Origin of the sequence: Paraburkholderia caledonica NBRC 102488 (assembly GCF_000685095.1) — a bacterium.
GTDB classification, from domain to species: domain Bacteria; phylum Pseudomonadota; class Gammaproteobacteria; order Burkholderiales; family Burkholderiaceae; genus Paraburkholderia; species Paraburkholderia caledonica.
Genome location: NZ_BAYE01000008.1, coordinates 115,344 through 290,315, shown reverse-complemented (window position 1 = coordinate 290,315; position 174,972 = coordinate 115,344). Strand labels below are relative to the sequence as shown.

164 protein-coding genes and 2 pseudogenes (1 of these 166 cut by a window edge) are annotated in these 174,972 nt (G+C 61.0%); 86 read left to right on the top strand and 80 right to left on the bottom strand.

The window, feature by feature from the left end; translation table 11 throughout:
- Both BCA01S_RS18990 and BCA01S_RS18985 read right to left on the bottom strand, forming a co-directional pair.
- Nucleotides 1-1,087: NAD(P)/FAD-dependent oxidoreductase (locus BCA01S_RS18990; RefSeq protein WP_027778270.1), on the bottom strand; the 1,087-nt coding region annotated here is incomplete at its 3' end.
- Nucleotides 1,088-1,201: 114 nt separating this feature from the next.
- The gene (locus BCA01S_RS18985) at nucleotides 1,202-1,405 is read right to left on the bottom strand and encodes a DUF3562 domain-containing protein (protein WP_027778269.1); all 204 of its coding nucleotides are present in this window, start codon (nucleotides 1,403-1,405) and stop codon (nucleotides 1,202-1,204) included.
- Between the two features lie 327 nt (nucleotides 1,406-1,732).
- On the opposite strand from BCA01S_RS18985, the gene BCA01S_RS18980 reads away from it, so the two are divergent.
- The 4 genes from BCA01S_RS18980 (at nucleotide 1,733) to BCA01S_RS39460 (ending at nucleotide 5,910) form a co-directional block, all read left to right on the top strand.
- Complete coding sequence (locus tag BCA01S_RS18980; protein WP_027778268.1) at nucleotides 1,733-2,332, top strand: cytochrome b; 600 nt, start codon at nucleotides 1,733-1,735, stop codon at nucleotides 2,330-2,332.
- Between the two features lie 52 nt (nucleotides 2,333-2,384).
- Nucleotides 2,385-3,836 (top strand): glycosyltransferase family 2 protein, encoded by a 1,452-nt coding sequence (locus BCA01S_RS18975; protein WP_027778267.1) that lies wholly within the window; start codon nucleotides 2,385-2,387, stop codon nucleotides 3,834-3,836.
- Nucleotides 3,837-3,957: 121 nt separating this feature from the next.
- Nucleotides 3,958-5,166 carry a Rieske 2Fe-2S domain-containing protein gene (locus BCA01S_RS18970; RefSeq protein ID WP_027778266.1) on the top strand — a complete coding sequence of 403 codons (1,209 nt, stop codon included), beginning with the start codon at nucleotides 3,958-3,960 and terminating at the stop codon, nucleotides 5,164-5,166.
- Between the two features lie 327 nt (nucleotides 5,167-5,493).
- On the top strand, nucleotides 5,494-5,910 hold the full coding sequence (locus BCA01S_RS39460; RefSeq protein ID WP_084166885.1) for a rubredoxin: 417 nt from the start codon (nucleotides 5,494-5,496) through the stop codon (nucleotides 5,908-5,910).
- Here BCA01S_RS39460 and BCA01S_RS18955 read toward each other — a convergent pair.
- Entirely contained in the window at nucleotides 5,907-6,755 is an 849-nt protein-coding gene (locus BCA01S_RS18955) for an oxidoreductase (RefSeq protein ID WP_027778263.1), read from the bottom strand. The genes BCA01S_RS39460 and BCA01S_RS18955 overlap by 4 nt on opposite strands.
- Before the next feature lie 160 nt (nucleotides 6,756-6,915).
- Nucleotides 6,916-7,836, bottom strand: coding sequence for a LysR family transcriptional regulator (locus BCA01S_RS18950; protein ID WP_027778262.1), 921 nt, complete (start codon nucleotides 7,834-7,836; stop codon nucleotides 6,916-6,918).
- 167 nt (nucleotides 7,837-8,003) lie between these two features.
- Between BCA01S_RS18950 and BCA01S_RS18945 the strand changes: the two genes are divergently transcribed.
- Together BCA01S_RS18945 and BCA01S_RS18940 are read left to right on the top strand one after the other, a co-directional pair.
- A complete protein-coding gene (locus BCA01S_RS18945; protein WP_027778261.1) occupies nucleotides 8,004-8,771 on the top strand; it encodes a transporter substrate-binding domain-containing protein in 768 nt (255 codons plus the stop codon).
- A gap of 40 nt (nucleotides 8,772-8,811) precedes the next feature.
- On the top strand, nucleotides 8,812-9,927 hold the full coding sequence (locus BCA01S_RS18940) for a succinylglutamate desuccinylase/aspartoacylase family protein (RefSeq protein WP_027778260.1): 1,116 nt from the start codon (nucleotides 8,812-8,814) through the stop codon (nucleotides 9,925-9,927).
- Nucleotides 9,928-10,005: 78 nt separating this feature from the next.
- On the opposite strand, the gene BCA01S_RS18935 is transcribed toward BCA01S_RS18940, so the two are convergent.
- Together BCA01S_RS18935 and BCA01S_RS18930 are read right to left on the bottom strand one after the other, a co-directional pair.
- Nucleotides 10,006-12,168, bottom strand: coding sequence for a phosphocholine-specific phospholipase C (locus BCA01S_RS18935; protein ID WP_027778259.1), 2,163 nt, complete (start codon nucleotides 12,166-12,168; stop codon nucleotides 10,006-10,008).
- Nucleotides 12,169-12,226: 58 nt separating this feature from the next.
- On the bottom strand, nucleotides 12,227-12,538 hold the full coding sequence (locus tag BCA01S_RS18930) for a hypothetical protein (protein WP_027778258.1): 312 nt from the start codon (nucleotides 12,536-12,538) through the stop codon (nucleotides 12,227-12,229).
- Nucleotides 12,539-12,750: 212 nt separating this feature from the next.
- On the opposite strand from BCA01S_RS18930, the gene BCA01S_RS18925 reads away from it, so the two are divergent.
- The 5 genes from BCA01S_RS18925 to BCA01S_RS18905 all read left to right on the top strand — a co-directional run bounded on the left by BCA01S_RS18925 (nucleotide 12,751) and on the right by BCA01S_RS18905 (nucleotide 20,765).
- Nucleotides 12,751-14,718, top strand: a complete 1,968-nt coding sequence (locus BCA01S_RS18925; protein ID WP_027778257.1) for an amylo-alpha-1,6-glucosidase — start codon at nucleotides 12,751-12,753, stop codon at nucleotides 14,716-14,718.
- A 51-nt stretch (nucleotides 14,719-14,769) separates the two neighbouring features.
- Nucleotides 14,770-17,565 carry an MGH1-like glycoside hydrolase domain-containing protein gene (locus BCA01S_RS18920; protein ID WP_027778256.1) on the top strand — a complete coding sequence of 932 codons (2,796 nt, stop codon included), beginning with the start codon at nucleotides 14,770-14,772 and terminating at the stop codon, nucleotides 17,563-17,565.
- A gap of 88 nt (nucleotides 17,566-17,653) precedes the next feature.
- The gene (gene zwf / locus BCA01S_RS18915) at nucleotides 17,654-19,273 is read left to right on the top strand and encodes a glucose-6-phosphate dehydrogenase (RefSeq protein WP_027778255.1); all 1,620 of its coding nucleotides are present in this window, start codon (nucleotides 17,654-17,656) and stop codon (nucleotides 19,271-19,273) included.
- Between the two features lie 4 nt (nucleotides 19,274-19,277).
- A complete protein-coding gene (locus tag BCA01S_RS18910; protein ID WP_027778254.1) occupies nucleotides 19,278-20,153 on the top strand; it encodes an ROK family protein in 876 nt (291 codons plus the stop codon).
- 42 nt (nucleotides 20,154-20,195) lie between these two features.
- Nucleotides 20,196-20,765, top strand: coding sequence for a YbhB/YbcL family Raf kinase inhibitor-like protein (locus BCA01S_RS18905; protein ID WP_027778253.1), 570 nt, complete (start codon nucleotides 20,196-20,198; stop codon nucleotides 20,763-20,765).
- Nucleotides 20,766-20,802: 37 nt separating this feature from the next.
- On the opposite strand, the gene BCA01S_RS18900 is transcribed toward BCA01S_RS18905, so the two are convergent.
- Nucleotides 20,803-21,798, bottom strand: coding sequence for an aldo/keto reductase (locus tag BCA01S_RS18900; protein WP_027778252.1), 996 nt, complete (start codon nucleotides 21,796-21,798; stop codon nucleotides 20,803-20,805).
- 205 nt (nucleotides 21,799-22,003) lie between these two features.
- Here BCA01S_RS18900 and BCA01S_RS18895 point away from each other — a divergent pair, with 205 nt between their 5' ends.
- Entirely contained in the window at nucleotides 22,004-22,741 is a 738-nt protein-coding gene (locus tag BCA01S_RS18895) for a nitroreductase (protein ID WP_042318898.1), read from the top strand.
- A gap of 63 nt (nucleotides 22,742-22,804) precedes the next feature.
- Entirely contained in the window at nucleotides 22,805-23,116 is a 312-nt protein-coding gene (locus tag BCA01S_RS18890) for a high-potential iron-sulfur protein (RefSeq protein ID WP_027778250.1), read from the top strand.
- Nucleotides 23,117-23,138: 22 nt separating this feature from the next.
- On the opposite strand, the gene BCA01S_RS18885 is transcribed toward BCA01S_RS18890, so the two are convergent.
- On the bottom strand, nucleotides 23,139-23,489 hold the full coding sequence (locus BCA01S_RS18885; protein ID WP_027778249.1) for a DOPA 4,5-dioxygenase family protein: 351 nt from the start codon (nucleotides 23,487-23,489) through the stop codon (nucleotides 23,139-23,141).
- 35 nt (nucleotides 23,490-23,524) lie between these two features.
- Nucleotides 23,525-23,995, bottom strand: coding sequence for a GNAT family N-acetyltransferase (locus BCA01S_RS18880; protein ID WP_027778248.1), 471 nt, complete (start codon nucleotides 23,993-23,995; stop codon nucleotides 23,525-23,527).
- A 391-nt stretch (nucleotides 23,996-24,386) separates the two neighbouring features.
- Here BCA01S_RS18880 and BCA01S_RS18875 point away from each other — a divergent pair, with 391 nt between their 5' ends.
- From BCA01S_RS18875 to BCA01S_RS18860, 3 genes are all read left to right on the top strand, one after another.
- Complete coding sequence (locus tag BCA01S_RS18875) at nucleotides 24,387-24,800, top strand: hypothetical protein (RefSeq protein WP_027778247.1); 414 nt, start codon at nucleotides 24,387-24,389, stop codon at nucleotides 24,798-24,800.
- Between the two features lie 109 nt (nucleotides 24,801-24,909).
- Nucleotides 24,910-25,179 carry a DUF1488 family protein gene (locus BCA01S_RS18870; RefSeq protein WP_027778246.1) on the top strand — a complete coding sequence of 90 codons (270 nt, stop codon included), beginning with the start codon at nucleotides 24,910-24,912 and terminating at the stop codon, nucleotides 25,177-25,179.
- Nucleotides 25,180-26,028: 849 nt separating this feature from the next.
- The gene (locus BCA01S_RS18860; RefSeq protein ID WP_027778245.1) at nucleotides 26,029-26,502 is read left to right on the top strand and encodes a hypothetical protein; all 474 of its coding nucleotides are present in this window, start codon (nucleotides 26,029-26,031) and stop codon (nucleotides 26,500-26,502) included.
- Between the two features lie 66 nt (nucleotides 26,503-26,568).
- On the opposite strand, the gene BCA01S_RS18855 is transcribed toward BCA01S_RS18860, so the two are convergent.
- Complete coding sequence (locus BCA01S_RS18855; protein WP_027778244.1) at nucleotides 26,569-27,210, bottom strand: hypothetical protein; 642 nt, start codon at nucleotides 27,208-27,210, stop codon at nucleotides 26,569-26,571.
- A 543-nt stretch (nucleotides 27,211-27,753) separates the two neighbouring features.
- Here BCA01S_RS18855 and BCA01S_RS18850 point away from each other — a divergent pair.
- The 4 genes from BCA01S_RS18850 (at nucleotide 27,754) to BCA01S_RS18835 (ending at nucleotide 30,388) form a co-directional block, all read left to right on the top strand.
- The gene (locus tag BCA01S_RS18850; RefSeq protein ID WP_020068730.1) at nucleotides 27,754-28,107 is read left to right on the top strand and encodes a YciI family protein; all 354 of its coding nucleotides are present in this window, start codon (nucleotides 27,754-27,756) and stop codon (nucleotides 28,105-28,107) included.
- A gap of 151 nt (nucleotides 28,108-28,258) precedes the next feature.
- Nucleotides 28,259-28,672 carry a YciI family protein gene (locus BCA01S_RS18845; protein WP_027778243.1) on the top strand — a complete coding sequence of 138 codons (414 nt, stop codon included), beginning with the start codon at nucleotides 28,259-28,261 and terminating at the stop codon, nucleotides 28,670-28,672.
- A 29-nt stretch (nucleotides 28,673-28,701) separates the two neighbouring features.
- A complete protein-coding gene (locus BCA01S_RS18840) occupies nucleotides 28,702-29,109 on the top strand; it encodes a VOC family protein (protein ID WP_027778242.1) in 408 nt (135 codons plus the stop codon).
- A 4-nt stretch (nucleotides 29,110-29,113) separates the two neighbouring features.
- Nucleotides 29,114-30,388: an RNA polymerase sigma factor gene (locus tag BCA01S_RS18835; protein ID WP_027778241.1), complete on the top strand. Its 1,275-nt coding sequence runs from the start codon at nucleotides 29,114-29,116 to the stop codon at nucleotides 30,386-30,388.
- Between the two features lie 119 nt (nucleotides 30,389-30,507).
- Here BCA01S_RS18835 and BCA01S_RS18830 read toward each other — a convergent pair whose 3' ends face one another.
- From BCA01S_RS18830 to BCA01S_RS18820, 3 genes are all read right to left on the bottom strand, one after another.
- A complete protein-coding gene (locus BCA01S_RS18830; protein ID WP_027778240.1) occupies nucleotides 30,508-31,125 on the bottom strand; it encodes a LysE family translocator in 618 nt (205 codons plus the stop codon).
- A 12-nt stretch (nucleotides 31,126-31,137) separates the two neighbouring features.
- Nucleotides 31,138-31,716, bottom strand: a complete 579-nt coding sequence (locus BCA01S_RS18825) for a DUF4337 domain-containing protein (protein ID WP_027778239.1) — start codon at nucleotides 31,714-31,716, stop codon at nucleotides 31,138-31,140.
- 125 nt (nucleotides 31,717-31,841) lie between these two features.
- A complete protein-coding gene (locus BCA01S_RS18820; RefSeq protein ID WP_027778238.1) occupies nucleotides 31,842-32,786 on the bottom strand; it encodes an AEC family transporter in 945 nt (314 codons plus the stop codon).
- Between the two features lie 136 nt (nucleotides 32,787-32,922).
- On the opposite strand from BCA01S_RS18820, the gene BCA01S_RS18815 reads away from it, so the two are divergent.
- Nucleotides 32,923-33,789, top strand: a complete 867-nt coding sequence (locus tag BCA01S_RS18815; RefSeq protein WP_020068737.1) for a LysR family transcriptional regulator — start codon at nucleotides 32,923-32,925, stop codon at nucleotides 33,787-33,789.
- A gap of 119 nt (nucleotides 33,790-33,908) precedes the next feature.
- The gene (locus BCA01S_RS18805; protein WP_027778237.1) at nucleotides 33,909-34,448 is read left to right on the top strand and encodes a GNAT family N-acetyltransferase; all 540 of its coding nucleotides are present in this window, start codon (nucleotides 33,909-33,911) and stop codon (nucleotides 34,446-34,448) included.
- A gap of 39 nt (nucleotides 34,449-34,487) precedes the next feature.
- On the opposite strand, the gene BCA01S_RS18800 is transcribed toward BCA01S_RS18805, so the two are convergent.
- Complete coding sequence (locus BCA01S_RS18800) at nucleotides 34,488-35,225, bottom strand: GNAT family N-acetyltransferase (RefSeq protein WP_027778236.1); 738 nt, start codon at nucleotides 35,223-35,225, stop codon at nucleotides 34,488-34,490.
- Nucleotides 35,226-35,342: 117 nt separating this feature from the next.
- Between BCA01S_RS18800 and pdxR the strand changes: the two genes are divergently transcribed.
- The 3 genes from pdxR (at nucleotide 35,343) to BCA01S_RS18785 (ending at nucleotide 38,118) form a co-directional block, all read left to right on the top strand.
- Nucleotides 35,343-36,854 carry a MocR-like pyridoxine biosynthesis transcription factor PdxR gene (pdxR, locus tag BCA01S_RS18795; protein WP_027778235.1) on the top strand — a complete coding sequence of 504 codons (1,512 nt, stop codon included), beginning with the start codon at nucleotides 35,343-35,345 and terminating at the stop codon, nucleotides 36,852-36,854.
- A 199-nt stretch (nucleotides 36,855-37,053) separates the two neighbouring features.
- Nucleotides 37,054-37,452, top strand: a complete 399-nt coding sequence (locus BCA01S_RS18790) for a hypothetical protein (protein ID WP_027778234.1) — start codon at nucleotides 37,054-37,056, stop codon at nucleotides 37,450-37,452.
- A gap of 66 nt (nucleotides 37,453-37,518) precedes the next feature.
- Complete coding sequence (locus BCA01S_RS18785) at nucleotides 37,519-38,118, top strand: flavin reductase family protein (RefSeq protein WP_027778233.1); 600 nt, start codon at nucleotides 37,519-37,521, stop codon at nucleotides 38,116-38,118.
- On the opposite strand, the gene BCA01S_RS35005 is transcribed toward BCA01S_RS18785, so the two are convergent.
- The 4 genes from BCA01S_RS35005 to BCA01S_RS18765 all read right to left on the bottom strand — a co-directional run bounded on the left by BCA01S_RS35005 (nucleotide 38,025) and on the right by BCA01S_RS18765 (nucleotide 41,690).
- Nucleotides 38,025-38,552, bottom strand: coding sequence for a GNAT family N-acetyltransferase (locus BCA01S_RS35005; RefSeq protein ID WP_042318894.1), 528 nt, complete (start codon nucleotides 38,550-38,552; stop codon nucleotides 38,025-38,027). The genes BCA01S_RS18785 and BCA01S_RS35005 overlap by 94 nt on opposite strands.
- A gap of 146 nt (nucleotides 38,553-38,698) precedes the next feature.
- Nucleotides 38,699-39,148 carry a DUF488 domain-containing protein gene (locus BCA01S_RS18775; RefSeq protein WP_042318891.1) on the bottom strand — a complete coding sequence of 150 codons (450 nt, stop codon included), beginning with the start codon at nucleotides 39,146-39,148 and terminating at the stop codon, nucleotides 38,699-38,701.
- Nucleotides 39,149-39,213: 65 nt separating this feature from the next.
- Entirely contained in the window at nucleotides 39,214-40,047 is an 834-nt protein-coding gene (locus tag BCA01S_RS18770) for an AraC family transcriptional regulator (RefSeq protein ID WP_027778231.1), read from the bottom strand.
- Between the two features lie 131 nt (nucleotides 40,048-40,178).
- Complete coding sequence (locus BCA01S_RS18765) at nucleotides 40,179-41,690, bottom strand: DHA2 family efflux MFS transporter permease subunit (protein WP_027778230.1); 1,512 nt, start codon at nucleotides 41,688-41,690, stop codon at nucleotides 40,179-40,181.
- A gap of 467 nt (nucleotides 41,691-42,157) precedes the next feature.
- On the opposite strand from BCA01S_RS18765, the gene BCA01S_RS35000 reads away from it, so the two are divergent.
- The 3 genes from BCA01S_RS35000 to BCA01S_RS18745 all read left to right on the top strand — a co-directional run bounded on the left by BCA01S_RS35000 (nucleotide 42,158) and on the right by BCA01S_RS18745 (nucleotide 45,460).
- Complete coding sequence (locus BCA01S_RS35000; protein ID WP_052369472.1) at nucleotides 42,158-44,551, top strand: DUF6531 domain-containing protein; 2,394 nt, start codon at nucleotides 42,158-42,160, stop codon at nucleotides 44,549-44,551.
- Nucleotides 44,551-44,838 carry a hypothetical protein gene (locus BCA01S_RS18755; RefSeq protein ID WP_042318890.1) on the top strand — a complete coding sequence of 96 codons (288 nt, stop codon included), beginning with the start codon at nucleotides 44,551-44,553 and terminating at the stop codon, nucleotides 44,836-44,838. Before BCA01S_RS35000 ends, BCA01S_RS18755 begins: the two co-directional genes overlap by 1 nt.
- Nucleotides 44,839-45,199: 361 nt before the next feature.
- Entirely contained in the window at nucleotides 45,200-45,460 is a 261-nt protein-coding gene (locus tag BCA01S_RS18745; RefSeq protein ID WP_027778228.1) for a hypothetical protein, read from the top strand.
- Between the two features lie 103 nt (nucleotides 45,461-45,563).
- Here BCA01S_RS18745 and BCA01S_RS18740 read toward each other — a convergent pair whose 3' ends face one another.
- The 13 genes and pseudogenes from BCA01S_RS18740 to BCA01S_RS18680 form a co-directional block, all read right to left on the bottom strand.
- Nucleotides 45,564-46,235: a glutathione S-transferase family protein gene (locus BCA01S_RS18740; RefSeq protein WP_027778227.1), complete on the bottom strand. Its 672-nt coding sequence runs from the start codon at nucleotides 46,233-46,235 to the stop codon at nucleotides 45,564-45,566.
- An 82-nt stretch (nucleotides 46,236-46,317) separates the two neighbouring features.
- Nucleotides 46,318-47,541, bottom strand: a complete 1,224-nt coding sequence (locus BCA01S_RS18735) for a dienelactone hydrolase family protein (RefSeq protein ID WP_027778226.1) — start codon at nucleotides 47,539-47,541, stop codon at nucleotides 46,318-46,320.
- A 42-nt stretch (nucleotides 47,542-47,583) separates the two neighbouring features.
- The gene (locus BCA01S_RS18730; protein WP_027778225.1) at nucleotides 47,584-49,224 is read right to left on the bottom strand and encodes an AMP-binding protein; all 1,641 of its coding nucleotides are present in this window, start codon (nucleotides 49,222-49,224) and stop codon (nucleotides 47,584-47,586) included.
- A 60-nt stretch (nucleotides 49,225-49,284) separates the two neighbouring features.
- Nucleotides 49,285-49,680: a RidA family protein gene (locus BCA01S_RS18725; protein ID WP_027778224.1), complete on the bottom strand. Its 396-nt coding sequence runs from the start codon at nucleotides 49,678-49,680 to the stop codon at nucleotides 49,285-49,287.
- The gene (locus tag BCA01S_RS18720) at nucleotides 49,677-50,120 is read right to left on the bottom strand and encodes an acyl-CoA thioesterase (RefSeq protein WP_020068753.1); all 444 of its coding nucleotides are present in this window, start codon (nucleotides 50,118-50,120) and stop codon (nucleotides 49,677-49,679) included. Before BCA01S_RS18720 ends, BCA01S_RS18725 begins: the two co-directional genes overlap by 4 nt.
- Nucleotides 50,117-51,325: an acyl-CoA dehydrogenase family protein gene (locus BCA01S_RS18715; RefSeq protein ID WP_027778223.1), complete on the bottom strand. Its 1,209-nt coding sequence runs from the start codon at nucleotides 51,323-51,325 to the stop codon at nucleotides 50,117-50,119. The genes BCA01S_RS18720 and BCA01S_RS18715 overlap by 4 nt, the downstream gene beginning before the upstream one ends.
- Nucleotide 51,326: 1 nt before the next feature.
- A complete protein-coding gene (locus BCA01S_RS18710; RefSeq protein WP_027778222.1) occupies nucleotides 51,327-52,178 on the bottom strand; it encodes an enoyl-CoA hydratase family protein in 852 nt (283 codons plus the stop codon).
- A gap of 24 nt (nucleotides 52,179-52,202) precedes the next feature.
- On the bottom strand, nucleotides 52,203-52,775 hold the full coding sequence (locus tag BCA01S_RS18705; RefSeq protein ID WP_027778221.1) for a MarR family winged helix-turn-helix transcriptional regulator: 573 nt from the start codon (nucleotides 52,773-52,775) through the stop codon (nucleotides 52,203-52,205).
- On the bottom strand, nucleotides 52,772-53,545 hold the full coding sequence (locus tag BCA01S_RS18700; protein WP_027778220.1) for an SDR family NAD(P)-dependent oxidoreductase: 774 nt from the start codon (nucleotides 53,543-53,545) through the stop codon (nucleotides 52,772-52,774). The genes BCA01S_RS18705 and BCA01S_RS18700 overlap by 4 nt, the downstream gene beginning before the upstream one ends.
- Nucleotides 53,542-55,914, bottom strand: a complete 2,373-nt coding sequence (locus BCA01S_RS18695) for a bifunctional salicylyl-CoA 5-hydroxylase/oxidoreductase (protein ID WP_027778219.1) — start codon at nucleotides 55,912-55,914, stop codon at nucleotides 53,542-53,544. Before BCA01S_RS18695 ends, BCA01S_RS18700 begins: the two co-directional genes overlap by 4 nt.
- A 352-nt stretch (nucleotides 55,915-56,266) precedes the next feature.
- Nucleotides 56,267-57,195, bottom strand: a pseudogene (locus BCA01S_RS34990) (aminotransferase-like domain-containing protein); the annotation flags it as partial.
- Nucleotides 57,196-57,257: 62 nt separating this feature from the next.
- A complete protein-coding gene (locus BCA01S_RS18685; protein WP_027778218.1) occupies nucleotides 57,258-57,755 on the bottom strand; it encodes a hypothetical protein in 498 nt (165 codons plus the stop codon).
- A gap of 335 nt (nucleotides 57,756-58,090) precedes the next feature.
- Nucleotides 58,091-58,930 (bottom strand): DUF2092 domain-containing protein, encoded by an 840-nt coding sequence (locus BCA01S_RS18680; protein ID WP_244146040.1) that lies wholly within the window; start codon nucleotides 58,928-58,930, stop codon nucleotides 58,091-58,093.
- A gap of 371 nt (nucleotides 58,931-59,301) precedes the next feature.
- Between BCA01S_RS18680 and BCA01S_RS18675 the strand changes: the two genes are divergently transcribed.
- The 5 genes from BCA01S_RS18675 to BCA01S_RS18655 all read left to right on the top strand — a co-directional run bounded on the left by BCA01S_RS18675 (nucleotide 59,302) and on the right by BCA01S_RS18655 (nucleotide 66,129).
- Nucleotides 59,302-59,670, top strand: coding sequence for a BON domain-containing protein (locus BCA01S_RS18675; protein WP_027778216.1), 369 nt, complete (start codon nucleotides 59,302-59,304; stop codon nucleotides 59,668-59,670).
- A gap of 346 nt (nucleotides 59,671-60,016) precedes the next feature.
- Nucleotides 60,017-61,003: a phospholipase D family protein gene (locus BCA01S_RS34985; protein WP_052369469.1), complete on the top strand. Its 987-nt coding sequence runs from the start codon at nucleotides 60,017-60,019 to the stop codon at nucleotides 61,001-61,003.
- A 305-nt stretch (nucleotides 61,004-61,308) separates the two neighbouring features.
- Complete coding sequence (locus tag BCA01S_RS34980; protein WP_174447064.1) at nucleotides 61,309-61,821, top strand: AI-2E family transporter; 513 nt, start codon at nucleotides 61,309-61,311, stop codon at nucleotides 61,819-61,821.
- Nucleotides 61,822-61,901: 80 nt separating this feature from the next.
- Nucleotides 61,902-64,640: an MGH1-like glycoside hydrolase domain-containing protein gene (locus tag BCA01S_RS18660; protein ID WP_027778215.1), complete on the top strand. Its 2,739-nt coding sequence runs from the start codon at nucleotides 61,902-61,904 to the stop codon at nucleotides 64,638-64,640.
- 10 nt (nucleotides 64,641-64,650) lie between these two features.
- Entirely contained in the window at nucleotides 64,651-66,129 is a 1,479-nt protein-coding gene (locus BCA01S_RS18655) for an alpha-amylase family glycosyl hydrolase (protein ID WP_027778214.1), read from the top strand.
- A gap of 263 nt (nucleotides 66,130-66,392) precedes the next feature.
- On the opposite strand, the gene BCA01S_RS18650 is transcribed toward BCA01S_RS18655, so the two are convergent.
- The gene (locus BCA01S_RS18650; RefSeq protein ID WP_027778213.1) at nucleotides 66,393-67,736 is read right to left on the bottom strand and encodes a TAXI family TRAP transporter solute-binding subunit; all 1,344 of its coding nucleotides are present in this window, start codon (nucleotides 67,734-67,736) and stop codon (nucleotides 66,393-66,395) included.
- A gap of 376 nt (nucleotides 67,737-68,112) precedes the next feature.
- On the opposite strand from BCA01S_RS18650, the gene BCA01S_RS39085 reads away from it, so the two are divergent.
- Nucleotides 68,113-68,394 carry a LuxR C-terminal-related transcriptional regulator gene (locus tag BCA01S_RS39085; protein ID WP_027778212.1) on the top strand — a complete coding sequence of 94 codons (282 nt, stop codon included), beginning with the start codon at nucleotides 68,113-68,115 and terminating at the stop codon, nucleotides 68,392-68,394.
- A 1,603-nt stretch (nucleotides 68,395-69,997) separates the two neighbouring features.
- Here the strand turns inward: BCA01S_RS39085 and BCA01S_RS18640 are convergent.
- Nucleotides 69,998-70,255 (bottom strand): hypothetical protein, encoded by a 258-nt coding sequence (locus BCA01S_RS18640; protein WP_027778211.1) that lies wholly within the window; start codon nucleotides 70,253-70,255, stop codon nucleotides 69,998-70,000.
- Nucleotides 70,256-70,389: 134 nt separating this feature from the next.
- On the opposite strand from BCA01S_RS18640, the gene BCA01S_RS34970 reads away from it, so the two are divergent.
- The 4 genes from BCA01S_RS34970 (at nucleotide 70,390) to BCA01S_RS18615 (ending at nucleotide 72,759) form a co-directional block, all read left to right on the top strand.
- Entirely contained in the window at nucleotides 70,390-70,686 is a 297-nt protein-coding gene (locus BCA01S_RS34970) for a hypothetical protein (RefSeq protein WP_052369466.1), read from the top strand.
- Between the two features lie 391 nt (nucleotides 70,687-71,077).
- Nucleotides 71,078-71,425: a hypothetical protein gene (locus BCA01S_RS37190; protein ID WP_027778209.1), complete on the top strand. Its 348-nt coding sequence runs from the start codon at nucleotides 71,078-71,080 to the stop codon at nucleotides 71,423-71,425.
- A 102-nt stretch (nucleotides 71,426-71,527) separates the two neighbouring features.
- A complete protein-coding gene (locus BCA01S_RS18620) occupies nucleotides 71,528-72,097 on the top strand; it encodes a BPSL1445 family SYLF domain-containing lipoprotein (protein ID WP_027778208.1) in 570 nt (189 codons plus the stop codon).
- 77 nt (nucleotides 72,098-72,174) lie between these two features.
- Nucleotides 72,175-72,759, top strand: a complete 585-nt coding sequence (locus tag BCA01S_RS18615) for a hypothetical protein (protein WP_027778207.1) — start codon at nucleotides 72,175-72,177, stop codon at nucleotides 72,757-72,759.
- Between the two features lie 243 nt (nucleotides 72,760-73,002).
- Here BCA01S_RS18615 and BCA01S_RS38005 read toward each other — a convergent pair whose 3' ends face one another.
- From BCA01S_RS38005 to BCA01S_RS18585, 6 genes are all read right to left on the bottom strand, one after another.
- Nucleotides 73,003-73,170 carry a hypothetical protein gene (locus tag BCA01S_RS38005; protein ID WP_156955063.1) on the bottom strand — a complete coding sequence of 56 codons (168 nt, stop codon included), beginning with the start codon at nucleotides 73,168-73,170 and terminating at the stop codon, nucleotides 73,003-73,005.
- Between the two features lie 89 nt (nucleotides 73,171-73,259).
- Nucleotides 73,260-74,411, bottom strand: a complete 1,152-nt coding sequence (locus BCA01S_RS18605) for a hypothetical protein (protein WP_425176706.1) — start codon at nucleotides 74,409-74,411, stop codon at nucleotides 73,260-73,262.
- A complete protein-coding gene (locus BCA01S_RS18600) occupies nucleotides 74,398-75,651 on the bottom strand; it encodes an LssY C-terminal domain-containing protein (RefSeq protein ID WP_027778205.1) in 1,254 nt (417 codons plus the stop codon). Before BCA01S_RS18600 ends, BCA01S_RS18605 begins: the two co-directional genes overlap by 14 nt.
- Complete coding sequence (locus BCA01S_RS18595; protein WP_027778204.1) at nucleotides 75,648-76,937, bottom strand: LssY C-terminal domain-containing protein; 1,290 nt, start codon at nucleotides 76,935-76,937, stop codon at nucleotides 75,648-75,650. Before BCA01S_RS18595 ends, BCA01S_RS18600 begins: the two co-directional genes overlap by 4 nt.
- 594 nt (nucleotides 76,938-77,531) lie before the next feature.
- Nucleotides 77,532-78,323, bottom strand: coding sequence for an SDR family NAD(P)-dependent oxidoreductase (locus BCA01S_RS18590; protein ID WP_027778203.1), 792 nt, complete (start codon nucleotides 78,321-78,323; stop codon nucleotides 77,532-77,534).
- Nucleotides 78,324-78,396: 73 nt separating this feature from the next.
- Entirely contained in the window at nucleotides 78,397-79,161 is a 765-nt protein-coding gene (locus tag BCA01S_RS18585; protein WP_027778202.1) for an SDR family oxidoreductase, read from the bottom strand.
- Nucleotides 79,162-79,294: 133 nt separating this feature from the next.
- Here BCA01S_RS18585 and BCA01S_RS18580 point away from each other — a divergent pair, with 133 nt between their 5' ends.
- Nucleotides 79,295-80,239, top strand: a complete 945-nt coding sequence (locus BCA01S_RS18580) for a LysR family transcriptional regulator (RefSeq protein WP_027778201.1) — start codon at nucleotides 79,295-79,297, stop codon at nucleotides 80,237-80,239.
- Between the two features lie 478 nt (nucleotides 80,240-80,717).
- Here BCA01S_RS18580 and ftrA read toward each other — a convergent pair whose 3' ends face one another.
- Entirely contained in the window at nucleotides 80,718-81,692 is a 975-nt protein-coding gene (ftrA, locus tag BCA01S_RS18575) for a transcriptional regulator FtrA (protein ID WP_027778200.1), read from the bottom strand.
- Nucleotides 81,693-81,818: 126 nt separating this feature from the next.
- On the opposite strand from ftrA, the gene BCA01S_RS18570 reads away from it, so the two are divergent.
- From BCA01S_RS18570 to BCA01S_RS18555, 4 genes are all read left to right on the top strand, one after another.
- A complete protein-coding gene (locus tag BCA01S_RS18570; RefSeq protein ID WP_408379311.1) occupies nucleotides 81,819-82,229 on the top strand; it encodes a rhodanese-like domain-containing protein in 411 nt (136 codons plus the stop codon).
- Nucleotides 82,230-82,595: 366 nt separating this feature from the next.
- Nucleotides 82,596-83,528: an MBL fold metallo-hydrolase gene (locus tag BCA01S_RS18565; RefSeq protein WP_027778198.1), complete on the top strand. Its 933-nt coding sequence runs from the start codon at nucleotides 82,596-82,598 to the stop codon at nucleotides 83,526-83,528.
- 223 nt (nucleotides 83,529-83,751) lie between these two features.
- A complete protein-coding gene (locus BCA01S_RS18560) occupies nucleotides 83,752-85,122 on the top strand; it encodes an MFS transporter (protein WP_027778197.1) in 1,371 nt (456 codons plus the stop codon).
- 161 nt (nucleotides 85,123-85,283) lie between these two features.
- Complete coding sequence (locus tag BCA01S_RS18555) at nucleotides 85,284-86,186, top strand: DMT family transporter (protein WP_027778196.1); 903 nt, start codon at nucleotides 85,284-85,286, stop codon at nucleotides 86,184-86,186.
- A 116-nt stretch (nucleotides 86,187-86,302) separates the two neighbouring features.
- Here BCA01S_RS18555 and BCA01S_RS18550 read toward each other — a convergent pair whose 3' ends face one another.
- Nucleotides 86,303-87,100 carry an SDR family NAD(P)-dependent oxidoreductase gene (locus BCA01S_RS18550; RefSeq protein ID WP_027778195.1) on the bottom strand — a complete coding sequence of 266 codons (798 nt, stop codon included), beginning with the start codon at nucleotides 87,098-87,100 and terminating at the stop codon, nucleotides 86,303-86,305.
- A 119-nt stretch (nucleotides 87,101-87,219) separates the two neighbouring features.
- Between BCA01S_RS18550 and BCA01S_RS18545 the strand changes: the two genes are divergently transcribed.
- A complete protein-coding gene (locus tag BCA01S_RS18545; protein ID WP_027778194.1) occupies nucleotides 87,220-88,167 on the top strand; it encodes a GlxA family transcriptional regulator in 948 nt (315 codons plus the stop codon).
- A gap of 37 nt (nucleotides 88,168-88,204) precedes the next feature.
- On the opposite strand, the gene BCA01S_RS18540 is transcribed toward BCA01S_RS18545, so the two are convergent.
- Entirely contained in the window at nucleotides 88,205-88,858 is a 654-nt protein-coding gene (locus BCA01S_RS18540) for a Vgb family protein (protein WP_027778193.1), read from the bottom strand.
- A gap of 9 nt (nucleotides 88,859-88,867) precedes the next feature.
- On the bottom strand, nucleotides 88,868-90,088 hold the full coding sequence (locus BCA01S_RS18535) for a winged helix-turn-helix domain-containing protein (protein ID WP_027778192.1): 1,221 nt from the start codon (nucleotides 90,086-90,088) through the stop codon (nucleotides 88,868-88,870).
- Between the two features lie 129 nt (nucleotides 90,089-90,217).
- Here BCA01S_RS18535 and BCA01S_RS18530 point away from each other — a divergent pair, with 129 nt between their 5' ends.
- Genes BCA01S_RS18530 through BCA01S_RS18520 form a run of 3 tightly spaced genes read left to right on the top strand, consistent with a single transcriptional unit; the run spans nucleotide 90,218 to nucleotide 92,382 of the window.
- Nucleotides 90,218-90,985, top strand: a complete 768-nt coding sequence (locus BCA01S_RS18530; RefSeq protein ID WP_027778191.1) for a DUF899 domain-containing protein — start codon at nucleotides 90,218-90,220, stop codon at nucleotides 90,983-90,985.
- A gap of 5 nt (nucleotides 90,986-90,990) precedes the next feature.
- A complete protein-coding gene (locus tag BCA01S_RS18525) occupies nucleotides 90,991-91,839 on the top strand; it encodes a DUF2182 domain-containing protein (RefSeq protein ID WP_027778190.1) in 849 nt (282 codons plus the stop codon).
- Nucleotides 91,840-91,872: 33 nt separating this feature from the next.
- A complete protein-coding gene (locus tag BCA01S_RS18520; RefSeq protein WP_027778189.1) occupies nucleotides 91,873-92,382 on the top strand; it encodes a DUF1697 domain-containing protein in 510 nt (169 codons plus the stop codon).
- A gap of 89 nt (nucleotides 92,383-92,471) precedes the next feature.
- On the opposite strand, the gene BCA01S_RS18515 is transcribed toward BCA01S_RS18520, so the two are convergent.
- The 6 genes from BCA01S_RS18515 to BCA01S_RS18490 all read right to left on the bottom strand — a co-directional run bounded on the left by BCA01S_RS18515 (nucleotide 92,472) and on the right by BCA01S_RS18490 (nucleotide 98,495).
- A complete protein-coding gene (locus BCA01S_RS18515) occupies nucleotides 92,472-94,211 on the bottom strand; it encodes an ABC transporter substrate-binding protein (RefSeq protein ID WP_027778188.1) in 1,740 nt (579 codons plus the stop codon).
- A 102-nt stretch (nucleotides 94,212-94,313) separates the two neighbouring features.
- On the bottom strand, nucleotides 94,314-94,595 hold the full coding sequence (locus BCA01S_RS18510; protein WP_027778187.1) for a DUF2160 domain-containing protein: 282 nt from the start codon (nucleotides 94,593-94,595) through the stop codon (nucleotides 94,314-94,316).
- A complete protein-coding gene (locus tag BCA01S_RS18505) occupies nucleotides 94,595-95,407 on the bottom strand; it encodes a carbohydrate ABC transporter permease (RefSeq protein ID WP_027778186.1) in 813 nt (270 codons plus the stop codon). The genes BCA01S_RS18510 and BCA01S_RS18505 overlap by 1 nt, the downstream gene beginning before the upstream one ends.
- Nucleotides 95,397-96,293 (bottom strand): carbohydrate ABC transporter permease, encoded by an 897-nt coding sequence (locus BCA01S_RS18500; protein WP_020068787.1) that lies wholly within the window; start codon nucleotides 96,291-96,293, stop codon nucleotides 95,397-95,399. Before BCA01S_RS18500 ends, BCA01S_RS18505 begins: the two co-directional genes overlap by 11 nt.
- Nucleotides 96,290-97,414 (bottom strand): ABC transporter ATP-binding protein, encoded by a 1,125-nt coding sequence (locus tag BCA01S_RS18495; RefSeq protein ID WP_027778185.1) that lies wholly within the window; start codon nucleotides 97,412-97,414, stop codon nucleotides 96,290-96,292. The genes BCA01S_RS18500 and BCA01S_RS18495 overlap by 4 nt, the downstream gene beginning before the upstream one ends.
- Nucleotides 97,401-98,495 carry an ABC transporter ATP-binding protein gene (locus BCA01S_RS18490; RefSeq protein WP_027778184.1) on the bottom strand — a complete coding sequence of 365 codons (1,095 nt, stop codon included), beginning with the start codon at nucleotides 98,493-98,495 and terminating at the stop codon, nucleotides 97,401-97,403. Before BCA01S_RS18490 ends, BCA01S_RS18495 begins: the two co-directional genes overlap by 14 nt.
- Nucleotides 98,496-98,855: 360 nt before the next feature.
- Between BCA01S_RS18490 and BCA01S_RS18485 the strand changes: the two genes are divergently transcribed.
- The 4 genes from BCA01S_RS18485 (at nucleotide 98,856) to BCA01S_RS18470 (ending at nucleotide 103,655) form a co-directional block, all read left to right on the top strand.
- A complete protein-coding gene (locus tag BCA01S_RS18485) occupies nucleotides 98,856-100,790 on the top strand; it encodes a putative bifunctional diguanylate cyclase/phosphodiesterase (protein ID WP_027778183.1) in 1,935 nt (644 codons plus the stop codon).
- Nucleotides 100,791-100,844: 54 nt separating this feature from the next.
- Nucleotides 100,845-101,288, top strand: coding sequence for a hypothetical protein (locus BCA01S_RS18480; protein WP_027778182.1), 444 nt, complete (start codon nucleotides 100,845-100,847; stop codon nucleotides 101,286-101,288).
- Nucleotides 101,289-101,375: 87 nt separating this feature from the next.
- Nucleotides 101,376-103,064: a purple acid phosphatase family protein gene (locus BCA01S_RS18475; protein ID WP_027778181.1), complete on the top strand. Its 1,689-nt coding sequence runs from the start codon at nucleotides 101,376-101,378 to the stop codon at nucleotides 103,062-103,064.
- Between the two features lie 150 nt (nucleotides 103,065-103,214).
- Complete coding sequence (locus BCA01S_RS18470) at nucleotides 103,215-103,655, top strand: hypothetical protein (RefSeq protein WP_027778180.1); 441 nt, start codon at nucleotides 103,215-103,217, stop codon at nucleotides 103,653-103,655.
- 56 nt (nucleotides 103,656-103,711) lie between these two features.
- Here the strand turns inward: BCA01S_RS18470 and BCA01S_RS18465 are convergent, their stop codons facing one another.
- From BCA01S_RS18465 to BCA01S_RS18455, 3 genes are all read right to left on the bottom strand, one after another.
- Complete coding sequence (locus BCA01S_RS18465; RefSeq protein ID WP_027778179.1) at nucleotides 103,712-104,476, bottom strand: enoyl-CoA hydratase; 765 nt, start codon at nucleotides 104,474-104,476, stop codon at nucleotides 103,712-103,714.
- Nucleotides 104,473-105,639, bottom strand: a complete 1,167-nt coding sequence (locus tag BCA01S_RS18460; RefSeq protein WP_027778178.1) for a CaiB/BaiF CoA transferase family protein — start codon at nucleotides 105,637-105,639, stop codon at nucleotides 104,473-104,475. The genes BCA01S_RS18465 and BCA01S_RS18460 overlap by 4 nt, the downstream gene beginning before the upstream one ends.
- A gap of 132 nt (nucleotides 105,640-105,771) precedes the next feature.
- Nucleotides 105,772-106,662 carry a LysR family transcriptional regulator gene (locus BCA01S_RS18455; protein ID WP_027778177.1) on the bottom strand — a complete coding sequence of 297 codons (891 nt, stop codon included), beginning with the start codon at nucleotides 106,660-106,662 and terminating at the stop codon, nucleotides 105,772-105,774.
- 314 nt (nucleotides 106,663-106,976) lie between these two features.
- Between BCA01S_RS18455 and BCA01S_RS18450 the strand changes: the two genes are divergently transcribed.
- On the top strand, nucleotides 106,977-108,290 hold the full coding sequence (locus BCA01S_RS18450) for an MFS transporter (RefSeq protein WP_027778176.1): 1,314 nt from the start codon (nucleotides 106,977-106,979) through the stop codon (nucleotides 108,288-108,290).
- Between the two features lie 191 nt (nucleotides 108,291-108,481).
- On the opposite strand, the gene BCA01S_RS18445 is transcribed toward BCA01S_RS18450, so the two are convergent.
- Entirely contained in the window at nucleotides 108,482-109,264 is a 783-nt protein-coding gene (locus BCA01S_RS18445; protein WP_027778175.1) for a hypothetical protein, read from the bottom strand.
- A gap of 344 nt (nucleotides 109,265-109,608) precedes the next feature.
- On the opposite strand from BCA01S_RS18445, the gene BCA01S_RS18440 reads away from it, so the two are divergent.
- On the top strand, nucleotides 109,609-109,902 hold the full coding sequence (locus BCA01S_RS18440; RefSeq protein ID WP_020068799.1) for a DUF1330 domain-containing protein: 294 nt from the start codon (nucleotides 109,609-109,611) through the stop codon (nucleotides 109,900-109,902).
- Between the two features lie 101 nt (nucleotides 109,903-110,003).
- On the opposite strand, the gene BCA01S_RS18435 is transcribed toward BCA01S_RS18440, so the two are convergent.
- The 3 genes from BCA01S_RS18435 to BCA01S_RS18425 form a co-directional block, all read right to left on the bottom strand.
- The gene (locus BCA01S_RS18435) at nucleotides 110,004-110,855 is read right to left on the bottom strand and encodes a carbohydrate ABC transporter permease (RefSeq protein WP_027778174.1); all 852 of its coding nucleotides are present in this window, start codon (nucleotides 110,853-110,855) and stop codon (nucleotides 110,004-110,006) included.
- Nucleotides 110,852-111,742, bottom strand: coding sequence for a carbohydrate ABC transporter permease (locus BCA01S_RS18430; protein ID WP_027778173.1), 891 nt, complete (start codon nucleotides 111,740-111,742; stop codon nucleotides 110,852-110,854). The genes BCA01S_RS18435 and BCA01S_RS18430 overlap by 4 nt, the downstream gene beginning before the upstream one ends.
- Before the next feature lie 167 nt (nucleotides 111,743-111,909).
- On the bottom strand, nucleotides 111,910-113,142 hold the full coding sequence (locus BCA01S_RS18425) for an ABC transporter substrate-binding protein (RefSeq protein ID WP_027778172.1): 1,233 nt from the start codon (nucleotides 113,140-113,142) through the stop codon (nucleotides 111,910-111,912).
- A gap of 332 nt (nucleotides 113,143-113,474) precedes the next feature.
- On the opposite strand from BCA01S_RS18425, the gene BCA01S_RS18420 reads away from it, so the two are divergent.
- The 3 genes from BCA01S_RS18420 (at nucleotide 113,475) to BCA01S_RS18410 (ending at nucleotide 116,282) form a co-directional block, all read left to right on the top strand.
- The gene (locus tag BCA01S_RS18420; protein ID WP_027778171.1) at nucleotides 113,475-114,248 is read left to right on the top strand and encodes an SDR family oxidoreductase; all 774 of its coding nucleotides are present in this window, start codon (nucleotides 113,475-113,477) and stop codon (nucleotides 114,246-114,248) included.
- 27 nt (nucleotides 114,249-114,275) lie between these two features.
- The gene (locus BCA01S_RS18415) at nucleotides 114,276-115,358 is read left to right on the top strand and encodes an ABC transporter ATP-binding protein (protein ID WP_027778170.1); all 1,083 of its coding nucleotides are present in this window, start codon (nucleotides 114,276-114,278) and stop codon (nucleotides 115,356-115,358) included.
- A gap of 63 nt (nucleotides 115,359-115,421) precedes the next feature.
- Complete coding sequence (locus tag BCA01S_RS18410; protein ID WP_020068805.1) at nucleotides 115,422-116,282, top strand: MurR/RpiR family transcriptional regulator; 861 nt, start codon at nucleotides 115,422-115,424, stop codon at nucleotides 116,280-116,282.
- 4 nt (nucleotides 116,283-116,286) lie between these two features.
- Here BCA01S_RS18410 and BCA01S_RS18405 read toward each other — a convergent pair whose 3' ends face one another.
- Together BCA01S_RS18405 and BCA01S_RS18400 are read right to left on the bottom strand one after the other, a co-directional pair.
- Nucleotides 116,287-117,132 (bottom strand): IclR family transcriptional regulator, encoded by an 846-nt coding sequence (locus tag BCA01S_RS18405; RefSeq protein ID WP_027778169.1) that lies wholly within the window; start codon nucleotides 117,130-117,132, stop codon nucleotides 116,287-116,289.
- The gene (locus BCA01S_RS18400; protein WP_027778168.1) at nucleotides 117,129-117,986 is read right to left on the bottom strand and encodes an IclR family transcriptional regulator; all 858 of its coding nucleotides are present in this window, start codon (nucleotides 117,984-117,986) and stop codon (nucleotides 117,129-117,131) included. The genes BCA01S_RS18405 and BCA01S_RS18400 overlap by 4 nt, the downstream gene beginning before the upstream one ends.
- 276 nt (nucleotides 117,987-118,262) lie before the next feature.
- Between BCA01S_RS18400 and BCA01S_RS18395 the strand changes: the two genes are divergently transcribed.
- The 6 genes from BCA01S_RS18395 to BCA01S_RS18370 all read left to right on the top strand — a co-directional run bounded on the left by BCA01S_RS18395 (nucleotide 118,263) and on the right by BCA01S_RS18370 (nucleotide 124,969).
- Complete coding sequence (locus BCA01S_RS18395) at nucleotides 118,263-119,222, top strand: MBL fold metallo-hydrolase (RefSeq protein WP_027778167.1); 960 nt, start codon at nucleotides 118,263-118,265, stop codon at nucleotides 119,220-119,222.
- Between the two features lie 78 nt (nucleotides 119,223-119,300).
- Nucleotides 119,301-121,019 carry an FAD-dependent oxidoreductase gene (locus tag BCA01S_RS18390; RefSeq protein WP_027778166.1) on the top strand — a complete coding sequence of 573 codons (1,719 nt, stop codon included), beginning with the start codon at nucleotides 119,301-119,303 and terminating at the stop codon, nucleotides 121,017-121,019.
- Between the two features lie 43 nt (nucleotides 121,020-121,062).
- Nucleotides 121,063-121,299: a DUF2783 domain-containing protein gene (locus BCA01S_RS18385; RefSeq protein ID WP_027778165.1), complete on the top strand. Its 237-nt coding sequence runs from the start codon at nucleotides 121,063-121,065 to the stop codon at nucleotides 121,297-121,299.
- A 181-nt stretch (nucleotides 121,300-121,480) separates the two neighbouring features.
- A complete protein-coding gene (locus tag BCA01S_RS18380) occupies nucleotides 121,481-122,803 on the top strand; it encodes an MFS transporter (protein ID WP_027778164.1) in 1,323 nt (440 codons plus the stop codon).
- A gap of 68 nt (nucleotides 122,804-122,871) precedes the next feature.
- On the top strand, nucleotides 122,872-123,585 hold the full coding sequence (locus tag BCA01S_RS18375) for a 4'-phosphopantetheinyl transferase family protein (RefSeq protein ID WP_027778163.1): 714 nt from the start codon (nucleotides 122,872-122,874) through the stop codon (nucleotides 123,583-123,585).
- A gap of 145 nt (nucleotides 123,586-123,730) precedes the next feature.
- Nucleotides 123,731-124,969, top strand: coding sequence for a YbfB/YjiJ family MFS transporter (locus BCA01S_RS18370; protein WP_027778162.1), 1,239 nt, complete (start codon nucleotides 123,731-123,733; stop codon nucleotides 124,967-124,969).
- Nucleotides 124,970-124,999: 30 nt separating this feature from the next.
- Here BCA01S_RS18370 and BCA01S_RS18365 read toward each other — a convergent pair whose 3' ends face one another.
- Together BCA01S_RS18365 and BCA01S_RS18360 are read right to left on the bottom strand one after the other, a co-directional pair.
- Nucleotides 125,000-125,473 (bottom strand): Lrp/AsnC family transcriptional regulator, encoded by a 474-nt coding sequence (locus BCA01S_RS18365; RefSeq protein WP_027778161.1) that lies wholly within the window; start codon nucleotides 125,471-125,473, stop codon nucleotides 125,000-125,002.
- A gap of 581 nt (nucleotides 125,474-126,054) precedes the next feature.
- Nucleotides 126,055-127,110 carry a LacI family DNA-binding transcriptional regulator gene (locus tag BCA01S_RS18360; protein ID WP_027778160.1) on the bottom strand — a complete coding sequence of 352 codons (1,056 nt, stop codon included), beginning with the start codon at nucleotides 127,108-127,110 and terminating at the stop codon, nucleotides 126,055-126,057.
- Nucleotides 127,111-127,308: 198 nt separating this feature from the next.
- On the opposite strand from BCA01S_RS18360, the gene BCA01S_RS18355 reads away from it, so the two are divergent.
- From BCA01S_RS18355 to BCA01S_RS18335, 5 genes are all read left to right on the top strand, one after another.
- Nucleotides 127,309-128,334, top strand: a complete 1,026-nt coding sequence (locus tag BCA01S_RS18355) for a TRAP transporter substrate-binding protein (protein WP_027778159.1) — start codon at nucleotides 127,309-127,311, stop codon at nucleotides 128,332-128,334.
- A 62-nt stretch (nucleotides 128,335-128,396) separates the two neighbouring features.
- Nucleotides 128,397-130,280 (top strand): TRAP transporter large permease, encoded by a 1,884-nt coding sequence (locus tag BCA01S_RS18350; protein WP_027778158.1) that lies wholly within the window; start codon nucleotides 128,397-128,399, stop codon nucleotides 130,278-130,280.
- A 91-nt stretch (nucleotides 130,281-130,371) separates the two neighbouring features.
- Nucleotides 130,372-130,911 carry a VOC family protein gene (locus BCA01S_RS18345; protein WP_020068819.1) on the top strand — a complete coding sequence of 180 codons (540 nt, stop codon included), beginning with the start codon at nucleotides 130,372-130,374 and terminating at the stop codon, nucleotides 130,909-130,911.
- The gene (locus BCA01S_RS18340; RefSeq protein ID WP_027778157.1) at nucleotides 130,908-132,206 is read left to right on the top strand and encodes a ribulose-bisphosphate carboxylase large subunit family protein; all 1,299 of its coding nucleotides are present in this window, start codon (nucleotides 130,908-130,910) and stop codon (nucleotides 132,204-132,206) included. The genes BCA01S_RS18345 and BCA01S_RS18340 overlap by 4 nt, the downstream gene beginning before the upstream one ends.
- Entirely contained in the window at nucleotides 132,203-133,594 is a 1,392-nt protein-coding gene (locus BCA01S_RS18335; protein ID WP_027778156.1) for a four-carbon acid sugar kinase family protein, read from the top strand. Before BCA01S_RS18340 ends, BCA01S_RS18335 begins: the two co-directional genes overlap by 4 nt.
- Here the strand turns inward: BCA01S_RS18335 and BCA01S_RS18330 are convergent.
- From BCA01S_RS18330 to BCA01S_RS18300, 6 genes are all read right to left on the bottom strand, one after another.
- Nucleotides 133,591-134,391 carry an SDR family oxidoreductase gene (locus BCA01S_RS18330; RefSeq protein ID WP_027778155.1) on the bottom strand — a complete coding sequence of 267 codons (801 nt, stop codon included), beginning with the start codon at nucleotides 134,389-134,391 and terminating at the stop codon, nucleotides 133,591-133,593. The two genes, BCA01S_RS18335 and BCA01S_RS18330, sit on opposite strands and share 4 nt — an antisense overlap.
- Before the next feature lie 143 nt (nucleotides 134,392-134,534).
- Nucleotides 134,535-134,690, bottom strand: a complete 156-nt coding sequence (locus tag BCA01S_RS37175; RefSeq protein ID WP_020068823.1) for a DUF3309 family protein — start codon at nucleotides 134,688-134,690, stop codon at nucleotides 134,535-134,537.
- 151 nt (nucleotides 134,691-134,841) lie between these two features.
- The gene (locus BCA01S_RS18320; RefSeq protein WP_027778154.1) at nucleotides 134,842-136,071 is read right to left on the bottom strand and encodes a YbfB/YjiJ family MFS transporter; all 1,230 of its coding nucleotides are present in this window, start codon (nucleotides 136,069-136,071) and stop codon (nucleotides 134,842-134,844) included.
- A gap of 86 nt (nucleotides 136,072-136,157) precedes the next feature.
- Entirely contained in the window at nucleotides 136,158-136,772 is a 615-nt protein-coding gene (locus tag BCA01S_RS18315) for a TetR/AcrR family transcriptional regulator (RefSeq protein ID WP_027778153.1), read from the bottom strand.
- 175 nt (nucleotides 136,773-136,947) lie between these two features.
- A complete protein-coding gene (locus tag BCA01S_RS18310; RefSeq protein ID WP_027778152.1) occupies nucleotides 136,948-137,154 on the bottom strand; it encodes a hypothetical protein in 207 nt (68 codons plus the stop codon).
- Nucleotides 137,155-137,497: 343 nt separating this feature from the next.
- Entirely contained in the window at nucleotides 137,498-137,716 is a 219-nt protein-coding gene (locus BCA01S_RS18300; RefSeq protein ID WP_027778151.1) for a hypothetical protein, read from the bottom strand.
- 812 nt (nucleotides 137,717-138,528) lie between these two features.
- On the opposite strand from BCA01S_RS18300, the gene BCA01S_RS18290 reads away from it, so the two are divergent.
- Nucleotides 138,529-140,733 carry a serine/threonine protein kinase gene (locus BCA01S_RS18290; RefSeq protein ID WP_027778149.1) on the top strand — a complete coding sequence of 735 codons (2,205 nt, stop codon included), beginning with the start codon at nucleotides 138,529-138,531 and terminating at the stop codon, nucleotides 140,731-140,733.
- Between the two features lie 48 nt (nucleotides 140,734-140,781).
- Here the strand turns inward: BCA01S_RS18290 and BCA01S_RS18285 are convergent, their stop codons facing one another.
- Nucleotides 140,782-142,782, bottom strand: coding sequence for an SUMF1/EgtB/PvdO family nonheme iron enzyme (locus BCA01S_RS18285; protein WP_027778148.1), 2,001 nt, complete (start codon nucleotides 142,780-142,782; stop codon nucleotides 140,782-140,784).
- 380 nt (nucleotides 142,783-143,162) lie between these two features.
- On the opposite strand from BCA01S_RS18285, the gene BCA01S_RS18280 reads away from it, so the two are divergent.
- The 9 genes from BCA01S_RS18280 (at nucleotide 143,163) to BCA01S_RS18240 (ending at nucleotide 155,867) form a co-directional block, all read left to right on the top strand.
- A complete protein-coding gene (locus BCA01S_RS18280; protein ID WP_027778147.1) occupies nucleotides 143,163-143,666 on the top strand; it encodes a DUF4399 domain-containing protein in 504 nt (167 codons plus the stop codon).
- 47 nt (nucleotides 143,667-143,713) lie between these two features.
- On the top strand, nucleotides 143,714-144,145 hold the full coding sequence (locus tag BCA01S_RS18275; protein WP_027778146.1) for a DUF4399 domain-containing protein: 432 nt from the start codon (nucleotides 143,714-143,716) through the stop codon (nucleotides 144,143-144,145).
- Between the two features lie 284 nt (nucleotides 144,146-144,429).
- Complete coding sequence (locus tag BCA01S_RS18270; protein ID WP_027778145.1) at nucleotides 144,430-144,711, top strand: hypothetical protein; 282 nt, start codon at nucleotides 144,430-144,432, stop codon at nucleotides 144,709-144,711.
- A 215-nt stretch (nucleotides 144,712-144,926) separates the two neighbouring features.
- On the top strand, nucleotides 144,927-146,390 hold the full coding sequence (locus BCA01S_RS18265) for an efflux transporter outer membrane subunit (RefSeq protein WP_052369474.1): 1,464 nt from the start codon (nucleotides 144,927-144,929) through the stop codon (nucleotides 146,388-146,390).
- Nucleotides 146,391-146,647: 257 nt separating this feature from the next.
- The gene (locus tag BCA01S_RS18260) at nucleotides 146,648-149,257 is read left to right on the top strand and encodes an FHA domain-containing protein (protein WP_027778143.1); all 2,610 of its coding nucleotides are present in this window, start codon (nucleotides 146,648-146,650) and stop codon (nucleotides 149,255-149,257) included.
- Complete coding sequence (locus BCA01S_RS18255; protein WP_027778142.1) at nucleotides 149,235-150,608, top strand: beta-barrel domain-containing protein; 1,374 nt, start codon at nucleotides 149,235-149,237, stop codon at nucleotides 150,606-150,608. The genes BCA01S_RS18260 and BCA01S_RS18255 overlap by 23 nt, the downstream gene beginning before the upstream one ends.
- 37 nt (nucleotides 150,609-150,645) lie before the next feature.
- Nucleotides 150,646-151,398 carry a peptidylprolyl isomerase gene (locus tag BCA01S_RS18250; protein WP_020068838.1) on the top strand — a complete coding sequence of 251 codons (753 nt, stop codon included), beginning with the start codon at nucleotides 150,646-150,648 and terminating at the stop codon, nucleotides 151,396-151,398.
- Nucleotides 151,399-151,440: 42 nt separating this feature from the next.
- A complete protein-coding gene (locus BCA01S_RS18245) occupies nucleotides 151,441-154,497 on the top strand; it encodes a peptidase domain-containing ABC transporter (RefSeq protein WP_027778141.1) in 3,057 nt (1,018 codons plus the stop codon).
- The gene (locus BCA01S_RS18240; protein ID WP_027778140.1) at nucleotides 154,497-155,867 is read left to right on the top strand and encodes a sigma-54 interaction domain-containing protein; all 1,371 of its coding nucleotides are present in this window, start codon (nucleotides 154,497-154,499) and stop codon (nucleotides 155,865-155,867) included. Before BCA01S_RS18245 ends, BCA01S_RS18240 begins: the two co-directional genes overlap by 1 nt.
- A 42-nt stretch (nucleotides 155,868-155,909) precedes the next feature.
- Here BCA01S_RS18240 and BCA01S_RS18235 read toward each other — a convergent pair whose 3' ends face one another.
- Complete coding sequence (locus BCA01S_RS18235; protein WP_027778139.1) at nucleotides 155,910-156,680, bottom strand: PP2C family protein-serine/threonine phosphatase; 771 nt, start codon at nucleotides 156,678-156,680, stop codon at nucleotides 155,910-155,912.
- A 5-nt stretch (nucleotides 156,681-156,685) separates the two neighbouring features.
- Nucleotides 156,686-156,973, bottom strand: a complete 288-nt coding sequence (locus tag BCA01S_RS18230) for a hypothetical protein (protein WP_027778138.1) — start codon at nucleotides 156,971-156,973, stop codon at nucleotides 156,686-156,688.
- A gap of 462 nt (nucleotides 156,974-157,435) precedes the next feature.
- Here BCA01S_RS18230 and BCA01S_RS18225 point away from each other — a divergent pair, with 462 nt between their 5' ends.
- On the top strand, nucleotides 157,436-157,927 hold the full coding sequence (locus BCA01S_RS18225; RefSeq protein WP_027778137.1) for a lecithin retinol acyltransferase family protein: 492 nt from the start codon (nucleotides 157,436-157,438) through the stop codon (nucleotides 157,925-157,927).
- A gap of 62 nt (nucleotides 157,928-157,989) precedes the next feature.
- Nucleotides 157,990-158,241 carry a hypothetical protein gene (locus BCA01S_RS18220; RefSeq protein ID WP_027778136.1) on the top strand — a complete coding sequence of 84 codons (252 nt, stop codon included), beginning with the start codon at nucleotides 157,990-157,992 and terminating at the stop codon, nucleotides 158,239-158,241.
- On the opposite strand, the gene BCA01S_RS18215 is transcribed toward BCA01S_RS18220, so the two are convergent.
- A complete protein-coding gene (locus BCA01S_RS18215) occupies nucleotides 158,238-159,116 on the bottom strand; it encodes a LysR family transcriptional regulator (RefSeq protein ID WP_027778135.1) in 879 nt (292 codons plus the stop codon). The two genes, BCA01S_RS18220 and BCA01S_RS18215, sit on opposite strands and share 4 nt — an antisense overlap.
- Nucleotides 159,117-159,215: 99 nt before the next feature.
- Between BCA01S_RS18215 and bla the strand changes: the two genes are divergently transcribed.
- Entirely contained in the window at nucleotides 159,216-160,181 is a 966-nt protein-coding gene (gene bla / locus BCA01S_RS18210) for a class A beta-lactamase (RefSeq protein ID WP_027778134.1), read from the top strand.
- 24 nt (nucleotides 160,182-160,205) lie between these two features.
- On the opposite strand, the gene BCA01S_RS18205 is transcribed toward bla, so the two are convergent.
- The 3 genes from BCA01S_RS18205 to BCA01S_RS18195 all read right to left on the bottom strand — a co-directional run bounded on the left by BCA01S_RS18205 (nucleotide 160,206) and on the right by BCA01S_RS18195 (nucleotide 162,949).
- Nucleotides 160,206-160,556: a response regulator gene (locus BCA01S_RS18205; RefSeq protein ID WP_020068846.1), complete on the bottom strand. Its 351-nt coding sequence runs from the start codon at nucleotides 160,554-160,556 to the stop codon at nucleotides 160,206-160,208.
- A 5-nt stretch (nucleotides 160,557-160,561) separates the two neighbouring features.
- Nucleotides 160,562-162,034: an RAD55 family ATPase gene (locus BCA01S_RS18200; RefSeq protein ID WP_027778133.1), complete on the bottom strand. Its 1,473-nt coding sequence runs from the start codon at nucleotides 162,032-162,034 to the stop codon at nucleotides 160,562-160,564.
- A gap of 414 nt (nucleotides 162,035-162,448) precedes the next feature.
- On the bottom strand, nucleotides 162,449-162,949 hold the full coding sequence (locus BCA01S_RS18195; RefSeq protein WP_027778132.1) for a MarR family winged helix-turn-helix transcriptional regulator: 501 nt from the start codon (nucleotides 162,947-162,949) through the stop codon (nucleotides 162,449-162,451).
- A 65-nt stretch (nucleotides 162,950-163,014) separates the two neighbouring features.
- Here BCA01S_RS18195 and BCA01S_RS18190 point away from each other — a divergent pair, with 65 nt between their 5' ends.
- The 3 genes from BCA01S_RS18190 (at nucleotide 163,015) to BCA01S_RS18180 (ending at nucleotide 165,683) form a co-directional block, all read left to right on the top strand.
- Nucleotides 163,015-164,061: a phytoene/squalene synthase family protein gene (locus tag BCA01S_RS18190; protein WP_027778131.1), complete on the top strand. Its 1,047-nt coding sequence runs from the start codon at nucleotides 163,015-163,017 to the stop codon at nucleotides 164,059-164,061.
- Between the two features lie 67 nt (nucleotides 164,062-164,128).
- Entirely contained in the window at nucleotides 164,129-165,319 is a 1,191-nt protein-coding gene (locus BCA01S_RS18185) for an acyltransferase family protein (protein ID WP_244146043.1), read from the top strand.
- 115 nt (nucleotides 165,320-165,434) lie between these two features.
- A complete protein-coding gene (locus tag BCA01S_RS18180) occupies nucleotides 165,435-165,683 on the top strand; it encodes a hypothetical protein (RefSeq protein WP_027778129.1) in 249 nt (82 codons plus the stop codon).
- A gap of 308 nt (nucleotides 165,684-165,991) precedes the next feature.
- Here the strand turns inward: BCA01S_RS18180 and BCA01S_RS18175 are convergent, their stop codons facing one another.
- The 5 genes and pseudogenes from BCA01S_RS18175 to BCA01S_RS18155 all read right to left on the bottom strand — a co-directional run bounded on the left by BCA01S_RS18175 (nucleotide 165,992) and on the right by BCA01S_RS18155 (nucleotide 170,566).
- Nucleotides 165,992-166,309: a DUF4148 domain-containing protein gene (locus BCA01S_RS18175; protein WP_027778128.1), complete on the bottom strand. Its 318-nt coding sequence runs from the start codon at nucleotides 166,307-166,309 to the stop codon at nucleotides 165,992-165,994.
- A 194-nt stretch (nucleotides 166,310-166,503) separates the two neighbouring features.
- Nucleotides 166,504-167,655: pseudogene (locus BCA01S_RS34960) on the bottom strand (alkaline phosphatase family protein); the annotation flags it as partial.
- Between the two features lie 179 nt (nucleotides 167,656-167,834).
- Nucleotides 167,835-168,698 carry an ABC transporter permease gene (locus BCA01S_RS18165; RefSeq protein WP_027778127.1) on the bottom strand — a complete coding sequence of 288 codons (864 nt, stop codon included), beginning with the start codon at nucleotides 168,696-168,698 and terminating at the stop codon, nucleotides 167,835-167,837.
- A gap of 16 nt (nucleotides 168,699-168,714) precedes the next feature.
- Nucleotides 168,715-169,509, bottom strand: a complete 795-nt coding sequence (locus tag BCA01S_RS18160) for an ABC transporter ATP-binding protein (protein ID WP_027778126.1) — start codon at nucleotides 169,507-169,509, stop codon at nucleotides 168,715-168,717.
- Between the two features lie 37 nt (nucleotides 169,510-169,546).
- The gene (locus tag BCA01S_RS18155; RefSeq protein WP_027778125.1) at nucleotides 169,547-170,566 is read right to left on the bottom strand and encodes an ABC transporter substrate-binding protein; all 1,020 of its coding nucleotides are present in this window, start codon (nucleotides 170,564-170,566) and stop codon (nucleotides 169,547-169,549) included.
- 285 nt (nucleotides 170,567-170,851) lie between these two features.
- Between BCA01S_RS18155 and BCA01S_RS18150 the strand changes: the two genes are divergently transcribed.
- Both BCA01S_RS18150 and BCA01S_RS18145 read left to right on the top strand, forming a co-directional pair.
- Nucleotides 170,852-171,529 carry a response regulator gene (locus BCA01S_RS18150; RefSeq protein ID WP_027778124.1) on the top strand — a complete coding sequence of 226 codons (678 nt, stop codon included), beginning with the start codon at nucleotides 170,852-170,854 and terminating at the stop codon, nucleotides 171,527-171,529.
- Nucleotides 171,519-172,913: a sensor histidine kinase gene (locus BCA01S_RS18145; RefSeq protein WP_027778123.1), complete on the top strand. Its 1,395-nt coding sequence runs from the start codon at nucleotides 171,519-171,521 to the stop codon at nucleotides 172,911-172,913. Before BCA01S_RS18150 ends, BCA01S_RS18145 begins: the two co-directional genes overlap by 11 nt.
- Nucleotides 172,914-172,999: 86 nt before the next feature.
- Here the strand turns inward: BCA01S_RS18145 and BCA01S_RS18140 are convergent, their stop codons facing one another.
- The gene (locus BCA01S_RS18140; protein WP_027778122.1) at nucleotides 173,000-174,163 is read right to left on the bottom strand and encodes an iron-containing alcohol dehydrogenase; all 1,164 of its coding nucleotides are present in this window, start codon (nucleotides 174,161-174,163) and stop codon (nucleotides 173,000-173,002) included.
- On the bottom strand, nucleotides 174,160-174,468 hold the full coding sequence (locus tag BCA01S_RS18135) for a putative quinol monooxygenase (RefSeq protein ID WP_027778121.1): 309 nt from the start codon (nucleotides 174,466-174,468) through the stop codon (nucleotides 174,160-174,162). Before BCA01S_RS18135 ends, BCA01S_RS18140 begins: the two co-directional genes overlap by 4 nt.
- A 412-nt stretch (nucleotides 174,469-174,880) precedes the next feature.
- Here BCA01S_RS18135 and BCA01S_RS18120 point away from each other — a divergent pair, with 412 nt between their 5' ends.
- Nucleotides 174,881-174,972 carry the beginning of a TauD/TfdA family dioxygenase gene (locus BCA01S_RS18120; protein WP_027778120.1) on the top strand. The gene runs 913 nt beyond the window's last position, so 92 of the gene's 1,005 nt are visible here — the first part of the coding sequence; it begins with the start codon at nucleotides 174,881-174,883; its stop codon lies beyond the right edge, outside the window.

The window sequence follows — 174,972 nt, the reverse complement described above, 5'->3', positions numbered from 1 at the left end:
TGAGCCATTGCTCGAGCGTGGCGTCGTCATCGGTCTGAACCGCGTGGGCGACGCGAAGCCCTACCGCCGCGCCGAACTGGTAGCCGTGTCCCGAACAGGCGGACACGACGAGTGTCTTGCCGACGCGCTTTGAAAAGAACCGCTGGTCCGCCGCGAACGTGTAAGCGCAGCTTTCCACCTCGGTGACCGTGTATTCGTCGATGCGGCTAAACGGCGGCGCGAACAGTTGACGCAAGCGGTACCCTTCGCCGGGCGCCGCAGTGCGACCGGTTTCGGCATCAGGCACCGGTTTCTTCAGTGCGCCCGCGCCGAACTTCAGATCGGCGTCATCGATTGGCGGCAATGCATAGCCATTGCTCGGACCGCCGATGTCGACGATCGCCGGTGCATTCGACCACGCGGTCTCCAGGTCTGCGGGCGGCGTCAGATAGGCGACGAGATTGCGGCGAATCGCGAGATTGTCGGCAAGCGCGGGAAGGAGCCGCAACGTCCACGCACCGGTTGCTACCACGAGCCGATCCGCCTGGACCACGGTGCCGTCGTCGATATGCACGAGTGCCGTCGCCGCATCGATTGCAACCGCCTTGGTGTGCATGCGAATGTCGACGCCGCGCATCCTGAGCCACGCTTTGATGTCGTGTGCGATTCGCGCGCAGAACAGCGCGCCTCCGTCACGATCGAGATACGCGAAGCGAAACGTGGCGGCGTCGAGGAATGGGTAACGCTCGGCGGCTTCGTTGGCGTCGAGCCGTTCGTATTGGAAGCCCACGCGGTCCAAGCTCATACGCAATTGCTCGCCGCTGTCTCCCGGGAGTTGCGATATGCCGAGCACGCCGCAGTTTGCGTAATGGGACACGCCGAGGTCGTCCCACAGCATGTCCCAACTATCGAACATTTCAGCGATCGTTTCCGCATGGCCGTTGGCACCGTCATGGGCGCGGCAAATCATGCCGTGCGCGTCGCGCGAAGCGGCAAGCGGATTGGGGATTGCGCCCTGCTCGATCAACGTGACGTCATGCCCCAGCTTGGTGAGCGACCACGCCGTACTCAAGCCGACGATTCCAGCGCCAACAATTGCCACCCGCATACCAATCCTCCGGTCGGTTAAACCGGATCAAGTCTACTGCGGGAAAATAATTGCTGCGTTGAGCGTATCGAAGTCAATTCAGCCGACAATTGGTATTGCATAAACAACGCGCTTTCAATGCTTTCGATGCGAGGCGTCGCGAAGCTTGTTGCGGACTTTCCTGGCCGCGAAGAGCGGCACATAATCGAACACTCGCGCGTCGTGGCGATAGTCGGCCAACGTGTCGGCATACATCCTGGAGACGGTTTCCGGCGGCGTGTCGGTTTCCTCGGCAATGCTTCTGACCACTTCGTCCACATTTGGCTCGGGCTGAGACATTGATTCTCTCCAGACTGGCAGCGGTTGAACGGGCGAGTGCGGCGATGCACGCGGCTTTTTATTAGAGGACGTGATTCTCGCCGCCGCCAATTGAATCGGTCTATCGCGCGCCATCTGCCACAGAGATTTTTTTCTTGCGGTACGCATTTCGCTGACTTGGCGCGAACGCCCGACGCCGAGGGCCGCTTGAAATAATCGGAAACAGATCATTATGCGGGTTTCGGAATAAAACGGCACACTCAGGGGTTCTTGTCTCGTGAATGGCACGCCGCTGAACAGCGGCCAATAGAAAGCTTTGCAACGTTCCCCTCTCAGGCCGCACCACTTATGAATATCCACGCCGAACCATTGAGCAACCAGGCCGGACCGTCAGCGCCCTCTCGCTACACGCGCACTGCGATCACGCTGCACTGGCTTATCGCGCTGCTGATCATCTGCAACGTCGCGCTCGCTCTGAGCGCGGATTCGCTACCCGACGACTGGGTGCGCCCGGTAATCAATACACACAAGTCCATCGGCATCACGGTGCTCGGTCTCGCGCTCCTGCGCATTCTGTGGCGCGTGTCGCACAAGCCGCCGCCGTTGCCGCGGGAGTTCCCGTCGTGGGAGAAAGTCGCCGCGCATCTCGCGCACTTTCTGCTGTATCTGCTGATGATCGGGCTGCCGCTTTCCGGCTGGCTGCACGATTCCGCATGGAAGGACGCGGCCACGCATCCGATGCGTCTGTTCGATCTGTTTCCGTGGCCGCGTATCGGGTACGTGATGAACCTCGATCCCGCGCTGAAGGAAACGCTGCACGACCGCTTTGGCGCGTTGCATACGTGGCTGGGTTACGCGCTGTATGCGTTGCTCGCCATGCATATCGGCGGCGCGCTGAAGCACCAGTGGATCGATCGGAAGTCGGTTCTGAAGCGCATGATGCCCTGAGCACCGTTTCGCTCATTCTCCAAACCGCAGCAACGACCGGCTCGCAGCTACCTTGAAACAGAACCTGGAACAGGCGTTCGCGCTTGCATCGCCCCGTATCGTGTCGCGTGGCACGACGCTTTCGAGCACGTTGATTCATGCAAGCGTCGTCGCCGTGTGGCTGTTGCTGTTCGCGCGTGCGTTCTTTCTGCATGGCGTGGTTGCGTGGTCCACAGGTATCGCCTACGTAATCTACGACACCGTGCTGCTCGCGTTCGTCACATGGAAAACACTGCCGCTCATGCGTCGCGCGGCGCCGCTCGAACCTGACTACGATCGGCGCAGCTTGCCGGACATCGGCGTGGTCGTCGCGTCGCATAACGAGGCCGCGGTGCTGCCTGTCACCATTGCGGCGTTGTTGCGGCAGGTTCACGGCCCGGCGCAAATCGTGATTGCCGACGACGGCTCCACCGACCACACGCACGCGCTGCTCACCGAACGCTTCGGCCTCGTCGCGCCGGCCGAGGGGAAGTTGAGCGCGCCCAGTTCGCTGCATCCCAATCTCTTCTGGCTGCGCATGCCGCACGGCGGCAAGGCGCGCGCGCTGAACGCCGCGATCACCGTGATGAGCACGGACATCGTAATGACGGTCGACGCCGATACGCTTCTCGACGACGACGCCACTTACGCAATGCGCGCCGCTTTCGCAAGCGCCCCCAAGCTCGTCGCCGCCGCCGGGCTGCTGGTGCCGGTTTGCGGCAAGTCCGCGTCTGGCCGTGTGCTGCAATGGTTCCAGACTTACGAGTACATGCGCAATTTCATCGCGCGCTTTGCGTGGATGCGCGCGGACAGTCTGCTGCTGGTGTCGGGCGCCTTCGCATCTTTCAGGCGCGACGCGCTGCTCGACGTCGGCGGCTTCGATCCGCAGTGTCTGGTCGAAGACTACGAACTGATACACCGGCTGCGCCGCTATTCGGTCGATCACGGCCTCGGCTGGGACGTGCGAGTGGTCGGCGACGCGCATGCGCAAACCGATGCGCCAGACAACCTCGGCAGCTTCCTGCGACAACGGCGGCGTTGGTTCGCCGGCTTCCTGCAAACGCAGTACTGGAACCGCGACATGACCGGCAATCGCCGTTATGGAACGCTCGGCATGCTGATGCTGCCTGTGAAGGCGCTCGATACCATGCAACCCATCTACGGCCTGACCGCTTTCGGATTGCTGCTCGCGTTCGTGTTCGGCAGGCACGGCGCAATCGTCGTGTCGATCTTCAGTGTAATCGGCCTGAAAACAGCGATCGACCTCGCTTTTTACCTGTGGAGCGTCCATCTTTACCGGCGCTGGACCGGCAAGCGCAGCGGCTCCAGTATGGGCATGGCGATGCTGGCTGCCGTCGCCGAGCCTTTCACCTTCCAGCTGCTGCGGCACCTCGGCGCGGCGCTCGGCTGGCTGCATTTCCTGCGCGGCGGGCGATCGTGGGGCGAGCAGCGCCGCACGGGGCTCGTGGCTCGCGACGAGACCTAGCGGCGCGGTGTTTTGACCCCGCCCAATCCATGCCGTCCCCGGTTCGAGTAGACTGACGACGATTGCGGCCGCGCGAATGTGGCCGCCTACTTTATCCGCACGTGCACGGAGGCTCTACACTATGCATGCTGTTCCCCCGCTCGAACAAGACACCGTCGAGGCGTCCTCAACGCATGCGACATCGCCTAAAGCCGCTCCCACGCTGGGCCAGGCGGCCAACGGCGCGCCGGTCCGCGACCTGCGCCGCGTCGGCATTCATCCCGACTACTGGTATCCACTCGCGTGGTCACACGAAGTAAAGCGTGGCAAGACACATGGCGTGACGTTCGCGGGCGATCCGATCGTGCTCGCGCGCACCGAATCCGGCAAAGTTTTCGCGCTTGAAGACCGCTGCGCGCATCGTCAGGTGCCGTTGCACCAGGGCGTGGTCGATGGCGAGTCGATTCGTTGCGGCTACCACGGCTGGACTTATGACTGCTCGGGCAAGTGCATCGACGTGCCGTACCTTGGACGCGAGCGTTTGCCGAATGGCGTGCGCTCGTATCCGTGCCGCGAAGTGGAAGGCCTGATCTTCGTATTTCCCGGCGACCCGGCAATGGCCGAGATTCGCCCGCTGCCCACGCTCGGCTCCGTGTCCGACAAGAAGTACAAGACTCGGCGCTTTGGCCGTCCTGTGAATTGCCACTACTCGTTCATGCACGAGAACCTGATGGACATGAACCATCAGTTTCTGCATCGCCGCCAGATGGGGCAGATGCGCGCGCGTTCGCTCGGGCGGCGGCGCGGCGAAGGCTGGGTCGAAGTGGACTACACGTTTGCGCGCATGGCCGGTCAGCAGCCAATCGGCGAAGCGATCGTGTTTGGCCAGAGCCGCAAAACGGGCGGCGACAACGACAAAGACGTAATGACGATCCGCACCGAGTATCCGTATCAGACGCTGCAGATTCGCACGTCCGAGCAGACGCTCGTCATGGACCTGTGGATCGTGTACGTGCCGCTCGATCGCGAGCAGCGCACCAACCGCACTTTCGGGCTGCTGTCCATTCGCAAGCCGGGCGTTCCTGGCGTGCTGAATCTCGCGTGGCCGCTGCTCGTGTGGTTCACTGAGCGCATCTTCAAGGAAGACCGCGAGATCGTCGAGGCTGAGCAACGCGCGCACGATTCGCAAGGCGCCGACTGGAACCACGAAGTGTTTCCGGTCATCAACGAACTACGCGCGTTGCTGCGCGAAAGCGGCGCGCCGGGTCAGGTGGTTGGTGCGGGCACCGGCGACACGGAAATTATCCGCTTCTGGGACTCACGCAGCGGCAGCCCGCTCGCGAAAACCTGAGCGGCGAGCGGCAGGCGGCTTTTCCGCCTCGCCGCGAATTAGTTCATCTCCATCGCGTAAGTAATCCGGTGCGGTCGACCGGCGATAATGGCGACCGGGTGGCAAGCGGGTGGCAACCGATACGCGCAGGTTTGCGCAGATCGGCATTCGCCGCACCGCGACCCGTGTACCATTTCGCTTTTTTGATTTCCAAAGACCGCTCTGTGACTACGCAACAATTCCGCACTGCATCGCGCAAACCCCTCACTCTCCTTCAATTGCTCGGCATCATCGGCGCCGCCGGGCTGATCGCTTCCATTTTGCTCAATCTGCTGGTGTAACGCCCTCATGTACAAGAAGGGCGTGGCGCTAGAAATCCAGTTTTCTCCCGAGCGACTCAACGACAACGCTGGCGACCCCTACTGGATCGATTTGACGCAAGACGAAGCGCAGCGGTTGCTGGCAAGCCTGCAAGCGCGTTTCGCCGTGGACAGTTCGGGCACGCAGGCGCCGCTCGTTGTCAGCCTGGACCACACGCCCGCCTTGCAACAGCAAGGCAGGCTGGACTCTGCGGCCGTCACCGCCGCTTCGGCGGACGACTTCAAGCAGTGGGTCTGCGTGATCTGTGGCTGGATTTACGACGAAGCCACAGGCTTGCCCGAAGACGGCATCGCGCCGGGCACGCGCTGGGCCGACATTCCCGTCGACTGGCGCTGCCCGCTGTGCGATGTGGGTAAGGAAGACTTCGCACTGGTCGAGTTCTAGGCGTCGGGGAAATCGGCGCCCACGGTAGTTGCTTCCCACGCGTCGAAGTCGCCGCGCATGAAGTCGAGCTTCTTGCGCGCCAGTTCGAGCGCGGTCTTACCGAGCAACAAACGCAGCGGCGGGCGCTCCGACAGCGCCGCGTCGATGATCGCTTGCGCCGCGCGCACCGGATCGCCGGCCTGGTTACCGCTACGCGCTTCGGTCTGCTTGCGCCGCTCGCCGGCGGTGGCCGCATAGTCGTCGATCACGGTGGCCGATTGCTTGATTGACGGACCGGCCCAGTTGGTTCGGAACGGGCCGGGTTCGACGATCAGCACGTCGATGCCGAGCGGCTTGACCTCGGTCGCGAGAGATTCCGATAAGCCCTCCACCGCGTATTTCGTCGCATGGTAGTAACCGGTTGCGGCAAAACTCGTGAGACCGCCAATCGACGATACGTTGACGATCAGGCCGCTGCGCTGCTCGCGCATGACCGGCAACACGGCCTTCGTGATGTCGACGAGACCGAACACGTTCGTCTCGAACATGGCCCTCACTTCGTCGTCTTCACCTTCTTCGATCGCGGCCAGGTAGCCATAACCTGCGTTGTTCACGAGCGTGTCGATGCGGCCGAAACGTTGCCTGGTTTGTGCGACGACGTCTGCGATTTGCGCGCGGTTCGTGACATCGAGCGGCAGAACGAGCGCACGCTCGCCGTGCGGCTCGGCAATGTCTTTTACTTTAGATTCGTCGCGCGCGGTAACGACGGCGCGCCAGCCTCGCTCGAGTACCAGTTTTGCGAGTTCGCGCCCGAAGCCCGTCGAACAACCTGTAATTAGCCAGACGGGATTGTCTCGATTCATCATGTGGGAAAACTCCTGTTGATGGTCTGCGACTTTGCCTTGCGCCTTTCGTTTGACTAACGCTTTGAATGCTGCTTGCGCCGGGCAGGGGAATCTGATTGTAGTCGTAGGTCGACGGTCTTGCTGTGGAGCGCCTCGGCCCCCGCGCCGCAAGTGGCGTCGTTCAACGCGCTCTCACGGTACGTGTGTACGAGGCGATCATGGTCGCCAGTTCCTGGGCGGCGGGCGTGACAGGAATGGCCGCGCGCTGCAGCAGGCAGACGGTCTGCTCGATGGCGCGCTCGCGGACGTCGATCACGGTGAGCGCACTCGCAAAAGGCCCCTGCTTCGCGACAATCGACGACTCCAGCGACAGGCAATCCGTGGCGCCCACCAGGTGCAAGGTCTCGTACAGGCCTTCCACGGTCGCGACGATTTCAGGCGGCGGCAAGCCATGACTTTCGAACAGATGGCTCAGGCGGTTGACTTGCGGATCGTCGGTAAGATTCGGTGAGCGCGTTGCGATCCACGCGCAGCCGGTGAGTTCCGCGAGCGTTCGCGCGCCGGCTTTCGGGTGACCCTTGCGGCAGACAATGACCGGGTCGGACGGATAAAGCGGTACGACGGACAGATCCGCTGTATCGGTATGTTTCGACACCAGGGCGACCGCGAAGTCCAACGTGCCTTCACGAATCCACGAGATCATCATGCGCGAGGTGCCGGTGCGCAGATGCAGCGCGACGTGCGGAAAGCGCGTGCGGAAATCCATCAGCACGGGCGCCAATGCATCGACGAGCGGCTCGGTGGTCATGCCGAAGGTAACCTCGCCCGCATAGTCGCCGCGCAATTGCTGCACTTCCTGCTCGGCGCGTTCGCATTCGCCGATGATCGCGCCAGCGCGCTGCAACAGCCGCTGGCCCAGCGCGGTCAACGCAATGCCGCGATTCGTGCGGATAAACAGCGTGGCGCCCAGGATCGATTCAAGGTTCTGCAACTGCTGCGTGATGCCGCTTTGCGCGACGCCCAACGCGCGCGAGGCTGCGCGCAGGCTGCCATGTTCGGCTACTGCCTTGAAGGCTCGCAGTTGCGAGATGGTCAACGCCATATGAACGTCCGTGTGGTAGTTCGCAGGGTGGCAAAGGTACTGCACCGCGCAGGCCGCGTCTGTGATCGGCAAAGGTGATCATGATAGTCGGAACGGGACTTTTGTGAAGCGCGGCGCCGGCATACGATGACCTGGCCACGATCCGTCCACTCGACCTTTCCGCTCCCATGAAACTTCCGCTGATGATCTTCGGCGCCGCGCTGATGTTTAGCTTCGGCGCGTTTTCCGCTGAGTCCAACACGCTGCGCCTGGGCATTGACCCGAGCTATCCGCCGATGGACTCCAAAGCGCCTGACGGCAGCCTCAAAGGTTTCGACGTCGATCTCGGCAACGAGATTTGCCGCCGCATTCAGGCGCGTTGCCAATGGGTCGAGCTAGAATTTTCGGGAATGATCCCGGCGCTTCAGGCACGCAAGATCGACGCGATTCTGTCCTCGATGGCCATCACGCAAAAGCGTGAGCAGCAGATACTCTTCACGTCGAAACTCTTCCAATTCAAATCGCGGCTAATTGCACGGCAAGGCTCGCCGCTCGCCGCGGGCCTGCAAGCGCTCTCCGGCAAACAGATCGGCGTGCAATCGGGCACGCAGTTCGAAGGCTATGCGCTTACCCACTGGGTGCCGCTCGGCGCGCATGTCGTCGCATACAAGAGCCAGGACGAAGTATTCGCCGACCTGCAGAACGGACGCCTGGACGGCGCATTGCTCGGCTCCGTCGAAGCGGATTTCGGTTTCCTGCGCATGCCGGCCGGCAAGGGCTTTGCGTTTGTCGGCGAACCGCTTTCAATGGGCGATCGCGGCACGGGCATCGGCTTGCGCAAGGACGAGACGGCGATACAGGCGTCGATCAACGCGGCGATTGCCGCCATGTTGAAAGATGGCACCTATGCGCAGATCGCAAAGAAGTACTTCGACTTCGACCCATACGGCAATTGATGCCCACGCGTCTTGCTCTTCAACCGAAAGCTTTCCACTCATGAACAGGCAATCGCATCCGCTTCTTTCGCCGGCTATCGGCACGCACCGCGAACTGGTGTCGTTTCACTTCGGCCCGGTTGGCAACGGAGAAAAGATCTATATTCAGTCGTCGCTGCACGCCGACGAAACGCCGGCAATGCTGACCACGGTTCTATTGAAACGGCGTCTCGTGGAACTCGAACAGAAGGGCGTCTTGAATGCGGAGATCGTGCTCGTGCCGGTGGCCAATCCGGTTGGACTCGGGCAATACATACTCGGCCAGTTTCTAGGGCGCTTCGATCTCGCGAGCGGCAAGAACTTCAACCGGTATTTCCTGCAGTTCCCCAAGCTGATTGCGCGGGCTCGCGAAGCGCTAGGTGCCGACGCGGCGGAAAACGTGCGCATTGTTCGTCGGTTGATTGCTGAGGAACTGGCCGCACAAAAACCGTTGACCGAATTCGAGTCTTTGCAGTTGGCAATGCTCAAGCTCTCGTGCGATGCGGACGTCGTAATAGATCTGCACTGCTCGCTCGAAGCCGCGATGCATCTGTACACGAGCGAGGCGGCGTGGCCGCAATTCGAACCGTTCGCGCGCTATCTTGGCGCACAGGCCTCGTTGCTCGCAACCAACTCGGGCGGCGAGGCGTTTGACGAAACGCACAGCCTGTTGTGGTGGCAATTGCAGCAGGAAATGCCCGCCGACAAGCCGGTGCCCAACGGCGCGATTGCCGTAACGGTGGAGTGCCGCGGCCAGCGCGACGTTACCTACGAAGCCGCACAGCAGGATGCCGACGCGATCGTCGACTATCTCGTGTGGCGCAAAGCTATTCGACTCGATGCGAAGCCGCTGCCGCCGCTGTTGACGGCTGCCACGCCGCTTGCGGGCAGTGAGCAGTTCTATGCGCCAGTGAGCGGCATTCTGATTCATCGCGCGAACATTGGCGACACGATTTACGTGGGGCAGCCGTTGTTCGATATCGTCGATCCATTAACCGACGAAACGACCACGCTCACGAGTCACACGGAAGGTGTGTTCTATATGCGTCGCGCGATCCGCTTCGTGACGGCGGGCGCGCCGCTGGGGCGAGTGACAGGAGCGCGGCCGTTCAGAACAGGCGTGTTGTTAGGGGCGTAGTTACACCAGCATGCAAGATGACTTCGGCAAGCCGCGCAGACAACACGCGGCCAGCCGAAGTCTCAGCTTCATACGCTGTTAATTCGCCACCAGCACCGGCGCGATCGCCGCCGGATCGCTAATACTCGGCCGGCCATTTTCGACGTGGCCTGCAACGCGGCGCAAGAAACTCTCGTCGTCGTTACTGGTCACCGTCAAGTCGTACCAGTGATGGCTCGCCGCGAGCACCCACGCCTCTTCGATATGCGCTCCGGCCGGCACCAGCACCGGGCGAGGGCGCGCGCCATACGCGTTGTCGGTCACCGTCAAACGCGCGAGCTTGCCGCCCTTGTTGCTGAACTTGAGGAACACGTTGCCGTTCGCGACATCGTATTGCACCTTCACTTCGGGCTGAGCGGGTTTCCCGTTGTGATGCCCCGCGCCAAACTGCGATGCCTGCGTTGCCCCTTGCGCGGTTGCCGCAACGTTGCCCGCGAACTTGCGCACGAAGCCATTCGGGCCGAACACTTCGAATGCATATGCGCCGTTAGTCGTCGTGAGATCGAACGACTCGCTGAGCGACTTGCCTGCTTCAACGGTGTAACGCCACGGACCGTCCGTGCGGTTCGTCGAGTACACATAGAAGTGCGCGCCCTGATCGCCGGTGTTGCCGATAGAGAGTTCGAACGTGCTCTTCTTCGCGTCGGCCTGGCCGTTCACATGCAGTTCGTACGGCAATGCGCGCGCGAAACGGATGCCGCCTTCCTGCGGGTCGATCGCGCCCGGCGTTGCTGGAACGGTCGGCTTGGGCTGCGTCGCGCATTGGTTGTCGGCAATGCTCTTGTAGTTGCTCGTGTCGGGCAGCGGCGGCACTTTCGAATCCGGCGTGCGGAAGTCGAACGCCGTCGTCAGATCGCCGCACAGAGCGCGACGCCATGCGGTTATGTTCGGCTCATACACACCAAAGCGCGTTTCAATGAAGCGAATCACCGACGTGTGATCGAACACCTGAGAGCATACGAAACCGCCCTTGCTCCACGGCGAGACGATCGTCATCGGCACGCGTGGGCCGAGGCCGTAAGGCAGGCCGTCGGCCGTATAGCTGCCGCCGCGCCCCGGGTTGACCACGTTGTGAATTTCGCCTTCGGTGCTGACCGTGGACTTGCCTTGCGCGGGCGTGGTCGCGGGTTGCGGCGGCACCATGTGATCGAAGAAGCCGTCGTTCTCGTCGTACATGATGAAGAGCACGGTCTTGCTCCACACCTCCGGGTTCGACGTCAATGCATCGAGAATCTGCGACGTGTATTCGGCGCCATATGCAGGCGTGTATTGCGGATGCTCCGAGTAGGCAGCCGGCGGGCACAACCACGAAACTTGCGGCAGCTTGTTGGCGAGCACGTCGGCTTTCAGATCGTCGATCGTGCGCACCGTCTGCGCGCGTTCATACAACGGCGAGCCCGGCTGCGCGTTGATGAAGTTGCTGAAATTCTGCAGGATGTTGGTGCCGTAATTACCATTCAACGGATCGGAGCCGGTCAACCCTTGCTGATAGACCTGCCACGAAATACCCGCGGCTTGCAGGCGCTCGGGGTACGTGGTCCAGGACAGCAACTGATAGTTCGGCGGGCCGTCGCCGTCCACCCAATCGTTGTTATCGAGCAGCGGCCCGCCGAACTTGCCGGTCGGGTCCACGGTGCCGGTCATCAGATACGAGCGGTTCGGGTGCGTCGGTCCCGGCAGCGAACAGAAGTACGCGTCGCATACGGTGAACGCATCGGCGAGCGCGTAGTGAAACGGAATGTCGCCGCGCAGGTGGTAGCCCATTGTCATATCGGTCTTGGTGGCGGGCCACTGGTCATAGCGGCCGCCGTCGATCGCCGCATGCGTTTTGTACCAGCTGTGATCGAGGTCGCCCACGCATTGCGCGCTCGTCGTCGACGTATCCAGATGAAACGGCAGCACAGGTTTCGTCGGGTCCGCCTTCGACGGTTGATACCACACCGGCTTGCCGCTCGGCAGCGGGATCGGGAAGCGGTCGTTGTAACCACGCACTCCGCGCAAGTGGCCGAAGTAGTGGTCGAACGAGCGGTTCTCCTGCATGAACACGACGATATGTTCGACGTCGCGAATGGTGCCCGTGTGCGAAAACGCGGGAACGGCCAACGCATTGCGGATCGACTCAGGCAGCGCGGTCAGCGCGGCGGCAGCGCCGGCGGAAGAAGCCACGGTCTGCAGGAAACGGCGACGGCTATTTGATGTCATCGAATATCACCTTCTGCGGGGGGAAAGAATAGCGCGCCGCGCGCGCCGGTGGAATCGCTCAGTTGCTGTTCGCGCTGTCGCCGGGTGCGTAATGCATGACGGGCGCCACTTGCTGGCTGTCGGCGGCGAGGCTGGCTTGCATGTTCTGCGTGATCGCGTCGGACGCGAGGACGGGGTCCGCCGCGAGCGTCGCCGAAGCGTCGGGGGGATATGTCGGCGAAGATGCCGCTGGACTCGCCGCGTTATTCGCGACAACGCCCGGCGATGAAGACGCATTACTCGACGCGGAATCATCCGCGCCGCAACCGTTTAGCGCTAACGTTGCGAGCGCAACGAACAGCGCGCCAGCGAGGCGTTTGTCTCTTCTCATGTCTGCATCCAGTTTCGTGAGAGCGGATGCAGTCTCCAACCCTTTCAAGAAATAATTGTGAAACGTTTGCGAGTGGGAAAAATGACTCGCGTTTGTGAGTTCTTCGAAAGGAACCGGAAAGTGATAAGTAGGAGAATGGACACGTTAGTGCCATCGGCTTGACGTTCAAGCACACCGAAACATAGCAACCGCCTTGCACGAGTGCTCACGCCATGACACGCATTGAACGACCTTTCGACATGACGCGTCTTGAAGACGAATGGCTTGAAGCCGACGGCTTCGGCGGCTTCGCATCAGGAACCGTGGGCACGCTGCGCACGCGCCGTTACCACGCGTTGCTGTTGAGCGCCACGCGAGCGCCGGGCGGCCGCATCGTGCTCGTGAACGGCATCGAAGCATGGCTCGAAGCGCAGGGGGAGCGTTATCCACTCAGCATGCAACGCTATGTACCCGATGTGGTCTATCCCGATGCTGCGGCGAACATGCTCGACTTCACCACAGAACCCTGGCCGACATGGCGCTTCCAGTTCAATGCGGAAATCCTTGTCATAGCTGAAGTGTTCGTCAGCAAGGCGACGTGCGAAACGGTATTGCGCTGGAGGTGGCAGCGTACGCAAACAGCATCGCAAGCAAGTGGGCTCACGTTGAAAGTGAGGCCGCTTTTGTCGGGCCGCGACTATCACGCGCTGCATCACGAGAACGCCGCGTTCGACTTCAATGCTCAAACCGGCAGTAACGCCGGTTGCGTAAGCTGGCAACCGTATGGAGATCGGCCGCGTATTCATGCGACGACGAACGGCGTCTACACGCATGCTCCCGATTGGTATCGCAACTTCTGCTACGTTCGGGAGCGCGAGCGCGGGCTCGATTTCAGCGAAGATCTGGGAACGCCCGGCGTTTTCAGTTTCGATCTCGCAGAGGCGCAAGCAGTGATGATCCTCAGCGCGTCGAACCCAACGACCGCACACCCTGTGGCAACGAGCGATGCCGATCAGCTGGCCGGCGTCGAAGAACAACGCCGTATTGCCTTCGGCTCGCGTCTGCAACGATCCGCCGATGCCTACGTGGTGCAGCGTAACGAAGGCCGCACGATACTCGCGGGTTTCCCATGGTTCACCGACTGGGGCCGCGATACGTTTATCGCAATGCGCGGCTTGCTGATTGCAACAGGCCGACTCGACGCTGCCGAATCGATCCTGCTCGAATGGTCTGGAACATTGTCCGAGGGCATGCTGCCGAACCGCTTTCCCGACTACGGCGATGCACCGGAATACAACTCGGTCGATGCATCGCTGTGGTTTATCGTCGCCGTGCACGACTATTTGGCGACGAATCATGCCAGCGCCGCAACCATAAAGCGTCTGCAGCAAGCGGTCGAAACGATCCTCGCGGGCTATACGCAAGGTACGCGTTTCAACATCAAGGCGTCTGCGGAAGATGGTCTGCTATGTGCGGGCGTGCCCGGCATGCAGCTAACGTGGATGGACGCGAAGGTCGGCGATTGCGTCGTGACGCCGCGTATCGGCAAACCGGTGGAAGTGCAGGCGCTGTGGATCAACGCGTTGCGCATTGCAGCAACTTGGAACCAAGAATGGCAATCGCCGGCCGAGCAGGCGTTGCAAGCGTTTGTTAAACGCTTCATCGACCCGTCCACGCAAACGCTTTTCGACAATGTCGACGTGGATCATGTAACCGGCACCGTGGACCGCTCGATTCGCCCGAATCAGATTTTCGCGGTCGGCGGTCTGCCTTTTGCATTGCTCGAAGGCGCGGCGGCGCGCGCGGTGGTCGATCAGGTCGAAGCGCAATTGCTCACGCCGCTCGGCTTGCGCACGCTCGCGCGGTCGGACCCCGCTTATCGCGGCCGCTACAGTGGCGCGCCCTACGAACGCGATGACGCCTATCATCAAGGAACGGCGTGGCCGTGGCTGCTCGGGCCGTTCGTCGAGGCCTGGCTGCGCGTGCGAGACAATTCACCAGACGCGCGCGGGGAGGCCCAGACACGATTTCTCGATCCGCTATACACTCATCTCGATCACGCCGGTCTCGATCACATTTCCGAAATTGCCGACGGCGACGCGCCGCATGCCCCCGCAGGCACACCGTTTCAGGCGTGGTCGCTTGGAGAACTGCTGCGGATGGAGCATCTGCTTGCCGGGTTGGATCGCACCGGCGCTTAAACCGCGCTACGATGTGTGTCTCTCCGCCAAGCCCGACGCAAGGACGCTGTCATGCCACCGCTGCGCGCTGCCAATCTGTTAGACACCACTGAAGGCTCACGCCTGCATTCGGCGGACTGCGCCCACTGGCAGCGTTGGGGACCGTACCTCAGCGAGCGCCAATGGGGCACCGTGCGCGAGGACTACAGTGCGGACGGCACAGCTTGGGACTACTTTCCGCACGACCATGCGCGCAGCCGCGCGTACCGTTGGGGCGAAGACGGTATTGCCGGATTCGGCGACGACACGCTGAGCTGGTGCGTGTCGCTTGCTCTGTGGAATCGCAAGGACCCGATCCTGAAGGAGCGGCTCTTTGGTCTCACGAATGCGCAAGGCAACCATGGCGAGGACGTAAAGGAGTTGTACTTCTACCTCGACGGTACGCCCACGCATTCATACATGCGCATGCTTTACAAGTATCCGCACAACGCTTTTCCGTATCAGGATCTGATCGAGGAAAACGCGCGACGTGGCGGCGACATGCCCGAGTACGAGATTCTCGACACCGGTGTGTTCGACGATTTGCGCTATTTCGACGTGCAGGTCGAATACGCAAAGCATGCGCCGAACGACATCGTCATGCGCGTGACAATCGAGAATCGCGCGGATGAGCCAGCGTCGCTCGATGTGCTGCCGCAAATCTGGGCGCGCAATTCGTGGTCGTGGAAAGAGAACACGGACAAACCTTCGCTGGTTGCGGGCACCGACCATAACGGCCACGCGCAATTGATCGGTCATCAGCATGGACAGGAGCCGATCGTCGTCACGGCCTGGTCGAACGACGTGCCGCAAGTCACGTGGCTCTTCTGCGAGAACGACACCAACGTGAAGCGTCTGTTCGACATGGAGGCCGAAGGTCCGTTCAAAGACGGCTTCAACGACTACCTGGTGCATGGCGACCAGCAAGCGGTGCGTCGCGAGCATGGCACGAAAGCCGGCGCACATGCGCCGATCGAACTCGCTCCGCACGGCCGCGCGGTGGTCTACATGCGTTGGCGTCCGGAAGCGAGCCCCGACGCAGTGCCTCTCGACGCCGATGCACTCTTTGCGAAGCGGATTGCGGAGGCCGACGAATTCTACGGCGCGCTGCAGCACGACATGAATGACGCTGACGCGCGCCTCGTGCAGCGTCAGGCGCTCGCGGGCATGCTGTGGTCGAAGCAGTATTACCGGTATGACGTGCATCGCTGGCTGGAAGGAGATCCTTTGCAGCCAAAGCCCGCGGCCGGACGCAAGCGTGGACGCAACGCGGACTGGATGCATTTGTGCAACGCGGACATCGTGTCGATGCCGGACAAATGGGAGTACCCATGGTACGCGTCGTGGGATCTCGCGTTTCATGCAGCAGCGTTCGCGCTGATCGATCCAGCGTTTGCGAAGCGTCAACTACTGCTCCTGGTGAAAGACCGCTATCAGCATCCAAATGGACAACTGCCCGCTTACGAATGGGCGCTCAGCGATGCGAATCCGCCCGTGCATGCATGGGCCGCGTGGCGCGTGTATGAAATCGACCTTGCGCTCACGGGTAAGCCAGACCGCGACTTCCTCGAGCTGATCTTTCATAAGCTGCTGCTCAATTTTTCCTGGTGGGTGAATCGCAAGGACGCCGACGGGCACAACATTTTTCAGGGCGGTTTTCTCGGTCTCGACAACGTGGGGATCTTCGATCGTTCGTCGCCGTTGCCAACCGGCGGTCACATCGATCAGGCGGACGGCACCGCGTGGATGGCCGCTTACGCGCTCGACCTGATGCGCATTGCGCTCGAACTTGCGTATGCGAACCATGTGTTCGTCGATATCGGCGTGAAGTTTTTCGAGCACTTCCTGTACATCGCGCAGGCCGTGAGTTGCGACGACGGCTGCGATACCGGACTGTGGGACAGCGAGGACGAATTCTTCTACGACAAGCTGCGCCTGCCTGACGGCAGCAGCGTTCCCATGCGTGTACGCTCGATTGTCGGGCTCATTCCGCTCTTCGCCGTGCACGTGCTCGAAGAGCGTTTGCATGGTCAATTGCCTGGATTGCGGGATCGGCTTGTCTGGTTCCTCAAGCATCGTCCAGACCTCGCAAAGCTGGTCTCTCGCTGGGACGAGCCGGGCAAGGGCAACGCGCTGCTGCTGTCTGTGTTGCGCGGGCATCGTATGAAAGCGCTTTTGCGGCGCGCGCTCGACGAGAGCGAATTCCTCTCCGATCATGGCGTGCGCGCGCTGTCCCGATACCACCGCGATCATCCGTTCGTGTTCAACCACAATGGCAACAGCTTTACCGTCAAATACCTGCCGGCCGAATCGGACACGCGCGTGTTTGGCGGCAATTCGAACTGGCGCGGTCCGGTGTGGATGCCGGTCAACTATCTGTTGATCGAATCGCTATACGAATTCCACCGCTATTACGGCGACGAATTCCGCGTCGAATATCCGACTGGTTCGGGCCAGAAGTTCTCGCTGTGCGAAATCGCCGACGAACTCGCGCGCCGCGCGACCACGCTGTTCCTGAAGGACAAGAACGGTGAGCGTCCGGTAATGGGCGCTTATCCTTTGCTGCAGACTGACCCCCGTTCGAGCGATCTGATTCTGTTCCATGAGTATTTCCACGGCGACAATGGGCGCGGCGTCGGCGCTTCGCATCAAACAGGCTGGAGCGGACTCGTAGCGTTGCTGTTGCAGCCGCGTGTCATGGCCGCTTCCGGCAGCGTGCCGCGCGCTGGCGAGGCGGGGCGCGCGCCGATTCCGACTGCGCCGCCGGCACCGGCACGCGAGGTCGAGCCTGAAACGGCGTCTGCGTTGGCGACAAGTTCCGTCAAATAGCGCGCTATCGTTTTGAACTGTGTGGCTGCGGGCGTGGTCTTTCAAGTATCGCCACGTCCGTTTCATTGGCTTCTTCCAAGTGAATCCCATGCCGACTACACCGAATCCTCAAGCCGCTGATCCTTCGAACGCAGACGCTAACGACAACGCTGCTGTGGCGCGCAGTTGCAAAGTCAGTGCGAACCCGCACGGTGAGCCGCCGTCGCCTGCGGGCAAACGTCCGGCGCCGCCTTGCACGCTGGTGATCTTCGGCGCGGGCGGCGACCTTACGAAGCGCCTGCTGATGCCCGCGCTTTACAACCTCGCGGTAGACGGCCTGCTCGACAACGGCATGCAGATTGTCGGCGTCAATCACGGCGCGCGGGAGACGGCCGAGTGGCGGGAAGACCTGCACCAGTCGCTGCAAAAATTCGCTGCCGACAAGGCCAGCACCTTTCACGCCGGCAAGCTGGATGACAACGCGTGGGACTGGGTCGCGCAGCGCCTCGAATATATGGCCGGCGAGTTCGAGACACCCGACACTTTCGCGCAGCTCAAGCAGAAACTCGCTGAGGCGCCGGGCGGCAATGTGATCTTCTATCTGGCGGTCACTTCGCGTTTCTTCAAACCGATCGTCGAGCATCTGGGCGAGGCGGGTTTGCTCAAAGAGGGCGATGGCTTTCGCCGCATCGTGATCGAAAAGCCGTTCGGCACCGACCTTGCAACAGCACGCGATCTGAATGCGCATATCCTTTCATATGCGAAGGAATCGCAGATTTATCGCATCGACCACTTTCTCGGCAAGGACACGGTGCAGAGCATTCTTGCCGTGCGCTTCGCCAACGCGCTATTCGAGCCGGTATGGCGACGCGAATATATCGACAGTGTGCAGATCACGGCGGCGGAAACAATCGGCGTGGAAGGGCGCGGCAAGTTCTACGAACAGACCGGCGCGTTTCGCGACATGGTGCCGAACCACCTGTTCCAGTTGCTCGGCATGGTTGCCATGGAACCGCCCAATTCATTCGATGCGGAAGCCGTGCGCGATAAAAAGGCCGAAATTTTCGACGCCATCTTGCCGCTGACGCCGAACGACGTCGTGTTCGGTCAATACGAAAGCGGCGCTGCAGGCGTGGGTTATCGTGAGGAGCCGGATGTCGCGCCGAACAGCACGACTGAAACGTATGCCGCCGCGCGCGTGTTCGTAGAAAATTGGCGCTGGGCCGGCGTGCCTTTTTATCTGCGCACGGGCAAGCGGCTCGCCGCGCGTCGCACGGAAATTTCAGTGCAACTGAAGCCCGTGCCGTTTCGTTTGTTCCGCGACACGCCTGTCGATGCGCTTACGCCTAACGTGCTGACTTTGCGCATCGACCCTGCGCATGGCACGAGCTTCGACTTCAACGTAAAAACGCCGGGTCCCGTAATGCAGATCGGCCCGGTACAGTCTTCGTTCGATTACGGCGATTTTTTCGCGGAACGCGCGAACGTAGGCTATGAAACGCTGCTGTACGACTGCATGCTCGGCGACGAGACGTTGTTCCAGCGCGCCGACAGCATCGAAACGAGCTGGTGCGCGGTGGACGATGTGTTGCATCCGAAAGCGGGCGGCGCGGTCCCGGTGCACGGCTATGCGGCCGGCAGCGAAGGGCCCGCCGAAGCAGACGCGCTGCTGGCGCGCGACGGCCGCGCGTGGCGTCCGTTGAAAGCGGGCGCGGTCCAGAAGAAGTAATGCCATGAAGCACAACCACACATACGGGGTAACCGTGGCGACATCTAAAGCAAACGCGGCAAAGGCGGCAAAGGCCGCAAAGCAGGCTGAAGCTGCACAAGCAGCAACGAGTGACGAGCGGATTCTTGCAATCGACGTCGGCGGCACCGGCCTGAAAGCGGCGATTATCGACGCGGACGGCCAGATGCAGACCGAGCGCTTGCGTGTCGCGACACCGCACCCGTGTACGCCCGATCAACTTGTCGATGCGTTGGCGAAACTCGTGGAGCCGCTGGTCGCAAAAGCGCCGGCCGCGCTGATGTCAATCGGCTTTCCGGGCGTGGTCCGCAACAACCGTATTCTGACGGCGCCGCATTTCGGCGTGGAAGGTTGGCACGACTTTGCGCTTGCCGATCTGCTCGCGCAAAGGCTAGGCGGCTTGCCGGTCCGCATGATCAACGACGCCGAAATGCAAGGCTTCGCCGCAATTGAAGGCAAAGGAATTGAATTCGTCCTGACGCTCGGCACCGGCGCGGGAACGGCGCTCTTTCGCGACGGCGAGCTGATGCCTCATCTGGAACTTGCGCACCATCCGGTGAGCAAGAAAGGCGTCGCTTACGACGAGTACATCGGCGACGCCGCGCGCGAAAAAGCTGGGAATAAGCGCTGGAATCGGCGCGTTGAAAAAGTGATTCGAATTCTCGAATCGCTGGTGAATTACGACAAGTTGTGGATCGGCGGCGGTAACGCGGCACGCCTGACATTCCAATTGCCGCCGAACGTGGCGACGGTTTCGAACGATGCGGGCATTGAAGGCGGCGCGCGGCTATGGCATCCACGGTCGGTGCGCGAAACGCGGCAGCTTCCCGAAGCGAATGCACGCGTTGGCAAATTCGAATAGTTCGAACTCACGTCAATGGCGAATAGCCGGGAGCAAGCAGTAATGATTCGAAGGGCTTACGTTGGCACTGCGCGGCGTCTGATGTCTGCCGGCGTGGGTATGATGCTCGCCTTCATCGTGGCTGTTGCAAATGCGGCTGACGCGTTCACATTGACGTCGCCGGGTTTGGCCGACGGCGCGACACTCGAATCGACTCACGCGGCCAGCGCCAACAACTGCGGCGGCGGCAACGTGTCGCCGGCATTGCAGTGGCACAACTCGCCCACAGGCACGAAAAGCTATGCGGTGACGATCTTCGATCCCGACGGCGCGAAGGGTTTAGGCATCGTGCATTGGGTGCTATACGGCATTGCGCCTTCCGTTACCTCGCTAGGCGCGGGAGCCGCACTGCCGCCTGGCAGTGTCGGTGGGACGAATCGCACCGGTGGCACGGGTTATTACGGACCATGCCCGCCGGTCGGCGAGGTGCCGCATCACTACGTTGTGCAGGTCTATGCACTTGATCTCGCGCCCGACGCCTTGCCGGCCGGCTTGACGAGAGACGCGCTGCTTGCCGCGATGAAAGATCACGTGATTGCGGCAACCAGCACAGTGCTTCGATACGGGCGATGATCGCAACGGGCTTGCAGCCAGCGATCACCCGGCACGTTTAGCGCGCTGCGTCGCCCCATCGATATTCGACGCTGGCCTCGTCGAGCTGCTGCTTGATGTCGGCATCCAGCACGAGTTCGGACGCCGCCAACGTATCGTTCAATTGCTCGGCGCGACTCGCGCCGATAATCGCCGACGTAACCAGTGGATTTGCCAGCACCCACGCAAGCGACATGCGGGTTAGCGACTCGCCGGTCGGCTCGACAATCGCTTTGAGCCGCTCGATCGTCTCGAATTCGCGTTGATGCCAGTACCGCTCCTGATACATGGCGCCCGCCTTGCCGACGGTTTCAGTGAAGCGGCCCGACGGCGGCGCTGCATCGAGCTTGTGCTTGCCCGTCAGCAAGCCGCCCGCGAGCGGGTTGTACGGCATGACTGCAAGTTGCTCCTCTGCGGCCAGCGGCAGCAGTTCACGTTCGATCTGGCGGAACAGCAGGTTATAACGCGGCTGCACCGAGACGAAGCGCGCCACGCGCAATACATCGGCGCGACCCAGCGCACGCGCGAGCCGATACGCGAGAAAGTTCGATACGCCGATGTAGCGTGCTTTGCCCGAGCGAACGATCACGTCCAGCGCTTCGAGTGTTTCGTCGAGCGGAGTGTCCGCGTCGTCGGAATGGAGTTGATAGAGGTCTACATAGTCAGTGCCGAGACGCTTCAGCGAGGCATCGATTGCATCGAGTAGATGCTTGCGCGACGCGCCCTGGTCCCATGCCGAAGGGCCCATCTTGCCAACTGCCTTCGTGGCCAGAATGAAGCGGTCGCGCTTGCCCTTCAGCCAACGGCCCACGATCTCCTCCGTGCGTCCCGCGTCGCTGTGCTCGCTGCCGAGCGGATAAACGTCGGCCGTATCGATGAAATTCACGCCGGCGTCGGCGGCAGTATCGAGAATGCGGCGCGAAGCGTCTTCTTCGGTCTGCAGGCCGAAGGTCATCGTGCCGAGGCACAAGCGGGAAACCGTCAGGCCAGTGCGGCCGAATTTGCGGTATTGCATGCTCAACTCCGGAATTGAACGAACGGGTTGCGATAGGGAATACGGCAAGAAGCGTGCGAAGAGGATAAACGCAAAACGATAGTTGCGTTGACAGGCGCACAGCCATGCATTGCAAACGTAAGCTGCGCACTTGGCCGCTTGAAAATGGCCGCTCGCGCTAGAATCGTGCAGCGCATTGCTTGCCGCTTCAACCGGAATTTCGACGATGACACGCCCAGCCGCCACAGTCACGAACCACGCCACGAGCCAGAACGCAAGCGAAGCGACAAGCGTGGTGGATGCCGCGCTCGTCACGCGCCGCTCGATCCGCGCATTTCTGCCGACGCCGGTGCCGCGCGCGGACATCGAGGCGATTCTCGAAGTGGCGAGCCGCGCACCCTCCGGCACCAATACGCAGCCGTGGAAGGTCTATGTGGTGACGGGCGACTCGCTCGCGCGTCTGTCGCAGGCCTTGCTGGCGGCTTACGATCATCCGGAGCGCGACACGCTGTATCGCGAGGAATATCCGTACTATCCGCGGGAATGGGTGTCTCCTTACATCGACCGCCGCCGCAAGATCGGCTGGGATCTGTACGGACTGCTCGGCATTGAAAAGGGCGACAAGGCGCGCATGCATGAACAGCACGCGCAGAACTATCGGTTTTTTGGCGCGCCCGTGGGTCTTTTCTTCACCATCGACCGCGTAATGGAGCGCGGCAGCTGGCTCGATTACGGCATGTTCATGCAAGCCATCATGACGGCGGCGCGCGGGCGTGGCCTCGACACCTGCCCGCAGGCCGCGTTCACGCCGTTTCATCAGGTGATCGCAGCGCAACTCGATCTGCCGCCCGAGGAGCAACTGGTGTGCGGCATGTCGCTCGGCTTCGCAGACGAAAACGCGCCGGTCAACGCGTTGCGCTCCGAACGGGAACCGGTTGAACGATTCACGCGGTTCCTCGATTGAACGCCTGACGATAAAACGGCCTGTGGTTCAGGCGCGTCCCACTACGTACAAAGGAGTCGAATAATGAAAACATCGCGCCGCCATTTTTTATTGTTGGGCGTGAGCGCAGGCTCATCGCTCATGATTTCGCGCGCGGCTTTTGCCGGCGGCGCGAACGCACTCAGCGAGGCCGATCCGCAGGCGCGGGCGCTCGGCTACAAAGACGACGTGTCAAAGGTCGACAAGGCTAAGTATCCGCAATACGCAGCGGGCCAGAATTGCGCGACATGTTCGCTGTTTCAGGGCAAGGCTACCGACGCATACGGCGGCTGCACGCTGTTCGGCGACAAGCAGGTCGCCGCGCGCGGCTGGTGCAGTTCGTACACGAACATGTGAGCCGCAGGCAGCCGCGCATTCGTCAGATCAACGCGGCGAGCAGAAGCTCATGTGAGCGGCCGATCCACACGGCGGCGTCGCGGTGATCGCGCAGCGCGTCGCCGGTATTCGGGTGCACGAAAATGTCGAGCGTGCCGTGATTGAGCGTCAGCCAGCCAATCAGCTCGCCGAACTGCTCGTGGGCGAAAGCCATCTGATACGACCACATGGGGTGCGGCCCGACCGGGCGTTCGTGAAAACGGCCCATCTGTAGCTTGCCATGCCAACGCGCTTCGATCTGCTCACGGAACGCCCAGGCGCTGTCGCGCGTCGCGGAATCGAAGTAGACATGCGCGTGCCAGCTTTGAATCACGGAAGTGTCACGAAGAGTCATGCCGAGCCTGTGGTGTGTCAGTCGTTATCCGCCATTTATTCTGCTTCAGTTTCCGCCGACGCGCGCGGCGCGCGCCTCATGTGAAACTGTCTTTCATCCTCGCCCACGATTTCAAAACCGAGCTCGTATAGACGTTGTGCCGGGTTGCCTTTGAGCACCTTGAGCGCGACGGGCAATGCGTTGGCGTCGGCGGCGCGCAGCACTGTGCTGAGCGCTCGTTCGCCGATGCCGCGCCTTTGCAGCGCGGGCGCGATCTGCAATTGAACGACTAGCCATTCAGTACCAGTGCGATGCGCTTTGAGCAAGCCGGCAGGCATGCCGTTGACACAAATGACACGCGCTGCGTCGTAACGATGCAGCAAACGCGCGCGATGCTCGGCGTCGTCCGCAGGTTCGCCGACACGCGCGAGGTGTTCGGTCATCGTCGTCTTGCGCAGTTCGAAGAGAAAGGGCTCGTCTCCCGCGACGGCGGGGCGCAGGGTTATCGCGGCGTGGTCGTCGGACATGTCGGAGCGGCGCCGTGTGCGGAGCCGGTTAGTAAGAATGGGCGCGAATTGTCACGCTGCCAGTGCTTTTTTACCATGCTAGCTTGTTCCCATGCGCGCGTTCGCGCAGAGAATGCGGGTTGGTCGCCGCTCGCGCGAGTCACGAAAGCCGGAAGCGGCGCCGCGACTTTAGCCGCGATGCATCAGGCGCCGCCGATGTTTGCCGCTCGCGCGACACGCTATGCAAGCGCGTTCTGCGGGTCGCCGAAGCATGAGCGCAGCACGTTTAGCGCTGATTGGCATGTGCCTTGCTTTTGCCCTACCCGCGGATTGCTACGCACGCGAGTTCGAGACTTCGCGCGCGACACGCCGAAACGCCGGGGAAACGGCGCCACTTGGCATACAACGAACAATGCTGAACACGAAACCACATGTTCTGACGCGCGCGATAGATGGCGACGCGATGACGCTCGTCTTCTACCCCGACACAGGCTGCCTGCGTTTCGCCGATTCACGCGGTGTGGTGTGCCACGAACTCCGGCCGCCGCATTCCTGGTTTGCGATTTCGTCCGCGTTGCGCGAAGTGCGCGGCGGGACACACGCGATGTCCGAAGGCTTGAGTACCCTATTGCATGAGTTCTGCCGGAAACGCTCAAGGTGGCTGAGCGATCGGGCGCACATGCCGGCGGCGGCCACCGCGCTGGTGTTTGCTCCGGCGCTTCGTCTCGCAGCCCGGCCCGCGTCTACGTCGGCGGTGTTGCCGGGAGATGCGGACATGCACGCGCCGCTGCGTTCGCTTACGATGAACATAGCGGCAGCACAGTAGGGAATTCATCAGCCGAAAGATCGGCGCCGGTTTGCGTGTCTATTCAGTTTTGTTCGGTGTTGTCCGTTTCAGTACGGCGGACGGCATAACCAACTTTGCGAGGTGGGCCATGGAGATTATCGAGCTTGAACCTAGCGTCTCGGCTGACGGGCGCGCGGTGATTTTCCAGCTTTCGGCGCGAGGACGAGACCTCGAATGCGCGGTAACGCGCGAAGCGCTGGAGCAGCATTTCTGGCTGCAGCGCGGCGCTGCCGAGGACCGCATGCTGAAAACGTTTGCGGATGGCCGCAAACGCATCACTGCTGTCGCGGAAAGAAAGATGCTGGCACGTCCGGGCGATAGAGTCCTGTTGACGATCAGCGATTTTGCCGCGCGCTAATGACGGTTCATCGCCGTGCACGCATCGTCGTCATGACGTTGCGTGCGCTCTCGTCGCGCTGAATCTTGTGCGAGCGGGCGCTCGATAGCGCCCTCGCTCGCCTGCTTGTTCGCCATTCGCGTGTGAGTCGTTCACGCGGTTCCGGCATCCCTCCTGCATGCGTCCCCGATTGTTACGCCGATTCGTTAAACTGGCGCGGCAAATCCCTTCCTTTTGCCCAATTGCCTGGGCGCTCGCTCGCATAAACTGTTTTACATGGAGCGACAAATCACCGAGCCCCATCGACGCGGTCTTCCCCCGCGTTGTTTTGAACCGTACCGTTGATGGCAGTTTGCCGCGGTGTTCGACGCGGCAGGGCAGTAACGCAGCACGAAGTAGAAGCAAAGCAATGGCGCAGTAGCAGGTGAAGTAGCAACAACCGTTTTTGCAGTGCTGGTAGTAGTTGACCTGGCAACGACCGTTTTCCAGTAACAGTTGAAGTCGCAACGAAAGTCTCAGCAGTAGCAGTACAAGTTCAGAAGATGTCTTCGCAGCAGCAACATAAGTAGCAAGATTGGCAGTAACAGCGTTTCAGTTTCGATGGTTACAGGTCGGCGAGCATCCACGCGCGAGCACGACTCTTCCATCCTGTCCGGCCCTGTTCTCTCGCGGGAACAGGGTTTTTTTTCGTCGATGCGATGAAGGCACGCGACCTTCGCGTTTTAAGCCGGACTTAATATTCGCTTGCCATCATGCTTACACAGACTCACATTAGAGGCTGTTCAGCCGCCGGCGCATCGGCGGCAGTCGTCGCGGGAGATCATACCGATCGTGCGACGAAGCCGAGAGTTAGCGAAGGAGGTGAAACCTATGTCCAGTAAATCGCGAGTCCGCAAACACAATTCGCCGGCCATGTCGCCGCTGTTGCGTGCGCTGACTCAAAGCCGTAGCACGCACGAGCCGGTTACCGCTGCGATGCTTCTGCAGTGCTACGCGGCGCTCGACGCGTTCGAGCACGGTCACGGCTCGCGCGATCTGCACATGTCGTTGAGCCGGCACTTGCTCGTGTCGCAGGAGCTTGCGCGCCTCGGCCTCGGCGAAGACCTTCTCGACGATATCGAGAGCGGCCACGCCGCCATGGTCCAGTTAGACAGCCGCGAGCAGATAACCGGCAAGTGGACGCTCAGTGACGACGAACACGCACGCCTGTGCACGTCGCTCGCGATTCTGGACGAGCAATTGTCCGTGGCATCGTTGAGCGAGATTGCGAGCGCTCAGGCGCGAATGATCGAAGGCCTGATGCGGTCCGCGCGGACGAAAGCAATCGCCGAAGCGGTGCTCTGACTGTAAAGCCGCAAATCCCGCGAATAGAAAACGCCTCATGTGGGGCGTTTTTTTTTGCAGCGCCGGTTAATCGTTGTACTGCGTCACATCGCAATAGCTGATCCAGTTCTGATTGCCGCCGAGTTCAACCAGACGCGAACCCCCTGAGGTCGGCGCGGGGAACGGACAATTCGTACATGTGTGAACGCCTTGTGAATTGATTCCGGCGCTGACGGTCGTTTGATACTGCCCAAGCGTGGTGTTATTCGGCGTGCCCACTGCAAAGCCGTCGACTTCGCCGTTCGTGCCGGCCAAGGTCAGACCGGATGCCTGAATCTGCACCGAATTCACCGGATACGCGAGGCTCTGCCCGTTGACGAGGCTGGACCAGCTGACGCTCATCGCATACTGAATACCGGCACGCGATCCGGCCGGAGTAAGAAACTGCGTCTCGAAGTAGGACAGCAAACTCGGCCACGACACCGTTGCACCGGCCGCCGCGCCGAGCGGGCTACCCGGGTTCATCATCTGCGACACGCCGAGCTTCGCGCCGTTGCTGTCGTAAAACGTCACCGTGTAGGTGGCGTAGAGCGGCACAGTGCCGACATCGACCGACTGCGCCGCATACACGCCGCTCGACGCGGGCGGCGCGAAGCTGGTGGTCGACGGCAGCGATTGCCATGACCAGCCCAGGTGGCGTCCATTAAGGTCACACTTGCGCCGACCCATGCGCTGCCGCTCGCTACGGTGCCGGTAACAGATGTCGCGGTGGCAGTTTGCGTATTGGACGAGCCTGGCCCGGACCCCGAACCGCCGCCTCAACCGCTCAGTTGAAGAAACGCAAAAGGCACTGCGGCCGCGACGGCGCTGCGCAATAACGTTCGATGCATGAAATCCCCGATGCTGATTCGTTTTGATATCGGCCCGTTATGTCGATAAGCGATTTTCAATCCTCGCGCGGTGTCGTCGGATTGAAAGCGATACCTGTGTTTTCTCACACTTTAACGGCCGTTTTAAATAGCGGCGGATGGCGCGTTGGGAGAATACTTCAAATCGACGCAAGCGTGCCATGTGGCAAAAGTGAATCCGCAATGCGTTGAAGCTTACGAGTCTCCGTAAAAGCGTGGGGTTCGCCGCCGATTAGTCCGCGGTTCAGGCTTACCGGAACGATCCGCGCTTGCTAGACTGGTTTTCCGCGCTCATCCCAAGCGCGTTTTTCTTCCGCCATCCGACTGCCGGGCGCCTGTCCGCAGCTCATTAATTGGAGACGCCATGTCTTATATGCTGCTGATTGTCGAGCCTCCGGAACAGCGCATCGAGCGCGGCGAGGCGAAAGGCCGTGAAGTCTACGATCAGATGGTGCGTTTTGCCGCCGACCTCAAGGAGCGCGGCAAACTGCTCGCGGTCGAATCGCTCACTTCTTCCCGCGACGCCGTGCGGGTGCAGGTGCGCGACGGGCAGCCGAAACTGGTCGACGGACCCTTCGCAGAAGCAAAGGAAATGGTCGGCGGCTTTTTCCTCCTCGATTGCGATTCGCGCGAGGAAGCGGTGGCCATTGCGCAAGCCTGTCCGGCGGCGACCTGGTGCACCGTCGAGGTACGCAAGCTCGGCCCCTGCTTCGCCTAGGCTATCGGTGCCTGTCTGCTTGGGGTTTTCACCAGGCGCCCGTGCTGTCTGTCGAATCGCTCGTGCATTGCTCGTCGTGTGAGTAAGAGCAGGCCAACGCGCCACGCTCAACGAGACATCCTCGAACCTCACGACGAAAGGAGTAACCGCGATGCGATTCATGATCCTGGTGAAGGCGACTGCCGCGAGCGAAGCCGGCGAGATGCCAGAAGCGTCCTTAATGGCCGCGATGGGCGCGTACCACGAAGAACTCGCCAAGGCAGGTGTGCTGCTGGACGCCACTGGCTTGCAGCCCAGTTCGAAAGGATGGCGCGTTCGCTACAGCGGCGGTAAGCGCTCGGTGATCGACGGTCCGTTTGCCGAGACGAAGGAACTGGTCGCCGGCTACACGCTGATCCAGGTACGTTCGCGCGAAGAAGCGATGGAATGGGCGCGGCGTTTTCCCGCGCCGTTCGGCGAACAGGCTGACGGCGAAATAGAGGTGCGGCAGCTCTACGAACTCGAGGTCTTCGAGCCGAGCGTGGAACTCGAGCGCTTTCGTGAACTGGAAGCGGGCCGCCGCTGATTCCACGCCAATCGACTACTGGACTCATCATGCACAAGCAGATTTTCGTCAATCTCGCGGTCGATAAACTCGATCGGTCAAAGGCATTCTTCAGCGCACTCGGTTTTAATTTCGATCCGCAATTCACCAACGATCAGGCGGCGTGTTTGATCCTCGGTGAAAATCTTTACGCGATGCTGCTGGTCAAAGACCTGTTCAAGTCCTTCACGCGCAAGTCGCTTTGCGATCCGAAGGAGAGCACGGAAGCGCTCGTAGGCCTGTCATGCGAAAGTCGAGGCGAGGTCGATGCGCTCGTTGCCAAAGCGCTCGCTGCTGGCGGCACCGCGCCGCGTGCGCCGCAGGACTACGGCTTCATGTACGGCCACGGTTTCGAAGACATCGACGGGCATATCTGGGAGCTGATCTACATGGACCCCAACGCGAAGGCGCCGGGTTGAGCCTGTGACGAAACCGGCCACTCACCGTGCCATCGAGGCAGTCTGGCGGATCGAGTCCGCCAAGGTCATCGCCTACGTCGCGCGGATGGTGCGCGACGTCGGGCTCGCCGAAGAGCTGGCGCAAGACGCGCTCGTGTCGGCGCTCGAACATTGGCCCGACGCGGGCGTGCCCGACAATCCCGGAGCGTGGCTGATGGCGACCGCAAAGAACCGCGCCCTCGATCGCTTGCGGCAGGAAGCGTTGCACGCGCGCAAACGCGAAGAGCTGGGTCACGACCTGGACGCGCTCGAGGCGCATGTCGTGCCGGATTTCGTCGATGCGCTCGACGCCGCCCGTGCCGACGATATCGGCGACGATCTGCTGCGGCTCGTCTTCACCGCATGCCATCCGGTGTTGTCCACCGACGCGCGCGTCGCGCTCACGCTGCGTTTGCTCGGCGGCCTGACGACGGACGAGATCGCCCGCGCTTTTCTTGTGCCGGAACCGACCGTCGCACAGCGCATTGTCCGCGCGAAGCGGACGCTGTCGGCGGCGAAGGTGCCGTTCGAGGTGCCGCAGGCCGAAGCGCGTGCGCCGAGGCTCGCGTCGGTGCTGCAGGTGATCTACCTGATCTTCAACGAAGGCTATTCGGCGACGGCTGGTGACGACTGGATGCGCCCCGCGCTCTGCGAAGAAGCGCTGCGGCTGGGGCGCGTGCTCAGCGGTCTAGTGCCTGACGAAAGTGAAGTGCACGGCCTCGTCGCGTTGATGGAAATTCAGGCGTCGCGCACGCATGCGCGCACCGATGCACGGGGGCGCCCCGTTCTGTTGCTCGATCAGGACCGAAGCCGTTGGGACCCGCTTTTGATCCGTCGCGGGCTGGCCGCGCTCAACACCTCGCACGCACTTGGCGGCGCGAGCGGGCCATACGCGCTGCAAGCCGCGCTGGCCGCGTGTCATGCCCGCGCGCATCGGGCGGAAGACACAGATTGGGCGCAGATCGTCGCGCTGTACGACGCGCTTGCGCAGGTGGCGCCGTCGCCGGTTGTCGAATTGAACCGCGCGGTTGCGGTGGGTATGGCCTTCGGACCGGCGGCAGGCCTCGAGATTGTCGATGCGCTCGCGGCAGATGCGGCGCTCGCCAACTATCACTGGCTTCCGAGCGTGCGCGGCGATCTGCTTGCGAAACTCGGTCGCATGGATGAAGCGCGCGCGGACTTCGAACGTGCTGCCGCGATGACGCGCAACGCACGCGAGCGCGAGTTGTTGCTCGAACGCGCGCGTGCGGTGATGCAGTAGGCTGCCGAAGTTTGTGCGCATAAACCGGGCATAGCCACGGCACTGCGCGCGGCCGTGCGCCGACGACGGCGTTCTCCCAGGCACTGTGGGAGACATCACCGAAAGCGCACTGGAACCTGCTAGCGGATCAACTGACGCACGCCCAACGCGATGATCAGGCCGCCGCACACCCGGTCGACCCATACCTTGCTGCGCCGGTACGCGGACGCGATCCGCGCGTGCGACAACGTCAGTGCAACGAAGCCATACCAGCTGCTTGCCACGACGAACACCATGCCCAGCATCGCGACGAAAGTGCCGACGCTCTCATGCGGCGGCGCCGCGGACGAAAACACCGCAGCAAAAAACGCGACCGACTTTGGATTCGCGATATTCGTCGCGAAGCCTTGAGCGAATGCCTGGCGGACGCTGCCGCCAGGCGCCTGCGCATTCTGTTGCGGGTTGCCTGCGGAAGCCTTGAAGATCAGCCGTCCGCCGAACCAGATCAGATAAGCGGCGCCAGCCGCTTTAACGGCGAGGGCCAGCCACGGAAACGCTGCGAACACAATGCCGACGCCGAGAATCGCGCAGCTCGCCCAGAACAGGTTGACGAGCACAATGCCCGCCACCACCGCCAGCGCTTCGGTGCGTGTAGCGGAGGCCGCCTTATGCGCGACCGCAACGAAGTTCGGACCGGGAATCACAACGCCGGCAACATACACGGATAACACACCTAGAACGGCCGAACTATCTACCACGCGAAGCTCCGATCAAGCAGAGAAAAAGGCCATTGCACCGGTCGCGACGCCCGCTGCCGCGACCACGAACGACACATTGCGCAACCATTTCTTGCGCGTAAGCAGCGTGATCGCGCACAGAGCGATGGCGACCTGAATCAGCGTAGTAGCCTGCGCCCAGCGATGATGGCCATGCAGCAGCGTCTCGCTTTTCGCGTCATTGTCGAGCACCTCTTTTTCTATCGCTTCAGCCTTTGCGCGGATCGGCTCTTTTTGCTGCTTGTACTTGTCGACATCCGCGAGAAATTTTGCATGCTCGTCAGAATTGGCGACCGACAGCGCCGCGCCCAGCTCCGCGAGGTTCTGCTTTTCGCCCTTCGCCTGGTAATAGTTCCATTGGTTCGATGCTTCGGTCTTTTTGATCGCGGCTTCGTTCTTGTAGTACAGCGCGAGGTTTTCGCTGTTTCCGCTTTGGTACGCGCACAACGCGCCAATCGTCGCGAGGACCGCCGTTATCACGGCCATGCGGCTCCCGAAAGAGTCCGCGTCGTGGTGGCCGGCGTGCTGCACCGCGTGGTCGTGTGGACCATGCACTTCATACTCTTCAGGCATCAGATTCTCCGAGGCAAACTCTTTTGTCGTATCCGGGCGTCGCGCGGACCCGGCGGCCTCAATCTTAGCGTGTGACGTCACGACGATGGAGAAGCATGCTTCTGCGAGTGCTTCGCTGCTTCGGTTCAGGTGCGATGACCCATCCAAAGCAGCAGCAGCGACAACGTTACGACAGAACCCACGGTCGATAACAGAATTGTGCGCGACGTGATGTGCGCTTCGCGCTCATAGAACTCGGCCAGCATGAACGGGCCGGTGCCAGTGGGCAGCGCCGCGAGCACGACCGCCATTTCGACCAGCGCGGGCGAGAGCCGGAAGACGCGCGCGGCGAGCCACCATGTCAGCGCCGGCTGCACGACCAGCTTGACGAGCGTCAGCAGCAACGCAATGCCGCGCGTACCCGATTCGGACGGACGCTTTTCGGCGAGAAACAAACCGAGGCTCACCAGTGCGCAGGGACTGGCCGCGCCGCTCAGCAACTTGAGGAACATCTCCGCGCTCGGCGGCATCGCCACATGCAGACCGGCAAACAGCGCGCCCGCGATCGGCGACACGATCAACGGGTTGCGCGCCAGCGAGCGCAGCACTTTCAAGCCGAGCTTGTGCGGCGTGCGTTCGGTCTGCAAGCCGATTTCGATCAACACGATGGCGCCTGCAAACAACACACAGGCGACGAGTATCGTCGCGATCGTGGTGGGTGTCAGGCTCGCCTGGCCGAACGCGATCATGCCGAGCGGAAAGCCGATGTAGCCGGTGTTCGGATACGACGCGGCAATCGCGTCGACGCTTGCATCGGCGAGATGGCGGCCGCTCAGCAGCCGCATGACGAGAATCACAGCAAAAATGCCAGCGCATGCGATCGAAAACGTGACGACGAACGCCGGCTGATATAGCTGCTCCCATGTGGCGCGCGCCATGGTGTCGAACAGCAGCGCGGGTAACGCGAGCCAGACCACGAAGCGATTGAGTTCCGACGCCGAGTTCGGCCCGAGCACGCCGCGCCGCCGACAGGCGAAGCCGGCAAATATGAGGCCAAAAACGGGGAGCAGGATCTCGAGGGTGGCTAACATCGGTGGGAAGCGCGCGAGCGATACGGCGTGTAAGAGGGCGACCCGTCAGCGTAGTGACTTGCGTTGATACAATCAAATACCGTTTTTTACGTTCGACGATACCTTTTATGCATCGTCGCTTGACTCAGGTGGACACGTGATCGACATCAAGCCGCTGCGCTATTTCGTGACGCTTGCCGAGACGCGCCATTTCGGGCGGGCGGCGGCGCGCCTGAACTTGTCTCAGCCTCCGTTGAGCCGCCAGCTCGCGGCGCTTGAAGCGAGCCTCGGCGTGATGCTTGTCGAGCGCAGCCCGCGCAGCGTCACGCTGACCGCCGCGGGCGAACGCTTTTACGCGGATGCAAAGGCGATTCTCGCGTCGGTCGAACAGGCGGTGAGCAATGCGCAGGCAGCAGCGTCCGGCGACGCGGGCAAGCTCGCGATTGGCTTCACGATGTGCGCCGCCTATAACGTCGTGCCCGGCTACGCGCGGGCGTTCGGCGCGGCGTACCCCGAGGTCGCGCTGAATCTGCGCGAAGTGGTGTCGAACGACCTGGCCGCGCAGGTGGTGGCGGGGCACATCGACGCCGCCATCATGTTTCCTCACGTGCCCGATAAGGGACTCGCCACGCGCACGATTTTGCGCGAGCCGCTTTGCGTCGCGTTATCGCGAGGTCACCCGCGGGCTCGCGCCCGGCGGCTCAAGATCGCGCAACTTGCCGGTGAGCCGTTCGTGCTGGCATCCGCGGAAGTGGCGCCCACGTTACGCGCGACGATCCTTGACCATTGCCGCTCAGGCGGCTTCGAACCGGACATTCGCTTTGAAGTGCAGCTGCAACAGACAGTGTTGAGCCTCGTCGATGAAGGCGTGGGCGTTGCACTCGTGCCCGCTTCCATGCGCAAGGCCCAGCTTGCCGGCGTGGTGTTCAAGCCGCTGGTGGACGCGCCTTTGATCGAGCAGGTGCTGGCATGGTCGCCGGCGAACCGGAATCCGTGTCTGGCGCGGTTTCTGGAGTTGGCTTGAGTGCGTACAACGCAAGTGCAAACGCAAGTGCAACCGCAAGCGCAATTTTTTTCGGCGAGGAATCTGCGATCATCGAAAGCACGTGCCTTAGCTAACCTTGCCTTTCCGCTGATCTTTCAATGCCGACACAGTCGCCTGTTCTCACCACCGCCCGCTTGATCCTACGCGCTCATACGCGCGACGACTTCCTCGACAGCCACGCGATGTGGTCCGATCCCGAGGTGATCCGGTTTATCGGCGGCAAGCCCTTTACGCGTGAAGAAGTCTGGGCGCGTTTGCTGCGCTACGCCGGCCATTGGGCGATGCTCGGCTACGGATATTGGGTCGTGCGCGAGAAAGACAGTGGGCGTTTCATCGGCGAAGTGGGCTTGGCCGATTATCAGCGCGATATCGAGCCTTCGCTGGCGGGCACGCCGGAAATGGGCTGGGCTTTATGCCCCGCACTACATGGCCACGGCTATGCGACGGAAGCCGTGCGTGCCGCGTTGAATTGGGCAGACGAAAAATGGCCAGACGCAGAGACAGCTTGCATCATTGCGCCGCAGAATGAAGCTTCGCTGCGAGTCGCGCACAAGGTCGGCTATCGCGAGCACCTTCGCACCACATACAAGGGGCAGCCGACCATCATGCTTCGGCGCGCAGCTCGTGCGACGACATAAGCCAGCGCGAAGCTGGCTTATTCACCCTTAAATAGGTTGTCACTGAGCTTCGTGAGACGCTGCTTTGTGTCGCGCGATGAGATCCGCTAGCCGCTCGATTTGCCGGCCCTCGGCGTCGAAGTTCGTGTTGCCGAGCCAACGTGTATAGCTCGGACGCAGCGCAGGCCATTCGCTGTCGATAACTGAAAACCATGCGGTGTCGCGGTTGCGCTGACGGTAAACAATCGCCTGGCGGAAGATTCCCTCGAAGGTGAAGCCATAGCGCAACGCCGCAGCACGCGACGGCTCGTTCAGCGAATCGCATTTCCACTCGAAACGCCGGTAGCCGAGCTTGTCGAAAACGTATTGCATGAGCAGAAACATGGCTTCGGTCGCCACGCGCGTTCGCTTAAGACGCGGCGAATAGGTGACATGCCCCACTTCGATCACGCCGTTAGCCGGATCGATGCGCATCAGCGCCAGCGTGCCGACCGCCTTCCCGCTTGCGGCGTCGATCACTGCGTAGTGCAGCGGATCAGCCGACGCGGCGATGCGCGTCAGATGCTCACGATAGGCGTCGACGGTTTCAAACGGACCTATAGCGAGATACGTCCAGTCGCGGGCGTCAGGTGCCGAGCGGTACGCGTCGAAGAGATCCGCCGCGTGAGCTTCGACGTTGACCGGTTCGATCCGGCAATAGCGGCCGGCTAGCGGCGTCCGCGCGGGCGGCTTCGCGCCGTTCCAGTCGGGCATCGGCGCTCCGATCGGCTGTTCGAACGCGTTACGTCGGGGTTCCATGGGCGCACTCCTGGCGTCTGGGGTTATCGTCGGTCACAAAGAACACGATGAACGATACGGCAATCGTGGTATGTTAAAAAGATCCACCCGAACAGTATCTGATAGGTCCAGCCGTCCATGATCGAGATTATTGGCCCGCTTGCTCATACAGCCGCGAACCGCGGGCTCGCGGCTGGCGCCGGTATCGGCGACGGGCAGAAGCCCGCGCCGCTGCAGAAGCAATTGATCGAGCGTTTGCAGCAGGCGATTCTCGGCGGGCGCTTGCCGGCCGGGTCGTTGCTGCCGTCGTCGCGACTGCTTTCGGCGGAAATGGGCGTGTCGCGCAACACCGTGGTCATTGCGTATGAGCACCTGGCGGCAGTCGGTTATGTCGTGGCGGACAAGAAGGGCACGCGCGTAAGCCCGCTGTCGAGCCGCGCGGCGCGTGGCGAGCCGCCCGCACGATCTGCCCCGCCGAAAGTGGCCTACGCGGCCCGCGTCGGCCAGTTCACGGCGACGCGCACGCCTGTGGATGCTGCGTTGCCGCTCACGCCCGGCACACCGGCGCTGGACCGCTTCCCGTTGGCCGCATGGCGGCGCGCGCTGGAACGTTCGATGGAGCGCGCGTTGCCGCTCGCGCTCGGTTACGGCACGCCGGCGGGTGAGCCGGCGTTGCGCGACGCCATTGCCGCGCATTTGCGGATGGCGCGCGGGGTGCGCTGCGAAGGCTCGCAGATAGTGATTACCGAAGGCGCGCAGGAGGCGCTGAACCTATGCGTGCGCCTCTTCACGAATCCCGGCGATGTCGCGTGGATCGAGGACCCCGGTTATCGCGGCGCGAAGGCGGCGTTCAACCAGGGCGATCTGACAACGGTGCCCATGCCCGTCGACGCGGAAGGCATGTCTGTGCCGTCCGGCGCCTGGCGCGGGCATCCGCCGAAACTGATCTACACGTCGCCCGCGCACCAGTATCCGACGGGCGCGGTGTTGTCGGTGGCGCGGCGGCTCGAATTGATCGCCGAGGCGCGCCGCTGCGGCGCATGGGTGATCGAGGACGATTACGACGGCGAATTCCGCTACGCCGGGGAACCGATTGCGAGCATGCAGGGGCTCGTCGACAACGCGCCGGTTCTCTACGTCGGCTCGTTCAGCAAGACGATGTTCCCGGCGCTGCGCATCGGCTTCGTCGTGTTGCCGCAGGCGATTGCCGCGCACGTCGAGGGAGCCTTGTGTGAAATGCTGCGTGGCGGGCATCGGCTGGAGCAGCTTGCGCTCGCACATTTCATGGAGAGCGGCGAATTCGGGCGGCATCTTGGCCGCATGCGACGGCTGTATCGTGAGCGGCAGCAGGCACTGCGCGAAGCGCTTAGCGAACACTTCGCGTCGTCGGAGATACTGGGCGGCGATTGCGGCATGCATTTGACACTTCGCATGCCGCCGGGCATCGACGATCAGGCACTTATCCCGCGCGCACTGGCGAAAGGGCTAAGTCCGCGTGCGCTGTCCGGATTCGCGCTCGAGCCGCACGCCGGAACGAACGGCCTTGTGATCGGCTATGGCAATACCTCCGCAGAGGAACTCGCACCGGCCGTGCGGACCCTCTCTGAGCTCGCTGCCGGCATGGAAAAACCGCGTCGGCGCCGGGCCTGAGTTTTAGCGTTTGTCCGCGCGGCCCATGTCGCGCTATCGTGTCGTTTATGCGTGGCGGTTGCGACGAGGCAATGTCGACGGATCGCCCGCATCATGTTCCGCGCGCCGTCTGGTGCGCGCCGCCGGACGGCTGCGCAGTCCGGACATGAAGCATCCTTTGGTGTGGTTTTCTATGACGATTTATCCGATTGGAGATGACATGAAGGAAATCGAACCGACCCCGTGGTTTGAACTGGCCGCTGACTTGCCCGCGCGCGACGGCTGGTACGAGGTGCAATTGGTGAGCGGGGACACGGCATTCGCCAAATTCGGCAAGGGCGAGTGGACCGAGAAGCCGGACGATGAGTTCACGCACTGGCGCGGGCTTTCCGCAGATCCATCGCAGGCGGGTGAAGGCGCTGAAGACGAGGCCAAAGCAGCGACCGACGGGGCCGAAGCCGCCGGTGATGCACACGCCAAAGGTGCCGACGAACCCATCGACGCCGAGGCCACCGCGGCGAACGGCGTACGAGCCGCATGGAACGCGTTCTTCCCAGGGCTTGGCGAAGAGCAGCACAAACCGGTAGACGCCGTTCCCAACGGAAAAGCGCCGCATTGATGCATGCAAGGGCGGCGGCTCATGGGTTGCCGCCCTGACAGATCAGACCTTCGGGCAGAACAAAGTATGAAAGTTACGCGGGAACCGGTGGCATTGCCACGCGCCACGCAGTTACTCAATCATGGACCGGTCACCATCATCACGAGCGCGCGCGAGGGCCGCTCGAACGTCATGGCGGCTTCATGGGCGATGCCGCTCGACTTCGATCCGCCGAAGGTAGTGGTCGTAGTGGACAGCCGCACGCTGACCCGGCAATTGATAGAAGCAAGCGGTGTGTTCGGTCTGCAATTGCCGAGCCGCAAGTTTGCCGCGCAGACGCTGGCCGTGGGCACGAACGCGGGGCTGGAAGTCGACAAGTTTTCGGCCTTTGAACTCGGAACTTTTGCCGCCGAAAAAATCGATGTGCCGATGCTGGCCGGTTGCATCGCGTGGATGGAGTGCAAGGTGATTCCCGACGACAGCCAGCGTCACGATCTGATTATCGGCGAAGTGGTGGCGGCGTACGCGGACAGCCGCGTGTACTCGAACAACCGTTGGCATTTCGGCGACGATCCCGATCTTCGCACCTGCCATTACGTCGCCGGCGGGACGTTTTTTGCCACGGGCGAAGCGTTCGAAGTTTCACCTGCGGCAAATGCTCTGAGCGCGTCGCCGGCGAGCCGGTAGCGAACCCATTCGCTTTGCGCGCTCGCGCCGATCGATTCATAGAAGCCGATCGCGGGCGCATTCCAGTCGAGCACACTCCATTCGAAGCGGCCACAGCCGGTCTCGCATGCGATGGCCGCGAGGTGGCGCAGCATCTGTTTGCCCGCGCCGCTGCCGCGCGATTTCGGCGATACGTACAGATCTTCCAGATACAGGCCTTTTTTGCCGAGCCATGTGGAGTAAGAAAAGAAGTAGACGCAAAAGCCAATGGGCTCGCCGTTCATTTCGCAGATGAGCGCGGTGGCCGTGGCTGCGGGGGAGAAGAGGCTCGCTTCGATGTCTTGCACTGTGGCGACGACTTCGTGCTCGGCCTTTTCGTATACCGCGAGTTCGGTGATGAAGTGGAGGATGAGCGAGGCGTCGGCGGCGGTGGCGGGGCGGAGGTGGGTGGTCAAGGTGGGTTCTGTTGTTGCGTTGAATGATCGAGTGTCGGAGCCTGACGCGCATGTAGCACGTCGGGTAGGCGAGCGCTCCTTTAGCTTGAACAGCGAGCATAGCAGTGACTGCGCTGAGGTTCCATGCGACGGACTCGTAACGGTGCTTAGTAAAGATGAGAGATCTTTAACCTGTTGTCCCATCGCGAGTTCAGGTACTCAACTGCGAGGCGGCGGTGGCACTGGTGGGGTTTGTCCTCACTGCATAGCAAGCATCCGCGATCGAACAGCGCGATATCCAGATTGCTTTCCACGCGCCGTTTGGCAATTAGCTCTGTGTATGCGTCAGCGTAACTGTCCCACGTCATTCCTCTCTCCTGATACCGCCTCAGCATGCCTTTTTCCGGAGCCAGGTCTCGTAGCTCCACAAAGTCAGCGCCGAGCAGCTCAGACAGAAAAAATTTCAAATCCGCCTTCTTTGCGAAGCCGGCCAGCTGAGATGTATTGTTCAGCCGGACGTCAAGCAGTGTTCGCACACCGGCCCCGGGCAGAAAGCTGAAAAACTTCTCCGCGGTCTTGTTGGTGAACCCAATCGTTGAAACGTCGATGTTTGTCACTTGCCTGGCGTCCTCGCTGCGTCATTTCCGGTCAGGTCATTCGTGATTCTGGGAATTAACTTCGATCAGCCCTTCAAAGGCAACCATATCTCCAACCCGCCCATCCCGCTAACCGGATCGAACTTCTCGTTGTAGCGCTCGAAGTTGGGCGCATCGGCGGGAAGGTGTCCCGATGCCGGCAGCCACGTGTTCCAGATCGTGTTCCACGTGCGCCGCACCGTCGACACATGCTCGCGGTGGCTGAACACCGCATAGCGCTGCGCGGCAATCCGCAAGCGGCTGAATTCGGCGGGCAAGGCCGAGAAGTCGCTGACTTCCACGCCGCACAGGTAGTCGATGTTGCCGGCGTCGTCCGCGTTGTAGCAGACGCCATACGCGACGTCGCCCACCTGACCCGGCACTTTGCCAAAGTACTCGTTAAAGCGCTGCCATTGCGATGGAATCGCGGCGGCGCTCTCGCACGTATAGCGCGCGCTCAGACCCGCGACGAGAAACGGCCTGCCGTCCTCAAAGCGCGGCGGCTCCAGATGCCTGAGAAGAGTTTCGTCCATTTTGATCGGCTCCACGATGACAAGATTGTCGAGATGACCACGCGCGCGCAGCGCTTCGGGCGTGAGCCCGAATTGCTCGCGAAACGCGCGCGTGAATGCTTCGTGAGAGCCGTAACCGGCGTCAATGGCAACCGTCAGTATGTCCGGCGCGCCGTCCGCGAGCCGCCGCGCAGCCTCGCTCAAGCGACGCCCACGCACATAGCGCATGACCGGCATGCCCGTCGCCGCCTCGAAAGCACGCGCGAGGTGAAAGCGCGACACGCATCCACAGTGGGCGATGTCGTCGAGCGTGAGTTCGTCGGCAAAGTGGCTTTCGATAAACCACAGCGCTTTTCCAACCGGATTCATAGCAGCTCTCATGTCAGCATGAAGCCAGCATAGCCAGCCGCAAGGGCGTGCGTTTGATCGGGCTTCCGGTTTTGCAACCAGCGCGCCGCATGCAACGTGCTGCATGCAGCGCACCACGCACCACCCGCCGATCAAACGTTCTCCGTCGCCGCCGTATTCCCCGCCGAACGCGGATGCTCGGCAGCGGCCAGGCCGTGCCCATCGCCCGCATCCGCATTCGCAGCAGCATCCGCACCGCCCGGCCGTCCCGCACGCAGCATCACACCGCCGATCACGCCCGCCGCCGCCGCGAAAATCGCGCCGAAGGCAAACGCCACGTGATAGCCGCTGTTGAGCGCGGCGAGCGCGTTTTGCGTCGCCAGCAAGTCACCGCTGCGCGCGGCCGCGAGACTCGCGAGCACCGCGAGGCCGAGTGCGCCGCCCATCATGAACGACGTATTGACGATGCCCGACGCGAGTCCCGAATCGGCGGGATCGACGTCGCTCATCGCTGCGAGCAACACGGGATTGAACGCGATGCCCGCGCCGAAGCCGAGCAGCATCATGCCGGGCAACACATCGACGATGAAGCTGCCGCCCACCGGCGCGCGCGCGAACAGCGCAAGACCGCACGCGGCAACCAGCAGACCCACCGCGAGCGGAATACGCAGACCGAAGCGCATCACCACGCGCGCCGACAGCCCGAGCGAAAAGAATCCCATGATGAGGTTGGCCGGCAAAAACGCGAGCCCGACTTGCAGCGGCCGATACCCGAGCACGCGCTGCAAATACAGCGCGGAAATGAAGAACCACGCGAACATGGCAGCGGCCCACAGCACGCCGACCACATTCGCGGTCGCCACGTTACGCAGGCGGAACAGCCCGAGCGGCATCAACGGATGCTGAACGCGCGACTCGATGATCAGGAACACGGCGAGCAACGCAAGCGCGACGAGCAGCAAGCCGAGCGTTTGCGCCGATGTCCAGCCGGCTTCGTTGCCGTTGACCACGGCATAGACGGCGAGCATCAACGAAACCGTGACCGACACGGCGCCGGCTACGTCGAGCCGTTCGCCATGCGCATGACCGCGCGCGGACGGCAGCAGTGCGACGCACAGCGCGTACACGGCGATGCCAATCGGCAGATTGACGAGGAAGATCCAATGCCAGCTCAGCAGGTTGGTCAGCAATCCGCCGAGCAGCACGCCGATGCTGCCGCCGCCCGCGCAGACGAAGCCATACACGCCCATCGCTTTCGCACGTTCGCCTGGCTCGGTGAACAGATTCATGATCAGCGACAGCGACACGGCCGACACGATAGCGCCGCCCAGACCCTGCACGGCGCGCGCGCAGATCAGCAGGATCTGCGAGTTGGCGAGGCCGCACGCGAGCGATGCCACGGTGAAGAGCGTAATGCCGCCGAGAAACAATCTGCGATGACCGTACAGATCGCCGAGCCGTCCACCGAGCAGCAGACAGCCGCCGAACGTCAGCATGTACGCGTTGACGACCCACACGAGCGATGTTTCCGTGAAGCCGAGATCCGCAGCGATGGACGGCAAAGCGACGTTCACGATTGTCGTATCCAGCACGATCATGAGCACACCGAGGCACAGCACCATCAGCGCGAGCCAGCGTTTACTGCCGTGGATGGAATGGGTCATGCGAGGGCTCCTGTGCCGCGATCGTTTGAAATTGCCGGCGGCTTCGAGCATAGGTGGGCTGTTTCAATGCGATGCCGGACGGGCCCGCCGCCCGGCGCGATGCTGATCAACCCGATGTTGACCAACGTGATGGCAAGTTGTTGAGGGCGAGGGGTTTTTCAGTTTAGCACTCGCGAGTTTTGCGTCACAACTACGAATTCCTGGGCGGGTGGACTTTCTTTGATGTCCAAGCTGCCTTGAGACGGACTCAGACGCAAGTCGCCGATTCTGCAATTTTCCTAACGTTGCCGGGAATCACGACAGGTACGCAGGCAACTTCTCACGCAGAGAAGGGACGAATGGCGGGCTGGTTTCAATCGAGTGCAAGCTGACCGTACTTTTAAGAGTTGTCGGATGTAAAGATATTCAAATCTCCTTAACAGTTGCTACGTCGACTCCGGTCATAACTAGCAATTAAAAGGAGAAACATGAGCGCGTGGAAACGTATAGGCGCATTGGTGGATCGACGTGTCCGCTTTATCGCCATGTCTTATTTGTTGATGTTCGGTACTTACGTCAACGCCGCCACTTACATGCAGTGCATGCAGGTCTATCAGAAGTCGTTGGGTATTCCTCGAACGCCGACTTGCGCCATACAGGTGGCAGGCACAGCACCCATGTCTAACGGCAACGATGATCCGTACAACGCAATGAATTACTACAACTGCCCCAATGCGTCGAACTGGATCGCAGACTATTGCGGCGGTGTGCCGGTTCCCCCGCAGCCGGACGATTCCTGTCCTGTGGGAGATCCCGTGCTGCCAGCAAAGGGCAATGTCACACTTTCGGAAGCCGACTTTGCTAGCGGCGATGTTTCCCCTCTCGTGTTTAGGCGCACCTACCTTTCGAAGCCGTTTGACACCGCGCAGAGCATGATGGGGCGCAACTGGGTCAACAACTGGCAGCGGAGGATTGATCTGGCCGGGGCGAAGGCAAGCGTACCCCACATAGTTGCCTATCGTGGTAACCAGCAACCGGTGACGTTCAATTGGAGCAATGGAGCGTGGACGGCGGAAGGAAATAGGGCGCTTTCGCTGACGAAAGCTGGTGACGGCTACTTCAGCTTGAAAGACGAACTACTCGGTGTCACCGAAGGTTACTCGGATACCACGGGCAGGTTCGAATTCGAGCGTACGCGGACGGGCATTATTCGCAAGCTTGGGTACGACGACAGGCAGCGGGTGGACTCGGTGGGGCAATGGCCCGTCGACAACACGGCGCAGTCGTCAATGACAATCTCTCTGACATACGACAGTAGCGACCGCATAACGAGCATGGTACGTCCGTCCGGTCAAACCACGAGGTATTCGTACGATGCCAAAGGAAATCTTGCTTCGGTGACGCAACCTGACGGTTATGTTCATCAGTACCTGTACGAAGATGCGCGCTTCCCCAACGCTTTGACTGGAATCAAGGACGAATCGGGGTCTCGAACTGCAACGTGGACCTATGACGACAGCGGACGCGCGATCTCCGTCACACATCCCGATACGACGCGCAATACGACGTTCAGCTACGGTCGCGGCAGCGCGACGCTTACTGACATGTACGGCGTAAGCACTTACGCATTCGATGTCCTCGATAGCTTGCGTCCTCGTTCAATCGCCACGCCAGGCGGGATGGTAACGCGCAACTGGGACGCGGCCGGCAATCTGAAGCAGAGACAGACGCCTGATGGCGATGTCCAGTACACATGGGATAGTGCGAACCGGCCCACCCGGGCGGTCGCGACGATCGGTGCAAAAAAGACCGTGACGACCATTGAGTACAACGATGGCACTTCGTTGCATCCCCACGTCGTGGCTACGCCGGGTAAGGTCCGGGCTTTTGTCTACGATTCGAGCGGCAACGTCACCGGTTACGCCGAAACTCAAACAACCGATCTGACGGGCGAGCAGGGAATGCAGGCCGTTGCGACAGGCAGCCAGTTGACGGTCGGTGCACGTTACGACGGCGCCGGCCGGCTTCTGTCGGCCACAGTCATGCAGGACGGCAAGACGCTTGAAGATTGGAGTTACACATACGACATACGAGGAAACATCGCGACGACGCGCGACGCTGTCTCGGGCTGGCAAATGCGAACGCTGGCTCGTGACGCCTCGAATCGCGCGGCGCAGATCGCAGGAAATAGCGGTCAGGCAGGCATCAGCTACGACGTGCGCGGGCGTGTATCTTCTTTCGAATACAACGAGAAACCGAGCGCTGCCAACGGCCAGCAGACGCGCTATCTGGCGGTTCAGTATGGTTACGGTCCGGACGGCAGCGTATCGAAGCGTACGGCGATAGTTTCAACGAACGGAGGTTTTCCGCAGACCATCAGCGATGCCGAAATCGATGTCTGGCTCACCAACTGGGAGCTAGGTAATGATCCGATTTCGCCGCCTGCAAATGTCACCGGACTCAGGTCTGGATCGAACACATCTATTCCACCGCTCTGCGTCGAATGCTACATGACGTGGAAAGCCAAGCTCGCGGGCAAGCTTTTCGGCGATGAGTTGAGCGCGACGCTGCCTAAGTGGAGCGAGGCCTCAGAGCTGATGCTGAACGATCAATCGCAGGTTCCTTATCCAACTCTCGTGCCTGACCTCACGGCTTCTGCAAAAAGGGCGGTGCTTTATGGCGCTCTCTTTGCAGCCGGAGGCGATGGCGGTGGAGTGGTAAAGTGCAGCGGAAGGGAAGCTCATGAGAGCGAATGCTATGCACAATATGAAAACGATATGGACGAGTGCACGGCAATTTACAAGCCAATGCTCGATGCCAGACGTCTCGCGCTGTGCCGGGTGCGAGCATTCCAAAGATACCAAACATGCCGAGGATTCTGATGGCGAAACATCAACCGTACGACGTAGTCTTAAGCTACACGAACGATCCTAAACAGTTGGTCGTACATACCGTAGAAGTTGCAAAGCTCGCTCCGCTGTTGGCTGAAAGAATGGAGCTGCCTGTTTGGGATGAAGGCGACTCAACGATTGACGACGAGTTCGCTCGACGGCTTGGAGTCGCCATGCTCAACCTCATCGCTTTGGGTCAACCGGGCATTAAGCAATACATGAGGGTTACGCAAGACCCGACCGGCAGCCTGCCAAGTCCTCCAGGCAACAATTCATAAGAAAGTGACTCGGAGCCGTAAGTAAGAAGGGCGGACAGGTTGTCTGCCCTTTTTGCTTCTCATCGCGCTCGGCTAGCCGGTTATCGAACAATGCGTGAGTTTGCGATTCCATAGACTGGTCATACCGACTGCCTCGATAAGACCCTTTCGACCATCAGCCTTATCCGCTGCGCGTAGAAGACATCGCCCAAACCCGGGTATAACGACTGGTCGGCGAATTCGTTCATAGTAGTCCCCACGACTCTGGCGACCTTCCGGCGATTTGCCGAGCGGATGCACCGCGCGTAACTCGGGCGGCGCGAGCCATCGCTCTGTGCAAGCAAAAGGCATTTCAAATCTATCAAGAATGTAGAGATTATTAATGGCTAACCATCCACCATATTCTGTAGTTCTGACCTACCTCGAAGACCGTCAAGAGTTCTCCTTACAGGCCATTGATCGAGCCAAACTAACGTCTGTCGTGGCAGGCTCGCTCGAAATTCCTGTTCTGCTCGACGAGCACAAATTTAACCTTGACGATGCATTCGCGCGACGGCTCGGTGCGGCAATGCTGGCCCTGATCGCACTTGGTCAACCCGCTATCGAGCAATACATGAACATTACCAAAGATCCAATCGAATAGCCGCAAGTAGCCGCGAATAGGATGACTTGAAACCACGCGGACTGGGAGGGGCCAAGAACAACTTGGCCCCTCCTTCTATCGATCCCGCCGAGGCGTCACCCGCTCATCCCCCACCCACAATTCCATACTCCCCACCGCGCTCCAAGGCCCGCTGATATGCGGGCCGCGCATGGATCCGCTGCAAGAACGCGGTGACCGCCGGCCACGCCATTCCGCCGCGCGCAGTAGCCGCCTCGAGCGGGAAACTCATCTGTACGTCGGCGGCCGTGAACTCATTGCCGGCGAACCACGGGCTCTTTGTCAATTCCTTCTCGATATATCCAAAATGCAGCTTCAATTGCGGGTCGACAAACCCTGTTTGCAGCGTAGCCGCGATCTTTCGCGCAATCGGCTTTGCAAAGAAAGGCATCGGCGCACTCGCGATGCGCCCTGCGATCAGCTTGAGCAGCAACGGCGGCATTGCCGAGCCTTCCGCGTAATGCAGCCAGTACGTGTAACGCAAACGCTCAGGCGTGCCTTGCGCGGGCGCAAAACGCCCCTGCCCATACTTCTCCACCAGATACTCGACAATCGCGCCTGACTCTGCAATGGTCTGCCCGTCATCGGTAATGACGGGCGATTTGCCGAGCGGATGCACCGCGCGTAACTCGGGCGGCGCGAGCATGGTTTTCGGATCGCGCTCGTAACGCTTCACCTCGTACGGCACGCCGAGTTCTTCGAGCAGCCACAAGACGCGTTGCGAGCGGGAGTTATTCAAATGATGGACGGTCAGCATGGGTCGATAGATGGTGGCCAATGGAACGTCACATCATAAGGATATTGCGCAGAGGCAGGCCTCTAGCAGCTTGCCGACCTGGTCACACTCGCGACTTGCTTCCCATTAATTCGTTCGAAGGTAACGTTTCGTCGAGCAATTTGCGTGCGCTTTCAATGCCGGCCACGGGCAGTCCCTTCGGATCGAGCAAGCCCACCTGCACGAGCACGCTAGCCTGATCCCAGTAAATATGCTCGTTATAAAGCTTGTCGCCGCGGAAGCACACGACCGCCAGCATCGGCACTTCGAAATACTTTCCCGTTGGCGCAACGCCCGGCAGCAGCCAGTCGATTTCGCAGTCATGCGTGCAGCTGAAAATGAATTCGTCGACGATACGATCTGCGCCGATGGTCCGCGAAATCGGAATCAGCTTTGTATCAGCTGGATTCGAGTTGACGAAGTGATGGGTATAGAACCGCTTGAGGTTGTCGTGGCCGACACCGCCTGTCATGGTCGGCACGTGATTGACGTAAGGCTGCGCGACCATTGTCGGCATGACCGCTTCCACGTCGCGCGTGGCGAACTCGTGATAGCAATGCGCCTCCCACAGCGCGTTCAGATCGTAGACCGGTCCCAGCACTTTACGCAGTAGCGCAAGCGTTCGCGAATACGCCATCATTGCCGCGGGCTTGTCGTATTGCGGACGCGCGGGCGCCGCGAACGCATGATCGCAACCGGGGTACACATACTGCTCGATTTGCGGACGCGCGCGCAATGCAGCGCTGATTCGTTCGCGGGTTTCAGGCGGGCAGAGCGCGTCGTTTTCGGGGAAATGAAACACCATAGGACAGCGCACGGCCGGCACTTCGTCCAGATAGGCATCGAGACCCACGCCGTAGTAGCTCACTGCGCAATCGACGTCGGTGCGCGCCGCGCTCAAGAACGCGAGCTTGCCGCCCAGGCAGTACCCGACTGCGCCGACCTTGCCGGCCTGCTCGGGCATCGCGCGCAGTGCGGCAATGGTGGCCGCGATATCGTCCACCGCCAGATTGGTGTCGAACTGATTGAGGTAGGCGAGCGCCTGCTTCATGTCGGCTTCGCCATAACCCAGTTCGATGCCTGGCTCTATCCGCCAGAAGAGATCGGGCACCAGCACCACGTAGCCTTCCTCGGCGAAGCGGTCGGCCGTCGCCTTCATGGTGTCGTTGACGCCGAAAATTTCCTGCAACAGAACGAGCCCGGGGCCCGAGCCTTGCGCGGGACGAGCAACGTATGCGTTGAAACGGCCGCCGTCCTGGGCGACGACTTCAATGAAAGAGCCGGCCATGCGTTTGTCTCCTGAGGTTTGCGAGGAATAGCGAGGAAGAGGCTACGCCATCGTGCGCAATTCGAAGCGCTTGAGCTTACCTGTTTCGGTGCGCGGCAGTGAATCGACAAAAGCGACCACGCGTGGATACTTGTAAGGCGCCACCGTATTCTTCACGAAGTCCTGCAGTTGCGCGACGAGATTGTCGTCGCGAGTGAAGCCGGGGTTCAGCACCACGAACGCCTTCACGATTTGCCCGCGCGTTTCATCCGGCACGCCTATTACGCCGCATTCGGCCACCGCTTCGTGTTGCAGCAAAACGCTTTCTACCTCAGGACCCGAAATGTTGTAGCCGGCTGAGACGATCATGTCGTCGGCGCGTGCCTGATAGAAGACATAGCCGTCCGCGTCGAGATATACCGAATCGCCAGGCAAATTCCAGCCGTCGCGCACGAATTTCATTTGCCGTTCGTCTGCGAGATAACGACAACCTGTCGGCCCGCGCACCGCTAGCTTGCCTATCGTGCCGGGCGCAACGGGTTGCATTGCGTCGTCCACGGCTTGCACGACGTAGCCCGGCACCGCGCGGCCAATTGCATGCGGACGAATCTCGTCGCCCTGCGCCGAGACAAAAATGTGGATCAGCTCGGTGCCGCCGATACCGTCGATCATGTCGATGCCAGTAGCGTCGCGCCACAGCCGCCGTGTCGAATCGGGCAACGCCTCGCCGGCCGACACGGTTTTCTGCAAGCTCGACACATCGTGACGCGCGACGAGCGGTGCCATCTGCCGATAGAAAGTCGGCGCCGTGAACATGATGGTTGCGTGAAAGCGCTCGACGGTCTGCAATAACGTCTCAGGCGTGAGCTTCTCGATCAATACCGTCGACGCCCCCACGCGCAACGGAAAACATAGCAAGCCGCCGAGCCCGAATGTGAAAGCGAGCGGCGGCGTGCCGCAAAATATGTCGCTCGCCGAAGGCTTCAGCACATGACGCGGAAACAGATCGCACATGGCGAGCACGTCGCGATGAAAATGCATGCAGCCTTTCGGCGCGCCCGTCGTGCCGCTCGTGAAGGCGATCAGACACACGTCGTCGGCTGCCGTATCGCATGCGGCGAAGTCAGCGGGTTTGTTGATCGCAAGCGTGTCGAGTGAATCCACTGCATCGTCATGAAACAGCAGCGTTTGCTTTAGCTCAGCACAATAAAATTCGTCCTGAGGATCGCTGCAACGCGCGAGTTCTTCGGTCAGGCGTGCATCGCAGAGCGCCGCGCTTACTTGCGCCTTTACAATAATCTGCTTCAACTCTTTCGCGCGCAGGAGCGGCATGGTCGGCACGGCAACCAGGCCCACTTTCAGCGCAGCGAGTGCAGCAACCGCCATTTGCAATGTATTTGGCCCTCGCAACAGAATGCGATTGCCCGGTTGCAAACCCATTTCATCGACAAGCACGTGCGCGCTGCGATTGACCATCGCAAGCAATTCTTTGTAGCTCGTAGCACGCGGCTCGTCGTCGACCAGCGACCAGATAGCCGCACGCTCGCCATGACCCGCTTCGATCGTCCTATCCAGAAGTTCCGTCGCGCAGTTGAAACGCGCCGGATAAGCGACATCCGGATTGTGCAGCAGAAATACAGGCCATTGATCCTGCGGCGGAAGATTGTCGCGCGCGAAGGTATCGACGTGTGCTGACGGTTCCATCGTGGTCTCCCCGGTTTCAAGCCGGCTCTATGCGCTTCAGTTGACGAGGGCTGCGTGTCCTTACTGCGGAATGACGGCGGTCGCTTCGATTTCGACCTTGGCTTCGTCTTCGATCAGCGCGACCACTTGCACCGCACTCATTGCGATGTCGTAGTCGCCGATCAACTCGCGAAACGCACGGCCTATCTCCTTTAACGACGCGAGGTACTCGCGCTTATCCGTGACGTACCACGTCAGGCGCACGAGATGCTTGGGCTTGCCGCCCGCTTCGTGCAGCACGGCCAGTACATTCTTGAGCGCCTGAATAGCTTGGCCCGCGAAGTCCGAGGTTTGAAAGCGCGCTTCTTCATTCCAGCCGATCTGGCCTGCAATGAAAACTTGCGTGCCGACTGCCGCGACGCCATTCGCATAACCGCGCGGCTTGACCCAGCCGGCGGGAAGAAGAGCTTTTTTCATGTGCGTTGCGCCTCGCTGAGTTCAGGCTGTGGGGCAAACTTCGCCAGTGAGCCGGCGATGTCGGTGGGAATGTCGATCGAGCGGCCGCTTTCCAGCGAGGTTGTTACGAGCACCTGCTTTGCTCTAAACCGCGCCTCGCCGTTGCAGTGACCGAGAATATCGATGGTGATCGAGCGCCGTCCGATTGCGGCAACGGTTAGCGTCAGCATGATTGTTTCGCCCATCTGGCTCGGGCGCGAAAACTCGCAGTCCAGTTTGACGATCGGCAGGCCGAGGCGGCGCTGGCCGATCATCTGCGCATAGTCGACGTGCAAACCCTCGTTGAACCAGTCCTCAACAAGGGCATTGGTCATCACCAGATATTGCGGAAAGAACACGATGCCCGCGGGGTCGCAGTGCGAGAAGCGAATACGCACGGGCCGTTCGAAGTGCGTGGTCATTTCGCGCGTTCTCCAGAACTTGTCGCCGCATGCTCTTTCAACAGATCGCGGCCCACTATCAATTGCTGCACTTCCGTCGCACCTTCGTAAATGCGCAGTGCACGAATCTCGCGGTACAGCACTTCGACCGCGACGCCGCTTTGCACACCCATGCCGCCGTAAAGCTGAACGGCGGCGTCGATCACCTGCTGTGCGCCTTCGCTCGCGTGCCACTTGGCCATGGCTGCTTCGCGAGTCACGCTTTCACCCTGGTCGCGCAACCATGCCGCGCGATACACGAGCAGCGCACTGCTATCTATGGTCAACGCCATTTGTGCGAGCTTCGCTTGCGTCAGTTGAAAATCGCTCAAGGTCTGGCCGAACATCTTGCGCGATGCGGCCCGCGTCAGTCCTTCGGCCATCGCATGTCGTGCGAAGCCGAGCGAGGCAGCCGCCACGGACGTGCGGAATATGTCGAGCGTGCGCATTGCGAGCTTGAAGCCTTCGCCGGGTGCGCCGAGCATCTGGCTGCGCGGCACGCGCGCGCCCGCGAAGTGTAGGCGCGCCAGCGGATGCGGCGCGATCACGTCGATGCGTTCGGCGATTTCCAGTCCCGGCGTATCCGCATCGACAATGAACGCGCTGATGCCGCGTGCGCCGGGCGCTTCTCCGGTGCGCGCAAAGACCACATAGAAATCGGCGATGCCACCGTTCGAGATCCATGTTTTGTCGCCGTCGAGCACGTAGGCGTCACCGTCTTCGCGTGCAGCGAGCGACATTGCCGCAACGTCCGATCCGGCTTCCGGTTCCGACAACGCGAACGCCGCAATCGCGGTGCCGTTTGCGACGCGCGGCAAGTAGCGCGTTTTCTGTTCGTGCGTGCCGCCGAGCGAGATCGCGCCGGAGCCAAGCCCTTGCATCGCGAGAGCGAAGTCGGCGAGGCCCGAATGCCTGGCGAGCGTTTCGCGCAGCAGACAGACGGCGCGCGTGTCGATCGTGTCACCGTGGCCGCCGTAGGCCACGCCACCCACACCATATTTCAACCAGCCGGCAGCGCCGAGTTCGCGCACCAGTTGGCGACAGGTCGAATCGACATCGCCGTGTTCGACATGCGACAAATTCGAGCGGCACCATGCTTCGATACGGGCAGCCAGTTCGCGATGACGTGGCTCGAAAAAAGGCCACGCGAGCGCACTGTGCAGATCAACGTCTCTTTCTGCGCTCACCTCAGTCTCCCTCGAACACGGGGCGCGACTTCGCGGCGAACGCCTGATAAGCGCGCCCGAAATCGCGAGTACTCATGCAAACAGCTTGAGCCTGTGCTTCGGATTCAATCGCTTCGTCGATGCTCATGCTCCATTCCTGGTGCAGCATCTTCTTAGTGATGCCGTGCGCGAATGTCGGGCCAGAGGCGAGATCCGCAGCAAGCTGTTGCGCGTCCTCAAGAAGTGCAGAAGGCTCGCAAAGCCGGTTATAGAAGCCCCATGCGTAGCCTTCGTCGCCGCTGGCGGAGCGCCCCGTGAAGAGCAGTTCGGCGGCACGCCCTTGACCAATGATGCGCGGCAGGATCGAGCACGCGCCCATATCGCAACCCGCCAGGCCGACGCGCGAAAACAAAAACGCGAGCTTGCTGCGTGCAGTGCCGAGACGCATGTCCGAGGCCATCGCGAGAATCGCGCCCGCGCCGGCACATACGCCGTCGACCGCTGCAATCACCGGCTGTGGACAATGGCGCATGGCTTTGACGAGGTCGCCCGTCATGCGTGTGAAGAGGAGCAGTTCAGGCATCGGCAGGTCGATCAGCGGCGCGATGATGTCGTGCACGTCACCGCCCGAGCAGAAGTTTTCGCCCGCGCCGTGGATCACAACGGCCTTCACATCGCTCGCATACGTGAGCTGGCGAAACAGATCCCGCAGCTCGGCATACGATTCGAAAGTGAGCGGATTTTTGCGCTCCGGCCGGTTCAACGTAATGGTCGCGACTTTGTTCGCGACCGACCAGCCGAAGTGCTGCGCTTCGTAACCTGCGAGTGTCAGGCGATTACCGGCCAACAGCGCGTCGGCGTTTGAATGTGGCATGTTCGTGTCTCCTGTCGCTGGGCGTTAGTCTTTCAAACTGTCCAGTAGATGTTTCTTCAATTTGCCGAGCCGCTGGTGCGTGCGCGACTTTTCCTCAAGACTGAGTCCGCCAAATAATTCAACGACCCATTGCTCATGCGCGACCGCCATTCTGTCGAACGCTTTGCGGCCTGCGGGAGTAAGGCATACGCTAATTGAGCGGCGGTCGTTAGGGTCGGTATCGCGAGAAACCAAACCTTCTTTCTCCAGCTGATCAGTAATGCCGGTCACGTTGCCGCCCGTCACCATCAGACGTCGGGACAGTTCCGTCATCTTGAGTCCTTCTGGATGACGTTCGAGCTGGGCCATCAGGTCGAAACGCGGCAACGTAGTGTCGAATTCGTTACGCAGACGTTTGCGCAATTCGGCCTGCACGAGGTTCGTTGTGGTCAACATGCGCAGCCACAAGCGCAAACCCATGTGGCTGTCCGCGCCGGTGCTCATCTCCAGATCCACGACGTTCTCCGCAGGCTTCGCAACGCCTTTGCGGTGCGCTTTCGTTTCTGCTGCCTTTGCATCGCTTGCTGCAATCTTCTTGACGTTGGCTGGCCTGGTCACATTACTTCTCCACCGGAGATGGAAACGGATTGCCCCGTGATTGCATCGGAACCCGGTTGACACAGCCACAGCACGGCATTCGCAACCTGTTCCGGACTCACGAAGCGATGTTGCGGATTCGAGCGAAGCAGGCTTTCGCGAGCCTGCTCCTGCGTGCGCGACGTCTTGCTGGTGATCTGCTGCAGCGACGCGTGCAGCAGATCGGTCTCGGTGTAGCCGGGGCAAACGGCGTTGACCGTCACGCCTTTCGTGGCAACTTCGAGCGCGAGAGAGCGCGTGAGACCGATCACGCCGTGCTTCGCCGCGCAATATGCGGCGACATACGCGTAGCCAATTTGTCCCGCCGTACTCGCCACGTTGACGATGCGCCCATGTCTGCGTTCGAGCATGCCCGGCAGCACGGCGCGCGTGCCAAGGAAAACGCCGGTGAGGTTCACGTCGAGCATGCGCTGCCATAGCGGCATGTCGGTATGCGTGAACGGCGCGGCCTGTGCCTGCCCTGCGTTGTTGATGAGTATGTCGACGGCGCCAGCTTCGTTGAACGCTTTTGCAACGGACTCTTCTTGCGTGACATCGACGGTAATGCATGCAACGTCGCCCCATGCGCGGCATTTTTCACGCTGAGCCTCCAGCCGCTCCGGATTGCGGCCCATCAGCGTAACGCGCGCGCCGGCGTGCAGCAGCGCTTCCGCAATGGCCGCGCCGATGCCGCTTCCGCCACCAGTAACAACGGCATGTTGTCCCGCAAGGGTAGATTGAATCGAGTTCACGTGGTTCCTTCCGCGCGCTGCGCGCGCTCTTGCGCCGAGAGGCCGGCATTTGCCGCAACCTGTGCGCGTTCACGTTCCAGATTGCGTTCGAGTTGCGACTTTGCGGCGGTGTATTGATTCGGCCATGTCACGTCGAAGTAGCCAATCTTCGCGGCCTCGTTCAAAGTCCACGATGGATTCGCGAGATGCGGACGCGCGATTGCGCACAGATCGGCGCGACCGGCCGCGATAATGCTGTTCACGTGATCCGCCTCCGAAATCGCGCCCACCGCAATAGTTGCGATACCCGCTTCGTTTCGCACGCGATCGGCGAACGGCGTCTGAAACATGCGGCCGTACACGGGCTTTTCGTTCTTGCTGACCTGGCCCGACGACACGTCGATCATGTCTGCGCCCGCCGCCTTGAACGCGCGCGCGATCTGCACGGCGTCGTCGGGCGTGGTGCCGCCTTGGACCCAATCGTTCGCTGAAATGCGCACGGAAATCGGCTTGTCCTGCGGCCACACTGCGCGAATCGCCTTGAAGACCTGTAGCGGATAACGCAGACGGTTCTCCAGCGAGCCACCGTATTCATCGGTGCGATGGTTGGTTAGCGGCGAGAGGAAGCTCGATAAGAAATAGCCATGAGCGCAGTGCAGTTCGAGCCAGTCGAAACCCGCTTCCGCCGACATTTGCGTCGCGCGCACGAACTGCGCTTCTATCTCGCGGAGCTCCTCGTGCGTCGCTTCGCGCGAATGCTGGCTGATGCCCGGCAGATACTGCTGCTGCGATGCCGAGATGAGCGGCCAGTTGCCTTCGGTAAGCGGCTGATCGATGCCTTCCCAAGCCACGCGTGTCGATCCTTTTGCGCCGGAATGTCCGAGCTGAATGCCAATCCTGGCGTCAGACTGGCCGTGCACGAGATCGACAATACGCTTCCATGCGGCGAGATGCTCCGGCGCATACATGCCGGGGCATCCCGGTGTGATGCGCGCTTCTGGCGACACGCATGTCATTTCGGTCATAACGAGCGCCGCACCGCCCATTGCGCGTGCGCCGAGATGCATCAGATGATAGTCGCCGGCGATTCCGTCGACGGCTGAGTACTGCGCCATCGGCGAAACGACAACGCGGTTTTTCAATGTGACACCGCGCAACGTGAATGGGGTGAACATTGGCGGAATCGAATGTTTTTGCGGCGCGCGTTCAACGCCTGAACGCCGTGCGAGCCAATCTTCGAAGCTGGACACGTAACGCGCGTCGCGCTCGCGCAGATTTTCGTGCGAGATGCGTTGCGAGCGAGTGAGCAGCGAATAAGCGAACTGGTCCGGCTCGAACGATGTGTAGCGGTCCACGTGTTCGAACCATTCGGTCGAATTGCGGGCGGCGTTCTGAATGCGCAATACGTCGACGCTGCGCACGTCCGTGTAATGCTTTAACGCGGCATGCAAATCGCCAGGATGCGCGCCGATGCTATTGGCGAGTTCAATCGAATCTTCGAGCGCGAGCTTGGTGCCGGAGCCAATTGAAAAATGCGCGGTGTGCGCGGCGTCTCCCATCAGCACGACTGGCGTTTGCGTGCCGTCGGCATTGCTGCGCCAATGTACCCATTCCTGGTTGACGACGCGCGGGAAGCGAATCCATTGCGACGAGCCGCGCAAATGCGCGGCGTTCGACAATAGCGCGTTGCCGTCCAGATACTTCGCGAAGAGCTTTTCGCAGAATGCGATGCTCTGTTCCTTGCTCATGTCGTCGAGTCCTGCGGCGCGCCACACACGCTCCGGCGTTTCGACAATGAACGTGGACGTTTGATCGTCAAAACGATAGGCGTGGGCCTGAAACCAGCCGAACTCCGTTTCTTCGAACGCGAACGTGAAAGCGTCGAATAGCTTTCGCGTGCCGAGCCAGACGAAGCGGCAATCGCGCATGTCCAGGTCGGGCTTATAGGTCGACGCGTACTTTTGACGAATCGCGCTGTTCGCTCCGTCGCACGCGACGATGAGATCGGCCTGATATTCGGTGTCGTCGGTGACCTGCGTTTCGAACACGAGCTTTACGCCCAGTTCCTCGCAACGGGCCTGCAAGATGTTCAGCAGACGCTTGCGACCTATGCCGCAAAACCCGTGGCCGGACGAGCGCACCTGGCGCCCGCGGAAATTGATTTCGATGTCGTCCCAATGATTGAACGCGTCGAGTATTGCGTTTGCGCTTGGGGCGTCGGCGGCGCGCAGGTTGCCCAGCGTCTGATCCGAGAACACTACGCCCCAGCCGAATGTATCGTACGGGCGGTTGCGCTCCACGACGATGACCTCGTGCGCCGGGTCGCGGCTTTTCATCAACAGGCCGAAGTACAGCCCGGCCGGGCCGCCGCCGATACAGACAATGCGCATGCTGCTCCCCACTGTGAACTTGCTCGTGGAGTTAATTTAGGCCTAGATAGTTTAGGTGTCAAGCAAATGTACGGATGCGTTTACCCGGGAGTTCGGGCACCCGCCACAGGCAGTACGCCGCAACGCGCGATCGGCCGCGCTGGGATGACGAGCGCGGCGTCCCACTGTCGTCGATCAGTAGGTCTGATCGGCGATGACCCGTGCAACCGTCTGCAGCGACTGCTCGAGCGTCGTTCCATCCGGGCAACCACCTGGAACACGCCGGCGACCCTCACGGCGATCGCATGCGGCTGGCTCGAAGACGGCACGGCCGACCTGTTCGCGGCCGACAAACGCCGCGACGCCGCGGTGCGCCAGGCGATGGCCAGTCGGTGCGTTCGAGCTTCGGAACGAAGCGGGCCGGTGCATGAATGAAGCCGACACGAAGCCCGGTCGCGACGCTTTTCGACAGGCTCGACACGTAGACGGTCAACTCAGGCGCGAGCGATGCCAGCGGCGGTGGCGCGTTTTCGACAAGGAACGCGTAAGCGGCGTCCTCAATGATCAGTAGTCCGTGCCGGCGCGCAATAGCGACCAGCTCACGCCGGCGCGTCCAACTCATCACCCAGCCGAGCGGGTTGTGCAGCGTCGGCATCGTGTAGACAGCGCGTACACGCCGACGCTTGCAAAGCGCCGCCAGCGCGTCGAGGTCCGGACCGTTTCCCGCCGCCGGGACCGCGACGAGCTCCAGCCGATTGATCTCGGCGGCCAGTTTGAATCCCGGATAGGTCAGCGAGTCCACGGCCACGACGTCGCCGGGCTCCAGCAACGCCAGTGTGGTCGTCGCCAGTCCAATTGCTGTGCGCCGCTGACGAGCAGGACGGTGTCGGGCGTGGCGCTCAGTCCCGCTCCGGCGAGATGGCGTGCGATGCTCGCGCGTTGGTGCTCGCGGCCGCCGTGGGGCTGGTAGCGCAGCAGCGCCGCCAGGTCGCCGGCGCCTGCGAGGTCGCGCAGTGCCGTCCTGAACGAAGCAACCTGATCGGCACGCGCCGGATAGTTGAAGCTCAGATCGACGGTGTCGGCGTTCCACGCATGCAAGTCGATCCCTTCGCAGCGGGGCAGCGGCTCTTTCACGAACGTGCCGCGCCCCGTTTCGCCGCTCACGAGGCCCATCGACTGAAGCTCGGTGTAGACGCGTGGCCGTTACCAACGCATGCCTTCGCGCGCGGCGAGTTCGCGGTGAGTGGGCAGTCTTGTTCCGGGCTGCAGGCGGCACGTTCGTCCATGCTTTCCTGCTGGCATTCGAGCGTCGGCTCCGCTCCAGCTAACGGTCAACCGCCGGCCATGCCACGAGGCGACCGCGATCAATATCCGGGCGGTGGCGGAACTTGCGTGTATACCACTCCGCCGCTCCCGTATCCCGTCGCGTACCAAGTCGCGCCGCACTTATAGTACGGCACGTCTTGAACGGCGATGGGGGCGACATTGCACGGCGGCGCGACAGGCGCAGGCGCAGCGACGACGGTGGTGGTTGCGGGTGGTGGTGTGGTTGCGGCAGCAGCCGCACCGACGACCATTGCCCCGGCCACAAATCCAACCGCCGCAGAACCGCCGTCCCAATCCGAATTGCAGTCGTGGCACCCGCCCGAGTAGTTGTTCTGCACGTTGGTCACGTTCGTAGCACGCGTGTTTTGCATCTCCTTCGCGGTGGATTGACGCGCGCTCTGGTTTTCGCTACTTGATTGAGCGGCCGCGGTCTGTCGCGTGCTCTGATTCTGGCTCGACGTAGCTTGGCGCTGGCCCTGGTTCTCGCTCATGCTCTGCTGTCGGTTCACCTGGTTCTGGCCGGAGGTTGCCTGCATGGAACTCGCCGAACTTTGGCGCGCACTCTGATTCGCACTTGAAGTTGCAGCTGCGCTGCCTTGTCGTGAGGCCTGCCTCTGTTGGGCTGTTCCCTGCTGGCCGCCGCCAGATCGTGAACGGCCTTGCGCAGCGGTTGTGCTGCCGGATGAGAGCCCTCCAGCCGATGCTGCCCCGCCACGCGAATAGCCTCCTTCGCCGCCACCGCCACGGGCGCCACCACCGCCACCACCGCCACCACCTCTCTCACCTCGTGCATCCGCCTGGTTGATCAGCCCCAGCGCGAGTACAGCGGCGACCAATGTCTTAACGGCACGGCCCCACGGTCCTGTTTTCATCATTTGGCTCCATTCTTCGCAGACGACTGGCGAGCCGGGGGCGATGCGCGCGGAAGCTGCGCTGCGAACGCGACCTTCTGCAGGCCATCGGGAATCTGTGCCGAGAACGTCGCATCGTTGAGCTGCGGCGCAAGATTCCAGTCGACAAATTCCGCCCAGAACTGAGGCTGGCCCACCGCCTTTTTGTACGTCAGTACGATCCGCTGCAACAAAGGCTTATCGCCCTCTGCAACCCACACCTGAAAATCCACCGTGTCGGTACGCGCGGCTAGATGATAGGACGCGGCGCCGTAGATACTCGTCTTCTCCACATAGTCCACCGACCGTACCCGGGCTTGCAATTCTTCAGGCAGCCCGTTCAACAGGAGCGCCGCGAGCGGCAGGCGCATGCCGAGATCCTTGACGAAATACACGATGCTCTCGTCCAGCGTGCCTGGTTGCGGCGCCGTCGCATAGACTTTGCTGGCGAGATCGACCAGAACGATCTCTTTCCCGGTGAGTACAACGAGCGTTTTTGCGCCATCGCTGCGTTCGCTTTCCACGCGCATGCGATCGGGCCGGCTCAATGTAACGGTGCGGTATTCGCCGAATTCGATTTTTTGCCCGGACGGCTGCACAGCGTCGTACCCGCTACGCACACCGACACGAAAGCTCTGCGTTCCGCCAAGGAATTCCGCCATTTTCATCAGAATCGTATGAGCCTGGGCTTGTGAGGCGGTTTCGGGCTCAACTCGCGCAGCACGGACCGGTGGCTCTTTCTGATCGGAGGCAGGGTAGGCGTGAGGAGCGGCGGTGAGCAGTAAAACAGATATCCAGGTAGCCCTGGACGCTCGGCGCAATATGTTAGTAACCAATTTATTTACTCCTTGTGCTCGAACACTTCTTCATCCCTGTCCAGCCTTTTTAGAGAATAGTGTATTAAAACAATTTTACTATGTGAGGAGTGCAGAACTATCGGAGAGTGCTCGAACGCGCTCTCTTTCAGAAGATCAGGCTTGCCACCCATCGGACCAAAGTCCTATTGCGTCGCGAGTGATACGAGGAACAGATTATCTTTGGAAGGAGCGCATCGACTTCGCTGCATGGTCCGTCCTTTTGTGAGCAGCTAAGGATGTTCGCGACGCACTGCAAGTGCTGCGCGAACAGCCCGAATCGTGATGACAGAACCGCGATCCTTTAATGACGTGTCGTAGCCGAATCGGAGAGAACAATGAAGATGACCAAAACATTCATGTTGGCCGGTAGCGGATTGATCATGGTGGCATCCATTAACGCGTGGCCGCAAACAAGCGAGCCGGCTGCGGGATCAACTCATTCCGGCGCGGCGACAGCGACCGAGGGAAGCGCAAAGGCTACCAGGCAGGCGAATCGGGCACTCAGCAAGAAGGTGCTTCACGCACTCTCGAAAGGTGGCGTTGCCACTTCGAGAATGAACATAATCGCGAAAGGCGGTTCGGTGACACTTGCCGGAGCCGTCACTGATCCGACCCAGATAGACAAGGCCACAGGGATCGCGAGGAGTGTGCCCGGAGTTACGTCAGTGAAGAATTCCTTGATATTGAAAGAGGCGGGCCAGTAACAAGCTGCTGCCGGGGTCAGCCCGGCCACGCTGAGTAGATCCCTCCCGTAAAATCCGGGAGTTCTCACTTTTCGCCTTCCCATAAGATCGTCGTCAAACGGTCAGAATCCGGCTGTACCTGCATGTCAACCTTCGTCCGCCCAGGTGCACGACAAACGCAAGTCTTTCCGCTCGAAGCAGCGTTCGATCCCGTGTCTCGCGGTTGCGAATGCCCTGGCAGGAATCGGGGATTACGGCGTCGATCCCGATTCCCGCCTATACGGCCTGTTAATCAGGCGGTGACTACGACGATCTGCGCCGTCGCGGCTTCGATACCATGCGTTTGAGGCAGTCTGCGGAGAGCGGCATGATGAACCTGCGAAGCCTTGTTGCGGCGTTCGTCGTCGTCCTGATGACTTCGTGCGCAAGCCTTCCACTGCAAGCCGGCCGCGTGCCCACCCACGCGCTCACCGATACGCAGGCCACGCGCCTCGGCGCAGCGTTCGCACCACAAGACCAGCAGCATCCGGGAGAAAGCGCATTTCACCTGCTGCCCGACTCCGTCGACGCGCTCATCGCGCGGGTTGTGTTGATGGAATATGCTAACCGCTCGCTCGACCTGCAGTACTACATCTGGCACAACGACCTTACCGGCCGTCAACTTGCCGCGGCTTTGCTGAGAGCGGCAGACCGCGGTGTGCGCGTGCGCCTCCTGCTCGACGATCTGGGTACGAATGCGGACGACCAGATGCTGCTGGTGCTCAGTTCGCATCCGAATCTTAAGATCCGACTCTTCAATCCTGTCGCAAACCGCCGGTTCAAGACCCTCGGCACGGCCGCCGAGTTTGCTCGCGTCAACCGGCGTATGCATAACAAGGCGCTGATCGCCGACAACCAGGGCGCAATTCTCGGCGGGCGCAACATCGGCGTGCACGTGACGGTGCTGACAAACTCGCTGGCGGCAACAGATGTAGCCGCGGTGCATGCGGGCTATCAGCGTTACCGGAAGCCATTGCTGGAAGCGGACGTGCAACTGTACGAACTAAAACCTGCTGCGACAGGTAGCGGCACCGCCGACCGGAAGAAGTCGGTGTTCGGCTCGTCGAAGTCGTCATTGCACGCGAAAACGTATGTATTCGGCCGCAAGGGTGTCTTCATCGGTTCGATGAATTTCGACCCGCGTTCGGTCGAGTTAAACACGGAGATAGGTGTCTACTGCGAAAGCGACCGTGCCGCCGGGCAGGTGACCGATCACGTCGAGTCGAACGCCATCGGGCCAGTTATGAGCCGCATTCGCGCGCCAGTCTGTGAGCATACCGTGTCAGCACCCGGAAGTCGCTCGCAAAGCAGCTAGCTGGAGCTTGTTCTCCCAGCCAAACTCAAGCCCTGCGCGGGGAACATGGCTAGCACTCTCGCCTCGCCGGCTGCGTCGGCCAGTGCCGCGATAGCGCTTGTTCAATAGTCCCATGGGACTAAGGTCCAATGGCGGCGGTGGTTCGAAGGTGGTAGCCTGAGTAACGAGTCATCGGACCTGCAGTCTGCGCAGCAGCCCGACGCAAGCATGGACGCTACCCATCTCTCAGACTTGTCCGTGGCATGTACGATCAGACCGCACGCGACGCGCGCGGCTGCGGCTGGGTCACGTACCAGGAGAATGACGTGAATTCGCGACCGCAGGCGGATATTGCCCGCATCCGGCTGATCATCGCGGTCCTGTCGCTGCCGATCTTTGGTACGTTTTATATCATCCGTCCGTTTCTGCCGGCGCTGATCTGGGCGACGATGATCGTCGTCGCCACCTGGGTCGTGGCGATCGGCATCAAAAAATGGGTCGTTGAGCGCCGCTGGCTGCATGAAGTACCGCTCGCCGGTGAACGTTCCGCGCGCGAGTGGCAGCGCTTGTCCGACGCAGGTCGCGGCAGCATCGTTGCACAAGCGCAGCCTTATGCAATCGTCGCCGAAAAATGGCTGCTCTCGCAATCAGGCGCGCTCGGCGTGCTGGCGATTCACCTGGCGCTGACCGTGGTCATTGCCCGCATTCTCCATACACAGAGCGAGGCGGCAGCCAACCGCATAATGCGCTTCGCCACGCGCATTGCCGCTGAACGCGGCGTGGCCGCGGTGTACCTTACTGCACTGTCGAACACATACCGTTGTACCGGCGTTGCCTGATCGCGCGCGATGAGTGTGGGTGCGACGCGCTTGCCTGCGTTGCGTCGAGGATAGCTCATTCACCTGTACCGGAGAAAAGCATGGGCCCTGCAATCGTGGATGTAGTCGAACAAGCGCGCCTGAACGACGCGCGCGAGGCGCACATACCGTGGAAGAAGTGGGGACCCTACCTCAGCGAGCGGCAGTGGGGCACGGTCCGTGAAGACTACAGTGACAACGGCGATGCGTGGAACTACTTCACCCATGACCATGCGCGTTCGCGCGCCTACAAGTGGGGGGAGGACGGTCTCGGCGGATTGTGTGACGATCAGCAGCGGCTGTGTTTTGCGCTGGCGCTATGGAACGAGCAGGACGCCATATTGAAGGAGCGCCTGTTCGGCCTCACGAACAGCGAGGGCAATCATGGCGAGGACGTGAAGGAGTATTACTTCTATGTCGACAGCACGCCCACGCACTCGTACATGAAGTACCTCTACAAATATCCGCAGCGAGAATACCCGTACCTGGATCTGGTCCAGACCAACCGCAAAAGATCGCGGGATGAGATGGAATACGAACTGCTGGACACCGGCATCTTCGACGATGACCGCTATTTCGACGTATTCGTGGAATACGCGAAGGCCGCTCCCGAAGACATCCTCATACGCATTACCGTGCACAACCGCGGACCCGAGGCCGCACCGTTGCGCGTTCTGCCGACGCTCTGGTTCCGCAATACATGGTCATGGGGCGAGGACGAGCGCAAGCCGTCCGTGCAGGATGCGGGCGCTGGCGTCATCCGGGCCGCGCACCACGATCTGGGCGAATACTGGCTCCACTGCGAAGGCGCGCCGCAGACGCTTTTCACCGAAAACGAAAGCAATGCGCAGCGCCTGTGGGGTCAGCCCAACGCGTCACCCTACGTCAAGGACGGGTTCCACGCCTATGTCATCTCGGAACAGAGCGACGCCGTGAATCCGGAGAGAACCGGGACCAAGGCCGCGGCCCATTACACGTGCAACGTGCCAGGCGGCGGTAACGCGATCATCCGCTTGCGCCTCGCGTCATCCAGACTCGACGACGCCTTCGGGGGCTTCGAGCAGATTTTTGATAGCCGCCTCGCCGATGCGAACGAGTTCTACGAGCGCATCACGCCCAGATCGCTGACCGAAGACCAGCGCCGGGTGCATCGCCAGGCGCTGGCGGGCATGTTGTGGGGCAAGCAGTACTACTACTTCGATCTCGAACTGTGGCTGCGCGAGCATCATAGTCATCCGTTGCTCGACTCCGCGCGGCACGATGTACGCAACATGGAGTGGTTCCACATGCTGAACGCCGACGTGATCTCCATGCCGGACAAGTGGGAGTATCCGTGGTACGCGGCCTGGGACCTGGCCTTTCACACGATCGCGCTGGCGCAGGTCGATTTCGATTTTGCGAAGGAGCAGTTGCTGCTGATGCTGCGCAGCCTGTACGTGCACCCGAGCGGTCAGATTCCAGCCTACGAGTGGAACTTCAGCGATGTGAACCCGCCGGTGCATGCCGCCGCCACGCTCTGGCTGTACAAGTATGAGAAGGAACTGGGACGAGCCGACCCGCGTTTCCTGGAGCGCTCGTTTCAGGGGCTGATGCTCAATTTCAACTGGTGGGTGAATCGCAAGGACCCATCGGGCCGCAATGTGTTCGCCGGCGGCTTTCTCGGTCTCGACAATATCGGCGTGTTCGACCGCAGCGCGGAACTCCCGACCGGCGGGTCGCTGGAGCAGGCGGACGGCACGGCATGGATGGCGTTCTACTGCCAGACCATGCTGGAGATGGCGATCAATCTGACTGACTACGACCCGCTCTACGAGGAGGTCGCCTTCAAGTTCGTCCAGCATTTCATGTGGATCGCCTATGCGATGGACCGACGCGGAGCACACGAAGACGAGATGTGGGACGAGCAGGACGGCTTTTTCTATGATCTGCTGCGCCTGCCCGACGGCAAGACGACGCGGCTGAAGATCAGGTCGCTGGTCGGGCTGCTGCCGCTGTGCGCGTCGACGGTGTTCGAAGCGCACTCCCTCGAGCGTATGCCCAAGCTCGTCGAGCTGATCGCGCAGTTTCGCAAACGCTACCCCGAACTGCTTGCGCAGATTGCTCCGACCGACACCGGCTTCATCGGCTATAACCAGCGCAGGCTTCTGTCGATCCTGAACAAACGCAAGCTCGAACGGGTGCTCGGCTACATGCTCGACGAGAAGGAGTTCCTGGGGCCGCATGGCATCCGTTCGCTCTCCCTGTATCACCTGGACCATCCGTATGTGATTCAGGTCGGCGGACAGGAGTACAAGGTGCAGTACCTGCCGGCCGAATCGAATACAGGTATGTTCGGCGGCAATTCCAACTGGCGCGGACCGGTGTGGATGCCCGTCAATTTGCTGATCGTCCGCGCGCTGGTGAACCTGTACACTTTTTTCGGCGATGACTTCAAGGTCGAATGTCCGACCGGCTCCGGGCAGCACATGACGCTCTTCGAAGTGGCGCAGGAGATCGTCCGTCGCCTGACCAGCACGTTCCTGCGCAATGCAGACGGCAAACGGCCGGTCTACGGAGGAACGGAAAAATTCCAGAACGATCCGCACTGGCGCGACCTGATCCTGTTTTACGAGTACTTCCACGGTGACAACGGCGCGGGCCTTGGCGCCAGTCACCAGACCGGCTGGACGGGGCTGGTCGCTCCGCTGCTCGACCTGTTCGGGCGCGTTGACGCGCAGTCCGTGCTGGAAACGGATCGTGGGCGCGTGATGTCGCGGCTTGTCAGGGAACAGGTGAGCGGGGAAGAAATCGGCGAGAAATGAGGAAAACAAAATGCCCGACCTACGCTATCCGGTGCTGTACCAGATCAACACCCGCGTCTGGCTGGCCGGCTTGTCGCGCACGCTCGGCAGGCGCGCGACACTCGACGACTTTCCGGATGCCGAACTGGATCGCCTCGCCGCGCTGGGCTTCGACTGGGTCTGGTTGCTGAGCGTCTGGCAGACGGGCCCGGCGGCCCAGGCCATCTCGCGGGTGCATGCCGGATGGCGCCGCGAATTCGCCGAGACGCTGCCGGATCTCACGGACGACGACATCGCTGGCTCGGGGTTCGCTATCCGCAGCTACACGGTTCATCGCGATCTGGGCGGCACCGAGGCGCTCGCCCGCCTGCGGCAGCGCATGCAGCAACGCGGCCTGAAGCTGATGCTCGACTTCGTGCCGAATCACATGGCGCCGGATCACGAATGGATCGACACGCATCCGGACCACTTCGTCCACGGCAGCGAGGAGGATCTCGTTCGTTCACCGCGCAATTATTGCAGGGTAGAGACGAGCAACGGGCCGCTGATACTCGCCCACGGCCGCGACCCGTACTTCGACGGATGGCCCGACACGCTGCAGCTCGACTACGGCAATCCGGAGTTGCATCAGGCGATGATCGGCGAACTGAACAGCATCGCCGGGCAATGCGACGGCGTGCGCTGCGACATGGCCATGCTGGTCTTGCCCGAGGTGTTCGAACGGACCTGGGGCATCCGCGCCGAACCCTTCTGGCCGAAGGCAACCGAGGCCGTCCGACGCGAGCATCCGCACTTCCTGTTCATGGCGGAAGTGTACTGGGATCTCGAATGGACGATGCAGCAGCAGGGCTTCGATTACGCGTACGACAAGCAGATGTACGACCGCTTGTGCGATGCGAACGCACGGCCGGTGCGCGAGCACTTGCATGCCGGACTCGATTACCAGGAGAAGCTGGCCCGCTTCCTGGAAAACCACGACGAACCCCGGGCCGCGGCGACCTTCCCGCCCGACACGCACGAGGCCGCGGCCGTCATCACGTTTCTGTCACCCGGCCTGCGCTTCTTTCACCAAGGCCAGTTCGAGGGTTGCCGGAAACGGATATCTCCGCATCTGGTACGGGCGCCCGAGGAGCCTGTCGACACAAGCTTGCAAGCGTTCTACGGAAACCTGATGACGGTGCTGCGGCAGCCGGTCTTTCGGGAAGGCGCGTGGAGCCTGGTCGAAATCGTGCCGGCGTGGGAGGGCAACTGGACCTCGGATTGTTTCATCGCGTGGACCTGGCAGCGCGATGGAGGAGAACGGCGGCTCGTGGTGGTCAATTACGCCGGCAATCAGAGCCAGTGTTACGTGCGACTCCCATTTTCCGACATGGCCGACCGCACGGTGCGGATGGAAGACATCATGGGGTCGGCCAGTTTTGATCGCGATGGCAACGATCTCATTTCGCATGGTCTTTACCTGGATCTACCGCCGTGGAGCTACCACGTCTTCCAAATGACCGCGTCGTGAAGGCCGCGCCATCGAGTTGCGGGGTCGTAACTCCGATCCCAACCCGAACTGCCCCCGAACTGCCCCCGAACTGCCCCAATAATCCGGCAGCTTTGCTGCGACAAATGTTTCCTTGGTGGCTCGTATGTCGCAAGTCGTTCAACAAGCTCGCCGTTGATCAGAGCACATCGACCTGGCCAGTCAGATAAGCTCCAATCGAAGTCTGTTCTTTCGCGCTCAGGCGCCTGGCCAGAACCTCAAAGCTCGAACATTCTGCACATCGTCTATTCGTCCAAGTTCGCTTCCGCCATCGCGATGCGTTCGCGCACGACACTGATCGCCTGCTTGAGCGCATAGACGTCGCAAAGATAGCGCATAGGCACACTTATGCGGCTGGCCTGCGCATCGATGTCCTCGATCTCATTGCGCCATTGGGTGAGCAGATCGTTCGGTGGCCGCGTGGTTCGCCAGATTTCGTCTTCCAGCGATTTCAGTTTCCGATACCCGACGACAAAGCGGCTCCTTATTCGCGCCTCCATCATTCGCGGTAGCGCTTGCAATATCCCGATGAGGACCGCCATGAACGGAAGCAGAATGAGCAGGCGCCTTTCGATAAAGCTTGCGAGCCAGAATGGAAGATAGCGCTGAAGGAATGGACGCCCTGACTTGAAATAGCGCTCACTTTCATTGGAAACAGGAAACTCATCGGTATTCAGGTTCGGGAATGCGCCAAGCTGCGTGAAGTAGTCTTCGCGTGAGTGAACCGTTTTTGCCGCGTCCAGCAATAGATGAACGAGTGCCGGATGCAAGTTGTCTTTGGCCACCAACAGCGCGGTGGCGGCCAGCAAGGTGACATCGTTTTGCGGACGGTCATTCACCAGACTCGTCGCTGCTCGCGGGAACGTCACCTTGGAAAGAGACGGGAACTTCTGCACGAGCGCATCCGCCTGTGCGAAACTCATTAGTTTCAGGTCGCTGTTCAGCAGCATCTGCTGCATGGGCGCATCGGGCCTGCCGATAAAGAAAGCCGCATCCAGGCAACCCGCTTCGAGGCACCGATAGGCCTGCTTCGCATCGACTTCTATCAACTGGGTGTTGTCACGGGTGATACCGCTGTAGCCCAATAATACTTGTGAAACGTGCAGCAACCCGCTCCCGGGTACACCGACGCCGACGCGCTTGCCATGCAGTTGTGCCAACCGGTTGACGATAACGTCGCCCCGATAGAACACCCAGATCGGCTCATACGAGACGGCCGCGATCAACTGCAGATGATCCGTTTCCTGCGGCGTTATTGTGCCCGATTGGATGAAGCCTATCTGGTATTCGCTGGCGGGATTTTTCAGGCGCTGATAATTTTCGACCGAGCCGGGGGAGTTGCGTATATCTAGCATGACGCCGTCGCGTTTCAGGATGGGCGCATAGCGGTCTGCAAAGCCGCGATAGATGCCTTGGTCTGCGCCCGTCGTAATGACAATCCTTGTCTGGAAAGACTGCCTGATGACCGTGAACAATCCCCAACCCAGCGCGGCCAGTATCACGATCGCGCCAATGATGAGAAGCCGCCGGCGTTGCGAAGTGGGCGATGCCTTCTGGCTATGATGAAGCGCTGGGTCGTCGCTCGGCATCGTGCGGTCCTCCCGTCTGGTTACCCCCGCGAGATATCCTCGTACAGCGCGGAGGGCGGCTTGCATGCTGCTCGCGGCCATCTTCCAACGTGAATTCTCCATAACCGATAACTGCGAATCGTACCGTCGCTGGTGCGACTACTCACGCGTGAGGGACGACATGTCTACCATATCAGACGCCGAATTCGCACCGCGGCATGTGGTGGTGTGGAAACGACAAAAAGCGTGCACGCCTTTAAGCCAGATTTAGTGAAAAGCCGTGCCGCGTGAGCTCATTCACATGCCATCGCGGCAGAAGGAAAAGATTATGAATAGCCTTTCTGTCGGTAAAGCAGGTGCCTGAAAAATTTCTGGCGCACGCTCGCGTGGCATAAGCGTGACTCTCGACATCGACAGGCATCTGCCGGAAGTACGCGGCGACGACACCCAGTTGCAGCAGGTCATGATCAATTTGCTGCAAAACGCATTCGGCGCCGTGGAAGGCTGCGACGCGCTTGCACGACGCGCGGAACTTGCTGATATCCCGAGCCGGCTGAATAAGCTTACGCTGCGCGAGCGCGAGGTCATGACGCTCGTGGTGGAAGGCTATCTGAACAAGCAGGTTGCGAGCGAACGCGGTGCGGCGGAAAAGACCATCAAGAATCATCATGCCGCGTGATGGAAAAGGTGAAAGCCGGTTCGCTCCCGGAGCTTGTCCGTCTCGCCGAGAAGGCTCGCTTGGCAGCGAGCGCAGACTCGGGCCGATAGCGTAGCGCGCAGACCTGCCACCGGCAGGCGTGCCGCAGCACCGGTAATTCCTTGCAATTCGTCAGGGCGGTGGACCAAAGTCCTATTTCCGTTTTTGCGCGGGCCCGCTAGGCTTACTCTACGGTCCTTCGATTGTGCTGGTCGTTCGCCTCCAGGACGGTGACATGCGAGCCCGCAACGTTATGAAAAGGGGAGTAGTCTGGTGGAGTTCGTCTTTTTACTCGCTATCTTTTTGACATCGAGTGGGTTTCTCATAGCCGCCCCACGTACATCGGAGCCGCCCGCCGCCATGGCCGCGGCGCCGTCATCTGCCACCGGCTCTAGTGAAGGTAGCAGGGTCGCCCCGCCACCACGCTCCGATCCGCCGTGACGGTAACTCTATCCAGTACGCACGGTGCGGAGCCGGACCCTCTCCAGTGACTCAAGGAGGCGCCTGCGGTCGCGCCACTCTGCGAAGCCCAAATAAGCTTGCCGCCTTTCCGGGTCAGCGGGGCGGGCTCGCGGCAATGCGTTGGCCGCGCTAGCGGTGTGCTTGAAGCAATCCGGCGCGGGCTGGTATCAATTGCGCGACCGGGCGCATCGCGACGTCTCAGTGCGTCGGTCCACTTCATCGCCAATGTATTGAAGTCCACGCCGATTTGGTTCCAAACGATGTCGCGATGACGCGATACGTAGTGAGATCGTGCCCTCGGCGTGTGGCTCACGCCCGGCAGATCAGTGCGCGCCGGAGCGCGCCTCCCGCTGACCTGGACCGAGCGGTTGGCGACTGGAAAAAAGTCTAACCATAGCGAGAACTCCAGCACACTGCATCGGCCATTGCTGGATTTCTTCCGGTTCGCTAGTGACAAGGCGCGCCGATCCCCACGCTGCCTACGTTCATGATCTATGGAAAGCCGGTGATCTCTAGCGGAATGCGGATCACTGCCCAGAACCGTCGATTAGGGAAACCATTGTAGAAGCAGGTGGAGGCGGTTTGTTTCGTCGAGGCGCCTTAAACGCGGGGAACGAGATGATGGGCAAGTTGAGATCCGATTGTTTTTCATGGAGTCCCGAGCGGCGCCGATTTAGCAATCCACCGGAGACCGCTTCTGCCGATAAGGCGTCAGCCACTCCGAGCCCAAGGAATAACTGAATGACCATTGTTCTACAGAACCCGCCGTTCACATGCATCGTCGATCGGACGTTCGGGCGTCGGCTTTGGCCCGTAACCGGCCTTCCGATTGTAGAAGACGCATGCTCCGTCATCGGCCTGAGCCGACGTTCGTGGGTCGGCGCTGATATGCCCGCTCACTGTTGCAGACCGGCCGTTTGGTTCAGCGGAATTTCTGCATCCGGGTCAAAATGGCGTGGCGACAACTAACACCGTCGCCGGTTCCCCGCATCTGCGGGCCTTTTTGTCTTTGTGTGATCTCTGGACGCCTTCGTCGCGGCGGACGACGCCGAAATCGATCGCCGACTGTATGAATGGAGAGTCGACGATGTACCCGGTAGGTTGATCGCAGCGAGACTTTCCATCAGTACTTGATGTCCCGTTTTTGCTGGCGGCCACCCTGTTTCGTGTCGCGCTTGTCCTGCCGGCACTGGGAGTTGCTTTTCTGGTTTGCGGCCCGGCAGTCGACCTTGTTCGAGCGTGCCTGCTGTTTCGCATTCTGGTTTGCATTCCTGCCTGCCTGGCGCTGTTGCGACTGATCGGTGGCGAGAGTTGCGCCCGATAGCGCCAGGAGTCCGGCCGCCGCCAGAATTCCGATCGTCCGTCTCCTTGGTCCGACCATCTTCACACTCCTGTATGCCTGGTTAAAACGGCGGTTAGCGTCGTGCCAAGCCGCTTTCGTATGCTCTCAAAGAGCCACACCCGATCCCTCGGCGGCATCCACTTGTCGGCTGAGTCATATCCAGGAGACCACGATTGACGCCCGAGAAAAAGAAGGACTACTTCGAACACTTCCTGAAAAATAGGTCTGTGGGGCAGATCGATTTCCGTGCCATCAGAACAGATTGCTACACCGCCATCGACACCGGACTTTACCCGTTCGCGTTTGGCGACGGGTCGGAGGTGAAGGCGCGTTATGCGTTCACATGCAAGTGGAACGCGAAGCATTGGCTGTTGTATCGCTTGCCTATCATAGTAGGTCACTATCCTTCAGCTACGGGCCACTTTACGGACGGCGGCAGCGCCGAGCAGCTGAAACAGTCGGCCTGCTAAACGCTGTTATCGCTGCAAAGCGCTGAACAAACGGCGAGGTTGGCACCATTGTCGCCTCGACGTGACAAGGCACGTCACGCGAACACGGATCCCCTCAGAAAACTCGCACAATCGTTAGTTCATTGATTGCCGCTCCCCGTGACATAGAACCAAGGTCCAATACCGGCCGGCGTGCGCCAAGCCTATTCTTGACCCGAGGTACTTCTGTTCGGAGATTGCCATGACAACATCAACGGGCCTGTTGACGGCTATGGTCCCCTCGGCCGGTTCGCCGTTACCTTCGATCTTGAGCCCGCTTCGTAACATCTACCAGAGCCGACACGTTTCCTGCCGCGACGTACAGATTGACGCGCCTGCGCTTCGAAGCGCGAAACCAACTTGAGGTGAAAAAATGAAACCGTTACCGCTTCTCGTCGTGACCATTGCTGTGTCAGCCTGTGCAAGCCAACCCATGCCGCCGAGCGCACAATCGCTTGGAGAAAGCCAGCAGTCCGTCCCCGCAGTCTCGCAATGCATCGCCCAGAAATGGGCAAACCAGTCTCAACAGACGGTCATATCGCAGGTGATTGTGGCGAACAACCAGGCGATGGACGTCTATGTCCCGGGGCAGCAGCCTCCGAATGGCGCAGCCGCTCTCGTGCGGCCGTCGTGGACGGGTAACAGCAAAACGTGGGTCGGTTCCCGCGCAGGCAGCGGGACAGGCGGCAACACCGGCGGTGATGTTAGCGGCTGCCTCTAGGCAGCGGGTCAGTCTGCGTTACTTCGTTGTTTCGACAGATGTGGACAGTCATCTCAGGTGCGTCAGGCCCACATCTGCCGCACTTCAATCGAGGAGAGTCTCATGAACCGCCGTACCTTCTTTTCGCTGAGTGCCATCGCACTGGCCAGTTCGCTGGCCGCTTGCGGCTCGACCTCGAATCCGACAGAAGCGGCCAACAAACGCCATGAAATCGATACCGGCGTCGATGGCGCCCTCCGCAAACTGTACAGTTCGACGCCGGGCGCGCAGGCGCAGGCCAGCAAGGCCAAGGCCATTCTCGTCTTTCCGTCAGTGATCGCCGCGGGCCTGGTGGTCGGTGGGGAATATGGCGAAGGGGCGCTGCGCGAGGGAGGCTCGTCCGTCGGCTATTACAAGACCAGCACCGCCTCGTTCGGCTTGCAGATTGGCGCCCAGTCCAAGGCGGTGATCCTGATGTTCATGACCCAGGACGCGCTCGAGAAATTCCGGACGAGCGACAAGGGGTGGACCGCCGGCGTGGATGGCTCGGTGGCGGTGGCGAAGACAGGCGCCAACGGTACGCTTGACACTGCAACGACGAATTCGCCGATCGTCGGTTTCGTGCTGACGAACTCCGGCCTGATGGCCAATCTTAGCTTCGAAGGCACGAAGGTCAGCAAGCTCGACATCTGATACCGGCACTGTAGCGCACGACTATCGAGGCGTCGTTCCAGCACGTGCGCAGGCATACCATGGTTTAAGGAGTTGACATGAAGACCCGGATTTTCCTTGTAATGGCCGCTGTCGCCATGATGGCGCGACCGGCATTGGCCCAGCCACAGACGTCGGTGGAGGTCACAAAAGGTGCCGGCACGGCCACCGTGACCGGAACGGCGAAGGTCACAGCCACGGTCGTCGAAATTGACCCAGCCACCCGGACCGTTACCCTGAAGGACAAGAAAGGCCACATCGTTGACGTCGAGGTGGGCGAAGAGGCGCGCAACTTTGGCCAGCTCAAGGTGGGCGACGTGGTCACAATCGAATACCGGGAAGCGATGTCGCTGAGTCTCTCGAAAACGAGCGGCCCGCGTTCCGCCTCCGAGCGCACGATGGAACAGCGCTCCTCGCCCGGGGCCAAGCCCGGTGGCACAATCGGTCGGGAAATCACGGTCATGGCCGATGTTCTCGCCGTGAATGCGAAAGCCAAAACCGTCACATTAAAGGGACCGCACAACACGGTGGATGTGATCGTGGAGGACCCCGAGCAGATGAAGAATATTCGCAAGGGAGATCAGGTTCAGGTCGTGTACACGGAGGCGGTCGCGATATCCGTCACGCCCGGCATGAGTAAATAACACATCAATGAACCGACTTCTTTTACGCGTCGGCAGACGCGGCCGCATGGATCTGTTCCGCCCGCCATTGTGAGGGGCGTGCCCTAGATTGTTGCCAGCATCCACGAGGTGACCTGCCGGGAGACAAGTTATGCTGCCGCGTAATGGCTGCTGATTGCCGCTGGCTGCAGGAGCCGGTGCATGGGTGTCGGACCGGATTTTCATCCGCAGCACGGGAGCTCGAGCGAACACTGGAGCAGCGCATCAATCGGGTAGCTCATCCAGCAGGCAACACAGCCTGACATCTGGCAATGGTGGCAGATATTCGCGAACCAGAACTTCAAGAGTCTGATCGCGCAAGCCGATGCGAACAACGGCGACCTGAAGATCGCCGGCCCGCGCGTGCTCGAGGCGCGCGCTCAACTGGGCCATCGTTCAACGAGCCGGACACAACGAGTCTGATCGATATTGTCATGCGCTAAAGGCTCGCGATGGTGGCATTGCGCACGTGTGGCGCCGGTTCACTTTCCCGATGTCAGATCTTCCTCCACAAAGCGAAGAATCGCCTCTGTCAGCGCCTCGCGGGGGTAAGCGTTCTGCGTGACGAACAGGGAGCCGATCATGGTGTGTGTTCGAGCAACAGGCACGGCCAATGCCCAGTGATCGGCATTAACATAGCCTAGGAGAGCGCTTCCGGGCACAACCTGATCATAGAAGATCACCTGGCTGTCGTTGCGGGCATCGACCCGCGAGAGTTTGTCGTAACTCGATTTTAGTATCGACGATATCCGTTCCGGCTGAGGGAACGTCACGAGCGAGTAGTAGCGTAGCTCGCTCGGGAGCGGATTCTGTGCCATCCACGCCTTGCGTGTTGCGGGGCGCAGGCTTTGCACGGCGCCGCCGTCTCCCGAGGCGCAGGTCGCGCCCGGAAAGTGCCGCAGCATGTCAGCCTGATATTGCTCGGCATCGTTGGCAAGCGGCGAGCCGCCAACTGCTCCCGCTGCGCTGACGACAGCCGCCACGCGGCTACGGATCTCCGGATACGCGACGACAGCCTCCAGGATGTCCGCGACACCCTTGGAGTAACCGACCAACACGAGCTGCGCTGTTCCAGCGGACAGTTGCATTGCCATGATGGCGTCGCGGATCTGATGTGCATTGTGGGCGGAACTCGACAGCCCGTCGACGTCGAGCATGACCCCGTCGTAGCCAGATTGTTGTAGCTGCTTGGTGACGGTTCCCGGCGAATTCAGCCACGGCTTGAAGCAGTCGTACCCGATGCCAGGGACCACTGCCGCGATGAGGTGGCGCCTTGATTGACCGAGATCGACGCTCGCGCCGGTGCCGGCAGGTTCAGTGCCGACGCGCGTCAGTGCGTCTTCGCAAGCACGGTAGTCAGGAAGCGCCGGGCCGTGCGCTTCAAGCACCGCACAGTAGATTTCGCGAAACCGCGCCCGCTTGTCCTGCACGCCCGCTTCGGATGCGGGAACGAGCGCGAGCAGCGGCGTGTCCGTCGAGTAGGGAACGAGCGGCTTCGTTGCGCACGCTACGAGCGCAAGGCAGGTCGTAAGGAGCGCGAAACTGACACCACCATTCTTCCAGGCGCGCCGAACTGGATTCGGTCGCATCGCAACGCCATTTGGCGCTCCCGTGATGGGGTTACTTGCCGGCATTGCCGTTCTCCTTGCGTGCGGCGGACTCACGCTGCTCCAGGTAAGGCACCCAGTCAAGGATTTGCACGTTCGTGAAACTGAGCGGGCGTGTCGCGAAGAACATCACGGCGCGCAGTCCATCAGTGTAATAAGGCGTTCCATTCAGCGTTGTCCGCGGGTGTACCTGCGATGATGGACCCAGGCCGTGCACGAAGCCGAGTTTATCCAGACCGCCTGAATACATCAGGTCCTGGATCAGAAAGTTCCGCGCCTCGTCGACATCCCCATGCAGCGCATCGCCTGCCGTGTGATGGTGGGCGAAGCGACCGCCGACCGGCCGACCGGCCTGCCCCAGATACACTGGGTCACCGTTGAAGCGAATGGGCGCGAGCCATGCACGCAATGAAGTGGAGGGCGCGCCCGCTTGCGCTTCCTTGCGCAGGACGACATCGGGTCTGCGTCCAAATACCCACTGCGCGAGGTCGTTTTCACGCATGTCGCGACGATAGCTACGCCGCACCATTGCGGCGCCAATGTCCCCAAGCGTACCGATGACAATCACGTTCAACGGATCGGCTTCCGTTGTCCCGTGCTCATCAGTGGCACAAAACGGCATCTTTTCGAGCGCTGCGCGCAACGACGCAAGGTCGTGGTAGTCCGTGAATACAGTCTCGGGATACTGGAACGGGGTCAGCGCGAAACGCGGGTCCGCGGCATCGCCCGGTACAGGCAGAAACAGAGAGAAGGGGATCAGCGTTTTGCTTCCGAACAGATCGAGATTGACGAGTTTGATCTGCCGGTCGGGATTGGTGAAAAGAAACCCCGCGTGCGTTTCCCCGGGGGGAATGGGATTCCTGAATCCAAGCTTGTTCAGGTGACTGTCGATGCTTGCATTCGTCGCGCCTCCGAGAAGCGTGTGCATGGACCACGCGACTTCGAGTGGCGAGAAGTAGTCCGGATCGGTGCCTGAATGCAGCAGCCATAACGCCTGCGAAGTCCGATTCTCGACTTCGATCCATAGCGGCTGGATGTTGGTCTTGTTGACGTCGGCGCCGAACATGCGCTTGCTGTCGTCCGACCCCAGCACGGCCACGCTTACCCGTGCGTCCTGCTTCGTCGCGCTTACCGCACGCTCACGAAGCGGCGCGTCGTCGATGCTGATTGGGGCTGTCCACGTCGCACAGCCCGCGAAAATAAGCGAGAGGACGACGCCGCCAGCAGCATTCTTCAATGCACGTTGCAGCGACGACGATTCGCTCATCGCTTTGCTCCTGAGGGCAGGGAGTTGAGCTTTGCCGCCGCCTCCCAAGGGAGAAATTCGATCCCTGAGAGCGAGGTGGGTTGCCGGTCGAATATGAGTACTTGCCGATAGCCGTCGGTGTAGTAGGGGTCAGTGGTGAGATTCTCGCTCGGTGCGCCTGGCGGGGCGGCGCCCACTCCCTTTACGAATCCGATCATCTGGAGGTTTTGGGAATAGGCCATGTCCTCGGTAAGTGATGTGCGCGCCTCATCTACGTCCGGGTCGATCTTGTGCGTCGTCAGCGTCGGTGAGTGAAACGTAAGACGCACGCCGATATCCCGGCTGATCTGGCCCACCCACACGGGCTTGCCCCGATAGCGCATCGGGCTGAGCCAGAGGCGTAAGTGATTGCGCTGGTGAATCGTGTCGCGCGCTTTCTGCAGAGCGAGGTCCTGCGCCCGGCCAAACAGATAAAGATCGCTGACAGGTGCGTTGACGTAACGCTCGCCGGAAAGCGCGGAGGTAATCATCTTCATGATTGCGCCGGACCATTTTTGTTCGGTTGGACTCCAGCCTCGTCGGACCAGTGCGGGAAAAGCGTCGTCGAGGCCTCCCACTATGACGAGATTGAGTGGATCGCCGTTCTTCGACCCGTCCTCATTGGTCGCGCAACAGGGAAGCGCTTCGAGTGCGACGCGGAAAGCCTCGTCGTCCGTGTAGTCGACAATTCTTTCAGGCGGATAGACCTCACGCCGAAAGACTGCGCTGACATGGTAATCGGCGTAGAAGCCGGGCACCACCATGAGGAACGAGAATGTCTTTGCCTGCCCGCTCGCAACGAGGTCCAATTGGACGAGCTTCGCGCCCTCGCTGAGGTTGGTCAGCACATACCCCGATACGGTCTGTCCTGGCAGCACAGGGTTGCGGAAGGCGAGCCCACGGAAGCGCCTGTCGAGTTCGTCTTTCCCGCCGGGCGGATTGTTGCCGTCAAACGCCTCGGCCGCTTCGGAAGCCGGAAAGAAATTTGGGTCGAGGCCAGGCGACATCAGGAAATAGCTGACCGTTTCGTCGTCCTGTACCTCTATCCATACCGGCTGGATCCCCTTTTTCGCGAGCGGCACGCCGTAAACCGCCGCGCTTTCTTCAGCCGAAAGCACTGAAGCGGAAACCCGGAGCCCTCCTTCGGTGCGAGTCGCGGCGCGGCTCTTATAGGTTAGTCCGCCGGCGTCGGGCAGCGTAATGACACAACTGCACAACACGACGGCGATGACAACCGCAGCCAGCAGTCGATTCACGATGCGGTCCATTGCGTCACCCCTTTGCCGCGAGCCCGGGCGGCGCTCCTGTCAGTGGGTCAAGTTGATATGCCGTTCCAGTACTGTCTGATTACGCGGGTTGAGGCCGGCTTGCTACCGCAAACGAATCCACCGGTCATGGGGAGTTCCGGTGGCTGGGCGAGGTGACGGATACGTGAACGTTTCCGAAACAATAAGACACCTGAACTTCGGGCCGGTCAATGAGACCTTGGTCCAACAGCTCAGGCATGCCGAATTTCCAGGATGGCGCCTCGAGCCGACTCAATGTATGGATGGCCGTTGAACACCTTAAAGCAGCCGTAGAGGTGACGCCAGATTCAAGGCCCGTAACGGGCCGACCACCGTCGCTTGAGCATCTGCAAATTGTTTCGTATCAACTCTCGGCGGCGCATGACTCTGCATCACGCGACAGTGATTGCTTTGTCATCGGCACTTGGAATCGCTCCGACGGCCCGCGTCAGTTCATGAGAGCCGGCCGTCCCCGACCTCGTTGTCCCGCATTGAAAAAACGCATCAACCGGGCCCGCTGCGTCTAAGAACGATCCAGCAAACATGCAGAGAGCCCGGCCCAATGCCGGCGCGGCTTTAAAATGCGCTCTTTATGACCCCTCCGTCGGCCCGCAACGCAGCTCCCGTCGTGGCCGACGCAAGCGGACTGGCGACATAGGCCACGAGCGAGGCGATTTCCTGCGGCGAGCCGAATCGCTTGATCAGCGATGTGGGACGCACCTTCTCGAAGAACTCCTTCTCAAACGCTTCGAACGACTTGCCGTCGGCCTTGGCAAGGGACTCCACAAAATCGCCCACGCCCCGCGATTTCGTCGGTCCGGGCAGCACGCTGTTGACCGTAATGCCCGTGCCCGCAACTGCCTCCGCGAGTCCGCGCGAGACCGCCAGTTGCGCGGTTTTCGTCATCCCGTAATGGATCATCTCGGCTGGAATCTGCACCCCGCTTTCGCTCGAAATGAAAATAATGCGGCCCCAGTTGGCCTTTTTCATTGCGGGCAAAAACAGGCGAGCGAGACGTACCCCGCTCAAGACGTTGACGTCGAAGAAACGCTGCCAGTCCGCGTCGGGAATCTCTTCAAACGGCTTGGGCTCGAAGATGCCCAGGTTGTTCACCAGTATTTCCACGTTCGGATAGCGTCGTGCGAGTTCTTCTGCCGAAGCGGCCGTACTGAGGTCGCCCGCAAATCCCTGCACGTCGGTGCCGGTCTCCGCTTTCAGTTGTGCGACCACGTCATCCACGGATGACTGCGAGCGGCCGTTCACGATCACACGTGCGCCTTCCTGCGCCAACGTGCTCGCGATAGCGAAACCGATGCCGGCTGTACTGCCGCTTACCAGTGCGAGTTTGCCTGTGAGATTCAAGTCCATGAGTGATTTCCTTTCCGTGGATGAAGTGAGAACGGCGGCATCGAAGCTGTAATGCTGGATGCCGCCAAGGGGTTCACGTACGTGTAATGGATGCGCCACCATCGACCAGTGAGGCGGTACCGGTCACGAACGACGAATCGTCCGACGCGAGGTAGAGCACCGAACGCGCCAGTTCTTCCGGCTTGGCGACGCGCTTGAGCGCATGCAGCCCGGTCACGAATGCCTGCGATTCGTCGCTGTCGTTCATGCCGCGATACATCTCCGTATCCACGGCGCCCGGCAACACCGCGTTGACGCGCACGCCTTGCGCGCCGTATTCGGCGGCGAGCGCCTGCGTCAGGCCAATCAGTCCGGCCTTGCTCGCGGCGTAAGCCGCAGTACCCGGAAACGCGAACGAGTAACCGACGAACGTCGACGTGAAGATGATCGATCCGCCACCTTGCTTGAGCATTTGAGGTATCTGGTGTTTCGCTCCGAGGAACGCACTCGTTAGATTGGTCGCGAGCGCGGCGTTCCAGCCGGCTTCGGAAATGCCGGTGCTCGGGCCCATCTCGCCGAGCGTACCGGCGTTGTTGTAGGCGATATCCAGACGGCCAAAGCGCCCAACTGCAAGTTCCACCAGCGCCTTCGCGAAGTCTTCCGATTGCACGTCGCCCGCCAGATATGCGGCTTCGCCACCTTCGCTTGCGATCTCCGCAGCCAGCGCTTCGAGTTCCGCCGCGCGCCGGGCGGCAATGACCACCTTGGCGCCCTCCTTCGCGAACAACTTTGCAGTAGCGCGGCCAATACCTGCACTGGCACCTGTCACGATAGCGACTTTTCCGGTCAAGCGTTGCATGCTCTCTCTCCTGATGCATTCGGCCACTGCCCTATGCCTTGGCCCGTGGAAGTAATATAGGCTTCAGTCCTGATAGCGGAAAGGCCAAAAACATGGTCGTATCAATCAGCTTTTGTGAACGATCGGAGTCGATATGGATCGCTTGCGCGCCTTTGAAGTTTTCGTGACCGTGGTGAGCCGCGGCGGCTTTGCGCGCGCGGCGGAAGTACTAGGCACGTCGCCCGCCAACGTGACCCGCTATGTGAACGAGCTGGAAGCACACCTCGGCACGCGTCTGTTGAATCGCACATCCCGCACGCTTTCTCTAACCGAGGGCGGCGAGACGCTTTACGCCCGTTGCAAGTCCATTCTCGACGATGTCGCCGATACAGAAGGGCTGGTGTCGTCGGCGTCGGTCCAACCCCGCGGGCGCTTGCGTATCAACGCGCCCGTGAGCTTCGGCATTCTTTATCTGGCACCGCTTTGGCCGGAGTTCATGCGGAAGTATCCCGGCATCGAAATCGACGTTGGACTGATCGACCGCGTCGTCGATATCGTCGATGAAGGCTACGATCTCGCCATCCGCATTTCGCGAGCCGGTTCCTCCAACCATGCAGCCCGCAAACTGGCGACATCGCAAAACATTCTGTGCGCGTCGCCGGACTACCTGGCTCGCGCGGGAGTGCCGGCGACGCCAGCCGATCTGATGGAGCATCGCTGCATCGGGTACACGTATGCGGCCACCGGCGATGAGTGGCAGCTGATCGATGCTGGCCGCAAGACTCACACGGTGAAGGTCGACTGTCACATGCATACGAACAACGGCGATACAGCGCGCGCAGCAGCACTCGCCGGGCAAGGGGTGATCTGGCAACCTACATTTCTGATCGCCAACGACCTGCGTGCCGGCACGCTCGTGCGCGTGTTGCCTGAGTATTCTCTGCCTGAGATCGACATACTCGCCATGTATCCGAGCCGTCGCCACCTGAGCGCCAGGGTGCGGGTGATGATTGATTTCCTGGCCGATGCATTCGGCGGCACGCCCCCATGGGATCGGAACGACGAAAGCCGGACAGCTGTCCCATCGAGGGCCAGTTGAAGGAGCGTCTGGAGCGTGCGTCCGACACATGTGGACGATGATGGTCCGCTGCCTCGTCAGTAGCCCATGGTCATGCCGCAAGCCGCGCCTCGGCTGACGACGAATTCCGTCGTGGTAGAGCGGTCTCGATCACCGCGGCCATCGCTTCCGGGAGACCACGGCGAAGCTCACCGCGATTGCCCCTTCTTTAGCGTGGCTTTCGTCTGCCTGTATCAGGTCAGCGAGGCGAGAGCGACGGGAGCGGCGCTCCTGACCGGCCGAACGGCGCCGCGCCGGATCAGGTTCTCCCGTGTCGTCACCTCCCGCGACATCTGCGGGCATAGGCCTGTGTGATCGACGCCTGGAGTTTTCCCGGCGTCGGCCTTGTATCTCCATCTCCGACGAGTGTGATGACGATCCTGCCGCGCAACGATTAAACCTATCAGGCAAGGCAAGCGCTCGATTCGCGAATGTGTTGCCATTCCCAGACTTGGTGTTCTTAGAGCTTCTGAGCGCGTGCGCCATGGCCAAACTTCGCCCGGTATGCGGCTGGACTCGTGAGCGCGATACGTCGGAAATGACGGCGCATTGACTCCTCCGAGCCGAACCCCGCTAACTCGGCGACGCGGCCAATGGGCAATGCTGACTGTGCCTCGAGCATGTCACGGGCCACAGTCACGCGTTCACGTACGAGCCATTCGTATGGCGCCATGCCGGTGGCGTCATGAAATTGCCGTTGCAACGTTCGCGGACTCATTGCCGCGCGTTCGGCAAGCGAGCGCAGCGTATGCGGCAAAGCGGGATGCTGGCGCACCCAATCCATCAATTTCGCGAGGCGTCCGCTGTCGTCCTGCGGCATTGGACGCGGTACGAACTGCGCCTGTCCGCCCTCCCGATGAGGCGGCACGACGAGCCGCTGTGCGACCCGATTTGCCACCGCTCCACCATAATCGCGTCGCACCAGATGGAGCAGCATGTCCAGCCCTGCCGCGGAGCCTGCCGACGTGATGATCTGTCCTTCGTCGACATACAGCGCATCGGGCTGCACTCGAACTTGCGGGTAGCGCTGCTGCAATTTCGCGGCGTAGCGCCAGTGGGTCGTCACAGTCTTGCCGTCGAGCACGCCGGCCGCTGCCAACACGAACACGCCGGAGCAGATCGAGCAAAGACGCGCTCCACGGCGGTGGGCATTGCGAATCTTCTTGAGCAGCGCCTCGGGCGGCAATTCGTCCGCATCGCGCCAACCTGGCACCACGATGGTATCTGCGCGGTCGAGCACCTTGAGCGTGTAGGGCGCAGCGACCGTGATGCCGCCCGCGGCGCGGAGCGGGCCTGGCTCGCTCGCGCAAACCGCGAATCGATACCAATCGACACCGAGCTCGGGACGTTCGAGTGCGAACAGTTCGGTCGCGCAGCCGAATTCGAAAGTACAGAGCCGGTCGTAAGCCAGCGCAACGACGAGATGATTGTCCATGGCGTGATGTTACCGAAGATTGACAATTGCGCCACTTATCCGGATCGCGACTCGACGCCAGAATGGGGCTCCTGGATCACTTCGCCAGGCGCTATGTTCATCCGAGGATTTATGCAGAGTTCAAACATGTCGACTACCAACGCCGTCACCGCCGTTCCTCCGGCCGACAGCGCAGCCGCGCTTGCCCACTTCCGCGCGGCGCTGCAGTTCGAGACGGATTGCTCCGATGTCGCCAGCGCGCTCGCAAGCGGCACCCCCGGATTCGTGCTGCTTGATGTGCGCAGTCCGGCGCTGTTCGCGCGGGGCCATGTGCCGGGCGCGATCAATCTGCCACACGGCAAAATAGTAGAGTCCAAGTTGGTGAACTATCCGCCTGAAACGGTCTTCGTTACCTACTGCGCCGGTCCCCATTGCAACGGCGCTACGCGTGGTGCAATACGGCTTGCTCTGCTTGGGCGGCCGGTGAAGGTAATGATTGGTGGGATCACCGGATGGCTCGACGAAGGCGGCAGCCTCACTGTGAGCGAAGTCGAGTAGTCGCGTTTCCAGCTCTCCATCAACGTTAGCTCCCGATTCGGAACGGACGATGCCTGCAAAGGGCATCGTCGGACTTCTCTGGATCGCGTGACACGGTCATCCCCCGCAAAGCGGCGCCTCTCCCTCTGAAACCGCTCCTCAGTAAGCCTGTTACTCGCGTTGCTCCCATTGCCCGTCCATCGCCGATTGTTGCCCTTCGGACAACATGGTGAACACCTTCGGGGTGCTACTGGCGTTCGCCACCCCTAACTACAATGCGTCGCAGGCTCGGTCGAAAGGCGAGCAACCGAAGCGCGCGAGATTCGTGGTCGTGCTCGTGAGCCGCACCGTGCGGCTTACCCCACTTAATCAACAGGACTATTGAAGATGAGCGAAACAACCCGCAATGTGCAGCCCGTGATCGCCAGCCTTGGCAAAAAGAGTGCAGGCGAACTCGTGTCTTCCCGCTATGCCGTGCGCGTGGGCGATGTCGACGTCGTGCTGATCAGCGACGGCGTTCTGCCGCTGCCGACCTCGACCATGTCCACCAACGTGAGTGAAGCGGACCGCAACGAATGGTTCGATGGCCGCTTCCTGCAACGTGACATGTTCGACTGGGCGCTGAACGTCGCACTCGTGCGTAGCGGTGAACGCCTGATCCTGATCGACTCCGGCGTGGGCGATGGTTTCGAATACTTCTCTCGCGCCGGCCGGTCGGTGATGCGCCTGGAATCGGCTGGCATCGACCTGGCTGCAATCACCGATATCGTGATTACGCACATGCACATGGATCACGTTGGCGGATTGAACGTCGACGGCGTCAAAGCCAGGCTGCGCCCGGATGTGCGCATTCACGTATCGCGCGCCGAAGTGGAGTTCTGGAAAAATCCGGATTTCAGCAAGACGGTGATGCCGGAAGCGGTTCCTCCCGCGCTGCGCAAGGCTGCTGCAAAGTTCGTCAAACTCTACAGCGAAAACATCGTACAGTTCGATCAGACTGTGGAAGTAGCAGCGGGCGTGTCGGCACGGGTGACGGGTGGTCACACGCCGGGGCACTGCGTCGTGGACGTCGCATCGAACGGCGAGAAGCTGACGTTCGTAGGCGACGCAATTTTCGAAGTCAACTTCGACAATCCCCAATGGCAAAACGGCTTCGAACACAATCCTGAAGGGGCTGTGGACGTGCGCATGTCGCTGCTGAACGAAGCCGCCAAAACCGGCGCTCTGCTGGCCGCAGCGCATGTCGCGTTCCCGTCCATCGGTCATATCGCAAAGAACGGCGACGGCTTCCGTTTTGTGCCGGTTCAGTGGGACTACTGATCGATGACCGCGACGGACGAGCCGCACCGAATCTTCACACAATAAACGATAACCTGCTCGGCGTGCTGATCCAGCCCAAGCGCTTTCGCGATTGCTCAAGCACTCGAGCATTATCGGTGCCATGCCATTAGTAAGCATATCTGATCAAACAGTGGGACAACCGGAACCTCTGCGCGTCGCCGCGGTCAATAGGAGATGTCGCCCTTTTATCAGGGGATGCCAAATGACTGCCACTCAACCGGGGGCTGCGCCCCTCTCCGAAGAGGACGCGCGGCGTCAGCTGCGTCGCGCTGTCGTCGCCAGTACGATCGGTACTACGATCGAATGGTATGACTTCTTTCTGTACAGCACGGTTACGGGTCTCGTTTTCGCGAAGCTGTACTTCCCGCAATCGGATCCATTGGTCGGCACACTTCAAGCTTTTCTGATTTATGCGGTCGGCTTCATCGCGAGGCCGGTCGGCGCGGCCATTTTTGGACACTATGGCGATCGAATAGGGCGCAAGGCTACGCTGATCGTCACGCTGCTGCTGATGGGACTCGCCACATTCGCCGTCGCATTTGTTCCAACGTACGCCTCGATTGGCATCTGGGGCGCCGTGCTGCTTACCGTGCTGCGTTTCATTCAAGGCGTCGGCGTGGGTGGCGAGTGGGGCGGCTCCGTCTTGATGTCGATGGAATGGGCCCGCACCAACGCACATCGTGGCTTCGTCGCATCGTGGCCGCAGTTTGGCGTGCCCGCGGGGCTGTTCCTCGCTAATCTCGCCGTGCTGGCAATGAGCGCTATTTCCGGCGATGCCTTCGTCACCTGGGGCTGGCGTGTGCCTTTCTTTCTGAGCATCCTGCTGGTTGGGATCGGGCTTTACATCCGGCTGAACATCCTGGAGACGCCGATCTTCGCGAAGCTTCTCGCTGAGCGCAAGATCGAAAAGACACCGATGCTCGAAGTCTTGCGCCGCCAGCCGAAAGACATTCTTCTGTCGGCCGTGGCGCGCATGGCGGAGCAAGCGCCGTTCTACATTTTCACGGCCTTTGTCTTCACGTATGGCGTGACGACACTCGGCGCGTCGCGCGATCTGCTGTTGACAGCGGTGCTGGCGGCTTCGGTGCTGGAATTCGGCACCATTCCGCTGTTCGGCCATATCTCCGATCTGATCGGACGTCGCCGCATGTATATGATCGGCGCCGCGGCAGCGGGCTTGTTCGGTTTCGTCTATTTCGCCATGGTCGACACGCGCAATCCGACGTTGATTTTCGTGGCGATCGTACTCTCGCTAGTCCCGCATTCGATGATGTACGGCCCTCAGGCCGCGCTGATCGCAGAGTCGTTCACGGGGCGCCTGCGATACAGCGGGGCGTCGCTCGGTTATCAGCTGGCCTCGGTGATCGCGGGCGGTCCTGCGCCGCTGATCGCGACCGCACTATTCGCTTACTATCATTCCGGCTACGCGATCGCGTTTTATGTGTTTATTTGCGGAGTGCTCAGCCTGTTCGCCGCTTCTCGACTCGGCGACTACACGAACAAAGACATTTCGCAGGAATACGACGAGCCGCGCTCGATGGGCGAGAGCGGGCACGGTCATCGCCACGCCTAAGTGTCAGGTGCGGCGCGGCAAAGCCCGCCGCATCGTGTAACTCGCGCTTTGCCGCCGGTGAAGCCGTCGCTGCGCCGGCGTTTTCCGACACCACGTAGTGTGAAGCGCCAGCCCGTGCGTCTGTGAGATCATGCAAATCCCCATACGGATTGCGTTCTCACATGCCGACTTCCGCGTCCACCCACGGTAGTTCACTCTCGCCTGGCAGCGTCGGCACCATCCTTGCCTCGATGTTCTGCTTTGCAGTGGTCGATGCGTTGGCCAAGTCGGTTGCGCTGCAATATCCGGCCAACGAGGTCACGTTTTTCCGCATGCTTTTCGGCCTGTTTCCCGCCATTTTGCTGTGTTGCGGAGGAAGCCGGCCGCTGCCCGACCGCTTGCGGAATATCGACGTCAAAGGGCAGACCACGCGCGCGATCGCACTCCTCGGCGCCTCGGCTCTGTTCTTTGCCGGCCTGCCTTATGTGCCGCTCAGCGAAGCAGTCGCGCTCGCCTATTCGGAGACGCTGATCGTCATTGTGCTGGCGCCGCTAATGCTCAACGAGCGCTTGACGCCGCGCGGCGCCGCAGCCGCGATTGTGGGTTTTCTGGGCGTACTGCTCGTGGTACGGCCCGGCGGCGCCCAGACGTCCTGGCTGGGCCCCGTGATCCTGCTGACAAGCGCGTTTTGCGGTGCCCTCTCCATCGTCCAGATCAAACGCATCCGCTCGACCGACGACTCCGCCACCACCGTTCTCTTTTTCACGGCGATGGGCACCGTGGTCATGGGTTGCACGTTGTTCTTCAAGTGGCGCACGCCTTCGGTGGACGCACTGCTCGTGATGGCTGCGCTCGGCGTCTTCGCGACTGCGGGCCAGATGCTGATGACGGTAGCCTTCCGCCGCGCGGATGCAGGCGCGCTTGCTCCGTATAACTACACGAGCATCGTCTGGGCGGCGCTTTTCGGCTATGTGCTGTGGGGCGAAACGCTGGAACTTCTGTCGGTGGCCGGCATATCGATGATCGTGGGCAGCGCGATCGCCGTCGCGGTGCGCCGCAAAGCGCCCGAAGGACCTCTCGCCTGATGCGACGGCCTCCGGGCGCCGCACTCAATATGACTTGCGGCTACCCGGCGAATCTCGCTGCCGATGCAATTTGCAGGAATTCGCCGCGGTGCGCCGCCGCTTTCCACCGTGGCCGGTCAAGCCACCTTGTAACGCGGCGCCGGCGCATTGGTCGACAACAGCGAGAACATCGCGCGGCGCGCAGCCTCGTAGTCTTCCCACTTTTCAACCGCATGCAGTGACGGAATGGTGATCAGCTCGCCGCGATCGAAGCCGACCAGTGCTGCGTCGACCATGTCGTCGGCGGACATCACGATTGCCTTGTCGAGGTTTTCCAGCGGCAGGCCGCCCGTTTGCCAGAACTCGGTCGCGGTCGCGCCCGGCAAAACCGCTTGCACCTGAATACCTTTGTCGGCCAGTTCGTGCTTGAGCGACTGGCTGAAGGCCAACACGAACGCCTTGCTGCCGCCATACACGCCGTTGAGAACCTCCGGCGCAATAGCCACGATGGACGCAATGTTGATCAACGCCCCGTTGCCACGCGCGACGAAGCCGGGCACGGCCGCATACGTGAGCCTCGTCAGCGCGCTCACATTCAGGTCGATCATGCGCTGCATTGCATCGACGTCGCTGTCGACGAGCGGCGTATGCGTGCCGACACCGGCGTTATTGACCAGAAGCGTAATGCTCGCGTCCTGTTTCAGTTTCGCTTCGACCGCTGCGAGCCCCGCTTTGTCGCCCAGATCGGCGTCCAGTATCTCGACGCTACGGCGCGTTTCGGTCGTGATGCGATTGGACAGCGCGGCAAGGCGCTCGCGGTTGCGGGCAACCAGCACGAGATCGTAACCGCGCCGCGCAAGGCGGTCCGCGTAGATTGCACCGATGCCCGACGACGCGCCCGTAATCAGTGCGGTGCCCTTGTGTGCTTCAGTCATGATGTCACTCCTTTGCAATGAACCGTTGATGGTGTGAACGAATTCTGTGCCGTTTTGACGGCGACGCAAATGACATATATGGTTAGGTTTCAGGACATACACCTGGACGGAGAACGGACATGCACTGCGTGGGATATTTGCTGAGCGACGGCTTTCAGGTCATGGCGATCGCCACGCAAGCGGTCTTTGAATACGCGAACCTCGTAGTGGGCGAGCCGTTCTATCAGGTGGAGAATTTTTCGCCTGCGGGCGGCGAGGTGCGTTCGTCGCTAGGGATGACCATTAGCACGAGTCCGCTCAACTCGCGCCGTCAAACGGACACGTGGATCGTCGCAGGCGTCAACGATCCGCTGGCATCGCCGGCGCCCCAAGACGTGCTCGCGTTCCTGCGCAAAACCGGGCCGCGCGCGCGGCGCATCGGCGGTATTTGCACAGGCGGCTTCGTGGTGGCTGAGGCGGGTCTGTTATCGCAGCGTCGCGCCACGACGCACTGGGCTTACGCACGTGAAATGCAGAAGCGCTTTCCCGATGTTCGCGTGGAAGACGACCGCATTTATATCGTCGACGGTCCGATCTGGACGTCGGCCGGCATGACCGCCGGGCTCGATCTCGCGCTTGCGATGGTCGAAAAAGATCTTGGCGCCGAAGTGGCGCGCTCCGTTGCGCACAAGCTCGTCATGCATCAGCGGCGCTCGGGTGGCCAATCGCAGCATTCGGAAATGCTCAACCTCGCGCCCAAGTCGGACCGCATTCAGAGCGCGCTGAACTATGCGCGTGAGAACCTGAGCCGGCCACTTACCGTCGATGAACTGGCCGATAAAGCAAACCTGAGTCCGCGGCAGTTCAGCCGTGTGTTCACGCTCGAAACGGGGCAATCGCCCGCGCGTGCTATTGAAAGCCTTCGCCTCGAAGCCGCGCGCCTGATGATCGAGCGAAGCCGGCATCCGCTCGACGTCATTGCGAAAGAGACCGGCTTTCGCGACCGGCGCCATTTGCGCGAGGCGTTCATACGTGGGTTTGGCGTGCCGCCGCAGGCGGTGCGTCGCGAAGTGCGTAGTGCAGCGTGAAAAAAGAACGTGGTTCGCCGCGCAAAAACAAAGCGAACTAACTGACGTCGCCCGTCTCGCGTTGCGGACGGCGCACTGCGCGCACCTTCCCGCTGATTCCGCCGCCGCAAAAGAATTGCCCGCTGCCATCGGATTCGAGACCCGACACGCCCACGCCCTCGGGCATCTCGAGGCTTTCGAGTACCTCGCCGGTACGTGGGTCGACGTGCCTCAACTCGCTTGCATCGTCTTCCCAGGTGCCGTGCCAAAGCTCGCCGTCTACCCACGTGACGCCCGTTACAAAACGGTTCGACTCGATGCTCGAAAGCACGACGCCCGTCTCGGGATCGACCTGATGGATCTTGCGCTCGCGATACTCGCCAACCCACAACGATCCCTCTGCCCACGCGAGTCCCGACGCGCCATTGCCTCCCGGCGCAGGGATGCTCGAAAGCACGCGTCCGGTTGCCGGGTCGATTTTGTGGATGCGGCCCGCGGCAATCTGAAACAGATGCTGGCCGTCGAAGGCTGTGCCCGCATCGGCGGCGATTTCGATTGCGTGCAGAGTCTCCCCGCTCGCGGGATCGAATGCGTTCAACGTCTTGCCCGTCGCAATCCAGACCTGCTGGCCGTCGTAGGTGACGCCAGCCACTTGCTGCACGTCCGGGAACGGACCATATTCGCGGATGATAGTGGCGTTCGATCGATTCATGCTGCCATCCTAATTGAGCGTGACGGGCGAGGGGAGTAGCAACGTTGTCGCGAATCCAGACGCTGGCGGGGCCATCCAGCGGCGCGCCCGGCCTCGGCCGAACGACTGGGCCTTGCCAACGGCTGCGAGCGAATCGAGTGTGCGCTGCACGGTGCGCTGGCTTGCGCCGAGTGCGAGCGCGAGCGCAGAACTCGACCACGACTCGCCATCCGCGAGCAGCGCGAGCATTGCCGCATGAGTCTCTTCGACGGGCCGCGCGAGTACCCGCACCTCTTGCCCATCGCGCGGCGCCAATGCAAAGCCACGCGGCGTCGCGCTTATATCGGCCAACGTGCCAAGCACCGTGCGAAGCCGGCCGATCTCCACCCGCAGACGCGCGCGGTGCGAGTCATCGGCATCTCTCGTTCTGAATGCGCGTGCGATCAGCGTGTCGCGCGATACATCGGCGGGCCATGCTTCGGCAAGCTGGTACGCGAGATTGAACAACACCGGGCGCCTTGCCAGCGAGACTGCCGTACCGGATTTCCGCACGACATTGCGGCAGGCGTCGACCACGAACGCATTCGACATTAACAGTGCTTCTACTTCATCAAGCAGCAGCAGCCGTTGTTCGCCTTTTCCGATCAGGCGCGCGGCTGGCACGTTCAACGTATTCGATGCGCTCTCGACCTCGGCGATCAGCGCGGGAATCTCGGCAGCTCGTGCCGCGTACCTGGCTCGTGTGAAAGCAGCGCGAGCCTTGTTGGCCTGCAAACGCCGTAGCGCGATGCTCGCCACCATGAGCTGGTGTGCCGCTCTGAGCACGGGCGGCAAAGGCGCCGAATCGAATGTGCCGAGCATGCGCTCAGCCTCGTCGATATGTCCGATCAGAACAAGCCTGCGAACTTCCAGATAGCCCGCATGCGCGGCATTGACACGGTCGCCGTGTGCTTCGAGCGTCGCGCGCGCAGCGCCGAGCGCTTTCGCCGGCCACGCAAGATCGCGCGACGCCAGCGCGATCTCTGCCTCTGCCACGACACATCTCGCGCGGGCGACGGCTTGCTTCGAACCGAACGCGCGCGCCGCGCTTCGCACGAGCGCCTTGGCCCGGATGAAATCGCCCAGTTGCGCCATCGCGATGCCGCGAAGCGCGAGCGCGGGCGCGTCGCCTCGTAACGCGACGCGCTTCAATGCGCCGAGCGGATCACCCGCTGCGAGCGCTTGAGCGGCGGCCTGGATTAGCGGGTCCATGCTGATTGAAATCGCGCCACACTTGTCACTCCCACTGTCCGGAATCCCGACACTAATCTAGCACGACCGCCAACCAGTACGTCGTATCGAAAGCGATCGAGCGACGAGGAAAACCGAACGGAGAGAACCATGACCACGACACATACGACCGGAACACGCGAGCAATGGCTGGCAGCGCGCCTCGATCTGCTCAACGCGGAAAAAGAGCTCACGCGGCGCAGCGACGAGCTGGCGCGCCGACGCCAGGAATTGCCTTGGGTCCGCATCGACAAGACATACCGATTCGATACCGAGCAGGGCATCGCGTCGCTTGCCGACCTGTTTGGAGGACGCTCCCAGCTTCTCGTCTATCACTTCATGTTCGGGCCGGACTACAAGGCAGGATGCCCGTCCTGCTCGTCGATCGCGGATGGCTTCGACGGCATCGCGATTCATCTGGCGAACCACGACGTGGCGCTGACGGCAGTATCCCGTGCGCCGCTCGCGAAGCTGCAGGAGTACAAGCGGCGCATGGGGTGGACGTTTCCGTGGGCTTCGTCGGCGGGCAGCGACTTCAACTTCGACTTCAACATTTCGTTTACCGAGGAGCAGCAGCGCGAGGGCACCGTCGAATACAACTATCAGCGCGGCCGTCATGCAATGGACGCGGTACCGGCGCCGGAGCCCGTCGCGCAATTTGCGGCGACTTGCGGTACCGACGCATCCACTTACGCGCGCGACCGGCCAGGACTGAGCGCCTTCGTGCTGGAAGACGGCGCGGTCTACCACACGTATTCCACCTACGCGCGTGGACTGGACGGCCTGTGGGGCATGCACCAATGGCTCGACCGCGCGCCGAAAGGCCGCAACGAAACGGGCATCTGGTGGCGCCGTCACGACGAGTACGCAAAGCGCTGAGGTGCATGATGAAGCCCGTGCACGCAAGCCGATGCGGTGACTTCGCGACGCAACACGTCGACATGCGCGCCTCTCGTTCGCGCGCATGCTTTTACGGTGTCTGTGCGTTGCTGTTCGCAGTCTGCGCGGCGGCAACCCTCATTGCTTGCGGGTCCATGTCGACCATGAGCGACATGCCCATGCCCGGCGGCTGGGCCATGTCGATGATGTGGATGCCCATGTGCGGCCGCACGTGGCCGGGCGTGGCGGCACGCTTCGTCGGCATGTGGATCGTCATGATGATCGCGATGATGCTGCCGTCCCTCGCACCCGTGTTGTGGCGTTACGAAGAGGCGCTTCGCAGAGCGGGGCACGCGCGGGCAGCGCTTATGACGTTGGTTGCCGGCGTGGGCTATCTCGCTGTGTGGGCCGCGTTTGGTGCGGCGGTGTTCGTGCTCGGCGCGACGTTAGCGGCGCTTGAGGTGCAAATGCCGGCGGCTTCTCGCGCTGTTCCCGTCGCGGCCGGCGTAATCGTGCTCAGTGCGGGCGCATTGCAACTCACGGCGCTGAAGGCGCGCTATCTTCGCTGTTGCCGCCACGCGGCTCAATCCTGCCTTCATGCACTGCCGACGCGCGCCGTCGCCGCGATAAGATATGGTGTGCGGCTAGGCGTCCATTGCTGTGGGTGCTGTGCAAACTTGACCGCGGTGCTTGCTGTTACCGGCGTGATGGATCTGCGTGCAATGGCGGCGGTCACGGTCGCTATTACGCTCGAACGCGTGGCGCCACACGGCGAATTCTTCGCGCGGGGCATTGGATTTGTGGTGATCGGCGCCGGCTTGTTTATGATCGTGGGAGCCGCCTCGCTCGTGTAAACACTTGTATTCGACATCAGACGAACTCACTCGATGACCCGATACGTTGCTTTTCTGCGCGCTGTGAATGTCGGCGGCACCGGCAAGCTTCCAATGGCTGAATTGCGAACTATGTGCGAAGCCGTTGGCTTCACCAACGTGCGCACGTACATTGCAAGCGGCAACGTCGTGTTCGACAGCAAGCTTGCCGAGGCATCGGTGAAAAGCCGGCTTGAGCGTTCCCTTGAAGAGTACGCGGGCAAGCCGGTGGGCGTTGCGGTGCGAACCAGCGAGGAACTTGCGCAGGTGCTGACCGCCAATCCGTTCAAGTCCGCCGCGCCGAACCGGACGGTCGCCATTTTTCTCGACTCAGCGCCGCCCGCCGACGCGCTGACTCACGCGAGCGGCCAGCGCGAAGAAGAAATGGCGCTCGGCACGCGCGAAATCTACGTGCATTACAACAACGGAATGGCAGACACGAAGCTCAAAATCCCGGCCGCCAGAACGGGAACCGCACGCAACATGAACACGGTTGGGAAGCTGGTAGACATGGCGAACGAATAGCGCATGCGGCTCGTGGCATCGGCGGCATGAAAAAGGGCGGCACGCATGGTGCCGCCCGTCTATTAACCGCCAATTGCCAGATCAGCTGCTTAGCGCACTTTGCCCGCCTTCCACGCCGACAGCAACTGCTCGTACTTGACCGTCTCGCCTTTCGGCTTCTCGTTGGCGAGCTTCTTCCACGGCGCGTGTTGATCGGACAACCACTTCGACGGATCGCTTTGCGCATTCAGCTCCGGCGCACACACTTTCATGCCGGCGCGTTGCAAACGGGACAACACCTGGTCCATTTCCTTCGCGAGGTTATCCATTGCGACCTGCGGCGACTTTTCGCCGGCGACGGCCGTGCCGACGTTCTTCCACCACAGCTGAGCCATCTTCGGATAGTCGGGCACGTTGTTGCCGGTGGGCGTCCACGCGACGCGTGCCGGGCTGCGATAGAACTCGATCAGACCGCCGTACTTGTCCGCGTTTTTCGTGAAGTAGTCGCTATGAATGTCGGAGTCGCGAATAAACGTCAGACCGACAATCGACTTCTTCAGCGACACGCTCTTGGCCGTCACGAACTGCGCATATAGCCAGGCTGCGGCGCGCTGGTTGGGCGGCGTCGACTTGAAGAAGGTCCACGAACCGACGTCCTGGTAGCCGTTCTGCATGCCGTCTTTCCAGTATGCGCCGTGCGGCGACGGCGCCATGCGCCACTTCGGCGTGCCGTCCGGATTCGTGACATTGCCGGGCTTGAGCATCGACGCGGTAAACGCCGTGTACCAGAAGACCTGTTGCGCGATCCTGCCTTGTGCGGGCACCGGACCCGCCTCGCTGAAGGTCATGCCTGAGGCCTCGGGCGGTGCGTATTTCTTGAGCCAGTCGATGTACTTGGTCGTCGCATAGACCGCCGCGGGACTGTTGGTGCCGCCGCCGCGCGACACCGACGCGCCCACCGGATGACAGCCGTCCGGCGTCACGCGTATGCCCCATTCGTCGACCGGCATGCCGTTCGGGATGCCCTTGTCGGCTTCGCCCGCCATGGAAAGCCACGCGTCCGTGAAGCGCCAGCCGAGCGACGGGTCTTTCTTGCCGTAGTCCATATGGCCGTAGACTTTTTCACCGTCGATGTTTTTCACGTCGTTGGTAAAGAACTCGGCAATGTCTTCATACGCGGACCAGTTCACCGGCACGCCCAACTCGTAGCCGTACTTCGCCTTGAACTTGTCCTGCAAGTCCTTGCGCGCGAACCAGTCGGCGCGGAACCAGTAAAGGTTGGCGAACTGCTGGTCGGGCAGTTGATAGAGCTTCTTGTCCGGCGCGGTCGTAAAACTCGTGCCAATGAAGTCTTTGATGTCAAGGCCAGGGTTCGTATAGTCCTTGCCTTCGCCTGTCATGTAATCGGACAGCGGCACGATCACGCCGTAGCGATAGTGCGTGCCGATCAGGTCGGAGTCGGAAATCCAGCCGTCGTAAATGCTTTGCCCGGATTGCATCGACGTCTGTAATTTTTCGACGACATCGCCTTCCTGAATGATGTCGTGCTTTACCTGAATACCGGTAATTTCAGTGAACGCTTTCGCGAGCGTTTTCGATTCGTAGATGTGCGTGTCGATAGTTTCCGACACCACATGTATCTCCTTGACGCCTTGCGACTTAAGTTTGGCAGACGTGTCGACGAACCATTTCATTTCGTCCATCTGCTGCTGTTTCGAAAGCGTGCTTGGCTGAAATTCGCTATCTACCCACTTTTGCGCTTCCGGCATGCCCGCTTGTGCCTGGCTCGCAAGGGCACCTGACACGATGCCTGCCACTGCGAGCGCGACGATCCGTCTCCTCTGTTGCATGGTCTTCTCCTGTGTCTTTCGTGCCCCTTGAATCTGGCCGGAGCCCGCTCGGGGCATCAGCGGAACCGGGAGTTGCCAGCCTTCATTGCGTGTGTCGACTTGCTAGCCTTTCCACATGATCGCGAGCAGAACGAGCACCGAAGCCACGAATCCCGGCCACGAATTCGAGCCTTCGGCGCTGATGCCGATCCATGCGAGGTTCACATACGCCGCCGCGAGAAGGCCGATGAACAGGCGGTCCCCACGCGTGGTCGAGATGGGCAGAAAGCCCTTGCGTTCAGTCGTCGGCGAGCGCAGTTCCCACATCGTCATGCCGGCCAGCATTACGACAATGCAGCCGAAGAAGAGCGCCACTTCGGGCGTCCAGTACATCCACGTGAACATCAGACTCTCCCCATCGCAAAGCCCTTCGCGATGTAGTTGCGCACGAAGTAGATCACTAGCGCACCAGGAACGATGGTCAGCACGCCCGCCGCGGACAACACGCCCCAGTCCATGCCGGCAGCCGACACCGTGCGTGTCATCACCGCCGCGATCGGCTTCGCGTTCACGGAGGTCAGCGTGCGTGCGAGCAGCAGTTCGACCCAGCTGAACATGAAACAGAAGAACGCGGTGACGCCGACGCCCGACTTGATCAGCGGCAAGAAAATCTTCACGAAGAAAGCGGGGAACGTATAGCCGTCGATATACGCTGTTTCGTCGATTTCGCGCGATACGCCCGACATGAAGCCTTCGAGAATCCACACCGCGAGCGGCACGTTGAACAGCATGTGCGCAAGCGCAACGGCAATGTACGTGTCGGTCAAACCGACGCTCGAATAGAGCTGAAAAAACGGCAGCAAGAACACGGCGGGCGGCGTCATGCGGTTGGTGAGCAGCCAGAAGAACATGTGCTTGTCGCCGAGAAAGCGGTAGCGTGAGAACGCATAAGCGGCAGGCAGCGCGACGAGCACCGACATCACCGTATTCATCAGCACGTAGATGATCGAATTGATGTAGCCCCAGTACCAGGACGGATCGGTGAAGATGATCTTGTAGTTCTCGAACGTCACATGCTGTGGCAGCGTGGCGAACGCCGACATGGTTTCTTCGTTCGTGCGCAACGAGATCGACAGCATCCAGTACAGCGGAATCAGCGCGAACAACATATAAACGACGAGCACCAACGTGCGCATCCAGCGGCGCTTATCCTGCATGTTCGTCTCCTTCCGCAGCGGGGCCGCCTTTGCCTACACGGCTCATCCAGTTATAGAGAATGAAGCACAGCAGAAGGATGATGAGGAAATAGATCAGCGAAAATGCGGCGGCTGGGCCGAGGTCGAATTGGCCGACCGCTTTTTGCGTCAGGTACTGGCTGAGGAACGTCGTGGAATCGCCGGGACCGCCGCCTGTCAACACAAACGGCTCGGTGTAGATCATGAAGCTGTCCATGAAGCGCAGCAGCACGGCGATCATCAGCACGCCGCGCATCTTCGGTAGTTCGATGTAGCGGAACACGGCAAAGCGGCTTGCGCCGTCGATTTCGGCGGCCTGATAGAACGCATCGGGAATCGCGCGCAGGCCCGCATAGCACAGCAGCGCGACGAGCGGCGTCCAGTGCCAGATGTCCATCACGAGCACGGTGAGCCACGCGGCCGTGGGGCTCGCTGTGTAGTTGTAGTCGAAGCCGAGGCTATTGAGCCAATAACCTAGCAGACCGATATCCGGGCGTCCGAAGATTTGCCAGATCGTGCCGACCACGTTCCATGGAATGAGCAGCGGCATGGCGAGTATGACGAGTGCCGCGGATGCACGCCAGCCGGAAGCCGGCATCGCAAGCGCGAGGCCCACGCCGAGCGGAATTTCGAACAGCAACACGCAAGCGGAAAATATGATCTGTCTGCCGAGCGCGTCGCGCAGATCGGGATCGGTCATGATGTTGCGAAACCACTCAGTGCCGACGAACACATGCTGTGTCGGGCTGATAATGTCCTGCACCGAATAGTTAACTACCGTCATCAGCGGCAGGATCGCGGAGAACGCGACGCAGATAAACACGGGCACGACCAGCAGCCAGGCTTTCTGATTGACGGGCTTGTTCATCTCGCCGCTCCTTCGGAGATGCGTGCGTCGATTCTTTCGTCGTTGCAGAAGAACACCGTTTCAGGCGCGGCGAGGCGCAGCCAGGCCGGTCCGTCCACGACACGCACATGCGGCTCGAGCTTGGCGTTGAACAGATGGCCGTCGCATTGCGCTGTGACGAGCTGATAGTTGCCGAGCTGTTGCGCGCGCAATACCTGCGCCTTGACCACACCCGCTTCGCTTTCCTGTGCGAGCCGGACGAACTCGGGGCGAATGCCGAGTGTGAGCGCGCCGTTTGCGTGCTCATGTGCATGTCTTAGCGCCGCGAGTGTGTCAGTGTCCAGAGCGAGCCGTTGGGCGCCGATTTTCGCGCCTTCCGCGTCAAGCTCGATTGGGCAAAGATTCATGCCGGGGCTGCCGATGAAGTAGCCGACGAACGCGTGATCCGGCCGTAGAAAAAGCGCATCGGCGCCGCCCTTCTGAACGACGCGACCGTTTGTCATGACCACGACTTCGTCAGCGAAGGTGAGCGCCTCGACCTGATCGTGCGTGACGTATATGAGCGTGAGCTTGAGTTGCTGATGGATCTTCTTCAGCTGCCGGCGCAACATCCATTTCATCGCCGGATCGATCACGGTCAGCGGCTCGTCGAACAGGATCGCTGCGACGTCCTGGCGCACGAGGCCGCGTCCCAGCGAAATCTTTTGCTTCGCGTCCGCTGCGAGGTTGCTCGCCTTATGCGGCAGATCCCGCGTCATGTCGAGAATGTCCGCCACCTCGTGCACGCGCTTCCTGACTTCGGCCGCCGGTATTTTGCGGTTGCGCAGCGGAAACGCGAGGTTGTCGAACACGCTCATGGTGTCGTAGATCACCGGGAACTGGAACACCTGCGCGATGTTGCGCTCGCGTGCGCCCAGCGCGGTCACGTCGCGTCCGTCGAACAGCACCTTGCCCTCGGAAGGCTTGACGAGACCAGACACGATGTTCAGCAGCGTGGTCTTGCCGCAACCGGATGGTCCGAGCAACGCGTACGCGCCGCCGTCTTCCCAGACCATGCTCATGGGTTGCAGCGCGTAGTCGTCGAGCGTCGCCGGATTGGGACGATACGCGTGCGCGAGATTCTGAAACTCAATGCGCGCCATAAGCCGCCTCCGGGCTGGATACGAGCTTCGTATCCGCGCCGAACACAAACAGTTCGTCGGGGTCGATGAACACGTCGAGTTGCGTGCCGAGTTCAATCTGATGCACGCCTTGCAACTGCGCGACGAGATCGATGCCGCCATTGAGCGTGTGCAGATGCAGATAGGTTTCCGAGCCGCTCAATTCGGCGAGTTCGAGCCGGCATGGAACGGCGATCGCATGCGAGGTCTTCGCCGCAAGACGCAAGTGCCCGGGCCGGATGCCGATGCGGCATGTGCCGTTGACAGCGGTGCCGCGGCGGATCGGCACGTCGATGCCGATCGGCAGTCGCGCGCTGCCGTTACCGTTCAGTTCGCTCGTGAGCATGTTCATAGGCGGATCGTTGAAGACGGCCGCGGCGCCCACGTCGACCGGTGCGTTATAGACGTCGAGCGTCGGGCCGAATTGCAGCACGCGGCCTTTATCCACGATTGCCGTATAGCCGCCGAGCAGCAGTGCTTCAAGAGGCTCGGTGGTCGCGTACACCACGGTCGTCTTGCCGTCCGCGAAAAGCGTGGCGAGTTCCATGCGCAATTCTTCACGCAGCTTGTAGTCGAGATTGACGAGCGGTTCGTCGAGCAATACAAGCGATGTGCGCTTCACGAGCGCGCGCGCCAGCGCGCACCGCTGCTGCTGGCCGCCTGACAGTTCGTTCGGCCGCCGCTCCAGCAGATGCTCGATATGCAGCTTTGCCGCGACTTCCTGCACGCGCCGGCGAATTTCGGCGGTGTCGGTCTTCTGTAGCTGGAGCGGCGAGGCGATGTTCTGAAACACCGTCATCGCCGGGTAATTGATGAACTGCTGATAAACCATTGCAAGGTTGCGCTGGCGCACACTGACGCCTGTCACGTCCTGACCGTCGACGAGCACGCGGCCCGCACCTGGCCTGTCCAGTCCCGCCATGACGCGCATTAGCGTGGTCTTGCCGGCCTGGGTAGGACCGAGCAACACATTGATGGCGCCTGGCACGAGACGCAAATTCACGCCGTACAGATACGGTTGCCCGCCAGAAACGACACTCACTTGCTCCAGTTCCAGGACCAAATTTTTCTCCTTTCGGGCGCGAGATATGTCTGGGTGTCTGTGCGCCGGCCGCGGAGCCGGAGCTTCGCGGAGGCGTCAATTTGTTTGCACTCTGATTACACGCAGCAAACAGAATGTCCCTTTTGTTGGTTTGCGTTTAAATCGGGGTTAACCTTACGAAAGGTGCAAATAGAGAACCTTGTCGATTTGGGTGTTCATAAGCTGCGGCCAGCAGCCTTCTGGCTTCATCAGGGATGCCCAACAATTGGGAAGGCGATTTACGCCGTTTCCCTGTCCGATTTAACCTTTCGACTTAGGTTTACGTAATAATCGGCCCACGCTGCCCGTTTCGATTCACTAACCATTAAAAATGCGTAGGTCATGGCTTTTAGCGAACCAAGGTCTCCATTTTTCAGGTGGATCGTCTCTTCCGCTCAGAACCTGAGCGCGGAGAACCGGCAAATACTCCTCGCCAATCTTTTCACGCGAACGTGGTCAATCGTGTTCGCGTCGATCTGCGAAATCAGCGTCTGCGCCACGGCCTACTATCTGTATCCCAACCTGCTATATGCGAGTTGGACAGGCGCCGTTGTTGCTCTGCTCATGGTGCGCCTCTGGCTTATCTGGCTGTGTCGCCGCTGTAGTGCGCGGGATTTGCCCACGCCTACCTCCGCGTTTGTGCTCGCAAGTATTCTGTGGAGCGCGTTGTTTGGCTTTGGTAGCTTGCTATGCAATATCAGCGGCGACGCGACGCTCTTTCTGCTTGGCAATGTTTGCGCCGTCGGCGTTGTCGGCGGGCTGGCCGGACGCAATGCGGCCACGCCGCGGCTGGTCATGCTGCAGATCCTCTTCATTCTCGGTTTGCTGGGAGTCGGCGCCGCGCTGTCGCCCGGCTCGGGAAAACTCGTGCTGCTGTTTCAGGCGCCGTTCTGTGCCGCCGGTTTTCTGACCGTTGCGCTGCGCAGTAATCGCGATACGGTTGCGCTGCTGCTCGCGCGCGAAAACAGTCAGCGGCTTGCGCATCACGATAGCCTGACGGGCTTGCCGAATCGGGCGCGCATTAATGAATTGCTGCTGGAGCGCACGGCGGTAGGCTCGTCGCATCGCGAGCCATTGTTCGCCGTTCTATTGATCGACCTGGACGGCTTCAAGGCAATCAACGACAGCCTGGGTCATGCCGCCGGCGACCAGATTCTCCAGGAGGCCGCGGTCCGCTTGCGTGAAGTGCTGCCTGCTGCCGACATCGTCGGACGCCTTGCAGGCGATGAATTCGTGGTCATTTCAGAAGCACCCGACCCGTCCCGCGATGTCCGCGTGCTCGCGGACAGAATCGTCAAAACCTTGGCCCGGCCTTTTGCGTTGAGTGAGGCGCTCGTGCATATTGGCGCGAGTGTGGGCGTCGCGCTGTGTCCCGAGCACGCGACGACCGGGCCGCAATTGCTGATCTGCGCCGACCGCGCGTTGTATGCGGTTAAGCGCAGCGGCAAGAGCGCGTACGTCATTTTCGACGCGGAGCAACATGTATCCGACGAAAACCTGAGCCTGCTGCGCAGCGACCTTGAAGGGGCGCTGCGTTCGTTCAGCGGACTGCGCATGGAGTATCAGCCGATTGTCGATGTGGCCAGCGGCTTTGTGACGGGCCGCGAGGCGCTGATTCGCTGGAAGCATCCGACACGCGGCGAGCTGTCGCCCTCGGCCTTCATTCCGACTGCGGAGCGCACCGGCCTGATCCTCGCGCTCGGCGAATGGGCGTTATTGCAGTCGTGCAAGGAAGCGGTCATGTGGCGCGACAAGGTTCCGGTTGCGGTCAATGTATCGCCGGTGCAATTACGTGAAGAGACGTTTGCGTCGATCGTTGCGGGCGTGCTTCGCAAGACGCGTCTTCCGCCCGAGCGTCTTAACATCGAGGTGACGGAGACGGTGCTGCTGAACGACGACGTCGTGACCCGGCGCAATATTTCGAGGTTGCGTGCATTGGGTATCGGCCTTGCGCTTGACGATTTCGGCACGGGCTTCTCGACGATGTCGACGCTCGTGCGTTTCACATTCGACAAGCTGAAGATCGACAGTTCGTTCGTCAAGGAGTCGGTGCATCGGCGCGAATCTGCTGCGGTCGTGCGAGGGATCGTCGCATTGGCGCGCGAAATCGGCATGCCGACCACGGCGGAAGGCATCGAAACCGAAGAGCAACTCGACTTCGTGCGCCGTTCCGGCTGCACCCACGCGCAGGGCTTTTTGCTTGGCAGACCGGTGCAAGGTTGCGAGATCGCGCGCATCGACGAAAAGCTGCCCGCGCAATCGGTGATTTCGGCCTAGGCGGTTCCATGACCGCGGCGCAATACGGCGCCTATATCCGACAGTGGGGAACACGTGGACTCGACACTCAAATTCCAGCTACGGCTCACCGTCTCGTCAGAACTTGCCGGCGCATTGCGCGCCGATTCTTCCGGCGCGGCGCATGTCCCGCTTCAACGAAGTTTACATCGGCATAACGCGACCGTGATCTGTCAGTACGACGCATTCGCGGACTACGTGAGCGAGGCGGAGCGGCTCGGCATCGAAAATTATCCGCTCTATCAGTGGACACGCGAGACGATCGAAAACCCGGAGAAGAAAGCGAAGTACCTGCGCTCGTTCACGGTCTACGTGAATGGCGAACAGATCTACGACAAGCAGACCGCCGATGCAATGGAGACCGAATTATTGGCGATATGCAGTGAGAGCGGCGCATCCGGCGGTATTGAAAGCGGTATCGAGCGCATTTCGAAGTTCGATACGAATCCTGCCAACAACCCACAGCCTCCCAGTCGTTAGCGTTTGACCCGTTTCATTCAACTGTCACTGTTTCGCGACTAGGATCACTGGTCAAGCCGCCAGTCCTTCCTACCCACAAACATAGACATGTCGAACACAAAAAACGCTAAGGCTTCGCCAGCCGATCAGGGCGCTTCCATCGTTTCACGTCGCGGGTTCCTGAAGTTCGCCGGCGCATCGAGTCTCGCAAGTGCAGCCAACGCGCTGTCAACGGCGCGCGCAGCAGGCGCCACGCCCGATGGCACACCGGAGCAGGTACACCTGACCTGGGGCAACGATCCATCCAATGAAGTCACTGTGTCGTGGGCGTCGCTCGCGGCTGCCGTGAAGCCGCACTTGCGTATTGGCCGGGTTGGAGAAGGCAAACGGATCGTGCATGGCGTGCAGACCACGTACACCGACGGCCTCAACGGCGAAGTGGTATTCAACTATCACGCGCGTCTGCGCGACCTCAAGCCAGACACGAGTTACGAATACGAGGTCACGGCCGATAACGACAGCAACGCGGCGCAGCCCTTCAGCGGCAGCTTCCGCACGGCGCCGCGAGGCCGCGCACCGTTTCGCTGGACGAGTTATGGCGACCTTGCCACGCCGAATACCGGCTGGGTACTCTCGTCGCCGCAAAGCCGGTTCGCCGTACAGGCGGTCGAGCGCTTTCAGCCGCTCTTTCACCTGCTCAACGGCGACCTTTGTTATGCGAACCTGAACCCGACACAGCAGCCCGAAGTGTGGCGCGACTTCGGCAACAACTGTCAAAGTTCAGCCGCGAATCGTCCGTGGATGCCATGCCCCGGCAATCACGAGATCGAGTTTCACAACGGCGAGCAAGGGTTCGCGTCGTATCTCTCGCGCTACGCGTTGCCCGACAATCACACGCGATATCAGGGGCGCTGGTATTGCTTTCGCGTGAGCTCGGTGCTGTTCATCTCGCTCGATGCCGACGACGTCGTCTATCAGGACGCCGCCGCGTTCGTGGCCGGGCCGGCACCGCTCATGCCGGCAGCGAGCACCGGGAATCCGCCGATCGAGCCGGGCACGTCCTTCTATGTGCGCGGCTATAGCGGCGGCGAGCAAACGCGCTGGCTGGAGAAGACGCTCCGCCACGCGGCCCAGGACGACGACGTCGACTGGATCGTCGTGCAGATGCATCAGGACGCGTTGAGTTCTTCGAAGACGGGCAACGGTTCGGACAAAGGCATCCGCGAAGCCTGGCTCCCGCTTTTCGACCGTTATGGCGTGGACCTCGTGCTATGCGGCCACGATCACGACTATGAACGCAGCTATCCCGTGCGCGGCTGCAATCACAACAAGGGCACCGATATCGCCACGGGTCGTCCTGTCGATACATTGCAGCCCAAGCCGGTGATGTCGGCGATTTCCGCCGGGGCGTCGACGTTCGATACGAGCCACGGCACGATCCACCTGATTCTCGGCGGCGGCGGCACCAGCGCACCGCTCGACGTGTATGGCGTCGACGCGGGCACGGGCCTGCCGCAAGCGCGCATTTTCACGCGGCCTAACCGTCCGGTTCCAGGCAGCACGGCGGGCACGTTCGTGCGAGCGAGCGCGGATGCGGTGGAAGACGCAATCTGGTCCGCGCAACGAGACACCGGCACCGGCTACGGCATCGCCGTGTTCGATCATGAGCCGGGCCATCCGGGCGGCGAGACGACCATCACGATGAACTACTATCACGCACCCGGCGCGGACCAGACGCCTACATCGAACTATGAACTGTTCGAAACCATCGAGCTGAAGAAGAAACGCAAGCGCTGACGCGCGAGCCGGGGAGAGGCAAGAAGCAAGGGGAAGAGACGGCGCGGCAGGTTTTGTTACACGTCTTACCGGTACGCGATGAGGCGGTTACAGAAGCCTTTCGAATCGCCGGTTATACTCGCGCCGTCTCATAAAAACCAAAGACCTCTTATGTCGAAGCGAATTCTAAAAATTGTGGCTGTTGCAGCGCTCACGAGCGCGGCGTCGTTGTCGGCAGTGGCCGGCGATATGAACAATGCGCTTGGCGGCGCGCTCGGCGGCGTAGCGGGTGCGGCACTGGGCGGCGCGGTCGGCGGCAGCACGGGCGCTGTGATCGGCGGCGCGGTGGGCGGCGGCGCGGGCGGCGCGGTGACGTCGAACCGCCGCGAGCGCACGGGCGCCATCGTAGGCGGCGCGCTGGGCGGCGGTGCGGGCACCGCAGCCGGCAACGCCATGGGCGGACGTGGCGGCGGCCTGATCGGCGCAGCACTAGGCGGCGGCGCGGGCTCCGCGCTCGGCGGCAATATCTCGCGCTCGAACTCGTATGCCGACGACTACTCGCGCGATTACCGGTCGGGCAAGAAGCGTCATAAGCATCGGCACTACGATTAAACGGTACGCCTGAGTGCTTCGGGACCGCACCGGCAATACACGTGCGGCCAGGACACTTATGCCTTCGAAGATCCCGACGTAAACGCACGCACCGCTTCCTTGAAGCCGGTGCTGCCATACACTTCTTCGATCAGGTCGTCATCGTCGAGTCGTTGCTCGACGACGATGCGGCGCAAGCTCTCCTTCACCGCTTTCTGCGTGACGGGCGAGAGCGCCATCAACCGCTGAGCGAGCGTATGCGCCGCCTCCTGCAGCAGGCCAGGCGCGCAGACCTGATAGACGTATCCGCAGGCCAGCGCTTCGTCGGCCGTCAGATAGTCGGCGAGCAACAGCATCTTTTTGACGCGCGGCGTGCCCAACGCCGCCTGGAGTCGCGCGATGTTGCGCGATGAAAGCGTATTGGACAGCGTCTTCGCAATCGGCGCACCAAAGCGCGATGCGTCGCTGCAAACACGGAAATCGCAGGCCGTGGCGAGCGCCAGACCGCCACCTACGGCCCAGCCGTCTATCACCGCGATGGTCGGCTTCGCAATTCGCTCGACCATGCCGATCACGCGCTCGACGAACGCTTCGTATGCAACGCCATCGCGACCATCGCGAAAGCCCGTGAAATAGCCGATGTCCGTGCCGGAGATGAAAGACCTGCCGCCGGCGCCGCGCAACAGAATGCAGCGCACGCCGCTATCCGCTTCACACTGCGCGACGAGTGCGAGTAGCGACTCGTACATGGCGAGCGTCATCGCGTTGTGCCGCTCGGGTCTGTCGATCAAGATCTCCGCCGCGCCCGAAGGGTCGACGCTCACGCTGACCAGTTCGCTCATGATGCGGCTCCGTTGATCTCCGCGAAGATCTCGTCGTTATGTTCACCGAGCAGCGGCGGATGGCGGCGCACAGTGGGCGGCGTGCCGAGCAGCTTAACGGGAAAGCCGATGTTCTTGACCTTGCCCTCGTTCGGATGATCGATTTCCATGCACATGTTGCGATGCCGGGCGTGGTCGCTTTCAAACGCTTCGGGATACGAAAGAATGGGACCCGCTGGTATGCCCGCAGCGAGCAATATGTCGACCCATTCGTTGCTGTCACGTTTGCCGAATTCCTGCTCCAGCACTTCGATCATCGGCTCGCGATTTTTCAGACGCAGCGACACGTTGGCGTAATCGGTATGGTCGATCAGATCCGGCCGCTCCAGCACGCGGCACAGCTTGGACCATAGTTTCTGGTTCGTTGCGCCCATGACGAAGTAACCGTCCCGGGCCTTTACCGCCTGATACGGCGCGCTCATTTTGTTGCTCGTGCCGAGCGGCGTCGGCGGCACGCCCGTGCCCCAGTAGTCGGACATGTCCCAGATCGAGAAGGCCATGATGGAGTCGAACAGCGACGCGTCGATATGCTGACCTTCCCCAGTTTTCTGCGCACCGATATAAGCCGACAGGAGACCGTACACTGCAAACATCGCGCAGCCAATATCGGCCACCGGTACGCCCGCCTTGACAGGCTTGCCGCCTTTGTAGCCGGTCACGCTCATCACACCGGACATGGCCTGCGCCATCAGATCGAAGCCGGGCCGCGACGCCCACGGCCCGCTTTGCCCGAAGCCTGAGATGCTCGCGTAGACGATCTTCGGGTTGATCGCCTTGATGGACTCGTAGTCGATCCGCAAACGCTGCACGACGCCGGGGCGGTAGTTCTCCACGATGACATCGGCCGTTTTGGCAAGCTTATAAAACAGCTCGCGCCCCTCGTCGCTCTTCAGGTCGAGTGTGACGGAGCGTTTGTTGCGGTTGAGATTGAGGAAGCCCATGCTGTCGGGGCCCTTCATCTTGAAGCCCATTGAACCGCGGGTCTGATCGCCTTCTGGCGGTTCGACCTTGATGACATCCGCGCCCAGGTCGGCCAGCATCATGCAGGCGAACGGTCCCGCCATGACCTGACTCACGTCCAGCACGCGAATGCCTTGCAGTGGGAGATGCGCTGATTCCGCCATGTCGAGCTTCCTCCTTGGATAAGTGGTGTGTTGTAGCTCCACTGTCGCCGAGTGCGAAGGCTGCCGCAAGAATCGCCGCGTCATGGCTGGTTTCGCGGTTCGCGAAACCGTCGCCCGTCGCCCGTTGTTTGGCTAGGCGCCGCCCTCCAGCAATTCAGCCACGACGTTGCGCAGCGTTTGCTCCTGAGCGTGTCCTTCGACGCAGGACAACACGTAACTACGCCGGGACCAGTCTGCGTCGAGCTCAACGGAAGCGAGCGAATCCTCGGGATGGAAGCTCTGTAAAACATCGGGCGGCATCAAGCCGACGCCGAGACCGTGGCGCACCATGGCGAGCATCGTGTCGAAGCCGTTCACCGTGAAGTTGTTCGGGAACAGCCGCCCGCGGCTGCGATACGCGCGCTCGACCGCGGACAGCACCGCCGAGCCTTTGCCCAGACTCACAATGGGAAGGTCGAGAATGTCGTCGACGCCCACGGGTTCCCGGTCGAATTCGAAATGTGCGCGACTATAGACCAGCACGAGCCGATCCTCCCTGTACGCGGACTTGTCCAGATCCAGGAAGCCGCTTTTCTTCTCGTAGATGCCCACGTCGATCACTTTGTCGCGCAGCAATTGCTGCACGATCTTGCTGTTTTCCTCGACGATTTTCAGTGCGATGCGGGGGTACTTGCGCTGGATCGCGGCGATTTCACGAGCGAGGAACTGAATGACAACCGCTTTCGGCGCGCCGATGATAATGCGTCCGTCGAGCCCGTGATTGAGCGCCTGTGCGTCGCCTTCCATGCGGTCGATCAGGTTGTCGATTTGCCGGACATACGCCAGTAACTTCGCGCCTGACTCGGTGATCTCCACGCCGTGCGGCACACGCCTGAAGAGCTTCGCGCCCAGTTGATCCTCCAGGTCGGACACGCGCCGCGACGCTGCCGCGACTGCCAGGCTCAGCTTGTCGGCAGCGCGCGAGATGCTGCCTTCTTCCGCAATGGTCAGCATCAGCCGGACGGTTGTCGTGTCGAATTTCACTTTGTCTCCACTTGTGTCAAACGATGATGGGCGCGCGCGTCGCCCGATAGTTTAGTGTGCCGCGGCAGGCGGCATCCGGAACCGGTGCATGGGATGAACGCCGCGCATCGATCGCCGCATCGACCATGACGTTCTGACGGTAACGATAACGAAAACGCTATCGCCACATACCGTTTCGACATTGGAGCTCTCGCGTTTGCGTCCGTACACTTGTCATTCAGTACGTGCATACAAGTACAGCGTCACGCTGCACCGCACGATGCATACCGACAACGACGAATGGTCTTTAACGGCCATCTTGACGGAGACACGTTTTGGACAAGCCCACCAGTTCGCTCACGGCCGCCGCCGTGCATCCCGCCCGGTTCAACTTCCGTTGGCATGTGCTCATCTGGTTGCTGATCGGCGGGATTATCAACTACATGGATCGCGCGAGCCTTTCCATCGCAGCGCCGGGCATGATTCAGGAACTTGGTCTGACGCGCACGCAGATCGGCCTGCTAGGCAGCGTATTTGCATGGACATATGCGGTGATGCAATTGCCGGCGGGCTGGGTGATCGACCGCTTCGGCGCGAAACGCGCCTATGCGTTCGCGATGATCTGGTGGAGTGTCGCGACGTGGCTCACCGGAGTGGTCGGTTCGATCTCCGGACTCATCGTGATGCGCGCGTTGCTCGCGGTGGGCGAGGCGCCATGCTGGCCGACGTCGGCGAAGATCACTGCCGCGTGGTTTCCGGCGAAAGAGCGCGGCTTTGCGACCGGCGTTTGGGATTCGTCTTCAAAGTGGGGACCGGCCATCGCGCCGGCCATGCTCGTCGCGCTGATGGTCGCGTTCGGCTGGCGCTCGCTGTTTCATGTGACGGGCGCTTTCGGGATTGCGTTTGCGCTGCTGTTCCTGATGTTGTATCGCAACCCGATGGACAGTAAGCGTCTGTCCAAAGACGAGCGCGAATACATCGAAGCAGGTGGCGGCGGTCACGAACGGTCGCTCGTCAATTCAAAGCTGCGGTGGCGCTCGCTGTTCGCGCGACGCAGCGTGTGGGGCATGATTCTCGGCTACTTCTGCACGATCTGGCTGTGGAATATCTTCCTCGTGTTCTTGCCGCTGTATCTGCTCGACCGGTTCCATATTTCGTTCGCGCAGCTTGGTGTGTATGCGGGCATTCCTTGGGCGGGCGGCGCCCTCGGCGAGATCGCAGTTGGCTATCTTGCGAAGAAGATGGTGGACCGTGGATTCGCGTCGCCGATTGCCGCGAAACGGTTATTGATTGCGTGCTGCGCGGTGGGCGCCGCCGTGTGTGCAATTGCGTTGCCGTTTACTCACGCGTTGAACGTTACCCTCGCTTTATTCACCGTCGGGCTCGCATTCATTGCCGCCGTGGTTGGTTCGGCGTGGGCGCTGGCGGCGGACATTGCGCCGTCGTCGATGATTGCCTCTGTCAGTTCGATCCAGAACTTCGGCGGATACTTTGGCGGTGCGTTCTCGCCGGTCGTCGCCGGGTTCATCGTGGACCGTACCGGTTCGTATGCGCTTGCCTTCATCTCGGGCGGCGCCATTGCCGGATGCGCGGCACTGTTCTACTGGTTCATGGCTCGCGAACCGATTGTGGAGGACGAGACCGCCTGAACGACACGGCACGAAAGAAGGGCCGTCTTCCAGGGAACGACAGGCCGAAGGTCGGGAGACGGAGCAGCCACGAGGTAGCGTCTACGGCATCGAGCGAGAACACCGTCGGATGCCGTTTCAAATGAAGATGCGCGCCTAACACCGGGATTGCTACCGCAACCAGAGCGGCCATCCGCTCGGGCAGTCGGCGGCTACTGCGTGCCCGGCTGCCTCTGAGCGCCTGAAGCGGGCGTCACCCGGGCAGACTCCTTGACCAGCTGATCGGTCATCGCAGCCGCGACAGGATTCGAGTTGCGCCGATTGATCGGCTCGCGATCCGTCACGGACGGCGGCGGCGGTGTCGGAGACGCGGGCGGCGGCGGCAACGACGGATCGAGCTTCGCCGACTCGCGGACGAGCAACTCGGTCATCAAGGCGCCGACGTCGCTGGAACCATGGCGACGCAGATCTTCATGGCTACGGGCGTCGTCCGCATGCTGCGTGGCCTTGGATCTGGCGCTGTAGCGCTGAGGTTGCTGTTGCGGTTGAGGCTGCGATTGAGGTTGCACCTGCGTCTGCTGCGTCTGCTGCGTCTGCGCCTGCGGTTGTGCGGGTTGCGCGAGCTGTGCTTGAGGTTGCATCTCCGCCGCTGGGATATTCGCCACTGTGGCGGCCGGTGCCGCCGTAGCTGCAGGCATCGTCGGCACAGGCGCCGCCGGTGCGGGCGCCCGCACATCCCCGCCACTCACAATCGTGCCGCTATTGGATTTTGCGCTCGCGTTCGCGCTCGCGTCCGGCGAACCAGGACGCGCGATACTGCCTGCGATCACATGGCTTTCGCCGTAGGAGCGCGAATCGGTCGTGTCGGGCGCGGTCAGGGCCGCCTCGGCTGGGGGCGCGGACTTCCTGTCTTCGCGCGGATAAAATAAATAGCCGCAGACCACCAGGTCCGCTAGCACCAGACCGATAATCAACGTCTTGCCGGTATTCGTCATATCTAAACTGAAGCTTTATTCAAGGCAGTGTAAGTTCCATGATAAACGACGACTCGTTGCCTCACCGTGAAGGCACTCGGTTGCAAATCATGCAGGAGCGGCCAGGCGTCGACGCATTACGTGGATCGTACGAAAGAGTTTCTAGAGAAGTCCGCTGTTTGTCACCCCCGGTTATTCAACGTTTCGGGCCATCTTTTGTAGACGTGTGGCGCTATTTGTAGAGGCGACCACCGGCGCTTTGCTGGTTTTCCGGAGAACCCGCAACACATCGGGGCATTAGAGGCGCGCTCGGCATTCTCTGTTACGCTGCTCGACTCATCGCCAACACGTAGAAGGAGCGTCAAATGAGCAAGGGGTATTGGGTAACCACGTATCGCAAGATCAAAGACCCGTCGAAGCTGGCGGCCTACGGTCAGTTGGCGGGCCCGGCCGTGGCCGCTGCCGGCGGCAAGTTCCTCGTGCGCGGTGTCGCGGACGAAGTTCATGAGCAGGGCCTGAAGGAGCGGACGGTGGTGATCGAGTTCCCGTCGTATGAAGACGCAGTCGCCGCGTATGATCGCGACGACTACAAGAAGGCGCTCGCGGCTTTGGGCGATGCGGTGGAGCGCGACCTGCGGATCGTCCGCGGCGCTGAGTAATTCGCTGAGAATGCGCTAAAACAATGCTGTTTATGGCGGCCGACACCTCGACCGCCGTGACTGCACTTGGGGCAGGGCACAACAGTGCGGTCCGCAAGGACCTATTTCACTGCTCCCAACGCCAGCCCTTTCACCAGATACCGTTGCAACCACGCGAACACAATCGACACGGGCAACGTCGCGCAAAGCGTAGCGGCCATCACCAGATGCCATTCCACCACGTACTTCCCGGCGACCATATCGGTCACCTGCACGGTGAGCGTCTTGTTCTCCGGCGAGCGGATCAGCGTGTACACCACGGCGAACTCATTCCAGGCGTTGATAAACGTGAAGATCGCCGTGACGACGATGGCGGGCACGGCAAGCGGTAGAAACACCTTGAAAACGGCCTTCGTGCGACCGCACCCTTCGAGCCACGCTGATTCTTCGAGATCGCGCGGCACCGTTTGGAAATACGACGACAGCATCCACACAGCGAATGCAATATTGAACGCCGCATACGAAACGATCACGCCGATTTTCGAATCGACGAGGTTGCCGTCGCCATAAGGAATCATGGCCGCGAGCCTGAACAGGCCGACCACCAGCAGAATAGGCGACAGCATTTGCGTGACGAGCAGGAACTGGCGATACGTTCCGCGTCCGCGAAACGGGAACCGCGCCAATGCGTAAGCCGCCGGCAAGCTCACTGCGAGCGCGAGCAGCGTCGAAAGCAAGCTGATTACCGTGCTATTGCGCAGCGCCACGCCAAAATTCGCGGCTTGCCACATATCGACGAAATTGCTCCATTGCCAATGCACCGGCAACCAGCGCGCCGGATACACGAAGATCTCGGAAGCAGGCTTCAATGCGGTGAAGAGCATGATGGCGAACGGGAACAGCACGACCACTACGAGCGGCGACAATGCGAGCCAGCACCACAATGAGCGTTTCGCTTTTGCGCTGAGCGTCATGACGGTTCTCCTTCTTTCGCGGGCTGCAAGCGCAGATACGCCATTGAGAAAACGAACAGCATGACCAGCATGATGAGCGAAACGGCCGCGGCCTCGCCTGGACGTCCGAGTCTGAAGCCGAGTTCATACAGATACGTAACCAGAATATGCGTGCTGTTGTCGGGTCCGCCTTGCGTCATGACCCAGATAATCGGAAACGAGTTGAACACATAAATCACGTTCAACAGAATGGTCATATTGATGAAGGGCCGCAGCAGCGGCAGCGTCAGCTTGCGAAACTGCTGCCATGCACTCGCGCCGTCGATGCGCGCCGCTTCGTAGATGTCGCCTGGCACCGATGACAGACCGCCGAGCAGAATCGTCACAGTAAACGGAATGGAGACGAGAATGCCGACCGCGATCTCTACCGGAAAAGCGAATTCGGGAGTCGCGAGCCAATGAATCGGCCCGCCGATCAGGCCGAGGCGCTGAAGTGTGACGTTGACCATGCCGTAGTCGTCGTTGAAGGCCCAGCGCCACACAACGGCGGTCATCGTCAACGAGACAGACCACGGCAGCATGACAATCGTTCGCGCGACGCCGCGTCCATAGAAATCCTGATTCAGCACGAGCGCAACGGGCACGGAAATCAGCACCGTGCCGCCCACCACGAACACGGTCCAGACTATCGTGCGCCTCGCTGCCGCGAGAAACGCGGGATCGCCGAAGATCGCATAGAAGTTCTGCAGGCCCGTGAAATCGCGAATGGCGCCGAAGCGCGACACCTCATGAAGCGATTGCCAGACAATGTTGAAAATCGGATAGCTGATGATAAAAAGCGCCAGCACGAGGCTCGGCGCAATCAGCAACCAGGGCGCTTGCAGGCGTGAAGAAGCGGAACGGCTCATACGTGCTCGATCGTGAGACGCGCCTGCACAACGGAGCGGGCGCGACGGAATGGGCCGGATAGTCGATAACGGTCGATGACAGTCGATTACGGCCAGCATGATGGCCGGAATGCGCGCCGCGCGTCCCGTGTGCAGCGAATTGCCGCAATCTCACCGCGTAGCGCCGCTCAATGACCGAGCGACTTGTTGGCTTGCGTGGCCGCCGCATTCAACGCGTCAGCGGGCTTGGCTTTACCCAGATAGATCGACTGCATTGCGTCGGTCACCGCCTTTGCAGTGTCTTCCCAACCTGTCACGGTCGGCGCGAAGCGAGCCGTGGGCAGCAATGCGACGAATGCTTTGGTATCCGGATCGTTGAACGCCGGGTCGGACGATTCAGCCTTGGTGGTCGGCAGGAAGCCCTCGGTCGTCGTGAACTCGACGCGCGGTTCCTTCGTGAACAGATAGTCGAGGAACTTCCACGCGGACTTCTTCACCTTCGAGTTCTTGAACATCACGATCGAGTCCGTGACCGCGTAGGTGGCGTGAGTGGTGCCCATCGGAATCGGATCGATGCCGTACTTCAGGTTCGGCGCTTCCTTCTTGATCTGTTTGGCAAGGAACGGTGCGGAGATCATCATCGCGACGCGGCCCTGCTTGAAGAGGTTCTGTACGTCTTCGCGGCTATAGCCGGTTACGCCAGGCTGCGTCAGGCCCTGATCGATCATCGACTTGTAGAGCGTCGCGGCCTTGATGCCCGCGGGCGAGTTGAATGCCGCCTTGTTGTCCTTGCCGATTACTTCGCCGCCGTTCGTCCACAGTGCATAGTAAAAGTAGACGTCCGTTTCGATTTCTTTGCCCTGCAGACCGAAGCCGGCAATACCTTGCGCCTTCAGCTTCTTCGACGCTTCGATTACGTCGTTCCATGTTTTAGGACCGTCGGGATAGCCGACTTTCGCAAGCAGGTCCTTGTTGTAGTAGAGCGCTCGTGCGGAAGCCGCAATCGGCAGGCCATAGACCTTGCCGTTGATCTCGCCCGGCGCGAGGAACGGACCAATAAAGCGGCCTTTGAAGCTTGCATCCATGTAGCCGTCGAGCGGCTCCGCCACGTCGTCCTTAACGAAGTCGAGCAGCCAGCGCGTGCCCACGATCGCGAGATCGGCGTTCGCGTTGCCGGAAATATCCGTCTGGAGTTTCTGTTGCAGCGTGTCCCAGTTCACGTCTTCGATCTTGATGGTCGTGCCGGGATTGGCTTTCTCGAAGTTGCGAGCCATCTTTTCGAAGTACGGCGCGGTTGCATCGCTGTAGTGCGCGACGGTCACGCGAACCGTGTCGGCGTGAGCCGCCACGGCAATACCTGCAAACGCGAGCGCCACGGCAACTTTGCCGAGCGCGAGGGAAGCACGGGCATGCAACGACATTTCTCTCTCCTGTGTCGACCTTAGTTAGTGCATTTGCGCTTGCCAAGGTCCCATCAACGATTGGTGGGATGGTCCGCTGCCGTCGCCGGCCGCTGTGTTGAATTGTTTGAAAAAATCCTACACGGCTAAAAATGCATTGTCACGTAGGGTCTGCGATATTTCGTTCACCATGGTTTTGTGCATAAGATGCCTGTAGGCAAGGCATATTCTGCGCGTGGCATGCGGTGCAAAAACCCAATATTCGGGATGGCGAAGTGCGGCGTGGCTTCCATGCTGTAATAAGTTTACAGGCGATTTAGATAGGCGCGGCAAGCGTGAAAAGCGAGGCGGACATGAATCGTGTGGCGTTGGTGACGGGCGCTTGCGGCGGCATCGGCAGCGTGTTGTGCAAGCGTTTCGTCGAGCAGGGCGACACGGTCCTCGCGCTCGACATCGATGCGGCGGCGCTGGAGCGCTTGACGAAGCAACTCGGCGAAACGCAGGTTAGCCCGATTGCGGTCGATCTGGGCGACGCGGCCGCGGTGCAGCAAGCCGTTGCATCGGCTGTGGAAAAACGCGGGCCGGTGGATGTGCTCGTCGCCAACGCGGGCGCGGCCGAAGGTCTGACGCTGGCCACGACCGATGCCGCGAGCTGGCAGCGCGACATTCACCTGAACCTGAACGGCACCTATCACACTGTCGAGGCCGTGCGTTCGTCGATGGTCGAGCGCAAGAGTGGAGCGCTAGTGCTGATCGGTTCCGTGAACGGTTTGGCGGCGCTCGGACATCCCGCGTATAGCGCGGCGAAAGCCGGGCTCATCAGTTACACAAAGGCGCTTGCTGTGGAATTGGGCCGCTACGGCATTCGCGCGAACATCGTCTGTCCCGGCACCGTGAAGACGCAGGCATGGCAGGCGCGCGTCGACAAGAACCCGCAGGTTTTCGAAGATCTGAAGAAGTGGTACCCATTGCGCGATTTCGCAACGCCTGACGATATCGCCGACGCGGTGCTGTTTCTCGCTTCGCCAATGGCGCGTGTGATCACCGGTGTAGCGTTGCCCGTCGACGGCGGATTGATGGCCGGCAACCGTCTGATGGCCCAAGAGTTGACGCTCGAATCGCTTTGATAGAAACCGCAAGACGATGAGGAAAGCATGGCAGCAGTGCAACTGAGCGGCATCTTCAAACGCTATGGCGACACGCAGGTCGTGCACGGCATCGACCTTCATATCGACGACGGCGAATTCGTCGTGCTCGTGGGCCCGTCGGGCTGCGGCAAAAGCACGCTGATGCGGATGGTCGCGGGCCTCGAGGAGATCAGCGGCGGCGACCTGATGATCGGCGGCACGCGCGCGAATAATCTTGCGCCGCAACAGCGCAATATCTCGATGGTGTTCCAGAGCTACGCGCTGTATCCGCATTTGTCGGTGTATGAAAACATCGCTTTTGGCCCGCGAATCCGCAAGGAGTCGCCTGCCAATTTCAAGCCGCGAATAGAGGCTGCCGCGAAGATGCTCAATCTCGGCGGCTATCTCGACCGTCTGCCGCGTGCGTTGTCGGGCGGTCAGCGCCAGCGCGTCGCGATGGGCCGCGCGGTGGTGCGCGAGCCGTCGCTGTTTCTGTTCGACGAACCGTTGTCCAATCTCGACGCCAAGCTGCGCGTGCAAATGCGCACGGAGATCAAGGCATTGCATCAGCGCCTGAAAAACACGGTGATTTACGTGACGCACGATCAGATCGAGGCCATGACGATGGCCGATCGCATCGTCGTGATGAACGCCGGGCGGATCGAACAGATTGGGCGTCCGTTGGAGCTTTACGATCACCCCGCGAATCTGTTCGTCGCAAGCTTTCTCGGCTCGCCGTCGATGAATTTTGCCGAAGGCGTTCTCGTGAACCGCACGCAAGGTTCGGGACTCGCGTTGAAACTCGCGGACGGCGGCGAGATCGTGCTCGAAGGCGCGCCTGCTTCGGCGGCGGTCGGCGCAAAGGTCACGCTGGGCGTGCGGCCCGAACACATCGAGACAATCACGCAGACACCCGACGTGACAATGCAGGTCGAAGTCGTGGAGCCGACTGGCGCCGAAACGCATCTGTACGGGAAGATAGGCGGCGACACGTGGTGTGTGACGACACGTCAACGTTCGAAGGTCGAGCCTGGTGAGCGCGTCACGCTGCGCTTGCCGGCCGCTCATATTCACCTGTTCGATACGGAGAGTGGGCGCAGACTGGTCTGAGCCGCGTGTTGCCGATCGAAGCTGCGACCGACGCGGATTCATTTAACCCTTAAGGAACATCGGGTGTCCGCACCGAACTTGATTCCCCACATCCGCAGCGCACTCGCCAATTTGCGGCCAGCCGAACGCAAGGTCGCGGACATGGTGCTGAGCGACGTCGATTTCGCGATGCGTGCGAGCATCACTGAACTTGCGCAGCGAGCGGACGTATCGGAGCCCTCTGTCACGCGGTTTTGCCGCGCGATTGGCGCGCACGGCCTGCGCGACTTCAAGATGCAACTGGCGCAGAGTGTGGCGGGCGGGTTGCCGTATGCGTCGGCGGCGATCGCGCGCGACGACGACGTGCAGACCTTGATGGACAAAGTGGGCGAAGCCGCCGTCGATGGCATCACGCATGCGCGCGGCGCGCTGGATCCTGCGGTGGTCGAAAGCGCGATTGCTGCGCTATCGAGCGCACGACGCGTGTTCTTCTTCGGCGTCGGCTCGGGTTCGGGGCTGGTCGCGCAAGACGCGGCGTTGCGGTTCTTGCGTCTGGACATCGCAGCCACGGCTTTTACCGACGGTCACTTGCAGCGCCTGTATGCTGGCATGATGGAACCTGGCGACGTCGCCTTTGCCATTTCGCATTCCGGACGCAGCACGGAGGTGAACGAAAGCATCCAGATCGCGAAGGAGCGCGGCGCGACGACGATTGCGCTCACCAACGTCGGCTCGCGCCTCGCGTGGCTCGCGGATATACCGCTGCTGCTGCGCGTGCCGAGTCCGATCGATCCGAATACGCCCGGCGTCTCGCGACTCGTGCATCTTTGCATCATGGACGCGCTGGCAATCGGCGTTGCGCTCAAGGCCGGCCCGAAGACGCTGGAGAAGATGCGGCATGCGAAGGCGAGGCTGTCGTCGCATGAGCCGCAGACCGGGGACTAGGCGCTCACGTCGCTCCCATCCACCCAAATCTCCGCGACAACCTCAACGTCGCCGCACACAGCGTCTGCGCGGGTTCACCCGTCGCGTCGCTGTCGAAACTGCCGCTGGGTCCCATCAACGCGAGCACGAGGCAGATGCTGCCGGTGTGGTCGAACACAGGCGCGGCCAATGTGTCGATGCCGGGCACCGGTCGGCTCAGCGCACTGTCCATGCCGCCCGCGCGAATCTGCGCGAGACGCTCCCGGTACGCTTCCTTCAGCTTTGCTCCGTGCTTGTCCGCTAGCGCATCGACAGCGTTCGAGCCCGCCAGCCGCAAATGATCATGCGCGAGCAGACCAGCACGGACATCGTCAGCCACATAGGCGGCGAACACGCGGCCGATCGCCGTATTCACCAGCGACATCACCGTGCCCACCCGCAGGCTCACATGCAACGGCCGCGCGGATTCTTCCAGCCGCACGACTGTCGGTCCAAGCGGACCGAGCACCGCCATCGCGACGCTCATGGCCGTCGACGCCGCGAGTTCGACGACTTCGGGCTCCGCCTCGCGCGTGGGCGAAAGTCGCTGCAGGCCGATCAAACCGAGTTCCAGCGCAAGCGGCCCGGCGGCGAAACAACCGGACGCATCGCGGCTCAGCAAGCCGATTTTCAGCAGACTCACCAGATGCGGGAACGCTTTCGCCGGCGGCATCGCGGCTGCGGCGGCGAGATCGCGCAATGTCAACGGCCGCGCGGCGGCGACGAGCGCCGCCAGCAGCTCGCCGGTGCTGTCGAGCGACTGGATGCCGCGCTGCGGCTTCGCATCGGCGGAGCCGGGCGGCGGAGAAGAGGTATCGGTAGGCGCGGTCACGGTGCGGTCGATGCAAGTAGGGAAGATCCGGCGGCTAGCTCACCGCCGATGTCGCGAGCCGTTGCGAGCAACGCGCGTGCGATAGGACCATCGGCGGTTGCGTCGATTGCGCCGGTCGAGCCGATCACCGTCAACGCCAAGGCCAAACGACCGTCCGGATCGAACACTGGCGCGCTCAGGCTGCTGATGCCCGGACTCGGCGCGTCGACGCTGCACTCCAGCCCGCGCGCGCGAACCTTGTCCACCGCCGCCTGAAAAGCGGCGTCTTCGCCCGGTTTGGTGGACATGCCCGGCGCAGCGCCGGACTGATTCGCCCACATCGTGTCGAGCGTCTCGCGCGGCAGATAGGCGCAAAACACGCGTCCCGTCGACGTGGCCGGCAGCGACATCACCGTGCCCACATGCAGATTCACATGCAATGGAAACCCCGCATGTTCGTAGCGGACTATGGTCGGCCCCTGCGGCCCCGCAATACAGACCGCGACGCTAAATCCGATTGCTTCGGCCAGCGCGGCCACGCGCGGCACGGCGGCGCGAAATGCCGGTTGATTCTCCAGATGCAAGAGCCCCAGGCGCAACGACAACGGACCGGGTTCGTAGCGGCCGGTGAGTTCATCCCGCTTGATGAGGCCAAGGCGGCTCAAGCTGACCAGATACGCGTGCGCCTGCCCTGGCGCCAGTTCGGCGGCGGCGGAGAGGTCCGACAATGCCAACGGCGCGCGCGCCCGCGCCAGCGCGAGCAGCACCCGGCCGCTGACTTCGACGCTCTGAATGCCGCGCTGCGTCTTGCCGCTGTCCGTCGTCTGGCTGCCGCCCGAGCCTTCGCTCGCGGATGGTTTCGCTGCTTTGCCCACGCCCGTGTTCGTCCGAAAAAGCGTCCATGTTAACCGAAGCCCGCGCTGCAAACCCCACTGTTCACACCGTCATGTCAGACGTTTCGATATTTGCGTATAGCGATAGATTTCGCTATTGACAAATAAACTGACGCGGCCATAAGATGCATTCACCCCGATACACCGGCGCAGTCACAGAGTCAAAAACGGGGCGAGACAACCTCCAATACCGTCAGCCCGCGCCAAGGCGCGCCGCCGGCCGTCTCGCCTCACGTCCAACTTTTGAGGGAGACAAGCATGGCAAAGGCATTCGCATCTCAGGCCGATCTGGAAGTCAAAAAGGTCACGTGGACGCAGTTGTCCGAGAACGCCTACGCGTACACGGCTGAAGGCGATCCGAACTCCGGCGTGATCATCGGCGACGACGGCGTGCTGATCGTCGACACCACCGCCACGCCGGCCATGGCGCAAGACCTCATTGCGAAGATTCGCAGCGTGACCGACAAACCCATTAAATACGTCGTGCTCTCGCATTATCACGCGGTGCGCGTGCTCGGCGCGTCGGCGTATTTCGAAGAAGGCGCGCAGGAAGTGATTGCGAGTCGCGGCACGTACGAGATGATCGTCGAGCGTGGCGAAGCGGACATGAAGTCGGAGATCGAGCGCTTCCCGCGTCTCTTTGCCGGCGTCGAAACCGTGCCCGGCCTGACCTGGCCGACGCTCGTGTTCGAAAAGGAAATGACGCTGTTCCTCGGCAAGCTCGAAGTGCGCATCGCGCATCTTGGCGCGGGTCACACGAAGGGCGACACGGTCGTGTGGCTGCCGTCGCAGAAGGTGCTGTTTTCCGGCGATCTCGTCGAATACGACGCGGCATGCTATTGCGGCGACGCCCAGCTCGAACAATGGCCGGCCACACTCGAAGCACTGCGTGCGCTCAATGCGGAGAAGCTCGTGCCGGGCCGCGGCCCAGCGCTGACCACGCCGGAAGATGTCAACAAGGGCCTCGATTACACGAAGGATTTCGTCACCACGCTGTTGCAGCAAGGTCGCGAAGCCGTCGCACAGAAGCTCGATCTGAAGGCCGCGATGGCGCACACGCGTAAAGCGATGGACCCGAAGTTCGGGCACGTGTTCATCTACGAACATTGCTTGCCGTTCGACGTCTCGCGTGCTTTCGATGAAGCGAGCGGCATCACACATCCGCGCATCTGGACTGCGCAGCGCGACAAGGAAATGTGGGACGCACTGCAAGCCTGATCTGCATACGAATAGAAGCGCATAAAAGCAGGGAAGCACAGCAGAGCAAAGCAAAGCGGAGAAGGACGGAGACACAAGATGAGCATCGACTACCAGAGGCTGTCGTTCGAATACCGGCCGTGCCGTGAACAGGGCGCGCAAGGCATGCACAGCGGAGCGGAGCAGCCGGCCTACCCGGTAATCGTGGTTGGCGCGGGCCCGGTGGGCCTCGCCACGGCGATCGACCTCGCGCAGCAGGGCGTGCCGGTCATACTTGTAGACGACGACTGTTCGTTGTCCACGGGCTCGCGCGCGATCTGCTTCTCGAAGCGCTCGCTCGATATTTTCGATCGCCTCGGATGCGGTCAGCGGATGGTGGACAAGGGCATCAGCTGGAATGTCGGCAAAGTGTTCCTCAAAGACGAACTCGTCTATTCGTTCAATCTGCAGCCGGAAGCGGGCCACCATCGGCCCGCGTTCATCAACTTGCAGCAGTATTACGTCGAAGGCTTCCTGCTCGAACGCGCGCAGCAAATGCCGAACATCGAGATTCGCTGGAAAAGCAAAGTGGTCGGTGTGCAGCAAAGCGGAACGCCGGGAACGTGCGACGCAGCCGTGACGTTGACCGTCGACACGCCCAACGGTCAGTACGCTTTGCGCGGCCGCTATGTGGTCGCCGCCGATGGCTCGCGTAGTCCGATTCGCAATTTGATGGGACTCGACAGCAAAGGCGTCACGTTCAAGGACCGGTTCCTGATCGCCGACGTGAAAATGGAAGCGGACTTTCCGACCGAGCGCTGGTTCTGGTTCGATCCGCCGTTTCATCCGAATCAATCGGTGTTGCTGCATCGTCAGCCAGACAACGTGTGGCGAATCGATTTCCAGCTTGGATGGGACGCCGATCCGGTGCTGGAGAAAACGCCGGAGCGCGTCATTCCGCGTGTGCGCGCGTTGCTCGGACCCGATGCAATGTTTGAACTGGAATGGGTCAGCGTCTATACGTTTTCGTGTTTGCGCATGGAGCGCTTCCGGCACGGCAACGTGCTGTTCGCGGGCGATTCGGCACATGGCGTGTCGCCGTTTGGCGCACGCGGTGCCAATAGCGGCGTGCAGGACGCAGAGAACCTCGCATGGAAGCTGGCGATGGTGCTCGAAGGCAAGGCATCGGACGCGTTGCTCGACACGTATGCAAGCGAACGCGAATTTGCCGCCGACGAAAACATCCGCAACTCGACACGTTCCACCGATTTCATCACACCGAAGAGTCCCGTGAGCCGCGTGTTCCGCGACGCTGTGCTGAAGCTCGCGCGCCACCATCCGTTTGCGCGGCAACTGGCGAACAGTGGCCGCCTGTCCGTGCCCGCGGTGCTGAGCGGCTCGGCGCTAAATACGCCGGATAGCGACAGCTTCGAGGGGGCGATGGTGCCGGGTGCTGCCTGTGTGGATGCGCCAGTGCAGGCGGCGCGGGAACCGGCGTGGCTGCTCGCTCATCTTGGCCAGCAATTCACTGGCGTGCTGTTCTGTGGCGAACACGGCATCGACGCGCAAACCGAAGCCGCGTTGAATGGCCTTCGCACAGGCGCTATTCCTATGAAACTCGTTGTGGTCGCGCATGGCGAAGCGCCGGCGCCCGCGATAGCGGACGCGAAGATTGTGCGCGACGCGGAAGGCGTGGCGAGCGCGCGCTACGACGCACGACCCGGCACGTTCTATCTGATCCGGCCGGACCAGCATGTATGCGCACGCTGGCGGCGACTCGACGCGAGCGCGGTGGAGAATGCGTTGAAACGCGCGTTGTGCGTGGAAGGTACAGCCTGAAATCACCGCAAGCGTAGCGATAAATAGATTCTGGAGACACGACATGGCACTGAACACGCAACCGAATCTCGCGCGTCCGGACGATTTCTACGAGGCGTTGATCGACATGCATCGCGACTTCGACGACGCGCGTAGTCAGTCCGCCAATGCGCAACTCATTCTGTTGCTCGCCAACCATATCGGCGATCACGCGACGCTGCTCGAAGCGATCCGTCTCGCACGCGAAGGCGTGGCTGATCCAGCGACACAAGGCGGCGAGATCCATCCATTGGCAGCGTGATCCACGCTGCATGTAGCGTGAACGCGCGCCCGGCTCGCTGGGCCGCGCGCACTTCATCGCGACAGTAGGGCGGTTCCGCGCATTCGCACGCCGCCACCTCAGCAGACAACAACGCGGTGCATCAAGACACCGGACCCGCGGGTCCGTAGGACCCTTCACGCCTCATGTTTGGAGATAACCGATGAGTCAATCCCTTGCCCGCGCGCTCGAGCCGAGTTCAAGCACTGCCGCGCACGATGATCTGCTGTATCGCAAAGTATCGCTGCGTATCGTTCCGTTTCTGTTTCTCTGCTATGTCGTATCGTTCCTGGATCGAATCAACATTGGCTTCGCGCAATTGCAGATGAAGCACGACCTTGGTTTCAGCGACGCCATGTACGGTCTCGGCGCCGCCGTGTTCTATATCGGCTATGTGCTGTTCGAAGTGCCCAGCAATCTCCTGCTTTCGCGATTCGGCGCACGCCGCACGTTCACGCGGATCATGCTGCTGTGGGGCGTGGCGTCGGTCGGCATGATGATGGTGTCGACGCCCGCGCACTTCTATCTGCTGCGCTTCATGCTCGGCGTCTTCGAAGCGGGCTTTTTCCCGGGCATCGTACTGTATTTGACCTATTGGTATCCGGCGCGCCGGCGCGCGGCCGTGCTGTCGGTTTTCTTCGCGGGCGTTGCGGTTGCCGGCGTGCTCGGTGGCCTGGTGTCCGGCTGGATCATGCGCGATATGGGCGGCGTGTTGGGTCTATACGGCTGGCAGTGGATGTTCGTGATTGAAGGCGCACCGGCCGTCGTGCTGGGGCTCGTCGCCGCGTTTTATCTCGTCGACGGCCCGCAGCACGCAAAATGGCTTACGGCGGCCGAGAAAGCGCAACTGATCGCCGAACGCGACGAGGACCGCACGGCATCGTCGCATTCATCACACTCGTTCGTGCAGGCTTTGCGCAATCCGCGCGTCTACCTGTTCGCGTTCATCTATTTTTCGCTGACGTGCGCGTCGTTGACGCTCAGTTTCTGGATGCCGCTGATGATTCGCGACTTCGGCATTCGCGATGTTCTCGCAATCAGTCTTTACAGCGTCATTCCGAATGCAATCGGCGCGGTTGGTCTGGTGCTGATCGCACGTCATTCCGACCGGCGCGCAGAGCGTCGCCGGCATTTCGCGGTATGCACGATTGGCGGGGGCATCGCGCTGTCTCTGTTGACGCTGCATTTAAGCAGTTTTCCGGCGATGCTCGCGATTCTGTCGCTCGCTACGCTGCTGATCTTTTCCGCGCTGCCGATCTTCTGGACCGTGCCGTCGAGTTATCTATCAGGCGCCGCGGCGGCGGGTGGCATAGCGTTGATTAGCAGCATCGGTATCACGAGCGGCATTGTCAGCCCGTGGGCGATCGGGCAGATCAAGATGCATACCGGCAGCATGGATAGCGCGCTTTATATATTGACGGCATTGCTGTTTGCGAGCGGTGTCGCGCTATTAATCGGCGTGCCGAAGGAATCAAAGAGCGCGTGAGATCCCGCCGCTCGGAACGGGAGCCATCATGTAGAGTCGCGGTAATTCCACTGCGCCCAGTTCTGCCGATGTCTGACACCATCGAACCGCTTCTGCTTCAGCATCAAGGCCCGCCCGACGTTTCGTTGTGGCGGATCGATCTCCATTTCGACATGTCGCTCGATGCCGCGGCGTTCGCGTGCCTCAGTCACGACGAGCGCGAAAGAGCGCGCAACTTCCGCCAGCGTGACGACGCGCTGCGCTTCGCCTCAACGCGCGCGGCGTTGCGCGAGTTGCTCGCACAACGCATGGGTGTCGAAGCTCACGCTGTGCGCTTCGCACTGGACGCAAACCGGCGGCCACGGCTCGCGGATTCGACAGCGCCGGATTTCAACGTGTCCCATGCGGGGGGCTTCGCTTTGATCGCGATGTCGAATGTTCGGCGCGTCGGTGTCGATATCGAACAGCACAGCGACAGATTCGACTGGCGTTCCATCATGACGCTGACGCTCGACCCAAACGAAACGGCGTGGATCGAGCGCCTCGATCCTTCCGAACAGATGACCGCGTTCTACGACGCATGGACGGCGAAGGAAGCGCTCGTCAAAACAACGGGCGGCGGCATCACGCGAGGCTTGCAGCATCTCGCCGTACTGCCGCGCGAAGGCAATCGCGTGATGTTGCGCAATGCCATTGCGCACGACATGCGTGAGATCGCCGCGCAATGGATAGGGGCGCCGTATGGCTACGCGGGGTGCGTCGCGTGGTCGATGTCGATGTCGATGCGGCCGCTCGCGCAGTAACACGCGGACTGTCAGCACGTGCGTTGCCGCGCATCACAATGCAACTAACTGTCAGCCCCGCACCCCGCCTCCCGATATGATGGCGAAGCGCGGCAAAGCCGAGCACCAGAACCGCTTAGCAATGCTTCTGCATCCACATTAGCCCATGCCGACACATCCGTCCGACGTTGCTGCACTTCCCATAGCCGACCACGCGGCGCAGCGCCTTCCTATGTTGATGCTGGCTGCCGCGCTGTCGTTGGGGAGCGCAATTGCGCTCGGCCTCGCGCGCTTCGCCTACGCGCTGCTATTGCCGTCGATGAAACTCGACCTCGGCTGGACCTTCGCTGAAGCCGGGGCAATGAACACTGCAAATGCACTTGGCTATCTGCTCGGCGCGCTGGTGTTTCCGCGACTCGCGCGTCGCTGGCACGCAGACAAACTGTTCGTGGCCGGCTGCATAGTCACTGCGTTCCTCATGGCGGCCAGCGGCCTGCTTGCCGATACCGATTCGCTGCTCGTGCTGCGCGTGATCACTGGCGCGAGCAGCGCAGCGGTTTTCATTAGCGGTGGCGTGCTCGCCGCGCGGCTTGCGTCGGCGAGTCCGCGCGATGCGGGCCTCGTTCTCGGCTTGTATTACGGGGGCACGGGATGGGGTATTGTCGCTTCGTCCGTACTGGTGCCGTTGACCATTCTCAACCGTGCGCATGGCTGGCAGTTCGCCTGGTTTGCGTTGGCTGCCGCATGCGCGGCATTCAGCGTTGCCGCCATCGGCGCGGCGCGCAAGATCGAGGGCGTGCACGCGGTGGCGGCAACGGCACCGGCGCACTCGGGCAATACAGACGACGCCCCCCGCTGGCCGCGTTTCGCTCGTGCGCTCGGCGGCTATGCGCTGTTCGGCGTCGGCTATATCGGCTACATGACGTTCATTGTCGCGTTGTTGCGCAACGCCGGCATGAGCGCCACTGTCGTCACGGCTTTCTATCTTTTGCTCGGCATCGCGACGGTGCTTTCCGCGCGCCTGTGGTCAGGGCTGCTCGACCGCATGCGCGGCGGTCAGGCGCTCGCCGTGCTCAATGCGTTGCTTGCGGTCGCGACGCTGTTGCCTGCGATATTCACGCAACCGTGGATCGCGTTCATATCGGGCGCGCTGTTCGGCGCGACGTTCCTGTCTGCCGTCGCATCGACGACGGCGTTCGTGCGCCACAACCTGCCGACGAGCCACTGGGCAAAAGGCATCAGCGCCTTCACGATCGTTTTTGCATTTGGACAGATCGTTGGGCCGATGGTGATCGGCTGGGTGTCCGACGGAGCAGGTCTCGCTCGCGGCCTCATCTATTCCGCGCTGTTGCTGGCGGCCGGCGCTGTGCTCGCTGCATGTCAAAGACCGCTGCGTCGGAATTGAATGCGTGCATTAAATGCGAACGGCGTCGCCTTATACCTGCACGGACGGAATGCTCTTCATGCAGCGCAGCGCAAACATCGAGCGGCTATGACGAATGCCCGCGATCTTATATAGCTTCTCGCGCAAGAAGCGCTCATAGCCCGCGGTGCCATCGACCGCGACCTTGACCAGGTAATCGTAATCGCCCGACACAAGGTACGCTTCGAGAACTTCGGTGAGTGTCGCAAGCTCGGCGCCGAAGCGCGCGAGTGCATCGTCGTCGTGACGGTCGAGCGTCACTTCGAGCAGCACGATGTCCGCAAAGCCAAGCTTCTGCTGATCGAGCAGCGCGACATAGCCGCGAATATAGCCTTCGTTTTCCAGCTGACGTGTGCGATTCCAGCACGCCGTGGTCGACATGCCGACCAGTTCCGCCAGCTCCGCATTGCTTAAGCGCGCGTTCTTTTGTAATGCGCGCATGATCCTGCGATCCTGATTGTCCAGCGCGCGATTTTTGGGGCTCATGGCCGACCTGGAAGGTTGTTCGTCTAACCTGGATTCTATCGGAAGAACGTCCTGAGAGTTGCCGCGACGCGTGTTGGATTCGGAAGCCTATCCAGCACGGTGGCCGGTATATTTTCAGGGTGCATTCGTGCCCGGGACAACCATCAGGCTCGACGCAAGCGGGCCACTCGCGGCCACAAGCTGCTATGGGTGATCGCTGCCTTTACCGAAGGCGGCATGAGAAACTGCGACGCTACCGTATCGCAGCGAATGCTCGCTCTGGCACGAATGCATGTATCGCACATATCGCATGTACACATGTATCGCGACGAGCATTACGAGCCGCATCCTAGACCCGCATTAAAAACGCGCGGCCACACAGGGGCCGCGCCACGGGACAGGTCTCACGTGATCAATGGAAGATGAGGTACAGAATCACCAGCACGATTACCGGAACACCGAGAAGCCAGCCAAGTAGGTAAGGCATGATGTATCTCCTTTCGTATCAGGTTGGAACACGAAGGAGGTTGAGCATCTCGCGTGCCCGGGGTTATTTCCGATCGCTGTATGTGGACGTCGAGCGCGCGCGAAAGCCCCGTAAATCAAGGCAAATTCTCGCGCAACACAATGCTGAACTGCACCGGTTTCACGTCGCTCATTGCATCGCGCTTGTCGCGCACGTTGCGGAAAATGCGCAAACAGTTTCCCACCATTGCCTGCGGAGTCTGCGTGATCAATGCGTCCATTGTTCCGTCGATGAGCAACGCTCGCGTGTCCGGCGTCAGGCCATGTCCTACGAAAAGAATCTTCTGTTCCGAGCGCGCTTCGACGATTGCGCGCGCCACGCCATCCGATCCGCCGCCACTGTTGTAAATGCCGGCGAGGTCCGGATGCTGCTCCAGTAGCCTGCGCGTCTGCACATAATTGCGCTCGCTGTCGTCCTGTCCTTCGCGTAGTCCAATTACGCGCACTTGCGGGAACGTGGATTCGATCAAATGAAGAAAGCCGATCTCGCGTTCTTCGTGTCCGCGATAGTTGAGACTGCCCGCCAGCATCGCGATCTTCCCGCTGGGCCGCGGACCCATGAAACGCCCGAGCAACAATGCGGCTGTGCGTCCCGCTGAACGATTGTCGATGCCCACGTAAGCCAGCCGCCGCGCGTTCGACAGATCGGAAATCAGCGTGATCGCGGGCACGCCCTGGTCGGCCAGCGCGTTGACTGCATCGCGCACCACAGGATGCTCGAGCGCCATGAACACCACGCCATCCGCGCGTTGTCCGTAATGCAGCAGACGGTCGGCCAATTCTTTAGGATTGAAACTTTCGACGTAATGGACGCGGCACTTCATGTCGAGCGCATTCCATTGATCGTGTGCGAAGTCGATATAGTCGCCCAGCATGTGCAGATAGCGATTCGTGCCGGCGGGCAACAGAAACGCGATGCGCATGGGCTTGGAGGCGGGCGCGGCAGGCGCTTCTTGTGTGAGCAGATAGCCGAGTTGCGCAGCCGCCTGCAACACACGCTGCGCAGTGATGGCGCGCACGCCTTCACGGCTGTTGAGCACGCGGTCTACCGTGGCCGTGGAGACGCCCGCAGCGCGCGCGATGTCCGGAATGCGGGCGCGCGCAGCGGCGGCAGAGTGAGCCGGATCGGGCATAACCGTCCTTCGCAGGTTGGAAGTCCATCAAAAACCATCAAGTTCGCGGTTTGACAGCGATTGCCGCGCACGCCTAGTCTTGCAGTTATCACACGACGACTCAACGCACCTGATCGGAAGTCAGCACGTTGCCAGCAAGTGATGATGTGTTTTGATGTATTCGACAGTCACATCAATTATAAGCAAGGAGACACTCAAATGACTAACCTCGCGAGACGCGCATTGCTGCGTGCCGCAGCCGCCGCGCCCGTGGCCGGCGCGCTCGGATTTCCGGCAATCGTGCGTGCTGCATCCGGCCCGGAGTTCGTGTTCAAGTACGGCAATAACCTGCCGCTTACGCATCCACTGAACATTCGCGCGCAGGAGGCGGCCAATCAGATCCGCGAGGCGTCGAAGGGGCGCATGGAGATCCGCATATTCCCCAACAACCAGCTTGGCGGCGATACGGACATGCTCGCGCAGGTGCGTAGCGGCGGCATTGAAATGTTCACGCCCTCAGCGCTCGTCGTATCCACGCTCGCGCCGTCGGTCGCGATCAACGCCGTCGGCTTTGCGTTCAGCGACTACAACCAGGTATGGGCCGCAATGGACGGCAAGCTCGGCGCCTATGTGCGTGCGGCGATGCAGAAGGCCGGACTCGAGTCGTTTGAAAAGATGTGGGACAACGGCTTTCGTCAGACGACCACGAGCAACGGGCCGATCACGAGCGCGCAGAACATGCGCGGCCTGAAGATTCGTGTGCCGGTCAGCCCGCTCAGCATCGACATGTTCAAGGGGCTCGGCGCCGCACCGACCAGTTTGCAATTCAGCGAAGTGTATTCGTCGCTGCAGACTCATATTGTCGATGCGCAGGAAAATCCGTTGCCAATCGTGCAAGTCGCAAAACTCTACGAAGTGCAGAAGTACTGCTCACTGACCAATCACATGTGGGACGGCTACTGGTTTGTACTGAATCCGCGCGCATGGCAGCGTCTACCGAAAGACCTGCAAGGCATTGCAAGCGATGCTTTCAATCAGTGCGCGTTGAAGCAGCGCGAAGACGTACGCAAGCTCAACGACGCGGCTGTCGCCGATCTGCAAAGCAAGGGTCTTGCGATCAACCGGCCCGCGCCCGATTCGTTTCGCGCGGCGCTGCGTCAAGCGGGTTTCTACGCGCAATGGAAAGAAAAGTTCGGCAATCAGGCGTGGGACCTGCTCGAACAATCGGTCGGCAAACTGGCCTGATGCAACACCGCGCGGGCAAGCATCGGACTACGCGCGGCGCCCCGCCGCGAGGAGATAGCAGCATGTCGAATCACGCATTGAACGCAGCGCAGGCCTCTGTTTTGCCGACGGTGAGCACGCCGCGCCGGTGGCTGAAGGCGCTCGACCGCGGCCTGATTTCGGTCGTCGAAGTGTGCGCGGCGTTGCTGCTTGCTGTGGAAATCGTGGTGATGCTGGCGGGCGTGGTATCGCGCTACGCGTTGCATCAGCCTCTGGTGTGGTCGGATGAACTGGCCGGCATCCTGTTCCTTTGGCTCGCCATGCTGGGCGCTGTTCTCGCATTGCGGCGCGGCGAACACATGCGCATGACCGCGCTCGTCAGCCGGTTATCGCCGGAGCGTCGCGCCTTTGTCGATACGCTGGCCATTGCCGCCTCGGTCGCGTTGCTGGCGCTACTCGTAGCGCCCGCTTATAACTACGCGTCCGGCGAAGCGGCCATCGTCACACCTGCTTTGCAAATCAGCAATGCGTGGCGTGCATTTGCATTGCCGATCGGCGCCGCGCTGATGCTGGTCGTCGGCCTGATCCGGCTTGCGCAGACTAGCCGCATGCGCGACGTCGTTATCGCGCTGGTGATCGCGGCGCTTTTCGGCGCAGCGGCGGTGTGGGCGGGACCGTGGTTGGAGACGCTCGGCAAGGCGAATCTGATCATCTTCTTCGTGGGGGTGGTTGCTATCGGCATCTTCTCCGGCGTGCCAATCGGCTTTTCGTTCGCCCTGGCCACGTTCGGTTATCTCGGCCTTTCGACCTTCACTCCGCTGGAAGTCGTCGTGGGGCGCATGGACGAAGGCATGTCGCATCTCGTGCTGCTGGCGGTGCCGCTGTTCGTCTTTCTCGGTCTGCTGATCGAAATGACGGGCATGGCGCGCGCGATGATCCAGTTCCTCGCGAGTCTTGTCGGTCACGTGCGAGGCGGTCTGTCGTTTGTGCTGATCGGCGCGATGTATCTCGTGTCCGGCATCTCCGGATCGAAAGTGGCCGATATGGCAGCCATCGCGCCCGTGTTGTTTCCCGAGATGAAAAAGCGCGGCGCGTCCGAGGGCGACCTGGTCGCGTTGCTTGCCACCACCGGCGCGCAAAGCGAAACCATTCCGCCGAGCATCGTGCTGATTACGATTGGCTCCGTCACAGGTCTTTCCATTTCCGCGCTCTTTACTGCGGGCATGTTGCCGGGCGCCGTGCTTGCGCTCATTTTGTGCGTCGTCGTGTGGTGGCGCTATAGGAAGGAAGATCTGAGCGGCACACAACGTTTCAGCAAGCGGCAGATAGGGCGGCTGTTTATTGTGTCGCTGCCGGCGCTGGCGTTGCCATTCGTAATCCGGGCCGCGGTGGTCGAAGGTGTCGCGACTGCCACCGAAGTGTCGACTATCGGTATTGCGTACTCGATGCTGATCGGCCTCCTGATTTATAGGCGTTTCGAGTGGCGACGCCTTCCCCGCATGCTTGTCGACGCGGCCACTTTGTCGGGCGCGATTCTGTTCATTATCGGCTGCGCCACAGCAATGGCATGGGCGCTTACGCAGTCCGGCTTCTCGCAGGACCTTGCCCAATGGATGGGTGCAATGCCCGGCGGCGCATACGGTTTTCTCGCGGTGTCGATCGTCGTGTTCGTGATGCTCGGCAGCGTGCTCGAAGGCATTCCGGCGATTGTGTTGTTCGGGCCGTTGCTGTTTCCAATCGCGCGGCTTGCGGGCGTGCATGAAGTTCACTACGCGATCGTGGTGATTCTTTCGATGGGAGTGGGCCTCTTTTCGCCGCCGTTCGGCGTGGGCTATTACTCGGCGTGCGCGATCAGCAAGGTTAGTCCCGATGCGGGCATTCGTCCTATCGTCGGCTATATGGGGGCGTTGATCGTCGGGCTGATTGTCGTGGCCGCGATACCCTGGATTTCAACCGGCTTTCTCTAACTGCTGTCTTTCCGTTCGACCTTCGGGCGCTGCATTTCTGCCGCGCCGGGAGTTGCTCGTCTATCAATAATCGCTGCGTGGGGAGATTTTCATGAGTCGTTTCTTCGGCGAGATTCGCCAAGCGGGGTACGTGGTGCGCGATATCGAGGCCGCCATGGATTACTGGAGCCGCGTGCTCGGTGTGGGACCGTGGTTTTACAACGAACGAGTGCCGATTGAGAACTACACCTATCGCGGGCAATCATACGAAGTTCATAACTCGGTTGCGCTCGCCAACTCTGGGCCGCTTCAGGTCGAACTGATTCAGACGAGAAACGAAGCGCCCTCCATGTATCGCGACTTTCTCACCGCCGGCAATACAGGGCTTCAGCACAACGCTTATTGGACAACTTCGTTCGACGCCGACCTCGCGCGTTTGCAGCAGCAAGGCTTCAAGGTTGCAATGAGCGGCGAAGTCGGCCGCAATGGCCGCTTCGTGTACTTCGATACTGAAAATCATCCGGGAACGGTGATCGAGCTTTCGGAGATTGCGGGCCCAAAAGGCAAGCTCTTCGACATGATCTACGCGGCCTCACGCGATTGGGACGGCCGTGAGCCGGTGCGCCGCTTTCCCGATTTGAGCACGCTATGACCGGCACACAGGAGCCGCATGGCGGCGATCGCGATTCGCTCGAAGCTGATTATCTGATCGAGACGCCGCTCGATCTCGCGCGCGTCGCCGAGATCATGGCGGGCGAGCAATCGAGCGGCACCTTCGTGCGCGTGGCCAACGAAACCGACGCATTGCGCGCGCGAAGCCGCGCAAGCGTGCTGCGCATCGAGGAGCTGGAACCCGCGGCGCAGCCGAGCCTTCATAGCTCATGGCTCGCCCGGCAAGGCGCGCTCGGACCCTGGCGGCGCGCGCGGGTTACGCTGTCTTTTCCGCTTGCCAATATTGGCGCTAACTTGCCGACGCTCGCCGCAACCGTCGCGGGCAATTTATACGACCTCGGCGAAGTCACCGGCATGCGGTTATTGTCGCTGCGTTTGCCAGCGTCTTATCGCGCACGCTTTGAGAGTCCGCGTCATGGCGTGAAGGGTACGCGTGCGCTGACACAGGTAATCGGTGGGCCCATGATCGGCACCATCATCAAACCGAACGTGGGTCTGAGTGCGCAGGAAACCGCGGCACTGGTGCGCGAGTTGTGCGAGGCAGGCGTCGATTTTATAAAGGATGACGAAGTAAGTGCGAACCCAGCGCATGCGCCGCTTGCCGAACGCGTGCGCGCGGTCATGTCTGAAGTGCGTCGCTATCGCGAACGCAGCGGCCGCCCGGTAATGGTCGCCTTCAATATCACCGACGACCTCGACGCGATGCGTCGTCACGCTGAACTGGTGGAGCGAGAGGGCGGCGCGTGTGTGATGGCGAGCATCAACTGGTGCGGCTTTTCCGCTATTCAGACGCTGCGCCGCGCTACACCGTTGGTGTTGCACGCACATCGCAACGGCTACGGCATGATGTCGCGCGATCCCTCGCTCGGCATATCGTTTCAGGCTTATCAGACGCTGTGGCGGCTGGCTGGCGTCGATCATATGCATGTACATGGCCTCGCCGGGAAATTCGCGCAGAGCGATGCCGAGGTAATCGAGTCCGCACGCGACTGCGCGACGCCGCTCGCTCCGGGCTGCGATGACACGGTATTGCCGGCGTTCTCTTCAGGCCAGTGGGCAGGTACCGCACAAGCTACGTTCGATGCCGTGCAATCCACCGACTTGCTGTTCATGTCCGGCGGCGGCATCCTCGCGCATCCCGATGGTCCCGCGGCCGGTGTCAAGAGTGTCAGGCAGGCATGGGCCGCCGTGCAGGCGCGCACACCCGTGCCCGTCTACGCGGAGCGCATGCCGGAACTGCGGCGCGCGCTCGAGTTTTTTGGTGGCCGCGGGTGAACTCACACAACGACGACAAATGCAGCGGCGACATCGCCGGCGGTCCCCAATACGCGTTTTACGGCGACGATTTCACCGGCGCGACCGATACGCTCGCGCATCTGGCACGCGCCGGCTTGCGCACCATGCTGCTGTTAGCGCCACCGGACGCAGCGCGTCTGCGAAGGCTCGGCCCGCTCGATGCGATTGGCGTGGCGGGCGCCGCCCGTACGATGTCGCCGGATCAGCAGCGCGCCGAACTGACACGTGTCGGTCAGGCGTTTGCCAAGCTTGGCGTGCGGGTGATGCACTACAAGGTGTGCTCGACTTTCGATAGCGCGCCGCGAACGGGCAGCATCGGCGTGGCGATCCGAACGTTGCGCGAATATTGCGCGAACCCACTTGTCGCAGTGATTGGCGGACAACCCAGTCTGCGGCGCTATTGCGTGTTCGGTGAGTTGTATGCGGCGGCGGGCGCTGACGAAGGCGAATCGTCCATCTATCGGATCGATCGTCATCCGACCATGAGCCGGCATCCCGTTACGCCGATGAGCGAGGCGGACCTACGCGTGCATCTGCAGCGGCAGGGCGTGGATAACGTGCAGTCCATCGACTGGCGCTGCTATGCCGCAGGCGACGCCGCGCTGCAAACAGAGCTGGAACGCCGGCTCACTTTGCGGCCCGATGCGGTGCTGTTCGACGTGCTCGACGATTCGCATCTTCAAGCGATTGGGCGTTTGCTGACGCATCAGGCGAGAAGCGCCGCGCCGCTCCTTGCGGTGGGCGCGAGCAGCGTCGCGCAGGCGTATGTCTCCGCGCTCGGCCACTCGGCCGCGAGCGGAGCAACGCCGCAGCGCGAGCGGTTGGCTCCTGCGCGCGGTCCGGTCTTCGTGATGGCGGGCAGCCTGTCGCCGTTGACCGAGGTGCAGATCCGCGCCGCGCGCTCATATCGCCACATTGAACTGGACCCGCTGGAGATGACAGGCGATTCAGCACACGGCTATCTCATGGCGCAAGTGGCAGCAATCGTCGACGCGTTGCGCAACGGAAGCAACGTACTGGCTTTCACGTCGCGGCGCGAACCGGGCGCGATTGAATCGTCCGGCGCGTTGCCTCGGCTTGCGCACGCTTGCGCGGCATTGTTGAGGCAAGTGCTCGACGCGGAGAAATTACAGCGTGTCGGCATTGCGGGCGGTGACACATCGAGTATCGCGGTGCGGGCACTCGGCGCTTGGGGTTTGTCGTATCTTGCGCCGCTGTCGGCTGGGGTGAGCGTGTGCCGTGTTCACGCCGACAGTCCTCAATTGGATGGCATCGAGCTAATGCTCAAAGGCGGTCAAATGGGCGAGATCAATCTGTTCGAAAAACTGCTGGAAGGTCACAGCAACAACGAGCGTACTGACCTTTAACCATTGTCGGCGAATCCCGGATACAACGTCATGCCGCCGTCGACAAACAAGGTTGTGCCCACCACGTAGTCGCTTTCATCCGATGTGAGCCAGACGGCAGCCTTGCCGATGTCTTCCACTTCGCCGACGCGGCCATAAGGGATCAGTTGCAATAGTTTGTCGCGCGCCGCGCTCGTGTCCCACGCGTCCCGATTGATCTGCGTGCGGATCGCGCCGGGCGCAATCGAATTCACGCGAATGCGTTCCGGCGCGACTTCCTGCGCGAGTGACTTCATGAACATCTGAATGCCGCCCTTCGACGCGGCGTAGTTGACATGTCCGGCCCACGGAATCACCTCGTGGACGGAACTCATACAGACGATCTTGCCAACCGCTTTCGATACCGATGTCGGTCCGCGTCGGCGGAATTCTTTTACGGCTGCCTGAGCGGTGAGGAATTGCCCCGTCAGATTGGTGGCCAACACCGTTTGCCAATCCTCCAGCGTCATTTCGGCAAAAGCGCTGTCCTTCTGCAAACCGGAATTGGCGACGACGATATCCAACGTGCCGAAGCGAGCGCGGCACGCTTCGAACATCGCGTCGACTTCAGCGGGATTCGACACATCCGCTTTAACCGCGATTGCGGCGCCGCCGGATTGATTGATTTCATCGGCGAGCTTCTCGGCCGATTCAGCGTGCGAATGATAATTCAGCGCGACGGATGCGCCCGCATTGGCGAGCGCCTTTGCGACGCCATAGCCGATGCCCGAGCTTGCGCCCGTGACCAATGCGAATTGATTGGCGAGTAACTTTTCCATCGCAATTCCTCGGGGTTTGAACGTGCCTTTTGTCTAAGTGCGAATATAGCGAAGCCGCCGGATTTGCGCGCGGTTCACTGCATCGCGATCCGGCGGCCTGGCTTGCGTGGACTGATTGATGATGTGACCGCATCACGGATCGGCTAAACGACGCCGGCGACAAGCAGCACGATCACGACGATGAGCACGATACCGAGACCACCCGTCGGCGCATAGCCCCATGAACGGCTATGCGGCCACGTCGGCAACGCGCCAATGAGGAGAAGAATCAGCACAACCAGAAGAATAGTTCCCAACATATATGACCTCCGCTTGGTTGATGGAGCTGCCTATCGAGGAGCCTCGCACGCTTGATTGTCGTGCGTGGGACCAGGCAGCGTCGTCAACCTGCTTGAGCAAGCGTCGTGCCCAGCTGGGAAACGCGGGGCCGGTCACGCGCGTTGGCTACGCTCACATACCGGTTGCAGGCGCTGTCCTGATGCGCGACGCGACGATGTCCGCGAGGAACGCAAGGGCGAGCGCGACGGCGCCACAAGCAAAGATCAACGTGTAGTTGTTATGCGAGTGCGAGAACAGGTACGAGTAGCCATAACCACCGAGCGCCTGGAAGAGCGCAAATGCGGTGGTCGCACGGCTCCACGAGGCCCGTTGCTCGGAGTGATCGTGCGGCACGAGTTCGTGAATGCGACCGAGCGCGAGCGGAACGATACCGGGCGTAAAGATGCCGAGAATCACAGTCGACAATCCGAGTACCCATGCATTGCCGGAAAGCGCGAGCATTGCAACGGCCGCCGCTTGCAGCAGCAGTGCAACGCGATAAGCCTTGCCGTAACCGATACGATGCGCAACGTTGCCTGCAATGACTGGTCCGACGATCGCGGCAAGCCCATAGAGCACCCAGTAGTCCGCACCAATTGCCGCGCCTCGACCGAGGCCGCGCGCCACATAATCGACAAGCAGGATCATTGCCGGCACGAGACCGAGCGCGTTCGCTGCATATTGCGCATACAGCACACGCAGCCCGAGATTGCTGGCGTGTGAAGCGTGACGATTGCCGGCTGCTGCGACGGGTGCAGGCGGATTCGTCGACGGCCAGCCGAACCAGCTCACCGCGGTCAATGCGAGCGCGACTGCGCCGAGACCGAGCCATGTGGTTCTCAGCCCGAAATGCAGCAGTTCAGGTATGAGCGTTCCGGACGCTGCAATGCCAAGGCCCAGTCCGAGAAAGATCATGCCGCTGACAAAGCCTCGGCGCGGCGCGGGAATGTGCGGAAGAATAGAAGTCGCGACGAGCACCATGATGGCGCCGCCGGAGATGCCCGAAAGCAGACGCCACGCGAAGAACCAGCTGATCGAGAGCGGATATGCGCAGGCGAAGAACGCTGCGGTCACAACAGCCATCAGCACACGCAACGCGGTACGGTTCGATAACGCCGACGCAAGAGGTCGGCCGATCAACGCACCGATCAGATAGCCCGCGAAGTTGGCGGCGCCGAGTGTCACTGCTTGTGACGACGTGAACCAGTGCGCCTGAATCAGTGACGGAATCAGCGGCGTGTACGCAAAGCGCGCGAGTCCGATTGCGACGAGGCTGCCGCACAAGCCGGCGAGCGTCGCGTAGAGCGAACGGGCGTCGAGCGATGTAGAGACCGGAGAGGTCAATGAGGGCGCTGAAGACATGACGATTCCTTTACCGGCCAACGTGCTGAACGTGGATTCGGCTGTGGGTAAAAATGCGATGGTGTGCGCCCCGTTAGGCGCGCGACTTAGACGCCGCCGTGTTTGGCCGGTATCGCCGGCAAGCCGAGCAGCGCAAGAGCGGTTGCGGCAGCGCTCGTCAGCACGTCTCGTTGCGGATCGACCCGCGCCAACACGCGCATGCCTAGTACTGTGGCGAGCAGATGAGTGGCTGCGTCGGCGGGCGACACGGTGGCCGCGATTGCGCCGCCCTTCTGCGCGGCGACAAGGCACCGATAAAAGAACTCGCGGATCTCGGCGATCTCGGTCGCGACGAGCTTACGAAATGCTTCGTCCTCCGATGAAATTTCGAGCGCCGAATTAACCAGCATGCAGCCACGTTTGTGCGGATCGGCGACAGAACGCTCGATTGTCTCGTCGAAGAAACCCGTAATGGCTTGAGCCGGCGGCACCGTGCTCTCGAAGCGCCTGATGCGCTCGCGCAGCGAGCAGTCCAGGTAGTGTTCGAGCGCGCGCAGATACAGCCCGCGCTTGTCACCGAATGCGTTGTATAGGCTCGGCTGGGTGAGACCCGTCGATTTAACCAGGTCGCGTGTGGAGGTGGCCTCGTAGCCCTTGAGCCAGAAGGTCGCGCTTGCTGCTTCGAGCACCTCTTGCTCGTCGAATCCGCGGGGTCGCGCCATGATCAATGTCCTTTACCGCCTGTGCGGCGGGTTCTGTATCGAACGATATAGAACGTGATTATATATCGATTGATACAGAACACAAGGGCGATTTATCGGGCGCGAATCGGGACCGCCGCGCCCCGCCAGCAAGGGCGCGGCGCGGCGGTTTCCAATTGCGGACATCTCATGCGTCCTACAGATAGGTGCCTTTGATGCGCCCTTCGAAGATGGCAGTGTTGATGCCGAAGTCGTCGACGTGGCCCGAGGCGCCGCCGTCGACTGTGACGACGACGGAACGGCCTCCGCGCACGAGTTTCATCTGCTCGGCGTCGAGCGTGGCTTCCTCGCGCGCGGCGTCGGCGCCGCGGGGCAGGTCCTTGATAATGACGGTGGATTTCATGGCGATACTCCTCGAAGTGGGCGGGCGAGCACGGCAAGGTGCTCGCTTCTATTTCTGCAAGGTGTATGCCAATTTTGGTTCGATGAGCACGAAAGCTGTCATCTCTTCGGCGACGCCGCGCCAGGCAACGATATGCGCGGCACGGCCGCAAGAAGTGCCTTGCGATGAGCGAAAGACCGAAGCGAAGTGTGCGGACGTAACCCACATTTCACGTCCGCAATGTTGGGCAGCGGGCATGCGGGCAGCGCTGGGAGACGGTTCGGTCGCTGCGCCTTGCGCGACAAAAACAAAAGCGGCACGCGTCGATGACGCATGCCGCCGCACTGCTGATGTGAAAGCGAATCTAACTGCGCCGTTTATCGCGCGTAGCAGCTACTTTTCCGATGGCCTGATGCGCGGCCGGGAAGCCGGGTGGATACTCGACGACCCGCGCGGAAACAGGCACGAGTGGCGCGGCGCGCGTCAGACGTGTGCCAATGCGTGCACCGCCGACAATGGCGGCCATTGCCTCGCGGTCGAGTTCCACACTGTCAGTGAGGTCGTTGATGAGAAGTCTGGCCATGGTGTGTTCGCCGAAGAAGCCGCGCGCTACGACCGTTCACTGGTCTCGTCTGCGCTCGCGGATGGGGTCAAGTGTGCTGAGGTCTCGTCGCACTATAAGTATAGGAAATCTGTTTTGTGCCTGCCTGCGGATATGGGCAGGCGGCATCAGGGAAGCACCCGGTCCTTCGCTATCGCCGGGATGTTGACGTTGGCTATGCCGCTTAGGCAGCTACCGAGGGCACGCCGGTGCCGCCGGACACCGGCTTACCCTCGGTAGGCGGTTGAGTTCGTGAACTCCGGAAGGTCGCGAATCATGAGGAATGACATGGTATTTCTCCAAAGTGACGCAGAAGAAAAAAGCGACTGGCGCGAGGCGAAGCGGCATGAAAGAGCGGCCGCTTCGCCTCGCCGCTTATCGCACGTGGATGTTGTTGCTCGCAACGTTGCTGCCGTTGGATCCGAGCAACTTGTCTGCTCGAGCGTCACTAACGCATGGCGTGTGCCAGATTTAGTAAAGGTTCCTAACAAAAGTATCGACGCCCTTCTGGCCGCGGCTCGCGGACCGACCGAGCGTATTTACGGCTACCGGCCGCAGCCCGCGCAATCGCAGCGAGTGGTGGCACTCTCCCGACAACGCGTGCGGTTCTGTTGGAGCGCGCCCGACATTGGCCGCTCATGCATCGCGCGGGGCAATCCTGGTTTGCGAAAGCGCAGGCCGGGAGCTAGTATCGAAGCGGCACATGTAACTGGTTACGACAGCTTTCCTATCGGCCAGGGGAGCCCCGGTCGCATGCGATCGGGGTCTATGGCAGCGGCGGCATCTCGCACAAAATGGCTAGCCTTGCGCGTGTGATTCACGACTTCCAGAACGGCGAGCTGTCCCGTGACGAGTTCGTCGCTCAACTCGACAGCACGTTGGTGACCGAAGGACTCGGTCCCACGCAGCTGCTGGATATGCTCGGCGCCGCACATCGTAAAACCCCGCTGCCCGAGGACATTTACGTCGAGGTGCGGCGGCGTATCGAGCAGTTACGTGTGTCGAATGTGGCCGCCGGCGGCGACGAAACCGGTATCCAGACTACGGTTGAAATTCCATCCGCGCGCTCCACAGGCGCAATGCCTGCAGGCACCGGCGCGAGTGCGCCTAACGCATCCAGCGGGTTAGGCCATGATCAGATCAAAGGCACCGGCGACACGCTGAACAACCGCTTTGTACTCGAAGAGTGCCTGGGCGTCGGTGGAATGGGCACTGTTTACAAAGCGCTCGATCTGCGCAAGCTGGAGGCGTCGGACAGAAAGCCCTATCTCGCGATCAAGGTTCTCAACGTCCAGTTTCGCGGTAATCCGAATTCGCTAGTCGCATTGCAGCGCGAGGCACGCAAGGCGCAGGTGCTCGCGCATCGCAACATCATCACGGTGTACGACTTCGATCGCGACGGGCCCATCGTCTACCTGACGATGGAGTACCTATCCGGCAAGCCACTAAGCCAGTTGCTGCGCACGCCGGGCTATCAGGGCATGCCAGTACGCGCGGCATTGCCCATCGTGCGTGGCATGTGCAGCGCGCTGGCGTATGCGCACGAGCGCGGTTTCGTGCATTGCGATTTCAAACCGGCCAACGTCTTTCTCACGACGAATGCCGAAGTCAAAGTGATCGACTTCGGCATCGCCCGCGTGTTTCAGCGCCCGGAGGAAGAGAGCGATGCAACTGTCTTCGATCCCGGGAGCCTCGGCGCGCTGACGCCCGCGTATGCGAGCCCGGAAATGATCGAGCATCGTGAGCCCGATCCGCGTGACGATATTTACGCGCTGGGCTGCATCACGTATGAACTGTTGACCGGGCATCATCCGTTCGACCGGTTGTCCGCCACGCAGGCGCGCAACGCAGATTTCAAGCTGCAACGGCCAGCGAATCTCGATACAAGACAGTGGCGCGCACTGCGCGCCGCGCTGTCGTTCGACCGCGCGACGCGCATGCCGAGCGTCACACGCTTTATCGCGGAGTTCGACAACGAGGCGCGCGCCGAGAAATCCGGCACGTTGGCGAAGACGGGGCTTGCGGGCTTCGCGGTGATTTGCGCCGCGGCTGTGGGCGTGTACGCGTGGAAGTCGGCGCCGAATCGTCAGAGTCAGGCCCAGTTGGGCGCGGGCTCGTCGCAGGGGCGCGTCGATCGGGGCGCCTCGTTGTCCACGCAATCGAGCGCAGCGGTGGCGACAGCGGGCGTGGTGTCGACTGGTTCCTCAACGAGCGCAACAACCAATGCACCAACGAACGCCTCGACGGACACACCAACGACTGCACCGACGAACGCTTCGACAACTGCCGCACCGCCCGCATCACCCCCGGCTCCAAAGCCCGCATTGACACTCGCCGCCGTGACGCCGATGCTCGCGCAAGTGCCGTGTTCGGCGCTAACTGCATCGACGCAGGATCACACGTTGACGGTGCGCGGCTATGTCTCCCAACGCTACGGCGCCGGGCGTCTGAAAGATGGGCTGCGGGCGCTTCCCGGCGTGGATGACGTGAAACTCGATGTTCAGTCCGTCGCGGACGATAAATGCGACACCGTTAAGGCACTCGCGCCGTACTGGACGCAGAACTGGCAGGCCGGTCACATCGCCGGCTTGCAGGTGCGTCCCCCGAGCGGTCAGTTGAGTGAGGGCGATCCGCTGATTGTCGACGTGAGCACGCCCGGCTATGACTCATACGTGAACCTCGACTATTACCAACTCGACGGTAACGTGGTGCATATGGTGCCGAGCCCGCGCGCGAAGGACAATCAGGCGCCACCGCGTTATTCGGCGACGATCGGCAGCGCGGGCGACTGGGTTATTTCCAAGCCGTTCGGTTCGGAAATGGTCGTGCTTCTGATCACGCCCGCGCCGCTATTCGACAAGCCGCGCCCCGAAGCGGAATCGCGCACCGATTATCTTCGAGCACTCGACGCGCGCCTCGCCCAGATCGGCGCGAAGTATGGGCGGGAGCGGATCGTCGCTGACTTCGCGCCGATTACCACGAAGCCTCACGCGCCATAAATTGCGCGCGCTCTTCAGCTCAACCGTGAAAGCGGTTGTACCGGTGCATCACTTCAATTCTTTGACTACGCGAAAGCCGTCTTGAGATTGACGCACACCTGAGCTGTATTTAAAGCGAGTCGCGCTGAGCATGTAGCCGCTACCTTCGCGCCACGAGCCGCCGCGAATCACGCGCATGTCGCAAGTGGGGCTCTCCCACGCGCGGCCATCTGCGGGTGCGGACTGGTACGAGTTGTGCCAGCAGTCGGCGGTCCATTCCCAGACGCTGCCGTTCATGTCGTGCAAGCCATATGGATTGGGCGCAAAAGAACCTGCCGGCTCGGGGCCTTCCTTGTGCCACGGTTCGCCGCAATCCTTGCAGTTGGCGGTGCCCTTGCGCATCTGATCTCCCCACCAGTAAGCGCTTGTCGTGCCGCCACGGTCGGCGTATTCCCATTCCGCTTCAGTGGGCAGACGGTACGGCTTGCCGGTGGTTTTGCTGAGCCACTTTACATACTGCTGCGCGTCATCCCAACTGAGGTCGCGAGCGGGAGCCGTCTTGTTCGCATTCGTTTCGGGAGTGAGCTTCGCACATGCGTTCGCGGCGACACATGCATTCCACTGCTCGACCGTCACCTCGTACTTGCCGATTGCGAACGGTGCCGCGATCGTCACGTGATGAACGGGTTTCTCTGACGGATCGTCGCTGCTGCTGCCCATCGAGAATGAGCCGGCGGGCAACGCGATCATGATCGGACACGTCGCGCAATCGCGGCTTTCGCCTGCGACCGGCGCATGCGCTGCGGGCTTCTGAGCGGTTGACGTGGCAGGCGGCGTTGGAGGTGCCGTAGTGCTCGCAGCGGGCGGCGTCGAAACGGCGCGCTGCCGATCCGGCGTCGCGGTAGCGGGGGGCGCTGCAGGCGCTGAAGGACGCGCGGCTTGCGGTGTCGGTGTAGCAGGTGGCGCTGCCGGTTGCGCGACGGGCGGCGCGGGGGAAGGTGCTGCAGCGGCCGCAGGCGCGCTCGATGCCGCCGCCCGCAAGCGATCTATGCGGGCATGCGCGAGCGTTGCGAAGCGCCCATTGGGATAGGCCTTCAAATATGCTTCGTAGTCGCCGGGATAGTTACTGTCCTTGATCGAATTCCAGAACGTGATTTCGTATTGTTCACTGCTGTCTTTTGGCAGAATGCCGCGACTGTGCAGTGTCACGACAGTATCGTCGTAGGTCTCGGCATTGACGACCGGCGCTTTGACCGCACTGTTTCCTGCATCAGCCGATGCCGTCAGCGTCGACGCAATCCAAGGACTCTGTTCGCCGCGCGTTACGTCGCGAACCTGGGACGCAACGTTTGCAAGCAGGCTCATCAGGGGCCGTGCTGGTGCTTCGTCGAGTGTCCGCAGCAATGCCTGTGTGTAAATGCCATGGCGTATGCCGTCCGCCGCAAAACCGCCAGGCGCGGTCGCATAGGCAACGACCGTGTTCGGCGGAAGAGCGGACGCATCCGGCGCGACAGCGGCGGCGAATGGATTGTCGAAACAGGTATCGAGGATTACGAGGTTGAGTTGGCCGTCGCGTGAATGCATTGCTTGCAAGACGCCATTCAGGTCGACGGCCTGGCGAAGCAGCGAAGCCGGCGAGCGCATGTCCAGTCGGGCGGGAATCAGCAGTGTCTGCCCGCCGATCCGCATGCCGTGACCGGCGAAATAGAATAGGCCGATACCACCTGCAGTCAAACGCTCGCGTAGTTCGGCAATCGACTGCTGCATTACAGCCGGCGTTGCATTCGAAAGCACAGTCACGTCGAATCCGAGCGCACGCAATGCTTTGCCGACGGCTCGTGCGTCGCGCGGCGCGTTTTGCTTTACGACGTCGTGTGAATTGTCGCCATACTCGCCATTGCCTATCACGAGTGCAACACGTGGCGCGCCAGGATAATTGTATTCGGATGCGAACGGCGCGATCGCCCGGTCCGTCGCACCGGTGATTTCACGCGGCGCGGCGGCAAATGTATTGCCGCAGTCCACCAGAATGGCCCCGGCCATCCACATCAGCAGGAATATTCGCCACATCTTCGGATCCTGTTTGTTCCGGACAGAACATAGGCATTCGCGTACAGCACCGGTCGCCGCTGTGCGTCGCCTCCGCACGTGCCGCGGACACGTATGGGACGCAGGACGCGCTTTGGACCATCCACGTTGCAACGTATCAACAACCATAGCACGCACTTGGCGGGTCACAACCAACACTTGTACCGAGTGCGCTATACGGTTAACGAGTGTGGCGTATCTTTTTGGCAAGTTACGTCCTAAGCTGATTCACAAAGCAACGCGGCACGGTCGTTTTAACTACGCGGCCGCCGCATCGCGTGCGCGCTCGCGAACGCAGCAGAATTGCCCGCACTGCCTCGCGCAGTCGAGGTGGCCACGACCGCTCTTCGGGAGAGTGCGCTATGCGAATAACCAACGTCCTCGCTGTTCTCAACCGGAGTCTGACGGCCGCAACGCGGCTGCGTGCATGGCGTACGGTTTCGCGCACCGTGCTCGCCGTGATGATCGGCGGCGCGGCGCTGCCCGCCGCTACATTCGGCGCGTCGACTGCATCCCCCACGGGTGCCGAGGAGTACATCATCTGGCCGCCCGACGGCGCCGTGATTCATGGCGGCAAGCTGTGGGTGCGCATGGGGCTGCGCAACATGGGTGTGTGTCCGAAGGGCGTCGTGTTTCCGAACACCGGGCATCATCATCTACTGATCGACACGGACCTGCCGGCCCTCGACCAGGAAATTCCATCGGACCGCAATCATTTGCATTTCGGCGCGGGTGAAACCGACGCGCGTATCGAGTTGCCACCAGGCAAACACACATTGCAACTGATTCTGGGCGATCACAATCACGTGCCGCACACGCCGCCCGTGTACTCGAAAAAGATCACCATCACCGTGCAAAAAGACTAGCGCTAGCCGCGCGTTCATCGCGTACCGCTCGGAACGGAGAGACGTTCATGTACAAACTCATCGCAGTCGCGGCGCTGGTGGCGTCGGCGACATGGGGCACGGCGGGTTTAGCCGTGGCGGGAACCCCGGCGCCTCCCGGCGCATATGCCTATATCGGCTATCCGAACGATGGTCAGGTGGTGCAGGCCAATAAGCCGTTTCGCGTGTGGTTCGGATTGCGTTACATGGGCGTGGCGCCAAAGGGCGTGAAGTATCCGAACACCGGCCACCATCATCTCCTGATCGACACGGACCTGCCGCCACCGGACCAGGAAATACCCTCGGACCGCAATCACCTGCATTTCGGCGCCGGTGAAACCGAGACGATGATCCAGTTGCCTCCCGGCAAGCATACGTTGCAGCTATTAATGGGCGACGACATGCATGTTCCGCACAATCCGCCGGTGTACTCGAAGAAAATCACCGTCATTGCGCGTTGATGTGCCGCGTATGGCATAGACACCGAGCGGGCGGTGTCACGCGTTGACCAACCATTGCACGCAGGTTGTTGGGTGCAATCCATCATGTCGAGGCAGCCGCGTCTTTGCGGATAGCACTATCGCAAGGCTGCAATTACCCGGAACGCCTTGCCAGCAGCGCCTCGGCGAATCTCTTAGGATTGGAAAGAAAAACTGGCACAGCCTATGCGTTAGTGATGCTCGAGTAGACAAGTTGCTCGAACCCAAACCGCAAGACTGCGACTTTCCCTTTCAGGAGATTTGCCATGAACACGCTGACGATCCAGGACCTTTCCATCACCGAACAACTCGACAGCAAGGCGATGAGCGCCGTGCGCGGCGGCACCGGCCTCATGTATCCGTCGTCGTACGTGAACTTCGCACCGTTCTTTGCGCCGAACAACAGCAAGAAGGTCGATGCGACTCAACTGATCAGCACGACGATTAACATTCAGAACGGCAACTGTAACAACGCAGCCTTCGTTACAGACGTCTCGACCAAAATCGATCCACATGTGACGGCGAGCAACAACATCTACATGTCGTAGGCGGCGCGAGCGGACGCCTGTCGTCCCGTGCGCCTGCCAGCAACGATCCTCAAAAGTTCGCGCGTCTAATCGTTCTTTTCACGCGAAACCTCGTTACCGCACATCTCCCGAACCCATGTTCATGCACTGCTTCGATGGTGAAGCGGCGGCGGAGATGCTTTACTTGAAGCGTGCGCTTGCGTCGTGCTGTGAAGTGGGCGTCATCGGAGAAAATCGTGTCAGCGTTGCTTGATTCACTGGTCCGTCAGCGCTCGTTCAATCACTCCACCGCGACGACGTTGCGCGGGCTGTGCGCGGCAACTGTTTGCGCTTTTTCATTGTGCGCATGCGTCGACGTCAGCATGCCGGACTACAAGCGGCCCGATACGCCTGCCAAAGCGTCGTGGTCCGATCACAAAGGTTCACCGATATCTGCGGCGGCCACCATCGAACCGGAATGGTGGAAGGGCTTCCACGATTCGACTCTCGATTCGCTGATCGATAAAGCCATCAGCGGCAACTTCGATATCAAGGTGCTGGCCGCGCGCATCGACGTCGCCAGCACGCAAATAGGCGAAGCCAAAGCCGGCGCGCTGCCGACGATGGACCTCGGCGCCGGCGCCAGTTTTCAGAAGACCACCGGGCAGACTTTCACGAAGCAGTACAACGTCGCGGCGCAGGTTAACTGGGACATCGATATCTGGGGCAAAGTCGAGAAAGGCGTGCAGGCGCAAAAGGCCGAGTTTCATGCGAGTGAAGCCGACTGGCGCGCCGGCTATCTGGAACTGGTGTCGAATGTGTCCAGCACCTATTTCCAGCTGCTTCAGTTCGACGACCAGATAGACCAGCAGCAAAGAACACTCGTCACCAACCGGCAAATCCTGACGATCTACGAAGGACAGCGCCGCAGCGGTCTCATCCCGCAGACGCAGGTACTGCGTCAGCAGGCGGAGATCAATCGCCTGACGAATGAATTGCTCGAACTGGGACGCTCGCGCGATCTCGCGAACAACGCGTTGTGTACGCTGATCGGCGTACCTGCCGGCGAGTTTCGTTTGCCCAAAGGCCATCTGCAGCAGCGCGTGCAGTTGCCTGCCGTACCCGACGGCCTGCCTGCCCAACTTCTGGCGCGTCGCCCCGACGTGGTGGCCGCTGAGTTCAGAGTTCTGGAGGCGTACGACCTCGTCGGTGAGGCCAAGCTCGCGCAGTTGCCGACGATCAGCCTGACTGGGCACGGTGGCACGGCGAGTTTTGCTCTTACTGATTTGCTTAAGTCGTTCACATACGGCTTCATGCCCAGTATCAACATTCCACTGCTCGACCCCGGAGTGCGCGCGCATGTGAAGGTGACGCAGGCGCAATCGACAGTTGCAGAGCAGCAATATCGTGCAACGGTGATGGGCGCATTCGAGGAAGTAGAGAACGCATTGGTCAATCTGAATGCGCATAAGGCGCAGCGAGTTGAATTGCAGCAAGAGGTGGATCGTCTGCAAATCGTGGCTGATCAAATCCAGTCCCAACTAAGGCTTGGTCTTGTGTCGCAGCTGGAGGTATTTGAAACCGAGCGGACGCTACTCGAGGCGCAGCAATCTTTGCTGGCCAACCATGAATTGATTCTGTCCGACACGGTACTGCTTTATAAGGCACTCGGCGGCGGGTGGCCCAGTGTCGACGTGCAGGCGCAAGTGAAACAGCAATAGGGCAGTACAACCGAAGTAAAGGAACACTGAGCTAATCCGCAGTGTGGCGAGTGCAAGCCTTATCTGGGCTTCACACCGGGCGCCCATTGGCTTCATAACCGACGACAGGGAATTGACACTCGCGATGCGTGACTTACAATCGTTGAGGAGCCGGCTTTGCAATGGCTCGCTAATAAAAGACCTTCTCGCCGTCGTCCTTCGTGCTGAATCCGCTGCACTCTCGCTGCAGCGGGTAAACGATTAGTGATCCGGATAAAATGGCCGACGGAGAAACACCCATTGCAGAGACACGCGCGACTGTCGAAGCCGCTTTCGACGTGCTGTTGTCTCCGCTTGCGTCGGGGCAACGACGTCCGCTGGACACAATCCGGATTGTCGACAACCTGTTCGCAATTGGGCGCAGCGAAGCGCCGTTCACCGATTACCCTGCTGAGCGGATTGCGCGTCTATCGCGCCGTCACGCGCGGGTCTTCGTCGAGCACGGCGCCATTTATGTTGCGGACCTCGACAGCAAGAATGGCACGACGGTAAACGGCATCGCAGTGCGTCAGACGCCGGCGCGTGTGCGGGCAGGCGACGAACTCTGTTTCGGCGGCGAGTTGTGTTATCGCGTGAGCATTGAACCGCGCGCGCGCATCGTAGCGGCTGGCAGCACCGCACACGCTCCTGCCTTGTTGCTCGTGCCACAGCGCGACGATCTCGATCTTCAGCCGATCGAAGTGCAAGCGTTCCCGTTCCTAGTCAGCAAAGCCGATGATGTCTTTTCGCGCTACAAAGACCGCTACCCGCATCAGGTCAATTACATTTCCCGGCGACACGCGCATATCTTTCTGAAGGGCTCGGAGCTTTACGTCGAAGACCTGGGCAGCACGAACGGCACATTCGTCGGTGGCAAACGTCTCGACGAATCAGCGCTGCCGCTGGCGGACGGCGACGTCGTTGCATTTGGCGGAGACCACTTCGTCTACAGGGTGACGCTGCAAAAACTGCCCGAAAACGAGCCGACCGTGACGCAACTGCTCCTCAATCCCTCAGTCGACGAAGCCGCGGACCCAGACAAAACAACGTTCGTGGGCGCGGCAAATTCGTTTCTCGACATCTTTTGCGTGGACCCTGCGCGGCAACGCGAGGACGAGATCAACGAGTCTGCACACGCGGCGTCGGCGCAAGCAAAACGCCCGTCGCCGGGCGGCGGGGTGCCGATGGGCGCTGCGAAGGCCGCCAATGGCGAGCGCGACGCCGACAACGGCGCCAATGGATCGGATAACAGCCAGGGCGCGAGCGTCTCGAAGCGCAGGCAGCGCCGCTGGCGCCTCGTCGCGAGCGAACTTGGCAAGGCATTTGCGGGCGACGATCGTGCGGGCATGAGGCGCGTCGCCGCGTTGAGCGGCGTGGCCGTTGTGTTTTTCGCCGCCGCGGCGTTGGCGCTCTATCTGCGCGGTTCACCCGAGCGCGAGGTCAAAAATCTGCTCGCGAGCGGCGACTATACGAACGCCGTGAAGTCGGCGAAGAGCTATCTGGCGAGCCACCCCGCCGACACGAAAGTCAGCGCGCTTGCGAGCGAAGCGCTGCTGAAGGCGAAGCTTCCTGGCTGGCTCAATGCACTGCAAAAGGCGCAATTCGAACAGGCCGACGCGATGCTTGCCGACATGAAGTCGTTGAGCGCGAACAATGCGGATGCTGCGTCGTTGCTCGGCGAACTGCAATGGGTGGGCGATCTGGAGCGTTTCGTGGCGGGGCGAGGCGGCGTCGAAGCGCCGATCCACATGTACGCGGACGAAGCGACTATAGGCGGCTTGCTGCAGCGCTGGGACGACGATCCCAAGAGCCATCAGCGTGCTCTCGACAGGATCGCGACATACGCACCCGTTTTTTCGGAGCCGTACGCGCAGGCCTTGAGCCATCTGCGCAAGCTGGAGAGCGACGATTCGGTCTATCTCGCTGCGATCGAACGGTTAGACGGGATCATTCGCACCGAACTGGCGCGCGACAAACCAGCAGCGCTGCCGTCTGTATTGGATGACTACGCGCAACGCTATCCGCGCCTCGCGGGGCTCGATCGTGTACGCGACGATCTGCGTCAATACACCGCTTTGCTCGAAGCCACGCTGGCTCGTGAATTGACCTCACTGCTTTCGCAAATGAAAGCCGCGCGCTTCAGCACACCGCCGTTTCAGGAGCAATACCGGCAACTTGCGGCAACGCGTCTTCCATCGGCAGATGTAATCCAGCGGCTCGACGCGGTAGCCGAAGCGTGGAAGCGCGGCGACGCGCAACAGGCGCTGGCCGGCTTGCAGTCGATGCCAGCCGGTCCATGGTCCGATATGCTGGCGGCCGACCTGACTCGCAAAAAAGCGTTGCTCGACCAATACAGCGATGTGCAAAAAACGCGTGGCGGAAAAGATTACGACCAACGTCTGTTGTCGTTCTATGCGAGCCTCGATCCGTCGGCGGATGTGTGGTTCGCGCGCTCGATCGAGAAGGACGTCGCCGCGTTGCACGATAAAGCACTGGCGCGCGCGCAAGACTTGATGCTGCGGGCGCAGAGCCTGTGGAAGCAATATCGCGCGAGCGGCTCGATTGGTGGCACACAACGGCTCGAAGCCGGCATCTCGCCGGGATTTCGCAACGAGGCCCGTTTGCTCTCCGAAGCTCAAACGGCAGCGCAACAGGGCATGCGTATCTATTCGCAATTGAAAGCGGACCATCCTGCCGACTTCGACCGCCTGCTCGCGGATATCGAAGCCGAAACAAGCTTGCAGCGCCGCTCGCTCACCGAGTTGCGCATGGTGCTGGATCCCGGTCTTCTAAAGGCGAAGCTGGCGTTGATTGGAGGCGAGCAGAGTGAAACGCGACAGTCACCCTAGGCTGCTTTCGGAAGCGCTAGAAGATCACAGCGTCGAAGGTATCGCGATACTGACTGCTGAGCCGGTGCGGCTCGCGCGTGCGCTGATCTGGGCAATGGTCGGCCTGGTGGTGGCGGGACTCCTGTGGTCGTTCGTGGGCCGCGCGGATGTGATCGTCAGCGCGCAGGGCACGCTATCGCCGGATTCGGAAGTGCGCCGCATTTATGCGCCGATCGACGGCGAGCTTGCCGACCTGTATATCGCCGAGGGGCAGCCTGTGTCGAAGGGCGACGTGCTCGCCCGGCTGAACGCGCGCGGCGCTATCGAGGCCGCGAGCAATGCGTTGCAGGCGCAACTGAAGCTCGAAGATGCGGAGCGCGACTGGAAGCAGTTTCCTCAAAAGAAGGCGCTCCTGGAACGAAGAGCCGCCGCGCTAAAGGCGCAAATGGAAGTCGAGGCTCGCCTGCATGAGAATCGCGTTTCGGAAGGCACGAGCAAACTCGCGGAGGGGCAGAAAGCGGAACTCGACGAAGCGCGCAGCGTGCTCGACAACGCGCGGCGCGTGCGGGAGGCGGCCCGCCAGGAACTGGACCGCTATTCGCAGCTGTTCGCGCAGCCGGGCGGCGGCGGCATAGCCGAACTACAGGTCGAGCAGAAGCGAACCGCCGCGATGGAAGCGGATAACGCCTACCGCGTCGCGCAATCGAAACTTGCGGAACTCGACTTCCGTTTGAGCCACGAATATGCGAAGGCAAATGCGGAACTGGAAACAAGCGGCCAGCAAACCACCGACCTTCAGCTTCAATATGACGCGGCCGTGCGCGACGTCACCGACGTCGAAGACAAGTTGCGGCTGCAACTACAGAGCGCGCGGCTTGTATCGGAAGCTGCCGCGCGGATACGTTTCGAGAACATCGACAAAGACAATTTCCTGCTGATTCTCGCGCCCGTTTCAGGTGTGATTACCGACGTCACGTCGACGCAGCGCGGCGACAAGATTCAGGCGAACTCGCCATTAGGCGGCGTCGCGCCGAAAGACGCGAAGCCTGTGTTGAAGATCGAGATTGCCGAACATGACCGCGCGTTTCTGCACGAAGGCCTGCCGGTCAAGCTGAAGTTCAATGCGTTTCCTTATCAGCGTTACGGGTTGATCAGCGGCACGCTCGCTTACATTTCGCCGGCCACCAAGCCTTCATTGCAGGACAAACAGCCGGTTTACGAGGGTCGCGTCACGCTCGATAAAAACTACTACGAGATTGCCGGCACGCGTTATCCATTGCGTTATGGCATGACAGCGAACGCGGAGATCGTGGTGCGCGAGCGGCGGCTAATCGACCTGGGTCTCGATCCGTTCAGACAGGTGGCGGGTTGACCGTGCGGATCACACATCAACCATGGGAGCGGACAACATGACCGCGATAGTGCGAATCGATGATGAAGTTGTGGACGTCAGCGAATTCATTCGACTTCTGAAACTGACGGGCCAGTTCGAAAGCCTGATAGAGCAGATCGTGCGCGACAAGCTCACCGTGCATGCGGCGAAGAAGCAGGGCATTGCAGTGAGCGCCGACGAAATCCAGCAGCGCGCCGACCAGTTCCGGCGGGTGCGAGGCTTGCATCGGGCGACCGATATGAACCAGTACCTGGATGTGCTCAACGTGAGCCTCGACGAATTCGAGGCGTTCATCACTGACGGGTTGTATCAGGAGAAGATGCTGGAGGAGGTCGGCAACGAGGCCGCCGTCAGAGACTACTTCGCGCTGAATTCACCGAAATTCGACGCGATCGAGGTAAGCCATATCGTGCTCGATAGCGAAGGCAAGGCGAAGGAAATGATCTCGTATCTGCGCGACGATCCCGACAGTTTCGCCGACATGGCTCGCGAGCATTCCATTGCCGATACGCGCGAGGCGGGCGGCGTAATAGGCAAGGTACTGCGCGGCTCATTGAAGCCGGATATCGAGGCGAAGATCTTCAATGCGGCGGTGGGGGATCTGCTCGGGCCGTTCCCGTCAGCTGATCGATCGTGCTTTGAAATTTTTGCCGTGACGGCCAAATACCCAGCCACGCTCGACGCCGATGTCGCCGCCGAAGTCAGGCGTCTGCTGCGCGAAAGCTGGCTGATCGCGCGTGCGCAGGAACATGTGATCGAGGCGCGCTAACCGGGCGCAACCTGAAAAAGCCGAATCGAGGTCCGCAAGCTTATGGATGCACCCCAGACCGCACCGTCCGCCGCCGAGTTTCTCGCCTCGGTGGAAATACTGTCGCCTTTTTCTCGCGATGAGATCGACCGCCTGGCTGAATATGCGCAGGCGCGCTTCTATTCGTTTGGCGAAACGGTTTGTTCGGCGGGGGAGACCGCCGACGGCTTATACGTGGTCCGCTCGGGCTCGGTGCGCATCTTTGTCGAGGAGAACGGCAAGGAAACAAGCATGGGAGTGCGCAAGTCGGGAGAAATCTTCGCCGACATTGCGATGCTGCGAACTTATGTGCATGAAGCCTCGGTGCGGGCGTCGGCGAAGACCGAATTGTTGTTCATCCCACGCGCAGCAATCGAGCCGGTGATCACGGCCAATCAGGCCGCGCTCGCTTTTGTCGCGAGTTATGTCGCAATCAATTCGGCCGGCGGCTTTGTCGCGCAGTTGTTCGACCTGCGCGGCAAACTGAACAAGGCCGAGCTTGAAGAATACGTACGCAGTGTGGGTGTCAAACGTGTCGCTGCAGGCAAAGAGATTCTCAAGCAGGAAGCGCGCGACGACCGGCGTTTATACGTCGTGCGCCAGGGTGAAGTGCGCATCGTTCGGCATGAAGAAGGGCGCGACTATACGCTCGCCACGCTCGGCGAAGGCGAAATATTCGGCGAGAAAGCGTGCCTGATGCGCCAGGAACAAATGGCCTCGGCGGTTGCGTCCACCGATGCGCGACTACTGGTGATTCCCGAGCGCACCGTTCATTTCATTCTCGAACGCAATCCCAAACTGCGCGAGGTGCTGGACGAGCGTATTCGTTACGTCGACCGTGAGTTACAGCGGCAAAAGCGGCTGGAACAACGCCGTAAGTTGCCGCTAATGCTGGACCTGCAGAGCAAGGCCGAGTTCGGCGAAAAGATAATCAGGCGTTTTGCGTTGGTCGAACAGGCCGAAGAAATGGATTGCGGCGCGGCATGCCTCGCAATGATCTGCCGTCACTACAGCATTCCGATGACGCTCGGCAAACTGCGCGAACTCGCCAATGTGACGACGCAGGGCGCGACGCTCGACAGCCTTGCCCGTGCGGGGGAATCGCTCGGCTTCACAGCGCGTGGCGTGCAATGCACGTTCGATTCGTTGCGTGGATTCGATTTACCGTTCATCGTGCATTGGGAGGGCTATCACTATGTGGTGGTGTATGGGGTCTCCACGGAGTACGTATGGGTCGCGGACCCGGCGCTAGGCTTCCGCAAATTGACCGTGGAGGATTTCGAGCGCGGCTGGAGCGGTACATGTCTGCTGTTTACGGGCGGCCCGAACTTGCTGCAAATGTCGGCGTCGCGTTCACCGTGGATACGCTTTGTCGGCTATCTGAAGCCGTACAAAAAAATTCTCGGTCACCTGTTTCTCGCGACGTTCGTGATTCAGGTACTCGGCGTGATTCCGCCGCTCATCATCCAGAACATTCTGGACGGCGTAATCGTGCATCAGAACGTGAGCTTGCTGCATCTGCTGATAGGCGGCCTCATTATCGCGAATGTATTCTCGCAACTCATGTCGTCGATTCGCGCGTACCTCGCCAATTTCATGGTACGCAACATGGACTTTGCGATGATGTCGCAGTTCTTCAAGCACACGATGTCGTTGCCGTTCTCGTTTTTTGCAAAGCGCAAAACCGGCGACATATTCGCGCGTTTCCAGGAGAACCAGACGATTCGCGCATTTCTTACGGAATCCACCGTCACGACAGCGCTGAATCTGCTAATGGTGTTCATCTACTTCACGATCATGTTCGTCTACAACGTGAAGATGACGCTTGTGCTGATCGGCTTCGTCATTCCGATCATGGCGCTGACCGCATTGGCCACGCCCCGAATCAAGAATTATGCGCGCGAGGTCTTCACCGCATCGACGGAATCGAAGTCGTTCCTGATGGAAGCGCTCGCCGGGGTCGAAACGGTTAAAGGCATGGGCATCGAGCGGCCCGTGCGTTTGCGCTGGGAGAAGAAATACGCGAAAGCGTTGGAAGTGCAGTACCGCGCGCACGCTTTCAATATCCTCGTTGGGCTCGGCAGTCAACTGCTGAACGCCGCGACCACGATTGCGATTCTCTGGGTAGGCGCGAATCTCGTGCTCGCGCGCGAGATGACAATCGGCCAGTTGATTGCATTCAATGCATTCATGGGAAGCGTGCTCGGCCCCTTGATGGGACTGGTCGGATTATGGAGCATGCTCAATGACGCGGGCGTCGCAATGGAGCGCCTTGGCGATGTGCTGGACATCGAGCCAGAACAGAGACCGCAGGATCTGCCGTCACGCGTCATGCTGCCCGAACTCCAGGGCGAAATCAGTCTGAGCGGTGTCTACTTCCGCTATGGCGATAACGATTCCGCTTATGTGCTGGAGAACATCAGTTTCGACATCAAACCCGGCGAACTCGTAGCGATTGTCGGACGCAGCGGCTCCGGCAAAACGACGCTGGCCAAGTTGCTCGTCGGCTTTTACGCGCCGAGCGAGGGGAAGATGTCGATTGACGGTTACGACCTCGGCGTGGTCGATAAAGCTTATTTCCGCGCGCAGATCGGCTATGTGATGCAAAGCAATCTGCTGTTCTCGGGCACGATTGCCGAGAACATAGCAAGCGGCGACGACGCACCCGACCGCCGACGCATCGAGGAAGTCGCCAGAATGGCGGATGCGCATGCGTTCATCAGCAAGATGCCGCTCGGTTATGAGCAGATTGTCGGCGAGCGTGGAATAGGCTTGTCCGGCGGCCAGATCCAGCGGCTGTGCATTGCACGCGCGCTGTATCACGATCCACGCCTGCTGGTATTCGACGAAGCCACGTCTGCGCTCGATTCGCAGTCGGAGAGCAATATTCTCGGCAATATGCACGACATTCTGAAGGGCCGCACCGCAGTGATCATTGCGCATCGGCTGAGCACCATCATGCGTGCCGACAAGATTCTCGTGCTCTATGAAGGCGCAATCGTCGAACAGGGCCGTCATGAAGAACTGATCCAGCGCGGTGGCATGTACTACCAGCTGGTTCAGAAACAACTGAGTACGTGATGATGAAGATACTCGACCAGATTGAAGACACCAGTCCGGCTATTTCATATGCGGGTCTGATCGAGCGGATCGAGATTCTGCGCTCGACACTGCGGTGGTCGTCGCGGCTGGAGCGCACGGATATCGACAAGCTGCTCAGGCAAGCCACATCGCTACGCGACGAGGTCATGCAGCTTTCGCATAAGGAACGCTTCGTGCAAGCCGCGGCGGCAGCAGAGCCCGAACAGCGCGCCGAGCAGTCGCGCGGTGCACGCAGGCAGGCGCTGCTCGAGCGCAGTTTCATTTTCGAGGGCACGTTCGGCGACAATCCGCGCCTGCTCGAATCGCTCGAAATCGCCGAGAAAGCGGCGCCGACCGACTTGCCCGTTCTGATCGACGGTGAAAGCGGAACCGGCAAGGAGTTGATGGCCAAAGTCATTCACGCCAACGGTTCGCGGTCGGATAAGCCGTTTATCTCCGTGAACTGTGGCGCGATTCCTGACAATCTGCTGGAGTCGGAATTGTTCGGTCATCGCAAGGGCGCGTTTACAGGTGCTTCGAATGACCGTAAAGGGAAATTCGAAAGCGCGCATACTGGTACCATTTTTCTCGACGAGATCGGCGAGTTGCCGCTCGCGGGTCAGGTCAAGCTGCTGCGCGTGCTGGAAGCGCACGAGATTCAGCGCGTGGGTTCCGACGAAACCATTGCAGTCGATACGCGCATCGTCGCAGCAACGAATCGCAATCTGCGCAAGCTCAGCGAAGAAGGCAGGTTTCGCGAAGATCTGTTCTATCGGCTTAGCGTCATTCATGTGACGCTGCCGCCGCTGCGCGAACGCCGTGACGAGATTCCGCTGCTGATCGCATGGTTCGGTGACGAGGCGGCCGGCACGCTCAAACGCAGGCCCGTGAGATTAACCCCGCGTTTGCGGGACTTCCTGCTCAATTACGCGTATCCAGGCAACATCCGCGAATTGCGCAACGTGATGTATCGCATCTCGTGTCTTGCTGGGGATATGGCGGACATGGATCATTTGCCGACCGACATGCGGCCCGCGGCGCCGGGAACAGCGGCGTTGCAAACCGGCGCGAACAGCACAGGGCAAGAACCGATCAGCGTGGCGAACCTGATGTCGCTCAGCGATGCTAAGCGTGCGGCAAGCGACGACGCGGAGAAAGCCTTTCTGGAGCGCGGACTGCGCGAAGTGAACGGCACGGTAGCCGAATTGGCGCGGCGCATCGACATGAACCGGTCGCATCTCCAGATGCTGCTGAAGAAGCACGGCCTGCATTCGAAAGACTTCCGCAACCGTAACGTCCTCTCCACGAACAGGAACGGCACCGCCGAGCATGCCGAGCATGCCGAAGACGACGGCGAAGGCGATACGTAACGCCGTCAGCCGTAGAAATCGAACGGCTTGCGACTCACGGCCTCACGGCGCCGGGTTCAGAAGCGTTTTGTCCGCGGCGTGAGGGTCTTCGGCGCGTACCACGACCGCAGTAATGTTGTCGCGGCCGCCGCGCTCCAACGCGAGGCTCACTAGTTGATCTGGCGCGCTGCCGTGTGCTGCGGTAGACAACACAGATAGCATGTCGTCTTCGCCGATCTCGTTGCTTAGCCCGTCGCTGCAGAGCAGGAAGATGTCGCCGTCCGCAACTTCAATTGCATCGTCGTCCAGTTCGAGCAGATCCGTCGCACCCACGGCCCGCGTGATCATATGCTGCGCGGGATGATGCCGCGCTTCTTCGTCGGTAATCACGCCAAGCGACTTGAGCGCTTCGACCTGGCTGTGATCGCGTGTGAGCTGGCGTAACTGTCCGTCGCGAAGAAGGTACAGGCGGCTGTCGCCGGCCCATACATAACCACAAAAGCGATCGCAGGCGAGCAGCGCGACGACCGTGCTGCCAATGCGTTGCACCTGGCGGCGTGCGGCCTCTTCTCTCAACAGACGATTAGCAGCCTGCAAATGAGCGCGCGCGTCGGCCATGAACGCTTTCATGCTGACGGGCGAGGCGAGCCGCTTCAATTCGTCGATGACGATGCGGCTCGCGACATCGCCGACCGCGTGTCCGCCCATGCCGTCGGCGACTGCCCAGCGTCCGAGTTCGGACTGGTCGAGGCAGGCGTCTTCGTTGACTTCGCGCACGCGCCCCGCGTCGGAGCGCGCGGACGACGTCCATCGGAATAGGCTCGCACAAGTCACAACGGCTACACCATATCGTTTCTGCTGCGTGCGTCGGGAGAGACACTGATGTTCGAGTTGGCGCCGGTATTGCGCACATCGACCGACTGGAACTGGTTGATCATCTGGTTAGCATAGAAGTTGTTGGAAACCTCGTACAGGTTCACGACCGGTCCAATGCTCGGCGTTTCCCGCACATAAGGTTGAATCCAGCCATACACCCAAGGCGCTCCACCGCCGCCGCGAATGGCCGCCATTGCTTTACGGTCGAGCGCGAGGTTGAGTGAGAGATCGTCTACAGAAATAGAAGCCATGTCGTTCTCCGGTTGGCCGCGTGCGCAATGCGCGCGGTTTCAATGGATCTGGACAGGGGTCGTGCAAGTGCTATGCCAATCGCTGCATGACACCATGCGGTTCGCCGCGCAACGTTGACTGGCCTGCGATTCCGCTCATTCGAGCACTGTTCGAGCGGTGCACCGTGGATCGATAGGTCGGCGCGTATCCAACAGACACGCTCGTGAACCGGTGTGGCGCCCAACACATTTTTGGCGCGTGGACAACAACTCACCTGCAGCGTGAATCGCCATTCTGGCAGTGGCAAAAAGAGCGTCGCGCACCAACACTTCGGGGCATATTCTGTCGCTCGGCGGCCCACAGTTTTCCTCGTCGAAGAAGTGGCAATGAGCGGAAAGCCATATAAACAAAGGCTTCTGCGCACATGGCCCGGATGATGCAAAAGACCTCGCAACGGTGTTGGAAACAAAGCGAGGCCAGCCATGAACACGATCCAACTTAAGACGAGCGACACCCGCGACGATTGCATGTCCACCATCGACTTGCCCATCGGCTCGCATCTCGTGTCAGCCCGCTGCGGTTATGAGCATCACGGCATCTACGTGGGCAATGGCCGTGTGGTTCATTACGCTGGCTTTGCCGGCTCGGTGCATCGCGGGCCGGTCGAAGAAGTCGACCTGGATCGCTTCGCGGCAGGACACCCGCTTTCGATTCGCGCGACTCCCCATGCACGTTATATCGGCGATGAAGCGGTGCGCCGCGCGCGCTCACGGCTCGGCGAAAACCACTACCGCCTGCTGACCAATAACTGCGAGCACTTTTGCGCATGGGTGCTGCTCGGCGAAAGCCGCAGCGAACAGGTGCATTGCAGCTTGCGCCATCCGCGTACCGGCATGCATGTGCTGATGTGCCTCGTGAAGGCTTTCGTCGAAAGCGGCGCCACCGGCGCAAACAGCGGACAACTCGCCGCATAGCTCGCGTGAGCTATCGGATCGACCTCGGGTATTCAAGCGTAAAGGAATGAAGGAGAACCATCATGGCAGCCGCTGAAAAGACCTTGCACTGGGCCGTCGACAAATGGCTCGCACCGACTCCGTCAATGCCCGCACGTGTCGTGGAGTTTTGCCACCGCGCTTCACATCAACGGTTCGTGCGTGTCGAAGCGCTGCGCCCGTCGGGCCTGTTGTCTATCTTCTTCTTCCGTCACGACGATGGCTCGTGGAACGTGTTTCCGCCGCAAGCAGAGCGCCCCGCCATGAACGGCCATCGCCGCACCGGGCTTTGCTAACGTGGCATGTGTGCAGCCGCTTCCTTGATCAGCCACTGGCTGAACAGCAGCATCGCGGGCGTCATCGCCTTGCCCTTTAGCCATGTGAGCCAGTAACTGCCCGCCTGCACTTCGACATCGAAGGGCCGCACGAGGCGGCCCGTGTTGATCTCGCGATCGAACATCAGCGCGGGCGCGAGCGCGATGCCCGCTCCCTGCATGGCCGCTTCGACCATCAGCCGGGACGAATCGAACACCGGTCCGCGAATTGGACGCGGCGCAATACCGGCGGCTGCGAACCAGTTGATCCAGTCGTCCGCGCGATACGAACGCAACAGCGTTTCGTCGACGAGATCTGCGGGCGTGGACAATCTCGCGGCAATCTCGGGCGTGCATAGCAGTGCGAGCGGCGCGTCGAGCAGGCGTGTGGCAAGTGACCCGGGCCACGTGCCGTCGCCGAAGCGGATCGCGAAGTCGAGCCCCTCAGTGGCGAGATCCACGAGATTGTTATTGGTCAGAAGCCGCAGCTCGACAAAGGGATGTGCATCGCGAAACGATTTGAGCCGGGGCATCAGCCAACCAACGGCGAATGTGCCGACCACACCGACCGTCAACACTTCATGAAAGTGACCGCCTTCGAATTGTTTGAGCACCGCCTCGATGCGATCGAATGCGTCGGTCAGCACGGGGCGCAGTGCAAGGCCTTCATCGGTCATCGCAAGGCCGCGTGGCAGGCGCTTGAATAGCGCGGTGCCAAGACGCTCTTCGAGCGTTCTGACCTGCTGGCTGACGGCGGCCTGCGTGACGTTCAGTTCGAGCGCCGCGCGAGTGAAGCTCAGGTGCCGCGCGGACGATTCGAAGGCGCGCAGCGCATTGAGCGGAAGATAAGGTCTCATAGCCGAGGCATAAGTTTTTCTTGTGAGCGCACTAACTTATCATCGTTTGTCAGTGAAAGCCGGAAAACAGATAGTTGCGGCTTCACACAAGGAGCTGCAATGATCACGAGAAGAAAATTTGCGGGCACGATGCTGGGCGTTTCGATAGTTGGCGTTGGTGGCTTTGCTAGCGCCGTGTTTCGAAGCGGCGATGCATGGGGCAAAGACGCCGGACCGGCCAAGCGCACCACGGCGGCAACGCCGCGGCAGGAGCTGGCAAAGGCCGATACGATCCGCGCGCGGCTGCGGGAGATCGAGGCAGATAGCGGCGGACGGCTCGGTGTCGCGATCGTCGACACGACATCGGGCCTGCACGCCGGCTTACATGCGGACGAACGCTTTCCGATGTGCAGCACGTTCAAACTGATCGTCGCGGGCGCGATATTGGCGAGGGTGGATCGCGGCGAGGAAGACTTGCAGCGACGCATCGTTTACTCGCAAAGCGAGCTTGTGCCGAACTCGCCGGCGACATCGAAGCATACGCGCGAGCGCACCGGCAACACGGGAATGAGCGTCGCCGATCTGTGCAAGGCGGCGATCACGCTCAGCGATAACACGGCCGCTAACCTGTTGCTGGCGAGCTTTGGCGGTCCTGCCGCATTGACCGCATTTGCGCGCAGTCTGGGTGACGGCATCACGCGTCTGGACCGGATCGAGCCCACGCTTAACGAAGGCACGCCCGGCGATCCGCGCGACACTACGACGCCGAATGCAATGCTCGGCAATCTGCGCGAGCTGGTGCTGGGCGAGCATTTGACTTCGTCGTCGAGAGCGCAATTGCTTGCGTGGCTCGCGGCCAATGAGACTGGCGGCGAGCGGATTCGCGCAAAACTGCCGAAGGACTGGGGCGTTGGCGACAAGACCGGCACAGGGGATCACGGCACTGCCAACGACGTGGCGATCGTGTGGCCGCCCGGCCGCGGCCCCATTCTCGTCGCGGTCTATCTGACGGAAACGGCAGGCGACGCGGCGCGTTGCAATGCGGCTATTGCGAGCGTCGGCGCGCTAGTGGCGCAGTCGGTTTAACGGCTGCGCCAACGGCCTGTGCTTTTACCCTGAAACGCGCTTGAGCATGGTCAGCAGCGCGTCGAATGAAATCGGCTTGCGCGCGTACTGAATAGAAGGATTCTGCTGCGCGGGAATGTCGGCGGCCGCGCTGCAGAGAATCACCGGAATGGTGCGCAGGTCCGGATCGGCGTAAAGCGCTGCGCAAAGCTCCAGGCCTGACATGACCGGCATCATGCAGTCCGACACGATAACGTCCGGCCGGGTCTTGCGTATCTGATCGAGCGCGGCCGCGCCATTCGATGCGGTCAGCACGGTATAGCCGTGACGTTCGAGCAGCAGCCGCCACACAGTGAGGATGTCGAATTCGTCATCCACAACCAGAATGGTTTTCATGGGGGCTACGCCGGTCGCCGCGGCTGCAACGTCGCGGACAAGCCTGTGGCCGAAGAAACCGCGGCGCTAAACGGACTTTCAATAACATCCAGCCCGTGTGAGGAGATTACGAGCTCATGGGTAGACGGATCATGCGCGCTCTCCCGCTGCTTGACGATTGAGATTGCACGCCGCAGTCCTGCTTCGGTTTCCGCGTAGCGCAACAAGACGAGATTTTCTGTAAGTGCCGATACACGCGTGCTTCGAAAATTGCCGTGGTCTGGATAGAGCGGCAATTCTTCGGTGATGAGCGCCGTGATGCCGGCTTCGCGCAACTGGTGCAGCAATGCGTTCAGGAATAGCCCAAAGCGCTCGACGCGCAACGCCGAATCGCGGAACCCCTCCACGCCGTCGATCACCATGCGCGTTGCCCCGATTTCTCTCGCCGTGGCAAGCGCGTTAGCGGCGATCTCGTCGACGGCAAGTTCAATGGCCGGCTGCCATTGGATGGCAAGACGACCGTCCTGGTACGCGTCGTTGAGGGGTATCGAAACGGCTTCTGCTTTACCGAGCAGTCGTTGCGGTCCTTCGTAAGAGCCGAGATAGAGGCAACGTTCGCCGTTCGCGACACCCGCGGCAAGAAATTGCAGGCAAAGCATGGTTTTGCCAACGCCCGACGGCCCGATCAACGTCGTAGTCGAGCCTTGTGACAGCCCGCCGCCGAACAGAATGTCGAGATGCGGCAAGCCGAAGCTGATCCGCGTTTTCAGATCCACCGGTCCGCTCGAGGGGGCGCATTGCGATTCGAGACGCGGATACATGAGGAGCCCGCTCTCCGCGATGCGAAAGTAGTGCTTGCCCATCAGATGATTGCGCGCGCGCAGCTTGTGGACTTCGATTTCGCGGGCGCGGCGCATACCGTCGCTGAAGCGGTTCAGTTCGATCAGGCCGTCGACCAGCGTGTGCTCAGGATGCGGCTCGTTGCCGGACAGCGGCGCGAGGAGCAGCGTCGTGCAGTCCATTGCCGCGACGAGCGCATTCAGTTCGTGAATGAACTTGGACAACGACAGTTCGGTTTCGCTGAATTCGCGCGCGCTGCGAAAGCCGTCGATGATCATGAGGCTCGGCCGGTAATCGTAGATGCTCGACGCAATCAGTTTCAGGAAGCCGTCCAGACCGTCCTGCATGAGTTCGTGATAACCGGAAACGAAAAGCATCTGCTGCGCGACTGCTTTTTCGTCGAAGAAAGTCAGGCGCTTCAGGTGTGCGAGCAACTTGTCGTGCGATTCAGCGATCAAGGTCATGTACAGCACCTTCTCGCCCCGGCTTACGCGATGAAAGCCGATCTGGCTGGATAGAATCGTCTTGCCTGCGCCGGCCATGCCCTCGAGAAGATAGACGCCGCCCCGGACCAGCCCGCCGCCAAGAATCTCGTCGAGACCGGGCACGCCCGTATCAACGTTGGCGCGAAGAGAGGTCTGCGATTCGTGAATAGTCATTATGGTGTGCGTTGAAGTACAAACTCAGGCGGCTCGCTGACGTCCGCCCGCGATTTAAACTAACCTCGTTAGCAACGTGCGTTCCCAGTACTGCCCGGCCATAACGCATGTGGAGAATGGCTGCCCGCAATTCTACGTGTCCGTCGAGCGCTTTACCACGGGCATTTGGCGGATGTCGGCAGGCGAGTGGGACGATTGCGCTCCGATACGAACGCAAGCGCAGCCAACCGGAAATGAAAAAATTATTCTGCGCGGCGCACAAAGTACAAAACAGGTATGTGCAACGCTACTTATCGGTACGGTCTTCGTCTGAGCGCGAGCGAATGGCTCGTCTTGCGAAGGCCACGCTTCGTGCGCTCATTAGCGAGCCGCTATCTTAGCCATCCTCAATAAAATTTGCTCTGACTGACGATGCTATCCGCGCAGGTTGCGGACGAAAGTTTCGAGGTGGCGCTGCACCGTGCCGGCCGCTTCCAATTCGATACCTTCTAGCATCTGCTTTTCAATCGTTCTAACCGCCTGCTCGCATTGACGCAGCACGGCACGTCCCTCGTCGGTTAATTGCAGCAGCACGATGCGACCGTGCGTGGGGTCCGGCTCGCGGCTCACCCAGTTACGGCTCGCCATTGCGTTCATCACCTCGTTGGCAGACTGCGGCGTGATGAACGAGCGTTCGGCAAGCTGCGCGTTCGACGCCTGCCCCTTTGCTTCGAGAACGGACAGTGCGGTAAATTGCGCGAGCGTCAAGCCGAGCGGCGCAAGCGCTTCGCTCATACGGCGCCGCAGGATGCGGTCGAGACTGCCTATCACATAGGTCAGGCGCAGCGCGGGCCGGCGAGTCCGCGTAGTGGCGGCTTCAAGAGTTGAATTCTGGTTTTTGCTCATTGTCGGCACGAGATTCAGGCTATCCCGCATCTTATCGCGGCTTGCCGTATACAATTCGGCACCGCCTGAATTTTGCCAATACTGACATCGCACCCATGCCGAATCCGACCCGGGCTTTTCTTCTCGGCCCGCTCCTGAAAGGCGTTTCACGCTCGTTTTACCTTACGCTGCGCGTGCTGCCAGAGGGAATGCGCGACCCGATCGGCCTCGCCTATCTGCTCGCGCGTGCCGCCGACACGGTTGCGGATACCTCGCTGATCGCGCCGGAACAGCGCCTTCAGTTATTGCTGGCGTTGCGTGACCAGGTCAACGGTGTGTCGAGCGACGGCGCGCTGTTCCAGCGTATGGCCGCGGAGGTCGCGGGCCAGCAGACTCAGTCGGACGAGAAGGTGTTGCTGGAATCGCTCGGTCCCGCGCTCGACGTACTGGGCCAGTTGAATGAATCGGATCGCAAGGCCGTGCGGGGAATCGTTTCAACGCTAACCGAAGGCATGGAATTCGATTTACGCACGTTCCCCGACGAACGTTCGGGCCGCATCGCGGCGCTGCGCGAATATTCGGAGTTGGACCGCTACACATATCTTGTAGCGGGCTGCGTCGGCGAATTCTGGACCACGATGACCTATGCACATATGCCCGGCACGCTCAAAGAGCGGCCCGAGACAATGGCGAGCCGTGGCGTCCGGTTCGGCAAGGCGCTGCAAATGACCAACGTCTTGCGCGATTGCGGAAAAGACCTGCGTATCGGCCGCTGTTATCTTCCGCAAACATTGCTGGATCAACACGGCTTGAGTCCACAAGACATGTTGTCGCCGGCCAATTCGTTGCGCGCGCGTCCGCTGATGACCGAGTTGTTGCGCACCACGCTCGATCATTTCCGTGAAGCGCTCGATTACACGCTCGCCATTCCCGCGTTTTCCGTGCGCTTGCGGCTTGCGTGTTTGTGGCCGATTCTGATCGGGCTCGAAACGCTGATGTTGCTCGTGGATAACGCAGCGTGGCTCGATCCGCAAAAAGTTTCGAAGGTGCGCAGGAGCACGGTGTATCGGATCATTGCGTCGTCGCTGCTGCTGGTCGGCTCGAATCGGCTGGTGCGTCAGTCGATAGAGCAACGCATCCGGCACATAGAAGCCCGGCTTTGACCCGCTTGTGTGTGCTCCAACGTACTGATTAAAAGCATGCCGGGCCGTAGTTTGATCGACAAATCCTTTGTCCGATCCGACTCATATGGCGCCGCCGGAAAAACAGCATTGCGACACACTCGACCTGATCCGGGCACTGGCGGCGGGCGCTGTTTGCCTCAGCCATCTGCGCAATCTGATGTTCGTCGACTACAGGTCCAGCGTGGGACTGGGCCCCGCGGGCAAGGCGTTTTATTTCGTCAGCAACTACGGGCACACGGCCGTCATCGTATTCTTTTTGCTGAGCGGGTACTTTGTCGGCGGCTCGGTGCTGCGCCAGGTCGGCACCGGCTCGTGGAGCTGGCAGCGCTATCTGACTGAACGCTTATCGCGCCTGTGGGTCGTGCTGGTGCCGGCGCTGCTGCTAACGTTGTTCTGGGACCGCCTTGGTATCCAGCTCGCGGGCGGACCTTTCTATCTCGGGATTGAAGGCACATTCGATCAACAGATCAACGTTGCATCGCATCTGGGCCCAACGACGCTCGCATGCAATCTCGTCTTCCTGCAAACCCTGGCGTGCGTCACATACGGATCGAATGGTCCGCTATGGAGCCTCGCTAACGAGTTCTGGTACTACCTGTGGTTTCCCGCATGCGTCGTGTTGTTGGGCGGCCGGCGGGGACTCGGCGGCTATGCGATCGCCGCGTTTGCGCTCGGTACGATGATCGCGTTCCCATCGCTGCAAAGCGGCTTCGGATTGTGGCTGCTCGGCGTGCTGCTCGCGGTGCTGGAAAAGCGTTCTCCCGCGCGACTGAAGCGCCGGGCCATACCGTGGCTTACGCTCGCAAGCGGCATGGTGTTTCTCACCGCGCTTGTTTGTACACGCCTCTTTCTGCTCGATAACGACTGGATCGTCGGCGTGCCTTGCTTTCTGTTCCTCCGCTGCGTTTTGCTCGAAAATGTTCGCTTGCGCCTGCCGGTACTGTCGCGAGCCGCAATTCTGTTTTCCAGGTTTTCCTATTCGCTGTATCTCACGCATTTCCCGTTTATTCTTTTTGTGGCCGCCGTGGGTTTCAGGCAGCGCATTCCGTTCGATGCAAAAGGAGTACTCGTGCTGACCGGAATGCTCATTGCCTGCTATGTGTACGCTTTCGCGGTTTATCTGTTGTTCGAGCGAAACACGCGGCGCGTGCAGCAGCGCATGTGGCGGCTGCAGTCCGGGCATACAGCGCCGGATGCAACAGCCGCGCATGTGCGTCAGCGCGGCACTATTACCTGACTTGGCGCTCACGTCGCTTGATTTAACCTGCGTCAGCAGATAGGCCCGAATCGGGAAACCCCTAAGACCGTGTCCGGATGGTTCGCGTTAGTCTCTTCGAAAGAGGAGACATTCGATGAGGCAGGCATTCAATATTGCGGTGGTGCTGTTGCTCGGCTATTTAATGGCGGATCGGGCGCTGATGCGCGCGCAAGCCGGCGAAGTCGGGACGATCACATGCCATCAGGGCGCTGAACTGGTCAAGGCTAGCGCGCTCAAGAAGGGCTTTGGAGATGTCGGCGCGAGCAGCCAGAGCGAGAATTTCCTGTCGAGCTGCCTTGTCACGGGGCGCGGGCAAGTGGGCGATCTGATCGCTCGCGATTGAGCTGGTCAGTTCGCTTGGCCGATGAGCTGTTGCACACGCAACGGTTCACAGGGGCAAAAAAGTGCCTGGACTGACGAGTCCAGGCGAAGTCATCGGTAGCCGATGACGGAGGTAACGGATAGCAAACTAGCCCGTGATCGGAACAACCGGTCGCGGGCTTTTTCATTTTTAACGGCTCAGACGGCTGGGCGCGTTGGCGGCGTGAGACGGGCGGCCGACTGCTGAGAACTCCGCCGCGCCTTGTCGGCGGCGTATCGCGCCATTCTCAGCCTGTGCACCGACCCGGTTGCCGCCGTTACCTGCTGCGCTTAGTTGCCGAAGTAAATCGACTTCGCGCCGTTCGCCGACACCGCGCGGCCGGATTCCGAAGAACCGTTCGCAACACCGCCATAGCTCGACACAGCCGGCTGCGCAGTGCCGTTTTGCGCGGCGACGCTAGCTTCTGCGGCCTGAATGTCAGCCGGATAATAAGGATCCGAGCGGGTCGGCTGATAGCCGGCCTTTTCCAGTTGAACCAGTTCCGCGCGCACCTGTGCGCGTGTCACGGGCTGGTTGGACTGCGCAAACGAAGCGACAGGAGCGGCCAGCACAGTGGCGATAACAACAGCTTGAATAAGTGATTTCATGATGAACTACCTCCAGTTTCGGTCTTTATCGCGCTACGAACCTTGTTGTTCGCAGCCAGTGATTACATTGTAGGTTTGCAAACTGGAGAGAGTAATGGCGCTTTTCGGTAAACTTCGTTGCTGGAATTGAGATAAACGGACGGTGCTGTTCATTCCTGCCGACGCGCCGGGGGAGCCCCCGCGTGCAGCGGCTCTCATTCACTGCGCCTGCGGACGGCTCCGTTGGCCCGCTGCGACAGCCGCGTGAATGCATGGCTGGTGCGCCCGTCCCGCAGATCGCGGGCCCGATAGAAGTCTTTGCTAAGCCACTGCCCCAAGCCGATCAACGCCGAACCCAACACGTTTTTCAGGCTCACCCAGCGGTTCTCGGCGCGCGCAAAATTCGCCGCCGACACCACCGCGTTCGTTTCCAGTCGGTCGAGATCGGTGTGTAGAAAGTCGGCGAAATGGTGGAGTCCACGCTGATTGTTGTTCGACGACTTCTTTTCCAGTTCCACGTGATCCGGAATGAGCGACTGATTACTCACCCGAATGAATTGAGGCGTGTCGGCGGGGGGCGTGCCGGTGGTACGGATCGCCAGCCCGACGCTCGACGAGGCTTCGGTGCGTTTGCCGAGCGGAGGCAGGTCCCATTTGTCGCAGAGATATTTCAGCACGCTGCAATGGTCGAATTGCGCGTGGCATACACCAGAGTCGCACCAAGGGGACACGAGGAGGGCGGGCACGCGGACGCCAAGTCGCCTGAAGTCGAACATGGACGTATGTTCGTCGGGCGCGACCGAATCTGACGGTGGCGGCACGTGGTCATAGAAGCCACCGTGCTCGTCGTAAAGGACGACTAACAATGTGCTTTCCCACAACGCCTGATTTGATCGCAATGCGTTGTAGGTGTCCGCGATCAGCTTTTCCGCCTTCATGATGTTATGCGGCGGATGATCGTCGTTCTGTGCCTCGCCGAAGTACTTGGGCTCTATGAGCACGAACTCCGGAAATGCATCGGCTGGTCCTGCAGCATCGGGAAAGAAATTGTCAAAGTAGCGGTAATTCGCGAGGTTCTCGGCTTTGCGCTGATTCTTGAATAGCAATGATGCCGGAAAGTCGTAGAAATAGACGGTCCAGGTCTTTTTAGCGTCGTTCAGGCGGTCAAAGATCGTATCCTGATCCTGCTTGGTGTACCACTTGGGATTGAGCGCGTCGAGGCCGGATGGCATTCCCACCTGCCCCTTCGAAGTGCCGGAAAGCGCGAAGTAACGGTTCGGCCACGTTGGGCCGGGAAGAGATGAAAACCATCTGTCGCAAACGGTGAATTGCTCTCCGAGCGTATCGCTATGAGAAGCCGGAGAAAATCGGCCCTGCCTGCCGGGCACTGCGGGTTGAACACCTACGCGCGGGGCGTGGCGGCCGCCATATGCGTCGCTGCAACTGGGGGCGTTGTTGACGTCAGAATGCAAAAATGCCGTTCGGTCATTCACCGAACGGCATTGTTTCGTACCGCCGCGCTTTCACACGGCAAGGTGGCTCAGGTCTAGACGGCTGCCGGTCGCCATTTCAACAAGCGCTGCTCGACTGCGGTCAACAAGTAGTCCGCTGCCAACGCGACCACGGCCAGCACGATCATCGCGGCAAACACGCCGCTTGCGTTGAACGCACCTTGCGCCGTGGAAATCAGCAGGCCGATACCTTGTTTGGAGCCGAGAAATTCGCCGACCACTGCGCCGACGAGCGCGAAGCCGAAGCTCACATGCAGGCTTGCAAGAATCCAGCTCAATGCCGAGGGAATCACAACCGACGTGGTTACCTGACGGCGCGAAGCACCGAGAATCTGCGCATTCGCGATCATGTAACGATCCGCCTCACGTACGCCCTGAAACGCATTGGCAAACACGACGAAGAACACCATGACCACGGCGAGTGCAACCTTCGAAGCCATGCCGAGGCCCAGCGCAATCACGAACACGGAGCCGAGCACCACACGCGGAATCGAGTTGGCGATCTTGATGTAGAGGCTGAACACGTCCGACAGCAGCTTGTTGCGGCCGAGCAGAATGCCGCAGAACACGCCGGCAACGGAACCGATAATGAAGCCGAGTCCAGTTTCTTCGAGCGTGACCCAAACCTGCGTGAGAAGCGGGCCTTGAGACGTGCCATTCACGAACCAGTCGACGATCTGATCGAAAATCGCGCTTGGCATCGAGAAGAAGAACGGGTCGATCCACTTCAGGCGCGCGGACAGTTCCCAGCCGCCGAGCACGATCACGAGTACGGCGATACGCAGCGCGATCACCAGCACCTGACGCTGCCGGATACGTTTTTGCGCGACCCGCTCGACTTGCGCGAGCGACGCGGCGTCGATGCCCGAGGGCATCATCTGTTGAGGAGTAGTAGACATGTTTCGCTTTCCTTGATTAACCGATCTGCACTTCTTCGCGCAGGTCGTGCCAGATATCGCGCGAGATTTCGATGAAACGCGGGTCGTAGCGAACTTCCGACGTGACACGCGGACGCGGCAAATCGATCTCGTAGACCTTTTTCAGCGTCGCGGGACGCGCGGTCAGCACGAACACGCGGTCGGCGAGTGCAATCGCCTCTTCGAGATCGTGCGTGACAAACACGACCGACCCGGCGCCGCCCCACAACTGCAGCAATTCGTCTTGCATCAACGTGCGCGTTTGCATGTCGAGCGCGGAGAACGGCTCGTCCATCAACAGGATTTCCGGCCGGTTGATGAAAGTTTGCGCGAGCGCCACGCGTTTGCGCATGCCGCCGGACAACTGATGCGGATAGTGCTTGCCGAACTTGTCGAGGCCCACGCGGCGCAACCACTCGTTCGCTTCTTCGTAGGCGGCGGATTTCGAGCGGCCGCGATACAGCGGACCGGCCGCGACGTTGTCGATGACCGAGCGCCACGGAAACACGGCGTCTGCCTGAAACACGAAGCCGATGCGCGGATCGATGCCGTCGACCGGCGCGCCCATCACGCGCACTTCGCCGGTAGTGGGCTTGAGCAAGCCTGTAATCATGCTGAGCGTGGTGGATTTGCCGCAGCCCGTCGGCCCGACAATCGCAACGAACTCGCCGCGCGCCACCGACATGCTGAAGTCGCGCAACGCGATGGTTGCCTTGCCGTCCGGAGAGATGAAACGGCAGGACACGTTGCGCATTTCGATAGCAGGCGTTTCGCGTGACATAGGTTGGTTCATCGGCTGGTGCCTCGCAGTTTGCTTGATGTGGGTGACGTTACTTGGCCGCGGTCTTGACCGGCGCCGCCACGAAGTCGTTCGTGTAGGTCTTGGCGAGGTCAATGTGCTTGCCCTTCACCGAGGGGTTGAATGCGGAGAGCACTTTCAACACGGTCTCCGGACCGTCGGCGGGCATCTTGCCGTCCTTCGTGAACATGGGCAGCGACGCTTTCAGTGCACCGACGTAAAGGTCCTTGTTGTTGCCGTAGTAGTCCTTCGGCATCCTGGCCGCGATTTCTTCAGCGCTATGCGTGGCGATGAAGTTCAGCGTCTTTGCGAAAGCGTGCGAAAGCTTCGCCGCGTCGCTCTTGTGCGACTCGGCCCACGCGCGTTGCACGTAGAAGCTCGAAGCAGGATAAGTGCCGCCGAGCGCTGCGCGCGTGCCTTCGAGCGTGCGCATATCGACCAGTACTTTCGCGTCGCCGGTCTTGAGAAGTTGCGAGACCGTCGGCTCTGTCGTCATGCCGGCGTCGATGCGGCTTTGTTTGATGGCCGCGATAAAGCTATTGTCGGCACCGACTGGCAACAGCGTGTATTGCGTGGACGGAACACCCGCGCGTTGCGCAAGGTATTGCGTGAGGAAGCTTGTCGAGGAGCCGAGGCCGGTCACGCCAAGCGTCTTGCCTTTTGCGTCCGCCATGCTCTTGAAGCTGTCTGCCGCCTTCGTGGAGACCATTTCCACTTCGCCCGGCACCTGGCCGAAGATCACCAGCGCCTGCACTTCTTTGCCTTTGCTCTGCAGATCGATAGTGTGATCGTAGAAGCCCACTACGCCTTGCACCGCGCCTGCGAGCAGTTCGTTCTCTGCATCCACGCCCGCAGGCTGCGAGAGAATTTCGACGTCGAGGCCTTCGTCTTTGAAGTAGCCGAGTTGTTCAGTCAGCTTGGCCGGCAGGTAAATGATCTTGGTGGCGCCGCCGACCATGATCGTGAGTTTCTCCGCGTGAGCGGCTGCCGAAGCAGCGGCGAGGGCAAATGCAACACCGGACACAGCGGCAATCTGGCGCAAGGTACGCATGAGGCAGTCTCCTGGGGTTTGGCCGCCGCCCTATGGACCATGCGGCGCTTTTTGAGTGAATGACGGCGATTATAGAAATCGGAAACCTTCTGGGAGCTTTCGACGGTGTCGGCAAATAGTGAGTGTTAACCCCGAACCGCGCGAATCGTGCCGCAAACCGCGCGCAGCGCATGCCGCCGAAGCTCCAGATAAAAACATGGAACTGTATGCTGCGTACCTCACGCGATACGCGCAGCGCCCTGTTTTTACGGCACAATCGACGCCCTGACTCTCGCCGTTCGCGCCATGAAGCTGCTGCTCATAGAAGACAATCCCACTCTCGCTCACTGGCTCGCGAAGATGCTGGAGCAGGAGGCATTCGCTCTGGACGCCGTGCAGGACGGCGACGCGGCGGACCGCTTGCTGCGCACGAATCACTATGACGTGATCCTGCTCGACCTCAATTTGCCGAAGCTGTCGGGCAAAAACGTGCTGCGCCGGCTGCGTCAGCGCGGCGACGCGACTCCCGTGCTGATTCTGACAGCGAGCGGTTCGATCGACGAGAAAGTGGAGTTGCTCGGCGCGGGCGCCGACGACTACCTGGTGAAGCCATTCGAAGTGCGCGAGCTGATCGCGCGAATCAAGGTGGCGATCCGTCGGCAGTCGCCGTCGAAGGCGAGCGAAGTAGTATGCGGCGACCTTGCGTTCGACATCGACACGCGCCAGTTCACATTGAAGGGCGCGCCGCTGAACGTCACGCCGCGCGAGCGCTCGGTGCTCGAAACGCTGATTCTTAGATTGGGCAAAACGGTGACCAAGCCCGCGCTCGTCGACGCGATCTTCACGCTGGCCGATGAGCCGAGCGAAGACGCGGTCGAGATTTATATCTCACGCCTGCGCAAGAAGCTCGACGGCAGTTCGGCGGCCATCGTCACGCTGCGCGGGCTCGGCTATCTGCTGCGCAAGAAAGAAGATGACCAATAGTTTGCGCGTCCGATTGTTATGGTGGTTGCTGGTGCCGCTCGCATTGTATGTGTTCGTGACTGGCAAGGCCGAATACGACAATGCCCGTCGAACGGCCGATCTCGTGCAGGACAATCAGCTTATTTCTTCCGCGCGAATGATTGCCGGCGAAGTGGAATGGGTAGACGGCTTTTTGCGCGTGGATGTACCGCCCGCGGCGCTCGAAATTTTCGCGTCGCCCTATCGCGATCAGGTGTTCTACAGCGTCAATGTGGACGACCGGCAACTTCTCGCGGGTACGCCGGAATTCCCGCCGCGTCCAGCGCAAGCGGCCGACACGCCGGACCACTACGACACCGCGCTATACGGCCAAGCTGTGCGCGCCGTCGGGCTCGTTCGGCTCATGTACGACAACGGCGCGACACGCCACGTGCGCGTCACTGTTGGCAAGACGGTGCGTTCACGCGACGCGATGGCCGAACAACTATGGCAACCGCAACTCGTGAGGCAGATCGAGATGATCGCGCTTGCGGTGGCGCTCGTGTGTATCGGTCTGACGTTCGAATTGCGTCCATTGATGAAGGTGAAAGACGAGGTCGCCGATCGCGATCCCATGCAACTCGAACCGATCCGCGTGGACCGTCTGCATACGGAATTGCGGCCGATTGTCGAGGCCATCAATCAGTGCATTGCGCGCCTCGGTGTGCAGGTCGCCGCGCAGCGCCGTTTTATCGCCGACGCCGCTCACCAGTTGCGCACGCCGCTCACGCTGCTCGGCACCCAGTTGCAGTTCGCGCGGCAGCAGGGTGGCGTGAACCCGGCGCTCGATGAAGCACTGGCCGCCATGCATCGCAGCAACCGTTCAATGGTCGGACTCACCAACAAGCTGTTGCTGCTCGCTCAGGCCGAGGCGGCGGACAACCGGCAGGTGATCGTCGAAACGGTGGATCTCGTGCCGTTAGCCATGGAAGTGGTGGAAGACTTCGCGCTGCTTGCGCAAGGGCGGCGAATCGATCTCGGCGCGGAGCTTTGCGACATCGCGCCGGTGGCTGGGCACCGTGGCCTGCTTCAGGCGCTGATCGCCAATCTCGCAGAGAACGCAATTCGCTACACGGGCGGCGGCGGGCACGTCACGGTCGCAGTGACCGCCGACGCGCACAGGGTTACCGTTAGCGTGATCGACGACGGTCCCGGCATTCCAGCCGAGTCTCGCAGCCGCATATTCGAACCGTTCTTTCGCGCCTCGACGGATACGGAGGGCACGGGTCTCGGACTCGCCATCGTGCGGGAGATCGCGGACGCGCACAAAGGCGATATCGTGCTCCAAGCGGGCGAGGGCGGTAAAGGCGTGCATATCGCCGTTTCCTTTCCGCGTGCGGCGTCGGGGCAGTCGCGCGCAGGCTAGCAGCGCCAGCTATTGCGGCCGGCGGCGGCTGTATCGCGTTGAAAAACTCGCGGTCGCCGCTGTGCTGGTGTCGAAGTCAACGCGTATCAAAAGGCAGCGTTGTAAATCGCCAGAGCACCGGCCTCGCTGACAGGCTTGGGATTATTCACGAGTAGTCGGGTTTGCAACATCGCGTCGCTGGCCATGCGTCCGAGCCCTTCACGCTCGATGCCGACATCGCGCAGCCGCGCCGGGATCGCTGTGGCGGCAATCATCTGTTCGAGCTTTTCGATCAGCGCCTGGGTCTTGTCTTCGGCGCTGCCTGTCGCTCCCGGCACGACCACGTCGGCCAGTTCCGCGTAGAGATCTGCCGCAGAGTCAGCGTTGAAGCGCAACACATGCGGCAGCACCAGCGCGTTGGAAAGCCCATGCGGCACGTGATAAATGCCGCCGATCGGATACGCCAGCGCGTGCACGGCAGCGACCGGCGAGTTTGCAAATGCCTGTCCCGCGAAAGTCGCGCCCAGCAGCATTGCCTCGCGCGCTTCACGATTGTTGCCGTCCTCGCACGCGGGCAGCAGGTTGCGCGACAGCAGTTCGAGCGCCTTTATCGCGAGCATGTCGGATACCGGGTTCTTCAAATGCGCTGACGTATACGCTTCGATCGCGTGAACCATGGCGTCGATCCCCGTGGCCGCAGTGGCGGCGACGGGAAGTCCGAGCGTGAGTTCGGCGTCGAGAATCGCCAGATCGGCGATCAGTTGCGGCGCGACGACGCCCATCTTGCTGGCCTCGCCGACTGTGACAATCGACACAGCTGTGACTTCGGAGCCGGTTCCCGCAGTGGTCGGCATCTGCACGAGCGGCAGGCGCTGCACCGTCACTTTGTTCACGCCATACATTTCACTGAGTTGCTGCTGTTGCTGTGGAGCGAGTGCTGCGATGAGCTTGGCGACATCCATCGACGAGCCGCCGCCCAAGCCCAGCACGATCTCGGCACCGGCGCTGCGCGCGCGAGCCGTCGCTTCAAGCACGACATGTTCTGGCGGATCGGCGATCACGTCGTCGATCACCGTCGCATTCCAGCCATGCGCCTCGAGATCGGCAAGTGCCGGGTCCAGTAAGCCGCTTTTGTGCAGGAAGCCGTCCGTCACGACACACAGACGTTCAAGCGCCGGAAATTGCGCGCGCAGCAAAGCGCCGAGCCGACGAGCCGCACCGAATTCGACTATGAGCGTGGGCACCGTTTGAAAGCGGAATGCGTGCGTCATGCTGCTTCTCCCGGGACCATATGGCTCGACACTTCGCGTCGCTCCAGCAAGGGGACGATTGTGCCGAAACCAAGACGCTGAAAATGTTCGGTCTCGCGATGCTCCGCGAGGCCGTCCGCATCGCTGTACTGTTCGAGGATTACAAAATGGTCTGGCTCGAGCGGCGAGCGGAAGAACTCGTAGTAGAGGTTCTTCGGCTCCGCGCGAGTGGCGGCGGCGAGTTCGGTGAGATGCTTCACGATCGCATCGCCGTTGCCGGGCTTGGCGAAATAATGCGCGATCACCTGCAGGTAGGCATGAGCCATCAGTAACTCCAACAAGACAGAGGTCGAGATCTCACAGCGTGAAGCCAATGTCACCGCGAGCCGCCGATATTCCGAGCCGGGCAGACGCGGCGCCGAACCCCAGTTGTACCAGATTCGGATCGCCCGCTGAACGGCAAAACCATCGTCTTGCTGCGTTCCGCGAGCGAATCCATCAGATCGGCAGGGCCATCTCACTCGGATATTGAGAATCATTCGCGTTTGCGATAGATTGTCAGCGTGTTTCAGAAGGACGAGCGTGCGCGCGGCCGACAAACCGTGTCCGTGCAATGTCGAGTGCATCCGAGCACTGCGCGGCCTTACTCGTCGCCGCTGGTTTTCGTGGTTGCGGCGAACAAACGAACCGGCGGCGCCAGACTGCTGCCGGTACACGGCTTCATCCAAAGGAATTCGTATGACCATGCTTTCGACACCGCGGCCCACGCTCGCCGATCTGTCTATCGAGCCCGGCCTACCCACGGTCGTGTCGCCGCGCGCGGGCGGGGG

Excerpts from the sequence above, each read along its gene's own strand:
- BCA01S_RS18935 (WP_027778259.1), bottom strand. The coding sequence starts at position 12,168 with ATGACATCAAATAGCCGTCGCCGTTTCCTGCAGACCGTGGCTTCTTCC.
- BCA01S_RS18550 (WP_027778195.1), bottom strand. The coding sequence starts at position 87,100 with ATGACTGAAGCACACAAGGGCACCGCACTGATTACGGGCGCGTCGTCG.
- BCA01S_RS18620 (WP_027778208.1), top strand. The coding sequence starts at position 71,528 with ATGAACCGCCGTACCTTCTTTTCGCTGAGTGCCATCGCACTGGCCAGT.
- BCA01S_RS18195 (WP_027778132.1), bottom strand. The coding sequence starts at position 162,949 with ATGCGGGATAGCCTGAATCTCGTGCCGACAATGAGCAAAAACCAGAAT.
- BCA01S_RS18445 (WP_027778175.1), bottom strand. The coding sequence starts at position 109,264 with ATGACGAATACCGGCAAGACGTTGATTATCGGTCTGGTGCTAGCGGAC.
- ftrA (WP_027778200.1), bottom strand. The coding sequence starts at position 81,692 with ATGGACAATCATCTCGTCGTTGCGCTGGCTTACGACCGGCTCTGTACT.
- BCA01S_RS18485 (WP_027778183.1), top strand. The coding sequence starts at position 98,856 with ATGGCTTTTAGCGAACCAAGGTCTCCATTTTTCAGGTGGATCGTCTCT.
- BCA01S_RS18695 (WP_027778219.1), bottom strand. The coding sequence starts at position 55,914 with ATGCGCATTGTCTGTATCGGCGGCGGCCCGGCCGGGCTGTACTTCGGC.
- BCA01S_RS18540 (WP_027778193.1), bottom strand. The coding sequence starts at position 88,858 with ATGAATCGATCGAACGCCACTATCATCCGCGAATATGGTCCGTTCCCG.
- BCA01S_RS18190 (WP_027778131.1), top strand. The coding sequence starts at position 163,015 with ATGCCGAATCCGACCCGGGCTTTTCTTCTCGGCCCGCTCCTGAAAGGC.
- BCA01S_RS18465 (WP_027778179.1), bottom strand. The coding sequence starts at position 104,476 with ATGAGCGAACTGGTCAGCGTGAGCGTCGACCCTTCGGGCGCGGCGGAG.
- BCA01S_RS18860 (WP_027778245.1), top strand. The coding sequence starts at position 26,029 with ATGTCCAGTAAATCGCGAGTCCGCAAACACAATTCGCCGGCCATGTCG.
- BCA01S_RS18370 (WP_027778162.1), top strand. The coding sequence starts at position 123,731 with ATGCCGACACATCCGTCCGACGTTGCTGCACTTCCCATAGCCGACCAC.
- BCA01S_RS18150 (WP_027778124.1), top strand. The coding sequence starts at position 170,852 with ATGAAGCTGCTGCTCATAGAAGACAATCCCACTCTCGCTCACTGGCTC.
- BCA01S_RS18245 (WP_027778141.1), top strand. The coding sequence starts at position 151,441 with ATGGATGCACCCCAGACCGCACCGTCCGCCGCCGAGTTTCTCGCCTCG.
- BCA01S_RS18205 (WP_020068846.1), bottom strand. The coding sequence starts at position 160,556 with ATGAAAACCATTCTGGTTGTGGATGACGAATTCGACATCCTCACTGTG.
- BCA01S_RS18280 (WP_027778147.1), top strand. The coding sequence starts at position 143,163 with ATGCGAATAACCAACGTCCTCGCTGTTCTCAACCGGAGTCTGACGGCC.
- BCA01S_RS18475 (WP_027778181.1), top strand. The coding sequence starts at position 101,376 with ATGTCGAACACAAAAAACGCTAAGGCTTCGCCAGCCGATCAGGGCGCT.
- BCA01S_RS18390 (WP_027778166.1), top strand. The coding sequence starts at position 119,301 with ATGAGCATCGACTACCAGAGGCTGTCGTTCGAATACCGGCCGTGCCGT.
- BCA01S_RS18375 (WP_027778163.1), top strand. The coding sequence starts at position 122,872 with ATGTCTGACACCATCGAACCGCTTCTGCTTCAGCATCAAGGCCCGCCC.
- BCA01S_RS18725 (WP_027778224.1), bottom strand. The coding sequence starts at position 49,680 with ATGAAAAAAGCTCTTCTTCCCGCCGGCTGGGTCAAGCCGCGCGGTTAT.
- BCA01S_RS18880 (WP_027778248.1), bottom strand. The coding sequence starts at position 23,995 with ATGTCCGACGACCACGCCGCGATAACCCTGCGCCCCGCCGTCGCGGGA.
- BCA01S_RS18260 (WP_027778143.1), top strand. The coding sequence starts at position 146,648 with ATGGCCGACGGAGAAACACCCATTGCAGAGACACGCGCGACTGTCGAA.
- BCA01S_RS18220 (WP_027778136.1), top strand. The coding sequence starts at position 157,990 with ATGGCAGCCGCTGAAAAGACCTTGCACTGGGCCGTCGACAAATGGCTC.
- BCA01S_RS18905 (WP_027778253.1), top strand. The coding sequence starts at position 20,196 with ATGATTCGAAGGGCTTACGTTGGCACTGCGCGGCGTCTGATGTCTGCC.
- BCA01S_RS18160 (WP_027778126.1), bottom strand. The coding sequence starts at position 169,509 with ATGAACCAACCTATGTCACGCGAAACGCCTGCTATCGAAATGCGCAAC.
- BCA01S_RS18430 (WP_027778173.1), bottom strand. The coding sequence starts at position 111,742 with ATGAGCCGTTCCGCTTCTTCACGCCTGCAAGCGCCCTGGTTGCTGATT.
- BCA01S_RS18825 (WP_027778239.1), bottom strand. The coding sequence starts at position 31,716 with ATGCCTGAAGAGTATGAAGTGCATGGTCCACACGACCACGCGGTGCAG.
- BCA01S_RS18340 (WP_027778157.1), top strand. The coding sequence starts at position 130,908 with ATGACCGGCACACAGGAGCCGCATGGCGGCGATCGCGATTCGCTCGAA.
- BCA01S_RS18525 (WP_027778190.1), top strand. The coding sequence starts at position 90,991 with ATGATGAAGCCCGTGCACGCAAGCCGATGCGGTGACTTCGCGACGCAA.
- BCA01S_RS18175 (WP_027778128.1), bottom strand. The coding sequence starts at position 166,309 with ATGAAATCACTTATTCAAGCTGTTGTTATCGCCACTGTGCTGGCCGCT.
- BCA01S_RS18945 (WP_027778261.1), top strand. The coding sequence starts at position 8,004 with ATGAAACTTCCGCTGATGATCTTCGGCGCCGCGCTGATGTTTAGCTTC.
- BCA01S_RS18275 (WP_027778146.1), top strand. The coding sequence starts at position 143,714 with ATGTACAAACTCATCGCAGTCGCGGCGCTGGTGGCGTCGGCGACATGG.
- BCA01S_RS18850 (WP_020068730.1), top strand. The coding sequence starts at position 27,754 with ATGTCTTATATGCTGCTGATTGTCGAGCCTCCGGAACAGCGCATCGAG.
- BCA01S_RS18425 (WP_027778172.1), bottom strand. The coding sequence starts at position 113,142 with ATGTCGTTGCATGCCCGTGCTTCCCTCGCGCTCGGCAAAGTTGCCGTG.
- BCA01S_RS18615 (WP_027778207.1), top strand. The coding sequence starts at position 72,175 with ATGAAGACCCGGATTTTCCTTGTAATGGCCGCTGTCGCCATGATGGCG.
- BCA01S_RS18580 (WP_027778201.1), top strand. The coding sequence starts at position 79,295 with ATGGATCGCTTGCGCGCCTTTGAAGTTTTCGTGACCGTGGTGAGCCGC.
- BCA01S_RS18530 (WP_027778191.1), top strand. The coding sequence starts at position 90,218 with ATGACCACGACACATACGACCGGAACACGCGAGCAATGGCTGGCAGCG.
- BCA01S_RS18940 (WP_027778260.1), top strand. The coding sequence starts at position 8,812 with ATGAACAGGCAATCGCATCCGCTTCTTTCGCCGGCTATCGGCACGCAC.
- BCA01S_RS18590 (WP_027778203.1), bottom strand. The coding sequence starts at position 78,323 with ATGGACTTGAATCTCACAGGCAAACTCGCACTGGTAAGCGGCAGTACA.
- BCA01S_RS18845 (WP_027778243.1), top strand. The coding sequence starts at position 28,259 with ATGCGATTCATGATCCTGGTGAAGGCGACTGCCGCGAGCGAAGCCGGC.
- BCA01S_RS37190 (WP_027778209.1), top strand. The coding sequence starts at position 71,078 with ATGAAACCGTTACCGCTTCTCGTCGTGACCATTGCTGTGTCAGCCTGT.
- BCA01S_RS18515 (WP_027778188.1), bottom strand. The coding sequence starts at position 94,211 with ATGCAACAGAGGAGACGGATCGTCGCGCTCGCAGTGGCAGGCATCGTG.
- BCA01S_RS34985 (WP_052369469.1), top strand. The coding sequence starts at position 60,017 with ATGATGAACCTGCGAAGCCTTGTTGCGGCGTTCGTCGTCGTCCTGATG.
- BCA01S_RS18840 (WP_027778242.1), top strand. The coding sequence starts at position 28,702 with ATGCACAAGCAGATTTTCGTCAATCTCGCGGTCGATAAACTCGATCGG.
- BCA01S_RS18950 (WP_027778262.1), bottom strand. The coding sequence starts at position 7,836 with ATGGCGTTGACCATCTCGCAACTGCGAGCCTTCAAGGCAGTAGCCGAA.
- BCA01S_RS18735 (WP_027778226.1), bottom strand. The coding sequence starts at position 47,541 with ATGGCCGGCTCTTTCATTGAAGTCGTCGCCCAGGACGGCGGCCGTTTC.
- BCA01S_RS18435 (WP_027778174.1), bottom strand. The coding sequence starts at position 110,855 with ATGACGCTCAGCGCAAAAGCGAAACGCTCATTGTGGTGCTGGCTCGCA.
- BCA01S_RS18155 (WP_027778125.1), bottom strand. The coding sequence starts at position 170,566 with ATGCGTACCTTGCGCCAGATTGCCGCTGTGTCCGGTGTTGCATTTGCC.
- BCA01S_RS18805 (WP_027778237.1), top strand. The coding sequence starts at position 33,909 with ATGCCGACACAGTCGCCTGTTCTCACCACCGCCCGCTTGATCCTACGC.
- BCA01S_RS18230 (WP_027778138.1), bottom strand. The coding sequence starts at position 156,973 with ATGGCTTCTATTTCTGTAGACGATCTCTCACTCAACCTCGCGCTCGAC.
- BCA01S_RS39460 (WP_084166885.1), top strand. The coding sequence starts at position 5,494 with ATGTACAAGAAGGGCGTGGCGCTAGAAATCCAGTTTTCTCCCGAGCGA.
- BCA01S_RS18675 (WP_027778216.1), top strand. The coding sequence starts at position 59,302 with ATGAAGATGACCAAAACATTCATGTTGGCCGGTAGCGGATTGATCATG.
- BCA01S_RS18650 (WP_027778213.1), bottom strand. The coding sequence starts at position 67,736 with ATGCCGAGCGACGACCCAGCGCTTCATCATAGCCAGAAGGCATCGCCC.
- BCA01S_RS18495 (WP_027778185.1), bottom strand. The coding sequence starts at position 97,414 with ATGGCGCGCATTGAGTTTCAGAATCTCGCGCACGCGTATCGTCCCAAT.
- BCA01S_RS38005 (WP_156955063.1), bottom strand. The coding sequence starts at position 73,170 with ATGGCCCAGTTGAGCGCGCGCCTCGAGCACGCGCGGGCCGGCGATCTT.
- BCA01S_RS18585 (WP_027778202.1), bottom strand. The coding sequence starts at position 79,161 with ATGCAACGCTTGACCGGAAAAGTCGCTATCGTGACAGGTGCCAGTGCA.
- BCA01S_RS18520 (WP_027778189.1), top strand. The coding sequence starts at position 91,873 with ATGACCCGATACGTTGCTTTTCTGCGCGCTGTGAATGTCGGCGGCACC.
- BCA01S_RS18470 (WP_027778180.1), top strand. The coding sequence starts at position 103,215 with ATGTCGAAGCGAATTCTAAAAATTGTGGCTGTTGCAGCGCTCACGAGC.
- BCA01S_RS18820 (WP_027778238.1), bottom strand. The coding sequence starts at position 32,786 with ATGTTAGCCACCCTCGAGATCCTGCTCCCCGTTTTTGGCCTCATATTT.
- BCA01S_RS18290 (WP_027778149.1), top strand. The coding sequence starts at position 138,529 with ATGGCTAGCCTTGCGCGTGTGATTCACGACTTCCAGAACGGCGAGCTG.
- BCA01S_RS18415 (WP_027778170.1), top strand. The coding sequence starts at position 114,276 with ATGGCAGCAGTGCAACTGAGCGGCATCTTCAAACGCTATGGCGACACG.
- BCA01S_RS18360 (WP_027778160.1), bottom strand. The coding sequence starts at position 127,110 with ATGCCCGATCCGGCTCACTCTGCCGCCGCTGCGCGCGCCCGCATTCCG.
- BCA01S_RS18565 (WP_027778198.1), top strand. The coding sequence starts at position 82,596 with ATGAGCGAAACAACCCGCAATGTGCAGCCCGTGATCGCCAGCCTTGGC.
- BCA01S_RS18500 (WP_020068787.1), bottom strand. The coding sequence starts at position 96,293 with ATGAACAAGCCCGTCAATCAGAAAGCCTGGCTGCTGGTCGTGCCCGTG.
- BCA01S_RS18330 (WP_027778155.1), bottom strand. The coding sequence starts at position 134,391 with ATGGAAAAGTTACTCGCCAATCAATTCGCATTGGTCACGGGCGCAAGC.
- BCA01S_RS18395 (WP_027778167.1), top strand. The coding sequence starts at position 118,263 with ATGGCAAAGGCATTCGCATCTCAGGCCGATCTGGAAGTCAAAAAGGTC.
- BCA01S_RS18240 (WP_027778140.1), top strand. The coding sequence starts at position 154,497 with ATGATGAAGATACTCGACCAGATTGAAGACACCAGTCCGGCTATTTCA.
- BCA01S_RS18640 (WP_027778211.1), bottom strand. The coding sequence starts at position 70,255 with ATGGTCGGACCAAGGAGACGGACGATCGGAATTCTGGCGGCGGCCGGA.
- BCA01S_RS37175 (WP_020068823.1), bottom strand. The coding sequence starts at position 134,690 with ATGTTGGGAACTATTCTTCTGGTTGTGCTGATTCTTCTCCTCATTGGC.
- BCA01S_RS18315 (WP_027778153.1), bottom strand. The coding sequence starts at position 136,772 with ATGGCGCGACCCCGCGGATTCGACGAGCAAGAGGTGCTCGAAGCAGCA.
- BCA01S_RS18755 (WP_042318890.1), top strand. The coding sequence starts at position 44,551 with ATGGCGAAACATCAACCGTACGACGTAGTCTTAAGCTACACGAACGAT.
- BCA01S_RS18310 (WP_027778152.1), bottom strand. The coding sequence starts at position 137,154 with ATGAAATCCACCGTCATTATCAAGGACCTGCCCCGCGGCGCCGACGCC.
- BCA01S_RS18765 (WP_027778230.1), bottom strand. The coding sequence starts at position 41,690 with ATGACCCATTCCATCCACGGCAGTAAACGCTGGCTCGCGCTGATGGTG.
- pdxR (WP_027778235.1), top strand. The coding sequence starts at position 35,343 with ATGATCGAGATTATTGGCCCGCTTGCTCATACAGCCGCGAACCGCGGG.
- BCA01S_RS18225 (WP_027778137.1), top strand. The coding sequence starts at position 157,436 with ATGAACACGATCCAACTTAAGACGAGCGACACCCGCGACGATTGCATG.
- BCA01S_RS18890 (WP_027778250.1), top strand. The coding sequence starts at position 22,805 with ATGAAAACATCGCGCCGCCATTTTTTATTGTTGGGCGTGAGCGCAGGC.
- BCA01S_RS18420 (WP_027778171.1), top strand. The coding sequence starts at position 113,475 with ATGAATCGTGTGGCGTTGGTGACGGGCGCTTGCGGCGGCATCGGCAGC.
- BCA01S_RS18800 (WP_027778236.1), bottom strand. The coding sequence starts at position 35,225 with ATGGAACCCCGACGTAACGCGTTCGAACAGCCGATCGGAGCGCCGATG.
- BCA01S_RS18600 (WP_027778205.1), bottom strand. The coding sequence starts at position 75,651 with ATGAGCGAATCGTCGTCGCTGCAACGTGCATTGAAGAATGCTGCTGGC.
- BCA01S_RS18505 (WP_027778186.1), bottom strand. The coding sequence starts at position 95,407 with ATGCAGGATAAGCGCCGCTGGATGCGCACGTTGGTGCTCGTCGTTTAT.
- BCA01S_RS18510 (WP_027778187.1), bottom strand. The coding sequence starts at position 94,595 with ATGTTCACGTGGATGTACTGGACGCCCGAAGTGGCGCTCTTCTTCGGC.
- BCA01S_RS18710 (WP_027778222.1), bottom strand. The coding sequence starts at position 52,178 with ATGCCACATTCAAACGCCGACGCGCTGTTGGCCGGTAATCGCCTGACA.
- BCA01S_RS18545 (WP_027778194.1), top strand. The coding sequence starts at position 87,220 with ATGCACTGCGTGGGATATTTGCTGAGCGACGGCTTTCAGGTCATGGCG.
- BCA01S_RS18875 (WP_027778247.1), top strand. The coding sequence starts at position 24,387 with ATGCTGAACACGAAACCACATGTTCTGACGCGCGCGATAGATGGCGAC.
- BCA01S_RS18355 (WP_027778159.1), top strand. The coding sequence starts at position 127,309 with ATGACTAACCTCGCGAGACGCGCATTGCTGCGTGCCGCAGCCGCCGCG.
- BCA01S_RS18145 (WP_027778123.1), top strand. The coding sequence starts at position 171,519 with ATGACCAATAGTTTGCGCGTCCGATTGTTATGGTGGTTGCTGGTGCCG.
- BCA01S_RS18300 (WP_027778151.1), bottom strand. The coding sequence starts at position 137,716 with ATGGCCAGACTTCTCATCAACGACCTCACTGACAGTGTGGAACTCGAC.
- BCA01S_RS18270 (WP_027778145.1), top strand. The coding sequence starts at position 144,430 with ATGAACACGCTGACGATCCAGGACCTTTCCATCACCGAACAACTCGAC.
- BCA01S_RS18385 (WP_027778165.1), top strand. The coding sequence starts at position 121,063 with ATGGCACTGAACACGCAACCGAATCTCGCGCGTCCGGACGATTTCTAC.
- BCA01S_RS18925 (WP_027778257.1), top strand. The coding sequence starts at position 12,751 with ATGACACGCATTGAACGACCTTTCGACATGACGCGTCTTGAAGACGAA.
- BCA01S_RS18790 (WP_027778234.1), top strand. The coding sequence starts at position 37,054 with ATGAAGGAAATCGAACCGACCCCGTGGTTTGAACTGGCCGCTGACTTG.
- BCA01S_RS18895 (WP_042318898.1), top strand. The coding sequence starts at position 22,004 with ATGACACGCCCAGCCGCCACAGTCACGAACCACGCCACGAGCCAGAAC.
- BCA01S_RS18660 (WP_027778215.1), top strand. The coding sequence starts at position 61,902 with ATGGGCCCTGCAATCGTGGATGTAGTCGAACAAGCGCGCCTGAACGAC.
- BCA01S_RS18555 (WP_027778196.1), top strand. The coding sequence starts at position 85,284 with ATGCCGACTTCCGCGTCCACCCACGGTAGTTCACTCTCGCCTGGCAGC.
- BCA01S_RS18460 (WP_027778178.1), bottom strand. The coding sequence starts at position 105,639 with ATGGCGGAATCAGCGCATCTCCCACTGCAAGGCATTCGCGTGCTGGAC.
- BCA01S_RS18320 (WP_027778154.1), bottom strand. The coding sequence starts at position 136,071 with ATGTCTTCAGCGCCCTCATTGACCTCTCCGGTCTCTACATCGCTCGAC.
- BCA01S_RS18605 (WP_425176706.1), bottom strand. The coding sequence starts at position 74,411 with ATGCCGGCAAGTAACCCCATCACGGGAGCGCCAAATGGCGTTGCGATG.
- BCA01S_RS18535 (WP_027778192.1), bottom strand. The coding sequence starts at position 90,088 with ATGGACCCGCTAATCCAGGCCGCCGCTCAAGCGCTCGCAGCGGGTGAT.
- BCA01S_RS18910 (WP_027778254.1), top strand. The coding sequence starts at position 19,278 with ATGAAGCACAACCACACATACGGGGTAACCGTGGCGACATCTAAAGCA.
- BCA01S_RS18740 (WP_027778227.1), bottom strand. The coding sequence starts at position 46,235 with ATGCTGACCGTCCATCATTTGAATAACTCCCGCTCGCAACGCGTCTTG.
- BCA01S_RS18165 (WP_027778127.1), bottom strand. The coding sequence starts at position 168,698 with ATGTCTACTACTCCTCAACAGATGATGCCCTCGGGCATCGACGCCGCG.
- BCA01S_RS18745 (WP_027778228.1), top strand. The coding sequence starts at position 45,200 with ATGGCTAACCATCCACCATATTCTGTAGTTCTGACCTACCTCGAAGAC.
- BCA01S_RS18955 (WP_027778263.1), bottom strand. The coding sequence starts at position 6,755 with ATGATGAATCGAGACAATCCCGTCTGGCTAATTACAGGTTGTTCGACG.
- BCA01S_RS18870 (WP_027778246.1), top strand. The coding sequence starts at position 24,910 with ATGGAGATTATCGAGCTTGAACCTAGCGTCTCGGCTGACGGGCGCGCG.
- BCA01S_RS18985 (WP_027778269.1), bottom strand. The coding sequence starts at position 1,405 with ATGTCTCAGCCCGAGCCAAATGTGGACGAAGTGGTCAGAAGCATTGCC.
- BCA01S_RS18345 (WP_020068819.1), top strand. The coding sequence starts at position 130,372 with ATGAGTCGTTTCTTCGGCGAGATTCGCCAAGCGGGGTACGTGGTGCGC.
- BCA01S_RS18200 (WP_027778133.1), bottom strand. The coding sequence starts at position 162,034 with ATGACTATTCACGAATCGCAGACCTCTCTTCGCGCCAACGTTGATACG.
- BCA01S_RS18685 (WP_027778218.1), bottom strand. The coding sequence starts at position 57,755 with ATGCAGGCAACCTCCGGCCAGAACCAGGTGAACCGACAGCAGAGCATG.
- BCA01S_RS18285 (WP_027778148.1), bottom strand. The coding sequence starts at position 142,782 with ATGTGGCGAATATTCCTGCTGATGTGGATGGCCGGGGCCATTCTGGTG.
- BCA01S_RS18900 (WP_027778252.1), bottom strand. The coding sequence starts at position 21,798 with ATGCAATACCGCAAATTCGGCCGCACTGGCCTGACGGTTTCCCGCTTG.
- BCA01S_RS18215 (WP_027778135.1), bottom strand. The coding sequence starts at position 159,116 with ATGAGACCTTATCTTCCGCTCAATGCGCTGCGCGCCTTCGAATCGTCC.
- BCA01S_RS18730 (WP_027778225.1), bottom strand. The coding sequence starts at position 49,224 with ATGGAACCGTCAGCACACGTCGATACCTTCGCGCGCGACAATCTTCCG.
- BCA01S_RS18560 (WP_027778197.1), top strand. The coding sequence starts at position 83,752 with ATGACTGCCACTCAACCGGGGGCTGCGCCCCTCTCCGAAGAGGACGCG.
- BCA01S_RS18570 (WP_408379311.1), top strand. The coding sequence starts at position 81,819 with ATGTCGACTACCAACGCCGTCACCGCCGTTCCTCCGGCCGACAGCGCA.
- BCA01S_RS18365 (WP_027778161.1), bottom strand. The coding sequence starts at position 125,473 with ATGAGCCCCAAAAATCGCGCGCTGGACAATCAGGATCGCAGGATCATG.
- BCA01S_RS18970 (WP_027778266.1), top strand. The coding sequence starts at position 3,958 with ATGCATGCTGTTCCCCCGCTCGAACAAGACACCGTCGAGGCGTCCTCA.
- BCA01S_RS18930 (WP_027778258.1), bottom strand. The coding sequence starts at position 12,538 with ATGAGAAGAGACAAACGCCTCGCTGGCGCGCTGTTCGTTGCGCTCGCA.
- BCA01S_RS18350 (WP_027778158.1), top strand. The coding sequence starts at position 128,397 with ATGTCGAATCACGCATTGAACGCAGCGCAGGCCTCTGTTTTGCCGACG.
- BCA01S_RS18595 (WP_027778204.1), bottom strand. The coding sequence starts at position 76,937 with ATGGACCGCATCGTGAATCGACTGCTGGCTGCGGTTGTCATCGCCGTC.
- zwf (WP_027778255.1), top strand. The coding sequence starts at position 17,654 with ATGCCGACTACACCGAATCCTCAAGCCGCTGATCCTTCGAACGCAGAC.
- bla (WP_027778134.1), top strand. The coding sequence starts at position 159,216 with ATGATCACGAGAAGAAAATTTGCGGGCACGATGCTGGGCGTTTCGATA.
- BCA01S_RS18785 (WP_027778233.1), top strand. The coding sequence starts at position 37,519 with ATGAAAGTTACGCGGGAACCGGTGGCATTGCCACGCGCCACGCAGTTA.
- BCA01S_RS18855 (WP_027778244.1), bottom strand. The coding sequence starts at position 27,210 with ATGGGTCGGCGCAAGTGTGACCTTAATGGACGCCACCTGGGCTGGTCA.
- BCA01S_RS18380 (WP_027778164.1), top strand. The coding sequence starts at position 121,481 with ATGAGTCAATCCCTTGCCCGCGCGCTCGAGCCGAGTTCAAGCACTGCC.
- BCA01S_RS18885 (WP_027778249.1), bottom strand. The coding sequence starts at position 23,489 with ATGACTCTTCGTGACACTTCCGTGATTCAAAGCTGGCACGCGCATGTC.
- BCA01S_RS18655 (WP_027778214.1), top strand. The coding sequence starts at position 64,651 with ATGCCCGACCTACGCTATCCGGTGCTGTACCAGATCAACACCCGCGTC.
- BCA01S_RS18140 (WP_027778122.1), bottom strand. The coding sequence starts at position 174,163 with ATGACGCACGCATTCCGCTTTCAAACGGTGCCCACGCTCATAGTCGAA.
- BCA01S_RS18250 (WP_020068838.1), top strand. The coding sequence starts at position 150,646 with ATGACCGCGATAGTGCGAATCGATGATGAAGTTGTGGACGTCAGCGAA.
- BCA01S_RS18135 (WP_027778121.1), bottom strand. The coding sequence starts at position 174,468 with ATGGCTCATGCCTACCTGCAGGTGATCGCGCATTATTTCGCCAAGCCC.
- BCA01S_RS18920 (WP_027778256.1), top strand. The coding sequence starts at position 14,770 with ATGCCACCGCTGCGCGCTGCCAATCTGTTAGACACCACTGAAGGCTCA.
- BCA01S_RS18980 (WP_027778268.1), top strand. The coding sequence starts at position 1,733 with ATGAATATCCACGCCGAACCATTGAGCAACCAGGCCGGACCGTCAGCG.
- BCA01S_RS18720 (WP_020068753.1), bottom strand. The coding sequence starts at position 50,120 with ATGACCACGCACTTCGAACGGCCCGTGCGTATTCGCTTCTCGCACTGC.
- BCA01S_RS18770 (WP_027778231.1), bottom strand. The coding sequence starts at position 40,047 with ATGAATCCGGTTGGAAAAGCGCTGTGGTTTATCGAAAGCCACTTTGCC.
- BCA01S_RS35000 (WP_052369472.1), top strand. The coding sequence starts at position 42,158 with ATGAGCGCGTGGAAACGTATAGGCGCATTGGTGGATCGACGTGTCCGC.
- BCA01S_RS18440 (WP_020068799.1), top strand. The coding sequence starts at position 109,609 with ATGAGCAAGGGGTATTGGGTAACCACGTATCGCAAGATCAAAGACCCG.
- BCA01S_RS18180 (WP_027778129.1), top strand. The coding sequence starts at position 165,435 with ATGAGGCAGGCATTCAATATTGCGGTGGTGCTGTTGCTCGGCTATTTA.